General features: G+C 38.0%; 212 protein-coding genes and 5 tRNA genes (2 of these 217 cut by a window edge). 147 read left to right on the top strand and 70 right to left on the bottom strand.

The features are described 5' to 3' along the window. From QUD79_RS16470 to glpG, 5 genes are all read left to right on the top strand, one after another. On the top strand, window positions 1-444 hold the 3' portion of the coding sequence (locus tag QUD79_RS16470) for an alpha/beta hydrolase (protein ID WP_286289161.1). 360 nt of this gene lie to the left of the window's left edge; 444 of the gene's 804 nt are visible here — the last part of the coding sequence; the start codon falls outside the window, past its left edge; the stop codon is at window positions 442-444. A gap of 350 nt (window positions 445-794) precedes the next feature. Next, a complete protein-coding gene (locus tag QUD79_RS16465; RefSeq protein ID WP_184423627.1) occupies window positions 795-2000 on the top strand; it encodes a glycine C-acetyltransferase in 1206 nt (401 codons plus the stop codon). 9 nt (window positions 2001-2009) lie between these two features. Beyond that, window positions 2010-3038 (top strand): L-threonine 3-dehydrogenase, encoded by a 1029-nt coding sequence (gene tdh / locus QUD79_RS16460; protein WP_184423628.1) that lies wholly within the window; start codon window positions 2010-2012, stop codon window positions 3036-3038. After that, window positions 3038-3364, top strand: coding sequence for a thiosulfate sulfurtransferase GlpE (gene glpE, locus QUD79_RS16455; protein WP_184423629.1), 327 nt, complete (start codon window positions 3038-3040; stop codon window positions 3362-3364). The genes tdh and glpE overlap by 1 nt, the downstream gene beginning before the upstream one ends. After that, window positions 3364-4215 carry a rhomboid family intramembrane serine protease GlpG gene (gene glpG, locus QUD79_RS16450; protein WP_184423630.1) on the top strand — a complete coding sequence of 284 codons (852 nt, stop codon included), beginning with the start codon at window positions 3364-3366 and terminating at the stop codon, window positions 4213-4215. The genes glpE and glpG overlap by 1 nt, the downstream gene beginning before the upstream one ends. An 84-nt stretch (window positions 4216-4299) precedes the next feature. Here the strand turns inward: glpG and QUD79_RS16445 are convergent, their stop codons facing one another. Next, the gene (locus QUD79_RS16445) at window positions 4300-4689 is read right to left on the bottom strand and encodes a flagellar basal body-associated FliL family protein (protein ID WP_184423631.1); all 390 of its coding nucleotides are present in this window, start codon (window positions 4687-4689) and stop codon (window positions 4300-4302) included. 423 nt (window positions 4690-5112) lie between these two features. On the opposite strand from QUD79_RS16445, the gene QUD79_RS16440 reads away from it, so the two are divergent. Both QUD79_RS16440 and ubiA read left to right on the top strand, forming a co-directional pair. Further along, window positions 5113-5688, top strand: a complete 576-nt coding sequence (locus tag QUD79_RS16440; protein WP_184423632.1) for a chorismate--pyruvate lyase family protein — start codon at window positions 5113-5115, stop codon at window positions 5686-5688. After that, on the top strand, window positions 5688-6563 hold the full coding sequence (ubiA, locus tag QUD79_RS16435) for a 4-hydroxybenzoate octaprenyltransferase (RefSeq protein ID WP_184423633.1): 876 nt from the start codon (window positions 5688-5690) through the stop codon (window positions 6561-6563). The genes QUD79_RS16440 and ubiA overlap by 1 nt, the downstream gene beginning before the upstream one ends. An 84-nt stretch (window positions 6564-6647) precedes the next feature. On the opposite strand, the gene plsB is transcribed toward ubiA, so the two are convergent. Then, on the bottom strand, window positions 6648-9089 hold the full coding sequence (gene plsB, locus QUD79_RS16430; protein WP_184423634.1) for a glycerol-3-phosphate 1-O-acyltransferase PlsB: 2442 nt from the start codon (window positions 9087-9089) through the stop codon (window positions 6648-6650). A 780-nt stretch (window positions 9090-9869) separates the two neighbouring features. Between plsB and QUD79_RS16425 the strand changes: the two genes are divergently transcribed. Together QUD79_RS16425 and QUD79_RS16420 are read left to right on the top strand one after the other, a co-directional pair. After that, complete coding sequence (locus tag QUD79_RS16425; RefSeq protein WP_184423635.1) at window positions 9870-10346, top strand: NYN domain-containing protein; 477 nt, start codon at window positions 9870-9872, stop codon at window positions 10344-10346. A gap of 214 nt (window positions 10347-10560) precedes the next feature. Continuing rightward, window positions 10561-12771 carry a M4 family metallopeptidase gene (locus QUD79_RS16420; protein WP_184423636.1) on the top strand — a complete coding sequence of 737 codons (2211 nt, stop codon included), beginning with the start codon at window positions 10561-10563 and terminating at the stop codon, window positions 12769-12771. A gap of 84 nt (window positions 12772-12855) precedes the next feature. Here QUD79_RS16420 and QUD79_RS16415 read toward each other — a convergent pair whose 3' ends face one another. The 5 genes from QUD79_RS16415 to QUD79_RS16395 all read right to left on the bottom strand — a co-directional run bounded on the left by QUD79_RS16415 (window position 12856) and on the right by QUD79_RS16395 (window position 16393). Beyond that, on the bottom strand, window positions 12856-13434 hold the full coding sequence (locus QUD79_RS16415) for a paraquat-inducible protein A (protein WP_184423637.1): 579 nt from the start codon (window positions 13432-13434) through the stop codon (window positions 12856-12858). 315 nt (window positions 13435-13749) lie between these two features. After that, a complete protein-coding gene (gene rarD, locus QUD79_RS16410; protein ID WP_184423638.1) occupies window positions 13750-14658 on the bottom strand; it encodes an EamA family transporter RarD in 909 nt (302 codons plus the stop codon). Between the two features lie 528 nt (window positions 14659-15186). Then, window positions 15187-15744 (bottom strand): PEP-CTERM sorting domain-containing protein, encoded by a 558-nt coding sequence (locus tag QUD79_RS16405; RefSeq protein WP_184423639.1) that lies wholly within the window; start codon window positions 15742-15744, stop codon window positions 15187-15189. A gap of 227 nt (window positions 15745-15971) precedes the next feature. Next, window positions 15972-16244, bottom strand: coding sequence for a hypothetical protein (locus QUD79_RS16400; protein ID WP_184423640.1), 273 nt, complete (start codon window positions 16242-16244; stop codon window positions 15972-15974). A 14-nt stretch (window positions 16245-16258) separates the two neighbouring features. Next, window positions 16259-16393: a hypothetical protein gene (locus tag QUD79_RS16395; protein ID WP_281401817.1), complete on the bottom strand. Its 135-nt coding sequence runs from the start codon at window positions 16391-16393 to the stop codon at window positions 16259-16261. Window positions 16394-16713: 320 nt separating this feature from the next. Here QUD79_RS16395 and lexA point away from each other — a divergent pair, with 320 nt between their 5' ends. The 5 genes from lexA to QUD79_RS16370 all read left to right on the top strand — a co-directional run bounded on the left by lexA (window position 16714) and on the right by QUD79_RS16370 (window position 22497). Then, window positions 16714-17337: a transcriptional repressor LexA gene (gene lexA, locus QUD79_RS16390; protein ID WP_184423641.1), complete on the top strand. Its 624-nt coding sequence runs from the start codon at window positions 16714-16716 to the stop codon at window positions 17335-17337. A 557-nt stretch (window positions 17338-17894) separates the two neighbouring features. Then, entirely contained in the window at window positions 17895-19397 is a 1503-nt protein-coding gene (gene coxB, locus QUD79_RS16385) for a cytochrome c oxidase subunit II (protein ID WP_184423731.1), read from the top strand. An 11-nt stretch (window positions 19398-19408) separates the two neighbouring features. Next, the gene (gene ctaD, locus QUD79_RS16380; protein ID WP_184423642.1) at window positions 19409-20998 is read left to right on the top strand and encodes a cytochrome c oxidase subunit I; all 1590 of its coding nucleotides are present in this window, start codon (window positions 19409-19411) and stop codon (window positions 20996-20998) included. Window positions 20999-21010: 12 nt separating this feature from the next. After that, window positions 21011-21583, top strand: coding sequence for a cytochrome c oxidase assembly protein (locus QUD79_RS16375; RefSeq protein WP_184423643.1), 573 nt, complete (start codon window positions 21011-21013; stop codon window positions 21581-21583). 29 nt (window positions 21584-21612) lie between these two features. Further along, window positions 21613-22497: a cytochrome c oxidase subunit 3 gene (locus QUD79_RS16370; RefSeq protein WP_184423644.1), complete on the top strand. Its 885-nt coding sequence runs from the start codon at window positions 21613-21615 to the stop codon at window positions 22495-22497. Window positions 22498-22552: 55 nt separating this feature from the next. Here QUD79_RS16370 and QUD79_RS16365 read toward each other — a convergent pair whose 3' ends face one another. Further along, window positions 22553-22762, bottom strand: coding sequence for a DUF2909 domain-containing protein (locus tag QUD79_RS16365; protein ID WP_184423645.1), 210 nt, complete (start codon window positions 22760-22762; stop codon window positions 22553-22555). Window positions 22763-22804: 42 nt separating this feature from the next. On the opposite strand from QUD79_RS16365, the gene QUD79_RS16360 reads away from it, so the two are divergent. Genes QUD79_RS16360 through QUD79_RS16340 form a run of 5 tightly spaced genes read left to right on the top strand, consistent with a single transcriptional unit; the run spans window position 22805 to window position 26714 of the window. Further along, a complete protein-coding gene (locus QUD79_RS16360) occupies window positions 22805-23560 on the top strand; it encodes an SURF1 family protein (protein WP_184423646.1) in 756 nt (251 codons plus the stop codon). 1 nt (window position 23561) lies between these two features. After that, a complete protein-coding gene (locus QUD79_RS16355; protein ID WP_184423647.1) occupies window positions 23562-24122 on the top strand; it encodes a redox-active disulfide-containing membrane protein in 561 nt (186 codons plus the stop codon). Between the two features lies 1 nt (window position 24123). Next, window positions 24124-25131: a COX15/CtaA family protein gene (locus QUD79_RS16350; protein ID WP_184423648.1), complete on the top strand. Its 1008-nt coding sequence runs from the start codon at window positions 24124-24126 to the stop codon at window positions 25129-25131. A gap of 8 nt (window positions 25132-25139) precedes the next feature. Beyond that, the gene (gene cyoE / locus QUD79_RS16345) at window positions 25140-26054 is read left to right on the top strand and encodes a heme o synthase (protein WP_184423649.1); all 915 of its coding nucleotides are present in this window, start codon (window positions 25140-25142) and stop codon (window positions 26052-26054) included. Window positions 26055-26084: 30 nt separating this feature from the next. Further along, on the top strand, window positions 26085-26714 hold the full coding sequence (locus QUD79_RS16340; RefSeq protein WP_184423650.1) for an SCO family protein: 630 nt from the start codon (window positions 26085-26087) through the stop codon (window positions 26712-26714). Here the strand turns inward: QUD79_RS16340 and QUD79_RS16335 are convergent. Continuing rightward, window positions 26698-27264, bottom strand: a complete 567-nt coding sequence (locus tag QUD79_RS16335; RefSeq protein ID WP_184423651.1) for a hypothetical protein — start codon at window positions 27262-27264, stop codon at window positions 26698-26700. The two genes, QUD79_RS16340 and QUD79_RS16335, sit on opposite strands and share 17 nt — an antisense overlap. Window positions 27265-27331: 67 nt before the next feature. After that, window positions 27332-28390 (bottom strand): polysaccharide deacetylase family protein, encoded by a 1059-nt coding sequence (locus QUD79_RS16330; protein WP_184423652.1) that lies wholly within the window; start codon window positions 28388-28390, stop codon window positions 27332-27334. 185 nt (window positions 28391-28575) lie between these two features. Here QUD79_RS16330 and QUD79_RS16325 point away from each other — a divergent pair, with 185 nt between their 5' ends. From QUD79_RS16325 to QUD79_RS16315, 3 genes are all read left to right on the top strand, one after another. Beyond that, the gene (locus QUD79_RS16325; RefSeq protein ID WP_343043947.1) at window positions 28576-29925 is read left to right on the top strand and encodes an MATE family efflux transporter; all 1350 of its coding nucleotides are present in this window, start codon (window positions 28576-28578) and stop codon (window positions 29923-29925) included. A gap of 160 nt (window positions 29926-30085) precedes the next feature. After that, window positions 30086-30379 carry a hypothetical protein gene (locus QUD79_RS16320; protein ID WP_184423733.1) on the top strand — a complete coding sequence of 98 codons (294 nt, stop codon included), beginning with the start codon at window positions 30086-30088 and terminating at the stop codon, window positions 30377-30379. 43 nt (window positions 30380-30422) lie between these two features. Further along, window positions 30423-31169 (top strand): complement resistance protein TraT, encoded by a 747-nt coding sequence (locus QUD79_RS16315; protein WP_184423653.1) that lies wholly within the window; start codon window positions 30423-30425, stop codon window positions 31167-31169. A 99-nt stretch (window positions 31170-31268) separates the two neighbouring features. Here QUD79_RS16315 and nfuA read toward each other — a convergent pair whose 3' ends face one another. Next, window positions 31269-31847: a Fe-S biogenesis protein NfuA gene (nfuA, locus tag QUD79_RS16310; protein ID WP_184423654.1), complete on the bottom strand. Its 579-nt coding sequence runs from the start codon at window positions 31845-31847 to the stop codon at window positions 31269-31271. A 201-nt stretch (window positions 31848-32048) separates the two neighbouring features. On the opposite strand from nfuA, the gene QUD79_RS16305 reads away from it, so the two are divergent. Further along, the gene (locus QUD79_RS16305; protein ID WP_184423655.1) at window positions 32049-34595 is read left to right on the top strand and encodes a M14 family zinc carboxypeptidase; all 2547 of its coding nucleotides are present in this window, start codon (window positions 32049-32051) and stop codon (window positions 34593-34595) included. A gap of 117 nt (window positions 34596-34712) precedes the next feature. Here the strand turns inward: QUD79_RS16305 and QUD79_RS16300 are convergent, their stop codons facing one another. Then, window positions 34713-35519 (bottom strand): ComF family protein, encoded by an 807-nt coding sequence (locus tag QUD79_RS16300; RefSeq protein WP_184423656.1) that lies wholly within the window; start codon window positions 35517-35519, stop codon window positions 34713-34715. A gap of 52 nt (window positions 35520-35571) precedes the next feature. Between QUD79_RS16300 and bioH the strand changes: the two genes are divergently transcribed. The 3 genes from bioH to QUD79_RS16285 all read left to right on the top strand — a co-directional run bounded on the left by bioH (window position 35572) and on the right by QUD79_RS16285 (window position 37785). Beyond that, the gene (bioH, locus tag QUD79_RS16295; RefSeq protein ID WP_184423657.1) at window positions 35572-36351 is read left to right on the top strand and encodes a pimeloyl-ACP methyl ester esterase BioH; all 780 of its coding nucleotides are present in this window, start codon (window positions 35572-35574) and stop codon (window positions 36349-36351) included. 141 nt (window positions 36352-36492) lie between these two features. After that, window positions 36493-36801 carry a hypothetical protein gene (locus QUD79_RS16290; protein WP_184423658.1) on the top strand — a complete coding sequence of 103 codons (309 nt, stop codon included), beginning with the start codon at window positions 36493-36495 and terminating at the stop codon, window positions 36799-36801. A gap of 6 nt (window positions 36802-36807) precedes the next feature. Continuing rightward, window positions 36808-37785, top strand: coding sequence for a putative metalloprotease CJM1_0395 family protein (locus tag QUD79_RS16285; protein WP_184423659.1), 978 nt, complete (start codon window positions 36808-36810; stop codon window positions 37783-37785). A gap of 46 nt (window positions 37786-37831) precedes the next feature. Here QUD79_RS16285 and pyrE read toward each other — a convergent pair whose 3' ends face one another. Together pyrE and rph are read right to left on the bottom strand one after the other, a co-directional pair. Then, on the bottom strand, window positions 37832-38473 hold the full coding sequence (gene pyrE / locus QUD79_RS16280) for an orotate phosphoribosyltransferase (RefSeq protein WP_184423660.1): 642 nt from the start codon (window positions 38471-38473) through the stop codon (window positions 37832-37834). A 9-nt stretch (window positions 38474-38482) separates the two neighbouring features. Next, complete coding sequence (gene rph, locus QUD79_RS16275) at window positions 38483-39196, bottom strand: ribonuclease PH (protein WP_184423661.1); 714 nt, start codon at window positions 39194-39196, stop codon at window positions 38483-38485. A gap of 190 nt (window positions 39197-39386) precedes the next feature. On the opposite strand from rph, the gene QUD79_RS16270 reads away from it, so the two are divergent. Then, window positions 39387-40289: a tyrosine-type recombinase/integrase gene (locus tag QUD79_RS16270; RefSeq protein ID WP_184423662.1), complete on the top strand. Its 903-nt coding sequence runs from the start codon at window positions 39387-39389 to the stop codon at window positions 40287-40289. A 325-nt stretch (window positions 40290-40614) separates the two neighbouring features. Here QUD79_RS16270 and QUD79_RS16265 read toward each other — a convergent pair whose 3' ends face one another. The 16 genes from QUD79_RS16265 to QUD79_RS16195 all read right to left on the bottom strand — a co-directional run bounded on the left by QUD79_RS16265 (window position 40615) and on the right by QUD79_RS16195 (window position 49328). Beyond that, on the bottom strand, window positions 40615-40971 hold the full coding sequence (locus QUD79_RS16265; protein WP_184423663.1) for a DUF1353 domain-containing protein: 357 nt from the start codon (window positions 40969-40971) through the stop codon (window positions 40615-40617). A 45-nt stretch (window positions 40972-41016) separates the two neighbouring features. Next, the gene (locus QUD79_RS16260; RefSeq protein WP_184423664.1) at window positions 41017-41331 is read right to left on the bottom strand and encodes a hypothetical protein; all 315 of its coding nucleotides are present in this window, start codon (window positions 41329-41331) and stop codon (window positions 41017-41019) included. Then, complete coding sequence (locus tag QUD79_RS16255) at window positions 41328-41738, bottom strand: virion protein (RefSeq protein WP_246454912.1); 411 nt, start codon at window positions 41736-41738, stop codon at window positions 41328-41330. Before QUD79_RS16255 ends, QUD79_RS16260 begins: the two co-directional genes overlap by 4 nt. A 47-nt stretch (window positions 41739-41785) precedes the next feature. After that, window positions 41786-43261, bottom strand: coding sequence for a hypothetical protein (locus QUD79_RS16250; protein ID WP_184423666.1), 1476 nt, complete (start codon window positions 43259-43261; stop codon window positions 41786-41788). A 7-nt stretch (window positions 43262-43268) separates the two neighbouring features. Next, window positions 43269-44042, bottom strand: a complete 774-nt coding sequence (locus tag QUD79_RS16245; RefSeq protein ID WP_184423667.1) for a hypothetical protein — start codon at window positions 44040-44042, stop codon at window positions 43269-43271. 1 nt (window position 44043) lies between these two features. Continuing rightward, window positions 44044-44400, bottom strand: a complete 357-nt coding sequence (locus QUD79_RS16240; RefSeq protein ID WP_184423668.1) for a hypothetical protein — start codon at window positions 44398-44400, stop codon at window positions 44044-44046. Further along, window positions 44385-44609 (bottom strand): hypothetical protein, encoded by a 225-nt coding sequence (locus tag QUD79_RS16235; RefSeq protein WP_184423669.1) that lies wholly within the window; start codon window positions 44607-44609, stop codon window positions 44385-44387. The genes QUD79_RS16240 and QUD79_RS16235 overlap by 16 nt, the downstream gene beginning before the upstream one ends. Next, entirely contained in the window at window positions 44606-44932 is a 327-nt protein-coding gene (locus QUD79_RS16230) for a hypothetical protein (RefSeq protein ID WP_184423670.1), read from the bottom strand. Before QUD79_RS16230 ends, QUD79_RS16235 begins: the two co-directional genes overlap by 4 nt. Before the next feature lie 9 nt (window positions 44933-44941). Next, window positions 44942-45778: a major capsid protein P2 gene (locus tag QUD79_RS16225; RefSeq protein WP_184423671.1), complete on the bottom strand. Its 837-nt coding sequence runs from the start codon at window positions 45776-45778 to the stop codon at window positions 44942-44944. A gap of 234 nt (window positions 45779-46012) precedes the next feature. Beyond that, window positions 46013-46744 (bottom strand): ATP-binding protein, encoded by a 732-nt coding sequence (locus tag QUD79_RS16220; RefSeq protein ID WP_184423672.1) that lies wholly within the window; start codon window positions 46742-46744, stop codon window positions 46013-46015. Continuing rightward, the gene (locus tag QUD79_RS16215) at window positions 46734-47219 is read right to left on the bottom strand and encodes a hypothetical protein (protein ID WP_184423673.1); all 486 of its coding nucleotides are present in this window, start codon (window positions 47217-47219) and stop codon (window positions 46734-46736) included. The genes QUD79_RS16220 and QUD79_RS16215 overlap by 11 nt, the downstream gene beginning before the upstream one ends. Before the next feature lie 42 nt (window positions 47220-47261). Then, window positions 47262-47579, bottom strand: a complete 318-nt coding sequence (locus QUD79_RS16210) for a hypothetical protein (protein ID WP_184423674.1) — start codon at window positions 47577-47579, stop codon at window positions 47262-47264. A 2-nt stretch (window positions 47580-47581) separates the two neighbouring features. Beyond that, the gene (locus tag QUD79_RS16205) at window positions 47582-47812 is read right to left on the bottom strand and encodes a hypothetical protein (RefSeq protein ID WP_184423675.1); all 231 of its coding nucleotides are present in this window, start codon (window positions 47810-47812) and stop codon (window positions 47582-47584) included. Between the two features lie 14 nt (window positions 47813-47826). Beyond that, a complete protein-coding gene (locus tag QUD79_RS16200; RefSeq protein WP_184423676.1) occupies window positions 47827-48171 on the bottom strand; it encodes a hypothetical protein in 345 nt (114 codons plus the stop codon). A 6-nt stretch (window positions 48172-48177) separates the two neighbouring features. After that, on the bottom strand, window positions 48178-48411 hold the full coding sequence (locus QUD79_RS17485) for a ribosome modulation factor (RefSeq protein WP_350226571.1): 234 nt from the start codon (window positions 48409-48411) through the stop codon (window positions 48178-48180). A gap of 776 nt (window positions 48412-49187) precedes the next feature. After that, window positions 49188-49328, bottom strand: a complete 141-nt coding sequence (locus QUD79_RS16195) for a hypothetical protein (RefSeq protein WP_184423677.1) — start codon at window positions 49326-49328, stop codon at window positions 49188-49190. 77 nt (window positions 49329-49405) lie between these two features. Between QUD79_RS16195 and QUD79_RS16190 the strand changes: the two genes are divergently transcribed. The 8 genes from QUD79_RS16190 to QUD79_RS16155 all read left to right on the top strand — a co-directional run bounded on the left by QUD79_RS16190 (window position 49406) and on the right by QUD79_RS16155 (window position 56682). Next, complete coding sequence (locus QUD79_RS16190; protein ID WP_184423678.1) at window positions 49406-49567, top strand: hypothetical protein; 162 nt, start codon at window positions 49406-49408, stop codon at window positions 49565-49567. 33 nt (window positions 49568-49600) lie between these two features. Continuing rightward, entirely contained in the window at window positions 49601-49861 is a 261-nt protein-coding gene (locus tag QUD79_RS16185) for a helix-turn-helix domain-containing protein (RefSeq protein WP_184423679.1), read from the top strand. A gap of 210 nt (window positions 49862-50071) precedes the next feature. Then, window positions 50072-50605: a thioredoxin family protein gene (locus tag QUD79_RS16180; protein WP_184423680.1), complete on the top strand. Its 534-nt coding sequence runs from the start codon at window positions 50072-50074 to the stop codon at window positions 50603-50605. Next, the gene (locus QUD79_RS16175) at window positions 50605-51297 is read left to right on the top strand and encodes a gluconate 2-dehydrogenase subunit 3 family protein (RefSeq protein ID WP_184423681.1); all 693 of its coding nucleotides are present in this window, start codon (window positions 50605-50607) and stop codon (window positions 51295-51297) included. The genes QUD79_RS16180 and QUD79_RS16175 overlap by 1 nt, the downstream gene beginning before the upstream one ends. Continuing rightward, window positions 51294-53009: a GMC family oxidoreductase gene (locus QUD79_RS16170; RefSeq protein WP_184423682.1), complete on the top strand. Its 1716-nt coding sequence runs from the start codon at window positions 51294-51296 to the stop codon at window positions 53007-53009. Before QUD79_RS16175 ends, QUD79_RS16170 begins: the two co-directional genes overlap by 4 nt. Window positions 53010-53202: 193 nt before the next feature. Beyond that, on the top strand, window positions 53203-53835 hold the full coding sequence (locus QUD79_RS16165) for a TnsA endonuclease N-terminal domain-containing protein (protein ID WP_184423683.1): 633 nt from the start codon (window positions 53203-53205) through the stop codon (window positions 53833-53835). Continuing rightward, on the top strand, window positions 53828-55681 hold the full coding sequence (locus QUD79_RS16160) for a TnsB C-terminal domain-containing protein (RefSeq protein ID WP_246454913.1): 1854 nt from the start codon (window positions 53828-53830) through the stop codon (window positions 55679-55681). The genes QUD79_RS16165 and QUD79_RS16160 overlap by 8 nt, the downstream gene beginning before the upstream one ends. Next, window positions 55678-56682, top strand: a complete 1005-nt coding sequence (locus QUD79_RS16155; RefSeq protein ID WP_184423684.1) for a TniB family NTP-binding protein — start codon at window positions 55678-55680, stop codon at window positions 56680-56682. The genes QUD79_RS16160 and QUD79_RS16155 overlap by 4 nt, the downstream gene beginning before the upstream one ends. Window positions 56683-56733: 51 nt before the next feature. Here the strand turns inward: QUD79_RS16155 and QUD79_RS16150 are convergent, their stop codons facing one another. Further along, complete coding sequence (locus QUD79_RS16150) at window positions 56734-56946, bottom strand: helix-turn-helix domain-containing protein (RefSeq protein ID WP_184423685.1); 213 nt, start codon at window positions 56944-56946, stop codon at window positions 56734-56736. Window positions 56947-57087: 141 nt separating this feature from the next. Between QUD79_RS16150 and QUD79_RS16145 the strand changes: the two genes are divergently transcribed. The 4 genes from QUD79_RS16145 to QUD79_RS16130 all read left to right on the top strand — a co-directional run bounded on the left by QUD79_RS16145 (window position 57088) and on the right by QUD79_RS16130 (window position 60283). Further along, window positions 57088-57609 (top strand): VspR family transcription factor, encoded by a 522-nt coding sequence (locus QUD79_RS16145; protein WP_184423686.1) that lies wholly within the window; start codon window positions 57088-57090, stop codon window positions 57607-57609. A gap of 5 nt (window positions 57610-57614) precedes the next feature. Then, window positions 57615-59048 carry a DEAD/DEAH box helicase gene (locus QUD79_RS16140; RefSeq protein ID WP_184423687.1) on the top strand — a complete coding sequence of 478 codons (1434 nt, stop codon included), beginning with the start codon at window positions 57615-57617 and terminating at the stop codon, window positions 59046-59048. 31 nt (window positions 59049-59079) lie between these two features. Then, on the top strand, window positions 59080-59286 hold the full coding sequence (locus QUD79_RS16135) for a hypothetical protein (protein ID WP_184423688.1): 207 nt from the start codon (window positions 59080-59082) through the stop codon (window positions 59284-59286). 103 nt (window positions 59287-59389) lie between these two features. Continuing rightward, entirely contained in the window at window positions 59390-60283 is an 894-nt protein-coding gene (locus QUD79_RS16130) for a hypothetical protein (protein ID WP_286289111.1), read from the top strand. On the opposite strand, the gene QUD79_RS16125 is transcribed toward QUD79_RS16130, so the two are convergent. From QUD79_RS16125 to QUD79_RS16085, 9 genes are all read right to left on the bottom strand, one after another. Beyond that, the gene (locus QUD79_RS16125; protein WP_281401819.1) at window positions 60270-60395 is read right to left on the bottom strand and encodes a hypothetical protein; all 126 of its coding nucleotides are present in this window, start codon (window positions 60393-60395) and stop codon (window positions 60270-60272) included. The genes QUD79_RS16130 and QUD79_RS16125 overlap by 14 nt on opposite strands. Window positions 60396-60619: 224 nt before the next feature. Next, window positions 60620-61999 (bottom strand): ATP-binding cassette domain-containing protein, encoded by a 1380-nt coding sequence (locus QUD79_RS16120; protein WP_184423690.1) that lies wholly within the window; start codon window positions 61997-61999, stop codon window positions 60620-60622. Between the two features lie 96 nt (window positions 62000-62095). Then, a complete protein-coding gene (gene lldD, locus QUD79_RS16115; protein ID WP_184423691.1) occupies window positions 62096-63235 on the bottom strand; it encodes an FMN-dependent L-lactate dehydrogenase LldD in 1140 nt (379 codons plus the stop codon). Window positions 63236-63259: 24 nt separating this feature from the next. Continuing rightward, complete coding sequence (locus tag QUD79_RS16110; RefSeq protein ID WP_184423692.1) at window positions 63260-64108, bottom strand: fumarylacetoacetate hydrolase family protein; 849 nt, start codon at window positions 64106-64108, stop codon at window positions 63260-63262. A 101-nt stretch (window positions 64109-64209) separates the two neighbouring features. Continuing rightward, a complete protein-coding gene (locus QUD79_RS16105; protein WP_385958694.1) occupies window positions 64210-64980 on the bottom strand; it encodes an SDR family NAD(P)-dependent oxidoreductase in 771 nt (256 codons plus the stop codon). Between the two features lie 21 nt (window positions 64981-65001). Then, window positions 65002-65880 carry an amidohydrolase family protein gene (locus QUD79_RS16100; RefSeq protein ID WP_221435159.1) on the bottom strand — a complete coding sequence of 293 codons (879 nt, stop codon included), beginning with the start codon at window positions 65878-65880 and terminating at the stop codon, window positions 65002-65004. Then, the gene (locus tag QUD79_RS16095) at window positions 65877-66926 is read right to left on the bottom strand and encodes an aldo/keto reductase (protein WP_184423694.1); all 1050 of its coding nucleotides are present in this window, start codon (window positions 66924-66926) and stop codon (window positions 65877-65879) included. The genes QUD79_RS16100 and QUD79_RS16095 overlap by 4 nt, the downstream gene beginning before the upstream one ends. A 65-nt stretch (window positions 66927-66991) precedes the next feature. Beyond that, a complete protein-coding gene (locus QUD79_RS16090; RefSeq protein WP_184423695.1) occupies window positions 66992-68203 on the bottom strand; it encodes a UxaA family hydrolase in 1212 nt (403 codons plus the stop codon). A gap of 1 nt (window position 68204) precedes the next feature. Further along, window positions 68205-68504, bottom strand: coding sequence for a UxaA family hydrolase (locus QUD79_RS16085; protein ID WP_184423696.1), 300 nt, complete (start codon window positions 68502-68504; stop codon window positions 68205-68207). 401 nt (window positions 68505-68905) lie between these two features. Between QUD79_RS16085 and QUD79_RS16080 the strand changes: the two genes are divergently transcribed. The 6 genes from QUD79_RS16080 to QUD79_RS16055 all read left to right on the top strand — a co-directional run bounded on the left by QUD79_RS16080 (window position 68906) and on the right by QUD79_RS16055 (window position 78439). Then, a complete protein-coding gene (locus QUD79_RS16080) occupies window positions 68906-71671 on the top strand; it encodes a TonB-dependent receptor (RefSeq protein WP_184423697.1) in 2766 nt (921 codons plus the stop codon). A gap of 106 nt (window positions 71672-71777) precedes the next feature. Beyond that, window positions 71778-74177, top strand: coding sequence for a PDZ domain-containing protein (locus QUD79_RS16075; RefSeq protein ID WP_184423698.1), 2400 nt, complete (start codon window positions 71778-71780; stop codon window positions 74175-74177). Between the two features lie 25 nt (window positions 74178-74202). Beyond that, window positions 74203-75678, top strand: a complete 1476-nt coding sequence (locus QUD79_RS16070) for a sulfatase family protein (RefSeq protein WP_184423699.1) — start codon at window positions 74203-74205, stop codon at window positions 75676-75678. 116 nt (window positions 75679-75794) lie between these two features. Beyond that, window positions 75795-77204: an L-fucose:H+ symporter permease gene (gene fucP / locus QUD79_RS16065; protein ID WP_184423700.1), complete on the top strand. Its 1410-nt coding sequence runs from the start codon at window positions 75795-75797 to the stop codon at window positions 77202-77204. A 10-nt stretch (window positions 77205-77214) separates the two neighbouring features. Next, complete coding sequence (locus tag QUD79_RS16060; RefSeq protein ID WP_184423701.1) at window positions 77215-77571, top strand: L-rhamnose mutarotase; 357 nt, start codon at window positions 77215-77217, stop codon at window positions 77569-77571. A 61-nt stretch (window positions 77572-77632) separates the two neighbouring features. Then, complete coding sequence (locus QUD79_RS16055; protein ID WP_184423702.1) at window positions 77633-78439, top strand: IclR family transcriptional regulator; 807 nt, start codon at window positions 77633-77635, stop codon at window positions 78437-78439. Between the two features lie 292 nt (window positions 78440-78731). Here QUD79_RS16055 and QUD79_RS16050 read toward each other — a convergent pair whose 3' ends face one another. Together QUD79_RS16050 and QUD79_RS16045 are read right to left on the bottom strand one after the other, a co-directional pair. Further along, window positions 78732-80909 carry an alpha-L-fucosidase gene (locus QUD79_RS16050; RefSeq protein WP_184423703.1) on the bottom strand — a complete coding sequence of 726 codons (2178 nt, stop codon included), beginning with the start codon at window positions 80907-80909 and terminating at the stop codon, window positions 78732-78734. 547 nt (window positions 80910-81456) lie between these two features. Next, window positions 81457-82053: a tyrosine-type recombinase/integrase gene (locus QUD79_RS16045; protein WP_184423704.1), complete on the bottom strand. Its 597-nt coding sequence runs from the start codon at window positions 82051-82053 to the stop codon at window positions 81457-81459. 193 nt (window positions 82054-82246) lie between these two features. Here QUD79_RS16045 and QUD79_RS16040 point away from each other — a divergent pair, with 193 nt between their 5' ends. The 8 genes from QUD79_RS16040 (at window position 82247) to QUD79_RS16005 (ending at window position 91203) form a co-directional block, all read left to right on the top strand. Beyond that, the gene (locus QUD79_RS16040) at window positions 82247-83470 is read left to right on the top strand and encodes a TniQ family protein (protein WP_184423705.1); all 1224 of its coding nucleotides are present in this window, start codon (window positions 82247-82249) and stop codon (window positions 83468-83470) included. Further along, entirely contained in the window at window positions 83464-85572 is a 2109-nt protein-coding gene (locus QUD79_RS16035) for a type I-F CRISPR-associated protein Csy2 (RefSeq protein WP_184423706.1), read from the top strand. Before QUD79_RS16040 ends, QUD79_RS16035 begins: the two co-directional genes overlap by 7 nt. Continuing rightward, a complete protein-coding gene (gene csy3 / locus QUD79_RS16030; RefSeq protein ID WP_184423707.1) occupies window positions 85559-86602 on the top strand; it encodes a type I-F CRISPR-associated protein Csy3 in 1044 nt (347 codons plus the stop codon). The genes QUD79_RS16035 and csy3 overlap by 14 nt, the downstream gene beginning before the upstream one ends. A 1-nt stretch (window position 86603) precedes the next feature. Beyond that, window positions 86604-87215 (top strand): type I-F CRISPR-associated endoribonuclease Cas6/Csy4, encoded by a 612-nt coding sequence (gene cas6f / locus QUD79_RS16025; RefSeq protein ID WP_184423708.1) that lies wholly within the window; start codon window positions 86604-86606, stop codon window positions 87213-87215. Between the two features lie 745 nt (window positions 87216-87960). Then, window positions 87961-88824, top strand: a complete 864-nt coding sequence (locus QUD79_RS16020; protein WP_184423709.1) for a YicC/YloC family endoribonuclease — start codon at window positions 87961-87963, stop codon at window positions 88822-88824. 378 nt (window positions 88825-89202) lie between these two features. Next, window positions 89203-89877, top strand: a complete 675-nt coding sequence (locus tag QUD79_RS16015) for a tyrosine-type recombinase/integrase (protein WP_184423710.1) — start codon at window positions 89203-89205, stop codon at window positions 89875-89877. Continuing rightward, complete coding sequence (locus tag QUD79_RS16010; RefSeq protein WP_184423711.1) at window positions 89855-90028, top strand: site-specific integrase; 174 nt, start codon at window positions 89855-89857, stop codon at window positions 90026-90028. Before QUD79_RS16015 ends, QUD79_RS16010 begins: the two co-directional genes overlap by 23 nt. Before the next feature lie 203 nt (window positions 90029-90231). Continuing rightward, entirely contained in the window at window positions 90232-91203 is a 972-nt protein-coding gene (locus tag QUD79_RS16005; RefSeq protein WP_184423712.1) for a helix-turn-helix domain-containing protein, read from the top strand. Between the two features lie 87 nt (window positions 91204-91290). Here QUD79_RS16005 and QUD79_RS17525 read toward each other — a convergent pair whose 3' ends face one another. The 5 genes from QUD79_RS17525 to QUD79_RS15985 form a co-directional block, all read right to left on the bottom strand. Then, complete coding sequence (locus QUD79_RS17525) at window positions 91291-91455, bottom strand: helix-turn-helix transcriptional regulator (protein WP_184423713.1); 165 nt, start codon at window positions 91453-91455, stop codon at window positions 91291-91293. A 153-nt stretch (window positions 91456-91608) separates the two neighbouring features. Continuing rightward, complete coding sequence (locus QUD79_RS16000) at window positions 91609-92727, bottom strand: hypothetical protein (RefSeq protein ID WP_184423714.1); 1119 nt, start codon at window positions 92725-92727, stop codon at window positions 91609-91611. A gap of 10 nt (window positions 92728-92737) precedes the next feature. After that, the gene (locus QUD79_RS15995; protein WP_184423715.1) at window positions 92738-93742 is read right to left on the bottom strand and encodes a YecA family protein; all 1005 of its coding nucleotides are present in this window, start codon (window positions 93740-93742) and stop codon (window positions 92738-92740) included. A 12-nt stretch (window positions 93743-93754) separates the two neighbouring features. Then, window positions 93755-95119, bottom strand: a complete 1365-nt coding sequence (locus QUD79_RS15990) for a type II toxin-antitoxin system HipA family toxin (RefSeq protein ID WP_184423716.1) — start codon at window positions 95117-95119, stop codon at window positions 93755-93757. After that, on the bottom strand, window positions 95109-95399 hold the full coding sequence (locus tag QUD79_RS15985; protein WP_184423717.1) for a helix-turn-helix domain-containing protein: 291 nt from the start codon (window positions 95397-95399) through the stop codon (window positions 95109-95111). The genes QUD79_RS15990 and QUD79_RS15985 overlap by 11 nt, the downstream gene beginning before the upstream one ends. Window positions 95400-95992: 593 nt before the next feature. Here QUD79_RS15985 and QUD79_RS15980 point away from each other — a divergent pair. From QUD79_RS15980 to QUD79_RS15965, 4 genes are all read left to right on the top strand, one after another. Beyond that, window positions 95993-96193 carry an Arm DNA-binding domain-containing protein gene (locus tag QUD79_RS15980; protein ID WP_184423718.1) on the top strand — a complete coding sequence of 67 codons (201 nt, stop codon included), beginning with the start codon at window positions 95993-95995 and terminating at the stop codon, window positions 96191-96193. 180 nt (window positions 96194-96373) lie between these two features. Then, window positions 96374-96643 carry a helix-turn-helix domain-containing protein gene (locus QUD79_RS15975; protein ID WP_184423719.1) on the top strand — a complete coding sequence of 90 codons (270 nt, stop codon included), beginning with the start codon at window positions 96374-96376 and terminating at the stop codon, window positions 96641-96643. After that, the gene (locus QUD79_RS15970; RefSeq protein WP_184423720.1) at window positions 96643-97974 is read left to right on the top strand and encodes a type II toxin-antitoxin system HipA family toxin; all 1332 of its coding nucleotides are present in this window, start codon (window positions 96643-96645) and stop codon (window positions 97972-97974) included. The genes QUD79_RS15975 and QUD79_RS15970 overlap by 1 nt, the downstream gene beginning before the upstream one ends. A 637-nt stretch (window positions 97975-98611) precedes the next feature. Beyond that, a complete protein-coding gene (locus QUD79_RS15965) occupies window positions 98612-100510 on the top strand; it encodes a class I SAM-dependent methyltransferase (RefSeq protein WP_184423721.1) in 1899 nt (632 codons plus the stop codon). 41 nt (window positions 100511-100551) lie between these two features. On the opposite strand, the gene QUD79_RS15960 is transcribed toward QUD79_RS15965, so the two are convergent. Next, complete coding sequence (locus QUD79_RS15960; RefSeq protein ID WP_184423722.1) at window positions 100552-103761, bottom strand: DUF3427 domain-containing protein; 3210 nt, start codon at window positions 103759-103761, stop codon at window positions 100552-100554. A gap of 252 nt (window positions 103762-104013) precedes the next feature. After that, window positions 104014-105357, bottom strand: a complete 1344-nt coding sequence (gene mgtE, locus QUD79_RS15955) for a magnesium transporter (protein ID WP_184423723.1) — start codon at window positions 105355-105357, stop codon at window positions 104014-104016. Between the two features lie 365 nt (window positions 105358-105722). Between mgtE and QUD79_RS15950 the strand changes: the two genes are divergently transcribed. The 30 genes from QUD79_RS15950 (at window position 105723) to QUD79_RS15805 (ending at window position 144458) form a co-directional block, all read left to right on the top strand. After that, complete coding sequence (locus QUD79_RS15950; protein WP_184423724.1) at window positions 105723-106904, top strand: outer membrane beta-barrel protein; 1182 nt, start codon at window positions 105723-105725, stop codon at window positions 106902-106904. Window positions 106905-106914: 10 nt separating this feature from the next. Then, window positions 106915-107436, top strand: a complete 522-nt coding sequence (locus tag QUD79_RS15945; RefSeq protein WP_184423725.1) for a polysaccharide biosynthesis/export family protein — start codon at window positions 106915-106917, stop codon at window positions 107434-107436. Beyond that, window positions 107433-109589: a GumC family protein gene (locus tag QUD79_RS15940; protein ID WP_184423726.1), complete on the top strand. Its 2157-nt coding sequence runs from the start codon at window positions 107433-107435 to the stop codon at window positions 109587-109589. Before QUD79_RS15945 ends, QUD79_RS15940 begins: the two co-directional genes overlap by 4 nt. Before the next feature lie 147 nt (window positions 109590-109736). Continuing rightward, complete coding sequence (murB, locus tag QUD79_RS15935; protein WP_184423727.1) at window positions 109737-110765, top strand: UDP-N-acetylmuramate dehydrogenase; 1029 nt, start codon at window positions 109737-109739, stop codon at window positions 110763-110765. Continuing rightward, entirely contained in the window at window positions 110758-111732 is a 975-nt protein-coding gene (birA, locus tag QUD79_RS15930; RefSeq protein WP_184423728.1) for a bifunctional biotin--[acetyl-CoA-carboxylase] ligase/biotin operon repressor BirA, read from the top strand. The genes murB and birA overlap by 8 nt, the downstream gene beginning before the upstream one ends. Next, the gene (locus tag QUD79_RS15925) at window positions 111726-112445 is read left to right on the top strand and encodes a type III pantothenate kinase (protein WP_184423729.1); all 720 of its coding nucleotides are present in this window, start codon (window positions 111726-111728) and stop codon (window positions 112443-112445) included. Before birA ends, QUD79_RS15925 begins: the two co-directional genes overlap by 7 nt. Window positions 112446-112583: 138 nt before the next feature. Further along, a tRNA-Thr gene (locus tag QUD79_RS15920) sits at window positions 112584-112659 on the top strand. Between the two features lie 29 nt (window positions 112660-112688). After that, window positions 112689-112773 (top strand) — tRNA-Tyr (locus QUD79_RS15915). A 27-nt stretch (window positions 112774-112800) separates the two neighbouring features. Next, window positions 112801-112874: transfer RNA gene (locus tag QUD79_RS15910), tRNA-Gly, on the top strand. A gap of 15 nt (window positions 112875-112889) precedes the next feature. After that, window positions 112890-112965: transfer RNA gene (locus QUD79_RS15905), tRNA-Thr, on the top strand. A gap of 73 nt (window positions 112966-113038) precedes the next feature. Further along, window positions 113039-114223 (top strand): elongation factor Tu, encoded by a 1185-nt coding sequence (tuf, locus tag QUD79_RS15900; protein WP_286289064.1) that lies wholly within the window; start codon window positions 113039-113041, stop codon window positions 114221-114223. 886 nt (window positions 114224-115109) lie between these two features. Further along, window positions 115110-115186 (top strand) — tRNA-Trp (locus tag QUD79_RS15895). 91 nt (window positions 115187-115277) lie between these two features. After that, window positions 115278-115658, top strand: coding sequence for a preprotein translocase subunit SecE (gene secE / locus QUD79_RS15890; RefSeq protein WP_184426806.1), 381 nt, complete (start codon window positions 115278-115280; stop codon window positions 115656-115658). A 2-nt stretch (window positions 115659-115660) separates the two neighbouring features. After that, window positions 115661-116269 (top strand): transcription termination/antitermination protein NusG, encoded by a 609-nt coding sequence (gene nusG / locus QUD79_RS15885; protein WP_221435298.1) that lies wholly within the window; start codon window positions 115661-115663, stop codon window positions 116267-116269. 223 nt (window positions 116270-116492) lie between these two features. Next, complete coding sequence (gene rplK / locus QUD79_RS15880; RefSeq protein ID WP_184426804.1) at window positions 116493-116921, top strand: 50S ribosomal protein L11; 429 nt, start codon at window positions 116493-116495, stop codon at window positions 116919-116921. Between the two features lie 2 nt (window positions 116922-116923). Further along, window positions 116924-117619 (top strand): 50S ribosomal protein L1, encoded by a 696-nt coding sequence (rplA, locus tag QUD79_RS15875; protein WP_184426802.1) that lies wholly within the window; start codon window positions 116924-116926, stop codon window positions 117617-117619. Between the two features lie 287 nt (window positions 117620-117906). Continuing rightward, window positions 117907-118401: a 50S ribosomal protein L10 gene (gene rplJ / locus QUD79_RS15870; protein WP_184426800.1), complete on the top strand. Its 495-nt coding sequence runs from the start codon at window positions 117907-117909 to the stop codon at window positions 118399-118401. Window positions 118402-118493: 92 nt separating this feature from the next. After that, the gene (gene rplL / locus QUD79_RS15865) at window positions 118494-118862 is read left to right on the top strand and encodes a 50S ribosomal protein L7/L12 (protein WP_184426798.1); all 369 of its coding nucleotides are present in this window, start codon (window positions 118494-118496) and stop codon (window positions 118860-118862) included. A 280-nt stretch (window positions 118863-119142) separates the two neighbouring features. Further along, window positions 119143-123171 carry a DNA-directed RNA polymerase subunit beta gene (gene rpoB, locus QUD79_RS15860; protein ID WP_184426796.1) on the top strand — a complete coding sequence of 1343 codons (4029 nt, stop codon included), beginning with the start codon at window positions 119143-119145 and terminating at the stop codon, window positions 123169-123171. A gap of 90 nt (window positions 123172-123261) precedes the next feature. After that, the gene (gene rpoC, locus QUD79_RS15855; RefSeq protein WP_184426794.1) at window positions 123262-127467 is read left to right on the top strand and encodes a DNA-directed RNA polymerase subunit beta'; all 4206 of its coding nucleotides are present in this window, start codon (window positions 123262-123264) and stop codon (window positions 127465-127467) included. A gap of 213 nt (window positions 127468-127680) precedes the next feature. Further along, on the top strand, window positions 127681-128055 hold the full coding sequence (gene rpsL, locus QUD79_RS15850; RefSeq protein ID WP_184426792.1) for a 30S ribosomal protein S12: 375 nt from the start codon (window positions 127681-127683) through the stop codon (window positions 128053-128055). Window positions 128056-128162: 107 nt separating this feature from the next. Beyond that, the gene (rpsG, locus tag QUD79_RS15845) at window positions 128163-128636 is read left to right on the top strand and encodes a 30S ribosomal protein S7 (protein WP_184426790.1); all 474 of its coding nucleotides are present in this window, start codon (window positions 128163-128165) and stop codon (window positions 128634-128636) included. A gap of 163 nt (window positions 128637-128799) precedes the next feature. After that, complete coding sequence (gene fusA, locus QUD79_RS15840; protein WP_184426788.1) at window positions 128800-130911, top strand: elongation factor G; 2112 nt, start codon at window positions 128800-128802, stop codon at window positions 130909-130911. A gap of 241 nt (window positions 130912-131152) precedes the next feature. Then, entirely contained in the window at window positions 131153-132337 is a 1185-nt protein-coding gene (gene tuf / locus QUD79_RS15835) for an elongation factor Tu (RefSeq protein WP_286289064.1), read from the top strand. Between the two features lie 571 nt (window positions 132338-132908). Beyond that, entirely contained in the window at window positions 132909-135035 is a 2127-nt protein-coding gene (locus QUD79_RS15830; RefSeq protein WP_184424206.1) for a two-component system response regulator, read from the top strand. After that, complete coding sequence (locus tag QUD79_RS15825) at window positions 135025-138402, top strand: ATP-binding protein (protein WP_184424207.1); 3378 nt, start codon at window positions 135025-135027, stop codon at window positions 138400-138402. Before QUD79_RS15830 ends, QUD79_RS15825 begins: the two co-directional genes overlap by 11 nt. Before the next feature lie 111 nt (window positions 138403-138513). Further along, window positions 138514-139005 carry a DUF4442 domain-containing protein gene (locus QUD79_RS15820; RefSeq protein ID WP_184424208.1) on the top strand — a complete coding sequence of 164 codons (492 nt, stop codon included), beginning with the start codon at window positions 138514-138516 and terminating at the stop codon, window positions 139003-139005. A 140-nt stretch (window positions 139006-139145) separates the two neighbouring features. Then, window positions 139146-142556, top strand: a complete 3411-nt coding sequence (locus QUD79_RS15815) for a hypothetical protein (protein WP_184424209.1) — start codon at window positions 139146-139148, stop codon at window positions 142554-142556. 16 nt (window positions 142557-142572) lie between these two features. Then, complete coding sequence (locus QUD79_RS15810) at window positions 142573-142758, top strand: DUF1289 domain-containing protein (protein ID WP_184424210.1); 186 nt, start codon at window positions 142573-142575, stop codon at window positions 142756-142758. Between the two features lie 26 nt (window positions 142759-142784). Further along, complete coding sequence (locus QUD79_RS15805) at window positions 142785-144458, top strand: response regulator (RefSeq protein WP_184424211.1); 1674 nt, start codon at window positions 142785-142787, stop codon at window positions 144456-144458. Window positions 144459-144482: 24 nt separating this feature from the next. Here QUD79_RS15805 and queG read toward each other — a convergent pair whose 3' ends face one another. Continuing rightward, window positions 144483-145628 (bottom strand): tRNA epoxyqueuosine(34) reductase QueG, encoded by a 1146-nt coding sequence (gene queG / locus QUD79_RS15800; protein ID WP_184424212.1) that lies wholly within the window; start codon window positions 145626-145628, stop codon window positions 144483-144485. 205 nt (window positions 145629-145833) lie between these two features. Here queG and tsaE point away from each other — a divergent pair, with 205 nt between their 5' ends. The 8 genes from tsaE to hflC all read left to right on the top strand — a co-directional run bounded on the left by tsaE (window position 145834) and on the right by hflC (window position 154324). Continuing rightward, on the top strand, window positions 145834-146328 hold the full coding sequence (gene tsaE, locus QUD79_RS15795) for a tRNA (adenosine(37)-N6)-threonylcarbamoyltransferase complex ATPase subunit type 1 TsaE (RefSeq protein ID WP_184424213.1): 495 nt from the start codon (window positions 145834-145836) through the stop codon (window positions 146326-146328). Between the two features lie 84 nt (window positions 146329-146412). Continuing rightward, window positions 146413-147744 (top strand): N-acetylmuramoyl-L-alanine amidase, encoded by a 1332-nt coding sequence (locus tag QUD79_RS15790; protein ID WP_184424214.1) that lies wholly within the window; start codon window positions 146413-146415, stop codon window positions 147742-147744. Between the two features lie 2 nt (window positions 147745-147746). Further along, window positions 147747-149558: a DNA mismatch repair endonuclease MutL gene (gene mutL, locus QUD79_RS15785; protein ID WP_184424215.1), complete on the top strand. Its 1812-nt coding sequence runs from the start codon at window positions 147747-147749 to the stop codon at window positions 149556-149558. Window positions 149559-149562: 4 nt separating this feature from the next. Then, a complete protein-coding gene (gene miaA / locus QUD79_RS15780; RefSeq protein ID WP_184424216.1) occupies window positions 149563-150510 on the top strand; it encodes a tRNA (adenosine(37)-N6)-dimethylallyltransferase MiaA in 948 nt (315 codons plus the stop codon). Between the two features lie 118 nt (window positions 150511-150628). Next, the gene (gene hfq / locus QUD79_RS15775) at window positions 150629-150886 is read left to right on the top strand and encodes an RNA chaperone Hfq (protein ID WP_184424217.1); all 258 of its coding nucleotides are present in this window, start codon (window positions 150629-150631) and stop codon (window positions 150884-150886) included. Window positions 150887-150919: 33 nt separating this feature from the next. Next, window positions 150920-152206 (top strand): ribosome rescue GTPase HflX, encoded by a 1287-nt coding sequence (gene hflX, locus QUD79_RS15770; protein ID WP_184424218.1) that lies wholly within the window; start codon window positions 150920-150922, stop codon window positions 152204-152206. Between the two features lie 81 nt (window positions 152207-152287). Next, window positions 152288-153436, top strand: coding sequence for an FtsH protease activity modulator HflK (gene hflK / locus QUD79_RS15765; protein ID WP_184424219.1), 1149 nt, complete (start codon window positions 152288-152290; stop codon window positions 153434-153436). Window positions 153437-153439: 3 nt separating this feature from the next. Then, the gene (hflC, locus tag QUD79_RS15760; protein ID WP_184424220.1) at window positions 153440-154324 is read left to right on the top strand and encodes a protease modulator HflC; all 885 of its coding nucleotides are present in this window, start codon (window positions 153440-153442) and stop codon (window positions 154322-154324) included. 343 nt (window positions 154325-154667) lie between these two features. Here hflC and QUD79_RS15755 read toward each other — a convergent pair whose 3' ends face one another. Both QUD79_RS15755 and QUD79_RS15750 read right to left on the bottom strand, forming a co-directional pair. Beyond that, window positions 154668-156413: a DUF885 domain-containing protein gene (locus QUD79_RS15755; protein WP_184424221.1), complete on the bottom strand. Its 1746-nt coding sequence runs from the start codon at window positions 156411-156413 to the stop codon at window positions 154668-154670. Window positions 156414-156545: 132 nt separating this feature from the next. Next, the gene (locus QUD79_RS15750) at window positions 156546-158075 is read right to left on the bottom strand and encodes a S10 family peptidase (RefSeq protein ID WP_184424222.1); all 1530 of its coding nucleotides are present in this window, start codon (window positions 158073-158075) and stop codon (window positions 156546-156548) included. A 377-nt stretch (window positions 158076-158452) separates the two neighbouring features. Here QUD79_RS15750 and QUD79_RS15745 point away from each other — a divergent pair, with 377 nt between their 5' ends. Beyond that, window positions 158453-159748 carry an adenylosuccinate synthase gene (locus tag QUD79_RS15745; protein WP_184424223.1) on the top strand — a complete coding sequence of 432 codons (1296 nt, stop codon included), beginning with the start codon at window positions 158453-158455 and terminating at the stop codon, window positions 159746-159748. Window positions 159749-159975: 227 nt separating this feature from the next. Next, window positions 159976-161217 carry a malic enzyme-like NAD(P)-binding protein gene (locus QUD79_RS15740; RefSeq protein ID WP_184424224.1) on the top strand — a complete coding sequence of 414 codons (1242 nt, stop codon included), beginning with the start codon at window positions 159976-159978 and terminating at the stop codon, window positions 161215-161217. Between the two features lie 65 nt (window positions 161218-161282). Here the strand turns inward: QUD79_RS15740 and metJ are convergent, their stop codons facing one another. Beyond that, a complete protein-coding gene (gene metJ / locus QUD79_RS15735) occupies window positions 161283-161612 on the bottom strand; it encodes a met regulon transcriptional regulator MetJ (protein ID WP_184424225.1) in 330 nt (109 codons plus the stop codon). Between the two features lie 253 nt (window positions 161613-161865). On the opposite strand from metJ, the gene metB reads away from it, so the two are divergent. The 4 genes from metB (at window position 161866) to QUD79_RS15715 (ending at window position 167707) form a co-directional block, all read left to right on the top strand. After that, complete coding sequence (gene metB, locus QUD79_RS15730) at window positions 161866-163026, top strand: cystathionine gamma-synthase (RefSeq protein ID WP_184424226.1); 1161 nt, start codon at window positions 161866-161868, stop codon at window positions 163024-163026. Between the two features lie 31 nt (window positions 163027-163057). Further along, window positions 163058-165502, top strand: a complete 2445-nt coding sequence (metL, locus tag QUD79_RS15725; RefSeq protein ID WP_184424227.1) for a bifunctional aspartate kinase/homoserine dehydrogenase II — start codon at window positions 163058-163060, stop codon at window positions 165500-165502. Window positions 165503-165677: 175 nt separating this feature from the next. Further along, window positions 165678-167135 (top strand): hypothetical protein, encoded by a 1458-nt coding sequence (locus QUD79_RS15720; RefSeq protein ID WP_184424228.1) that lies wholly within the window; start codon window positions 165678-165680, stop codon window positions 167133-167135. Between the two features lie 128 nt (window positions 167136-167263). Beyond that, window positions 167264-167707, top strand: coding sequence for a CopD family protein (locus QUD79_RS15715; RefSeq protein ID WP_184424229.1), 444 nt, complete (start codon window positions 167264-167266; stop codon window positions 167705-167707). 495 nt (window positions 167708-168202) lie between these two features. Here the strand turns inward: QUD79_RS15715 and argE are convergent, their stop codons facing one another. After that, on the bottom strand, window positions 168203-169351 hold the full coding sequence (argE, locus tag QUD79_RS15710; protein WP_184424230.1) for an acetylornithine deacetylase: 1149 nt from the start codon (window positions 169349-169351) through the stop codon (window positions 168203-168205). A gap of 238 nt (window positions 169352-169589) precedes the next feature. Between argE and argC the strand changes: the two genes are divergently transcribed. The 19 genes from argC to QUD79_RS15615 all read left to right on the top strand — a co-directional run bounded on the left by argC (window position 169590) and on the right by QUD79_RS15615 (window position 190221). Further along, complete coding sequence (gene argC / locus QUD79_RS15705) at window positions 169590-170645, top strand: N-acetyl-gamma-glutamyl-phosphate reductase (protein WP_184424231.1); 1056 nt, start codon at window positions 169590-169592, stop codon at window positions 170643-170645. Beyond that, a complete protein-coding gene (gene argB, locus QUD79_RS15700; protein WP_184424232.1) occupies window positions 170642-171418 on the top strand; it encodes an acetylglutamate kinase in 777 nt (258 codons plus the stop codon). The genes argC and argB overlap by 4 nt, the downstream gene beginning before the upstream one ends. Window positions 171419-171442: 24 nt before the next feature. After that, window positions 171443-172366, top strand: coding sequence for an ornithine carbamoyltransferase (locus tag QUD79_RS15695; RefSeq protein WP_184424233.1), 924 nt, complete (start codon window positions 171443-171445; stop codon window positions 172364-172366). A 117-nt stretch (window positions 172367-172483) separates the two neighbouring features. Beyond that, complete coding sequence (locus tag QUD79_RS15690) at window positions 172484-173731, top strand: argininosuccinate synthase (RefSeq protein ID WP_184424234.1); 1248 nt, start codon at window positions 172484-172486, stop codon at window positions 173729-173731. A gap of 1 nt (window position 173732) precedes the next feature. Further along, window positions 173733-175682, top strand: coding sequence for an argininosuccinate lyase (gene argH, locus QUD79_RS15685; protein WP_184424235.1), 1950 nt, complete (start codon window positions 173733-173735; stop codon window positions 175680-175682). Between the two features lie 20 nt (window positions 175683-175702). Continuing rightward, a complete protein-coding gene (gene argA / locus QUD79_RS15680; RefSeq protein WP_221435176.1) occupies window positions 175703-177028 on the top strand; it encodes an amino-acid N-acetyltransferase in 1326 nt (441 codons plus the stop codon). A gap of 252 nt (window positions 177029-177280) precedes the next feature. Then, window positions 177281-177598 (top strand): hypothetical protein, encoded by a 318-nt coding sequence (locus QUD79_RS15675; protein ID WP_184424236.1) that lies wholly within the window; start codon window positions 177281-177283, stop codon window positions 177596-177598. Window positions 177599-177776: 178 nt separating this feature from the next. Next, complete coding sequence (locus QUD79_RS15670; protein WP_184424237.1) at window positions 177777-178388, top strand: class I SAM-dependent methyltransferase; 612 nt, start codon at window positions 177777-177779, stop codon at window positions 178386-178388. Window positions 178389-178446: 58 nt separating this feature from the next. Next, window positions 178447-178743, top strand: coding sequence for a hypothetical protein (locus QUD79_RS15665; RefSeq protein ID WP_184424238.1), 297 nt, complete (start codon window positions 178447-178449; stop codon window positions 178741-178743). Between the two features lie 126 nt (window positions 178744-178869). Beyond that, window positions 178870-179202, top strand: coding sequence for a hypothetical protein (locus QUD79_RS15660; RefSeq protein ID WP_184424239.1), 333 nt, complete (start codon window positions 178870-178872; stop codon window positions 179200-179202). A gap of 480 nt (window positions 179203-179682) precedes the next feature. Further along, a complete protein-coding gene (locus QUD79_RS15655) occupies window positions 179683-180066 on the top strand; it encodes a hypothetical protein (protein ID WP_184424240.1) in 384 nt (127 codons plus the stop codon). A 203-nt stretch (window positions 180067-180269) separates the two neighbouring features. Beyond that, on the top strand, window positions 180270-182018 hold the full coding sequence (locus tag QUD79_RS15650; protein WP_184424241.1) for an autotransporter assembly complex protein TamA: 1749 nt from the start codon (window positions 180270-180272) through the stop codon (window positions 182016-182018). After that, window positions 182015-185752, top strand: a complete 3738-nt coding sequence (locus tag QUD79_RS15645; RefSeq protein ID WP_184424242.1) for a translocation/assembly module TamB domain-containing protein — start codon at window positions 182015-182017, stop codon at window positions 185750-185752. Before QUD79_RS15650 ends, QUD79_RS15645 begins: the two co-directional genes overlap by 4 nt. Before the next feature lie 176 nt (window positions 185753-185928). Beyond that, window positions 185929-186891, top strand: coding sequence for a tRNA dihydrouridine(20/20a) synthase DusA (dusA, locus tag QUD79_RS15640; protein ID WP_184424243.1), 963 nt, complete (start codon window positions 185929-185931; stop codon window positions 186889-186891). 535 nt (window positions 186892-187426) lie between these two features. Continuing rightward, complete coding sequence (locus QUD79_RS15635; RefSeq protein WP_246454944.1) at window positions 187427-188305, top strand: sulfurtransferase; 879 nt, start codon at window positions 187427-187429, stop codon at window positions 188303-188305. 290 nt (window positions 188306-188595) lie between these two features. Continuing rightward, window positions 188596-188886 (top strand): hypothetical protein, encoded by a 291-nt coding sequence (locus tag QUD79_RS15630; RefSeq protein ID WP_184424244.1) that lies wholly within the window; start codon window positions 188596-188598, stop codon window positions 188884-188886. A gap of 17 nt (window positions 188887-188903) precedes the next feature. After that, a complete protein-coding gene (pspA, locus tag QUD79_RS15625; RefSeq protein WP_246454945.1) occupies window positions 188904-189560 on the top strand; it encodes a phage shock protein PspA in 657 nt (218 codons plus the stop codon). An 85-nt stretch (window positions 189561-189645) separates the two neighbouring features. Beyond that, on the top strand, window positions 189646-189855 hold the full coding sequence (locus QUD79_RS15620) for a PspC domain-containing protein (protein ID WP_184424246.1): 210 nt from the start codon (window positions 189646-189648) through the stop codon (window positions 189853-189855). A gap of 21 nt (window positions 189856-189876) precedes the next feature. Beyond that, the gene (locus QUD79_RS15615) at window positions 189877-190221 is read left to right on the top strand and encodes a hypothetical protein (RefSeq protein WP_184424247.1); all 345 of its coding nucleotides are present in this window, start codon (window positions 189877-189879) and stop codon (window positions 190219-190221) included. Between the two features lie 88 nt (window positions 190222-190309). Here QUD79_RS15615 and QUD79_RS15610 read toward each other — a convergent pair whose 3' ends face one another. Further along, window positions 190310-191047 carry an enoyl-CoA hydratase-related protein gene (locus QUD79_RS15610; protein WP_184424248.1) on the bottom strand — a complete coding sequence of 246 codons (738 nt, stop codon included), beginning with the start codon at window positions 191045-191047 and terminating at the stop codon, window positions 190310-190312. Between the two features lie 69 nt (window positions 191048-191116). Between QUD79_RS15610 and QUD79_RS15605 the strand changes: the two genes are divergently transcribed. The 5 genes from QUD79_RS15605 to QUD79_RS15585 all read left to right on the top strand — a co-directional run bounded on the left by QUD79_RS15605 (window position 191117) and on the right by QUD79_RS15585 (window position 198375). Next, a complete protein-coding gene (locus QUD79_RS15605; RefSeq protein ID WP_184424249.1) occupies window positions 191117-191584 on the top strand; it encodes a copper chaperone PCu(A)C in 468 nt (155 codons plus the stop codon). A gap of 9 nt (window positions 191585-191593) precedes the next feature. Beyond that, window positions 191594-192586, top strand: coding sequence for a DUF2333 family protein (locus QUD79_RS15600; protein WP_184424250.1), 993 nt, complete (start codon window positions 191594-191596; stop codon window positions 192584-192586). Window positions 192587-192592: 6 nt separating this feature from the next. Next, window positions 192593-193348, top strand: a complete 756-nt coding sequence (locus tag QUD79_RS15595; RefSeq protein ID WP_184424251.1) for a TIGR04219 family outer membrane beta-barrel protein — start codon at window positions 192593-192595, stop codon at window positions 193346-193348. Between the two features lie 162 nt (window positions 193349-193510). Further along, complete coding sequence (locus QUD79_RS15590; protein WP_184424252.1) at window positions 193511-197467, top strand: rhombosortase-dependent M36 family metallopeptidase; 3957 nt, start codon at window positions 193511-193513, stop codon at window positions 197465-197467. A gap of 356 nt (window positions 197468-197823) precedes the next feature. Further along, window positions 197824-198375, top strand: a complete 552-nt coding sequence (locus tag QUD79_RS15585; protein WP_184424253.1) for a hypothetical protein — start codon at window positions 197824-197826, stop codon at window positions 198373-198375. Between the two features lie 16 nt (window positions 198376-198391). Here QUD79_RS15585 and hslO read toward each other — a convergent pair whose 3' ends face one another. Next, the gene (gene hslO, locus QUD79_RS15580) at window positions 198392-199255 is read right to left on the bottom strand and encodes an Hsp33 family molecular chaperone HslO (protein WP_184424254.1); all 864 of its coding nucleotides are present in this window, start codon (window positions 199253-199255) and stop codon (window positions 198392-198394) included. A gap of 3 nt (window positions 199256-199258) precedes the next feature. After that, window positions 199259-199666, bottom strand: coding sequence for an RNA-binding S4 domain-containing protein (locus tag QUD79_RS15575; RefSeq protein WP_184424255.1), 408 nt, complete (start codon window positions 199664-199666; stop codon window positions 199259-199261). 199 nt (window positions 199667-199865) lie between these two features. Here QUD79_RS15575 and gspC point away from each other — a divergent pair, with 199 nt between their 5' ends. The 12 genes from gspC to QUD79_RS15515 are packed head-to-tail and all read left to right on the top strand — an operon-like array spanning window position 199866 to window position 211289. Then, complete coding sequence (gspC, locus tag QUD79_RS15570; RefSeq protein WP_184424256.1) at window positions 199866-200819, top strand: type II secretion system protein GspC; 954 nt, start codon at window positions 199866-199868, stop codon at window positions 200817-200819. A gap of 16 nt (window positions 200820-200835) precedes the next feature. Continuing rightward, window positions 200836-202932: a type II secretion system secretin GspD gene (gene gspD / locus QUD79_RS15565; RefSeq protein WP_184424257.1), complete on the top strand. Its 2097-nt coding sequence runs from the start codon at window positions 200836-200838 to the stop codon at window positions 202930-202932. 2 nt (window positions 202933-202934) lie between these two features. Then, window positions 202935-204476, top strand: coding sequence for a type II secretion system ATPase GspE (gspE, locus tag QUD79_RS15560; protein WP_184424258.1), 1542 nt, complete (start codon window positions 202935-202937; stop codon window positions 204474-204476). Between the two features lie 11 nt (window positions 204477-204487). Beyond that, the gene (gene gspF / locus QUD79_RS15555) at window positions 204488-205711 is read left to right on the top strand and encodes a type II secretion system inner membrane protein GspF (protein WP_184424259.1); all 1224 of its coding nucleotides are present in this window, start codon (window positions 204488-204490) and stop codon (window positions 205709-205711) included. A 1-nt stretch (window position 205712) separates the two neighbouring features. Beyond that, window positions 205713-206156, top strand: coding sequence for a type II secretion system major pseudopilin GspG (gene gspG / locus QUD79_RS15550; protein WP_184424260.1), 444 nt, complete (start codon window positions 205713-205715; stop codon window positions 206154-206156). A gap of 23 nt (window positions 206157-206179) precedes the next feature. After that, the gene (gene gspH, locus QUD79_RS15545; RefSeq protein WP_184424261.1) at window positions 206180-206800 is read left to right on the top strand and encodes a type II secretion system minor pseudopilin GspH; all 621 of its coding nucleotides are present in this window, start codon (window positions 206180-206182) and stop codon (window positions 206798-206800) included. Next, window positions 206787-207203: a type II secretion system minor pseudopilin GspI gene (gene gspI / locus QUD79_RS15540; protein ID WP_246454946.1), complete on the top strand. Its 417-nt coding sequence runs from the start codon at window positions 206787-206789 to the stop codon at window positions 207201-207203. Before gspH ends, gspI begins: the two co-directional genes overlap by 14 nt. Further along, window positions 207203-207847 (top strand): type II secretion system minor pseudopilin GspJ, encoded by a 645-nt coding sequence (gene gspJ / locus QUD79_RS15535; protein ID WP_184424262.1) that lies wholly within the window; start codon window positions 207203-207205, stop codon window positions 207845-207847. The genes gspI and gspJ overlap by 1 nt, the downstream gene beginning before the upstream one ends. Continuing rightward, window positions 207844-208836, top strand: coding sequence for a type II secretion system minor pseudopilin GspK (gene gspK, locus QUD79_RS15530; RefSeq protein WP_286289008.1), 993 nt, complete (start codon window positions 207844-207846; stop codon window positions 208834-208836). Before gspJ ends, gspK begins: the two co-directional genes overlap by 4 nt. Before the next feature lies 1 nt (window position 208837). Next, window positions 208838-210079, top strand: a complete 1242-nt coding sequence (gene gspL / locus QUD79_RS15525) for a type II secretion system protein GspL (protein ID WP_184424263.1) — start codon at window positions 208838-208840, stop codon at window positions 210077-210079. Continuing rightward, window positions 210076-210546 carry a type II secretion system protein M gene (locus QUD79_RS15520; protein ID WP_184424264.1) on the top strand — a complete coding sequence of 157 codons (471 nt, stop codon included), beginning with the start codon at window positions 210076-210078 and terminating at the stop codon, window positions 210544-210546. Before gspL ends, QUD79_RS15520 begins: the two co-directional genes overlap by 4 nt. Then, on the top strand, window positions 210546-211289 hold the full coding sequence (locus tag QUD79_RS15515; protein ID WP_184424265.1) for a type II secretion system protein N: 744 nt from the start codon (window positions 210546-210548) through the stop codon (window positions 211287-211289). The genes QUD79_RS15520 and QUD79_RS15515 overlap by 1 nt, the downstream gene beginning before the upstream one ends. Before the next feature lie 14 nt (window positions 211290-211303). On the opposite strand, the gene yrfG is transcribed toward QUD79_RS15515, so the two are convergent. Beyond that, the gene (gene yrfG / locus QUD79_RS15510; protein ID WP_184424266.1) at window positions 211304-211987 is read right to left on the bottom strand and encodes a GMP/IMP nucleotidase; all 684 of its coding nucleotides are present in this window, start codon (window positions 211985-211987) and stop codon (window positions 211304-211306) included. Between the two features lie 74 nt (window positions 211988-212061). Between yrfG and nudE the strand changes: the two genes are divergently transcribed. From nudE to rnk, 3 genes are all read left to right on the top strand, one after another. Continuing rightward, window positions 212062-212613: an ADP compounds hydrolase NudE gene (gene nudE, locus QUD79_RS15505; protein WP_184424267.1), complete on the top strand. Its 552-nt coding sequence runs from the start codon at window positions 212062-212064 to the stop codon at window positions 212611-212613. Between the two features lie 3 nt (window positions 212614-212616). Continuing rightward, the gene (gene cysQ / locus QUD79_RS15500) at window positions 212617-213435 is read left to right on the top strand and encodes a 3'(2'),5'-bisphosphate nucleotidase CysQ (RefSeq protein ID WP_184424268.1); all 819 of its coding nucleotides are present in this window, start codon (window positions 212617-212619) and stop codon (window positions 213433-213435) included. Between the two features lie 294 nt (window positions 213436-213729). After that, complete coding sequence (rnk, locus tag QUD79_RS15495) at window positions 213730-214146, top strand: nucleoside diphosphate kinase regulator (RefSeq protein ID WP_184424269.1); 417 nt, start codon at window positions 213730-213732, stop codon at window positions 214144-214146. A gap of 80 nt (window positions 214147-214226) precedes the next feature. On the opposite strand, the gene QUD79_RS15490 is transcribed toward rnk, so the two are convergent. The 6 genes from QUD79_RS15490 to QUD79_RS15465 all read right to left on the bottom strand — a co-directional run bounded on the left by QUD79_RS15490 (window position 214227) and on the right by QUD79_RS15465 (window position 219891). Next, entirely contained in the window at window positions 214227-215435 is a 1209-nt protein-coding gene (locus QUD79_RS15490; protein WP_184426950.1) for an IS256 family transposase, read from the bottom strand. Between the two features lie 78 nt (window positions 215436-215513). After that, on the bottom strand, window positions 215514-215738 hold the full coding sequence (locus tag QUD79_RS15485; protein ID WP_184424604.1) for a YheU family protein: 225 nt from the start codon (window positions 215736-215738) through the stop codon (window positions 215514-215516). Continuing rightward, complete coding sequence (locus QUD79_RS15480; protein WP_184424603.1) at window positions 215735-216706, bottom strand: hydrolase; 972 nt, start codon at window positions 216704-216706, stop codon at window positions 215735-215737. Before QUD79_RS15480 ends, QUD79_RS15485 begins: the two co-directional genes overlap by 4 nt. 250 nt (window positions 216707-216956) lie before the next feature. After that, on the bottom strand, window positions 216957-217085 hold the full coding sequence (locus tag QUD79_RS15475) for a DUF3149 domain-containing protein (protein ID WP_184424602.1): 129 nt from the start codon (window positions 217083-217085) through the stop codon (window positions 216957-216959). Between the two features lie 98 nt (window positions 217086-217183). Next, window positions 217184-217924 carry a tetratricopeptide repeat protein gene (locus QUD79_RS15470; RefSeq protein WP_184424601.1) on the bottom strand — a complete coding sequence of 247 codons (741 nt, stop codon included), beginning with the start codon at window positions 217922-217924 and terminating at the stop codon, window positions 217184-217186. Window positions 217925-217995: 71 nt separating this feature from the next. Beyond that, window positions 217996-219891, bottom strand: coding sequence for an ATP-binding cassette domain-containing protein (locus QUD79_RS15465; protein WP_184424600.1), 1896 nt, complete (start codon window positions 219889-219891; stop codon window positions 217996-217998). 101 nt (window positions 219892-219992) lie between these two features. Between QUD79_RS15465 and QUD79_RS15460 the strand changes: the two genes are divergently transcribed. Further along, a complete protein-coding gene (locus QUD79_RS15460) occupies window positions 219993-220184 on the top strand; it encodes a YheV family putative zinc ribbon protein (RefSeq protein ID WP_184424599.1) in 192 nt (63 codons plus the stop codon). A 50-nt stretch (window positions 220185-220234) separates the two neighbouring features. On the opposite strand, the gene QUD79_RS15455 is transcribed toward QUD79_RS15460, so the two are convergent. Together QUD79_RS15455 and QUD79_RS15450 are read right to left on the bottom strand one after the other, a co-directional pair. Then, the gene (locus tag QUD79_RS15455; protein WP_184424598.1) at window positions 220235-220477 is read right to left on the bottom strand and encodes a SlyX family protein; all 243 of its coding nucleotides are present in this window, start codon (window positions 220475-220477) and stop codon (window positions 220235-220237) included. Next, window positions 220459-221454 carry a WD40 repeat domain-containing protein gene (locus QUD79_RS15450; protein ID WP_246454968.1) on the bottom strand — a complete coding sequence of 332 codons (996 nt, stop codon included), beginning with the start codon at window positions 221452-221454 and terminating at the stop codon, window positions 220459-220461. The genes QUD79_RS15455 and QUD79_RS15450 overlap by 19 nt, the downstream gene beginning before the upstream one ends. Window positions 221455-221584: 130 nt before the next feature. Here QUD79_RS15450 and QUD79_RS15445 point away from each other — a divergent pair, with 130 nt between their 5' ends. Continuing rightward, window positions 221585-222340 carry an FKBP-type peptidyl-prolyl cis-trans isomerase gene (locus tag QUD79_RS15445; protein WP_184424597.1) on the top strand — a complete coding sequence of 252 codons (756 nt, stop codon included), beginning with the start codon at window positions 221585-221587 and terminating at the stop codon, window positions 222338-222340. A 59-nt stretch (window positions 222341-222399) separates the two neighbouring features. Here the strand turns inward: QUD79_RS15445 and QUD79_RS15440 are convergent, their stop codons facing one another. Beyond that, complete coding sequence (locus QUD79_RS15440) at window positions 222400-223290, bottom strand: S1/P1 nuclease (RefSeq protein WP_184424596.1); 891 nt, start codon at window positions 223288-223290, stop codon at window positions 222400-222402. Window positions 223291-223429: 139 nt separating this feature from the next. Here QUD79_RS15440 and QUD79_RS15435 point away from each other — a divergent pair, with 139 nt between their 5' ends. The 5 genes from QUD79_RS15435 to hemE all read left to right on the top strand — a co-directional run bounded on the left by QUD79_RS15435 (window position 223430) and on the right by hemE (window position 228245). Continuing rightward, window positions 223430-225355, top strand: coding sequence for an alkaline phosphatase D family protein (locus QUD79_RS15435; protein WP_246454967.1), 1926 nt, complete (start codon window positions 223430-223432; stop codon window positions 225353-225355). 270 nt (window positions 225356-225625) lie between these two features. Further along, the gene (locus QUD79_RS15430) at window positions 225626-225943 is read left to right on the top strand and encodes a DUF883 domain-containing protein (protein ID WP_184424595.1); all 318 of its coding nucleotides are present in this window, start codon (window positions 225626-225628) and stop codon (window positions 225941-225943) included. 2 nt (window positions 225944-225945) lie between these two features. Continuing rightward, complete coding sequence (locus tag QUD79_RS15425; RefSeq protein WP_184424594.1) at window positions 225946-226353, top strand: hypothetical protein; 408 nt, start codon at window positions 225946-225948, stop codon at window positions 226351-226353. A gap of 26 nt (window positions 226354-226379) precedes the next feature. Further along, a complete protein-coding gene (locus tag QUD79_RS15420) occupies window positions 226380-226670 on the top strand; it encodes a hypothetical protein (RefSeq protein WP_184424593.1) in 291 nt (96 codons plus the stop codon). 504 nt (window positions 226671-227174) lie between these two features. Further along, entirely contained in the window at window positions 227175-228245 is a 1071-nt protein-coding gene (hemE, locus tag QUD79_RS15415; protein ID WP_184424592.1) for a uroporphyrinogen decarboxylase, read from the top strand. A gap of 51 nt (window positions 228246-228296) precedes the next feature. Here the strand turns inward: hemE and QUD79_RS15410 are convergent, their stop codons facing one another. The 3 genes from QUD79_RS15410 to QUD79_RS15400 form a co-directional block, all read right to left on the bottom strand. Continuing rightward, window positions 228297-228812, bottom strand: coding sequence for a SixA phosphatase family protein (locus QUD79_RS15410; RefSeq protein WP_184424591.1), 516 nt, complete (start codon window positions 228810-228812; stop codon window positions 228297-228299). A 34-nt stretch (window positions 228813-228846) separates the two neighbouring features. Beyond that, window positions 228847-230283, bottom strand: coding sequence for a Si-specific NAD(P)(+) transhydrogenase (gene sthA / locus QUD79_RS15405; protein ID WP_184424590.1), 1437 nt, complete (start codon window positions 230281-230283; stop codon window positions 228847-228849). A 99-nt stretch (window positions 230284-230382) separates the two neighbouring features. Next, window positions 230383-230686, bottom strand: the 3' end of a protein-coding gene (locus QUD79_RS15400; protein WP_184424589.1) for an acyl-CoA desaturase. Its footprint extends 815 nt past the window's final position; 304 of the gene's 1119 nt are visible here — the last part of the coding sequence; the start codon falls outside the window, past its right edge — the gene reads right to left on this strand; it ends in the stop codon at window positions 230383-230385.

Below are 230686 nucleotides of genomic sequence, written 5' to 3'. Positions count from 1 at the left end.
AAAGATTTAAATATGTACCAAAGTGAAGTTGTTCGAATTACTTCTTATTGGGAGAGTGATATCGTATCTGCTTACCATTACCTACAAAATAAAATAGGAAAAGAACAGCCAGTATCAGTAGTTTCATCAGGCTGTACTGCACCGCAAGCAGTATATTTAGCTGAAAAAATACGCATTCGCAGCTTAGTAATAGTTACACCAAAATTTTCACATCTGGAAAAAGAAAAGTATAAAAACCTTATCGATATTCCCGCATACTTTCTTAGCTCAGCACATCATGCCAACTCATATCAAATCGCTAAAGAATTATTTGAATGGAATGGAGATCTAAGCTCAACTATGCAAGTCATTAAAGGTAATGATTTTGGTCATGACCTGTTAAATGGAAAGCCCTATTTAATTGATAATATTGCGACATGGTTACAAATGTCGCTAAAGCAGTAAACCTTCATTAATTTATACTGTGCTGTGCTTGCTGCACATGAAAAATTACACTATAAATATTACTTTCATGTTTAGATTTTTTCGAATTTAATGCTTTTACTTGCGTTGCCAAGAAAACTTGGAATGTAGCAGAGCTGATCTCGGCTATTCAATTAGGGCGGTTAAGATACAAAGCCCCTGTCTTGCATAAAAAGCTAATAAACTGATGAAAAAAAACCGGCAAAGATCAACAGCTCCTAAAATATCTGTTTTTCTCGCTGCGTTAGCATAAATATTGGCGTACAATAACGTCAATTTTTGACACGCCAATTTACACATGAAAGTTAACTTATTTAACTATTGAGGATCTTATGTCATCGAATAGCAAAACTGATTTTTATACCCATTTAAATAACGAACACGAACAGTTAAAAAAAGAAGGGTTATACAAAGCTGAGCGTATCATTACTACGGCTCAACAGACACAAATTGAAGTGACTACAGGTGAGCAAGTTGTTAACTTTTGTGCGAACAATTATTTAGGTCTAGCTAACCACCCTACTTTGATAGCAGCAGCGAAAAAAGGCTTAGATGACCATGGCTTTGGCATGGCTTCAGTACGTTTTATTTGCGGAACACAAGATATACACAAAACACTTGAGCAAAAGCTAAGTGAGTTTTTAGGTATGGAAGACACCATTTTATATTCGTCTTGCTTTGATGCCAATACCGGCCTTTTTGAAACATTATTAGGCCCAGAAGATGCCATTATTAGTGATGCGCTTAATCACGCGTCAATAATAGATGGTGTTCGTTTATGTAAAGCTAAACGTTTCCGCTACGCTAATAATGATATGGCAGAGCTGGAAGCTCGTTTACAAGAAGCAAACGATGCCGGAGCAAAGTTTAAACTGATTGCTACCGATGGCGTTTTTTCTATGGACGGTGTTATCGCTAATTTGTCAGCCGTGTGTGATTTAGCTGATAAATATGGCGCGCTTGTTATGGTTGACGACTCACATGCAGTAGGCTTTGTTGGCGATAAAGGACGAGGCAGTCATGAGTACTGTCAGGTAATGGACCGTGTCGATATAATTACGGGCACGCTAGGCAAGGCAATGGGTGGTGCGTCTGGTGGCTATACTTCAGGTAAAAAAGAAGTCATTAATTGGTTGCGTCAACGCTCACGCCCTTACTTATTCTCAAACTCGCTTGCACCAGCAATAGTCAATGCTTCTATTAAGGTATTGGAATTACTTGCTGATGGCGATGAATTACGTCAAACATTAAAAGACAATGCAAACTATTTTAGAACAGAAATGGAAGCGGCTGGTTTTACCTGTGCAGGCGCTGATCATGCAATCATACCTGTAATGCTTGGAGATGCGAAAGTAGCCAGCGAAATGGCTGACCGCTTATTGCAAGAAGGTATTTATGTTATTGGCTTTTCTTTCCCTGTTGTACCCAAAGGGCAAGCACGTATTCGTACTCAAATATCAGCAGCGCACAGTAAAGCGCAATTAGATAAAGCTATTGGTGCTTTTGTACGTATTGGTAAAGAAATGGCTGTTATCTAAGGGGAAAAAATGAAATCTTTAGCAAAATTAAAAGCAGAGCCGGGGATCTGGATGACAGACTCGGCCAAGCCAGAAATGGGCCACAACGATTTATTAATAAAAATAAAGAAAACAGCTATTTGTGGTACCGATATTCATATTTATAACTGGGATGAATGGTCTCAAAAAACGATACCTGTACCTATGGTAGTGGGTCATGAATATTCAGGTGTCGTAGTTGAAATAGGCCAAGAAGTTAAAGGCTTTGCTATTGGTGATCGTGTGTCTGGTGAAGGCCACATAACCTGTGGACATTGTCGTAATTGTCGAGGTGGACGTACACATTTATGTCGAAATACTGTGGGTGTTGGTGTTGATAGAACGGGCGCTTTTGCTGAATACCTAGTGATCCCCGCTTACAATGCCTTTAAATTACCCGAAGGCATTTCAGACGACTTAGCTGCCATTTTTGACCCTTTTGGCAATGCTGTGCATACCGCTTTATCATTTGATTTAGTAGGCGAAGACGTTTTAATAACAGGTGCTGGACCTATTGGCATCATGGCCGCAGCGGTTGCTAAACATGTAGGTGCGCGCCATGTGGTTATTACTGACATTAATGAGTATCGACTTGATTTAGCGACCAAGATGGGGGCAACACGAGCAGTAAATGTGAGTAAAGAAAAGCTTTCAGACGTTATTACCGAGCTTGGTATGACCGAAGGGTTTGATGTTGGCTTGGAAATGTCGGGTATTCCAGTAGCATTTACAGATATGCTTAAAAATATGAATAACGGCGGTAAAATTGCGATGCTTGGCATTCCTGGTAACGACATGGCAATTGACTGGAGCCAAGTTATATTTAAAGGCCTTACTATTAAAGGTATTTATGGCCGCGAAATGTTTGAAACTTGGTATAAAATGGCGAGTTTAATTCAATCGGGGTTAGATATTACACCAATGATAACTCACCGATTTCCAGTTGATGAATTTCAACAAGGGTTTGATATTATGCGCTCAGGTCAATCAGGCAAAGTTATTTTAGATTGGGAAAGTTAATGACTAGCGACACTTTTAAACATATGCAATGTGATGAATTAGCGCAAAAACTTGTAAATGATAGCTATGTGGTGCTTGATATTCGTGATCAAGCTTCATTTCAGCATAGCCATATACCAGGTGCAATACACTTAACAAATGACACATTGCCCGACTTTTTACGTGATGCTGACTTTGACGCGCCAACGGTTATTTGTTGTTACCATGGTATATCTAGTCAACAAGCAGCACAGTTTTTAATAAGCCAAGATTTTACTGATGTGTATTCGCTTGACGGCGGTTTTACACAATGGGCGATGTTATTTCCCGATAAAACAGGCCAATAATGGAGTCAATATCACTACAACCGCTTGTGGAAGTATCGCAACATAATGTCGCTTTACTTTTTGCTAATTATTTAAAGAGTCAAGCAATTTCAGCCGAAGTAACTAGCCAAAATAGCAAGTTTATTGTACTTGTTGATGTCCAACATTTATCAACAGCAAAAAACCTGTTTGAAGAGTTTATTGAGCAACCTTATCATCCGAAGTACCAACAAGCAGCTTGGGATAATGCTCAAATTGCAGACATTCAAGGTGGCGATTTGGCTAATAGCTTTGTTAAACAGTTTTTACAGCACGCTGGAATAGTGACTTTGGTTGTTTTTGCGACTTGTTGGATGGTGTTTATTTTAAGCTTGTTGGGTTGGCATACAACATTATTTCAGTGGTTACGCTTTTATTCAGTAAATAGTATAGAACTCGTGCTAACAGAACCATGGCGACTCATTGGTCCGGCATTATTTCACTTTTCTTGGTTACATATTGTTTTTAACACCATGTGGTGGTGGCAAATTGGTGGCAGTGTTGAAAAAATATTTGGTAAAGGGGAGTTAATTCAATTATTTATTGTATCCGCTATTATTTCTAATTTTGGCCAGTATTTAATATCAGGCCCTAATTTTGGCGGCTTATCAGGGGTTGTTTATGCGCTGGTTGGCTATGCTTGGTGGGCTGGATGGCTTGCGCCTGAAAAAGGTTTGTCTTTATCAAAACCTATTGTTGGCTTTTTACTCATTTGGTTATTACTTGGTTATACCGACTTTATGCCAGTGAACATGGCTAATACAGCACATTTATTAGGATTGGTCAGCGGTTGCTTTTTGGCGTTGTGGCGTTTTAAAGTGAGAGTACATTAAGCACATTTAGCGAATTCAAGTGAATAAATTGAATTCGCTTTTTAATCCACTATGTAGCAAAACGCTATATGAAATTAATGACGATCAGTTATCTAACCATTGGGTAAATAATAGTTTTTTAATTAAAGGCTTGCCAGTTTCTTTTTGCAGAATACTTTTTACCTTCTCTTCACATAATTTCTGAATTTCAAATCGACCATTAATTGACTTTATTTTAGCTTCTGGTTGCTGGCCAATTATATTAATAATGGCATCTCTTAATAATGGAGCGTGATGCTCAACAACTTCATAGTTTGAAGACTCTTCAATCATTAGTTCTACCGTAAGCCTGACATAACCCATTTTTTTCTTAACGGCGACATAATTGGTAATTATTTCCGGTTCGAAGCCAAAATAAGCATAATCAGCTGTGAATGCCTTATTGGTAAAAAGTAGCATTAATAATGAAGGTAACAGTAAAGAAAGCTTTTTCATTGACTCACTTACAAAGCAATTAAACAGATGCATTTATCATAACCTGAAATTGAAATAATGCGAAACTAATCAGATAAACTTTGTTTGTATGGTACAACAGATAATTATGAAAGTTCAGCACATACAAATAAAAGCTGATATGATATTGCCCGTTATTTAGCGCTAAGGTTTGTTGCGTTTTAATTTTAGTATTTGCTATCGGCTAGTGTGAAGATAACGAAACGAAAATTATACGTTAACTTTTTTAACGATGTTAGGTTGAGAAATAGCCTCTTGGTTAGTCTTAAAAGAAACGTTACGTATTGTTGCTAATAACGTGTAGGTCGAAGCGACAGGTTTCATTAAGTACCTTGAGTACCCGTTTTTTAAGTGCAACAAGACAATAAACTGAAAGATCAATAGAGCTTAATTACCCTTAATATTATGCAGCATCACCATTCACTTTTTCCGGTTAACTTACAAGCACAGTGGCATAAAGCTGAAGGTGTTGAGTTAGAACCAAGCCTTTTAAATTGGTTACTTGATGCCAATTCACTTACCGCAAGGCTTAAAAGTCATTGTCAACAATTTCGAGTACAACTGTTGGGCCAGAAGGTTGAGCCTTGCCACCCTAAAGAAGCCAATCAAGACATTTATTCAGGTGAAGAAGTACTAGTGCGTGAAGTATTGCTTTTTTGTGATGATAACCCACAAGTTTTTGCGAGAAGTTTAATTCCGTTACGTTCGTTAACGGGTAATGAACGCCAGCTAGCAGAGCTAGGTGAGCAATCTTTAGGACAAGTGTTATTTAATTCACCAAATTTATTTCGTAAAGACATTGAAATAGCAAGTTTTAGCGACAACAGTACTGTATTTAAATTTGCATCTACCTACGTGTTGCCTGAACTGAAGCAGCTATGGGGGCGTAGATCGGTATTTATGTTAGGAGAAAAGCCGTTAATGGTTGCCGAGGTTTTTCTACCAGGTGCTTATGCTTATAGCCAAGAGAGCAATCAATAATGTCATTATCTCATCATACTTTCTTTGGTATAAAGTGGCAGGCGATTAAACAAATTACCCGCATCGATAAGCCAATAGGCACCTACCTATTACTTTGGCCTACTTTTTGGGCGTTATGGATGGCTGCAGATGGTTTTCCGAGCCTACATTTACTTGTGGTTTTTTCACTAGGTGTATGGATTATGCGAAGTGCTGGCTGTGTAATTAATGATTACGCTGACAGACATGTTGACGGTAAAGTAAAACGAACAGAAGCAAGACCATTAGTTACAGGGCTAATGACAGAGCAGCAAGCATTAAGTCTTTTTGGGTTTCTTATTGGTAGTGCATTTGCACTGGTTATGACACTTTCTTGGTACACCATTTATTTATCTTTAGTTGCCCTGTTACTCGCGGCAAGTTACCCATTTATGAAACGCTATACACATCTACCACAAGTGGTATTAGGTGCGGCCTTTAGTTGGGGAATGATAATGGCATTTGCTGAAACACAAGGACAAATACCCACGCAAGCATGGCTATTGTTTTTTGCGAATTTACTGTGGACTGTGGCTTACGACACCCTTTATGCCATGGTTGATCGCGACGATGATGTTAACATTGGCGTAAAGTCTACAGCAATATTGTTTGGTAAACATGACAAGCGTATTGTTGGCTTTTTGCAATTACTAACATTAGCATTACTGTTAACGTTAGGTGAAATTATGGCCTATGGCTGGCCATTTCAATTGAGCTTAGTTATTGCTGCCGGTTTTTTCTGCTATCAACAAATGCTGATTGTTAATAGAGAAAGAGATGCTTGCTTCCGTGCTTTTTTAAACAACCACTGGGTTGGCTTGGTTATATTTCTTGGGATATGGGTTGAACACTTATAGATAATGCCAATATAACTCACTATATTGGCGTAAATTTTAATTGTTCTAATGTCGTTAATGAAACTGGTATAAAACAGTACCGCTCTATCGAGCGATACTTTGTAAAACACTAATATCAATTAAATTTGCAGTTGAATTTTTCAATACATCTAAAGTGCTGTTTGCGATCAGTTTGCCATTATCATCTACCGCAATAAACTTTGTATTTCTCATTGTTTGAATTAATAACGCTTGTGCCTTTTTATCAACAAACTCTGGGGCGTTAATGTTATTTAACACAGATAAGCGCTTGGCAATAGAAACCACTTTTTCTTCTAACTCTGACTTGCTAACCGGCGCAAGCCGCTTAACTAACGAGCAAATAATAAGAATTCTTTGCAGCGACTCATTAGCACATTCACTTAATAAAGCAATGTTAGCTTTATTATTGCTGTTGTTAATAATTGACCAAAACCCGGCTTTAGAGCCCTTAATAATGTTTAGTTCTTGCAGTGCTAATAGCATTTGATCAACTTGTTGACTTATTACTTCTTCGTTTTGCCATAAAAATAAATCTGTTCTGAGCACGCTAATAAAACGACTCACTTCTCGGTTGAGTGTTTCAGTATTAATTTTTGAGTTATGTTCGAGTATTCGACAAACCAATGCAGGCAGCATAAAAGTATGCAAAATATTGTTACGGTAATACCTCATTTCCAACGTTGCCGACTCGGAAAGTGAAATAATATCACCAAAACTATCTTGATTAACTTCCACTTTATCTAACGCGATAACATCGTCTAACAATGATTTACCTGAGCATGAAGGAAACGTAAGTTGGTCACTATAAGGCGCTAACTTTTGAATCGCTAAAAAGAAATCTAATTGATTTTCTAGCTCACTACGCGCCATCGCTTTATTTTTTGTAGCATGCAGAATTAACGCGATTAAAGATACACCATTGAGCGCGGCGCACTTATTAATGGCAATCATCACTTGGTCGGCAAGTAAATTTACTTTGGGTGTTAGCCAGCTTGGTTTTTGTGGATCAATAGGGTCAATATCATTTTTCCAATCAGGCACATGTTGTGTAAGGTATTGGTTAATATTAATTGGTTCACCAAAGTTTACATAACCTTTACCATAGTTGCGTAAGTTTTTAATCGCTTTAAACACGCCAAAAATAGACTCATTTTTCTTTTTACTTCCGCTTAACTCTTTATGGTAAGTACCCACTTCCATAACATGCTCGTAACCTAAATATACTGGTACTAAGGTAAGTGGGCGATCAATACCGCGCAATAAACTTTGTATGCTCATTGCTAACATGCCTGTTTTTGGTGCGAGTAATTTACCTGTACGACTACGGCCACCTTCAGAATAAAACTTAACTGAATAACCCTTTTCAAACAATAAACCCAAGTATTCACGAAATATTGTGGAATATAAGCGGTTGCCTCGAAAACTACGACGAATAAAAAATGCACCTGCTTTTCTAAAAATAGGCCCAGCAGGCCAAAAATTTAAGTTTATGCCAGCAGCTATTCTTGGGGTTACTAAACCTTGCTGATAAATAATGTAAGTTAATAGTAAATAATCCATATGACTTCTATGGCAAGGTACATAAATAATTTCATGGCCTTCATCAGCTAAGTTTCTTAGCGTGTTGGCGTTACTAACTTCAATGCCATTGTATATTCGGTGCCAAAGCCAATGAAGTACACGTTCACCTACGCGTATCATTGATTCTCGATAATCGCCGGCGATTTCATTCATTATTGAAAGCGCTTCTTTCTTAACCTTAAGGTATTCTTTTTTATCCCCGTTTGACTCATCTTCAAGTAGCTTTTTAATGGAAGGGTTTGCCAATAATGTTTTGAACATTTGTTGACGGTGCATTAATCTAGGGCCTGTAGCTGCAATTGTTTGACGATAAAAATGGAAGCGAGCGACACGAAGCAATTTTTTAGACGTTCTTTTACTTACACCAAACTTATCAGCCATGTAACGAAATGAAACACCTTCACTAAAGCGCACCATGGTATTGCGACCTAAAAATAGCACAATAAAAAATTTTCGTAGCCAAGAAGGAGATTCTTGATCTGCCAATATGGTACCAACGTTGGCGTTACGTTTTTCTTTATTAGGCTTTCGACCCCAAACAATATTCACAGGTACTAATTGCGCGTTAATTTCTGGGTCTAATTGATGTTGCTTTAGTATTTCAGTACCTTCGGCTATTGCATGGGTATGATCAGGTTTACGCCATTTAAACAACGGTGTTGGTTTTTCTAAACAAAGTGTTCGATTAAAATAGCGCCCATTAATGTTAACTTGTGCAAGTGGGTCAGGCAGCGCTAATATTTTGCAAGTTTTTTGAAGTGCTAATAAGTCACTAGCAGACTGATTTCTTACGATATAGAAAATAGGTTTTTTAGTTGAATGTGAAGCAGTGTCTAAATGATCTTCTTTAACAATTCGACATTTAACTAACAAACGAACGGGAAAAGTTAACAATAAATAAAAAAGGGTTCTCAACAGTGACATTTAATTTGCTCGTTGTTATTTATTATTTTAATGATCTATTAAGTATATGATCATTAAGCGGATAGCGGACCGGGCTTGCTTTTGTTATTGAGTTATTAACAGCTCAAAATAAGTGATTATAACTGCCCCAATGAAGGTATTTTACTCTGAGCTGATAATAATACCAAGTAGCTCGTTTAATTATCTCAATAATGGCTTTTTACTTAACCTGAGTTCTAGATAACGGATGTACGAGCAACATCGAAAAAGCTATATTTTTCATTCACTTGTTATAAATTAATCGTATTGCTTATGTAGTTATATTTCAATGTTATAAGTGTTGAGTGAATCAAGGCAAGTATGCGTAACTAATAGCGAGCTATAAGTAGCAAATTAACGGTTTTTTAGTTCCAGACAAAAACCAAGTACCTACGTCCATGCAGGCAACGTAGATACGCGCAAAAATCGTAACATTGACGTGCATAGCTTATCCAGAATTCAGGTTACTTACCCACTTTTACGCTAAACATTCGATAAAACATGCTATCTTGAGCCTACTTTAATGATACTAATGCCAATAATAGCAATCTCACTAACTATGTGATCATTTCTACTGGCTAAAACAGTCAACTACTGCGTTATTTATTTTTTAATTGCCCTGAACAACTAGTTATGAATTAAAAGCCTTGTATTTGACTGTTTTCACTGCGTATAAAATAGATCACTTAATTAATGAAACAGGTATAAGAAGACAAACGCTTCTTTAAGCCAATTAGTATCCGTTTTAAAATGGCCTATTCAATGACTAAAATTGCAATTTTTGTTGACGTTCAAAATATTTACTACACCACGCGAGATACCTTTTCAAAACAATTTAATTATCGGCAGTTTTGGCAAAAAATAAGCAAGCAAGGAGACATTGTTATTGCTAATGCTTATGCCATAGAGCGCTCTAATGATGACCAACAGCATAAATTTCAAAAAGTGTTGGGCCATATAGGTTTTGATGTAAAGCTTAAGCCTTTTATTCAACGCTGTGATGGCTCCGCAAAAGGAGATTGGGATGTAGGTATTACTATCGACATTTTAGAGTCAGCACCAATGGTAGACAAAGTTATCTTACTTTCTGGTGATGGAGACTTTGATTTACTCATGAAAAAAGTACGCGATAAGTATGCTGTTAACACTCAAGTTTATGGTGTTAAACAGTTAACGGCCCTTGCATTAATGAACGCTGTCGATGAATTTATAGAGATAGATCATCAGCTTTTACTGTAAAAAGCTAACAATCCTTTTTTTTACATTTCAATTCATATAAAACAATAACCTACGGCAAAGTGTAACAAATTGTTAACGATTTTGTTGATTTATTTTTATTAAATATTTGTTTAATTTTTGTTAAATATCAAAGTTTCGTATTATTGTTTATCTCCCTAATACAGAGATGTATTTTGACAAAAAATCTATAACGAGAATAAAAATAAGGGTACATATGAGAAATAACTATATTAAGTATATTGTTGCAGCTTCATTAGGCGCATTATCAATTAATGCGGCTTATGCTAGTGATGTAAAGATTGAAGTAGCAACAGAAAATGGCACTCCAAGCTTTATTAAGGGTGACCTAGGTAAAATTAACGCAGCACCAACATCTGCTTCTGTTTTGGGTTTGTTAAAAGCAAATAGTCAGTATGCATTAAATGGCAATGAAGCATTCAGTGTAAAAGAACAGTGGATTGATAAACTAGGTAAACAACATTTACGTTTAAATCAAACAATTAATGGACTACCCGTTTATGGCACCAGCTTAACAGTACACTCTTCTGTTAAACTTGGTGGCTTAAAAAGTTCGGTAGAGAAGAACGATGTTTATGCCATTACCGGCACAGTGGCTTCTGCAAAATCAGAGTCAAAAAGAAAACTAATTGCCAGTTCAGCAACGGGTGACGCAAAGCGAGTGAAACAACTTGCTGCCGGGTTCGGTAATGTTATCTCTGAGCCAACAAAAGTTTATGTTTACCTCCCTGTAAAAGAAGAAACAATATTAGCTTGGAAAGTTGAAGTAGAATGGAATAATGGCGGTGATGATTTTGGTCGTGACATTTTATTTTATGATGCTAACTCTTTAGCATTCGCAACACGTCATGCACAGGTGCACAGTGCTAAATCTTGGAAAACTTATGATTTACAAAATAGAACACAAAATTATGCACCAGGTGTTTTACGTTGTACCAACAACCAATACTGTGGCGACTCATCAGCTCAACGCGCACACGACGGTGCCGCTATTGTTTACGATTACTACTTAGATCGTTTTAACCGAGACAGCATTAACAACAACGGTTTAACAATGGTTTCTAGTGTGCATTTAGGTAACAATGTTGCTAATGCATACTGGACAGGAAGCCAAATGATGTACGGTGATGGCGACGGTCAAATGTTAAGTGATTTAACACTGAGCTTTGATGTTATTGGCCACGAGCTAACGCACGGTGTAACACAATATACTGCGGGCTTAATTTATAACAATGCATCAGGTGCATTGAACGAAGCATGGTCTGATATCTTAGGTGTTGCTTCAAAAGCCTATCGCGACGGCACTACACAAGGTGATTGGTATTTAGCTGAAGAAAGCTATACACCATACACAAGTGGCGATGCTATGCGTTACATGCATAATCCTACTCAAGATAACTACTCACGCGATTGGTATCCAGATCGCATTCCATTTACTAGCAACCCAAATGGTTCAAATGACCAAGGTGGTGTTCATGGTAACTCAGGTATTGCCAACTTAGCCTTTGTATTGTTAAGTGACGGTGGTAAGCATCCTCGTAATAAGTCTAATGCTCAAGTACCTGCGATTGGCCTTTTAAAAGCCGAGCAAATTTTTTACCGTGCATTAACTACTTACATGAACCAAAGCACTAACTTTTTTGGTGCAAGAAGTGCAACTGCCCAAGCTGCCCAAGACTTATATGGCTCAGCAGAAAAAACAGCAGTTGAAACTGCTTGGTGTGCAGTTGGTGTAGGCGAGTGTCCAGACACAACACCTGGTCCTGTTACAGGGCAAGAACTTGAAAATGGGGTAGCCGTAACTGGTATTTCAGCTGCAGCTAAAGTTGAAACATTTTTCACGTTAGACGTTCCAGCAGGAGCAACTAATTTAGTGTTCAATACCACTGGTGGTTCTGGCGATGCAGATTTGTTTGTTAAATTTGGTAGTGCACCAACTACAGGCTCATATGATTGCTCAAGTAGAACATCTAGTAGTAATGAAACCTGTTCTATTTCTAACATACAAGCGGGTACTTACCATGTAATGGTTCAAGCATGGAACCAAATTAGTGGTGTTAGCTTAACGGGTAGCTTTGATAGTGGCTCAGGCGGTAATTTAGACCCAATCAGTGTTTCTGCATCTAACATTTCAGTGTCGGCAGGAAACTGGGCGCGCTACACTTATGTAATGCCAGCAGGCTATAGCAGCATGACAATAGCTACCTCTGGTGGCACAGGCGACGTTGATTTATATGTGAACTTTGGCTCACAATCAACTAGCTCTACTTATGACTGTCGCCCATATAGAAATGGTAACAATGAAAGCTGTACCTTCCAAAATCCTTCATCTGGTACTTGGTATTTAGATATTTATGGATATAACTCAGCTTCAGGTGTAACGCTTAGTTTAGAAGCTAACCCTTAATCTATTAAGTGGTAAACGTTAACATCTAAATCTATAAGGGCAATATTTATTGCCCTTATTTTTTAGGTAAACAAATTGAGCCTATTAGGTCGTCAATTCACTTGGTTTTGCTGTCAAGCTCCATTGAACAACCTGACACGCTAATAACGAAACCAAACAATAAGCGGCAAAGTAGTAAAAGCCTTGCCCTACCGCAGAAAGGGTCTCGCTACTCATTTGTAAATTAATATTGAAACCAAAAATATTGAGTTGATGCGCTGAAGTGGTTTCTGCGTGGTTGGTTGATAAAACCGCTAAAAAAATAGCTACAACAAACACATCTGCCATCGACCACTTACCAATAGCACCAACAAAGTTAACGAGGCGTTTTTCTAGTAAAGTATGTTTTTTGAAGTATGCAATAAGGAGCAAAAAACTTTTTAATATTGGAATACAAATTGAAAATGCAAAAATTAAAATTGCTACTAATACACGCTGATCAAGCCAAAGCTCCTCAATCGTTCCAATTAACGATAACTCTTTATTAACAATATCTGTGTTAAGTAAAGACGTACCAATGCCCGCACTCAGTGTCATATCTAAAGAAAACATAGGTAACAAAATACCTGGTATAAATAACGCGATAGCGAAAATATTTAAAATAAAGCCGATATGTTTAGTCAAGAAAGTGAACCTTAAAAAAGCTTGATAAAAGTGTATGGTATATTGCTTTTATAAAGTAATAAACACAAAACAACTACACCTTAACTTTATCAACCAATGAAAATTATAGTTAAGTTTAGCTCGGGTTAAGAGATAAGTTAATGGTCTGAAATTACTAGACTTGTGGTTGTAGCAACTCACTAGCTTGATAGTTTTTCTTAATTCAAGGCAAATTCATTAAGAATAATTATTCTATTGTTTATAAATTTAACACAGAAGTAAGGAAAAATAGCTGCTAGAGAGCTATTAATTATCCCGAGTTCAGGTTAAGTTATATTAAAAAGTCCTTTTTTTACTGGTTATTAAGCGTAATAAGCTATTACTAATAACTAAGAGTACCGCAATTCCAAAGCAACTATAGCTCCATAATTGTTCTTGATTTATCGACTCATTTAATAAAAATACTGCTACTAGCATCATTAAAATAGGCTCACCATAATTTAGCATGCCAAAAACTGAAAAATTCAATCGGGTTGATGCAGAAACAAAAAAGAGCATTGCAGTAGTGCTTAATAAGCCTGAGCCTAATATCAATAAAACTCCCCAGTTAATTGTGGGTAGTAAAGGTAGTTGCTGCTGGTTTGCAACATATAAGAGCAATAAAGCTATGGGCATTAGTAAGATATTTTCAGCAACAAAATTTGTTGTTGTTGCAACTTTATATTTTCTGCGCAAAATAAAATATGGTGGATAGCCTAAACAGATAAGTAGTGTAACCCACGAGAAAGAATGTCTTGTATATAGCTCAACACAAACACCTAATATGGCGGCAACCATGGCGAGCCATAATAGAGGACTCATTTTTTCCTTTAAATAAAACCGCCCCGTTAAGCTAATTGTAATCGGCAACAAAAAATATCCCATAGCAATATTGATAGTTTCACCATTCACCGGTGCCCAAAAAAATACCCACCACTGTAATGCCACCAAGCATGAAGTTAAACACGTTGTTAATAATACTTTTGGTTGTGTGAATATAGGCTTTAAATCAGATAGCTGTTGAATAAAAGCTAATAGTAGTAAACCAAAACCTAGCTGTGTTAATACTCGATAAGCAAATAAAGAATTACCATCTATCGGTGATAAAAATTGTAAATAATAAGGAAGGAATGAAAAAATAACTATCGAGCCTATCATCATTACATAGCCCTGTAATTCTTGTTTAGCTGTGATAGTTGATGGCATGGTTACTCTCTAAACTTTACCGTACATAGAATGTGGGCAACAATGCTTGAGAGTGATACAGGTGTCAATGAAAAGACGGTAATTTACGATTAGCTATTAGTAATTTAACCTGAATTCGGGATAAGCTAAGTTCACCAAAGCTACGATTTTTACGCGTATCTTCGTTGCCTGCATGGGCGTAGGTCCTTGGTTTTTGTTTGGAACTAAAAAACCGTTAATTTGCTACTAATAGCCAGCTATTAGGTACACAAATCAGCCTTGATTCGCACAAAACTTATAGCATTCGTAGTAAAAATGCATATAGAGCTTGTGAAGAAATAATTTAATACATTGAAAACATTGCTTTTTCTTTTTTTTGCACACATTCATTATCCCGAACTCAAGTTAATTTATTACTACCGTTTCACTATTTTGCTGATTGAATTTATGGCCAGAAGAAAGAGGGCAAATACAAGTAAAGACAAAGCAATTACTTTATTAAGAAATTAAAAGGGATCCCTAAAAGGTAACCCCTTTTATAATATTGCATTACGGTTGTATTTTACGTCGTAAACTTAAGCCTAGAACACCTAAAGCGAAAATAGCAAGTGTAGAAGGTTCAGGTACGGTAGAGACATTACCGGCTTCATAAGTACTTTGGCCGACTGTTACAGTAAGGTTTTCAATAAAATAGCCTGCAGAGTTTGTAAAGTTAGCGGCAGTATCTCCAAAAATAACATTAAAACCAAAATTACCACGTGGTGCACCTGTGCCAACACCTGCCGTAGGGCCGATTGGACCATTAAATAGCGTAATATTATTTGAAAAATCAGCAAGAGATACATTTGCGCCATCTTTTTGGAGATATTGATTCACTCTACCGCCTGTTCCAGAATCAAATAACCAATCAAAATTACTACTTGGGCCAAACTCAAAAATTTTCCATTCTAGTCGTGTTTGAAAGTTAGTGCCCATATACGCATTTTCTGAAGAAATTACCGCATAGTTTGAACCATCTGTAACCCACATATTTAAATAAGGATGATTACCTACAGCATTGGGATCAGTTGTCCAATTAGTACTAGGGTGTTGATCTTTGCTGTACATTTTTGCAGCGATGTATTTGGTGTTTATACAAGGCTGAACTTATGTAATGGGGTTGTTCCCCATAAATAAGTGAAAACGCCGTAGAAAAACCAAAGAGGCGCTGTCCTACGGATACGTTTAAACATGATTTACTTTTCGTTCTAGCTCATTTATGTAGAATACTACACTTTATTTGCTACGCCTCAATTAAATCATGTTTAATTCGTACAAAATTTGTACTCGAAAGTTCAACACGCCCTAGTAAAAGAGTTAATTTGAAAGCCGTTAAAAGCATTTGTTCCATAACCTACTTTTTGTCCGCCCCTTGGAGTTATGGCATGAAAGCCGTCACCAGCGGCATTTTCAGTGATCATTAAATCACTATCGTAGGGGGCTGATATTGTGCCATTTGCATTACGAATTTTAAATGTTTCAAAATCAATAATGGTCGCTGTAGCGCTAAGCGATAAGCTAAGGACTAGAAGGGTTAAAAGTGGTCTAAATAATTTTGCAATTATCATATTGTGCTCCAAAGTTATATTTTAAACTGTGTAATACCAGTTTCATTAGTTAAGTGATCTATTTTATACGCAGTGAAAATAGTCAAATACAAGGCCTTTATTTTCATAACTAGTTGTTCAGGACAATAATGCTGCTGCATTGTCCACATAAGCTACATCCATGTAGCGATAATTATAAAATAAATAACGCAGTAGTTGACTGTTTTAGCCAGTAGAAATCATCATATAATTAGTGAGATTGGTATAATGGGCAACCTAATACGAGGGCAAGTTACAGCGTCTTACTAAGCTATTTCTATACCAATAGGTAAACATCAATACATTCAATAGCCTATTTATTCTACTGAGAAGCAGAAATAATAAGTGTAAAGAATACTGACAAATTTAATGAGTGTTAAAAGAGCACTTGTGTTTATTAACAGTCTGTATACAATAACAGTATTACTGTGCAGAAATACAGGAAACTGTTATGACCGAGCTACGCCCTTTAACATCAAGACAACAACAGATTTTTGACTTGATTAAAGAAAAAATATCAGACACTGGTATGCCGCCAACGCGTGCTGAAATTGCTAATTTCTTTGGTTTTAAATCAGCTAATGCAGCAGAAGAACATTTAAAAGCGCTTGCTAAAAAAGGCTATATAGAGATGTTACCAGGTACGTCTCGTGGTATTCGATTAGCCGAAGAGTTTAATGAAGATGCTGGTTTGCCATTAATTGGACGAGTAGCTGCAGGCGAGCCTATTCTTGCTCAAGAGCATGTTGAAGAACACTACAAAATAGATGGTAATTTATTTCATCCTAGTGCTGATTATTTATTAAGGGTTAGCGGCGAGAGTATGAAAGATATAGGCATTTTCGATGGTGACTTACTTGCCGTTCATCAAACAACAGATGTACATAATGGCCAAGTAATTGTTGCTCGAGTTGAGAGTGATGTAACGGTTAAGCGTTTTAAGCGTGAAGGTAATATTGTTTACTTACATGCTGAAAATGCAGATTTTTCGCCAATTAAAGTTGATTTAACTACGCAGCACTTTAATGTTGAAGGTGTTGCTGTAGGTGTCATTCGCTCAGCCGACTGGATGTAACATCAGAACATACAAACCTTACTGATTTAACAGGCTTTTATATAACTAAACTTAATAAAAGCCTGCTTTTTATATGATATTCCCACCAAAAAGCCAAACATCTACATTTTATCTTTTATATTAAACAAATTTGATTAACCAGAGTGTTTTTTGTACAAAATATACACAGTGTCACTTTGTTGTTATAAAAAATAATTTTATTTGATTGTTTAAAACTCGAACAATTAATGCAGGCCATGCATAACAAGGGTTTTGTTGTTTTAGAGTTAGTACTCTATTGTTGTAAAAGACCTTTTTATAAAATCTTTGTAGATTTTTGATTTGACGTAGATCAACTTTTAAGTAATTCTAGAGTAGAAAATAACCAAAAATAATAATAAGGCGAATTTTAAGGTGATTAAAAATTCGTCAAACAATAACTACAATAAATAATAGAAACTAATGCATTAGATCTGAGTATTACTGTGTAGCACGGTTTTTAACCTGGAGAGGTGAGGAGATGTCGAGTGAAAAGACGTAACCTAGGTTGGCTGTTACTGGGCGTGTTAACCCCTAGTATGGCTTGGGCAGAAAAAAAACTAAATCTAACAGAGGGTGTTACAGATATAAGTAAAGAAGTTTATGACTTACATATGCTTGCTCTTTATATTTGTACGGTTATTGGTGTAATAGTCTTCGGCCTGATGATTTGGTCAATGATATTTCACCGTAAATCTAAAGGCTTTAAGCCAGCAACGTTCCATGAAAGCACAAAGGTCGAAGTTCTTTGGACCGTTATTCCCATAATAATCCTTATTGCTATGGCAGTTCCTGCAACAAAAACACTTATTTCAATGGAAAACAATGATGACTCGGATCTCACTATTCAGGTAACGGGTTCTCAATGGAAATGGCATTATAAGTATTTTGACCAAGACATTGAATTCTATTCCATTTTATCAACACCTAGAGCGCAATACGAAAACCAAAGCGGCGAAGTTGAAGCTAAAGGTGAGCATTATCTACTTGAGGTAGATAAACATCTAGTGATCCCTATCAATAAAAAAGTGCGCTTCTTAGTCACGTCAGACGATGTAATACATGCGTGGTGGGTGCCAGACTTTGCGGTTAAACAAGATGCTAACCCCGGCTTTATTAATGAAGCATGGGCAATAGTAAATGAACCCGGTATTTATCGCGGCCAGTGTGCTGAGCTTTGTGGTAAAGATCATGGTTTTATGCCCATAGTGGTTGAAGCAAAATCTGAAGAAGACTTTGCTGTTTGGTTAGAAGAGCAACACCAGTTGAAAGCTGATGCTAAAGCAGCTGAAGCAGCTTCACTAAATGCGTCATTGAGTAAAGATGAATTAATGCAAATTGGTGAGCAAACCTATATTGCTCATTGTGCTGCTTGTCATCAACCAACAGGTATGGGTTTACCTCCTGCTTTTCCTGCACTTAAAGGTAGTGAATTTACAACATCGGGTAGCATTGAAGATCATATAGATATTGTTGTTCATGGCCGTTCAGGTACCGGTATGCAAGGTTATGGAAAGTTACTTAGTTTGAAAGAAATTGCTGCAGTGGTTACTTATGAGCGTAATGCTTGGGGTAATGATACCGGTGATTTAATACAAGCGGCTGATGTTAAGGCATTATCAGGCAGTGATAATTCAGCCAAAGTTACTGACACAGTTGAGGAAGTTGCTAACGACTTGGAAGCCTTAGCTGCAGATAAGCCAAGTGAAGATTTAACAAAAGAATATACATTAAATGAGTTGGTTGCCATGGGTGAACGAGTATACAACACATCATGCGCGGCATGTCATCAACCCACCGGAGCTGGATTACCGCCAGCCTTTCCAAGCTTAATTGGTAGCCCAATTATAATGGGTGATGTAAGTGCTCATATTGATATGGTTTACAATGGAAGTAAGAAAAACCCAGCGATGGCTGCTTTTAAAGGGTCATTATCTAAAACTGATATTGCTGCAGTAATTACTTTTGAGCGTAATGCTTGGGGTAATAATACCGGTGATGTTGTACAACCCGCAGACATTGATGCTGCAAGTGCTAAGTAGGAGGAAGAATAATGACTACAGAAGCTATTCACGACTCGCATGAGCACGATCATCATGATCATAAAATGACGGGTATTAAACGTTGGTTATATACCACTAACCATAAAGATATTGGTACCTTATACCTTTGGTTCTCATTCATCATGTTATTGGTTGGTGGTGCGTTAGCAATGGTTATTCGTGCTGAGCTATTTCAACCGGGGTTGCAATTGGTTGAACCAGACTTTTTCAATCAGCTGACAACAGTTCATGGCTTGATCATGGTATTTGGCGCGATAATGCCTGCCTTTACAGGCTTTGCTAACTGGATGATACCAATGATGATTGGTGCGCCAGATATGGCACTTCCTAGAATGAATAACTGGAGCTTTTGGATTTTGCCTTTTGCATTTTCAATTTTGCTTTCTACTTTCTTTCTTGAATCGGGCGCGCCAAATTTTGGTTGGACATTTTATGCACCGCTATCAACTACTTATTCAAATGGTAGTACCGCATTCTTTGTATTTGCTGTTCATATAATGGGTATTTCATCAATAATGGGTGCGATTAATATTGTAGTAACCATTATGAATATGCGTGCTCCTGGTATGACATATATGAAAATGCCATTGTTTGTTTGGACATTCTTTATAACGGCTTACTTATTAATTGCTGTTATGCCAGTGCTGGCAGGCGCGGTAACTATGGTATTAACAGATACTTACTTTGGTACAAGCTTCTTTGATGCCGCTGGTGGTGGCGATCCTGTAATGTTCCAACATATATTTTGGTTCTTTGGTCACCCTGAAGTTTATATTATGATTTTGCCTGCTTTTGGTATCGTATCTACTATTATTCCAGCATTTTCGCGTAAAAAGTTATTCGGTTATAGCTCAATGGTATACGCAACCGCCTCAATTGGTTTGTTGTCATTTCTTGTTTGGGCGCATCATATGTTTACAACGGGAATGCCGCTTTTTGGTGAGCTTTTCTTTATGTATTGTACGATGTTAATCGCTATTCCTACTGGTGTTAAAGTATTTAACTGGGCTGCAACTATGTGGCGCGGTTCAATGACTTTTGAAGTGCCAATGCTGTTTTCTATCGCCTTTGTAATTTTATTTACTATTGGTGGTTTCTCTGGCTTGATGCTAGCGTTAACACCGGTCGATTTTCAGTATCATGACACCTACTTTGTTGTGGCACATTTTCACTATGTGTTAGTAACAGGCTCATTGTTTTCGATTTATGCTGGTGCATATTATTGGCTGCCTAAATGGACTGGAAACATGTATAGCGAAGGCTTAGGCAAAACACATTTCTGGTGTTCATTAATTTCAGTAAATATACTGTTTTTCCCAATGCATTTCTTAGGTTTAGCGGGGATGCCGCGTCGTATACCTGATTATGCCTTACAGTTTGCAGACTTTAATAAATGGGTGAGTATTGGCGGTTTTGCATTTGGACTATCTCAGTTAATTTTCTTAGCTGTAGTTATAAAGTGTATTCGTGGCGGCGAAAAAGCCCCTGCTAAACCGTGGGATGGTGCGGAAGGGTTAGAATGGACAGTACCAAGTCCAGCGCCTTACCACACATTTGAAACACCACCTAAAGTTGACTAATAGGTAATAAAAATGAGTACTGAGCAGAACCAAAATACTGTTGATAAAAATCAGCAAGCCAAAGCTAAAACAAAAACCGTTAAAAAATTGGTGCTTGTTGTTTTCGCGATGTTTGGCTTTGGCTTTGCTCTAGTACCCTTATACGACGTGTTTTGTGACATTACAGGTTTAAATGGAAAAACAGCAACAACTGCGGCAAATATTAATGAAAGTGGTATTGATAAGAGCCGTGTTGTTACTGTGCAGTTTATCAGTCGAACAGCTAAAGGAATTCCTTGGACGTTTGAACCGATGATAAACGAGATAAAAGTTCATCCTGGTGAAATGAAGCTTGTTAAGTTTTATGCAAAGAATGAATCGTTGAATGACATTATAGGTCAAGCTGTACCTTCAGTTTCTCCTGGTCAGGCGGCTGTTTATTTTCAAAAAATTGAGTGTTTTTGTTTTAACCAACAACCATTAAAAGCCCATGAAGATATCGAAATGGCATTACAGTTTTACGTAGATACTGAATTACCTGAAGATGTGTCGACAATTACCTTGTCATACACGCTATACGATATTACGGGAAAGGTTGAAACATAAAGGTTTTCGCTTAAAAACAGGGGAAAGTTATGACAACAAAAGAATACGAAGCTTATTATGTACCCGCTCAAAGTCATTGGCCTATTGTCGGGGCGGTTGCACTGTTTTTAGTTGCTATTGGTGCAGCAAATTATGTTACTGATATAAAGAATGACCAGTCAGGGTTTGGCGGTTATGTACTAATTGCTGGCATTGCATTAATTATCTATATGTTATTTGGTTGGTTTAATAATGTTATTAATGAATCAATGTCTGGAAAATATAGTGCCCAAATGAGCAGTTCATTCCGTCAGGGAATGAGTTGGTTTATATTTTCAGAGGTGATGTTCTTTGCCGCATTTTTTGGGGCATTACTTTATGCGAGGGTATTTTCGGTACCTTGGTTAGATGGTGCTGGCAATAATGCGATGACAGGCCAAGTATTATGGCCAGAGTTTAGTGCAACATGGCCGTTAATATTAACCCCAGGTGGAACCGAAACTACAGGTATGGGATGGTATGGATTACCATTAATTAATACTATTTTATTATTAACATCATCAGTTACCGCTCATTTAGCCCATGTAGCGCTAGAGAAAGATAACCGTGGTCAGTTAAAAATGTGGCTAGGTCTTACCGTTGCACTTGGTGTTGTATTTTTGTATTGCCAAGGATTGGAATATGCACATGGCTATGCAGACGAAATGAAGCTTTATCTAACTAGTGGTATTTATGGTAATACCTTTTATATGTTAACCGGCTTTCATGGCTTGCATGTAACACTTGGTACTATCATGTTGTTTGTAATGCTTATTCGAGTATTTAAAGGTCATTTTACGCCTAAAAACCACTTTGCGTTTCAAGCGGCAAGTTGGTACTGGCACTTTGTTGATGTTGTTTGGGTACTATTATTTGTTTTTGTTTATATCTTGTAGATGTAAACAACGAATAACGCAATGGTAACGCGCTATTAAGTTAATTAGCGCGTTGTTAAAAAGGTCGAGGGTTAGGGGTTATTACGCCAGTTAAAATGCCAACGAGTAGCAATATGACAATAACGACTGACGTCATAACTCTGCGGCCAATAAATTTTGACATGCTCGGTTGATTAGGGTCGTTTTTATTCATTAAGAATAAGGCTCTAAACAAGTTATAAATCATAAAGGCAAGTAAGCCTATAATAATGATTTTAATAATCATATAACCCCCTCTTGTTATAGTTATTATGTTATTCGGTAATATATGAAGTTAACTGATCTACGTAGTTATATTAGCCAACTAAACTGGCTTATGGTTACTTTTACTTTGCTTGTATTTGGCGGATTAATCAAGCTTGGATTTTGGCAAAGTGATAGAGCGACTGAAAAAGAGCAGCGTTTAATAAGTATTGCGCAATATCAATCGCAACCCGCGTTGAACTACCAAGCACTAGCAAAGGTAATGGGTCAATTAAACAATATTAATGATTTACCATTACAATTGTCAGGAGAGTTCGACCCAAAGCACGTATTTTTGCTAGACAACCAAACTAATCAAGGGCAACTAGGTTATCGCGTTTTACAGGCTTTTTCATTTGAGGGGGTAAATGCTTTAGTTAATTTAGGATGGGTTAAAGGTTCACGTAACCGCAATGAAATGCCACAAATAAAAGCATTGAATGGTCAATACACAATCAAGGGTAATATTCGTATAGTAGATAATACCATTGTATTAACAGCGCAAGACTATACCAAAGTTAATTGGCCACTTAGGGTTCAACAGATTGAGCTAGGAAAGTTTTCAACCCTAATTGGCAAAAAATTATTGCCCTTTGTCATTTACTTGGATAAAACTGAATTAATTGGTTTTGAGAAGAACTGGCAAGCTATTGTTATGCCGCCCGAGAAACATCGAGCCTACGCTTTTCAGTGGTTTAGTTTAGCCATAGCTTGGTTAATATTAATGGTATATTCGAGCATTTACTGGGCTCGACAAGATAATAATAATAAAAAGGTGTGATATGTCTGATTTTAAATTAACAAAGTCTCGACAGTATTTATTGCTAGTAGTAGGAGTGTTTGTTTTACCAATTATTTTGGCAAAATTGGCACTGGTTGATAAATGGTTTGATTATGGTGTCACCAATCAAGGTGAGTTAGTATCAAATGAACTGACTTTACAAGATCTAGGTCTAACATCAGATCAATTTGATAAACAGTGGTTAATGCTCGTTAACTTACCCAACCAATGTGACGAACTTTGTCAAAGTACGCTCTTAGTTATTAATAATGCCTTTGTACTTCTTGGACAAGACATACCTAGAGTAACGCCAGTTGTACTAACCAAAACTAAAGCAACAGATAAAACACTTGAAGCTATGCATCACAGCAAATGGCAGTCAGTTCTTTTACCAGAGGCAACCAACGAGCAGTTAGCGCATCAGCAACTTTTGATTGTTGACCCTCTCAATAATGTTGTTTTGTCTTACCAACTACCTACCGATAAAGACAAAGTGGCTTTGTTAGGCAATGCTATAGTGTCAGACATGAAGAAGTTATTGAAATATTCAAGGATTGGCTAATATGAACGGTGATAATAAAAAAAGCCTTAGAGTGTTAGTTTTAGTCAGTATTTTATTGGCCATAGTCGTTGTAAGTCTTGGTGCTTATACCCGTTTAACACATGCTGGATTAGGCTGTCCTGATTGGCCAGGCTGTTATGGGCAATTAGATGTACCCACAACCGAAGCACAAATTCAAAAAGCAGAAAGCGCGTTTCCTGATCGTCCAGTAGAGCCCGAAAAAGCTTGGAATGAAATGATACATCGCTATTTTGCAGGTGCACTAGGGCTATTTATTCTTGCGATCGCTTTGCTTTCAATTAAAAAGAGAAAAGAAGGCGTGCCTGTATTATTGCCGCTGCTTATTTTATTGGTTGTTATTTTTCAGGCAGCACTAGGCATGTGGACAGTAACCCTAATGTTAATGCCAATTGTTGTAATGGGGCATTTACTCGGTGGCTTTACTACATTGTGTTTGCTGTTTTTATTGTATTTAAGGTTAGATCCGTTTCGTGTACCAGGAGGTGATATTCGACTTCGTGGCTTCGCCCGTTACGGCATAATAGGCATTATTATTTTAACAGTGCAAATTGCATTAGGTGGGTGGACATCATCTAATTACGCAGCGTTAGTGTGTGTTGAGTTACCTATTTGCCAAGGTGATTGGATCGCAGAATTAAATTTTGAAGAGTCGTTCGACCCTATTCCACCGCAGCGAAACAGCTATGAATTCGGTCATTTTGAGCACGATGAGCGCGTTACTATTCATGTGGTACATCGCATTGGTGCAATTATTACAACGCTTTATTTGTTGTGGCTTACCTTAAGTATATTTTTTAAAGCCTCAACATTTTTCTTCAAAAGCATGGCGTTAGCCGTATTAGCATTTTTAGGGGCTCAAGTTGGTTTGGGCATCAGTAACATTATTTTCTCACTGCCTTTAACCGTTGCAGTCAGTCATAACATTGTGGCAGCAGGTTTAATGTTAATGTTAATCGCATTAACGTATAGCTTGGCACGAAAAACATAGGAGGCATTATGGGTAATGTAACAGCGCAAACGCTTACTTCAGGTATTTCTTTAAAAACAAGCTGGCGTGACTATTACGAAATAACTAAACCTCGGGTAGTGGCACTATTAGTGTTAACTGCACTAGTAGGAATGTGCTTATCTGTACCTGGGGCAATTCCTTGGCAGATATTAATACCAGCGATGTTAGGTATTGGTATGTTATCGTCTGCAGCAGCGGCGATAAACCATATTTGTGATGAACGTATCGATAGCATTATGGGCAGAACCCATAACAGGCCATTACCTAATGGACGTTTGTCTACTAAAAATGCCGTGACCTTTGCTGTTTTTCTTGCCATTGCAGGGTTTATTATTTTATATGCTTTAGTCAATCCTTTAACTGCTTGGTTAACATTGTCGGGGTTGGTGGGCTACAGTTTTATTTATACCATGTACTTAAAACGAGCAACGCCACAGAATATTACTATTGGTGGATTAGCCGGTGCAATTCCGCCTTTACTGGGTTGGACAGCCATGACCAATGAGATCCACCCTAATGCGTTATTGTTAGTACTAATTATTTTTACTTGGACACCGCCACACTTTTGGGCATTAGCAATTCATCGCAAAGATGATTATGCCAAAGTAAACATTCCTATGTTACCTGTTACTCATGGGGTTAACTTTACCAAAACCCAAATTTTACTTTATACCGTATTATTGTTTATTGTGGGTTTGTTGCCTTATTTAGTTGGTATGAGTAATTGGCTTTATTTAATTGGCGCTGTAACGCTAAATTTAGGCTTTTTTGCTTACGCTTGGAAATTAAAGTTTAATGCAGGAGAGAATACAGCAATGGATACGTTTAAGTTTTCAATAATTCACTTAATGGCATTGTTTGTCGTGTTATTATTAGATCATTATTTACTTCCCGTTTCTTAACCCGTTATATAGGTAGGCGCTGATATTGTCATGAATAAACTATTAATTGTAATTGTTGCAGTGGTGGCATTGGCTTGTGGTGTATTTGTGTTTAAGTCGACATCGCAATTAGCGCAACCAGAGTTTTCACTTTATTATCAGCAGCCAAGAGCTATAAAGCCATTCTCATTAATTGACCATAAGGGAATGGCGTTTACTAATAACGAACTTAAAGGCAAGTGGTCTTGGGTATTCTTTGGTTATACCTCTTGTCCAGATGTTTGCCCTACTACTTTGCAAGAACTAAACTTTATATACGACGACCTCAAAGCAATAAGTAATAACAGCCAAGTGTTATTAGTGTCGGTTGATCCAATGCGAGATACTCAAGAAAAATTAGCACAGTATATTGCTTATTTTAATCCAGAATTTAAAGCATTAAGGGCTGATCATGGTGCGCTTTTTCCATTTGCACGTAATTTAGGGCTAATGTATGCAATTGCCGATGACACAACACAAGAAAATTACTTAGTTGATCACAGTGCTTCAATTGTACTCGTTAATCCAGAAGGTGAAATAGCTGCGATTTTTAAACCGCAGCATGAGCTAGGTCAAGTGCCTAGTATTGATGGAAGTGAATTAGTGAGCGACTTTGAAAAAATAGTTAAGCTTTCTCAATAGCCGTCATCAAACTTTCAAGCGCTTTGTAACCACCGCCTTTTTTGTTGTCTGTAGAGATGCGATCAACATAGTATTTACGATGGCGCTTATCAGCATCAGATAGCTCTAAACTGATTGACAATTCTTTAGCTGATAAAACTTTTTTAAACATCTCCATTGAAACATCGTAAGAGTTTATTGAAGTTAATGTGTTTTTTGGCGTATGCTCAGAGTAAGGCAAAAGAGGACGATAGCTTGTTTCAACTTGCCCGCTAATTAATGGTAATGCTTTACCATCTACAACTAAGTTAGCTTCTTCAATAGATACGCCTGAACTGTATTCAACTACTAGTGTTACAACGTCAGGATTTTCTTTATCCCACTTTGCACCTAATCTAGAGCATTTATTGTTGTTAAGGCATAAGTTAAATCGTGGTTCAGCGTTAACTACAGCCACTTGATTAGTATCGTTTATTTTTACTTCAGGCTTAACTTCTGCGGTAAGTGATGAACAGCCAAAAGTTGTTGCTAACAGTGTAATTAATAAACTTGGTATTTTAAAACTTTTCATAAATATCCCTTTTCTAATTTTAACGAGTCGTTAACATTTATAGCAGTCGTATAGAAAATAGCCAACATTATAACGGGTACCATTTGTGCTCATTGGTCAACACAAACCATGGTTTTGAATACCAATAGTAGCGACCAGGTTGGCTAATACTAGGTGCGGTACAATTACAGCGAATTCTTCCAGTGTGCATTGGCTTGTTAAAATTAATGGTAAAGCTTTTATCAGTTTTCCATTCAATTTTTTGCTTTCCTAAACCTGAAACATAGCAATTAAGCTGCGATTTATGAAAGTCTTCAACTTCAATATTAAAGGTAACCGACTTTAGCTCATCTTGGGTAAAAATAGTTTGTGCATTTTCACTGTCAAACGACATAATAAATGGCAGTGAATATAGTTTATCGCGTAAACTTGAAATTTTGTCGTAAGGTTTTGAAGCAGGAAATCGAGGCACATTAGTTAAATCGGTAGCTAAACTAACAGCACCACTTTGTTGACTAAATGCAATAAAGTCAATGTCTTTAAGCCATTGTTGAATTTCAGGAGTAAACTCGCCATAAGGATAAGCAAAGTAGCGCCAACTTTGACCGGTTTTTTCTTCGATAATTTGTTCAGCGGCTAATAAATCGTTTGTTAATGTTTCGCGCCAATTTTTATCTGTGGTGTTATGTACAATACGCGCAAGTGAGTCATGCTCTAGGCCGTGGTTAGCAATAATTACACCGCTATCGCCCATTGCTTTTAATTGCTCCCAACTTAAATAGCCCTGTGGTTTACGATCAACAATGTTAGGGTTAATAAAAATAGTAAAGGGATAATTAAACTTATCGAGGATTGGTTTGCCTTGGGTTAGAATATCTAAGTAAGCATCATCAAAAGTGATTACCACGGTTTTATCGTTAATAGGCTGTTGCTTGCGTATGGTGTTCATTAGCTCAGATAACGAAATTACCGTAAAGTTATTATCAGCTAAGTATTGTAAATGGGCTTCAAATTGTATGGGTGAAATACTGGTACTTGCTGGGGTTTCGTCACTAACATGGTGATATTGTAGGATCACCGCACTCTGTGTTATTTGGCTAAACATTAGCATAACAAGAATTAGGGCAACTTTAAGTGTAGAGAACATTTTTCTGATCCTTGGCAATGTAATAGAGAGTAATAATAGCCTGTTAACATACATTTTTACATTTATAACCTGAAATTTGTGTGCTTTGGCTATTACGTAAGCCGAGTTTAATTTACATAGCAAGTAGAGTAACCTGAATGCCCTACAATTTCACCCATTCATCATTGCAGTTAAAGGCACATTAGTTGAAAAATTTTCTAAATTTACCCCATAAAAAACTATTTGCACTCGCGTTGCCAATGATCTTATCAAATATTACCGTACCTTTGTTAGGCTTGGTAGATACCGCGGTTATTGGGCACTTAGACCATGCATACTTTCTTGGTGGCAGTACTGTTGGTGCAATGGTTATTACCTTTATTGTTTGGTTGTCTGGTTTTTTACGAATGTCTACCACAGGCTTAGCTGCTCGTGCTTATGGTCAAAACTCAGCCAAAGAAGGTCAACTAGTTTTACTGCGAGGCGTTGCCGTTGCTTTTTTAATAGGGGTAGTACTTATTGTTTGTCAAAGCCCGTATATTTCAGCGGCACTTTATTTTGCTGGCGGTTCAGAAGAAGTACAGTTTTATGCCCGTGAATACAGCGAAATTCGTATTTACGGCTTGCCCGCCGCTATTGCCAACTTAGTCATTTTAGGATGGTTATTGGGTAATCATCGCGCAAAAGCGGTTATGTGGTTATTAATTATCACAAACCTTACCAATTTGGGCTTAGACTTATTGTTTGTGTGGGGGTTTGAATGGCAAGTAAAAGGCGTTGCCTTAGCCACACTTATTGCTGAATATTTTGGCTTAGCTATTGGCTTTGCCATTATTTTCTTTAAGGGGATTAAAACTCGACTTAAACATGAAAAATGGCGAGTTGTCTCTTGGGTTGAAGTGCTCAACCGACAAGCATTAACAGGGTACTTTAAACTTAATCGCGACATAATGATCAGAACACTGGCATTGCAGTCGTGCTTTATGTTTATTACCTTTCAAGGGGCTAGGCTCGGCGATAATGTGGTAGCTGCTAATGCTATATTAATGAATTTTTTATTACTAATCTCATTTGGTTTAGACGGCATAGCCAACGCCGCAGAAGTGATTGTTGGTAATGCCAGTGGTGCCAACCAACAGCAAAAACTGAAGAAGGCGGTAGCGGTGTCAACGTTTTGGACATTAATTTTTGCAATAGGCTACAGTATTGTATTTTTTGCCTATGGGCACGACTTAATCAGTATAATATCAAGCGTTGACAGTGTTGTTGAGCTTGCGAGTAATTATTTAATATGGATTGTTGCCTTACCGCTAGTTGCTTGTTGGAGTTATTTGCTTGATGGGATCTACATTGGCTTAATGCGTGCTAAAGCCATGCGTAATAGTATGTTAATTTCTGCATTTTTTGGCTTTTATCCGGCATGGTTTTTATTGCAAAGTTATGGAAATCACGGACTTTGGGCGGCGTTTTTTATTTTTATTGTTATTCGAAGTGTCACCCTAGGATGGCATTTTTATAATTTTAATAAGCAAAGCTATCAAAATGCCTCTTTTTGAGCTATATTTTTATCGGGATATTGTGCAGAATGATTTAACACATTATCCTATTTTAGGGCGGCTTATATAGCACTCTATTTGTTAAAAGGAATTCATTATGAAAACGAAAATCACATCAATTCAAAAAAAGTCTTTATTAGGGCTTTTTTTGCTCCAGTTAATGATTGGAAATCAATCCATATTAGCTGCCCAAGAAGAGTCTGAAGAAGACCTTCTTGCCAAAGCCCAAGCACAAATGAATGCTGAGGTTTTATCAAAACCATTTCTTGCTGAAAAACCTGAAGAAGTAGATGCTTACATAAAAAGCATGCTTGAAAAAAAGGTAAAGCCGCCAGAGTATCAAGGTACCTATTGGCGTCCGGGTTATACTTGTAGAGATCTACTTAGGTATAATTGGACCCAGTACAGAAATTGTAAATATTACTATCGCTATTATGGGCGTTATTACTATTAAGCTATCAAAAATATTTTAAAAATACTAAAAACAAGGAATTAAAATGATGAAGGTAAAATCCCTAATTAACTTAGCGTTGGTTGGTATAGTGTTTGTTGCACTCAGTGGTTGTTCTGCAGTACACACCTCGATTTCTAAGCGAGACTTAGATGTACAAACTAAAATTAGTACTTCAGTGTTTGTTGATCCTGTTCCACAAGAGCAGCGTAAAATCTATCTTGAAGTTAGAAGTGGTGTAATGGAGTTTGATAGAAACTCATTCAGAAGAACATTATCACAACAGCTAGTTAATAGCGGTAATGGTTATACTTTGACTGATGATCCAAAGAAAGCTCAATATACCATGAGTGTTTTTGTAAGAAACCTTGAGAAAACTACGCCAGAAGATGCAGCAGGCGCATTAAGTGCAGGGTTCCAAGGCGTTGGTGCTGGTGCCGCGCTAAGCTATGCTACTGGAGGTTCATATAGAAATGCAGTGGGAACAGGTTTACTTGTTGGCGCTTTATCAACAGCGGCAAATGCTTTTGTGCAAGATGTTATGTATCTTTTAGTTGCGGATATTCAAATTAAAGAGCGTGCAGGCAAAGGTGTTATTGTTCGTAGAGATTCTAAAATAAACACTAAAATCTCAGATGACGGTGCAACAACGCAAACTTACTCTGAAGCTACAACACAAAAAGAATATCGTACGCGTGTTGTAACTACTGCAAATAAAGCAAATTTAGAATTAGCAGAAGCTCAACCTTTAATGTTTGAAAAAACAGCTTATGCAATGGCTTCATTCTTTTAAAGGGAAATAGCCTACCAAATAAAAAAACCACTAACGCTTTTAACGTTAGTGGTTTTTTATTTAATAATTTAAGTGACTTTTTCTTTAATAAACGTAAAGTTAGTAATATGAATGTTCACCGCGTTCATGTTCAGTCATGTCGCGTACACCTTTAATTTCACCAGCCATTGTACTTAATAGCTGTGTTTCAATACCATCTTTTACAGTTACATCAATCTGGCTACAACCGTTACAACCACCGCCAAACTGTAAAACGGCATAACCGTCTTCTGTAATTTCCATTAATGTACACTCACCGCCATGGCTAGCAAGTTGTGGGTTAACTTCGGTTTTTAAGAAGTAGTCAACACGATCAAATAAAGGGGCATCGTCAGACACTTTCTTTAACTTAGCATTTGGTGCTTTTAACGTAAGTTGAGAGCCCATTTGGTCGGTGGTAAAGTCAATTTCTGCTTCTTCAAGAAAAGGCTTACTATCTGCATCAATATAGGCAGAAAAATGCTCAAAAGGTATTTTAATGTCATCTTCTTCAACGGCATCAGCAGGGCAGTACGACACACCACATTCAGCTGAAGCTGTTCCAGGGTTAACAACAAAAACACGGATACTGGTGCCTTCAGCTTGTTGCGACAGTAACTTTACAAAATGTGCTTGAGCTGTTTCTGAAATAGTAATCATAATGCTTGTTTCGCTCTCTCTGAAAATAAAAGATATACCTGACTAAATTAGTCAAGTAATGCCATTTTACTCTGCGTGACCCTCAGACTCAAGTGATTAAATTATCAATAATAGATAAAAACGATATAGAAAAGAGTCTTTAGACTGGAAGCAAGTTGGATACTTTGATACTTTGAGCGCAAGTTATTGAGGAATATGATTATGACATCACGTTTTTATACATTTTTAATTGCAACATTAGTGCTTTTATCTAGCCAAGCGAATGCCGCTAAAGTTGAAAGTTACTTACCGACCGAGCAAAATTATACGAGCAACATTTCTAAACCAGAGCAAATATTAGGGTTCGGTATTGGCGAGCGTCATGCCCGTCATGACCAATTAGTGAGTTATTTATCTGTTTTAGCTAATCAGTCTGAACGAATAAAGCTAACAGATATTGGTTTAACCACCGAGTATAGAAAACAAATTCTTTTAACCATATCAGATCCTAAAAATTTACAAAGACTTCCTGAAATACTCAACCGTAAACCAGGAGAGCAAAATGATAAAGATCCACTGGTTGTATGGTTAGGCTATAGCGTTCATGGTGATGAAATTAGTGGTGCTAATGCTGCTATGGTAGTTGCATATCATTTAGCCGCTAGCACGAACACTAGTGTTGAACAAATGCTAGAAGACACCATTATTGTTATCGAGCCAAGTATCAACCCTGATGGCATGGACCGCTTTGTTAGTTGGGTTAACACTCACCGTGGTATTACACCAAATTCTGATCCAAATCATATTGAACATCACCAAAGCTGGCGCACGGGTCGTACTAACCATTTTGGTTTTGACTTAAATCGTGATTGGTTATTACTTTCACAAAAAGAAAGCCGTAACCGTTTAGCTTATTTCCATCAATATCAGCCTCATGTACTTGGCGACTTTCATGAAATGAGCGCTAATAGCAGCTACTTTTTTCAGCCGGGTATACCAACACGTACACATCCGTTAACACCAAGTAGAAATACTGAATTAACCCAGATAGTGGCAACATTTCATGCTAGCGCATTAGACCAAGAAAACCGTTTGTACTATAGCCAAGAAAGCTTTGATGACTTTTATTACGGTAAAGGCTCTACTTATCCTGACATTCATGGTGGCATTGGTATTTTATTTGAGCAAGCAAGTAGCCGAGGGTTTCAACAAGACACTATTAATGGTTTGTTAACTTTTGAATATGGCGTTAAAAACCATGTGCTTACGTCACTTTCTACGATTAAAGGCGCATGGAAAAACCAGCAGCAATTTAAAGCATATCGCCAAGATTTTTATAACAGTATTCCTAAGTTAGTTAAAAAAGCAGATTTTAGTGGCTATTTAATCAGCGAACCTAATGATAATGCCCGTTTAACGGCATTTTTAGCTAAGTTAGCCATGCATCAAATTGATGTATTTCCACTGAAAGAAGACTATCGTGTAGATGGCAAAGTTTATGCTAAGCAAAACAGCTATTACATCCCACTAGCACAAAACCAATACCATGTAATACAAGCCTTGTTTGACCAAGGTAAAAACTTTAAAGACAATACATTTTACGATGTATCCGGTTGGACTATGCCGCTGGCAATGAATATCGATTTTCATAAGATAGGCCGAACGCGTGGTTTATCTTTGGGCGAAAATACCTGGCAGCCAACTCAAAAGCAAACCACACAACCATTAGCGGCAAGCTACGCTTATGTATTTGAATGGCATGATTTTTATTCACCAAAAATGTTAAATGCTTTACTTGCTAAAGGCATAAAAGCAAAAGTGGCTACCAAAATTTTCAGTGCTGAAGTTGCAGGGCAAGAAAAGCAGTTCTTAACTGGTAGTATTGTTATTCCGGCTGGTATTCAGCAAAGCAACGACTGGTTGAGTAAGCTTAATGAAGTGGTTACTCAGTACGATATTCCCTTGTATTCATTAACAACAGGTTTAACAGTAAAAGGTATTGATTTAGGGAGCAACTCGTTCAGTGTTGTAAAACCGGTTAAGGTACTATTAATTGGTGGTAAGCCAACCTCACAATACGAAGCCGCCGATATACTTTACTACCTTGATAACATGTTAAACATTCCCGTTACTGTGGTTGAACAAGCGCGCCTTGGCGGTTTAGATTTAAGTGATTACACGCATGTTTTAATGATTGATGGTAATTACAAAGGTTTTGAAACTAGCGTAAGCAAAAAATTAGAAACTTGGATTAAACAAGGCGGTGTAGTTTTCGCCCAAAAACGTGCCAGTAAATTTCTTGCCGATAAAGGTATTTTAAAAGCCTCTTTTGTCACTAAAGATCAAATAAATGAGCTATTTACCACTGAAGAGTTAAGCTACCAAGATAAAGAGATGCTTTCAGCTAAAAAACGCATTGCCGGGGCTATTTTTGCAAGTAATTTAGATCGTAGCCACCCTTTAGCTTACGGCTATAGCGATAAGCAATTACCTTTATTTCGTAATAGCACATTAATTATGGAAGCGGCAAAAAGCCCATTTATTACTGTAGCGCAATATCACGAAACACCATTGTTAAGCGGTTATGCCGACAGCAATTTAGTAAACAAAATTGCGAATAGCTCAGCGGTAATAGCGCATAGCGTAGGCAAAGGTCGAGTAATAGCAACATCTGATATTATGATGTTTAGAGGCTACTGGTTTGGTAGCGCTAAAATAATTGCTAATAGTTTATTTTTTGCTAAAGCATTTAACGCTTCAGCGAAGTAACTGAAATAATTTGTGGTGTGTTGCGCACTTGCTGCACACCACGTTATTATTTTAAATCTAAACCTCAATCTAAATCCAAATCTAAATCCAAACCTAAACTTAAAGCTAAAATTAGCGCTATTTTTTTAGTGGTAAAGACAACGCAACCGTCATTATTGTAACCTGCTCAACGCCACCCTTTTTAAGTACACGGCTTATTTCATTGGCTGTAGTGCCAGTAGTTATTACGTCGTCAATCACCACCACATGACTAAATTTTTTAAGCAGCTGAGTATTTGCTGTAAAGGCATTAGCAAGATTTTTTCGCCGCTCAATGCCTGATTGGCCAACTTGGCTGTCGCCATGTTTAATACGAGACAGTAAATTAGCGTTATAGTGAAGGTTATTGGCTTGAGCAAAATGCTTTGCAATTAAATGAGCTTGATTAAACCCGCGCGTTTGCCACTTTGTTAAATGTATAGGCACTGAAGTAATACACAAACTGTTATTTATATAATACTGCGAAGAGCGACTAAGATGATCTTGCCAACACCTAGTTAACAGTTTTGCCAGCAGAGGTGCTAACTCAAATTTAGCTTGGTATTTAAGCTGTTTAAGCCATACATCGTATGGCCATATATAAGGGGCATAGCAAATAAGCTGATCAAACTTTCGTTTTTGAAAAATCTTATCAACAGCAGGCCATAGCAGTAGGTTATTCGTGCCCTTTGGTAAATTAAAGCGACCAATATCGTGTTGGCAGGTACGACAAATAAATTCACCATCACTTAAATTATTACAGAGATCGCAGCGGGCTAAACTTGTTTTTAATTCATGGGCGAGCAACAAGCATAGCGTTTTTACTTTTAGCCAATAACACCGTACCAGTTGCTGATAGCGCTGAATAAGCAATCGTTGTTTAAAAAGTAAGACTAAAAATTCCATTTTTTAGTACCTTTGGGTAGACTTGTCGTTTTTTCAACTTGTAAATATAAGCATGGCAGAGTTATTAAATATTACCAGTGAGGGACAAGGTGTTCCTATTGTACTTATTCACGGATGGGGCTTAAATTCTGCTGTTTGGCAACCATTGGTTGAAATGTTAAAAGCCGATATGCACGTTATTACCGTATGTTTACCTGGTTTTGGAGATAACCTTGAGCATGCAATAGAGCCTTACTCACTAGCAAGTGTATCTGCGCTAATTGTTAACTCTGTTAATCAACCGGCAATATATTTAGGCTGGTCGCTAGGTGGGCTAGTAGCAACAGATATTGCATTATCATTTCCTGAGCAAGTATTGGGTTTAGTCACTGTTGCTAGCTCGCCTTACTTTGTTAACAAAGATTCTTGGCCCGGAATAGCGCCTGAAGTTTTGGCATTATTTCATCAACAATTAGCCAAAGATACGCAAAAAACGATTAATAACTTTTTAAAAATTCAAGCCATGGGAAGCATAAGCGTTCGAGACGATATTAAGCATATTCGGCAGCTAGTAATGCAGTACGAAATGCCAACTAAACAAACGTTAGATCAGTCTCTTTTATTGTTAGAGCAAGTAGATTTACGTGATAGTTTGAAACTAATTTCAGTACCTTTTTTACGACTTTATGGAAAGTTAGACAGCTTAGTGCCGAAAAAGGTACTACCGCTTATTGCCGAGTTAGCCCCTGATAGTGAAGAGGTTTTATTTGATAAAGCATCACATGCACCTTTTATTTCTGAGCCAGAAGCTTTTCATGCGAGCCTAAATAAATGGATAACCAAGCATTATTAGCATGAGTAATCGCTAACATTACTAAGCATAGCTTTACTTTTTGTTTGGTTTGGTTAATAATTAAACAGGTAATTACTGATAAAATATCCGTAGTAACGTAAACGCCTAATTAACGTTTACCTAGATATTGAGGAGAGTCACATGGAAATTCAATCTGCTTTTAACTCAGGCATTCAAGGCTTTCAAAATGCTCAGGAACAAGCCACTCAAGCAGCGTCAAATATCGCGCAAGCTGTTAATTTTAACGATCAAACCGCTAATGTTAATGAACAGGCTGGTAACGAAGTAGCCGTAAACAATGCGCCTCAAAGCACCAAAGCGAATGAGCTACCAGATCTCAACCAAAATATTGTTGACCTTAAAGTAGCAGAGTACCAAGCTAAAGCATCTGCAAATGTTGTAAAAACTGCTGATGAAGCTTTAGGCACTTTATTAGACGTAACCGCTTAACGTATTATGAATATTACGCCGCACAATGTAACACTGCCATTAGCTACTGTGGTTAACCCACAGACTGATTCGCTGCGTCGTGAAAATAACCAACGAGAAGTTATTGCTCAACCTGCTGCTGCCAGTCATTCGGCGGGTGAAAAAGGTATAGCGTCAGATAAAGACCGAGCACGTACACCAGGGCAGCAAAATGAAGCGGTCAATTTTGCGCAGTTGCAAAAGCAGTCTGAGCAAGATAATAAAACAATTTCAGACCAGCAATCGCCTCAACAAGACCAACAAAGTGCTGAGCAAGAAACGTCGCAACAAAACAATGCTCAAGCAAAAAATAATAATAGTGAAGAAACGAAAAGTGCTAATGATGAACCTCTAGGCAAAGAGCTCGATTTTGCGCAGCAACAACAAATAGCTGAATTAAAACGCAGAGACCTAGAAGTTCGCACGCACGAGCAAGCGCATTCGGCTGCGGGTGGTGCTGCCACAGGTGCACCATCGTATTCTTTTCAAGTAGGGCCAGACGGTAAACGCTATGCGGTTGACGGAGAAGTCTCTGTTGACTTGTCTCCAGTTGACGGAAACCCAAGAGCTACCATAGCAAAAATGCAAAAAGTCTATGCTGCGGCCCTTGCACCAGCAAATCCGTCTGTTCAAGACACAAGGGTTGCTAACTCTGCTGCTCAATTAATTGCAAAAGCTCAATCTGAATTATTAGCGTTAGAATTAGAAGATCCAACTAGAGAAAAAGGCATCAATCGAGTGATCAGCAACAGCGCCAAATTAACTGGCAGTGTTGAAGATCAATCAAATCAAGAATCGAAAAATTTTGACAGTTTTATTAATCAAACTCTATCAGCGCAAGAGCAAGTATTACCCTCGCGTGATCAAAACGTTGACGAACGTGCAGGCCGTATTGAAAATTTCTACGCAAACATTAATCATGCTTACGAAAAAACACCTGTTTCTCGCTTTGAATTAACCGCTTAAAACAAGGTGCTTTTGTATCTTATATATCATTAGATGTTATTAAGTATTAAATACCGTAGTCCACTCGGTATTGTTTAATACTGGCTAGGCTTTCAGTCATATCTGGTTGTGTTTCTAAATAGCTAATTAAGTCAGCTAAGGTCACAATTGAAATTACCTTAGTACCAAAGTCACGCTCAACTTCTTGTATAGCAGAGAGTTCACCCTTACCTTTTTCTTGGCGATCTAACGCAATTAATACACCGCTAAGTTCGGCATTGTTAGCTTTAATGATCTCCATTGACTCTCTAATGGCTGTGCCTGCAGTGATCACGTCATCAACCAACATTACCTTTCCTGCAAGCGCAGAGCCAACTAAGCTGCCACCCTCACCATGTGTTTTTGCTTCTTTACGGTTAAAACAATAAGGAATGTCCATATTATGATGATCAGCCAGTGCAACTGCAGTAGTTGTAGCAATAGGAATACCTTTGTAAGCTGGGCCAAAAAGTAAGTCAAATTCAATGCCAGAGTCTGCTAATGCGGCAGCATAAAAACGCCCTAAGCGAGCTAAGTCGCCACCGGTATTAAATAAACCCGCATTAAAAAAATAAGGACTTGTTCTGCCAGACTTTAACGTAAACTCCCCAAACTTAAGGACTTGTTTAGCTAACGCAAATTCAATAAATTCTTTTTGATAAGCTTTCATAACTTGTTCCTAACTTAGTGCTGCTTTTTGTGCATCAAATAACTCGTTGATACCGTTTTTAGCTAAGGTCATCATTGCTTGCATTTCATCAAAGGTAAATGGCTCTTCTTCAGCAGTACCTTGAACTTCAATAAGTTTGCCTGTTTCGGTCATTACTACATTCATGTCGGTTTCAGCCGCTGAATCTTCTGGGTAATCTAAATCAGCAATAGCCTCACCTTGATAAATACCAACCGATACAGCAGCAATCATGTGCTTTAATGGGTTGGTTTTAATAATGTCTTTTGCACGCATATAATTAAGCGCGTCTACTAATGCTACACAAGCACCGGTAATAGAGGCTGTACGTGTACCACCGTCGGCTTGAATAACGTCACAATCAACAGTAATTGTATTTTCACCTAAGGCAACTAAGTCGATAGCTGCACGTAAAGAACGGGCGATTAAACGCGAAATTTCAAGCGTACGGCCACTTTGCTTACCGTTAGCTGCTTCTCTGCGCATACGCGTATGAGTTGATCTTGGTAGCATTCCGTATTCAGCTGTTACCCAACCTTTACCTTGCCCCTTTAAAAAACGTGGTACACCTTCTTCAACAGAAGCGGTACAAATAACCTTAGTATCTCCAAATTCTATTAAAACTGAGCCTTCTGCATGAGCAGTAAACTGGCGAGTGATGGTTACTGGACGAATTTGACCTAATGTTCTGCCGCTTGGACGCATAGTGTGACCCTTAAATTTATTGAATTGCTGCGCATTATAATCGCTTGCGCAACATTTTGACATAATGACGGGAGAACTATTTTGAAATATAGAACTTGCCGCAAAAATGAAAAGTTTGTTTTTTGCTGTGTTGGTCTGTTATTCGCTATGAAACAGCTATTTTTACATAAACAAAAAAAATGGAAAAAAAATGAAATTATTTTTAAAAAATGAGCCTTGCAACCCCATCGAAAGCTATTTGCTTAATATTCGTTCAATAGAAACAGTGAAACTCTACACTATCATTTTAAAATCATTTGCTCAATTTACATTCAAAACGAAAGATTTACCAAGTATTGATTGGTCAAAATTAAATAGAATTTCCATCTTAAAATTCATACATTTTAAATCTGAAACTATAGCTTTTAATACAGCAAATCTTTATTTACAAGTATTAAAAGGTGTTGCAAAAGAATGTTACCTATATCGAGTTATAGACTTAAGCTGCTACGAGCAAATAAGTGTTATTAATAAGTTCAACGGGGAGCGAAATATTGCGGGAAGGGCGTTAAATTTAAACGAAATTAAACGCATTAAGTATCATTATGCTAATTGTCACACCAATTCACGCACAAGAGATTGTGCTATTTTTGCATTGGCTTGTGGTGCGGGTCTTCGGCGTTCTGAGTTATCAAGGCTTGATGTTACTGATATTCACTACAATTCAATTTCTGTAAAGGGCAAGGGGAACAAATCAAGAACCGTTTACATGAATACTTTTGTTAAGTCTTCGGTTAATCGTTGGATAATGCGAACAGAACGGCGAAAGGGGCCGCTATTTACCCACATATCAAGAGGTGACAGAATTTTACAGACTCGCTTACTTAACGGTGGTATTCACTCTTTATTTATTCGTATGACTAAAGAGCTTAAATTAAAACATTTTAGCGCCCACGACCTAAGGCGCACGTTTGCAACTATGTTATTAGATAAGAATGCCGATAGATTTGCCGTACAGCGTTTAATGGGCCATTCATCACTAGCAACAACTGAACTTTATGATAGACGAGGTGAAAAGGCAAAAGTTAAGGCTATTAATTTATTACCCTTTTAATAGTTATTCACATTTTTTATGAGTCAACTCACTAATTTTGTGTATAGAGGTTATGCCTGGTTAAACATTTATACACAAAAATGAGTAGGTACCATAAATTTATTGTGTATAACTAATAAAAAAGCGCCCTTAAGGACGCTTTTTTAAAATATTTTGTTTTCTATTCTGGCTAGTCGCTTATCAAAACGCCAAGCGAAGAATAAAAAGGCTGCGAACGGGGCATTGATTCCCATCGACTCGGCAATAGATAATATTTCCATAAATTTTCCATCTCATAAAATCGCGATTATTATTAATGTTATTAGTAAGATTTTTTCTATAAAGCTTATTCTCTCCACTTTGGACCGCCTAATTTAACCGCTAAATACATTACTTTAGCTTTCAAGTAACTAACACCATCACAGCGCATCGCCTCATAAAACATTTTATGAACTAGCTTATAGGGCCTTTCTTTTGTTTGGCAATAAACATCATGGATTATACTAGCGCGTCGATGCTTACCGACAAATGGCGAGCCTATGACAGTCCAAAAAATTCTTGGAATACTTGAACCATCAACTATTGAATCAATAGGGGCTAACCATTTAAGTTTTTTACTGTCAATAAATGCAAAGTTTTCGAGTAATTGCATTTCTCGATTTGGTAGCCAACGCGTTATTGCTTCACCTTGAAACGTAGACATGATCCCACCAGTTCAACGGGGCCATTAATCGTGTAATAACATTTATCATCTTGTTGGAAACCCCGCCCAAAATGAGGCTAGCGGATTGTTATCTATTGCTTGTTGTCGTTCTATTTGTTCAATAGATGTTCCGTTTATTTTTTCATAAAGCCAACCCCCTAATGAAAAATTAGCGTTATCTGTTAAATTTGCGCCTATAGCATCAACACCCCCCGCAAATATATTATTTGGATTGGTTGGCGTTACCGCTGCGGCTGCTTGTCGCGCTTTCTTTTCGCCAAAATACAAAACAGCAACACCGACAACGGCAACCGTTATGACGGCCCCTGATTTTGTATCAAGAAATTTACTTAAATTCATGTATAAAAACCCTCTTTAAACCCTGAATTAATAACGCTTTCGCTATAGGGCTGCTGTCCGTTTTCGTGATAAATCATTGCTTTGATCAAATCTGGATAATCATAGCTCCTTAATACTTCATTTCGACCCAAGCCAATTTTAGCTGAAACTGAATCTATGTAACCGGTAGAATCGTTTTCGCTTGGTGGTGCCCACCTCATAATAATACCGAACACAGTATTTAAACCGTGATTATCGCTGTAATTTCTCAATATACGACTTGCAGCCCTAATGCCTTTTACAGGGCTTTCAAATATAACAAATTCCCCATCATCACCCGTTGCCCCTTGCCAGTTATCGCTAGTTTTACGAATATTTAGCGGATTATTGTTGCGAATGCCGCGCGGTAAATCGTTAGTTCTTTTCATATAAAACACACCAAAAAGCGCAAGGGCGAATAAATAACCCTTGTTCATTAGTTGACTTCCGAAAGTATAGATATTTTTTCACCGCCAGTTATTGACGAATCACCGTAGAATGCTGATATTAATCCGTTGTCCTGTGCAACATAAAGTTTATCGTTTTCGGCGGGTAAAACCCCAAACGCTCGACCTGTTAACGCTGCATCTGATAATAAATTAAAACTATCACCAGAATCATAACTAACAAATACATTGTGAGTAACATTACTTGTCGTAACATATAAACAATCTGAAACACTATAAACACCATAGATAGTGTCTGCGAAATCCTTTATTGATAGCCATGTATCACCGTTATCGATTGTTCTCCAAAGTTTTTTTGAATCCGCTAAAAAAATCGCGCCCGTTACCTTGTCAGTAAAAAACCTATTCGCGGGCGCTAAAGGGAACGGAGTGGGATTTTCACTCTCCCACGTGACACCATCATCAGCACTTCTAACACAGTAATCATTTGCGAATACTAATATATCGCCATTTGGGCAAATAATTGCTCTTTCTTGAGTTCCAGTCAGCCCGATTGGGTCTATGAGTGTACTTGAAATACCGTCTAGGTCACATAAATACAAGCTTGGAGTGCCATAGGTCACTTGAACTATAACTTTTCCATTATCCAACCACGCATTACCTGCCGTACCCACTCCACTTAAAAGAGTTACAGTTACAATGCTTAAATCCATTAAATCAATTGATGTTAGCTTTATATCTGCTCCATCAGCATGTACAACATAATATTTATTATTTTCAACAAATACTTCCCTACCTATAAGGCTTAGCCCCCCGCCTATACTTACATTAGTTGAAGATAAATCACTGGCGTTTACTCTATACGTTTTTGTGCTATCACTATAAATCAATACATCATTAATATTAGAATAAGCCATTCCATAAATATGACTGGAGTCATTACTTACAATGCCGCTTATTGCTGTTTCTATCGGTTCTTTTACTATAACTTTTGTTCTTTTTGTCGCTGTCGGTAAATTAACAAAGCTATTAATTGCGCCTTGCGTTGAAATTTCAAATAATTCATTTGCTTTTATTTTTATAGCATTGGCGATTGTCATCCCCGCACCACCAACAAAAAAATCATTTTTCGCGCTTAATGTAACCTTACCTCTGCCTGCTGATGATGGTAATAGTTGCGTTACTTCATTATAAAAAGATAAGCCAGTCTTACTTTCAAGTGCAGAAGAACCGACAATTTTTGAATCCATTGGTGAATACGTTAAAGGTAAATTACCTAACCATATTTTAGTTTGTTGGCTTACTTCACTGAAGAACGCGACACTTTCAAAACCTTGCGGCACTGGAAAGGCCATCCCACTAACAAGCTGAGTTTGCATCACACCACCACCAGATAAGCGAACTCTTGCGGTAATTTCACCCGCTGCAAGTACAACGTTTATATATTTCCCTTGCTTGCCTTGCTCTGTATACTCACCCGCATTTAATAAAATATTGTGTAACATGGCTAAATTATCCTTTTTTCTTTAAAACAAACGCGGCAACAACTAAGCCACCAACCAAAACACCAACCGTTTGCAAGTTGGTTTTTGCTAAGTCTGCACCGTCTGAGCGTGAAAAATCTTCAACAAATTGCATTGATGCTTTGTAACCGTTCGCTAAAGCATCGTTATTATCTTGTTGCTGTACAAGTGACGCTTGCTGAGAAGTTGAAAATAAACTTTTTGCTAAATCTGCGCCCATTTGATTTTGCATAAAACCTTGCTCTGATATTTGCAAAGCCGCGTTTATATTTCGTTGGCCACTATTGTTAATAAGTTCAGCTGCATTAGCTGTTGCCCGTTCTCCACTTGCTAAACTTTCAGCTAACATTAAGCCTGACATATTTGTCATTTCAGACACTAACCCTGCATTCTCTGAAACAGAAAATGCTGCAAAGTCTGTCATTTCAGACACTAAACCCGCATTCTGAGAAATTGCATCACTTGCAAAATCTGTTGTAGTGTTAAAATAATTATCAGTTAATGCAAAGGCATTATTTGCAACGCCCGACATTGCACCAATTGAACTATCAGCAATAGCCGCCATGTTATTTGATGAATTGTTAACGCTTTCAAAAGACGCACCAGCAAGTAAACCCGCTGATTCTATTGCACCATAGTCTGTGTTAGTAGTGGTGAATGAATTGTTGTTACCATCGACAACATAACCATTATTATCACCACCGATACCGATTGATGATGATGTATTAGCACTTGATGAGCGTTGCTCTGACTTAGATCCCATCTTAGATCTCCATTTTAAAAATTATTTCAGATTGAACCCAACCGAATTCACGCATTAAACGTTGTAATGCGGGTCTTTTGGTATGCATTCGAGCGGTCTTACAACCGTGTAATTTGGCGAGCCGTTTAAGCATTCGAGATGATTTGTTTAGACCTTTCCCCTCGGCACACATAACCACTAATTCTTTATGTGTTGAAAGTTGGTCAAAGCGCGTAATAAATGCGCATTCGGCAATACTAAAAGCTTCGGCAAGCTTTTTATTTAGCATTGTTTCAATTTCGCTTTTATCACTACCTAAAGAGCGTTTACAAAGTTCTAACGCTCTTTTGGTAGTGAGTGGAATTACTTTTTCATCCACACTAAAAGCCCAACAACAGCAACGGCAGCAATTATCATCATTTGGTTATTAGAACTATTAGCACCAACAGCGCCAAACGTCATATTACCCACGTGATAACTAGCATCACTAGCTAAGTCACCATTTGAAGCGCCAGAATTAGGAATCAAACCACCACCCTTGCCGCCGCCGCCAAAAATCGACCCTAAAGATGCAAGCGCCCCCATCATTTAAAGCCTTTCATACGCAAGACAAACGCCAAACCAAGCAAGGCCAAGCTTGCGTACAAAACAGGCTTTTCAACAGTAAAACCCGTTTTTTCTTGAGTAGTGCTAATATCACTATCAAGAACGGTTGCCGACCCGTTCGTTAACTCGCTAGTTAATTTAGCTTGTGTTAAATCGCCGCCCTGTGATGATTTTTGCGCTTTAATTTGCTCAACTCTTCCCCACAAATCAAGCGCATTACTTAACCCCGTGTTAATTGTATCAAGCCACCCCGACCCAGAATTCTGAGTAGCAACGGGTGAATTAGGCATAACTGGCATAGTCATAACGCCCCCTTAAAAACCTACTGGTGAATAAATATCAATATATTCAACCATTACTTCTACTTGTCCAGTAGATGCAGCTGTACAGCGCAAGCGCATATCTTGAATTTCAGCACGAAGTGCCAAGGCGTGTGTAATATCACCATCACGAATTAAGTCGATTACTGTCGCATCGGCAACTTGCGGAACTCGCCCGTTAGCTTTTTGAATATCAGCCGCTTTGTCTGCGGGTATATTGTGCCAGTTCGTGTTATCAACAACTAATTCAGCTTTTGTAATTTCGCAAGAACCATCAGCGTTCGCATCTGGCATATATAAATGAAAAGCCGCAATACTAGCGCCGCGTGGACGCGGGATATTATCAATATCAAATTGGCCCGACTGCGAAACGGGAACAATAAAGCGACGGAATTTTGTTAAGTAGTTAGGAACACCCGCAATAGATTGAACTTTATCAGCCCATGCGGTTAACACTGGCGCTGTTGCCCCTGCATCAATATCAATAGAGATATTACACGTTTGAATACCTTGGCTTTTATGAGTATCTAAACCAAAAAAACGTTTGTCACGTAATTGATGTAACTCAGGACGTTTAAAGTTAAACGTTATACAGCCCGAAGTAGCTGCGCGGTCATAATGCGCATCTATTGATAAAATACGTTGCCCGTTGACATATTCGGAAATTAAATTTCCGTTAATTTCATGGCGAATATTTTTCAATTGCGTAGCGGTTACACCTGAAAAATAGAGGTATACAGCCTCATAGGTGTTACCCGTTGGCATTACAATTGAAACTGTATTACCCGCTGCGACATTTGCAATAGTTGGTAACTGTTCTAAAATTTTCATACCAACCCCTTATAAGTATTTTTTGACAGATAAAGGTGCAAATTTTTTGATTGCTGCTAGAACAACAATTGAAGCTAGTGCGTTTTTCAGCATTGCTTTTGTAAACATGGCGTGTCTCCCGACATTGCGATTTGATTTGCGGGCGTTTCACAACGTGCCGCACTTGAAAACTAAAGATTAACTATTTTTTTAATGTAAACAATAGCGTTTATGTAAATTCCCGTTAACGAAAAATTATTTTTTTAACGGGGTTTTTTTTCGGGTTTTTTTAACGGCTTTCGGTTTCTCTTGATGTGTTTTAGTTTCTTTTTGTCTTAGTTCAAACGCTTTAGACTCTCGGTTATAGTCATATATTGCGGTTGTTCCCAATCGTCCACCAGTAACCGACAAATCAGCCCTATTAAACTCTATCCAATCCAACGGCTTTAAACGTGCTATTTCGTCGTAATGAATATCAATTTCTTTTGCTACCGCTTGTCTGTCATTTAATCGACCTAACGCGCCCGTTCTAATAAATGCCGCATTTGACAATATGGTTTTATCTGCCTCGGCGGGGCGCTGAGTAACTGCGCAAATAGTTATACCGTACTTGCGGCCCCTACGGATTAATTTACCCCAACACGGCGGAGCTTTTGCCGCTGTTGTAACGTCTGCAATTTCTTCAGCAATAGCTAAACAATTTTTCCAAGCAAATGCAGCATTGGCCCAAAATTCAAACGCTTTTAAACCTTCGGCAACAAATGCCACTTTTAACGAACTATTAGCATTAGCTTTTAACAATGCAATTAGTTGATTGGGGCTTTCAACACGAATAACACCTTTTTCTGTGTGATACTCATCGTCGGGGTCAAAAATAATAGCCCGTTCACAATGTGATAATTTAACTTTAATGTTTGCGCTTTTTCCTGTTCCTGAATTTCCACAAGCATATAAATGTTTAGCATCAAGCGCCGTGTTAACTGTCATCTTTTACCCCCTTTGGTGTTAGTACACCATTGCTTGATGCATTATCAACGACTTGTTTTTTTACAGCAGACTCGCTTTCATGATCACTCGGCTTTTTATCTTTTGTTTTTTCTATTCGCATCGGCTTACCTACGCGGGTTTTTAATATGATACCCGTAACCATAATTGCCGATATTTCAACGCCGAATTTACTTAATGAATTATCAGGTAAGTATTTATCAAGTAATGCACCGTAAACTATGCCTAGTTGTTCACATTCAGCCTCTTGTAGCTCCCAATTCGGGGCAAATATATCGGCAGTAACTTTTATTGCGGGGCCTAAAAGTTCGGCTATTTCCATATCAGGAACTGAAATATTACCTTTTTCAGTAGCAGGGGCTTTGCTTTCTGGTAGTAACTCGGATTCGAGTTCATTAGCTTGTATTTCTAAACTTCCCCATGCATTTTCTGCATCTTGGGTTTCTGGTGTATCCATCTTTATTCCTTAGCGTTTCGCAACGTTTAGTATTTTTAAATGTTATTCATCAAACAAAAAATTAAGTAGTGATTTTTCTTTTTTTGGCGGGGCATTTTCGTTAACGGGTTTTACTTCGGGTTTCACTTCGGTTATTTCTATTTTTTCGGCTATACTTTCAGCGGTTACTTTCGTTAACGGTTCACCGTTACCATTAATGAAACGCGTGTTTTCTTCTAGCCACTTCTGGCCCCCAATTAAATTAGGGGTCATTTTACCCGCAAGGCCAACATAATATAACTTTCGTTTTTTATCTCTGCGAACCTCGGCATTATCACCCATTATCGGGCATTTTACGTGCCCTATTGTTACATTAGCCATAATCAACGCCCCGTTTTAATATGATTTTGAATTAACAAAAAAGCCTTATCTAATTTTTCCTCGAGCTTTTTAATTCTTTCTGCGTCATGAATACGATCATCATTTAACGATTGCATAATATTGACTGAATCAATTACGCAAGTTTGGGCCGCAGCTGCACGTTGTAACATAGACATTTTTAATACAGCCGCAATTTTCGCCTTTAATACCTCAATTAACTTTGTTGTTACCATTGTTAAAACTCCAGTTATTTAGTTAAACAAAAAAAAGTAATACAACCCTGCTTTTCGCAATAAAGCATAAGTTCTTTATGACAAGTATCAGATAACCTATGAAGCTTTATTGTCGCGCTTTTTTTATTAATTATTATTAAATCCTGCCAAGGAACCATCTCGGTAAAATCTTTGATTTCATCTACTGTTTTTACAGGAAATAAATCGTGACCATTCAAAACCATTCTTATCTCTGTAATATCTTTTAACGGAAACGTTAAAGACTCTAAATTTTGCGGAACCGATATAGAATGCCAGTAACCACCAACAGCCACATTTGTACTCATTTTGAAAAATCGCTTAATTGACTCTTTGAACATATCATTTCACCTTTTTAAAATATTTCTTAATTCATTAACGTTTCGCTGTGCGAATTTTTGCGCAGTTTGTGGAGTCTTGGCCTCGCTCTGGTATGTAGTATCACGAAATCCACGCTGCCAAGCTGCGCGGCGGCCTGGCAATCTGAACGGGCAATCATCGGAATGCTTGCCGCGAATCGCTGCCAACTGGCCCGACTCATAATCGCGCTGCAATGTAATTTCTGTAAATCTAACTTTCACGCTTTTCACTCCATTCAATGCAAATTTTTTTGGGCGAAAAATTACACTTCGTTATAGATTGGTTAACGGGCATTGACAGCACTCTGAATCTAATGCTCTGAATGCCGCACCGCACCCTCTTGATTGTTTAATTGTTCAATTGCTTAAACAGTTTTCTTTTTTAAAAACCTCTTACAATCCCTTTCAGGGCTTGCGCTGTAAAAGGAGGTCGCTATCGCTCCAATTCTTAACCGCTGATAAATGCCAACGCTATACCGTTGAAACTCTTTACCTTATTATTGCTGCACTTCCGCTGCGCTTCAGATGCAGCAAGCCCCTAGAGAACCAGTAAAAAAATTACTGCTAAATGCAGCTTTTTATACTTAAATCACTAAAGGCCATGCAGCAATCTAAAGCTCGCGTTATTGCTTCAGACGCTCCAACCGATTGACAACGGTTGAAGATAGTGGGAATTACAGCGCTTTCAGTCTAATGCGCCCCTTTCACCTACAGCCCCACCACACAAATATCATAAGTAACTACCTCGCCTTTTTAACGTGCTGCCGTTGGTCTACCCGTTGCACTTGTTACTTAGCAGGCTGCGACCCCTGCATATTCGTCGCTTCGTACTGCGTTCAGTTTCGGTGATAGGTCCTTGATACTGAACTGGGCCACTCAATCCCCATCTTTCAACGTAATGCACTACCACTCTCTTCAACCCAATAGCGCACCCAATTAGCCAAAAAACCTTTTTAACGAGCAAAAGAAAGCCCACGCTGTTAAGCATGGACTTTGTTTTAATCGTTAATAGGGAATAGTTTTGCGTATAAAACGCGTCTAATAAGGTCAACATTCAGCGGGTTAACCTTGTGCGCAATAGCTAACCGCTTTCGATAGGCTGCTCTATTGTCAATTTTTGTTATTTTTTCAACTGGCATTAATTCTTACCCCGTAAAGTTACCCTGAAAAAGAATCGGTGAGATTGTCGGCCAACGCACCCACCACAGGGTAAAAAATGTTTAGAAGTTGCTTAAGTGGCTATGGGCTGAATCAACACAGTGAGTGCGAACTACAACAGGCAAAACGGCTTGCACCACGAAAGCATTTAGAAGATAGCAACGCCTTAGCTGACATGTCAACGGGCCAGATGCATGATTGCGCCCTGCTTACATGGTGATATACTAAATATGCGAACTACAAACAGGTGAATATGATGAACTTCTTAGACGTGTTAAATGCAGCCACATCAGACCTTTCAGACAACAAGCTTTCTCAAAAACTTGGAATTAGACGGCAAACCGTTTCAGGTTGGCGCAATTGCGGCAAAATACCAGAAGATGAAACGCTAGACAAACTAGCAGAACTAACAGGAATACCAGTGGAGAAAGTGTACTTTGCAGCATACTCAGACAAAGTACAAAACCCTATAGTGGCTGAGTTATTAAGAAATAATAGCAACTTAAACGCATAACAAAAAAACCGCTTAATCTAGCGGTTTTTTTTACAGCTATCATTTAACAGATAACTTTAATTTTATGAGTAGCACACAAAAAACATATTATTTAACAAGCGTTTTGAGCGCCTTATTTTATATAGCCTTGCGTCAAAGTTAGTTAACTATTTTGAAATATAGTGTCGAAGTAGAAGGTCTTATTAAATAACACAACCAATGAGCCAGCTAATGCAAACAATAAAAGCGCTTTTAATACTTATACTAGCTTCACTGCTGTTATCTTTTTCAGCGCATACTAAAACGGTAGCGCAGTTAACGCAGTCTTTACCTGCATACAGCAAAGTCTACGATGAAACGCGTAACCCATTTAACGATGCTACGGCAGCAATCGCATTAGCGCAAGCTAGCCAACGCAATGTAATAATAGAAATTGGCGGTAATTGGTGTACTTGGTGCCATAAAATGGACGCATTTCTTGAGCAAAATCCTGATATATACCAAACTTTACATAAAAATTATGTTTTACTTAAAATTAACGTAAGCGATGCTAACGAAAATGAAGCATTTATGAAGTCGTTACCGCCCGTTTTAGGCTATCCTCACATGTATGTCTCTACTAGCAGTGGTAAAATGATGTTATCTAAAGACACAGCAGAGTTATTAGCGGGAGATAACTACTCTAGAACTGAGTGGATAGCTTTTCTTGAGCGATGGCACATTAATAACAACCCCGAAAACCTACAAAAGTTGAATGTACCCTAATGAAAGAGTCATTTTTTAACAAACACTATAATACGCCTAAGTGGCTTAAAGACAAGCTTTCACGCCGACAACTACTAAAGTCTGCTGCAGGAACAAGTGCATTAGCAGCAATACCGTTTAGTTCACTGACGTTTGCCCAAAAAGAAGATGTTGAGTCAACACTTAATGCAGAGCCTTGGCTAACGTTAAACGCTGTGCTTAATCATTTATTACCCAATTCAGAGCAGGGCATTAGTGCGACCGACATTAAAGCAACATATTACTTGTATCAACTCATTCATCAGCAACCTACCGCTACAGACGAAATAAACTTTATATACAAAGGCGTTGGCTGGTTAAATAGTTACAGCCAAAAGAAAACCGATAAAGTATTCATTGCTCTAACACCAACAGATAAAGAAGAGGTTTTGCGCGACATTAGCCGTTCAACGGCAGGCGATAATTGGATCTCAATGCTAATAAGTAACTTGTACGAAGCAATGTTAACGCCACCTTCGTATGGAGGAAACCCAAATGGTATTGGTTGGAAATGGCTTGAACACCAAGCAGGTTTTCCTTTACCTGAGGCCGGCGAGCGTTACTTCGAGTTACCACAGCGAAGCAAACAAGCGGCAACTGCAAGTAAGCATATAATTCCCACCCGAAACACATTCGCAGGCAAACCCCGCACGCAAGGAACAACCAAAGCATGAAATATGATATTTGCATTGTAGGTAGCGGCGCAGGCGCTTCACCCGTTGCTTACACCTTAGCCAAAGCAGGTGCTAAAGTACTTATTTTAGAAAAAGGACCTTGGCTTACAGAAAAAGAGTTTTTTAAAGACGAACTTGCCATTAGTTTGCGCGACGCATACAACCCCAAATTAAGCGACGAACAGCACGTTATTGAAGAGCTATACCAAGACCAAAATGGCGAAGCATACTGGCAGGGCGAACCTACTAGCGAGTCAGGCTGGAGCTTTTGGAATGGTAATGTTGTAGGCGGCTCATCTAATTTCATGAGTGGCTACTTTCATCGATTAAAACCGATAGACTTTAAATTAAAAAGTGAATTTGGCGAAATTGAAGGAGCAAATGTTGAAGACTGGCCAATTACTTATGAAGAATTAGAACCATACTATGCAAAGGTTGAACGCGAAATAGGGGTTTCAGGTAAAGTAGTGCAACACCCATTTCAAGAGCCTCGTTCAAGTGACTTTCCTTATCCACCTGTATTAGAACACCCAGTGGCGTCGTGGATAGACAAAGCGGCAAAGCTGATTGGCTATCATGCTATTCCAGTACCGCGCGCTATATTATCGCGCCCTGCTATGGGCCGAAATAGCTGTGAATACTCTGGTTACTGCTCTAGTTATGGCTGCTCTTCAGGCGCAAAAGGCGATGCAAGAGCCGCATTACTTAATCATGCAGTAGCAACAGGCAACTTAACCATTATCCCCAATGCTAAGGTGTATCATTTATCAAGCAACGAAAGCGGCGAAGTTACCGGGGTAAATTATTACGACAGTGCAGGTCGTAAAAGGTTGGTAAGTGCTAACATATACGTTGTAGCTTGCCAGGCAATTGAAACCTCGCGCTTATTGTTAGCATCAAAAAGTAAAAAATTTCCTAATGGCTTAGCAAATAACAATGGGCAAGTAGGTAAGAATCTTGTTTTTAGTGCGGGTGGCACAGGGCAAGGAGACTTTAGCTATGATCAACTCACTGAACAAAAACAAGCAGAGTTAAAACAAGTAGGCCCATTTATAAACCGCGCACTACAAGATTGGTATCAGATAAACGATAAAAACTTTAATGGCGCAAACCAGCAAGGTAAAGCAAAAGGTGGCACTATTGACTTTCTCTTCTACCAAAACCCAATTGCCAGAGCGCGAGGTACAGAGCGAGATGAAAATGGCGAGCTAATGTGGGGCAAACAACTACAAGCAGCATTACATAAAGAGTTTACTTCATACAAAACCTTACGATTTGAAGTGTTTAACGACTGGTTGCCTACCGACGATTGTTTTGTCACCCTTGATCAAGAAACTACTGACAAATGGGGCGACCCCGTGGCAAAAGTACGTATTGGTGCTCATGGTCACGACTTGCTAGTAGGCGAATACTTAGCGGAAAAAGGCGCAAAGCTACTAGAAGCTATGGGTGCTGAAAACATAAGCACATCGGTAAGTAGTTATCCGCCAACAAATTTAATGGCAGGTGGCTGTAGATTTGGTGTCGACCCGAAAACATCAGTGCTAGATAAAAATTGTCGGGCACATGAAGTAAATAACCTTTATGTAACCGACGGCTCTTTTATGCCAACAGGTGGCAGCGTACCCTATACCTTTACCATTTATGCCAATGCCTTTCGCGTAGCTGAACATATAAAGCGACTGTGGAAACAGGTGTCGCTGAAACCATAAAGTGACATAATGAAACCATAATGTGACAAATTTAAATCATAACTTGACATAAAAAATATAAATTAAATTTTATTACATATATAATTCCATTTAAATCATAGTATTAATTTGAAATTAAGCCATATAATGACAAATTGTTTATTTATTTCGGTTGGTTTATACTCAATACCAATAAAAATACTTGGTTTATTGTATGTATATTCGAAATTTGAGAAAGCCTTCTCCAAACAAAAACGTATTTAAATTCGCTAGTGCAAAAGTTAATGAAGTCATTATGTGTGAGAGTACATTGGAGTTTGATGCTTGTTTTCATCATGAATATAACGATGAAATTGAAGATTATGGCAGTCAGCCGGAAGGTTTCAAATATGAATTCAATGGAAAAATCTTTCCTTATACCCCAGATGCTTTGATTCTATATAAAAATAGTAATGAGAAATATCACGAATATAAGCCATATAGCCAGATATCATCTCTATTGTTTAGAGCCAAATTTAAGGCTAAACGAAAAGCATCTTTAAAATTGGGGCGAGAGCTCATCTTAGTAACCGATAGGCAAATTAGAGTTAATCCTATTCTAAATAACTTGAAACTATTGCATAGATACTCAGGCGTTTATGGTGTTAATACTGTTCAGAAGGAACTGCTCAATCTTATTCAAAAATCAGGTGCCATGAAATTTAATGATGTTAGCTCTCAAGTAGGATTATCAACTGGTGAAGCGCGGTCTTTCTTATATGCATTAATACATAAAGGTTTTTTAAGAGCAGACTTAAGCCGTGATGATTTGACTAATAATCCGACTTTATGGCCAGTTTATGACTGATTTTAATGATGAGTTTGATGAATCAATAATACCTAATAAACCTGAAACTCCCTCTCAATATGTTAAATTAGATAACGCTAATTTAATAAAGCGGGATTTAGATACTTTCCCAGATTTTTTAAAAGAAAAAGCGCTAGATAAATATAAGTTAATTAGTTTTATCGACAAAGAAATTAAAGGTGGTTGGACTCAAAAAAATATAAATCCAATTATTGATAAATTATTTAATGAAGGTAACTCAAATCGCCCTAATTGGCGAACTGTTGCTCGTTGGCGTAAAAAGTATATAGAGAGTAATGGAGATCTTGCTTCTCTTGTTTCTGAGCATCATAAAAGGGGTAATAGAAAAAAACGTATAGAAGGAGATGAGGCTTTTTTTGATAAAGCTTTAGAGCGATTTTTGGATGCTAAAAGACCTAAGGTTTCTAAGGCATACCAGTACTATAAGGATCTTATTGTTATTGCAAATGAAAAAATCGTTGAGGGTAAAATACCAGCGGTATCCTATACTGCATTTAATAAAAGGATTAAAGCACTACCTCCTTACCCACTTGCAGTTGCAAGACACGGTAAGTTCAAGGCAGATCAATGGTTTGCTTATTGCTCTTCACATATACCGCCTACGAGAATACTCGAGCGTGTAGAAATAGATCATACACCACTTGATTTAATTCTTCTTGATGACGAATTACTTATTCCTATTGGTCGGCCTTATTTAACATTACTTATAGATGTTTTTAGTGGCTGTATTATGGGATTTCACCTAAGTTATAAATGTCCCTCTTATGTATCAGCTGCGAAAGCAATTTCCCATGCAATTAAGCCTAAATCGCTCGATTCCCTTAGCATAGAGTTACAAAATGACTGGCCTTGCTATGGTAAGATAGAGAATTTGGTTGTGGATAATGGTGCTGAGTTTTGGTCTAAAAGTTTAGAGCATGCTTGTCACTCAGCAGGAATAAATATTCAATATAACCCTGTTCGAAAACCATGGTTAAAACCATTTGTGGAAAGATTTTTTGGGGTGATTAATCAATACTTTTTATCTGAATTACCAGGTAAAACATTTTCAAATATTTTAGAAAAAGAAGAATATAAACCTGAAAAAGATGCAATTATGCGTTTTTCAACTTTTGTTGAAGAGTTTCATCGTTGGATTGTTGATGTACACCATCAAGAAAGTGATTCACGAGAAACTCGTATTCCAATAAAACAGTGGAATACGGGTTTTGATGTTTATCCTCCACTTAAGATGAGTGATGAAGAAGAGGAAAGGTTTTCTGTCTTAATGAGGATCTCTGACGAAAGAACATTAACCAGAAATGGCTTTAAATTTGAAGAGTTGATGTATGACTCGACAGCTTTAGCTGATTATCGTAAACATTACCCACAAACCAAGAAAACGATAAAAAAAATCATCAAGGTAGACCCTGATGATATTTCAAAAATTTATGTCTACCTTGATGAGTTAAATAGTTACCTTGAAGTACCTTGTACAGACCTTTCTGGTTATACAAAAGGCCTGAGCCTTTATGAGCATAAAACAATCAAAAAAATTAACCGAGAAATTATAAGAGAATCTAAAGATAGTTTGGGCTTAGCGAAGGCCAGGATGGCTATCCATGAACGAGTAAAACAGGAACAAGAGCTTTTTATAACAACGAAACATAAGGCCAAAATTTTGGCAGTTAAAAAGCAAGCCCAATTAGCTGATATCAGTAATACAGGTAAAGGCACAATTAAGATAGAACAAGATGATAATGTGAAACTATTAAGTGGCGATAAGACTCGTTTTACTTCAAGTATAATTGATTCATGGTGTGATGATCTTGAGGCTTTTGAATGAGAGCTTTAACTTTAAATGAAAGTGAACTATTAAAAAATTTTAGTGAATGTTTGGTTGAACACCCTCAAGTAAAAGAAATCTTTCAAGATTTTGACGACTTAAGGCAAAATAGAACTTTTCAGTCTGATCAACAATGTATGCTTCTTATTGGTGATACCGGGGTTGGTAAGAGTCATTTAATCAATCATTACAAAAAACGCTCATTAGCAACGCTGAATACCAATAGTCAAAAAGTACCAGTTCTAGTAAGTAGAATATCGAGTACTAGGGGCTTAAGTAGTACACTTATTCAAATTTTGGCAGACCTTGAACTATTTGGAGCTAAATATAGGGGAACAAAAGGTCACGACAATGACCTAATCAAAAAGGTTGTAGATAATTTTGTTCGTGCAGAAGTAGAATTATTAATTATTAATGAATTTCAGGAGTTAATTGAATTCAAATCAACAAAAGAAAGACAGGTTATCGCTAATGCTTTGAAATTTGTAAGTGAGGAAGCCAAAGTTCCTATAGTTTTAGTTGGAATGCCTTCCTCCGAACAAATAGCAGAAGAACCACAATGGTCTTCTAGACTTATTAGAAGAAGAACTCTTGAATATTTTAGTTTAAAAAATAAGCGAAAGTATTACCTTCAATATTTAATGGGGCTAGCTAAGAAAATGCCTTTTGAACAAACACCTAAGCTTGAAGAGCCTCATTTATCAATCGCTATCTTTTCTGCTTGCCGTGGTGAAAACAGAGCACTAAAGCATTTGTTATTAGAAGCAATAAAAATGTCTTTTCTAAAAGATAAAACAGAACTAGATAAAGAATGTTTCAAAGATGCCTACGATGCTATTTATGGGAAAAATATAAAGAACAATCCATTTGATCAGGAAATGAACGATATCGAAATATCTGAGGTTGTAGAAAATTCAAGATATAACTCAAATGCCATGTCTCAAGATGATATGTTAATATCAAGAGTTTTTTCAGAGCCCAAAGCCTTCAAATATCTATAATAAAAATACACTGTTGAGTGATTACAAAGTTCGAAGTACGAGTATCAATAATTAAGGTAGCAAATCAGTTACATCACACTCTAATACAGCAGCAAGTCGATAAACTTTTTCAAGGGTAATATTTACTTCTCCTCTTTCAATTATACCTCCGTAAGTTCGATCAAACTTACAAAGGAGCGCTAAATTCTCTTGAGTAATTCCAAGAGCTTTACGCTTATTTCTTACTCTTTTACCAAATTCGATAGCTAATGTTCTACTTTCCATTAATCTCCTCCAAAGAGAAGACAAACTATCTATAGTTGCAGTTATTAACTCCACCGAATATAATCGGTATTTTAGTTTGGCAGTGAAATATTGAAACTTAATCTGCAATAAATTTTCCTTAATAATTCTCTTGGATATCAAATGAAACTAAACAGATTACTGGGGCAAATTATATCAGCCCCTAATTTTGACCATTTTTCTGCTGTAGAGCTAAGAGCTGCATATATAACTATACATCCAGATAAAAACTTAATTCCCAGTGATGCACGCCGATTTGTTTATGCAGAGCTAGTTAAATTAGTAAATAATGGTTGGCTCAGAAAAACGGTGTCAAAGAAAAAAGAGATCACAACGTTCATTAAAACAAGTTTATTTAATGTGAGTGAAATTACTTATAGCTCTCTTGAAGAATGTAATGATAATAGCCAAACTAATTCATCAGATAAACCAATACAAGTATCTCTGCGGGAGCGTTTAAATCATTATAAAAATGAGCTGCTTATCAGTTATGGAGAGTCTTATGAATATAAGAAACTTTGTGATGATTTCCCTAATCTATATGAGCTTTTACAACCAAAATACAACAATGCACGTGAACAAAACTCTAGGTTGCTCGGACAAATTAAAGCGGTAGAAAAGTTGATCAATGAAAGTGGCAAATAGATAAAATGCAATTAAGACAATGGCAAGTTAGTTGTATCAATAAAGCCTTAAAACAGTACTTAAATGGCGATAGCCACTTTTTAACTTTAGCAACACCTGGCGCGGGTAAAACCTTGATGGCATCTGAATTGGGCGATAGGTTGTTAAAAAACAACTTAGTTGATCTAATTATTTGTTTTTCACCTTCATCCATTGTATCTCAAGATTTCAGTCAAAGTTTACAGGTAAGAATTAACGAACGGTTTGATGGTTTACTAGGGGCAAAAGGACACTCACTTACCTACCAAAGCTTGCAGTATCTCGATGCCAATTTTTGGCAGTTATTTGAAAGGTACCGAGTGTTCGTTATTTTTGATGAGATCCACCATTGTGCTGGCTCGACTATTGATAATGCAAATGCATGGGGCGAGCAAATAATATTAAATATTCAAGATAAGGCCAAATATACATTGGCGTTAACAGGAACTCCTTGGCGCTCAGATGCTGCCCCAATTGTTCTTTCAAACTACATGCATCCGAGCAATAAAATAACATGTGATTATGTTTATGGACTTTCGCAGGCTATTACGGACGATGTTTGTCGTGTTCCACAGATAATTGCGGTGGATAATAATAATATTTCAGTGGTTGATATTGAAGAAACGAAAACATTTACTAGCTTTAAGTGTTTATTATCGCAATCAATAATTCCCTATCAAGAGATTATTGAGAATGAAAAAGTCATTAAATACATAATTTCATCAGCACAAAAAAAACTAGATTCAATTAGGGTTAAAAACGCTGAAGCTGCAGGATTAATTGTTGCGTCGTCTGTTGAGCATGCGAGACAAATATCAGCATTCATGAAAACCTATTTTAACGAAGATGCTGTTGTTGTGACTTATCGAGAAAATGAGCCAACGAGTATTATCCAACAATTTAGACATGCACAAACTAAATGGATAATTTCCGTAGGGATGATCAGCGAGGGAACGAATATCCCCCGATTGCAGGTTTGCTGTCACCTGACCAATATCAAAACAGAAATGCATTTTAGACAAATTTTAGGCCGAATCCTTAGAATGACTGATTCGACGAATCAAGAGGCAGTTATGTTTATGCCAGCAGAGCCTAAGCTGTTGGAATATGCGTATCGCGTTAAGCAAGATGTGCCATTTGAAGCGGACGTGGTTAAGTTTGAGAAGATGAAGGCTAGAGTTGAAAAGCTAGATGGTGATGAGGACCCAGAAGCTGTTATTTTTGATAAGGCAATGAAAGTGGGCTCTGGAAAAACACTGAAAGTTAGTGAATTTAATACGGCTATTGACCATCAAACCTTTAAAGAAAATAGTGATATTGTTGAAGAGCATTTTTTAACAAGCTCTTATGAAAAAGTCGTTAATATTTTTGGACGGTTCCAGCAAGAAGCTATCGCTTTAGGGCTAAGTGAATTGAGGTGATTATGCTATTGGTTAAAAACTAGAGGTTTCAATGAAACTGTATGAAGTCATTATATTATCAATACCTGTAAAAATATTGAATTTGATCATTTCCGTTATTCCTGCGTATTTTCTTTGGAATTGGATCGTACCCGATATTTTTTCATTGCCAGAAATGGGTTTACTACAAATGACGGGGTTATTTATTTTAATTCAATGCCTTATCGGTCGAGGTTTTATTTCTGTTAATGCTGATTAAAGCGGCTACGGTATAAAGAAGAGTCGATTGTTTGATGAAATTTAAAGGTGATTGAAAGCTGTTTTGGTAAAACCTGTAGCATCAAAAAATAACAATAGGGGCAATGATGAAAACGTTTAAAACGATCACGACGCAGGAACTAACAACATTGGTTTGTGATGGCTGTGGATTACGAGCTACTACTGAAGGTGACTATGAGTTTCAAGAATTTATTTCAATAGAACATCATTGCGGTTATGGCTCGATTCATGGTGATGGTAAACGTATTGAGATTGATTTATGCCAACAATGTTTTGCGGACATGTGTGGTGGCACTCTTAGGATAACTGACAACAGTAACTCCATAACTGAAGACAATGAAAATCGTGCTCAGAGTATACTTAAATATAGCCATACTTTGGATGTAATTTGCCAATCAAAGACTAAGGCGCGTCAACTAAAGGAGAGCAGTGATTTAAGGTTAGCTGCAAGCGATATATTATCGAAAAACAAAATTGCGAATAAGAAAGAGTTAACAGTTGCGTTGAAACGCGTAGAGCAACTTTGGGATACCCAATTCCAATCAGCCGAAGGTATTGAGCTTCATCAACTTGCCGATTTGATTTGTGCTTTTGAGAAAAAAGATTGGGACAGCTATTTTGAAGAAGGTCCATTAGCGGATGATGATTTTATGCCTGATAGGTTGAGCGTTAAATCAACGTCCACTTTAGATGAAAATAATACTGCCAGAGGTATGTTAGCAAGCATACCTATCAATACTGAAGTGGATGATGAATCATCAAGAGATTCTGCATTGGCTGATAACGCCCTTGATGAAACTAAACAATATTTGCTAGAAAGTATTGCCAATACTATGCATAAACATCCTGAATTACGATTGGGGCAGTTATTAATAAATGCAATAAACCTTCAGCAGCCATGCCCTGAAATTTTTCATATTGAAGATAATGTATTGGCTGACACAATTAACCAATTCTCAAGTACTACAGAGTGTTAGTGATGTCTTGTGTTTGATCTGAAATGGGAATTAAAACAGGCTCTATTGGTGCTTTGTCTGCTAGGTCATTAATACTGATAAATTGAGCTAACGAAGCATAAAGTTTTTTCACAACATTTCCCTTTGTAATTAGCAATTACGACAGAATTGCTAGTAATTAAGATACTACAAAGTCGCTTGGTGCTAACATGCTATTTTGTTGAAGCTCAAACTTGATCTGACGCTTTTAAATATTAGAGCCTAATTAGTTCATTAAAACATATCTCGGGTCTATCTCACTTTGGGGCACAAAGTGAGATAGAAATTATTTGTGTCAATAAGTTGGTTTCATATCTATTACAATCTTATATGTTGTTCGAATAATGATAAAAACTCATCTTCTCGATGACTTACAAGTAAAATAGTACTGCGTTTCTGTTCGGCTAAACGCTCGATAAAGTTTAAGATTCGATGCCTGTTTAGTTCATCCAATCCTTGGGTAGGTTCATCTAAGATCAATAACAATGGTGATTTAACTAACGCTCTAGCTATCAGTGCAAGTCGTTGTTCACCATAACTTAAGCTTTGAAAAGAGCAATGTTGTTGCGCTAACAACCCAACTTTTTCAAGCCACTGCTTTGCAATAACAACATGCTTTCTTTCTGGTTGTTGATATAAGCCAATTGAATCATAAAATCCTGATAAAACAACCGTTAATAATTCACCATTAACACGATATTGTCGGTGTAATTCTGAGCTAACGATACCCATTTGCTCCTTTAATTGCCAAATACTCTCTCCTGAGCCTCTTTTAAAACCAAGTATTTCAAGATCATTGCTATAACATTGTGTGCAATCACCTGTAATTAACTGCATTAAAGTTGATTTACCACTACCATTTCGGCCAGTGATTAATGTATGTTGCAATGGCTTTATACTTATATTTAAATCTACAAAAACATTTTTTCCACTAAAGTGAACGTTGCCATTGTTGAGTTTTACTAAATAAGGATGTTGAAAGCTTTTAAGGTTATTCATACTTTCCGGCCATTGAGTATTATCTGGCCTAGATGCAAGCAACGTATCAAGCTGTTGCTTGGTTGTTTCATTGTTAAGTGTACCAATTACATTTAATTGTCCACGTTCAATGAAAGCAATATTTTGACACCAAGATGGAATGTCAAGTTGATTACTCAACAGCAATAACACAGTAATACCTTGACTAGATAACCCTTGTAAAGCTTCCGACAGCGCCTGACATGATTCATTGTCTAAACTATCAAAAGGGTTATCACATACTAATAACTCAACCCCATTAAAAATTGCTTGGAGAATAAGAAGTTTCCGCCCCTCCCCAGTACTTAATTGTCGATAACCAAATTCTAAGCGGTGAGCTAAACCAAAGTCGTCAATGAGTGGATCTGAAAGTTTATCTGAAGGTAAAAAATCTTTTGCTTTGGTACCAATATCATTTATATCAAGATAATCAGTTCTATCAATTTTTAGTTCTTGCTCATAAATACGTTGTTGCTGTTCAAACGATACTAAAGCGACACGATCAACATGAGGTATTTGGCATGTCTGTGCTGTTGCATCAGTTAATTCACCAGTAAAGAGTTGGTCTAAATATTGTTTACCTGAACCATTTTTACCTAACACACACCAATATTGGTTGTTTGTAATCTGCCAATCTTTGATATTAAGTTTAGCGTGTTGAAAGTTTTGAATATTTATCATGAATGTTTTAAGAGGTTCAATAGAAAAGTTAATGGTGTTATTTTATATTAACTTTTCTATTGAAGTTGGGTAATGATCAATGTGTGTTAAATACGGTTAAAGTGAATTAATTAGCGAGTTACGATTTAAGTCACTAATACATTTTGCACCCGTTAACGTCATTGCCACACGCACTTCTTTTTCATATAGGTCAAGCAAGTTTTCAACGCCTTGCTGCCCTTGCGCCGCTAATGCATAGATATAAGAGCGACCTAGCATTGTACAATCAGCACCCAACGCTAGCATACGTACAACATCCAATCCTGAGCGAATACCAGAATCTACAAATATTTTCAAATCACCTTTTACGGCATCGGCAATGTCAGGTAACGCCTTTGCTGAAGAAAGAACGCCGTCTAATTGACGACCACCATGATTAGAAACAACAATACCATCAGCACCAAATTTCAATGCATCTTTAGCGTCTTGAACATCCAAAATACCTTTGATAACCATAGGACCATCCCAGTATTCTCTGATCCATTCCAAATCTTTCCATGATATAGAAGGATCAAAATTATCACCTAGCCAGCCAATATAATCTTCTAAATTAGTTGCTTCACCTCGATAAGTTGACACATTACCTAAATCATGTGGCTTACCAAATAAGCCAACATCAAATGCCCATTTAGGATGTCGCATCGCTTGAAATATTCTCCGAGGGGCAGCAAAAGAGCCGCTCATGCCAGAATGCATGTCGCGGTAACGAGCACCAGGCACTGGCATATCAACCGTAAATATTAATGTTTTAACGCCAGCTGCTTTTGCACGTTCTAAAACATTTTTCATGAAGCCTCTATCTTTTAGTACATAGAGTTGAAACCACATTGGCCGTTTAATTTCTGGAGCTACTTCTTCAATAGGACATACAGACACCGTCGACATAGTAAACGGGATCCCTTTATTTTCAGCAGCTTTTGCAGCTTGAACTTCACCTCGCCGTGCATACATCCCTGTTAAACCTACAGGTGATAATGAAATTGGTAGACTCATTTTTTCACCGAAAATTTCGGTAGATAAGTCGAGTGTAGACATATCATTTAATACACGTTGTTTTAACGCAATATCAGATAAGTCTTCTACATTTCTACGAAGTGTATGCTCTTCATAAGAGCCGCCATCAATGTAATGAAACAAAAATGGAGGCAACGTTTTTTTTGCTGCAGCGCGGTAATCGCTAGGAGACGAAATGATCATGTTCATTTATCCTAATATATGTTTCTAAGCTTTATAGCGCTCAACTTTTTGTTGTTGCTCACCAAGTCCTGAGATACCTAGGCGCATTACATCACCTTCTTTCAAATATTTAGGTGGGTTAAAACCTAAACCAACACCAGGAGGAGTACCGGTACTGATAATATCACCCGGTTGTAAGCTCATAAATTGACTAATGTATGACACTAAAAATGGTACTTTATACACCATGGTACGAGTATTACCGTTCTGTACTCGTTCACCATTAAGTTCCAACCAGATATCAAGTTCATTTGAATCAGTAATTTCATCGGTAGTCACTAAGTAAGGACCAATAGGGCCAAAGGTGTCACAGCCTTTACCTTTACACCACTGCCCTTCTTTTTCTATTTGAAACTCACGTTCAGACAAGTCATTGATCACACAATAACCGGCAATATGAGCTAAGGCATCCTTTTCTGAAACGTATTTAGTTTCTTTACCAATCACTACACCTAACTCAACTTCCCAGTCTGATTTTTTAGATGCTGGCGGAAGTTCTACCGTATCATTTGGACCGATAATAGAAGAAGTAGCTTTCATAAATAATACTGGCTCAGATGGAACATCCATACCTGACTCTGCAGCATGATCCGCATAATTTAAGCCCACACAAATGAATTTCCCTACTTTAGAAATAGCAGGGCCGATGCGAACATTTTTATCTATTGCAGGTAAACTTGATAAGTCTATACCCGCAATTCTTTTGACTGAGTCATCAGCAAATAAGTTGCCATCTATGTCACTTACATGTGCTGATAAATCACGAATAATACCTTGGCTATCTAAAATAGCAGGGACTTCTTTGCCCGGATTTCCTACTCGCATTAATTTCATTTTTATTCCTATTTAAATAACTTTTGCTTGTGCCATAGCTACGAAAGTACCGGCAACAAGATGATATATATGTAATTTATTTCTATTAAAGCTTTGCGTTGTTAATTATTTAAGGTGACGAAACCGCCATCGATTGGGAAATTACTACCGGTAATAAAAGCCGCATCGTCAGAGCAAAGGTAATCTACCAATGCTGCTATTTCATCCGGTGTCCCCATTCTGCCAATGGGTTGACTTTTTGATAGTTTTTCAAACATCTCAGCCTGATTGTCGGGATAATTCTTTTCAATAAAATTATCAACAAAGGGAGTGTGTACTCTGCCAGGTGAAATACAGTTACACCTGATACCATCATCTATATAATCTCTAGCAACAGAATAGGTCATGGTTAACACTGCACCTTTTGTCATTGAATAGGCAAACCTATCGGTTATTCCAACAGAAGCTGCGATGGAAGCCATATTAATTATTACACCGCTTTTTTGTGCTTTCATCGATTCAATAACACCATAAATACAGTTATATACGCCTTTAACATTGATATTGTATAAACGGTCTAAATCACTCTCTTGGGTGTTTTCAATATTGCCAATATGCGCAATACCTGCATTATTCACCAAAATATCAATGGGATGTTTTTCATTAATACTTTTACATAACTCGACTATTTGTGCGTTATTTGATACATCAACAGCGTATGCCTCAGCTGTGCCACCAGAATCAATAATTTCTTTAGTCGTTTGTTTTGCAGCTTCTAGATTAAGATCAACAACTAAAATTTTCATTTTTTTTTGCGCAAGTCGTAAACAAATACTTTTGCCTATGCCACTTGCTCCACCTGTCACTAGAGCAACTTTTACTTTATCTGCCATTATCATGTGTAATTCCAAACCTTATACTAATGAACGGGGTAATCGATAGAAGTTTTGGGCATTCTCTGCCCAAACTTTACGTTTAATTTTAAATGGATAGTTACTAAGTAAAGATTTGGTCAACGAAACCCAAATATCATAGTCGCCATTTAATTTTACAACTGGCCAATCGCTACCCCACATAACCCTGTTTTCACCAAAATTACTCATAATGAATTCAAAATAAGGTAGTACGTCTTCAGTCTTTACTTTTCCTACAGGTGCTTCAGTTAATAAACCTGAAAGTTTGATAAAAACGTTATGACATTGGGCAATATTTTTGATTCTATTCTTCCAAAAATCTGAAGGTAACTTGGATAAATCAGGTTTCGCACAATGGTCAATCACAATGTTTAAGTTAGGGTGTCGACATGCCAAAATATGTATATTCGATAAATGAATATCTCTAATTAATGCATCGAACGTTAACTGGTTTTCAGCCATGAACTCAAAAATAGGGGTAAATTTATCTTTTAAAATCCAATTAACATCCTCGATATCTTGCAACATCGGGCGTATACCTTTGAAAAATTGATTTTTAGATAATTTTTCTAATTGATACACTGCAAGTAGATCTTCCATATCGATCCAGCCAATCACACCTGCTACATAGTGTGTATGTTCAGCTAAATTAAGCAAAAAGTCTGTTTCTTTTTCACTTGCTGCTGCTTGTATCAATACCGTTTGTTTGACGTTACTATTATTTAATTCAGGGGCTAATTGTGAGGGAAGAAAGTCTTGATAGAGAATCTTTAACTCCGGAGTTAACCAGCTATAGTCACCCCGGGATAATTGCCAGAAGTGTTGGTGGCTATCAACTCTTGCTATTCCTGCTTTAACTAATGTGTTGTCGATACTCATACGATATTTTCCGCAGAAAAGGGGAGTGGAGCAGCTTGATCAATAAGATGGTTTTCTTTTAAATCTTGCCAAAATTCATTAGGTATATTTTCGTTAAATAACTCAATCGTATGGTTCACTCGTTTTTCATTACCTAATCCAGGGATCACAGAACTAACTATGGAATGACCTAATGGGAATTGAAGAGCTGCCGCAGCTAATCTGACTTGAAACTTTGAACATATTGATTCAATTTTTCTTACTCTATCAATTATATGCTTTGGCGCAGGCTCGTAATTATAATGAGGAGTATTTTTTCCACTTACTCCAGTCGCTAAAATGCCTGAGTTATATGGACCGCCTAATATTATTGAAGCACCGTGAGCTTCACATTTAGGAAATAATTGATGGAGTGGGTTTTGTTCTAATAATGAATACCTACCAGCTAAGAGAAAGCAATCAAATTGCCCAATGTCCATGACTCGGTTACAAATTTCTACTTCATTAACGCCGAGACCTACGGCTTTTATTTGACCACAAGCTCTTAGCTCATCTAGCGCTTTATAGCCACTAGACTTTAATTGTTTAAAGTAATATTGATCTTGCTCACCATGGGTATCAATACCAATATCGTGCACTAATAAGATATCAATTTGTGCCAAACCTAACCGCTGCAAACTATCTTCATAAGAGCGCATAATACCATCATAAGTATAATCATAATGTGCATCAAACGGCATTGGTGTCGCAAAGCCATATCTTAGTTGCTTAATGTCAGCTTTATTATCTCTGCTAAGTATTCGACCAACTTTCGTTGATAAAACATAACTGCCTTTTATAGCACTTCTCAACGCATCGCCTACACGACGCTCACTTAAGCCTAAACCGTAACGTGGCGCAGTATCGAATAAGTTCATGCTTGAATTGATGGCTGCCTTTAAGGTTGAAGATGCTTCTTCATCAGATACTTCATGGTAAAGGTTACCCATTGAAGCTGCGCCAAATCCTAAAGGAGAAACGGCCAATGAAGTGTTGCCTATTTGGCGAGGTTCAAAGCGTGATGTCATAATTTCTTCTTTTCTTAATTTTACTAATAGTCATGTCTGACAATAAATTAATGAATAGCATCTGTTTAACTTAAACAAGATGGGCCGATAGATTCTATTTTTTGTGGTGACCCTGTGATATCAAATTTTTTATAAGTTAATATAAACTCTTTGTGGCCTAATTCTTCCGATTTACTTTTTTCACCTGAAGCTACTTTAAGTACACTTTCAAAAATAATATCACCTATTTCATTCACAGTTTTTAAGCCCTTAATTATTTCACCAGCATTAACATCCATATCTTCACTGAGTCTTTCGTATGTATCGGGGTTAGCACAAACTTTTATTACGGGTGAAATAGCGGAACCTACTACTGAGCCTCTGCCTGTTGTGAAAAGTATCATTAATGCACCGGATGCAATCATTTCAACAATTTCTGCATTATCAGAAATATTAGGGAAACCAAACATTGGCTCACCATCAGGAACAACATCCATTAAAAAGAGTCCTTTTTTATGAGGGATTTCTCCAGGTTTAATGATGCCATTAATATTAGACGAACCCGATTTCGCATAGGCTCCCATCGATTTTTCTTCTTGGGTTGTTAAGCCGCCTTCTGCATTGCCAGGGGCAAAACTGCCATAGCCCATTTTAGTGTAATATCTTTCTGCTTTTTCTACACAGGCTATGAGTTCCTGGCCTAATTTAGGAGATTCGGCTCTATTAGCCATAATTTGTTCACAACCTATCAATTCACCTGTTTCTTCAAAAATACAAGTAGCATCAGCATTAAGTAAAAGATCAAAACAAGCACCTACAGCCGGGTTTGCACTTATACCGCTTGTACCGTCTGAACCTCCGCAAATCGTACCTATCACTAAATCTGAAGTGAAAATTTCAATACGCTCAACATTACTTATATTTGTCAAAAGGGAGGTAGATTTTTCAATACCTAGCTCAATAGTGCTTTTTGTTCCACCGCATTGTTGAATGACTAATGTTTCGATTGGTCGTCCACTTTCGATAATAGTTTTAGAAAGCTTTTCTCTATTAAAACCTTCACATCCAAGGGAAACAAGTAAAACTCCGCCAACATTTGGATGGGTACAAAGTTTTTCCATCATCTGCAAGGAGTAATCGTTAGGGTAACAACCTGGAAAGCCGATAAGCTGAACATCATCATTATCTAGTTTGGATACAATAGTTTTGGCAACATGGTGGGCGCATTCAACTAAATAAACCACGACAACGCTGTTTCTAATACCTTTGCGGCCATCAGCTCTTAAGAAACCTTTCATCTTATTCTCCCGCTTTGGATTGTCTTGTATGGCTAGGAATATAGTCACTTTTCATATTGTGCAAATGGACATGACTACCTTTTGTTATATCGACAGTAGCTGAACCTATTGAGACACCATATCTAATAATATGTTGTCCCTTATTAATATTATTGCGAGCCACTTTATGACCAAGATCTATATTGCTTTCTAATATAAATTCTACATTAGTTAATTTTACCAATTCACCAACACTTGCAGCCTGGCAGCAAACTAAGATGTTATCAGTGTCATTTAATAAAAGAAATTTCCTATCTGTCATTTTATCCTCGAGCACATATATAAGCAGTTCTTATGGGTATTTTATCTATGTTTAGTAAAACCATATGTAAAGATATTTTATATGTGAAATATTAATTTAGATTTGAAATCTAATTCTTGAGGCATGATAAGTCAACCCTTTTATTGTTATTAATCTAATAATTTAACTAAGTTATTTTAAAATTTGGATTGTTTTTCTATGTCAAACCAATAGATTTTTTTTAAGTTGTTGTATTTTAATTCTTTTTGTATTTAATGCTTTTTAGATATAAAAAATAATTGCAGATATGAAATTATTGTGTAAGTCTATAGTAGCTTTATATACAAAATGTTATTTTAGATTTAAAAAAAATAGACCTTCCTTTAAGAGAAGGTTAACTTAATGACAATGGGGAGATAACAATGAATTATTCAACAGGCTCAAACAGTTTTGTGAAAAGTAAAACTGCCAAGTTAGTTAATATGGCGATAAAAGGAATGGCAGTTACTGCGTTAAGTATGCCATTTACATTTAATGCTTTTGCAGAAGAAGAAAAAGTTGATAAAGAAATTGAACTGATAACTGTTACAGGGATTAGAGGTAGTTTAGCAAAGGCGACTGAAGTTAAACGTTCTTTAGATGTAGTAGCCGATGTTATATCAGCCGAAGACATAGGTAAATTTCCAGATCAAAATTTAGCAGAATCTTTACAGCGCATCAGCGGTGTACAAATATCAAGAAACCGTGGTGAAGGTGATGATGTTAGTATTCGAGGCTTAAGCCCTAGTTTTAGCCGAATTCAATTTAACGGTAGAACCTTACCTTCAGCAACAGGTGGTCGCAGTTTTGACTTCACCATTTTACCTTCTGACTTTGTTAGTGCACTAGAAGTGTATAAAACTCCTTCAGCAGACATGGAAGAAGGAGCATTATCAGGTACTGTAAATGTAAAAACTCCTCGTCCTCTTGATTTAGGAAAGAGCTCACTTATTACTAGTATCAAGGGTATTTATGAAGAAAATTCTGGTAAAACAACACCCGATTTATCTGTGCTTTACACTAATGTAAACGATGATAACAGTTTTGGTATTACCTTAGGTGCTCACTATGATAAACGTATATTAGAATCACATTTTTATGAAGCCTTCGGTTTAGAGCCAGCAAATGAATCAGGTAAAGGGTTAGATTTCGATTTAAATGGTACAATTGATGACTCTCGATACCAATTTGATCACGCGACTAACTATGCCCTAGCAAAAGAAGAACGTGAAAGAACCACTTTTCTTGCAACAGCACAATGGCGCCCGTCTGATAAAATTGATATTTGGTTAGAAGGAATGTATTCAGAATTCGATATTGTAGGCGCTAAGGCTTTAAACTCATTTCGTTGGACAAACGTTGTAGCTGGAGGCTCAGTTTATGCTAGCCAAATTTCTGGTGATTTGATTGAAAGTTTAGGTGTAATTGGCGTTGATAACCGAAACAATGCAAGAACAGCAGATTCAAATGATACATTAACCTCGGTTGCTTTAGGCACAAATTACCAACTTAATGAAGATTGGTTAATTACTGCTGAAATAGCGTATGCAAAATCAGAGAATGTTAGTTCAGCACTTTCTCACGAGGTAATTGGGCGTGCTAATGCTCAATATGACTTCAGTAATGATTACGCCGGTATACCTTCATTAACTTATGCCGCCGGTTACGACCCATTAGACGGGAATAGTTTCCGTTCTCTAGGTTTTAATGGTGCACTTGATCAACCGATTGAAGATGAAAACATAGATATTAGAATAGATGTAGATCACTTTATTGAATGGAATATTGGTAATGATTTTTCATTTGTTAGTCTAGAATTTGGAGCAAAATATAGCTCTCGTTCAAAATACAATGGCTTTCGCAACATTGGTGTGAGTTCGCAAACTCTTGCAGGTATGTTAGGCGAAACTTATGATCCTAACATTGAAGGCGGTAGCTTTAATGCGGCTAGCTATATGTCTGTGTATAGTCCAAGCAGCTTCTTTGATGGTTATGATGGCTCAGCTACTTACCCGACAGAATGGCTTTCTGCTAATGTAGACACATTATTATCACATGTTTCTTTAGATGAATTAATTGCAGCAGGAACAATTACTGAAGGCGGCGCGAGTGTTATAGATGTTCAAGAAGATGTATTTTCTGGTTACGCAAAATTAAGTTTTAGCGGTGATGAAGACAAATTAAATGGTAACTTCGGTATTCGTGTAGTGTCAACCGACCAAGAATCAAGCGGTAATATTCCAGACTTTTCAACAGTTAAGTTTGATCAAGGTGGTGCACAAACTTTCGTAGACACGTCTGAAAGCTCTATGACACGTTCATACACAGAGGTATTACCTAGTTTCAATTTAAGTTATGACGTGAGCGATGATGTCGTTGTTCGATTTGGTGCCGCTAGGGTAATGTCTCGTCCAGATTTGGCCGTGTTATCGCCTGCAACAACCATTGATGTTAATGTTAAAACGATAAATTCAAGTAACCCTAATGTTGATCCTTACTTAGCAGATCAAATTGACTTGTCTTTTGAATGGTACTTTGAAGAAGCTGGTATGCTCTCAGTATCTCCATTTGTCAAGTTTATTGACTCATTTGTCGTGTCTTCAACTCAACCAGAACAAGTTACTTATACTGATTTAGGTGGAAATAACTCAGTAACTGATACATTTACTCGATTCTTACCAGATAACGGTAAAGGCTCTGATATGTATGGTTACGAAGTTAATTGGCAGCAACCATTAGACTTTGTTATTGAAGGTTTAGGCTTTTCGGCTAACTTTACTGTGGTACATGCGGATGAAATTCAAACCGCTGAAAATGGTCCATTACTGACTTTAGATGGTTTATCTGAAACCAGTTATAACATGGTTGCTTACTATGAGAATGAAACCTTTGGCGCACGTTTAGCGTATAACTACCGTGATAAATTTGTAAACAATGGAACTAACTACTTTGGTGATGGTTCATTTACCAATGATTATAAACAGTTAGATTTTTCCGCTAGTTATAATGTCACAGAAAACGTTTCTGTTATCTTAGAGGCGCTTAATATAACCAATGAAGTTCAAGTGCAAACTAACTCTTTAAATGTAAATAGAGGTTTAGAAGATGTAGGTAGCCGTTTCACTTTAGGTGTTAGAGCAGCATTTTAAGGTAGCTAGAGTACTTTAAAAACTTAGCTCAGGAGATAGTAATGGATGCTATCTCCTTTTTCACTTCTCAATTTAATAAACATAATAACTTTTCTAGGTGTAGCCGATGCGTATTTTTTTATTTTTGATCAGCTTCTTTTTAATTTCTTGTTCACCAGTACATAATAATGTTCAAGAAAAGGCAACGTCTGTTGCTGACAATTCAGAATTTTTAATGGCTTACCCTGATGGCCAAATACCACAAAATGGTCTTAGCTTAACCGATGCTCTGCAAAAAGCTAAAGCATTATTATCGTCAAACAAAAGTGTTAAATTAACGCTTACCTCCGGCACTTATTATTTAACAAAACCCATTATGCTGGGTCCTGAGTTTTCAGGAACAAAAGAACAGCCTTTTATCATTAGCGCAGAAGAAAAAGGCAAAGTAACGTTAAGCGCTGCTAAATTATTAGATTTAAACTGGCAACCTCATAACCAGTTAATGAAAGCACAGCTTACAGTAGAAAATATAGATCAACTATATATCAATGGTAAAAAGCAAATCCGTGCACGATATCCCAATTTTGACGCTTCAGTACAAGTTTTCAATGGCTATGCAGCTGACGCTATTTCACTAGAGCGTATCGCAACATGGAAAAACCCTGTTGGTGGTTTTGTGCATGCGCTACATGAAGGTCGTTGGGGCGGAATGCATTACCAAATTGAGGGCGTTGATGAAAAAGGTGAACTCAAACTAAACGGTGGCTTTCAAAATAATCGCTATTCTCCATTACATAAAAAATACCGCTATGTAGAAAATATTTTTGAAGAGTTAGATGCGCCTGGAGAATGGTACTTTGATAAAGATACATTAACGTTATATTTTTATCCGCCTCAAGGTATGGATTTAGCAAATAGCCAAATTGAAATATCTCAACTTGATCAAATAATTGTACTTCAAGGTGATTCAACAAATCCGGTAAAACATATCAATATTCAAGGAATAACCTTCACTCAAACCAAGCAAACGTTTATGAAAACTAACGAGCCACTTTTACGTAGTGATTGGGCTATATATCGTGGTGGCGCTATTTTAATGGACGGTACTGAAAACATTAGTGTAACCAATAATACTTTTTATAACTTAGGTGGCAATGCGATATTTGTCAGTAATTATAATCGCCATGCCAATATTGCTAGTAATGAAATATTTGATATTGGCGCGAGTGCTATTAGCTTTGTTGGTAGTGCAACAGCGGTAAGATCACCGAGTTTTGAATACCATGAATTTGTAGAGATTGCTGATATGGATATGGAACTAGGTCCTAAAAATGAAAACTACCCTTCAAAATCAATTGCTACCGATAATTTAATTTTCGATATTGGACAAGTCGAAAAACAAGTTGCGGGTGTGCAGTTATCCATGTCATCAGATATCACCGTTAGCCATAACTCTATTTATCGCGTACCTCGTGCAGGTATTAACGTTAGTGAAGGCACATGGGGCGGTCACATACTTGAATATAATGATGTTTTTGAAACCGTGTTAGAAACAGGCGATCACGGTGCATTTAACTCATGGGGTAGAGACAGGTTTTGGCATCCTACGCGTCCTGAAATGGATAAATTGGCGAAAACCCATCCTGACTTATATAAAGCCGATGTTCTTAGCCCAATTATTATAAGAAATAATCGTTTTCAGTGTGATCATGGCTGGGACATTGACTTAGATGATGGCTCATCAAACTATAAAATTTATAATAATGTTGCCTTAAGTGGTGGTTTAAAACTCAGAGAAGGTTTCAACCGTACCGTTGAAAATAACATCATCTTAAATAACTCATTCCATCCACATGTATGGTTTGAAAATAGCGATGACACCTTCCGTCACAACATTATATTGGCAAGCCATAAACCTATCCTCAACAATTTTTGGGGTAATGAAATTGATAAAAACTTTTTCACCACTGAGCAAGCATTATTAAAAGCACAAAAGTTAGGATTAGACTCAAATTCTAAATTTGGCGACCCATTATTTATCGCGCCTGAAAACGGCAATTATCAAGTCAGCGAAGAATCACTTGCTCTTACTGTAGGTTTTAAAAACTTTCCTATGGATCAATTTGGCGTGAAAAGTGAACACTTAAAACGTAAGGCTGAGAAGCCTGAATTCCCTAATTTATACCTCAACAATAATGATGCAGCTAACTCAAACGAAATGGATTTGTTTGGCGCTACCTTTAAATCTGTTACCACACTAGGTGAGCAATCAGCCTTAGGGATCCCAGAAATTGCAGGGGCGTTAATTATAAATATTGTACCTAACGGAAAAGCTGCGTTAGGCGGATTAAAGAAAGGCGATGTGATCCTGCGCGTTATTGATAGTGAATTTGGTGGTGCAGATAAAATAATAGCCATTAGTGATTTATTAACCTCATACCGCTCTAGAAAATGGCGTGGACATTTAGAAGTGGTCATTATGAGAAATCAGAAAGAGCAACATTTAGAGATTAATTTACTTGATTAAGTCTCTAAATTTACAAAAGGTAAAAATGATGTTTAATAAAATTTTAGTAAAATTGGCTGGATATTTAATACTTTTTTTATTTAGTATTTCAACGGCATATTCTAAAAATGAAAAACCCAATGTGTTATTTATTTTAACTGACGATCAAAGTTTTGATGCGTTAGGTAGTGCAAATAACCCACACATAAAGACACCTAACTTAGATAAGTTAGCCGCACAAGGATTAACATTATCTCATGTTTACAACCAAGGATCATGGTCGCCAGCCGTATGCGCTCCTAGCAGAGCCATGATTAATACCGGTCGAAATTTATTTGAAACTGGTATGCAAAATAAAGACGTGCCTATGGATGCAAGGCCTGATTATCCACTTTGGGGGGAAACGTTTAGAAACGCAGGTTATGAAACATTTATGACCGGTAAGTGGCATGTTTCACGAGATGCATTATTACGTAGTTTTGATGTTGGTCAGGCAGTTCATGAAGGGGGCATGACATATGATCATTATAATGCGGTTATGCTTGATATTAACGAAGGTGGTAATGGTGTTTCCAAGACTTATTCATCTAAAAAACATACCAGTGAATTAATCGCCGATGCCGCGGTTAATTATTTACAAAAAAAACAAGATTCGCAGGATAAACCTTTTTTAATGTATGTGGCCTTTTTAGCTCCACACGATGAAAGGCAGTCACCAAGCCACTTTGTCGAAATGTATCCCGGAGAGTCCATTCCTTTACCAACTTCATTTAAACAGCAGCATCATTTAGATCAAGGTGATTTTTGGATCCGTGATGAAAAATTACTGAGTATTCCAAGAAAAGAAGATGAAATGAAAACGTTCATCGGGGAATATTATGCAATGGTTTCACACTTAGATGAACAGGTAGGGAGAATATTAGCTACCCTTGAGTCTTCTTCTTTTGCGGATAACACTATTATTATCTTTACTTCGGATCATGGTCTAGCTGTTGGTCGTCATGGACTATTAGGTAAGCAAAATCAATATGATCACAGTATACGCGCACCATTTATCATTGCGGGAAAAAACATTGATAAAGGTAAAACAATCAAAGGGAATATTTATCTGAATAGTATTTTTCCAACTACTGCTGAGTTAGCGGGTATTAAAGTACCAAGCACTGTTCAAGCAAAAAGTTTTGTCCCGTTATTAGAAGGCAAGCAAGATTCGATGAATGATACTATTTATGGTGCATATCGTCATTTTCAACGTATGGTAAGAACAGACGATTTTAAATATATTTATTATCCACTTATCAAAGAAACTCAACTTTTCAATTTGAAAAATGATCCTGAGGAATTAACCAATATTGCCACTGACGCTAAGTATGCTGAGCAGTTAAATAGGATGAAACAAAAGCTAACAACATTAATGAAACAATATAAAGATCCTGTCGATCTCAATAATCCAATGAGTTCATATAGTGACGCTGGTTTTAATACCGATGCTTGGTCACTGCAATATACGGAATATCATTAGCTTTTAATTTCAAGAACACTTTCATATTAGTTGTATTTTAGTTGCAGATAGGGCTTAAAAAAACTTACAAAACTTATTTGCTTTAATAATTTTCTATTTACATTGCAGGAAAAAACATGAATAAACATCAGGACTCGGATGTATTAAACGACGATAAAACTAGGCACTCGCTTCTAGCACCAGGGATGTTAATTCCATTTTTAATGATTACTGCTTTATTTCCACTTTGGGGGTTTGCAAACGATGTTACCAACCCTTTAGTTAAAGCGTTTAAAGACATATTTTTAATTTCAAATGCACAAAGCAGTATGGTGCAATTTGCCTTTTATTTAGGTTATGGGATCATGGCTATTCCTGCCGCGATTTTCATCCGTAACTACTCTTATAAAGCCGGTATTTTATTAGGATTAGCACTATATGCAGCTGGTGCAATGTTATTCATTCCTGCTAGCTTGTATATGGAGTTTAATTTTTTCCTCGCCGCACTTTGTATTCTAACATGTGGGCTTGCTTTACTAGAAACAACTGCAAACCCATATATCTTGTCTATGGGACATCCATCAACCGCAACAAAGCGGTTAAATCTAGCTCAAGCTTTTAATCCAATAGGTTCATTAACTGGTATGTTCGTCGCTTCAACATTAATTTTGAATAAGCTACAAGTAGAAGAGTTTAGAGCTGCGGAGAAGTTAGCTCATCCAGAGTATAATGATTTATTACCTTCTGTTGTTGACGGTAAGTTAACCCAAGCCATTCAAGAGTTTTCAGTAAACGAACCAATAAAACATCAAGCAATGCAAGCGGCTGATTTGGTGACAGTTAGAGGCCCATATATAGCAATTGCTACAATTGTTACGGTTCTATTTTTTGTATTTTTATTTTATAAGTTACCTAAAACCATGAGCAATAATAAGCCACTTACGTTAGCTGAATTAAAGGTAACGTTTATGAGGTTAATTAAAAACAAGCTTTATATAGAAGGGGTGGTAGCTCAAGCATTTTATGTTGGTGCACAAATCATGTGTTGGACCTTTATCATTCATTATGGAATGACAGTCGTTGGTTTAACGTCTTCACAAGCACAAAATTATAATATAATTGCGATGAGTGTTTTTTTAGTGAGTCGTTTCATTTGCACTTTTTTACTTAGTTATATTAAACCCGGTCACTTATTAATGTTACTAGCAACTTGTGGAGGAGGATTGATTTTAGGAACTATTTTCCTAACTGGATTCTATGGATTGTATTGCTTAATTGGTGTTTCTGCGTGTATGTCTCTAATGTTTCCCACGATATATGGTATTGCCTTAAAAGATATGGGAGACGATGCTAGTTTAGCTTCGGCAGGTTTAGTGATGGCGATTGTTGGTGGTGCGTTAATGCCGCCTTTACAAGCGTCTTTGATTGATGATAATCCTTTAATTGCTTCCATTCCTTCAGTACAAACCTCTTTCTTGATGCCGTTAATATGTTTTGTTGTAATCGCTATATTTGGCTATCGTTCTCATTATGTTCATAAAAGTTAAGGTTTAGATTATGAATAGGCAGTATTGTTTAACGCTAGAATTACATGATGACGATGAGTTAATTAAGTTATATGAAACATATCATAAGGCAGGTAATGTTTGGCCAGAAGTGATTACTAGTATTGAGGAATCGGGCATAGAAAATATGTCTATTTTTCGAATGAATGCACAATTAATTATGGTTATAGAAGTTAATGAAACTTTTAGTTTTGAGGATAAAGCTAAAAGTGATTTAAACAATACCAAAGTACAAGAGTGGGAACGTTTGATGGAAACCTTTCAGAAAACTGATAATGTAGATACGAAAAAAAGTAAATGGCAGTTAATGGATAAAATTTTCTCTTTAACTGAACATAAAAACCAATAACATTTTGTATTTGGTATAATACAAAAAATGTAAATATTTAATTTTATTATTGAGAATTCAAATGACTGAAAAAAGCAAAGCTAAGGAGTCTGGCTCTCGCAAAAAGCACTATACAGCACCAGCCCTTGAAAAAGGATTAGATTTACTTGAATTACTTTCTAATGAAGTGAATGGCCTAAACATTGGGGAAATAACACGTAGGCTTGATAAGTCTGTTGGAGAATTATTTAGAATGTTAGCTGTACTCGAGCAAAGAGGATATATAGAACTTCCTGCTGGCAGTGATAAATATAGACTAACGATAAAAATGTTTAGCTTGTCTAATCGTTTTCCGCCAATAAAAAGATTAACTTCGCTTGCCAATCCAATAATGCAAAGTCTTTCTTATACCATTGAACAATCATGCCACTTAGTTATTTATTATGAAGGAAAGGGGCATGTTGTGGTTCAACAAGACTCACCATCTACCCGTATTTTTAGTGTTCGATTAGGCGCTGAAGCCCCGTTGATGAACACTTGCTCAGGCCATTTATTACTTGCTTTTTCAAATAAAGAAAAACGAGAAATGATGTTAAATCGTATTCCTGAAAATCACCCTAGGCCAAATAAGCGAGGGTTAAATGCTATTCTTAAGCAAGTGGTAGAACAAGGGTTTGAGAATATCACTAGTGCGCAAGCTCAAGGTGTTCAAGATATTGGTTATCCTGTTTTCGATGATACAGGTCAAATTGTGGCAGCGTTGGTTGTTCCGTTTATTGGCTTTCTTGATGGCTCTCGTTCTGTAGATACTGATTTAGCACATGTGAAAATTAAATTAGCCGCTGAAGAAATGTCTAGATTATTAGGATATGAAAGCGAATCAATCTAATTAAGGTTGCCTAAAGTAGTGTATTTGTTAAGAGAAGTTTTATTGTTATATTAAGGCTTTTCTTTTCCTTTAATATATTCGGTATATTCTATAACAAAATGGTTGTCGTTTAGTATTTACGTAAGATTAACTATGAAGAATATTTAGTAAATACTCGTCAATCACCTCATGGTTTTCTATTTAAATTCGTCTGTTTAATTAGGTTTATATTAATAATATTTCAAGTGTTTTTTGTATAATTTACCAATTGAACGTTATAAAAGGAGGCATTAAGCCTCCTTTTATAATGATATTATGGTGTAATTTCGAATCTATCTATTACGCAATAGTAATTAGTAGAATTACTGTTTTTAGTTCCATCCACAACAACCTCAATAGTATGAGAGCCTGACGTTAGGTCTTGCTTACTAAAAACCTCTGCTCTATCTATCCAAGTTGAAGAATATAAATCAACAGTATCTATTAAGTTACCGTCTATTTTAACTTGGCATTTTCCACCACCCGTATTCTTCCTAGAAATAATTTTGACGCCTGTACCATTAAAAGTATAAGAAGCTTGAGTATTGCTAACCTTTGAATAAGACACAACGTTTAAATGAGCTTCATCTTTCTCATGAAACGCCCAATCGGGATCATAGTTGATGTCATGGTGTATTGAATCTATGACATAACCTTGTGGTACAGTTTCATTATATTGAATGTAGTCAACGTGCACCCATGAATTACTCGCTGCGGGATTAGCTTCAGCGCTACTCTTAGTTCTTACTCTTACATCCTGAAAGCCAGGAACAAGGATTGGACTTGAATAAACAAGTACCTGGTGTTGTTTGGTTGAGCTGTATGTATCAACTGTTCCTACAACCTCGCCGTTAATCCATACATCAAATACTCCGCCACCTGGGCCCAATTGACTGAAAATTTGGAAACGATCACCAGTAAACTCAAAGTCAGCACTTCTTTTATCAATATTTGTATAGTGAATAGTATTTCCATACGACTCATTGCGTGCTTGATTACTCCAGCCTGAGCCATAATCAAATTCAGCTCCGTCAGCTTTGTTAGTGAGTTCTGGAGTATAAAAAACGTGATCCAGAGTACAAGTACCTCCGCCTACATTCGTAAACTCTAGAGTATGTTCTCCAGATTGTAGTGGGCCACTATCAAAAAACTTGACCTGATTCTCATCGTTACTTGAATATTGACTGATTGTTTCAACTGTTGAACCATCTATAGAGATACTACAGTTGCCACCAGTACTTTGCTTTTTACCCCATAACTCGATACGAGAGCCTGTATATGTGATGGTAGCAGTATCGCCATTTTGTGAGCTTTCAGCCAAATAGCGGTCTGAGGCGCCAAGATCTTCTTGTGTTGTACTAAAACCTGAATAAACAAGCATATCGTCGTCTTCCGACACAAAAGCTTTACCATGTTTCATGGCTTGGCCTATCATCACCCACTGATTAACCACTCTTTCGTCAATATCACCATCTAGATAAGGAGCAACATTCCAACTGCTCACCGCACCGACTGATCTAAGACCATACATATATTCTAGCAGCACAGGCATTTTATATCTTGCGTTCTGCCAAGAGCCACCAACTTCAGAATCAGGCTCTTGTACAGCCCAACCTCTTTGCATTTGATCAAGACGATAATTTAACAAGCCATTTGAATCAAACTTAGATGCGGGCTTTAAATAGTTAAGATCTTTATTCTTCAGGTGACCAGCGGTAAAATTAGTAATGTGGCTAACATCACCGTCATTTGCGAAAGGGATTTGTCTATTTTCATTCTGCCCCCCCACGTTGTAGGCAATGAGTGCACCTGCGTTACCAGAGCGCAAATACCCAGCGAATTCACTTGGATCAATCTTACGTGAATGGCTACTTTTAGCCATATTATCAATCCACCATGCAGATACCTTGTCGCCATAATGGTCTGAAGTCATCTCTACAGTTTCATACATATTTTGCAGCCAGTCTCCATCTGGAAATCCAATCTGATCTTGAAAGGCTTGCTCTTCGGTATCTGGTAGTGGGTTAAAATAAAAACCGAGTTTGATGCCCCTAGCGTTTAAAGCTTCATATATATCATTCATTAAATCTCTGTCAGCAGATCTGCCAGCATAAAGATTTTTCATATTCGCTGAAGCAGTGCTAGGCACCGGAAATGGAAGATTGTAGTCATGATGGGTGATAGTAAAAAACAAGAGATTTACGCCACCAGCTTCAAGCATGTCGGCCAACGGCTCTACTGGAAAATTTTGAATGCGTTCATTCCATGGAATGAATACGGGTAAATCTGAGTTTTCATTAAAGTGTAAAAACGTAGTAATACCACCTTTTGACATCTCCTCAACTGCATCACTCTGACTTGCATTAGCAAAACCAGCTCCTGCAATTGTAGTGGTTAACAAAAACGATGTTAGTCTAAATTTACGCTGTAGCGTGTTTATATACTTATTCACTTTTTATACCTCTGTTTTATTTTGGTTTGTTATTTTCATTGAGTAATTGAAATAGTTGTTAGTTATTCGCACGACGCTGTTTAATTTTTAAACAATGCTACATGTTGTAATTTATATATGCAAATAATTTTTATATTTGAAATTTCGGATTTAGAGTGAATTCACTTAACCCCAATCATTCGTCAACTTATACAAGTGATATCCAGCGAATCAATTCATACTCTTTATGCTGTAGTCAGTTGGTTTTGACCGACGTTCACATTTAGATGGCAATATTTGATTGAAAGTGGCATAGGCAGAACTGATCATGGAACCAGCACTGCATTGTTTCTGTAGGAGGGTGGTTAACGGGGTTAAAAAGGAGTTAGGTTTATACCTCTTACAAAAGTAAAAAAATAGAGCTGATCATAAGTGGTTTATGAGGTTATGATTGAGCTATAATTTATCTAAGGCTTTCTATCTCGTTATGGGGGCGAAACCGCCATAGAGTATTTAGTCTAAATACCACGGGTTTTAGTTTAACAACTAGATGGCGATTTTTAATTTTTTATGTTTCCGTACCTTCAGAAATTGATAGGGCATCTTCAATTTCAACACCAAGGTATTCAATTGTACTTTGTAGTTTTGAATGGCCAAGGAGTAGCTGTATAGCTCGCAGGTTTTTTGTTTTGGCGTATATTAGTGATGCCTTAGTACGCCTAAGAGAATGTGTACCATATTGAGTTATGTCTAAGCCTAGTTTCGATACCCAATTCTTAACTATATTGGCATAGTAGTGATAGCAAATATGGTGGTCAGGCTTCCTTGGGCTAGGAAATAAAAAATCAGACGAAGATAGTTCATTTATACAAATCCATTGACTCAAACACTGTTGTGTCTTTGGTGTTATTTCAAATTGAACTTCTTTGTGAGTCTTTTGTTGTTCTATCATTGCACGAGATTGAACAAGGGATGATGATGATATATCGCGTACTCTTAAGCTTATTAAATCACAAGATCTAAGCTTACTATCTATGGCTAAATTAAATAAAGCTAGCTGCTCAAGTTTATTTTCGATTTCTAACCGTATTCGAATGCGCCAAATTTCTTCGAGTTTAAATGCTTTCTTTTGACCTACACGTTTACCTTTATTCCAAGCTGACATGTTTAATTCTCCATTTTAACTGTTGACTTGAAAGTTAAGACTAATAGAAAGCTTTATGAATACCGAGGTGAGAAATCAAATATGAAAGCTATATGAGTAATATTTTTGTTTAGTCGAAATGGTGTAACTATTAGTGGGTAAATTTTTAATAAGTAAGCTATAAATTAAGATATTGTAATTTTTATGGTTAACGATGTTTCTTTTTACTCCAAAATCTAAAGCTTATGACGATGAGGCATTAGAAAGCTATTTGATACGAATTGTAAATGAAAATTTTTTTGATTCTTATCAACAACTAAGTCGAGCTATTAAAGATGAGTTGAGAGAGCTTGATTTTGAAGCTTACGGTGCTTTTCCTTTAGATTTAAAGTTATTAAATATATATCATGCTAAGCAAGATAGTCATTTCCGAATGAGAGCTTTTGAATTACTTGAATCTTTACTAAACCTTCCAAAATTTGAATTGCAAAAACTCGCTATTTTTAGATCATATAAAAAAATAAACTCACAATCTACCGTAAATTGGAAGGGCATTGATTTTCCTCTTAGCTTTGTTCGATATGAGGGCGCTTCTCCATACAGTATTCCCATATGCCCTGAATGCTTGAGAGATGAACCCTATATTAGACAGGTATGGCACTTCAAGCATTATCAGGCATGCGATAAACACAATCATAATTTAGTTGAAAAATGCCCTTCATGTAATTTATGTATTAATTATATTGCAAATGAATCAATTACCCATTGTTCTTGTGGCTTTGAATTAACTAATACAAAACCTTTTAAAGCACCGGAATTCAAAGCTTTACTCTCATCATCAATGAGGGGTAAAACACTTGATTCAAGTAATCCAATTTTAAATGATACTCCTTTGTATCAAAAGCTATCAGCAATAGCTTGGTTTCAAAAAAGATACTTTGAATTAGACTCTTTTGATAACGAATCGATTATTAATTATTTTGAAAAATGGCCGAAAAACTTTTATCAAGAACTTGATGAAATAGCGAAAGACGCAGAACTTAAATTAATTGATACATTCAATAAAACTTCGTTTACTTTTATATTTGGTAACTTAATTTTCTCATCAAATTTATTGTCTGAGGGTAGAAGTAGAGGACATTTTGTTTGGACTACTGTTGAGAATTATTTGCTAGATTTAGTAAGTAAAAACCCTAAATCACAAAAAACTAATATTGCTGATTCATTGATTAACATTGCTGAAGCTTCAGCTATTTTATCGACCTCTTATGAACAAGTGTACAGACTATATGAAAGTGGAACATTAAAAGCGGCATTTAGACCAAAAATAAAACAAAAACTAACAACTAACGAAGGTGTTTTCTTTTTAAGGCAAGTTGTTGAGCTTAAAAAAAGCTTTGGGGATCATTATTCGGGAGTGTATTTATCTAAATGGTAAATTATAAAACGCTTAAAGAACTATTAATTATTGATGATTTAAAAGAAAAAAATAATCAGTTAAGAAAAGCTTTTAGTGCCTACACCTCTTTGATTGATATAACAGGGCTTGAAAAGGCTGCATTGATTATTTTACTTAATTTAACTCACCGAAAAGCGTTAGTTGAAGATTTATGTAACGAAAAATTAGCTAAACGTACTTTGCTGGATGAAGCACATTTTGATAAATGTGTTAATGAAATAGAGTGGCTACATAGTCATAACTTAAAATATCCTGATATAAAGGTGAGCAAACAGCGATTACTGGTTCCACATCCATCTATTATCTCTGGGGTTATAAGTGGTGCTAATTGTCAGCGTACGTTAGGTTGGTCACATAATAGTACGACTATTAATTGTGCAAAATTATTTTGTTGCCACTTTTATTGGCAAGGCAAAATTGTTTGTTTAACCGACTTACTGTTAAGTAATAATGATGTGTTTAAAAAGGTATTTAAAACATTAGGATTTATAGCAGAGGATTATAATCGGCTTTGTCAAAGAGTTAAAAAACTCCTGCCAGAGTCAGATATTCCTGTTACTGTCGATCGGTTTTCTAAGCAAGTTCAGTTTCCTTTTCGCGATAAATATATATCGCTAACGCCTGTTGTTAGTCACTCCCTTCAAGCAGAAATTCAAATTAAATCCAGAGATAGAAAAGGTAGATACGCTAAACTTGAACATGTTCGTCCAAGCTCTATGGGGGAACTTGTTGCTTCTCTTGGTGGAAATATATCGTTGCTCAGTTATCCGCCTAACATTACCCCTGCTTCAGGAGATTACACTGAAAAAATGTTGTGGCTATTAGAGCGAGGTAAGGATGTATTTAATAATAAAATATTATCGTCTGATAATTTTATTCATGCATTAAAACTATTAATTTTCAGTCCATTAAAGTTAACACATAGGCAACGTAAAGAAAGTGTACTTACTTCTTTTAAAGTTATTCGAGCAGGTTTATTTCAATGGTTACAGCCTATTATTGATTGGCGTTTTGAGCTACAAGATAACAATCGTGTTTTGGATTTATCACAATACAAACACGGAGAATTAATTTTTAGATTATTAACTGTTGATCAAGTTAATAATAGTATAACTGCTTCTTTATTTGAATATCTTAATAATAATTTACCTGAAAGGTATGCATACCATCAAGCCATAGTTTTACGCTTGAGGCGTCTTTTAACTAGTACTTTAAATCGTATAGTAAAGTCAGAAAGTATTGAAGAGCCAGTTAATGTTGATGGAGGTAACAAACGATTTTTGTACCTCAGAAATATTCAGGTGTTTGATGCTCAAGCACAAGCAAATCCTTATTGTATAGGAGTGCCTTCATTAACGGCTGTTTGGGGAATGCTTCATAATTATCAACGACGGTTAAGTGAGCGTTTAGGCGTGACAATATGTTTTTCATCCTTTTCATTGTTTATAAGAAATTACTCGTTAGTTAAAGGGAATGAGCTACCTGCGTTTTCAATGAATGGACCTAATCAAAAAGTATTCAAAAGATCGGGCGTGACAGCAAATCGATTTTGTGATTTAACTTTTGACATTGTCGTAAGATTGGATGGCGATGAAGACAGCATTGAAAAGTTAGAGCAAAACAACCAAGTGTTGAAGGCATGTTTCCCTTCTCGATTTGCTGGTGGGGCTATGATCCCTGACTGGCAAAAGATCAATTCTACTTGGTGCCAGTTATACCAAAATGAAACTCAGCTGTTTTCAGTATTAAAGCGGCTGCCTAGCTTCGGTCAGTGGTTGGTGCCACATACAGCAAAATTACAGAGTTTAAATGATTTAACTAGTTTATTAATTGATAACACCAATTTGTCTCCTGTGATGCAGGGCTTCAGCTTTTTAGGTAAGCCAATAAATAGGTCGGGGGCTTTAGATTCATTGCACTGTTTTGCTGAACCCGTGATTGGAGTTGCGCAATACATGAGTGCTTATAAAGTAAGATATAACGGAATGAAACATTTTTTTAATAAGGCTTTTTGGTCGTATGAAGTTCAAGAGGCATATATATTGATTAAAAAGGCGAAGGCAAGTTATGGAATTGTGTAATTCTCTAAAATACAACCGTTCACTTTACCCTGGTAAAGCAGTCTTTTTTTATAAAGATTCCACTAGTGATTTTATTCCTTTAGAAGCCGAAATTGCTTATATCAGGGGTAAAAAGTCAAGTTTTGCAGAAGGGTTTAATGCTGATTCATCTCCTAAAAACTCTGCTCCTCAAGATTTGTCATTTTCTAACCCTTTAGCCATTGAAGAATGTTATGTACCTCCTAATGTTGAAGCCATATATTGTCGATTTTCATTGAGGGTGGAAGCTAATTCACTAAAACCTGCAGTTTGTAATAATAACGAGGTTTTTGATCTTCTACAGGATCTTGCCGCAGCATTTAAGGAAATAAATGGTTATAAAGAGTTAGCGTTGCGATACGTTAAAAACCTATTAATAGGAACTTGGCTTTGGCGTAATCAAAATAGTGGGAACACTGAAATTATTATAAAAACGAGTTTAAACAATGTTTACAAAATAGAGAATACTCGTTTTTTAACTTGGGATAGTCAGTGGCCAGCAATTGATAAAAAAGTACTAGAAGAGCTATCTGTAGAGCTTGAAGAAGCATTAAGTAATCCAAATGTTTTCTGGGTGGCAGATATTACAGCTAAAATTCAAACCAATTTTTGTCAGGAGATATTTCCTAGCCAACCTCTTTTAGATGCCGGAGAAAAGGGACTATTAAAAAAACAGCTCTCTAAAGTGAAATGTGCTGATGGTAAAAGTGCGGTTGTCTTTCATCGAGTAAAAGTAGGGGCTGCAATACAGTTGATCGATGATTGGTGGTCAGAAGAAAGCGCTAAATGCTTACGTGTTCATGAGTATGGAGCTGATCAGGATTATTGGGTGGCATTAAGACCACCCGCGTCAAAAATAGACTTTTATTCGTTATTAAAAAGGGCACCTGAATTTTTGAAAGAGTTAGAGCAGGCTAAAGGTCAGAATGATTTACAGATAATGCATCAAATATATTATCTATTTGCTATTTTTATAAAGGGTGGACTTTTCCCAAAAAAAGGAGGTAAATAATATGACCCGTTTTTATTTTACAGTTCGTTTTTTACCTGAAAGCGCAAATGTTAACTTATTGGTCGGAAGGTGCCTTTTTATTATGCATGGCTATATTACTAAGCATATTATTCAGGGAATGGGTGTAAGCCTACCTGAATGGCAACAAGAGTCTGTAGGGGCTGTTGTTGCATTTGTTCACTCAGATAACAGAGTACTTAATGAACTCAAGCAACAAAACTACTTTAAAGATATGCAAGACTGCGGTTTTTTTGCTGTTAGCGAAGTTACTCAAGTTCCGGTTGATTGTCCTGAAGTTAGGTTTAAACGAAACCAGACAATAAAGAAAATTTTCACGTCAGAAAAAAAGAGGCGATTAAAAAGACTTGAGAAAAGAGCGAAAGATCAAGGTAAAGAGTTTAACCCTGAGAAATTCAGTTCAGTAAGAGAGTTTGATTTCTTTCATCGAATATCTGTTGCTAGTGTCAGTAAAAGTGCTGATGTTGAACTTTATATTCAAAAGCAAATAGATATAGATCGTATTGAAACTGGGTATAACAGCTATGGTTTAGCAACAAATGAAAAACACTCTGGTACAGTCCCTGACTTATCAAAGAGTTTTGATTCCTTTTAACTTTAAATTATTCAGTCTAAATTAAATTATTGAATTTGTATGCTTTTCAAAGTTGTTAAATAAAATAGGTCTTTTTAATGCTTTGTGTGTAATTTACTGATTTTAAAAAGAAGGTTAAGCTAAAGTTATTGTGTAATGCCGCATAGGCAGCTGATGATATTCAATTCCATTGGAGTCGAGAAGGCGAAGAGTATAATGCCGAACAGGCAGTTGAGAATTATATCTGGACTTTATGGCGAAAATATAAATGGTGTATTGCCGCATAGGCAGCTAAGAAAGAGGGAGGAAATCGCTATAGTCTTAAGATGAAATACTTGCCGTATAGGCAGTTGAGAATCACGATGAAAGTTATATTAAAAAAGGGATGATATATGATGCCGCATAGGCAGCTGAAAATGGCGGAAGCGTTCCATAAACATTAACTATTTATTTTATGCCGAATAGGCAGTTAAGCTAACCAAGGTGGTATGTTTTACTAAACTTTAGTTAAATGTAATTTTATTACATTTAACAGTGCTCGTTTATAATTTGAGATTTTTTGTCAAGGTATGGTTATATTTTATGTCAGCATATGGTTTCAGGTGTTAGATAAGTATTTGTTTTACCATTGTGGCTTATGTCAGTACATGGTTTTAGCGACAACAGGGTGGGCAACAAAAGCCCATTAGCTAATTATATTCTGCTAAGGCATAATTGCCCCGTTCATTCTTATAAAACAAACTTTATAGTATCAATAGGAAAGATTATGATCCACAGCATGACCGCGTTTTCGCGCGTAGAAGTAAAGGGTGATTGGGGTAACGCAGTTTGGGAAATTCGTAGCGTAAACCAACGATTTTTAGAAACCTACTTTCGCTTACCCGAACAGTTTAGAAGTATAGAACCGGTATTAAGAGAACGTTTTCGCAAGCAATTAAATCGCGGCAAAGTTGAATGCAGCTTACGCTTCAATGCCAAGGCCTCTGAAAAAAACAACCTAACATTAAACAAAGAGCTCGCCCTTCAATTAATTGAACACGCAGGCTGGATAAACGAACAAACCCTAAATAGCCAACTAAACCCTGTTGAAATAATGCGTTGGCCAGGCGTAATGGAAGCTGAAGAAACCGACATGAGCCTAATACAAACAGAAATACTGGCAGGATTTGACCAAGCGCTTACCGACTTTATAGCCGCAAGAGCAAGCGAAGGCGAAAACATGAAACAGCTTATTGAACAGCGTTTAGACGCAATAGTAGTGGAAGCTGAAAAAGTAAAAGCCTTTATGCCAGAAGTTATTCAATGGCAGCGTAACCGTATAATTGACAAGTTTACCGATGCAAAAATAGAGCTTGAATCAACCCGTGTTGAACAAGAGTTGGTACTACTGGCACAAAAAATGGACGTAGACGAAGAGCTAGACCGCCTATACAGCCACGTAAAAGAAACCAAAAGCATACTGAAAAAAGGCGGGGCACAAGGTCGCCGACTAGACTTCATGATGCAAGAGTTTAACCGCGAAGCCAACACCCTAGGCTCTAAATCAATAAACGCAGATATCACAAATTCAGCAGTAGAGTTAAAAGTACTTATTGAACAAATGCGCGAGCAGATCCAGAATATTGAATAATGTTTCAGTAAAAGTCACGACCACTCAAAGCCCTTGTCACAAGGGCTTTTTTAATTATTAAATTGAAAGTTTGTTTCAGGGGCATTCATGAAAAGTCAAAATAGTGGTGACTTATAGGTGATCGTAAATGATAACGTGGTTACCATAGAGATATAAAAGTCACCGATTTAAGAGCAGCTAATGAAAGATGCAGAAATAAAATCTCTTGTTGAGTCAGAGATGAAAAGAAACATCCGATAGACGACAACTTATACCTAAAACCATTAAAACCAGGAAAAGCTTCTTGGATATTTAGATATACATTCGGACAACAAAGCTAAAGTTAGAAATGGCATAGATCCTAAAATAGAACGTCTTAAATCTCATAATTCAAATATAATGACTGTAGACGAGGTGGCACAAGAATGGCTGAAAGCGCGCAAAAGAAACATAGAGAATCCTCAAATACCAGAGAGAGTTTATACTCGCGACATTAGACCCTACATTGGAAAACTTCCTGTCGATATAGTTACATCACGTGATATTTATGACATCGTTCAAAGAATAAATGACTCTGGACGTCCTACAGTTGCAAATGATGCTTTAGATCACTGCAAACACCTGTTTACTCAAGCAATAATTCTAAATGAGATAAAAAATAACCCTGCCGCAGTCTTAACACTAAAACATGCGGGAGGAACAGAAAAATCTCGCACTAGAAATTTATCATTTGAAGAAATTGAAGTTGCATTAAGGGTTATGAGAGAAAACAAAGATCAATTTACCAGAGAAAATTGTATTGCCGTTTGTTTGCTTTTATCGTTGGGTGTTCGGAAGTGTGAGTTAATAGCCGCGCCTTGGTCAGAACAATTTTTAAGCGAATTGAAAGTAAGGGCCTTCGACTCAGAGTATCTATTTCCTGCAAGACGCACCTCAAAAAGAAGATCGTATATTTCTGATGACACCCTGAATCATGCACTCGGAACTTTGTTTGGTGTCCCAACAACTTACCAAAAGAAAAAGAAGATACAACCTTATGGGCGAGCAAAGCATGAAACATTTTACAATTCATGAACTTAGGAAAACATGTCGTAGTAGGTTATCAGAATTAGATGTTGAAGCTAATGTTGCAGAAAAGTGCCTAAATCACGCAATAAAAGGCGTTGAAGGCGTATATGATCGTTGGGGATATTTTGATAAGAGAAAAATGCTCTCACCAAGTTAACCGATAGGTGGAGCGATACTGGTAACGGATATATTGTCATTAAATCAAATGGTTAGTAGAGTTGTTTATTGCAATTATATTTTCTACTTTTCTGAATGTTAAAGTGATTAAGTAAATATACCCTTGACTTTACTTAATTGTACACTAAGATAGTTAAGTAAATTGATTTTGGTATTTACTTAACTAGCTTGAAGGGAACTATAATGAGCAGTGAAAACGCGATTAAACTAGCACTTAATAAATTAGGGTGCACTCAAAAAGAACTTGCAGCTAAATTAAGTGTTTCTCCCGCTCAAGTGAGCAAATGGAAAGGGGGAGAATATATGTCTCTTGATATGGAAGAAAAGTTAGGTTCATTAGCTGGAATTGGTAAAAGAGATCCTGATTTGATTGTTTGGACGGGGGGGATTGAGCAGGCTGATAAATGGAAAAAACTCATATGCTACCTTGCGGACTCAGCAATAGAAGAAGCCGAAACTGGTTACAATACATATACATTAATAGATGAAGAAGACCAGAGGGATCTATTGTGTAGACAAATTATGTATATCTTTCGTCAAGTGGGAATTGAAATTCCACAAGAATTTCCTTCGGACTTAGATTTTGATTATGAGTTAGATTGGGAGGAAAACCCTGAAAAGTTTGAAAATCTTTATAGTGAAAACAGTTTTTCTAAATTAATTTCTAAAAGCTTTAACGCGCTGAACGATGTTTATGGGTTTTATGCAGCCTATATTGAAGAAATTTTGGATGATTGGGACTTAGGACTAATGGATACGCCAGCATGTAATATAGAGCCGTGTTTATTAGAATTAGCATTCTGTAAAATAGCTCAAGAAAGTCCAAGCAACCCTAACTTTAAATCATTCAAGCATGAAACACTCAGTAACTATGAAGAATGGATAGAAATAGTTAAAAATAAAGCTTTTGCTAATCGTATTCCTCTTAAGGCTGAGCTTATGAATATGGTAAATGAAGGGCATGGAGTGCTGGGACATGAGGCTGAAGCTGAAAGTTTAGGGTTTAATGCAGGTAGGTTGCACCCCGACGTGTATATGGATGAAATTCTGAAAAGCCATCGACTTATTCATCAGGTATTGCCTGTAATATGTAAAAAATTAGGTATAACAGAAGAAGAGCTTCAAATTGATTCTTCAGAGTTCTCATTGAAATAGTAGCAAATTTGTCTTTCTGTGAACTTTAAGCTCAGGTTTGAGTTACGACAACTTATGTATATTAAGCATTAGTTGTCGTAGTTAAGATTATTTAAGCTTTGAATCCCAAAGTTCAATGTCGATCAAATTCCAGATTAATTTGCTGGGATTAGTTCTATCCGGCTCAGGGAACTCACCATTGTTAATCATTCTCCAAAGCTTTGTTCTGCTTAGGTCTAACATTTCTAGTAACTGCTTTTGTCTTATACCCATAAAAAATCACCTTGTTTAAATTTAGTACCGCTTTCGCTAATGCGTTTAGTAACTCATCAGATTTAGCATAGGTCATTCAACCTTTCAGGCAGTCTATGCTGAGCGGGCTTTTTGCTAACACTCTTTGGTCTTTCTATACTATAACCCGATTATTTAAAGCATGTCTTTCAGGCGATTTAACAGCGCTTTACGGTTCTTATTAGCCATAACAAAGCGTTTAAAAAATTGCTCAAACGCCGCTCTATTGGCTTTAAACTGATAGGCTTCGTTCAACTGATGCAAATAGCGTGATGCCGCATCGTAGCCACTTGCACAAGTTCGCTCCGCTTGTTCTTGTGCTAGCTGCCAGTATCGCTCGCGCTGGCGATAGATATCCGTCAGTGTTTTTTCTTTTTCCGCTTTTTCGAGCGCTACTTTCTTTGCGAGCGCTTCGGCTTGCTCTTGCTGTAATTGGTTTTGCGCTTGATCAATGAAAGGGGAGATCACGCTGGGGGTTAACCAATACTGATAGGCTTCGTGTTTGTTGGTAGATTCTTTTCGCGTGATCGCTAAGGCTTGGTAACGACTTAACTGGCCTTGTTCAAAAAGCACACTTAATAGCGTGTTTTTGTCTGCTTCCGTGAGATTATGAAGCCATGCATCAAACTGGAACTGGGCTTGCTTGGCTTGGTGACTTGGTTGTGCGTTTAGTACCATTGCAAGTGCTTTAATCCAAGCTAGGGGAATATCAAAAAGTATGACAAAAGCCTGCTCTTCCTCACTGAGGTGCTCAAAATTGAATTCAATTAAAGGTAGCCCGTCAAGCTCTTCATCAAAATCGCACTCTTTTAGCCACATAAAGTACACAAGACGCCAATTACCTTGCATTAACTCGCTGCGTAAACTGGCTAAATGTTGGAAAAAATCATCAGCATTTTCATCATCAAAATATTCGTAATACTCTTCGATGGAAAAAATCAGCAATTGCCATTCATCGTTTTTATGCACATGAAGCCCATCGCTTGAAAAGCCAAGTAATGCATCAGGGAGCGTTCCGGCAGGTAGTTTGATGTAAACATCGATTGAACCCCAGTCGGCATAATAAAAACCGATGTCGAAGTATTGTAACATCAGCTCAGAAGGTTCCGCCTTTAAGTCGCTGTAGGTATAATACACCTGAAAGGACGTAGCGCTAATCTCGGCACGGCTTGAGATGGCTCTGAGCGCTTGGCGCGCTTTAGCATCTAAATATCCATCCAAACGTTCGAATTTATAATATTGGTGTTCGCTCATGATGACCTTTTTATACGTTAATAGTGAATTGAAAGGTTTGTGTTAACAAAGGCTGTACCTGAACCACTCTGTTAACGGGGTCTGCGTTTACATAACGTATTGGGTCTATGATTACAAATCCCCAAAATTGTAAAAAGCGTTCAATAAACCGTGATTCTATCAGCATGCTTAAGTTACGCTCTGGTGTGAAATAATCCTCTGTTGGGAATGCCTGTAGTAAATCGGGGAACGCCGTTATTACCTCTTTAACAAGCTGCTCGACACTGTTGTGGCTCTGAATGCGCCACAGCATAAACAACCAAAAGGTACGCAAGTCGAGATCATATTCAAAACCGTCCAAATACCCCCAGTTGTATTTGCTGATTGCAGCTTCAAGCATAGGTTTAAAAAATGCCTGTATACCTAAGGCCTGATACTGCTTTTGCGCTGATTTTTTCACATGGTAGCGACCGCTCCGTCGATAAATAATGCCACTAATTTCGGCTAGCACTCTGGTGTAGTGTAAGGCATTAAATTTATCTTCGTTACTGCCGGCAAACTCGCTGATACTGATATTTACAGGGAACTGAGCAACGGCAAACTCAGGCAATAATTCACTGGCCTGTTTTACCAACTTGGCCGGTAGGTTGCCTTTACTTGTGGCTTTAAATGAGCCTTCTTGCGCCATGGCCTCATCAAGAATGAGGGCTAAATAGCGCATTACAGGGCTAGCTAAAAGCTTATTTGGTGTGCTGATTGTCAGCCACTGTAATTCATCGAAAGGCGCATAAAGCCAATTGGCCATTTGCGTAGGCGTTACACCGCAAAAGTCGGGATGAGGTTGATTATTACGATCTTGCACCTTGTGCTGTAAAGCAGCATTGAGTTCATCAAGGGTTAAATTGGGGTTCATTGCCAGCATGGCTTGTGCATCATCAAAGACTTGGGCATGTTGCTTGGAGGCGTTGTTCATACAACAACGCTTAAATTTTTTACCACTGCCACAATGACAAGGATCGTTTCGGCCTAATTTCATTGCTAACCTCTCTTATTGTTGTAGAAAAAGCGCTGCATTTTCCTGATTACGCTGATCAAGTATTTTAGTAATTGCAGACACTGTTGTTTTACTGATCGCTTGTTGTGTTGCCAGATATGAAAAGTTACCAATCGAATTAACGACTTCTTGAATACATTGCTGGGCCTCTTTCCAACTAGCAAAGCCTGCACTTGCTGCTAGCTTTTGCATTACTTTGAGTGGAGGCGCTTTTCCATACCCTGCAAAGGCTGTTGCATGCTCATTAAAGGGATGAGGGCTAAATGTAACGTCGTAAAAGGGTGCTAGCTGCCAGTTACCATCATCCCCTTGCAAAAAGCCCCAGTTTTTACTGTGATCATCTTGGTTTGCTGCAAATAAATTAAAAATAGCACGACGAAACTGCAGTTGACCTGCCGCAGGAGACTTACACAACTGACGACTGGCTTTAATAAGGTCGCTATAGTCTAAACTAGGGGTACGAAAGTCGGCATCTAATAAGCCACAGGCACTGTGCATATGCAAACGCCCTGCATGTTGTTCGCCATCGAGTTTATGTGCTGGTAACCCTTGTTCTTTGGGTAAATAGTCAAAACGTTTAAGTGCTAGCCAGGCTTTTGCACCACTACTTGGTGGAGCTTCAATTAATTGCCAAACCGGTGGCTGGCACTTAGCTTGCTCAGCCATTTGTAGATACACGGCTTCACATAAGCCTTCTTCATGACCTAGTGCCAAGTTCTTCGACGTAAACTTAACTAACCATGCTTCATCCCCTGGCTTTGCATACGTTCGGCATTGTTGTGCATCACCGGCAGGCATATAAACTTGCGCTTTAGGCCTTGCCCCACCAGAGCTACCTACAGCGACCAAAGTTGCTAAAACTTGTTGGGTCTTCCCATCTAACTCTTCAGACTCCTTATAATCAAGGATGGACTGATCAAACAAGGTTTGTGCTTCTAGCCCAAGTGTTGCTATGTCAATATTTTGATGCTGTTCGGGTGAAAACGTTGATACGGGCGTAAATGACAATCCCCCCATCCCTTGGCGGCCTACAAACGCTAAACGATCCATCGCTGTTACTTGAGCAGGTAAAACACCTTGCTGGCGAAATATTCTGTCTTGAAGCAACAGTCCCCAACCATCAGGCAAGCTATCACCAAAAACACCATGAATTCCCTGATGAGGCTCTTTGGGGGCTTGTTGAAGCTTTCCATTAGCTTGTAAAGTAAACGGGGATAAATTTCCAAACTTACTAATGTATTCATCAAAGTACTGAAAGAATACACCCTGGCGGTTCTGAGCTAATACACCCACCGGCACAGTCTCACCCGTTGCAAGCGTTCGTTGCACATTCAGCTTTTGAATTGATTTAAAACTCATCTTTAAGCACCTCTTCTATACTAGTGGGTAAAGCATTGCGCTCTGTGCTTACCTGGGTTAGCCGATAAAGCCTATCGAGTGAGTCAAGTGATTGCCATAAGAGTAGTAACTGGCGAAAAGAAATTTGCCCAGTGAGTTCAAATTTTTTAATGGTAGGCGCAGGTACACAACTTTGCTGTGCAAGCGCCTCTCGCGATAGCTTAGCTTGTTCACGTAAACCACGAAGATGAGCAGCAAAAGCTTGGCTAACATCAGTGTCATCTAAAAGTGAAAGTTTCATACTCAACCCCATGGATACAGTAGTATCCATTATAGTTTAAAAAAGCGATATTTAGATACAGTAATATCTATTTATTATAAAATAAGAGCATTTATGGAGAAAAGAGTATAAAGCTGGTATATTTCAAACTAGTAGATTTCTTAGTGTGTTTGTTTAAGTGAACACCCCTATACGTTAAGAACCAACCAGCTGGTGGTTAACAATCAATATTACGTACATAGCCACACCTCAACTATCTGATATATATAAGCTAATAAATCCAAATCAACATTCAGATCCAAAACATCGAATGATGTTTTAACCTGTTTCACGATGTTAAAAACAACAATAAAAACCGCCTCTTAGGCGGTTTTGTTTTTTCAGGCTGTTTACTAGTTATACGCTTTGTTTCAGAATAGTGGTGACATAAACTTAAAAACAACACTTTTTTAGCCATTTTTCTAAATTATGTCACCACTTTAAACTTAACTAACTGAGTAATATAGAAAAATTAATGATAAACAAGTTAAATCTCTGCATAAAAAAGGTGAACATGGGCGGCATGCGGTAGGTAATGGTCTATATCTGCGTATCGCTAATAATAATATTGGATATTGGGTTATTGGGTTATTCGTTACACCATCAATAAAAAGCGTCGTGACGTAACCGCAGGTAAATATCCAGAGCTTTCCTTGGCTGATGTGAAATTAGAAGCTGCACGCATAAAGTTTGATATTAGTAATGGTATTGATCCAATCGCAGAGAAAAAGCGCAATGAAAGGTCTCAGTTTAATACGAGTACCGTTAACGGCTAGTAATGTAGGTTGGCGGTTAAGCAATGTGCAAGAGTGGATTAGGAAAAAATAGCTAAATTACACTTTTCTACGCTTAAATTGACTAAAAATCTAAATAACAGCTTATAAGTTGTTATTTGAAAAAACAGCTTATATACTGTTTTTAGATAAAACAACCTATACATTGTTTTGGTGGTTAGCGTGAATTACACAATTAATACTCTTGATCAAATTAAACCGATTCTTGTCGGGTTTCGAAAGTCTAATGGACTTTCTCAAAAAGCGCTGGCTGAAAAACTGGGTATTAGCCAACAAAGCTATCAAACACTTGAAAGCGCACCACAAAAGGTAACGATAGAACGTCTGTTTAAAGTGCTTTCTATTTTGGATATAAAGCTACAATTTGTAGAAAAAAATAAACCGCTAGAGAGTAGCTTATCCAGTAACGAACTCGCGCAGGATGAATGGTAATGGCAAAACGTAAAGTAAGCGCATTAACTATTTGGATGAACGCAGAGTTTGTTGGTACTTGGCGAATAAAGTCAGGTGTTGATGAGTTGCAATATGCCGAAGAATGGCTAGAAAACCCGCGAGGTCGCCCCTTATCTTTATCACTACCATTTACTCCAGGAAACCAACCAATTAAAGGTGATATCGTTTCATTTTACTTTGATAATTTACTGCCTGATAGTAGAGATATACGTGATCGATTAGCTAGGCGGTTTAGTACGGCAAGCACCAAGGTATTTGATTTACTCGTTGAGCTTGGTCGTGATTGTGTGGGGGCAATTCAATTGCTACCAGAAGGCGAAAAGCCTCAAAATATTAAACAAATTCAGTATAAACCGCTAAATGAACAGCAAGTCGCGGGAATACTAAATAAAGCTGTTGATACCTATCCGCTAGGCCGTTTAGACGACGATGATGAGCTGAGAATTTCACTTGCTGGCGCGCAAGAAAAAACCGCGCTACTTTGGCACAATAACCAATGGTGTGAACCTTTAGGAGAAACACCGACAACACATATTTTTAAACTGCCAATGGGTTTAGTTGGAAATATGAAAGCAGACATGGAAGCCTCTGTTGAAAACGAATGGCTGTGCTCGAAGATAATAGCCGAATTTGGTGTTCCTATTGCGCATTGTGATATGGGGTCTTTTGCGGGTAAAAAAGCACTTATTGTTGAGCGTTTTGATCGTAAATTATCAAGTGATGGCTCATGGATTATTCGATTGCCTCAAGAAGATTTTTGTCAAGCAACTGGTTTGTCATCATTGCTTAAATATCAAAGCGATGGGGGGTTGAGTATTGATGATTGTATGAAGCTACTTGCCAGTAGTGAAAATGCAGCTATTGATAAACAACACTTTTTTAAAGCGCAAATTGTATTTTACTTACTTGCAGCAACCGATGGTCATGCAAAGAATTTTAGCGTTACTCATTTACCAGAAAATAAATACAAACTAACACCGCTATATGACGTGCTGTCTATTCACCCGCTTATTGGTAATAAGGCGAACCAAATTGCTAAACAGAAAGTAAAAATGGCAATGGCCATTCGTGGTAGCAAAAATTACTATCAATTACAAAAAATACAATATCGGCATTTCATTCAACAGGGCAAAGCAGTAGGATTTACCGAAGCAGAAGTAATTGAGCTTATTGACTCAGTGATTAGAGTATTTGATACTGTTATTGAAAATGTCAGCACAAATCTCCCTGAAGGCTTTCCAACTAATATATCGAATAAGATCTTTGTAGGAATGAAAACGCAAGCAAACAAGCTAAGCGTGCACACATAAACTAAGTGGTGACATACAGCTAAATCACTCTGTCTAAATAAAGATTAACAAACTGAAAATAATGGTTTTTATTTTTCTACTACGCGAGCAAATTCAGAATATTGAATAAAAAGTTTCTCGTTTGATCTCATTTAATCCATCAGGCGTTAAAGTTTATCGTCTGTAGTCATAAAGGATAGTTGGGTAGTTCCTAAACGCGCAGCCGATTATTTTGGGGCTGTTTTTCTTAAGAATTGGTGTGCGCTGTTTTATTACTTTTATTGTTTATATTTATCTTTTTTATGTATTGCCTTAAGGGCGGTGATATTGGCTTGCGCGCCTTCAGCCTCTCTTAGGCGGCGCCGATTTTCTGCAAAGCTAGCAAACACTCGAAAGCGCCCAACAAAAAGTAACAATAGAACGTCTGTTTAAAGTGCTTTCTATTTTCGTGGTAAAGTTACAATTGGTAGAAAAAAATACAACACTCAATAATCATCACTCTAATAGTGAACTCATCGCAGGATTAATGGTAATGACCAAACGTAAAGTAAGTGCATTAACTATTTGGATGAATGTCATATTGACAAAAATTATTAAATAAGAGAATGTACGTGTGTGCAATTTTTTATAATAACTCGCATGCGAAAGGGAACCGCAATTGTCTCACAACTTCTATAATCAAAATGCCGAAGGCATAGCAGAACAATACCTTTCAAAGTCATTTAAAGACGTACACAAAAGTTGGGCTCAATTTTTACCTTCCATTATCGAAAACCCCGCCGCGCGCATTCTTGATTTAGGCGCAGGCTCTGGTCGCGATGCTAAGCATTTTGCCGAACTGGCGGAAAAAACACATAAAGAAGTAAACAATATTCAAGTTTTTGCAGTTGAGCCCGCCACTGAACTTGCCGAATTAGGCGCTAAAGTCACAAAAGATTTAAAAGTAAAATGGCTCAACGATGCTTTACCGACATTAAACGTTATTACTAAACAAGAAGTTAGCTTTGACTTAATTCTACTCAGCGCGGTTTGGATGCATATTCCGCCAAGTGATCGCGCACGTTCACTACGCAAACTTGCCAACTTACTTAAACCCGGTGGCAAATTGGTTATTTCACTTCGTCATGGCCAAACCGAAGACGATTATAAAACCCGAAAAATGTTTGATGTTTGCGCAGATGAATTAAAACAACTCGCTACCGGTGTAGGCTTATTTACTAAACTAGAAACACCAAAAGAAAATGACGAGCTAGGTCGTAATCATATTCATTGGCAAACAATAGTTCTGCAATTACCTGACGATGGCACAGGTGCTTTCCCGTTTATTCGTCATGTCGCGATTAATGATGGCAAATCAGCCACACATAAACTGGCGTTATTAAGAGTGTTACTGCGCATTGCCGACGGTCACTCTGGTGCAGTTTTAAGAAGAGAAGCATCACCCTTTGGCGATCGCGTTATTTTACCAGCAGGTTTAGTTGCGCTTTATTGGTGTCACCAGTACAAAGATTTAATAGATAGCCATAAATTTTTTCAAACTCCTAATAAAAACCCTAACATGGGCTTTATGAAAGAAGATGGTTGGCACAAGTTAACTCATAGAACCGCGTCAGACTATAGAATCGGCAACTTGTTTGTAGGTGACGATGCTATTGCTCTACATAAAACACTCTCTGCCGCGGTAAGCAATATTAAAAATATGCCGTGTAAATATATTACTTATCCTAATCAAGAAGCTAATAGCGACCAACCCGTGTTTGAAATAGCAAGCAACACAGTAAAAGCCAAAGACAGTATATTTTTAGATTTACCAACCCTTGCACAATGGGGCGAATTCTCACTACCTGAATCCACATGGCTGGCATTTAATCGCTACGCTTGCTGGATTGAACCCGTTTTAGTGAACGAGTGGGTTAAAGCAATGGCAAGTTATACCGGTAACAGCGCTTATAAAACACCAGAAAAGCAATATTACTTACACCAAGCTTTAAGCTGGTTAGAGCCTGTGCGCACTACAACCGAAGTACGCAAACGTTTTGAACAACTAAAACAACAAATGCCTGAAATTGCGAAATGCGTTTGGTCTGCCAAATCATTAAAAAACCAATACGATATTGATCACAGCATGCCATTTGCTCGCTGGCCGAATAACGACCTATGGAATTTGCTGCCAACCGATAGCGTTATCAATAATCAGAAAAGCGATCGCTTACCAACTGAATATAAATTAAAGCAATCGAAAGAACGCATTAAACATTGGTGGCAAGAAGCTTGGCTAAACAAAGAAATAACCACGGTTGCTACAACGAAAAAAAATGAAGTAAATGATATGTCTGCTGGTTATGTAATTAGTGAAACTCTATTTACCGCCAGCATAGAAGTAGAAACTGTCCCAACAATTGATACAGAAAAAACAACAATGAAGCGTTTTTTTGCTGAAGCAAATATCGCCTTACCGGGATTAAGTTCAGATAACACTTCAATTGATGACCTTTTTGAAGCGCTGGTGTTACAGCGAGGGAGATTGAAAGAAATGCAGCAATTGAGAGAGTGGTGATAACGCTGCATTCTAAGAAGTATTGGTTTATTGCCCTTAGGTTAACCAACCGCCAACTTAGCCGTCTCATGCCACAAATACGCTGGCATGGGATGTTTTAATTTCCACGTAATATTCATTGGTTGGCTACCTTCATATTTAACAAAATCAACAGGGCCAAAGTTAACAAAACCCATAGTTTTCCCGTTTTCGTCTTTGGCTTGTTCGCGGACAAATAAAATGAAAGTTTTGTTGTTTTCTTTTTGTTTAATGTAGTTTAAACCTTTGCCTGACTCTGGCTTAGCGCTATTTTGTGTTTGCCAGTGAAACAATGTAGGGCTTATTGCATAGTCATGATACATGGTTGTGGCTGAAAATTGTTTTTCATTTTTATTTAAAGTAACAAAGAGCAGCTCTACATTAGCATCAGCTACATTTAATAAGCCTTCTCTATTAGATGATTTTTTTGAAAAAGTACTGTCACCAAAAGCGACAAGAATATGCTCTTTCGGATAGCGAACATGCATTTTTAATGGCGCTAGATCGACCTTTGCATTACCAACCTTTGGCATAGCAAACTCACTTACTTCTAGTTGCTCAATCAATATTTCGATAACTTCGCTGAGTTCAGTTTGCAGGTTTTTATCTCTAAGCGCTGCGATACTTTCTTCAAGGCTATTAAAGCCTGCTTGTTTGCCGGCTTTATCCCAAAAGTCGTAATGACACATCAGGGTAAACAATTGCTCAGAGTTTACTGTATCGCCTGTAAAGTTGGCTAATGGCAACGCAAAATTATTATCGCAAAGGGCTTTAATAAAGCGTAAATAAGATATTGAAGTGCAGATCATTAACCGATTGTTGATAGCGCGATAGTAAGCAGCATAAAGCGCCTGTTTACTTTCATCTATGGCTTTATTTTTACTTATTGCCAGTAGGGCTTGCCAACCGCCAAACTTTCCAACTTTAACTTTGTAGATATCTTCTAATGTAATATTAGGGTTGATATCTAAGAAGTTTTTTAATGTTAGAGGTAAGTGAGTAACATGTGGGAAATTAATAATTAAGTTAATTAATCGGCTTTTATTAAGTGTTGCTTGGCTGATGTTTTTTAAGATCATGGTTTGCGTTTTTTCTTGTAACTCGATACGACAACCCAAAGGCAAATGAGGGAAACCTTGTTTAATTTCTTTTGCTATTGCTTGATTGGTTTTACCGACTAATGCTCTAAACTTATGTGAAAAGTCGTATTCTGGTCGCGAATTACCGACAAAATCTAATATTGTGCAACATTCTTTGTTATCGGTTAAACGCAGTCCGCGACCTAGTTGTTGTAAGAATATCGTCAAGCTTTCTGTTGGGCGTAAAAACAGTAAAGTATCTAGTTCTGGTATATCGACACCTTCATTAAAAATATCGACGACAAACAGCACGTTTATTTGTTTTGATTTAAGTCGTTGCTGCATGACTTCTCGATCTTTACTGTTATCACTAGTTAGCACGCCACAAGCTATATTTTTCAGAGTAAACTTTTTCGCCATAAAATTTGCGTGTTCTTTACTGACACAAAATGCCAATGCGCGCATTTGAGCGATATCAGTAATAATTTCGTTTAAGCTTTGCAGTATTCGTAAAACACGTTGGTCGTTATAAGTATAAAGGTTGGTTAATTCAGCAATGTCATAACGGCCTTTTGACCATTTTATTTTGCTCAGATCAGTATCATCATCGATGGCAAAGTATTGAAAGGGTGAAAGGTGGCGTTGGTTAATCGCTTCAGGCAAGCGTATTTCAGCGGCAATAACATGGCAAAAGTCGCTAAGAATATCTGTACCATCGTGACGTTCTGGTGTCGCGGTTAACCCTAGTAGTATTTTCGGGCTAAAGTGCTTTAATACTTCGCGGTAGCTTTTGGCTGCAATATGATGAACTTCGTCAATAACAATATAATCAAAGTAATCTTCACTTAACGCTAAAGTGTCAATTGGGTTACTCATTTGTGAGTTTAAACTTTGAATAGAAGCAAAAAGATGGTGATATTTGTTTGGTTTGTTATTGCCGACCCATAATTCGCCAAAATTACTGTTTTTTATTACGCCACGGTATGCGCCTTGTGCCTGTTTTAAAATTTCTTCTCTATGGGCAATAAATAGGAACTTTGCTTCAGGATTTTTATCGTAAAAACGAGCAAAGTCGAAAGCTGAAATAATGGTTTTACCTGTGCCTGTAGCGGCAACCACTAAGTTGCGATAACGATCATGCAGTTCACGTTCGACCTGTAGCTTTTCTAATATAGTTTGCTGATGAGAATGCGGTTTTATATCGAAATAGAAACTCGGCGTTGTATTGTTAAAACTGCCTTTTGCTGCCTGCAGAGCGTCATGGAGCTTTTCTTTACTCTGTGCTTTGCCATCAAAGTGTTCAAAGTCAGGTGACTGCCAATAGGTTTCAAAGGTACTGAGCGACTTTTCAATAATATGGGGGATTTCTTGTGAGGTGATTTTTAAATTCCACTCTAAACCACTGGTTAATGCTGAATGCGATAAATTAGAAGAGCCGATATAGCCAGTGTGAAAGCCGGTATCTCGCATAAATAAGTAAGATTTTGCGTGCAACCTTTCTCGGTTAGTGTTGTAACTGAGCTTTACTTCGGTGTTAGGTAATGTGGCTAAAAACTCAACCGCTTTAGCATCTGTCGCGCCCATGTATGAGGTGGTGATTATTTTTAGTTGCTTTCCACTTCGAGTAAATGCTTCTAACTCGTTTTTAAATATTCGAATGCCAGCCCATTTGATAAAAGACACCAACCAATAAATTTTATCAGATGATTGGATCTCTCTTTTGATCTCAGTCTCTAGTGATACACCAACATTACTGCCGCAAAATAATTCGCTTTGGCTCAGCCCAGTAATAGGCATTATTGATTTAACGTATTTCGGCAAGTCTGCTGCAATCGGGTTGGATTTATCAAAAATAGCGGTAAGAATTTTACCTTGGCTATCTAACAGGTTTTCACTAATTAGTTCTTTATCTTTGATGTGTGTACTAAGCCATTTAACTATGGTGTTAGCTAGATTGATTTGTTCACTAATTCGAGTCTCACCATTTGGCACTGAGTCCATAGCAATTTCGATAAGACGTGTTAAGAATCTTGATAACCATGTTGCAGCTTCACCAGCTTCTAATGATCTTTCACCTACATAAAACGAGTCACGATCTAAATTTTGTTCAACCAATTGAGTAATGAGTTGTTCATAGATACCTGTTTGTTTCATGAAAGTCCTTTTTACTTTCCGGTTTTAATGCCAGGATATATGAAAAAGTGTCAGACAGGAATGGCCAATTCACTTCTATTCTTTATAACTAAATTATCAAAGTAGGTCATCATAGTTGCTTAGTTGCTTAGTTGCTTAGTTGCTTAGTTGGTGCGCTTTACTATGGCTGTGCAATCCTGATTTAAATTGCATTAGTTAACCGCCATCACTCTAAAACAACAACGGCTACTCACTATTGCCAATCCCCCTTAATTACAACGCCAAGTACCAAGTCGCAATTGAAAAGTATAATACTACACCGGCAACGTCGGCTATTGAGGTAATTAAAGGGCCGCTAGCGGTGGCTGGGTCAAGTTTGAAGCGGCTTAATAAAAAAGGTAATGAAAGGCCAATTAAACTACCTGCTAACACTACTAACATCATGGTTACTGACACCACTATTGCTATGTCGTATCCGCCGCGCCACCAGCCTAATCCTACTACGGCGCTAGCCATGGTTAGGCCTAATAAGCTTGCTACTAAACATTCTTTTGCTAATAAGCTGCCCCAGTCGCGTAGTTTTATATCGCCAGTTGCCAGTGCCCGTACCATTAATGTGCCTGATTGTGCGCCGGCGTTTCCACTACTGCCAATTAATAGCGGTAAAAAGAACAATAAGGCGATATGGTCGGAAATTGTGCTTTCGTAATATGAGATACCCGCGCCTGAAAAAATATTACCAAATACTAATATTACTAACCAAAAAACACGCTTGCGGTAGAGTAAAAATATACTTGCTTCTTTTACGCTTATTTCTAATTTGCCAATGGTAGCTGTTTTATGAAAATCTTCTGTTGCTTCTTCTGCTACAACGTCCATTGCGTCATCGTAGGTAACAATGCCTACAATTTGATTTTCGGCATTAATAATGGGCAGCGCGAGTAGGTCATATTTGGCAATTAAGGTTGCAATTTCTTCTTGTGGGGTGTCAACCGAGGCAAAAATTGGTGCGTTATTCATTAATTCATTTATTGGCATAGTTACTGGTGCCAGAATTAATTCTCTAAGCGATACCACTCCAATTAAGTGCCGGCTTTTGTCTACTACGTACGCTGAGTAAATCGTTTCTTTGTCGGGCGCTTCGTGTCTTAATACATCTAAGGCTTGCGACACTGTAAGGTCGGCGGTAAGCATTGCATAGTCAGATGTCATAATGGCACCGGCGGTGCCTTCGTCATGCGAACATAGCTGTAATAGATCTTCACGTTCTGCTATTGCTAATGCGGGTAATAAGGTTTCGCGTTGCTCTTCGGTAAGTCGGTTAAATAAATCGGCGCGTTGGTCTGGTGAAACTTGTCGAATAATGGGGGCTAATTTTCTCCGGCTAATACAAATTGAAAGCTCTACTTGTACTTCTGCTGGTAAGTAACCAAATACTTTTGCTTGCACTGCTGCAGGAAGCGCACTTAGTAATGTCCAAACATCGTTGATAGGGAATTCAGCAATGGCGCTGGCATAGTCTGCAGGGTGAATGTTTTCTTCTTCTTCTTGAATTAGGTGCACGGTATTGGTTTCTAACGCGGTGCGTAGCGTTTCAATTAATACAGGTAATTCCATAGCTATCTCTAACGGTAAAGCTGAATTAAAATGCTATACAGCATGTTTAAGCAGCACTTTAATTGATGGGAAATGATTATCAGACTAGGTTAGCTATCTGATTTATTCACAAGCGTTAATTAAGTGTAGATGAAAAACGCAATAGTTATCATTTTATAAAGGATTGCACATAATAACAACTTATGAATAAGCCGATTAGCCTAAGTACAACGATACACTAGCAGGCTAATTGTGGGTGTAAGCTATTTTATTACTTGAAAAGGCTTTAACAAAAAATTAACGTTTTACTTGTTTTCTACACAAAAATGGGGTGGAATAAGTTTTTAATTATAAAAAGATGAATTAATCATCAGTAGGCAAGTAATTTGTTAGGTCGTTCTATTCAATTTTTTTTATTATCGTTGTGTGTAATTGCGCTATTTGGTGCTTCAAAAAGCATGGGTTATGAGCAAACTAACAATGAAATGGTGTTTACTATACACAGTGAAGTAGGCGCTGTTGATAATTTCCTTTATGATAATAACAACACCGAACACACGAGTTTTTTTAAATTACTGCCCACCATTACCATTAAAACAGAGTTTGAACATCACCTAGTGCAATTGTTAGCTGAAAGTGAGCATGTTAGTTTTCAAGCTTTCTCACAAGACAACTATAGCAACTTTAACATTGCACCGTCTTATCAATTTAAACCTGCTATTAATCAAACATTTTTTGTAAATACTCGGTTTTCAGAACAATATGAAGCGCGTGGAACAGGGTTGTCTTTGGGTAATGCTCGTGCACTTTGGGTTGGAGACACTAAGCAAACTGCAGAACTACAGGGGGGCTTTTTATATGGCCGTGAAGACTCTGTTGCAAAGCTTCGGTTTGTTATAGGGCAAAATACTAATCGTTATAAAACACGTCGAGATGTAACACGGATTCTTGATAGAAATAGTGTTTATATTAACCCCTCGTTCGACTACCTAATTGGTGGAGGCTCTTACTTTACCAGTGAAATTAAAGCTGAGCGTGTATCATATAAACATAACGAAGCGCTGAGTAAAAATAAATATGTTGGTTTACTTGGCTTTAAATGGCAGCCGAGCACAATAACTGATCTTGCGTTATTATTAGGTTACCAAGAAATACAATTTGAGCAATCTGCTTTAGCAAACGACAGCGCAATAAAATGGCGAGTGAATCTAGGGTGGAAGCCTTTAGAAGACCTTAGCTTTACTCTTATGTCTGAGCGAGATTTTGCTGAGGCGAATAAACTTCAAGATAGTTACCGTTTGGTCGATAACTTAGTGGTAGGTGTTCATAAAAAATGGCACGACTATTTAGCAATTAATGCAAGGGTAGGTTTTAACAGCCAAGATGTTGTCTCTCCTATGCAGTTAACAACAGAAGATTATTTAACAACAAACATCGCAATACATTATCAACGTAATAGTTGGTTATCGTTCTACTTTACTTATGACTTTAAAGGACTAGATGCGAGTATTAGTAGTTTAGACTATCAGAGAAATAGCCTTTCAATAGGCTTTAATGCTACACTTTGATGAGGTTTGAATGAAAAAAACACAACTCTTTAGTACCATTTTTTTGTTACTAATTAGTAGTTTCGCCTTTTCTGGCAGCTATAAACTAGGATCTGGTGATCAAATAGCAATAACCGTATACGATGAGCCTGATTTAACCACTAAGGTTAAAATTGATAAGTCGGGTGTTATTACCTTTCCATTTATTGGTGATTTACACGTTATTGGTTTAACAACTAAGTTACTTGAGAAGCGTATTTACGACGGTTTGTTAGGTGACTACTTAATTGATCCTCAGGTAACGGTATCAGTGGTGAGTTATCGCCCATTTTTTATTCATGGACAAGTAAAACGTCCAGGAGGCTATCCATTTCAGGATGATTTAACGCTTGATAAAGCAATTGCTTTAGCTGGCGGTTTAGCCAGTAGAGCATCGAATTCTGATTGGAAAATTACACGTATTGTTGATGGCACTACTATGACGATTAACGCGACTGTTGCCACGTTAATTCAACCCGACGATATTATTAAGATAGAGCAAAGCTTCTTTTGAATAAACAACACGAATTTGACAATTTAGCGTATGAAGAAGTGGCCTTAAAAGAAATTTTAAGCCCGCTTTGGTCTAGGCGCTGGAAAATTGTTTTCTTTACGTTGTTAATTACCTTGGTAGTTGCTTTTTATGTGTCGTTGCTTAAGCCGTCTTATAAAGCGACTGCCATTTTACAAATAGGTACCAAAAAACCTGCGAACACGTTATCTATTAACGATGCGTTTAACGAGTCTACTGCTAGCCAAGAACAAATTCAGACACAATATGAATTATTGCGTTCAAGAAAATTTGCCGAGCGTGTTATTTCGCGCTTAAACTTAACCGCGCATGAAGAGTTTAATAGTGGTAAATATAATAATAAAATTCCATTTTTAGCTTCTAGGGGCACATCAGATGTTAGGCCTACAATTAGCCAAGTGGTGCCTGCCTTTCGATCTCGCTTAAGTATTAATCCTATTTCAGGCACTGAATTAGTTAAAATTTCTTTTACTTCATATTCACCTGAACTGTCGATGGAGGTTGCTAATCAGATAGGAATTACCTATTTACAGTATCAAGATGAAATTCATAGTGAGTCGAAAGAGTCTACTTCTCAGTGGCTAGTTGATCAGCTAGAAGGGTTAGGCAAAAAGCTTGAGTCGTCAGAATTAGCGTTACAAACCTACCGAGAAACTGAAGGTATTGTTGATATTAAAGGGATTTCAGGGCTTGTTGGCTCAGAGCTTACAGAGCTTACATCATCTGCATTAACCGCTTCAAAAAAAGCCGACGAGTTAGAGGTAACTTACCAATATATTCAAGCCCATAAGGGTGACTTTGATGCCTTAATTGAATTAGAACAAATTGCTAACCAAGTAACCTACTTGCAGTTAAAGCGTTCAGAAGGGCAAATTGAGCGAAAATTTAACGAATTGTCAAAACGTTATGGTCCTAAACATCCAAAAAGAGTAGCTATTGAGTCAGAATTAGCATCATTACAAAGTCGCCTGAAAGAGCATGTTAACAATTTAGTTATTTCGCTAGAAAAGAGTTACTTTAGCGCGATTGAAAAAGTTAAAGCTACTCAGCGTCGTTTAGATAGTGCCAAGAAAGATTACCTACGCTTAAGCCGTTTAGAGAATAAGTTTTCGCAGTTAGAGCGCGAAGTTAAAACTAATAAAGAGCTATACAATAATTACTTAGTTCGCCTAAAAGAAGCTGATGCAATGGGAAATTATAATTCTAATTTCTATGTCAGGTTTATCGATAAGGCCCTTACGCCTAAAAGCCGTGTAGCACCGAACAAAAGCTTATATGTGATTATGGCATTTATGCTATCTGCGGCATTTATTTCTATTATTGTTATTATGAGAGAGCTATTGCTCGACACTCTTAACTCTCGCCGTAAGCTTGATAACTTTAAAGAAGCGCCTATTTTAGCGGTACTCCCTAAATTTAAAGTAAAAAATCAATCTGAAAATGATCCTTCGTATTTTACTGATAGTCGATTTATTGAAGCTATTAGGTCATTGCGAACGGCATTGTTATTTAGTGCTGAGAAAAAAGCACCTAAAATTATTGCGATCACCTCTTCGGTGCCTAATGAAGGTAAATCTACTGTAGCGCTTGAGCTCGCTCGCTCGTTTAGTGAGATGGAGAAGGTCTTGCTGATTGAAGCGGATATGCGACACCCAACGTTATATAAAAGTTTGAATTTAGAGTTGCATCGTCCGGGGCTGTCAAACTTGTTAGCAAAAACGCACCAAATTAACGAATGTATCATTCGCGATAAAAACGTTAAATTAGATATTTTAACCTCAGGCATATCGCCGGCAAACCCGCTCGCATTTCTGTCGATGAAACGTTTTAAAATGTTAATTAAAGTGTTTGGTAACTTTTACGACCGTATTATTATTGAAACACCACCGGTAAATGCGGTGAGCGATGCCGTAATAATTTCAAGGCTGGTTGATAGTGTATTATATATTGTTCATGGCGGTAAAACTAAGCGCGAGCAAATTGTGTCTGGTTTACGCGTTTTAAGGCAAGTTAATGCGCCAATTGAAGGCATTATTGTTAACCATAGTGAAAGTGTTGATAGTCAGAAGTATCAAAACAAATACTACTCAGACATGGGTAACATAGTTAAAATGCCTGTGCGCAAGCAAGGGTAAACCGTAATAATAGCATTTATTGTTTTTCTGTTGTTCACAATATTATTCACCTGCACTATTTGAACCTAATCTTGCTAAAGTACTCTGAAACTCGCATATTAATCTGGTATAGGTATATAATACTGAAAACCTTTGAACCCAATATTCATGAAGTCACAAGCTAATTTTTCATTAAAATCTTGCAATAGCTTTTCATTTGAAAGTGTAACATCTTGCATTTACTTTCCTGAGTCGCTTGACGATTTACGTCAGCTTAGTTCGTTAACAAATGAGCCTTTTTATATTTTGGGTGAAGGCAGTAATACGTTGTTTTTAGCTGAAAAAGCGCCTGTAATTATTCAACCTAAGTTTATGGGAACCTCAGTTGACGAGTGCGACGACGCATACCTTGTAAGTGCAGGCAGTGCAGAAAACTGGCACCAATTAGTAACTTATTGTGTGCAAAAGGGTTATGCCGGCTTAGAAAATTTAGCGCTTATCCCTGGTAGTGTTGGCGCGGCACCTATTCAAAACATAGGCGCATATGGAGTTGAACTGTCTGATGTTATTGAGCATGTAAATTGGTACGAGTTTGCAACGCAAACGCTTCATCAACTTTCACACGAGCAATGTCAATTCGGTTATCGCGATAGCGTTTTTAAACGCGAGAAGAGAGATAAAGGCATTATTACCCAAGTGTGTTTGAAACTACCAAAAGCTTGGCAGGCTAATATTAGTTATCAAGGGTTAGATAGTTTAAGCGCAGAAGCTACACCCGAACAAGTATACCAACGTGTAATTGAGGTAAGGCAAGCTAAATTACCTGATCCTAAGGTAAAGCCTAATGCGGGGAGTTTTTTTAAAAACCCTGTTGTTAGCCAACAAACCTACCAGCAATTAGTAAAGCACTATCCAACTATGCCAGCATATCAACAATCAACTACACAGGTGAAACTTGCAGCTGGCTGGTTAATTGAACAAGCTGGGCTCAAAGGCATTAAACAAAACGGTGTTGGCGTGCATGATAAACAAGCCCTTGTTTTAGTTAATCACGGTGAAGGAACAGGAGCCGCTATATATGAACTTGCGCGCAATATAAATCAACAAGTTTTTTCTAAGTTTGGTGTTTCGTTGCAGCCCGAGGTGCGTATAGTCTCGGCAAGTGGCTTAATTATCAAGGATGGCTTTAATGGCTAAATCAATTAAAGAACAACTTATTAGGGAGTTGGCTGCAGGTAAGTTTGTTTCTGGACAACTTATTGGTGAGTCTTTAGGCATTAGCCGAGCGGCAGTTTCTAAACAAATTGCGAGCTTAAATGAGATTGGTTTCGATATATTTAGTGTTACCGGAAAAGGCTATCGCTTAGCACAGCCTATTGCATTGGTTGATAAAACCAAGGTGCTCGCGGCGCTATCAACCAAGGCTTTAGCGAGTAAAGTTGAAGTACACTGTTTAATCGACTCAACTAATAATTTTTTGCTGCGTCGTTTACCTGATCATATTAAGCAGGGTCAAGTTTGTATTGCTGAACACCAAAGTGCAGGGCGGGGCAGAAGAGGTAAAGAATGGGTATCTCCGTTTGGATCTCATGTTTATATGTCGATGTATTGGTATTTAGAGCAAGGTATGTCGGCAGCTATGGGGTTAAGTGTTGTAGCGGCTATTGCAATAAGTGATGCGATAGAATCACTCTATCAAATAAAAGTGCAACTCAAGTGGCCTAACGATATTTATATTAACGAAAAAAAGCTTGCAGGTATTTTAATAGATCTAGAAGGGCAGGCATTAGAGCCAAGTCATTGTGTTATTGGCCTAGGGGTTAATGTGTCTATGCCAGAGCAAGCTTCCAGTAAAATTGATCAGCCGTGGACTGATTTACAAACTCATGTCTCAACACCCGTTGACCGTAATATATTAATTGCTGAAATTATTAGTAAACTTACAGAGCGCTTACATGAACACCAAGAACATGGCATTGTTAAAATGCTAGATCAGTGGTTTAAGCTAGATCTATACCTCAATAAACCTGTTAAATTAGTTGCGGGTGAGAAGGTCACTTACGGACTTTGCCGTGGTATTAACACCCAAGGGGCTCTATTGCTTGAAGTAGAACGCCAAATAAAGCCGGTTTATGGCGGCGAAGTGAGCTTAAGAAAGTGTTAGTACTGTTAGATGTTGGTAATACTCGTAGTAAATATGTTTGCATTACCAATAAAAACCGATCTACGGTTAATTATATTGAAAATAATCAACTCAACGAAGCATGGTTATCGCAAACATTTGAACATGCCGACAGGATTTTTCTTGCGAATGTTAATAATGAACAATTTACTGAAGTAATAAAAGGTTGGGCTAAGCGCAAAGCAATTACCTTTAAGCAATTACAAACACAGCAACAACAATTTGAACTACAATGTGCGTACCAAGCACCAAGTAAATTAGGAATTGATCGCTGGTTAGTAATGCTGGCGGCTAGTCAATTATTTCCGAAAAAAGCGTGCCTTGTTATTGATGCAGGTACAGCGACCACAATTGATGCCATTTCACCGCTAAGCCAACATCTTGGTGGTTGGATTTTACCCGGTATTGATATGCTTTATCATAGCCTGATAAACAATACCCAAAAAATTATTGCAGATAAAAGTGTACAACCAAGCTTAGCGCTGGGTAAAAACACCAGTGAATGTGTTAATAATGGTGCATGGGCAGCCACTGTTGGCGCTATTGAATTACAGTTTCAACAGCTAAAAACGCAGTTTGATGAAATAGAAATTGTGATTACAGGGGGGAATGGGTGCAAACTCTCGTCTCAATTAGCTTATCCTCATCATATTTTCGACGATCTTGTTTTTATCGGCATGCAACGTTTTAGTTGATAAAAAACGATAAAAGCGAGTTAACTTATGTATAACTTGAATAAAAAAACATCAATCAGGTAAAAAGCCACTATTTTTTACGATTTACGCTTGCAAGGGGCAAAACATTACACTAGAATTCGCTCCACTTAATGTAGTGCCGACTTAGCTCAGTTGGTAGAGCAACTGACTTGTAATCAGTAGGTCGCCAGTTCGACTCCGGCAGTCGGCACCATTAATACACAGTAAAGTGTGAACAAATTTGGAGGGGTTCCCGAGTGGCCAAAGGGATCAGACTGTAAATCTGACGGCTCAGCCTTCGGTGGTTCGAATCCACCTCCCTCCACCATTTTGTTGTGATAATTTGAGAGAATACGCGGACGTCGTATAGTGGTAATACCTTAGCCTTCCAAGCTAAAGCTGCGGGTTCGATTCCCGCCGTCCGCTCCAATCTTTTATCGGAATGCTGATATGGCTCAGTTGGTAGAGCGCACCCTTGGTAAGGGTGAGGTCGGCAGTTCGAATCTGCCTATCAGCACCATTCCTTTTGAGATTATTCTGTCAATTATCCACATCATTTAATTTTTTGTTAATCTACCTAGAGGTATTTTAAAATGGCTAAAGCAAAATTTGAACGTTCGAAACCACATGTAAACGTTGGTACAATCGGACACGTTGACCACGGTAAAACGACGTTAACAGCTGCAATCTCTGCGGTATTAACAAAAACTTACGGTGGTGAAGTAAGAGATTTCGCACAAATCGATAATGCTCCAGAAGAGCGTGAGCGTGGTATTACAATCAATACTTCTCACATCGAATATGATACAGAAATCCGTCACTATGCGCACGTAGACTGTCCAGGACATGCTGATTACATCAAAAACATGATCACAGGTGCTGCACAAATGGATGGCGCTATCTTAGTAGTTGCTGCTACCGATGGTCCAATGCCACAAACACGTGAGCACATCTTGTTATCACGTCAAGTTGGTGTTCCATACATCATCGTATTCATGAACAAGTGTGACATGGTTGATGACGAAGAATTATTAGAATTAGTAGAAATGGAAGTTCGTGAACTTCTTTCAGAATATGAATTCCCGGGTGATGACTTACCAGTAGTTCAAGGTTCAGCATTAGGCGCACTAAACGGTGAAGCTAAATGGGAAGAGAAAGTAATTGAGCTTGCTAACCACTTAGATACTTACATTCCAGATCCAGAGCGTGCAATTGATGGTGCATTCATCATGCCGATTGAAGATGTATTCTCAATTTCAGGTCGTGGTACAGTAGTAACAGGTCGTGTAGAGCGTGGTATCATCAAAGTAGGTGAAGAAGTTGAAATCGTAGGTATTCGCGATACAACTAAAACGACTTGTACTGGTGTAGAAATGTTCCGTAAATTGCTTGACGAAGGTCGTGCAGGTGAGAACTGTGGTATTTTATTACGTGGTACTAAGCGTGAAGACGTAGAGCGTGGTCAAGTATTATGTAAGCCAGGTTCAATTTCTCCTCATACTAAGTTTGAATCAGAAGTATACGTGTTAAGCAAAGATGAAGGTGGTCGTCATACACCATTTTTCAAAGGCTACCGTCCACAGTTTTACTTCCGTACAACAGACATTACAGGTGCAGTAGAATTACCTGAAGGTGTTGAAATGGTAATGCCAGGCGACAACTTAAAGTTTGTTGTAGAGCTAATCAACCCAGTAGCGATGGACGAAGGTTTACGCTTCGCTATCCGTGAAGGTGGTCGTACAGTTGGTGCTGGTGTAGTATCTAAAATCATCTCTTAATTGATGATTAGATAACCATCTAAACCTTAAAAAAGACGCTTCGGCGTCTTTTTTTGTATTTGCACTGCGATCTCTAGGGATTTATTCGTGATGATAAAATGGGTTAAGAAAAATAACTTAATAGACAATTTTTAGCAAATTTTGGCGAGGGCTCTCGATAACTGCTCCTGCGTTATTGTAATGGCATATATCCCTATTTGAGTGCGACGAAGCTGAAAGTCATACAGTTGGTGCTGGTGTAGTATCTAAAATTATATCTTAATTGATAATGTTTTAGGGCTCATCGAGCATGAAGAACAGGTCGCGAAAGCGGCCTTTTTTGTGTGATTTTTAATAGTACGAATAGCTTTGAATGCATAGAATTAGTGCTATTTATTATACCAGTTTCATTAATTGAAGAAATAATAATTGAGAGTATCGATTTCTTGAATTATACCAGTTTCATTAAATAAGGGACCTGCTTTATACGCAGTGAAAACAGTCAAATACAAGGCATTTACTTTCATCACTAGTTGTTCAGGGCAATTATGCTCCCGCATTGCCTACATAAGCCACATCCTTGTAGCGATAATTATAAAATAAATAACGCAGTAGTTGATTGTTTTAACCAGTAGAAATGAACACATAATTAGTGAGATTGGTATAACAGAAGAGACTTCTTAAATTGTGTATAAAAAGTGGTTGTTTATGAAGAGTGGTTGTTATATTTGAGTATGATGGAGTTTTTCAACAACGAGCTTACAGCATTGCATCGGGCTTCAATAGATTATCTTGTAAATTTCCCTTGAGTAAAATGATTGACTAAGTATAATAGCGCTTCACTTCTCGAGTATCTCTTAATTCCCTTTTGCAACTAAGATTCACCCGACAAGTGTAATTAAATTTTAGGGGTATAGTTCCAATTGGTAGAACAGCGGTCTCCAAAACCGACGGTTGGGAGTTCGAATCTCTCTACCCCTGCCATATTTTAAGAAGTAACGATTCGTTGCTTTGTTTTTTTAATGCTCATTATTGGGTGTATTGTCTAGCAGACAAGTTATTACAGGTCATTATTATGAATGCAAGTACAGAAAACCAACCAAGCGGTTCTCTTGACTCCTTAAAGTGGGGAGTTACTATCCTAATTTTAATAGGAGCTGTTGTTGGTAATTATATCTACGGCGATCAATCAGTGCTAATACGTGCTATTGCTGTTGTAGGCGCAATTATTGTTGCAGGTTTAATCGCAATTCAAACAGTAAAAGGCCGTGCTGCGGTTGATTTTGCTAAAGAAGCGCGTACAGAAATTCGTAAAGTGGTTTGGCCAACACGTCAAGAAGCTGTTCAAACTACAGGTATCGTAATAGTTGCTACCTTAATTATGTCGGTAATTCTGTGGGGGTTAGATTCTGTGTTATTTGAAGTGGTTGGCTTTATCACAGGGTTAAAGGTGTAATTATGACTGAAGAAATTACAAATAATGATGAGAGCGTTAACGATGACGAAAGCATCACACAAACAGAAAATAAAAATCCAAAGTTACGTTGGTATGTAGTACAAGCGTTTTCTGGTTATGAAGGTCGTGTTCAAAAAACATTGCTTGAGCATATTGAGATTAACAGCTTACAAGAAAAGTTTGGCCAAATACTCGTACCAACAGAAGAAATTGTTGAGATGCGTGCAGGTCAAAAGCGTAAAAGCGCTCGTAAATTTTTTCCTGGCTATGTGTTAGTTGAAATGGCGATGGATGAAGAAGCATGGCACTTAGTGAAAAGTGTACCTCGTGTACTTGGCTTTATTGGTGGTACGAGTGATCGCCCAGCGCCAATTACGCAAAAAGAGGCTGACAGAATTCTTCAGCGCTTAGAAGATTCAACTGATAAGCCTAAACCTAAAACATTGTTTGAAGTGGGTGAAGTTGTTCGCGTTATTGAAGGACCATTTGCAGACTTCAATGGTGTAGTTGAAGAGTTAGACTACGAGAAAAACAGAATTAAAGTATCAGTTCTTATTTTTGGTCGTTCAACACCTGTTGATCTTGAGTTTTCTCAGGTAGAAAAGGGTTAATTACACCAACTTCTAAATGGGTAAAATAGATTGAACAAAAATAAGTCAACATAAGACTTGAATCGGCAGCGAAGATTAATATATAATCCGCTGCCGATTTTTTTTGATAGACGTAAAGTTTATTAAGATATTCGGCATTATTTATTCACGGGGAGCTCGGCCGTTACGGTTGTTGTTATTTAATTAACAGGGCGTTTGTACCCAAATAGAGGAATTTTTAAAGATGGCTAAAAAAGTCACAGCTTTAATCAAGCTACAAGTAGCTGCTGGTGCAGCTAACCCGTCACCACCAGTTGGTCCTGCATTAGGTCAACACGGTGTGAACATCATGGAATTCTGTAAAGCGTTTAACGCAAAAACAGATTCTTTAGAAAAAGGCGCTCCAGTACCAGTAGTAATTACTGTATACAGTGACCGTTCTTTCACGTTCGAAACTAAAACACCACCAGCTGCATTTTTATTATTAAAAGCGGCAGGTCTTAAGAGCGGTTCAGGTCGTCCTAACACAGATAAAGTTGGTACTGTTACAACAGCACAACTTGAAGAAATTGTTAAGATGAAAGAACCTGATTTAACGGCTGGCTCTCTTGAAGCTGCTGTTCGTACCATTGCGGGTTCAGCTCGTTCAATGGGCTTAGTGGTGGAGGGTTAATCATGGCTAAATTATCGAAGCGCGCTCGTCTAGTTCGTGAAAAAGTAGACGTATTAAAGAATTATGAAATTAACGAAGCTTTTGCACTTTTAAAAGAATTAGCGACAGCTAAATTCAAAGAAAGTGTTGATGTTGCAGTTAATCTTGGTATTGATGCACGTAAATCAGACCAAAACGTTCGTGGCGCAACTGTACTACCAAATGGTACAGGTCGTGACGTACGTGTAGCTGTATTCACTCAAGGTGAAAATGCTGAAAAAGCAAAAGCTGCAGGTGCTGATATTGTTGGTATGGAAGACTTAGCTGAATTAGTTAAGAAAGGCGAAATGAACTTTGACGTTGTTATCGCTACTCCAGACGCAATGCGTGTTGTTGGCCAATTAGGTCAAGTATTAGGCCCACGTGGTTTAATGCCAAACCCTAAAGTTGGTACTGTAACACCTGACGTTGTAACAGCGATTAATAACGCTAAAGCAGGTCAAATTCGTTACCGCAACGACAAAAACGGTATCATCCATACTACTATCGGTAAGGTTGATTTTGAAGACGCTAAGTTGAAAGAAAACTTAGAAGCATTATTGGAAGCGCTTAAAAAAGCAAAACCAGCCAATGCTAAAGGTCAATTTATTAAGAAAATTTCTGTTTCAACTACAATGGGCGCTGGTGTTTCAGTTGACCAAAGTAGCTTGACACTTTAATTTTAGTAAAACTTCATATTTTTGAAGCTTTACATGGGCGAAATTATGAACTATAATTTCGCCCCTCAAAATTTGGTAGGAGTTATAGGTTATTATTCTTGTAATAACAGCACATAACCCCCGTCCAAGACCGTAGGTGTGTGCTTTTTGAACACTTAATGTCCTACGTAGATGGTGATTACCCAGTATTTCCTAAATTCTGGTCCTCGCCGTAACGGCCTAGAGCTTTTATTAGTTCTAGGGATTGTAAATGCCGGTTTATCCGGTTGAACCAGGAGTTAAAGCCAATGGCTATCAATCTTGATGACAAAAAAGCAATTGTTGCTGAAGTTCAAGAAGCTGCCAAAGGCGCTCAGTCAGCTGTAATCGCAGATTCTCGCGGTGTAGCAGTTGAAGCAATTACTGCCTTGCGTAAGCAAGCACGTGAAAACGGTGTATGGATGAAAGTTGTTCGTAACACGTTAGCACGTCGTGCAGTTGAAGGTACTGATTTTGCTTGTCTATCTGACAACTTTATTGGCCCTTCATTGATTGCATTTTCAAACGAGCATCCAGGTGCAGCAGCGCGTATTTTTTCAGACTTCGCTAAAACTAACGAAGCATTTGAATTAAAAGCAGCCGCATTTGAAGGCAACATCGTTGATGTGAAGGTACTTGCTAAGTTACCAACATACGACGAAGCTATTGCACGTTTAATGAGCGCTATGAAAGAAGCATCTGCAGGCAAGCTTGTCCGTACGATTGCTGCAATTCGCGATCAGAAAGAGCAAGAAGCGGCTTAATAACCAGGTTTATAAAGAACCTAAACTCGCTTTTTGTATTAGTAGTTATTAAAAATGGTCAAATGGCCGTTTATTGAAACAGGAAATTTAAAATGTCTATCTCTAAAGACGATATCCTAAACGCAATTGCTGAAATGTCAGTAATGGACGTAGTAGAATTAGTAGAAGCAATGGAAGAAAAATTCGGCGTATCAGCTGCTGCAGCTGTTGCTGTTGCTGGTGGTGACGCTGGTGGCGCTGCTGAAGAGCAAACTGAATTTGACGTAATCTTAACTGGTTTCGGCGAGAAGAAAGTTGCTGTAATCAAAGCAGTTCGTGGCGCTACAGGTTTAGGCCTTAAAGAAGCTAAAGACTTAGTTGAATCAGCACCTAAAGCTATTAAAGAAGGCGTTGAGAAAGCTGAAGCTGAAGAACTTAAGAAAGTTCTTGAAGAAGCAGGCGCTTCTGTTGAGCTTAAATAATCTGTTTTTAGCAGGTTAACTGCCTGAAAAGGCAATGGCTGGTGATTTAAACGTCACCGGCCTTTTTGCGCTAAAGTAAGTCGTTTTTCCAAGAGTCTATTATTTAGGTTTTTTTTTAAACGAAAACAGTGCATTATTTGATGTGTGATTACATCACTGCAATACCCTGTCTATACCAATTGGATTAGATAACCGGTGAAAATAGTATTTTTAACTCGTTATTTATTCCAATTGGTATTTTAAGGCAGATTCGGCCATAACCAGCAAGCTGAGGAACCCCATGGTTTACTCTTACTCTGAAAAGAAACGTATTCGTAAGGACTTTGGTAAAAGTGTACAAGTAATGGATTATCCATTTTTGTTATCGATCCAACTCGAATCTTTCCGTAAGTTTATAGATATTGATCCTACTGGTGAAGCGGGCCTTGAGGCAGCGTTTCGTTCTATTTTCCCAATTAAAGCATACTCAGGTAGCTCAGAATTACAATATGTGAGCTATCGATTAGGTGAACCATTATTTGATGTTAAAGAATGTCAAATTCGGGGTGTAACTTATTCAGCACCGCTTCGAGTCAAATTACGTTTAGTCGTTTATGACAAAGAAGCGCCTGCCGGTACAGTAAAAGACATTAAAGAACAAGAAGTATACATGGGTGAAATTCCTTTAATGACAGACAACGGTACGTTTGTTATTAACGGTACAGAGCGTGTAATTGTTTCTCAATTACATCGTTCACCAGGTGTATTCTTTGATCACGATAAAGGTAAAACACATTCTTCAGGAAAAGTGTTATATAACGCACGCGTTATTCCTTACCGTGGTTCATGGTTGGATTTTGAATTCGACCCTAAAGACAACCTATTTGTGCGAATTGACCGTCGTCGTAAATTACCAGCGTCGATCATTCTACGTGCACTAGAATATTCTACAGAGGAAATTCTAGACATTTTCTATGACACTACATCGTTTGAAATTAAAGGCGATAAGTTGATCATGGAACTTGTACCTGAGCGTTTACGTGGTGAAACGGCAACGTTTGATATCACAATGCCAGATGGTGACGTTGTTGTAGAACAAGGTCGTCGTATAACTGCTCGTCACATTCGTCAATTATCTAAAGGCAATGTTACGGAATTAGAAGTACCTGCTGAGTATATTGTTGGTAAAGTTTTATCTAAAGCTTACATTGACGAGTCAACAGGCGAAGTTATTGCAGAAGCGAATGCTGAGTTAACATTAGAGTTACTCGCTGAGTTAAGTCAAGCAGGGCATAAAGTACTTTCTACGTTATATATGAACGAATTTGATGTTGGTTCATATATGTCAAACACCTTGCGTGTTGACGCTTCAACTAACCGCTTAGAAGCGCTAGTTGAAATTTATCGTATGATGCGCCCAGGCGAGCCACCAACGAAAGATGCAGCTGAAACATTGTTTAATAACTTGTTTTTTGCACTAGAACGCTACGATTTATCAACTGTTGGTCGAATGAAATTCAACCGCCGTGTTGGTCGTGATGTTGAAACGGGTGAAGGCATCCTTTCAAAAGAAGACATCATTGAAGTGATGAGAACCTTAATTGGTATTCGTGACGGCAAAGGCGAAGTTGATGATATTGATCACTTAGGTAACCGTCGTATACGTTCAGTTGGCGAAATGGCTGAAAACCAATTCCGTGTTGGTCTTGTTCGTGTTGAGCGTGCTGTTCGTGAGCGTTTAAGTCTTGGCGATTTAGATGCAATTATGCCGCAAGATTTGATCAATGCTAAGCCTATCTCTGCTGCAGTAAAAGAATTTTTTGGTTCTTCACAATTGTCTCAATTTATGGATCAAAACAACCCATTATCAGAAGTTACGCATAAACGCCGTATTTCTGCTTTAGGTCCGGGTGGTTTAACACGTGAACGTGCTGGTTTTGAAGTACGTGACGTACATCCAACCCATTATGGTCGTGTTTGTCCAATTGAAACACCGGAAGGTCCAAACATTGGTTTGATCAACTCGTTATCTTGTTACGCTCGTACAAATGACTATGGTTTCTTAGAAACGCCATATCGTCGTATTGTAGACGGTGTTGTAACTGATGAAGTTGATTATTTATCAGCAATTGAAGAGGGTAACTTTGTTATCGCTCAAACAACTGCTGATTTAGATGAAAACGGTAAGTTAGTTGACGGGCTTGTACAGTGTCGTCATAAAAATGAATTTACCTTGATGTCAGCAGACCAAGTTCAATATATGGATGTGTCTCCTCAACAGATCGTTTCTGTTGCTGCGTCATTAATTCCGTTCCTAGAGCATGATGATGCTAACCGTGCCTTGATGGGATCGAACATGCAACGTCAAGCCGTACCTACATTAAAAGTGGATAAGCCACTTGTTGGTACCGGTATGGAAAAAATTGTTGCTGTTGACTCTGGTGTAACGGAAGTTGCGAAACGTGGTGGTGTTGTTTCTTATGTAGACGCTTCACGTATCGTTGTTAAAGTAAATGAAAATGAAATGCTTGCGGGTGAAGCGGGTATTGATATTTATAACTTAACTAAGTACACACGTTCAAACCAAAATACTTGTATTAATCAACGTCCAAATTGTCGTGTAGGTGAACCAGTTGTTCGTGGTGATGTTTTAGCCGATGGTCCTTCAACCGATATGGGTGAATTGGCACTTGGTCAAAACATGCGTATCGCGTTCATGCCTTGGAATGGTTACAACTTTGAAGATTCAATGTTGCTTTCTGAGCGTGTTGCGCAAGAAGATCGCTTTACCACTATTCATATTCAAGAGTTAACTTGTATTGCACGTGATACTAAATTAGGCTCTGAAGAAATTACTTCAGATATTCCTAACGTTGGTGAATCGGCGCTTTCAAAACTTGATGAAGCGGGTGTTGTATACATTGGTGCTGAAGTTAACGGCGGTGATATCTTAGTGGGTAAAGTTACTCCTAAAGGTGAAACGCAGTTAACACCAGAAGAAAAACTTTTACGCGCAATTTTTGGTGAAAAAGCGGCTGATGTTAAAGATAGCTCTTTACGAGTACCAAATGCTGTATCAGGTACTATTATCGATGTTCAAATTTTCACTCGTGATGGTGTTGAAAAAGATAAGCGTGCAGTTGAAATTGAAGAAATGCAGCTTAAAGAAGTTAAGAAAGATTTAGGCGATGAGTTCTCTATCTTAGAAGATGGTATTTATGCTCGTGCTAAAAAACTTTTACTTTCTGCAGGATTAAACGATTCTGATTTAAACAGCATGTCTCGCGATAAGTGGTTAGTACAAAACTTAGCAAATGAAGAAGACCAATCGGCGCTTGAACAAATTGCTGAGCAGTACGACAACATTAAAGCTGACTTCGATAAAAAATATGAAGTTAAGCGTCGTAAGATAACGCAAGGTGATGATTTAGCACCAGGCGTATTAAAAATTGTTAAGGTTTACTTAGCGGTTAAGCGTCGTATCCAACCAGGTGATAAAATGGCTGGTCGTCATGGTAACAAAGGTGTTATTTCAAACGTAGTACCTGTTGAAGATATGCCATACGATGAGCACGGTGTGCCGGTTGATATCGTGTTAAACCCATTGGGTGTTCCATCGCGTATGAACATTGGTCAGATTTTAGAAACTCACTTAGGTATGGCAGCACGCGGTATCGGTGAAAAAATCAACCGTATGTTAGAAGAACAGCGTGAATTGTCTAAACTTCGTGCCTTTATAAAAGAAGTGTATGAATTAGGTGAGTCTCGTCAAGAAGTTGATATAGATAGCTTCTCTGATGATGAGATTTTACGCTTAGCAAACAACTTACGTGCAGGTCTTCCAATTGCTACACCAGTATTTGATGGTGCAAGCGAGCGTGAAATTAAAGACTTATTCAAGCTTGCAGATATGCCTGAAAGCGGTCAGTTTACATTAACTGATGGTCGTACAGGTCGTGAGTTTGAGCGTCCAGTAACTGTTGGCTACATGTATATGTTAAAACTTAACCATTTAGTTGATGACAAAATGCATGCTCGTTCAACGGGTTCTTATAGCTTAGTAACCCAACAACCACTTGGCGGTAAAGCGCAATTTGGTGGTCAGCGTTTCGGTGAGATGGAAGTATGGGCATTAGAAGCCTATGGTGCTGCCTATACACTACAAGAAATGCTAACGGTGAAATCAGATGATGTTAATGGTCGTACCAAAATGTATAAAAACTTGGTTGACGGTGATCATCGTATGGAACCGGGAATTCCTGAATCATTCAACGTGTTGTTGAAAGAGATCCGCTCGTTAGGTATTAACATCGAGTTAGATCAGGAATAAGCATAAAGCTTCGTTGCTGAACGTATCAGTACATGGACAAGAGCAAATTATTGCTCTTGTCCGAAGGTTAACTCCGACAGGAGATAGAGTGTGAAAGATTTACTTAAGTTTCTTAAGCAACAGAATCAGACAGAAGAGTTCGATGGTATACGCATCGGATTAGCATCACCAGATATGATCCGCTCATGGTCATTTGGTGAAGTGAAGAAACCTGAGACGATTAATTATCGTACTTTTAAGCCAGAGCGTGACGGTTTATTCTGTGCGCGCATCTTTGGTCCAGTTAAAGACTATGAATGTCTTTGTGGTAAGTATAAACGTCTTAAGCATCGTGGTGTTATTTGTGAGAAATGTGGCGTTGAAGTTACATTGACTAAAGTTCGTCGTGACCGTATGGGTCATATCGAATTAGCAAGCCCAGTTGCACATATTTGGTTTTTGAAATCATTACCATCGCGTATTGGTTTATTACTTGATATGACGTTGCGTGATATTGAACGCGTATTATATTTTGAATCTTATGTTGTTACCGAACCAGGTATGACAACGTTAGAAAAAAGCCAAATACTAACAGAAGAAGAGTACCTTGATGCGTTAGAAGAACACGGTGACGAGTTCGACGCAAAAATGGGTGCTGAAGCTGTGTTAGCATTACTTCAACAAATCGATTTAGATGCTGAAGTTGCGCAAATGCGTGAAGAATTACCAGAAATTGGTAGTGAAACGAAACGTAAAAAAATTACTAAACGTTTAAAGTTAATGGAAGCGTTTGCTCAGTCTGGTAACAAACCAGAGTGGATGATCATGTCGGTTTTACCAATTTTACCGCCAGACTTACGTCCATTAGTACCACTTGATGGTGGTCGCTTTGCAACGTCTGACTTAAACGATTTATATCGTCGTGTAATTAACCGTAATAACCGTTTGAAGCGTTTATTAGACTTAATAGCACCAGATATTATCGTACGTAACGAAAAACGTATGTTACAAGAGTCTGTTGATGCGTTATTAGATAATGGCCGTCGTGGTAGAGCTATTACTGGTTCTAACAAACGTCCATTAAAATCACTTGCTGATATGATCAAAGGTAAGCAAGGTCGTTTCCGTCAAAACTTACTTGGTAAGCGTGTTGACTATTCAGGCCGTTCTGTAATTACTGTAGGTCCTACATTACGATTACATCAGTGTGGTCTTCCTAAGAAAATGGCACTTGAGCTATTCAAACCATTTATCTACGGTAAATTAGAAGCTCGTGGTTTAGCGACGACAATTAAAGCGGCTAAAAAACTAGTAGAACGTGAAGGCGCTGAAGTATGGGATGTGTTAGACGAAGTTATTCGTGAACATCCAGTAATGCTTAACCGTGCACCTACACTTCATAGATTAGGTATTCAGGCATTTGAACCTGTGTTGATTGAAGGTAAAGCTATTCACCTTCATCCATTAGTATGTGCGGCTTATAACGCCGATTTCGATGGTGACCAAATGGCGGTACATGTACCGTTAACTATCGAAGCTCAGCTAGAAGCTCGTGCTTTAATGATGTCGACTAACAACGTATTGTCACCAGCAAACGGTGATCCTATTATTGTACCTTCACAGGATGTTGTATTAGGTCTTTATTACTTAACGCGTGATCGTATCAACGGTTTAGGCGAAGGCATGATTTTCGCCGACACTAAAGAAGCTGAAAAAGCATATCGCACTGGTGTAGCTGAATTACATGCTCGCGTTAAAATACGTATAACTGAACATACACGTAATAAAGAAGGCGAGTTAGAAGCTAAAACAACACTACGTGATACTACAGTAGGTCGTGCAATTTTATGGCAGGTTTGTCCTAAAGGCTTACCATATGACTTAATTGATCAGCCATTAGGCAAAAAGCCTATTTCTCGATTAATTAACCATGCTTATCGTAACCTTGGTTTAAAAGACACTGTTATTTTTGCTGACCATATTATGTACACCGGTTTCCATTATGCGATGATCGCGGGTGCGTCTGTTGGTATCGACGATATGGTTATTCCTGATGCGAAATATACTATTATCGAAGCTGCAGAAGAAGAAGTTGCTGAAATTCAAACACAGTTTGAACAAGGTCTTGTAACTGCAGGTGAAAAATATAACAAAGTTATTGATATTTGGTCTTCTGCTAACGAGAAAGTATCGAAAGCAATGATGGATAACTTGTCGAAAGAACAAGTGATGAATCGTGATGGCGAAATGGAAGAGCAAGATTCTTTCAACTCAATCTTTATGATGGCTGACTCTGGTGCTCGTGGTAGTGCCGCTCAGATCCGTCAGTTAGCAGGTATGCGTGGCTTGATGGCTAAACCAGATGGTTCAATCATCGAAACACCAATTACTGCTAACTTCCGTGAAGGTTTGAACGTATTACAATACTTCATCTCAACGCATGGTGCGCGTAAAGGTTTGGCCGATACTGCACTTAAAACAGCTAACTCGGGTTACTTAACTCGTCGTTTAGTTGATGTTGCGCAAGATTTAGTTGTTACAGAGCATGACTGTGGTACACACGACGGTTTATTAATGACACCATTAATTGAAGGTGGTGATGTTGTTGAGCCATTACGCGAACGTGTATTGGGTCGTGTTGTTGCAGAAGATGTTGTGATTCCAGGTACAGAAGAAGTGTTACTTCCACGTAACACCTTAATTGACGAAAACTTATGTGATGTAATTGAAGAACATTCAGTGGATCAAATAAAAGTACGTTCGATTATTACTTGTCAAAATGACTTCGGTATTTGTGCATACTGTTATGGACGTGACTTGGCTCGTGGTCATATGATCAACCAAGGTGAAGCCATTGGTGTTGTAGCTGCTCAATCAATTGGTGAGCCGGGTACACAGTTAACCATGCGTACGTTCCATATTGGTGGTGCTGCTTCTCGAGCTTCTGCCGAAAACAACGTACAAGTTAAGAACTCAGGTACTATTAAGTTACAAAATGCTAAATTTGTGACTAACTCTGCTGACCACTTGGTGATTACATCACGTTCATCAGAAATTACCATTATTGATGAATTAGGTCGTGAGAAAGAGCGTTATAAAGTACCTTATGGTGCTGTGCTTTCTAAGAAAGACGGTGAAGCAGTTGAAGCTGGCTCTGTTATCGCTAACTGGGACCCGCATACGCATCCAATTATTACGGAAGTGGGCGGTAAGGTTCAATTTGTTGAGCTTGTTGACGGCGTAACTATGGTTCGTCAAACAGATGACTTAACTGGTTTATCTTCAGTAGTTGTTACTGATATTGGTCAACGTAACAGTGCGGGTAAAGAAATGCGCCCAATGGTTAAGTTAGTTGATGCTAAAGGTAATGACGTAATGATTGCTGGTACAGATATTCCAGCACAATACTACTTACCAGGTAACGCTATTGTTAACTTAGAAGATGGTGCCGAAGTTAATATCGGTGATGCGTTAGCACGTATCCCACAAGCGAGTTCAAAAACTCGTGATATTACGGGTGGTCTACCTCGAGTTGCTGATTTATTTGAAGCACGTAAGCCTAAGTTACCAGCAATACTTGCTGAAAAAACAGGTATTATTAGCTTCGGTAAAGAAACTAAGGGCAAAGTACGTCTGTTAATTACTCAGCCTAGTGGTGAAGTATATGAAGAAATGATCCCTAAAGTACGTCAATTGAACGTATTTGAAGGTGAGTCGGTTCAAATTGGTGAGGTTATTGCCGATGGTCCTGAGTCTCCTCATGATATTCTTCGCTTACGTGGTGTTGCACCAGTAGCTAACTATATTGTTAACGAAGTACAAGAAGTTTACCGCTTACAAGGTGTTAAGATTAACGATAAGCATATTGAAGTTATCGTACGTCAAATGATCCGTAAGTGTGAAATTTTAGATGCTGGCGATTCTGAGTTCTTAAAAGGTGAGCAAATTGAAGTTGCACGAGTGAAAATTGCAAACCGTGAACTTGAAGCTGCAGGTAAACGTCCGGCTGAATTTGAAATGCAAATGATGGGTATTACAAAAGCATCACTTGCGACAGAATCGTTCATTTCAGCGGCATCTTTCCAAGAAACAACACGTGTATTAACTGAAGCTGCTGTTGCAGGTAAGAAAGATAATTTACGTGGCTTGAAAGAAAACGTTATTGTTGGTCGCTTAATCCCAGCAGGTACAGGTTATGCTTATCACCAAGAGCGTGCGCGCAAACGTCTTGCCGCAAATGCTGTTGTTGAAGAAGTAACTGTTTCAGCTGACGATGCAGCACAAGCATTAACTGATGCATTAAATGCTGACGATTAAGTCAGGCATTTGTATGAAGGTATCAAATTTAACCTGTCAAAACAGTACTAAGACTTGACAGGTTAAAGCTTGACCTATAGAATTCCGCGACCTTATATTCTGTACTTCGTGTACTTATATATTAAGGTTGCGGTTTTTCACGTTTATAAGCGGGTAATTTGGCAAACTTAGTCAATTAATATTACCCATTGTTTTAATTAATCAGGAGCTATAATGGCAACTATTAACCAATTGGTACGTAAACCACGTGTCAGACAGGTACAAAAAAGTAACGTTCCAGCGTTACAAGCTTGTCCACAACGTCGTGGCGTATGTACTCGTGTGTATACAACTACACCAAAGAAACCAAACTCAGCACTACGTAAAGTTGCTCGTGTTCGTTTAACTAACGGCTTCGAAGTAGCATCTTACATTGGTGGTGAAGGTCACAACTTACAAGAGCATAGCGTTATTTTGATTCGCGGTGGTCGTGTTAAAGATTTACCAGGTGTGCGTTATCACACTGTTCGTGGCGCACTTGATTGTTCAGGTGTAAACGATAGAAGACAAGGCCGTTCTAAATACGGTGCTAAACGACCTAAATCTTAAGTTTCCCTTTCTTTAGCGTATAGTAGCTAAATGATAAGAAACGTTAAGTAAGGCCAAATTACTAATTTTATATTTTGGATTAATCCTGAATACAACGGAGAATTAAGATGCCAAGAAGACGCGTCGTTGGGCAACGTAAAATATTGCCAGATCCTAAGTTCCATAATGAACTTTTAGCAAAATTCATCAACATCCTTATGGTTGATGGTAAAAAATCTACTGCAGAAAAAATCGTTTACGGTGCATTAGACATTTTAACTGAAAAAAATTCTGAAAAAACTCACTTAGAGCTTTTTGAAGAAGCTTTAGATAACATCCGTCCACAAGTCGAAGTTAAGTCTCGTCGTGTTGGTGGTTCTACTTATCAAGTACCAGTTGAAGTACGTCCAGTGCGTCGTAACGCACTAGCCATGCGTTGGTTAGTTGAAGCAGCTCGTAAACGTGGTGAAAAATCAATGGCTCAGCGCCTTGCTAACGAAATGCTAGATGCATCAGATAGCAAAGGTTCAGCGGTTAAGAAACGTGAAGACGTTCACCGTATGGCCGAAGCGAACAAAGCATTCGCTCACTATCGCTGGTAATCACGATAGTATAAAACCAGATAGCGTAGTTGTTGATTTAATCGTCTACAATTACGCTTTTCTACTATAGAGATATTTAATCAGGCTATAGTCTAATAATTTTAATAAGTAACGCTGAAATTATTTGAATATATCTTTTAAGTTTAGTACTGAGGAATAATTAGTGGCTCGTATCACCCCTATTGAGCGTTACCGAAATATTGGTATTTGTGCGCACGTAGATGCAGGTAAAACGACAACAACTGAACGTATTTTGTTCTATACAGGTCTATCCCATAAACTTGGTGAAGTGCATGATGGCGCGGCAACAATGGACTGGATGGAGCAAGAGCAAGAGCGTGGGATCACAATTACTTCGGCAGCCACTACCTGTTTTTGGAAAGGTATGGATGGGCAGTTTGAAAACCATCGCGTTAACATTATTGATACGCCAGGGCACGTTGACTTTACCATAGAAGTAGAACGCTCGTTGCGTGTACTTGATGGTGCTGTACTGGTGTTATGTGGCTCGTCAGGCGTTCAGCCACAAACAGAAACCGTTTGGCGACAAATGGAAAAGTATGCAGTACCTCGTATGGTCTTTGTGAACAAAATGGACCGTACAGGCGCAAACTTTCTAAATGTAGTTGACCAGCTAGGCACACGTTTAGGTGCTAATGCAGTACCTATTCAGTTACCAATAGGTGCTGAAGAAGAATTTAGAGGCGTTGTTGACCTAATTAAAATGAAAGCAATTAACTGGAATGAGTCTGACCAAGGTATGACATTTACCTATGAGCCAATTCCAGAAGATATGCAAGCGCTTGCAGAAGAGTGGCATGAAAAGCTAGTGTCAGAAGCTGCGGAAGCGAACGACGAATTAATGGATAAATACCTTGAAGAAGGCGATTTAACCGAAGAAGAAATTAAAAACGCATTACGCCAACGTACTATTAATAACGAAGTTATTCTTTGTACGTGTGGTTCCGCCTTTAAAAATAAAGGTGTACAAGCTGTTTTAGATTGTGTTGTTGAATATTTACCATCGCCAACAGAAGTGGCTGCAATTACTGGTATTAATAACGACAAAAATGAAACAGAAGGGGTACGCGAGGCTGATGATAAAGCACCATTTTCAGCACTAGCATTTAAGATTGCGACAGACCCTTTTGTAGGAACGTTAACCTTTTTTAGGGTGTATTCAGGTGTAGTGAAAACTGGCGACAGCGTTTTCAACCCGATCAAAGGAAAAAAAGAGCGATTTGGGCGGATTGTACAAATGCACTCTAACGACCGTCAGGAAATAAAAGAAGTACATGCGGGTGATATTGCTGCCGCAATTGGTCTGAAAGACGTAACTACAGGTGACACTTTGTGTGATCCTAACCATGTAATTACGCTTGAGCGTATGATTTTCCCAGAACCAGTGATCTCAATAGCGGTAGAGCCTAGAACGGTTGCTGACCAAGAGAAAATGGGTGTTGCACTAGGTAAACTCGCAGCCGAAGACCCATCATTCCATGTTGAGACTGATGAAGAAACAGGTCAAACCATTATTTCAGGTATGGGTGAATTACACCTAGACATTCTAGTTGAAAGAATGAAGCGTGAATTTAGTGTTGACTGTAATGTGGGTAAACCGCAGGTTTCTTACCGTGAAACCATTCGTAAAGCGGTAGAAGTTGAAGGTAAGTTTGTACGTCAATCTGGTGGTAAAGGGCAATTTGGTCATGTATGGCTGAAAATGGAGCCGCTACCAGAAGGTCAAGGCTTCGAATTTGTGAATGAAATTGTTGGTGGCAGTGTACCTAAAGAATACATACCAGCAATTGAGAAAGGCTGTAGAGAACAAATGGACTCCGGTGTATTAGCTGGGTTCCCAATGCTAGACGTGAAAGTGACACTTTATGATGGTTCATTCCATGAGGTTGACTCTAATGAAATGGCATTTAAGGTTGCTGCATCTATCGGTTTTAGAAATGGTGCGCTAGAAGCCAACCCAGTTATGCTTGAACCTATGATGAAAGTTGAAGTAACCACTCCTGAAGAAAACATGGGGGATGTGGTTGGAGACTTAAATCGTCGTAGAGGTATTATCGATGGTATGGATGAAGGCTTTGGCGGGCTTAGAATTGTAAATGCCTTAGTACCTTTAGCTGAAATGTTTGGTTATGCAACAGACTTAAGAAGTGCAACCCAGGGGCGCGCTTCATACTCAATGGAGTTTAAGCAGTATAACGAAGCACCAAAAGCAGTAGCACAATCAATAATTGAAGGGCGTGGTGGTGTTATCTAGCACGCTTTAACCAAAGTTGAGGTTTAAACTTTGGTACAAAATTTTGAGTTATGAAAAATGATTTTTATAACTCAATGTAAAACAAGCTCCCAGTGAGTTTGTTCTAAGGTTAAACATTTACCATTATTTTGACAAGGGCTTGTACCTTAACTAGAATAAACGGTTAAATGCGACATCTTTTAACTCTCGCTGAGAGGATAAATAATTTAATTTAATTGATATCTTTTTAAGGTAATTGAAAATGGCTAAAGCAAAATTTGAACGTTCAAAACCACATGTAAACGTTGGTACAATTGGACACGTTGACCACGGTAAAACGACGTTAACAGCTGCAATCTCTGCGGTATTAACAAAAACTTACGGTGGTGAAGTAAGAGATTTCGCACAAATCGATAATGCTCCAGAAGAGCGTGAGCGTGGTATTACAATCAATACTTCTCACATCGAATATGATACAGAAATCCGTCACTATGCACACGTAGACTGTCCAGGACATGCTGATTACATCAAAAACATGATCACAGGTGCTGCACAAATGGATGGCGCTATCTTAGTAGTTGCTGCTACCGATGGTCCAATGCCACAAACACGTGAGCACATCTTGTTATCACGTCAAGTTGGTGTTCCATACATCATCGTATTCATGAACAAGTGTGACATGGTTGATGACGAAGAATTATTAGAATTAGTAGAAATGGAAGTTCGTGAACTTCTTTCAGAATATGAATTCCCGGGTGATGACTTACCAGTAGTTCAAGGTTCAGCATTAGGCGCACTAAACGGTGAAGCTAAATGGGAAGAGAAAGTAATTGAGCTTGCTAACCACTTAGATACTTACATTCCAGATCCAGAGCGTGCAATTGATGGTGCATTCATCATGCCGATTGAAGATGTATTCTCAATTTCAGGTCGTGGTACAGTAGTAACAGGTCGTGTAGAGCGTGGTATCATCAAAGTAGGTGAAGAAGTTGAAATCGTAGGTATTCGCGATACAACTAAAACGACTTGTACTGGTGTAGAAATGTTCCGTAAATTGCTTGACGAAGGTCGTGCAGGTGAGAACTGTGGTATTTTATTACGTGGTACTAAGCGTGAAGACGTAGAGCGTGGTCAAGTATTATGTAAGCCAGGTTCAATTTCTCCTCATACTAAGTTTGAATCAGAAGTATACGTGTTAAGCAAAGATGAAGGTGGTCGTCATACACCATTTTTCAAAGGCTACCGTCCACAGTTTTACTTCCGTACAACAGACATTACAGGTGCAGTAGAATTACCTGAAGGTGTTGAAATGGTAATGCCAGGCGACAACTTAAAGTTTGTTGTAGAGCTAATCAACCCAGTAGCGATGGACGAAGGTTTACGCTTCGCTATCCGTGAAGGTGGTCGTACAGTTGGTGCTGGTGTAGTATCTAAAATCATCTCTTAATTGATGATTAGATAACCATCTAAACCTTAAAAAAGACGCTTCGGCGTCTTTTTTTGTATTTGTACTGCGATCTCTAGGGATTTATTCGTGATGATAAAATGGGTTAAGAAAAATAGCTTAATAGACAATTTTTAGCAAATTTTGGCGAGGGCTCTCGATAACTGCTCCTGCGTTATTGTAATGGCATATATCCCTATATGAATGCGACGAAGCTGAAAGTCGTACAGTTGGTGCTGGTGTAGTATTTAAAATTATATCTTAATTGATAATGTTTTAGGGCTCATCGAGCATGAAGAACAGGTCGCGAAAGTGGCCTTTTTTGTGTGTGATATTTATTTTTAGTTAAATACTTTTAAATGGTATTAATTGTAACTTGAGAGGATATCCAACGGAGCATAATTTTTGCTTCATTAAACGCTTTAAAGCGAGGTTGCCTTAATGCAGCATATTAATTCTGTTTGAACAAATAAGTATCTAATAGAATATACTATCGATTTTAGACTATTTGTCCTACAATCAATCTAGTAGTGAGTATTGTAAACGAATCAGTGGATATTATGGATGATAATTAATGGCTAGTAATAACGTTGTTTTAGACCAAGAGATTAATATTTTAATTGTAGACGATGAGCCAGATAGCCTGGTTATATTGGCGTCTTTGCTTGATGGACTAGGCGTGGTAATTTCAGCTTCTTCTGGAGAAGAGGCTTTAGTGTTAGCAAAAAAACATCAGCCAAGTATTGCAATACTAGATATTGAAATGAGTGGTATAAATGGCATTGAATTATGTGAAATGCTAAAAGCTGATCCAAACACTGCTGATGTATCTGTGATTTTTATTACTAGTCATACTGAGGCTAATATTGAGTATAAAGCATTAGAAATCGGTGGCGTCGATTTCATTTCTAAGCCTTTAGATGGAAAGATTTGCCGTCAACGCATTAAAAATCATATCGAACTTAAAAAGGCGAGCGAAGCGCTTCAACATGCTGAAAATGTGTCATTTAAAGAAAAAGAGAGATTTAGAGTTACTTTAAACTCAATAGGAGATGCTGTAATTGCTACAGATGCCCAAGGTTTAATAACTTACATGAACCCTATTGCTGAACACATGACTGGTTGGTTAATGAAGTCTGCACTATCTAGAAAAATAGAAGATGTAATGACGCTACGCGATGCAGAAACTAAAGCAACCGTTATTAACCCTATAAGATTAGCGTTAGAACAAAACCGTATTGTTGGTTTAGCGCTAAATTGTCAATTAGTGAGCCGAGATAATGTTGTTTATCGCGTGGAAGATTCGGCATCACCCATTAAACATAAAAATCGAATCATAGGTGCTGTAATCGTTTTTCATGATGTGAGTGAAGCAGTTGCCATGGCAGTAAAAATGAACCATATCGCTAACCACGATCAGCTAACAGACCTACCTAATCGTGTGCTCCTGCATGACAGAATCACAACAAGCATAAATATAGCCCAAACGAATCAATCAGCAATAGCATTATTGTTAATCGATATAGATCGCTTTATGTTAATTAACGACTCTGTTGGTCATTATGAAGGTGATAGAATCATTCAAATGATGGCTAAACGGCTAGTAAAGTTTAAAGCAGCAGCGAGCACATTAGCACGAATAGGGGGTGATGAGTTTGTACTTTTAGTCCCTAATATTAACAAATACACCGACGTGGATAATATTGCTGAAAATATTGTTGAAGCGTTCAGAGCTCCCTTTGTTATTAATGATCAAGAATATAAGTTAACGGTTAGTATTGGTATAAGCTTATATCCGTTTGATGCTAATTCTGAAGAAAGAATGATGCGCCACGCTGATGTTGCAATGTATCGAGCGAAAGAACAAGGGCGTGATCAGCATTGTTTTTTTTCTAATGAATTAGAAACCACATTACTTCAACGGCATAATATTGAAACCGTACTAAGAGAAGCAATTAAAACAGATGCTTTAGAGGTGCACTTTCAGCCTCAGATAGACTTGTCTAATGGAAAGATAGTAGCGGCAGAAGCGCTGGCACGTTTAAAGCATCAGGGTTCATACATTCCTCCGTTAGACTTTATTCCAGTTGCAGAAGAAGTTGGTTTAATAAATAGGCTGGGTGAGCAAGTTCTACTAAAAAGCTGCCAAACGGCATACCGTTGGCAAGCTGCTGGTCATCGAATTAAAGTTGCTGTTAATATAGCACCAAAGCAATTGTCTAGCCCTGAGTTTTACGATCAAGTTATTGATATATTATCTAAAACAAAACTACCCGCTAAGTATTTGGAATTAGAAGTAACCGAAAGTGCGTTAATGCACGATCTTGAAGCAACTAAGTTATTACTTCAGCGATTTAGGCAAGCAGGAATTTCTATCGCAATTGATGACTTTGGCACGGGCTATTCCAGTCTTTCTTATTTAAGGCTTTTTAACGTTCATACATTAAAAATAGATCAGTCATTTGTGTTTGATATGTTAAAGGATGAGCAAAGCCTGAGTATTGTTAAAGCAATTATAGGGTTAGCAAACGCGCTTAGTCTAACAATAATCGCCGAAGGTATTGAAACAGAAAAGCATAGCCTATCGCTAACAGAGCTAGGTTGTGATATAGGTCAGGGATATTTTTACAGTAAGCCACTTATCGCCAGTAATTTTGAGCAACTACTACTTAACAACATAGAGAGTAATAATGGGTTTTAAAAAAACAGTAAGTGAGCGATCTAACGCTTTTATTCCTTTGCTCGCGATTACTTTTATATTGTTTGTTGCCATTATCATTAAACTACAAGATCAACGCCAAATTGAAGCCACCCAATTAAACATTACTCAAATATTATCGAGTGTATATTCTGAGCAAGAAGATATCTTGAATGCTTTCCTCGACCGACAACACCGGCATTTAAATTTTTTGTCAGAAACTCCACCAATTCATGAAATTAACCAAGCTAATATTAGTAATACTATTGGTCTAGATACTGAGGATAATGATTTGTGGAAAAGTCGGTTAGCTTCTATCTTTTCATCTTTAGTACACAATTATTCTGATGTTCTTCAAGTAAGGTTAATTGATGCTACTACAGGTTATGAATTAGTGAGAGTTGATAAAGTAGGACAAGATATTAAGCGTATTATGTCAACAAAATTGCAAGATAAAAGCGATACCGACTATTATCAGCACACTATTAGGTTAGCAAAAGATACGGCATATGTTTCAGAGCTAGATTTAAACAGAGAGAATGGCAAAATAGAATACCCGATAAAGCCAACAATTAGGTTTGCTTTACCTGTGTTTGATGAATCGAACCAGCTGCATGCGTTGTTGATTATTAATACATCCGCTCAAAAATTACTTGTACAATTACAAGCTGCGAGTAATAAGCGCGACGCACAATTTTCACTACTAGATCAATACAGAAATATAATAGCTCACCCTAATAAAAACTATCGATTTACTAAAGATTTATCTCCGGAATTAACCTGGGATAAACTTTATAGCGCTCAGCCTTGGTTTGCTAATACGCTTAAAATAACTAAGGAACGTAACAATACTGATAATTACATTACACAATTTAATGAACTAACCTTTGCTAAAGCTGAAGTGGGCGGTGCTTTCCAATTTACTTTTGTAAACTCGATTACAGAAAATCAATTTGACGAAATGCTCTTAGAAAGAAGGCTTTCTAGCTTAGGGTACCTTGTCATTATCCTTGTTGTTTTTATTATAATTTTAACTATTTTACTCTTTTATATTCGAAGTGCTGCTGAACTACGTAAAACACGAACAGAATTTGCAGCAATTATAGAAGGGGCTTCCGATGGTATTATTGCGATTAACGATGAATTTATAATTGAAAGTTATAATGCGGCAGCCTTAAAGTATTTTCCAGAACTCGGTGGGGATAAACCGAGTAAAGAATTACTAGATCTCTCTAGTTTTACAGCAGACTTTGTAGACAAATTGATTCAACCTAGCAGTAATAACAATCTGCAAATCAAATCAACTGATAATGCTGCTGATTTACAGGTAAAAATGTCGCCCATTGTAAATAATAATAATATAAAAATAGGTAACGCATTATTTATTCAAGATATCTCAGAACAAATAAAATATGAACATGAAATACAGGAAATAAATTCATCGCTAGAGCAGCAAATTTTAGCGAGAACTGCCGAATTAGAGCTAGCACGCGAGAAAGCAGTTAATGCATCAAACATTAAAAGCCAATTTGTTTCAACCATTAGTCATGAAATGCGTACTCCGCTAAATGGTATACTGGGCTCATTAAGCTTAATGGCTAAAGAACGTCACGACGAACATATCAACTCATTACTCGATATGATGAACTTAAGCGCTTCAGCCCTTAGTACCTTAATTAATGATGTTTTAGACTTATCAAAAATTGAAGCTGGAAAACTGGAAATAGTCGTCGACGAATGCAATGTGATCACGGCCATTGAAGACACAGTTTTATCACTGTCATCACAAGCATTTAATAAAAATATCGATCTCGAGTTTGATGTGACAGGTATCAAACATTTTTCTTTAGTACTTGATGTGGGACGCTTAATTCAAATATTGAATAATCTAGTAGGTAATGGCTTGAAATTTACGCCGCACGGTGGCGTTTATGTACTTGCACATACATACACAATAGATGATAACGTTAGGCTAGAAGTTAAAATTATAGATACTGGTATTGGTATTGCTAAAGACCTACAGTCAAAATTATTTAAGTCATTTAGCCAAGCAGACAGCACTATTGCGTCTGAATTTGGTGGTACAGGGTTAGGACTATCCATTAGTAAACAACTTTGCGAGTTAATGGGAGGAGAAATATCAGTAGAATCTGATAAAGGGCAAGGAAGCACATTTAGCTTTTATATCGATACTCCTGCTAATAAAGCGAAGGAGCTACCTGATACCAATATACTCAATAATGCGACCTTTAAGTTACTATTGTGTAGCGAGTTTATTCATAAAAAGTGGGAAAACAGCATTCGCTTTTTTGGCGGTGAAATTGTTAATGAACAACCCGATTATTTTATTGTTGATTGCCATCACTCTGAATATCAAAAAATAAAAGATAATCCTACTATCTTAGCTCGTAGTATTTTTCTTTCCCGCCATTCAGAAACGTATAACGAGATTCATGATTTATTTTCATTTTTAAATAGACCGACTAAATTAGCCTCATTTTTTAGGTTGTTCTCAACCAAAACAGAGCTCTTACAGTACTTTACTGCAGCGGTTAATGACGATAATACTAATGAAATAGATTTTCCCATTCTTGCTAATAAAACGTACTTAGTGGTTGATGATAATGACATTAATATTACGATTGCTTGCCATTTACTCCACTCAGTACATGCAGCTACTATAACTGCTAGCTCTGGCGTACAAGCAATTGAAAAGCTGGTAGAAGCGAAGAAAAACAATATATATATTGATGCCATATTAATGGATTGCCAAATGCCAATTATGAATGGTTATGAAGCAACTAAAAGCATTAGAAGTGGTGAAGCAGGTGAAGAATTTAAAGTAACTCCAATTATTGCGCTTACTGCTAATGCCATGTCGGACGAGCGTGATAAATGCCTCGCATTAGGCATGAATGATTACTTAACAAAACCAATTGATAACAAAAAATTATTTAATACTTTGCAGAGGTTTTCAATATCTGACATTTTGCCTAACACAGTTGAAAAAGAGGTTGTGCAAGAGGCTGACCAGACTTTAGATCAAGCTAAAGCGTTAGATCGTTTAATGGGCAATAATGAGATATATAAAAAATTGCTCGCGATGTTTATTGAAGAAACACCAGAGAAAATTGTTGCGCTAAATAATTTTATTCAAACAAACGATTTCGATGGAATATGGCAAATTGGCCACGCATTAAAAGGTACCACTGGTAATATAAGTGCTTTAATACTGCGCGGCTTTGCCGATCAAATAGAAAAAGCAGCTAAGCAAGAAGATATAACCCTTTGTCGTCAATTAAGTAAGTCCATTGAGCTAGAATATCAAGTGGTGGAGCAGTTAATAAAAAAAACACTTAATACGCCCTAACAGCATTGGTTACCTTTAGTTTTATTTATACGAAATTATTGTTGCTTGACCTTTCAGGTCTGACCAGTATAGTTGGCAATACCTAAAATATAAAATACTGAGATATTTCGCATGGGTAATCGTTTAAGCAAAATGGTGGGTAAAATAAATTGCGCACCAAAATTTATGCGTCCTTGGCTTTATACCAAACTATTTTGCTCTCAAGTAAAATATGCCAATACAACGGGCATTCGTATTACTAAACTTGACAAAGATCAGGTTGAAATTGAATTAGCCAATAAGAAAAAAATTCAAAATCATATCGGTGGTGTTCATGCTATTGCTGCTGCGTTATTAGCTGAGTCTGCTACAGGTATTGTTTTCGGTATTAATTTGCCCGATTCACAGTTGCCTTTATTAAAGTCGATGAAAATAGATTTTTTACGCCGTATGGAAGGAGGCTTAAAAGCTACTGCAAGTATATCAACAGAACAAGTGCAGCAGATAAAAGGGCAGGATAAAGGAGACTTAATGATAGAAGTTCAAATTACCGATGAGTCAGGAGAAGAGCCTATTGCTTGTTTTATGAATTGGGCTTGGGTGACTAAAAGGACAAAAACCTAGCGGATAAATTAATCGAGCTGCTTACAGGCTCGATTTACGCTTTGCTTATTGTTGATTATCCCCTAAACTATTGTTTTCTTTATTTGTGTTCATGCAGTCATAAATAAAGACGCATAAATAGCACTTATTTTGGGTAATTAATGACAAGTATGGATTCTTCAGTCTCATTTCATCAGCAAATTAAAGGGCGTTTATTGTTAATCGCTTTCCTATTTAGTATTTCCTTTTTTTTAATACTTGCTGCATTTTATCAAAGCGAATTATCGCTCTTAACACTTAACAATGAAACGCTACCTGCAATAGAAAAAAAAGTTAATAATCATAGGTTATTAACTGAAAGCGAGCAGTTACTGACTAATGTATTAATAGATCATAATCCTCAACGTTTTGAAACGTGGTTATTACTCTATCAACAAAACCTTCAAGCATTAATTTATAATCAAGCGAACGAAAAGCAATTAGCCAGGCGTTTACTTACTGAAATAGAGCCTTTTATATTATCAGTTAAGCGCCTGTCAGTTAATAATGAAAAAAATGAACAACTCAAGCAAAGCACTATTGTTCAATTGCAAATAGTCAACACAGCCTTAACCGATGCATTACTTAACGTTTCCCTAGAAAATTCAGATTTTTATCAACACAGCATTAATGTTTTTTCGCAAGCAATTATTATGGCCGAGAATTTATCGGTATCTACAAATATTGATCGCTTTACTGAGTTTACTAATAAACTAAATACCTTAATGCAGCAGTGGTTAGAAAAAGTTGAGGAAGATGAAACATCGATTAGTCCTAAAGTAGTCGCTTCATTAACGGGATTAAACAACTTGTTATGGATAGACCAACGAAGCATTGCTAAGTGGCGAAGTCATATTCGTATTAGCCAAGAGTTTATTTCGTTGGTTAGTGAGCATCGTCAAACACTTACACCTCTTATTAAAAGGTTTACACTAAGCAAGCAGCCATCGCATAAAATTTGGCCTGAAATACTACTTTCATGGTTGCCCCCAGCGGTAACAACATCGCAAAAGGTAGTTTATATTATAGTTGCTGCAATCTTTAGCTTGCTATTGATAACACTATTTTTTCTACTTTACTTACTTTACCAACGTATTAAGTTTAATCAGCGTCACTCAATTGCGCTTATTGAGGAGTATATTCAAGGTGAGGTGAATTCAAAGATATTATCAGGTGAGCAGCAAAAAACGCTTGATTTGTTAAACCAACTTACGCTTCCGGAGCATAGCGAAAATGATTATCAGCGTCTTAAATCAACTCTTAACCACCAAGCGTTATTGATCTCTCGTCATGCGAACACTTTAGCGTGGGACACCCGTGTATTAAGTGATGAACTTTCGGTGATGTTTCGCCAAATGCTAAACTTAACAGAGAAACAGCGCTGGTATCATGGGTTTTCACGTCAAGCTGTCCAAAAGTTGGTAGCTGAAGCTCGCGCAGCAAAGTCTGATAAAGGTATAGTTGAAGTAGTTGTGTCAGATAAGCAGGGTAGGAAATTAAATGTTACTTTGGAGTTTATCGATAATGGCTGGCAAGGTACTCTAAGCGTAAAAACCCACCAAGTTAAGCTTGAGCAAGATGTAGAGTCTTTGAATCAACAGCTACTTAAAGCTGAGCAGAACCAACGTTTGCAACAAGTTAACTTTAGCCAAAAGCTTAACAAACGGCTTGTTAGAGCACTATTACAAAGTCAGAGCGCTTCATTAGGTTATGGGGTACCGTCAATCAAAGTGTATCGCCATTTAATGCGAATGCTTGAGTGGTCTAAGCAGCTACAGTTGTTTGCAATATTACGCGCTAAAGACAGGCAAGTGCAATTAACTGATGTGAGCTTTCTTAATGAGCTTTATACGCTTATTATTAACGTATTAGTAAATGCTAACTTACAGCGAAATACCGTAAGTTATTCAGTAGATAATAATGTTATAGACGCTTGTAAATTAAATACGCCGTTATTTCATCAAACACTCAATCACTTCTGCCAAATGTTATTGAAGGATCAGTTTAAAGCAGCATTACACCTTGCTGTTTCAATGGTCGATAAAAATTCAGGCCAACAAATTTTAAACTTTGTGTTCACTGTAATAAATTCAGAAAGTAAGGCTGAAGTGCCTGACGTTATTACAGCACTTTTACAAAGTGATGAACAACAAATTGAAACAAAGAGTTCGATTATTCAGTATTTTTTCAAGTTATTCAAAGTCACTTACTGTGATCGCCTACAAACAAAAACAGTAGAAAATGGTTACCAAGTTTCTTTTAATATACCTATTACTACGGCAGCTTCATCGTTATTATCTGATGAAAGGGTCGACTTTAACCAACGAAATTTATTATTGTTAAGTAACGATTCTCTTACCATTACTGCAGTTGAACAACTGGCTAAAAAACACCAAGCGGCGTTATCTACTATCACTAAAACCAAGCACTTTATTCAACAGGTAAATGTAAAACACTTAACTAAAAAAGCGCTTGACCTTGTTATTGTTGCAGATGATATTTTTAACAATGACTTCGAAATGATTCAACGCCATATCGCCGGTTTACCCAAAGGATTAATACCTAAGGTTTTTGTTTTGCAGCCACTGTGTAATCAGGCTATGCACCGTGTTGGTTTGTTTAAGCATACGCCGTGGTGCTTAAACTCACCTACTTTTGCTGCGTCGTTAAAACGGTTCATCAAGGGAACAAATGCATCAAACTTATTGTTAGCTGCAGATATTTTTCAGCAATACCGTTTTGTGCCAACTAACGTAGAAGTTTTACTTGCAGTTAAAAACCCAGAACAACATGAAGTACTACAACGACTATTGCACTGGATGGGCTTACAGGTCCACTTAGTGTGTAATCAGCAGCAAATGTTAAAAGAGTGGAAATCAGGCCGTTTTCTTATTTTATTAAATGAATTTGAGGTTTCACCTCTTATTGCATTAGACGTGGGTAAAAAAGTTAAGCGGAGTATTTATGCATTTTCAACTCAACAAATAGAACAGTACCAAAATAACGTTACACCAGAGTGCTCTCATTGGGAAGTTAAGTTATTACCTAATATTTTAGATGTTGCAGCCTTGGTTAATGGATTAAGTACTTGGTTAAAAGAACAACCACTCACACGTAATTTAGCAACTCATCAATCGCAGCAAGCGTCTATGATTACAAAAATTCCGGTTGCTCAAGCACCAATAGAAAATACGGTGAAGGGGGGTGAAGAAGCTTTCGATCTTGTTAAATATGCACACAACCAAGGTTCGTCTGAATTGGCAGCTTTTATGATACTTGACTATATTGATGAGATAGAAGTCAAAATTGTTGAATTAACCGAATCTATCGCCAAGCAACAACTGCAAAAAGCCGAATACGCTCTGAAGGAGATAATTACAATAGCAAAAATTATGGCAGCAGATAACCTATTGCAATCGTGTAAAGTGGTTGAGGGGTTGTTATCGGATAAAAACTTTAATGGTTGTAGCGAAGCAATGTTAGACATTAAGAATAAATACCTGCTGCTCACTGACTTTGCACAGGCAATTTAATGAGCGGTGATATCAATTGACTACTGACCGAAATACTAACTTAAGCCCCTGCATAGGCAAATGCTGCTTAAATAATGATGATGTTTGCTTGGGTTGCTTTAGGCTGTTAAGTGAAATAACCCATTGGCGCGAATTAGACGAAGATCAACAAAGAGAGATTTTAGTACACTGCGAAAAGCGTAAAATTAATAATAAGCAATAGCGCTAAGTGCGTTGTAATGAGGTTTAATGGACGTAGATATTAAAAATCGATTAATGAATTTTGAACAATTGCGTGTGTTGGTGATTGACGACAACCTCTTAATTCATGACGTGTTAAAAAAGTCTTTATATGAGCTAGGTATACGCATGGTTAGCTGCGCACAAAGTGCATACTATGGAGTAAGGCTCTGTAATGAGAAGAAATTTGATATCGTAATATGTTCGTTTAATGTAAATAGCGATCGAGATGGCTTTCATTTACTAGAAGAGTTAAAGGTAAAAGGCTTTGTTACTCGCACTACTGTTTTAATATTTCTCAGTACAGAAACGGATAAATCATTGGTTAATGCCATTATAGAGTTAGACCCAGACGATTTTTGGGCTAAACCTTTAGTGCCTAAACTTGTTCAAGATAGGCTGGTGCATACGTTAAAAGTAAAGCAGCAGCTTTTTAATATTTACTATACGCTTGATCAGCGCGAGTATTCTAAAGCGATATATTTTGCCGATAGGTGCTTAGCTGATCAGTCATTAATTAAGTATAAAGCACATATTTTACGAATGAAGGGTGAAGCCTTACTCAAATTGCTTGAATATTCAGAAGCTGAGATCTTTTATAAAGGTGTACTTAAAGAATTTCGATACGGATGGGTTTACATTGGCTACGTACAATCGTTATTAAAGCAGGGTAGAATAGATGAAATTAAAGCATTAATTACAACTTTGATTGAAAAACCAGAAACATGCTTTGCGACGCATGATCTATTAGCACAATATTATATTGAGCATGAAAACTACCAGGCAGCTTACGAAGAAATTAAAAAAGCTACTGCATTATCCCCTCGAAACATAGATAGAAATCGTAAATCTTGGGATTTAGCACGCTTAAACCATGATCACCAAGGGCAATACCTAGCCACCCAAAACATTGCTAAACAGGCAAAAAACTCAATTCATGACTCACCCGAATTAATGCTTAATGTTATTCGTTCTGCAATAGATCTCGTTTGTACCGTCTCGGATGAAAATGCAGAAAAGCTTTTAACACAAGCGGAAAAATACATTAAACGTTTAGAAGTTGACTACGGCCGTGAACACGACTTAACCCAGCAACTAGTGGTTATTCAAGCACGTTTGTGGAATGCAAAAAAAATGACTGATAAAGCGCAGCGTTTAATTGATAGCCAAATTAGTTTGCGACCCAGCGTTTCTATTGAGGATAACCTTGATAAAGTAAAAGTTTTTCATGAACTTGGTATGAGAGAAGAAGCAGCGCTGTTATTACAAGCGATTAAAAACCAAATATTGGGCGACTCATTAACCAGCCAAGTGATCAATCGGTATATAGAACAAGAGACCCAAGAGCGCTCGGACATTCATTATACTCCTAAACATTTACATGAAATGGCTGAAGAGCACGTTAAAAAAGGTCGTTATTTACCTGCTTTAGAAGCAATAATTCAAGCTCAACATTTAGCACCTACCTCAATAAAGTTCGCTTCAAGTCTAATGAATATCATGATAACCATGAAAGAAAAAAATGAATTAGACGATGCTTATTTGGAATATGCAGTTAAAGCAATAACCACATTCGAAGCGGCTAATTTAGGTGAAGCAACACAGGCAGTGGTCAATAAGTTAATTGAGCGTTGGAAAGCGCTAACCGAAAAAGACCAAGTAAAAAGTGAGGACGAGCAATAATTAAAGTTTGTTGGTTAATATGAATTAAGCATCTCGGGGTAAGCCCTTTTCAACTGAACGAATTAAGCGGGCGTTTAGTCGTTCATTAACCGCGATTGTAATCTCACTTTTTTTAATCATCTGCTGCTTAAGTGCCCAGTTAATATGTTCTTTAACTAAGTCTGATGCAATCGTTAATTGTTGGTTTAGCGCCTCAACGATGGTATTACTATAATCAGCATTTCCTAAAGCAACAGCAATATTACGTAGCCATTGCTGATGACCTATTCTTCGTATGGGTGAACCTTCGGTATTACTTAGAAACTCAGTTTCATTCCACATAAACAGTTCAATTAAAGAGGCTTGATCTAGCTTATGACGAGCCTGAAAGTCTTGCTCTGCACTTAATTGTGCATATTGATTCCATGGACAGATCAACTGACAATCATCACAGCCATAAATGCGATTACCCATTAGCGGCCTGAATTCAAGAGGAATAGCCTCCTTCAGCTCAATGGTTAGATAGGAAATACAACGACGAGCATCCACCACATAAGGTTCAACAATGGCATTTGTTGGACAAATTTTAATACAAGCGACACATTTTCCACAATTTTCACTCACCGGTTGATCGCACGGAAGTGGGATATCAACTAATAATTCTCCAATAAAAAACCAAGAGCCTGCTTCTTTACTGAGTAGCAAGCTATGTTTACCTACCCACCCTAACCCTGCTTTTTCAGCTAATGGTCTTTCCAATATTGGGGCTGAGTCAACAAAAGGGCGGTAATTTAATTCGGCACAATAATCTTGTATTTGTTGCCCTAGCTTTTTCAAACGTTTGCGCATTAATTTATGGTAGTCTCGTCCAAGTGCATAACGACTAACATAAGCTTTGTCTTTATTTTGCAGTGTTTGGGCAAACTTTGCGTCGGTTGGTAAGTAGTCTAGACGAACGGAAATAACTCTTAGGGCTCCAGGAGCTAATTCTGCGGGTCGAGCTCGCATCAGACCATGGCTTTCCATGTAATGCATATCGCCATGGTAATTGTTGGCTAACCATTTAGCTAAGTTATCTTCATGATCACTTAAGTTAACATTAGTGATCCCTACTTTATTAAAACCAAGAGATTGTCCCCAAGACTTTATTTGCTCTGCCAGTGCTAGATAATTAATAGTAGGTGAGGTCATCGAGTGATAAACATTGTTGCCCGTTAAGATAGTGCAAAGTTTATCATAAAAACGCAATTGAACGACAGACTATACCTATTTAAATCGCTTAGTTGGATAAGAGTAATAACACGTAACATTAAGGTCTGGGCTATAGTTGGCATGCATAAGCAATTATCAGGTATAATTTCATAGCGTATAACTTTCTACGGATAATAATTAAGTGATGAACGAGCCGATATCTACCACCCTAGTAGAAAAAAAATTCAATCTAATCGACGAAACTGCCACCGTTAATTTTGGTAAAAAATTAGCCGAAATTGTAAAAAATAAACTTAATCATGGTATTGTCGTCTATTTAAATGGTGATTTGGGTGCTGGAAAAACAACCCTGACCCGAGGTTTTGTTCAAGGATTAGGGCATAAAGGGAATGTAAAAAGCCCAACGTATACCTTGGTTGAACCTTATGATCTTGGCGACTGGCAAGTGTATCATTTTGATCTGTACCGATTAGCAGACCCAGAAGAGCTCGAATATATGGGAATACGTGACTACTTTAATGCACAAAGTAACTGCTTTATTGAGTGGCCGGAAAAAGGTACTGGGCTATTGGCTAAACCTGATGTTACAGTTAATATAGAATATCAAAATGAGCAGCGTGTACTCATGGTAATTGCGCACACTACAATAGGGAAACAGCTACTGTCAGCATTAAGTTGAAGAGTAGAGCCCACTGTGCAGATGTGAATAAATTAGCCAGTATTGGGAATATAAATAACTAAATAATTTAGGGTTGTTAGTAAGATGAATTCGGCAGTAACAATACGTACATTTATTATTTTTTTGCTAACATTTTGGGTGTTTGCTCCATTTGTTAATGCTGCAAGCAATACCATTGATGGTATTCGTGTTTGGCCTGCACCAGAAAATACTCGTATTGTTTTTGATCTCAAGGCAACGCCAGATTTTACTTATTTTAGTTTAAACAACCCTCAGCGTTTAGTTATCGATTTTAAGTCAACACTAAACTTGGTTCAGTTAGAAAATCTCGCTAAAAACGATACGCGTATAAAACGTATTCGTACCTCTACTCCAAAAGAAAAAGGTGGTATGCGCTTGGTACTTGAACTTGCTGAAAACTTTAACTTAACTGTTTTTCCTTTGGCGCCAGCAGGACAATATGGCAATCGCTTAGTGGTTGATTTGTTTGATAAACAACGAAAAGAATCAATCGTCGCTACTAAAAAACTTAATGATAAACGTGATGTCGTTGTTGCTGTTGTTGCTGGGCATGGTGGTGATGACCCCGGTTCTATTGGAGCATCAGGCAGCTATGAAAAGCATATCACCCTTAATATTGCCAAAAAGTTAGCTCGTCTTATTAACAGGCAAACAGGTTTAAAAGCAGTGATGATAAGAACCGGAGATTACTACGTAAACCATGACCGGAAGGTGGAATTGGCACGAAAAAATAGTGCTGATTTATTAGTCTCAATTCATGCTGATGCATTCACTTCATCCCAGCCTAGCGGTGCGTCAGTGTTGGTGCAATCGACAAGACGTGCCGACTCTGAATTTACACGCTGGATATCGAATCGTGAGAAAGAGTCTGAGTTATTGGGTGGTGCTGGTGAAGTGATTAAACATACCAAAGACGATAACCTTGCTATTACCTTATTTGACATGAAGAAAGAATACACAATGGCAAGTAGCTATGAGTTTGCTGAGCACGTGATTAAGCAAATGAAAAAAGTAACCAAATTACACAAAAAAAGACCTGAACGCCTGAGCCTGGCGGTGCTTAAGTCTGGCGATATTCCTTCAGTGCTGATTGAAACAGGCTTTATTTCAAACCCTCAAGAGGAAAAGCGTTTAAATAACTCAGCCCATCAACAGAAGTTAGCAAAAGCTATTTTTACCGCAGTAAATCATTACTTTGAAAGTAACCCTCCAGAGGGTAGTTTACTGGCATCGATGCGGTTAAAACAGCATAAAGTTGCTAGAGGCGAATCGTTATCGGTTGTTGCACAGCGTTATAATGTCTCTGTTGGGCAATTAAAATCGGTTAATAATTTAACTTCAAGTGTGGTTCGTATTGGGCAAACACTTAAAATTCCACGCACAGATTATAATTAAAAATGACCATAGAAATTCTACCTGCTCGTCTTGCTAACCAAATAGCGGCGGGAGAAGTTGTTGAGCGTCCTGCTTCTGTTGTAAAAGAGTTGGTAGAAAACAGCTTAGATGCTGGTGCTACTGTGATCAAAATTGATATAGAAAAAGGTGGCGCTAAACGGATTAAAATTTCTGATAATGGCGTAGGTATTATTCAAAGTGAATTAACGTTAGCGTTAAGTCGACATGCCACAAGTAAAATTAAAGACTTACATGATCTAGAAGGCATTAGCAGCTTAGGTTTTCGTGGTGAAGCACTCGCAAGTATTAGTTCAGTTTCACGTTTAACCTTAACGTCCAAACCTGTTGAACAAGAGTCTGCATGGCAGGCTTGTGCACAAGGTCGAGATATGCAAGTCACTGTATTGCCGGCAGCGCATAGCGACGGCACTACAATAGATGTGCTAGATTTGTTTTTTAACACCCCTGCAAGACGAAAGTTTTTACGCACCGAAAAAACCGAATTTACGCATATAGACGAAGTGATAAAGCGCATAGCGTTGGCGCGATTTGACGTAAGCTTTACCTTGTCACACAATGGCAAAATTATCCGCCAGTATCGCGCTGCATCTAACCAACAACAGTACGAAAAGCGGGTAGCACAAGTGTGTGGGCAAGCTTTTGTTGATAATGCATTATATCTTGACTGTCAGCATGAGTCCCTGCATTTACACGGCTGGATGGCGACACCTGATTACTGTAGAAAGCAAAATGACTTATGCTATAGCTATGTTAATGGTCGCATGATGCGAGATAAACTCATTAATCATGCGATTCGTCAAGCATATAGTGATTCTTTACCGGCAGAAACTTATCCTGCATTTGTTTTGTTTTTAACGCTGAATGTTAAAGAGGTTGATGTAAACGTTCACCCTGCAAAACATGAAGTTCGCTTTCATCAGTCGCGTTATGTTCATGATTTTATTTTTTCTGTTTGCCAACAAACATTGGCAAGTCAGTATTCTGAACAAACACAAGCGACTGACGTGACTGAAGCGACTACCGTAGCGCCTAATTCAACCAGAGAACAATCATACGTTAATCCTATTCGTCATGTTAACGATTCTAATTCAAGTAATTATGCTGTTTCAACCGGAGGGAATTACGGTAAAGGGCAGATTAGTCGTAATGGAAGCAAAGCTTATCAACGTTTAATGACTCCATTAGGTACGAATGAAGGTGAGACGCTTGAGCCACCTAATATTGAGGTACACAACGAAAACAATATCCAATGGTTGAGTTTTATTGAACCGCAATTCGTACTCTTTAAGTTAGAAAAAGACATTCGCTTAATCTCGATAATTAAGCTTGCTCAGCAACTCGCGTTAAAAAAAATACAACAGCAATGGGAAAAAGGTTTAGTGAGCCAACCTTTATTATTGCCGATAAAGTTTCAGTTGCCAGATAATGACAGCGCATTAGTTAAGAAATATCAAAAAGAGTTCACTCATGTTGGTATCGAAACTGAAATGCTGTCAACAACTGAAATTAAAATCAGGCAATTTCCTGCATTACTGCGTCAGCAAAACATCTCTGAATGTTTTACCTTGTTATATAAAGCGTTGAAAGAACTTGAATTAAAAAATGGCACAGTTAACGCTAGCCATTGGCAACAGCTTATGGCAGAACGAGTTGCGGATAAAGCCTATCAAGCACAAGAGTCATATCAAGTTTGGCAAAAATACTTACAATTAAACTTAAATGAGTTAAAGCAAGGTTTATGCTTGAATTCTACCGAAGTTGACCTCACATCTGTTAAAAAGCAATTAACTTAATATTATGCCAACAACATTAACATCTACAAACAAGCTCCCACCGGTCGTTTGTATTATGGGGCCAACTGCGTCGGGTAAAACCGCATTAGCGATGGCGTTGCATGATAGTATTGATAGTGACATTATAAGTGTTGACTCTGCTTTAGTGTATCGTGGTATGGATATAGGTACTGCAAAACCTACAGTAGAAGAATTAGCCAAGTATCCACATCGATTAATTAACATTAAAGATGCGAGTGAGAGTTACTCGGCGGCGGAGTTTTGCAAAGATGCCTTGCATGAAATCGCACAAATAAGAGCTAACAACCGCGTGCCGATTTTAGTGGGTGGCACCATGATGTATTTTAAAAGTTTAATTGAAGGTATTTCGCCTTTACCTGAAGCCAATGCTGATGTTAGAGCTAAAATAGAGCAAGAAGCATTAACTCATGGATGGGAATATCTTCATCAGACGTTGTTAACGGTTGATCCAGATGCGGGACATCGTATACACAAAAATGACCCTCAGCGTATTACTCGAGCACTAGAAGTTTATCGAATATCGGGTAAAACGATGACAGAGTTAACAAAAGTCAAAGGTGCAATATTAGCTGGCGATGTATTACAGTTTGCAATAGCGCCAAAAGAAAGAGCTGATCTACATGCTCGTATTGCCTTAAGGTTTGAGCAAATGATTGCTCAAGGTTTTGAGCAAGAGGTCGATAAGTTAAGGGGGCGTGGCGATTTACACCAAAACCTTCCCTCTATTCGTTGTGTAGGTTATCGTCAAATGTGGCAGCACCTTGATGGCGATTACGACCATGAAGAAATGGTATTTAAAGGTATTTGTGCAACTCGGCAATTGGCTAAAAGGCAATTAACCTGGTTAAGAAATTGGCCTGAAATACGCTGGCTAGATATGGAAAATGAAAATAATTTGCAACAAATTATAACTGCGTTAAGCAAACTCTAAACATTGATGTATAATTAACAATGTTTCCGGTATTAAGCAGTTAGTTTTATTACGAAAACAGAAAAAATAATAAGTGTAATACTTCAATTTAACTAAAAATAAGAAAAGGGGCCAAATAATGGCAAAGGGGCAATCTTTACAAGACCCATTTTTAAATGCTTTACGTCGTGATCGCATTCCGGTAGCAATTTACCTAGTAAATGGTATTAAATTACAAGGACAGGTTGAGTCATTTGACCAATTTGTAATTTTACTTAAAAACACTGTGAGTCAAATGGTATATAAGCATGCTATTTCAACAGTGGTTCCATCTCGTGCAGTTAATACTGCGCCACAACCTGCCCAAGCAGGCTTAAATCAGGATTTAGAAGATTAATGACAAAATCTCGTATTGTCTGGTGTTGCTCATTTGTTTGATCGTTATCAAGCAGGTGAGCAAGCGATACTTGTTCATATAGATTTTCCCGACGAGAATGCTCGTGAAGACCTGCAAGAGTTTGAAATGCTTGTGTCCTCTGCAGGTGTTAATGCATTAACTGTTATAACGGGCAAGCGAAATAGTCCTGACAGCAAATTTTTTGTTGGCAGTGGCAAAGCAGGTGAAGTTGCAGAAGCAGTAAAAATGTTTGATGCAAATATAGTCCTTTTTAACCACAGCTTAACACCATCTCAAGAAAAGCAACTTGAAATGCTTTGCGAATGCCGAGTTGTCGATCGTACTACGCTGATATTAGATATTTTTGCACAACGGGCCAGAACGCATGAAGGTAAACTTCAAGTGGAGTTGGCACAATTGCGTCATATGAGCTCCCGTCTTATTCGAGGTTGGACTCACCTTGAAAGACAAAAAGGCGGAATTGGTTTACGTGGTCCCGGTGAAACACAGCTAGAAACAGATAGACGTTTATTACGTGAGCGAATGACGAATATTCGCAAACGATTAGCAAAAGTTGAAAAACAGCGGCAACAGGGTCGTCGAGCAAGAAATAGGGCTGAACTACCGACAGTATCATTAGTTGGGTATACCAATGCGGGTAAGTCAACGTTATTTAATAGTATTACTCAGGCTGGTGTTTATGCGGCCGACCAATTATTTGCGACACTTGATCCAACCTTACGTAAAATTGAAGTTGAGGAAGTAGGCCGGGTAATACTGGCTGATACAGTTGGATTTATTCGTCACCTTCCGCATGATTTAGTTGCAGCATTCAAAGCTACATTAACTGAAACGCGAGAAGCAGAATTACTTTTGCATGTAATCGATATTTTTGATGAAAGACGGACCGAAAATATTGAACAAGTGGAAGAGGTGCTTAAAGAAATAGATGCTGGCGACGTGCCACAGTTACTGGTATGTAATAAAATAGATCAATTGGAAGATGTTGAACCACGCATTGATAGAGATGATCAAGGCCTGCCTGTTAGAGTGTGGCTGTCGGCTCAAAGTGGTGTTGGCATTGACCTTTTATTTCAAGCCTTAGCAGAAAGGCTAGGCAAAAAGATTGTAAAATATTGTTTAAAAATCCCACCAGCTTATGGGAAGTTCAGAAGTGTACTATATCGTCTTAATTGTATTGCCAGCGAGCACTACGATGACGAAGGTAATTGCGTGGTTGACGTTAAAATGCCAACTAGTGAATGGAATAAGCTGATAAAACAAGACGAAGCCCTCATTGAAGGCTTTATTGAACGTTAACAGCCTGATATATTAGGCCCCAATATTAATAGTGTCGATTGGCAAACCTTATTCCAATCAATTTACTTTTCGGAGAGCAGCATGGCTTGGAACGAACCAGGGAATAAAGATAAAGATCCCTGGAATAATAACAAAGGCGGAAAGAATCAAGGTCCACCAGACCTAGATGATTTGCTAAAAGACTTAGGTAACAAATTTGGCGGTATCTTCGGTGGTAAACCATCAGGAGGAGGTAGCGGTAAAAGTTTCTCTAGTCTAGGCATTAGCCTGGTACTGATTATAGCAATATTAGTCTATGCATTTAGTGGCTTCTATACCATTAAAGAAGCAGAAAAAGGTATAGTACTGCGCTTTGGTCAATATGCAGGCGTGGTTGAACCTGGCTTGCGTTGGAAATGGACCTTTGTTGATCATATTATTCCAGTTGATATGCAAACTACTCGTGATCTACCTTCGGCCGGCTTCATGCTAACCCAAGATGAAAACGTCGTTCGTGTTGAAATGCAGATCCAATACCGTGTAGTTGATCCACGTGCTTATGTATTTAGTGTAACTAATGCAGATGACAGCTTAAGTCAGTCTTTAGACAGCGCTTTACGTTATGTTGTTGGTCATTCACGCATGGATGATATTTTAACTAGCGGTCGCGAAATAGTACGTCAAGCCGTTTGGACTGAGCTTGAAAGTATTATAAAACCTTATAACTTAGGTTTGATCATTGTTGATGTTAACTTTAAAGATGCAAGACCACCAGAAGAAGTAAAAGATGCTTTTGATGATGCAATTGCAGCACAAGAAGATGAAGTGCGTTACTTACGAGAAGCTGAAGCATATGCCAGAGGTATAGAGCCTCGTGCACGTGGCCGAGTTAAACGTATTGAGCAAGAAGCTTTAGCTTATAAAGAACAACGTGTACTTGATGCACAAGGTGAAGTAGCTCTATTTGAAAAGTTATTACCTGAATATATAGCTGCACCAGAAGTAACACGTACTCGTTTGTACATTGCTACAATGGAAAAAGTCTACAGCAATACAAGCAAGGTAATGGTTGATGTAGAAGGGGGTAATAACATGATGTATTTACCACTTGATAAGATAATGCAGCAGCAACCTAACTATCAGAATATAGTGCCGCAGTCTTCTATGCCAGCGAACACTAGCAATCAACCATCAAGCACAAATCCTAGTACAGCTGGGCGTGCTGATCGATTTAATAACGGGAGAAATTAAGCGATGAAAAACTTTATTATTGCGATAATTGCCGCGTTGATTATTTTGGTTATTTCGTCGGTATTTGTAGTTTTAGAAGGCCAAAGAGGTATCGTATTTCAGTTTTCTAAAATTAAACGGGATGACGCTGGCGTTATGCTAGTTTATGAACCAGGATTGCACTTTAAAATTCCGTTTATTGAAAACGTTAAAAAATTAGATGCGCGAATTCAAACCCTTGATGAAGCACCAGATCGTTTTGTAACGTCTGAGAAAAAAGATTTAATGGTTAACTCATATGCTAAATGGCGTATTGTTGATTTTTCAACGTATTATTTAAGAACTACCGGTTCTATCGATAATGCACGCGCTTTATTGAAGCAGAAAATAAACAACGGATTAAGAACTGAATTTGGTTCTCGTACCATTAAAGAGATTGTGTCAGGTGATCGAGACGGTATTATGGCGCAAGCACTTGCTAGTGCTAAAAGTAGCCGCGAAGACTTAGGCATTGAAGTGATTGATGTTCGTGTAAAAGCGATTAACTTACCTACTGAAGTAAGTAACTCTATTTACGACCGTATGCGTGCAGAACGTACTGGTGTGGCAAAAGAACATAGATCTCAAGGTCAAGAGCAGTCTGAAATTATTAAGGCAACTATTGATGCTAAAGTAACAGTAATGTTAGCGACAGCACAAAAACAATCGCATGAAATACGAGGTGAGGGTGATGCCTTAGCCGCTAAAATTTATGCAGATAGTTACAATAAAGATCCTGAATTCTATAATTTCTTCCGTAGTCTAGAAGCTTATGAAAATAGCTTTAATAGTAAAAGTGACATTATGGTGATTAAGCCTGATAGTGACTTTTTTAACTACTTGAAGGAAAGCAGTAAATCTAAAAAATAATGATTTATACCAGTTTCATTAATTAAGTGATCTATTTTATACGCAGTGAAAGCAGTCAAATACAAAGCATTTATTTTAATAACTAGTTGTTCTAATTATAAAATAAATAACGCAGTAGTTGACTGTTTTAGCAAGTAGAAATGATCACATAGTTAGTGAGATTGGTATTATTAGCATTCTTTAATAAGCCAAGGTAATTACCTTGGCTTTTTATTACCCGCTAACCTCTAAATGGTATAAGCTCTTCTACGTTGTAATGCTATTGAGGTGTATCAACATACTTATTATATCGCGTATAAAGAATTGACCACTTTCTCATTGGTAGAAAAGCTTTATTATCAGTTTATTTATTCCTTATCCAGCGTTCAACAGCAGCACTTATCATTGGCAAAGTTACAGCACCATTCATCAATACCTGATCATGAAACTCGCGAATGTCAAAACTATCACCTAACACTTCTTCGGCATGCTGGCGTAAGCGTTGAATTTCTATGCTGCCAATTAAATATGAGGTAGCTTGGCCAGGTACTGCAGCATAGCGATCAACTTCGTTAGTTATACTGCCAATACTTTCAGCAGTGTGGTCAAGCATGTATTGTATTGCCTCTTGCCGTGTCCAACCCATGATATGCATACCTGGATCAACAACTAACCTTGCAGCACGAAGTGCCGCATTCGAGAGCATTCCTAATCTGGCAAGGTCATCTGAATATATGCCCATTTCGTCGGCAAGCTTTTCAGTATAAAGTGCCCAACCTTCTGAAGACCCACCAACATACATATAACGGAAAATTGGGTGTGCGCTTTGGTTTGTTAATGCAACAGCAAATTGTAGGTGATGGCCCGGGTAACTTTCATGAAATGCGGTAGACTCCTGACCAGCTTTACTGATAGTTGTTGGCTTGTAGGTGCCAACTTTATAAATACCAGGGCGTTCGCCGTCAGCCGAGCCTGAAGAATAAAAACCTCCACCTGAATCTTTTTCATACGGCGGAGATGCTACTATAATCATCTCTGCATTTGGCACATTACCAAACCAGTCGCCAACGACAGACTTAGCACGTTCAACAGCGGCTGCTATATAATCAAGCATATCCTGTTCGTTTTTAAAAGTGTAAGCAGGGTTGGTGCGTAACTCTGTCATCAAACTTTCAACGTCGTCTGTAGCGAATGATGATCTAGCAATATTACGCATTTCGTTTTGAATCGCCGCCATTTGGGTGATCCCTGCGTGGTAAATATCTTCAGCGGACATTGAAATAGAAGCATGAAACTTAACAGAGGCATCGTAACAGGCCCTACCGTTAGGATTTGCACTCACTCCAGGTTTTGAATGACCCTTATATTCGTTCGCTAGGTAATCTCGGTACTGAATTATAGCGTCGCGTACTTCAGTGCGTAGAATTTTTTCATAGGTACGAGTAAATAGCCGGTCGTTTGACTTTGTAGCAGGCGCATAAAAAGGCAATTCAGTAATAGGCGTATTGATAAATGACGTCACTTGGTCAATTACCTTTATCACATTATTTTGTCCTGCGGCGTATCCTTGCTGTTGCCCCCTGCGTAAATTACGAATTTCTGTTTTTAGGTAACGAGCAATATCACTTACGCGTGCCAACGCGATCTTGCGCTCTTCGGCAGTTTTCACTGGTTGTACAGCAAGAGTTGAAGATATACGGAATTGCCAGCCTGTCCATGTAGGGCTGATATTCCAAAGCTCCATTTTACACACTCTATGATCGACAAGAGCTTGTATTTTTTCTTTAGCAAAAGTGTAAGTTAGCGCTGTTTCAGCGTTTTCTATTGTTTTAATATCAATTGTGTTAAGTGTGTTTAACCACCGGTCTACTTTAGCATTCCATAATGTAATTGATTGTTCATCATGATGACCAAACCTGTCCATTGGTGCATTTGGGTAACCTATTTCGTAAACTTCTTCGGTATACTGAGTGAAATAACCGTCGACAAATTCGTTTGCTATTTGCGTAACTATAGCTGAAGTGTTGTCTTTGGTAGGCTTACTTGGTGTTGTTGAACATGCGGTACATATTAGGGCTAAAATACCAAACAATAGTTTTATTCTTGGCACGATAAACTCCGTAGTTTGCTGCTTATTAGTTAATTTTATGCGTTTTACAATGTAGTGAATCTCGTTTCACTAGCACTTAAATGAAAAATGTTGTAGAGCTTCTATAGAAGCTCTACAACAATATGCAAAGAGTTATTTTAATTGTTGTTGAATAAACTTGCGGGTGTCATTTAATAAGTCGAGTCTTGTGGGTTCGTGAACATACATCATATGACCGCCATGGTAATATTCATATTGAATTTGCTCTTTTTTAATGTTGTGGCGATTTAGAGTATATTCGGCATCAAAGAAAGGTGTTACTAAGTCATAATAGCCAGCAGCAACAAATACTTTCAGATTAGGGTTAATGCGTAAAGCTTTTGATAAGTCGTGTGTGGTATTGACATAGGTTGGCTCCCAAGCTTTATTTTTAGGTGCAGTGCGCCAACTCCATTGATCTGATAACTCATCGTCTGCTGGTGCTAAATAAGTTCGGTTCCAGTTAACGCCTAAATCGCTTCGTATATAACTCATCAAGCCGGCATTATAAGCAGATGAAATAGAACGACTAGCATCATAGCCTGGCTTAGCAGTTAGATCATCAGCTTCATCTATGGTGTAACGTGCATCGAGCAAGCCAATGGCAATACCATCATCTCTTAACAGTTCTTTGGCAAAATGAAATCCACCAATGCGCAGGTTAGCTTTTTCAATATAAGCTGGAGACAGCCCCGTGAAGTGAACTAATCGATCACGAATATGACTTCTAGTTGCATCGCTGATGGTATTACCTTTGAATAAAGCAGGCATTAACTCATCAGTAGCAAAGTCTCTAGCTTGTGCGAGAAAAGTCGATAAATTGTCTGGCTTTGGATTAATTTTTCCATGATAAACAGCCGCTGCCGCCATTGTGGGTAAATAAGTAATATGAGAAATGATATTATCTGGTACATACGGGCTAGAGCCTTGATAATCTAAGGCTTGTGAGATAAAAACAATCCCATTAAGGCTAACCGATAAGTCTTGTTCTAATATTTTGGCTACCGCTGCTGCACGCGTTGTACCATAGCTTTCTCCAAGTAAGAAACGGGGAGAGTTCCATCGGCCGTTATCGGTAATCCATGTTCGGATAAAGCTCGCCATCGACTTAGCATCTTCTTTTAATCCCCAAAACTCTTTACCTTTATGTTGCCCTAGCGCACGAGAAAAACCAGTACCTACAGGGTCGATAAAAACAAGATCTGATACATCAAGGATCGACTCTGCGGTATCTAGAACTGGATAAGGTGCATTACCTGGAAATTTAGCATCGCTTGGCACATGCACTCGTTTTGGGCCAAAACCTCCCATATGCAGCCAAGTTGATGCTGAGCCTGGTCCTCCATTCCATATAAAGGTTACTGGTCTGGTTTTACCTTTTGTATTTTTTTTAGTGTAGGCGAAGGTAAAGATACTCGCAGTTTCCTTACCATGCTTATCTCTTAAATAAGTTTCTCCTGCGGTAACCGTATACTCAATATTTTGGCCGTTAAATCGTCCTTTATGTTGACTAATAAATTGACGGGCTTCTGGAATAGACGTTGCTGCTTCTTTATCAGTGTTTTGCTCTGTGGCTTGAATAACACCGCTAGAAAAGATACAAAAATAAATAAAGGTGGGATAGAAAAATTGTTTAAATAACATGAGGGTTACACTACTTGAGCTGATTTTACCTATCTATACTAGAAGTGTAGATAACAGTCAATTTAAAGCATAATCAATATATGTTTAAAGGCAGCTTTTAAAGATTTAATCGTTGTTATTGCTTGGTACTACTTGAATACACCCTAATGGTTATATTTATCTCAGGTGAAAATGTTGATAAGTTAATTAAACAAATGAACAATAATATTAGCCATGATAAATTGATAATTACCACTTGCTATCGCTAAATTCTCGCGGGAATAATCTTATATTCACAGCCAAACTTTTCATCGTATTAAAAACAAGCAAGTATTGCTTGGACTCAATACCTATATTTGGTAGAATCGTCGCCTAATTTTTTTTCCAAAATGTGAATAATGGGTAAAAACGTCGTAGTCCTTGGCACTCAATGGGGTGACGAAGGCAAGGGTAAGGTTGTAGACCTTCTAACAGATAAAGCTAAGTACGTGGTGCGCTATCAAGGTGGCCATAATGCTGGTCATACATTAGTGATTGACGGTGAAAAAACTGTTCTTCATTTGATTCCATCAGGTGTTTTACGTGAAAACGTTAAATGTTTGATCGGAAATGGTGTCGTACTTTGTCCGAAAGCGCTGATGACAGAGATCAATATGCTAGAAGCCCGTGGTGTTCCTGTCCGCGAGCGTCTATTAATTAGTGATGCTTGTCCGCTTATTCTTCCTTATCACAATGCCTTGGACGCCGCGCGCGAAATAGCACGTGGTAATAAACCAATTGGTACTACTGGCCGTGGTATTGGTCCAGCTTATGAAGATAAAGTGGCTCGTCGTGGCTTACGTGTAGGTGATTTATTTTGCGCAGAGACTTTTGCAATAAAGTTAAAAGAAATTATGGAATACCATAACTTTGTTTTAACAACCTATTACAAAGTTGAGCCGGTTAGTTATGAACAAACATTGTCTGATGCTTTAGAAGTTGGTGAAATCATCAAAGGTATGGTTGCCGATATTCCTGAATTATTAGATCAATCTCGCAAAGCGGGTGAGTCTATTATGTTCGAAGGCGCCCAAGGTACTCTGCTTGATATTGATCACGGAACATACCCTTATGTAACTTCATCAAATACTACGGTAGGCGGTGTAGCCACAGGTTGTGGTTTTGGGCCATTACATTTAGATTATGTTTTAGGTATTACAAAAGCTTATACAACGCGTGTTGGTTCAGGGCCTTTTCCAACTGAACTCAATGATGAGATTGGTGAGCACTTAGGTACTGTTGGTCATGAATTTGGTGCCACTACAGGGCGCGAGCGTCGTTGTGGCTGGTTTGATGCTGTTGCGATGCATCGAGCAGTTCAAGTGAATAGTATTACTGGTTTTTGCTTAACTAAGCTCGATGTTTTAGATGGCTTATCTACCTTAAAAATCTGCATAGGCTATAAAACAGCGAATGGCGATGTAATTACAGTACCACCAACAGCTGCCGAAGGTTACGAAAATGTAACGCCTGTCTATGAAGAAATGCCAGGTTGGAGCGAAAAAACAGTTGGTGCAACGTCTAAAGATAAACTACCTGCGAACGCAATTGCTTATATTAAGCGTATAGAAGAAATTACTGGTGTACCTGTTGATATAATTTCTACAGGTCCTGATAGAAACGAAACGATTATTTTAGTTAATCCATTCGAGTAAAATCAGCAAAAGTTAATTTCTTATAAAAACCAGCGTTTATCGCTGGTTTTTTTATACTTAGTATTTGATATAAACCTAACGAGAAGAACATAATATAGTTATATAGCTGCTAGAAATTGTTTATATGCAAATGCTCTTGATTGCTTCAAGGTAAATGAAATACCATAGCCGTACTTATCATATTAACAATAATAAATTATTATCACTCAACGCATTTAGGAAGAAACATGACTGATTTACGTCAAGAGGCATTAGATTATCACGCATTACCCATTCCAGGAAAAATAAGTGTCGAACTGACGAAACCCGCAGAAACAAGCTACGACCTTTCATTAGCGTATAGCCCCGGTGTTGCTGAGCCTGTTAGAGCAATTGCTGAAAATCCTGACGATGTTTATAAATATACCGGTAAAGGAAATACAGTTGCGGTTGTAACTAATGGCACTGCCATTTTAGGCTTAGGCAATTTAGGTCCTATGGCGGCTAAACCAGTAATGGAAGGTAAGGCGTTACTATTCAAGCGTTTTGCAGGTATTAATTCATTCGATATTGAAGTTAAGCATAAAACAACTGAAGATTTCATTGATACCGTTGCCAACATTGCAGACAGTTTTGGTGGAATTAATCTTGAAGATATAAAAGCGCCTGAATGTTTTATTATCGAGAAAGCACTAATTGAACGTTGTAAGGTACCTGTTTTTCATGATGATCAACATGGCACTGCTATTGTAACTGCAGCTGGTTTACTAAATGCGCTTGATGTACAAGGTAAAAATATTAAAGAAGCTGATATTGTTTGTATGGGCGCAGGCGCGGCTGCAATTGCTTGCATGGACTTGTTGATCAAGTGTGGTGCACAGCGTGAAAAAATATACATGCTAGATACTAAGGGAGTTATTCATACCCGTCGCGATGATCTTAACGAATATAAGCGTTCATTTGCTAATAATACAGACAAACGAACTTTAGAAGATGTGATTGATGGTGCTGATGTTTTTGTAGGTGTTTCAGGGCCTGATGTTTTATCTGCTGAGCATGTGAAAATGATGGCTCCTAAACCAGTGATATTTGCTTGCTCGAATCCAGATCCTGAAATTAAGCCTGAATTAGCATTATCTGCACGCGATGACGTAATTATAGCAACAGGTCGTTCTGATTATCCAAACCAAGTAAATAACGTACTGTGCTTTCCATTTATTTTCCGTGGTGCATTAGATGTAAGAGCAAGAACAATCAACGATGAAATGAAGGTTGCTTGTGTTCATGCTATTCGTGAGTTAGCGAAAGAGCCGGTTCCACAAGAGGTATTGGCGGCCTCAGGTGTTAGCGAATTAACATTTGGTAAAGAATATATAATTCCTAAGCCAATGGACTCACGACTGTGTGGCCGTGTAGCTAGAGCTGTAGCTATTGCTGCAGTAGAATCGGGTGTTGCGGCACTAGACCTACCTGCGAACTACATGAAATAGGTGCTAGCAAATATAAAAAAGCCAACGAATAGTTGGCTTTAATATTTTAATACATCAGAATTAAATTAAACTTCGTCATCATCATATTGCGAAAAGTCGGTAATGCCTTGCTCAGTTAGTATTTTTCTCACACTTGCAGGCAACTTCTCTAAGTTATCTTTCGCTAAGTCGTGATCGTCAGGTAAGGGTTGGCCAGTAAAAGCGTGTAAAAAAGCTTCACATAATAATTCACTGTTTGTAGCATGCCTTAAATTATTAATTTGGCGGCGCGTTCGCTCATCGGTAAGTACCTTGAGTACACGCAACGGAATGGAAACAGTGATCTTTTTAACTTGCTCACTTTTTTTTCCGTGTTCTGCGTATGGATTAATGTACTCGCCATTCCACTTTGCCATGAAGTTTCCTCTGATTTAATTTGTAATATATTTTTTATAATGGCGCTCGCACTAGTCAAACAGAGAGTAATGATGTTTGTACTAATTGAAAGCCCATAGAAATTCTAAGTATGATTTTACTGCTTGTGAGCTATGAGTCAACTATGAATGTGTAGAAGTGTAGATGTCTAAAAGTTCTTGACCGGAATATTGAAACCGTTTAGAGTTGTAGACGTCCAAACATCCATTTGAAATTGACTCTTTAGGTAAGCTCATGTCTGATAAAAAAAATGCCACTATTGCCGTTCGTGGTGGCATTAATACCGACAAACATCATGGTGCTGTTGTAGCGCCAATACATTTATCAAGCACCTATTCGCTAAAGGGACTTAACGATAAGCGTCAATTTGATTATTCTCGTACCGGTAATCCAACAAGATCAACTTTTGGCCAAGCTATAGCAGACCTAGAAAAAGGTGCGGTTGGTGTAGTCACCAGTACTGGTATGGCTGCCGTTCATCTTATTTGCCAATTACTGTCAGTTAACGACACTATCGTTATACCGCATGATTGTTATGGTGGTAGTTATCGATTATTTACTCATTTAGCTAAACGCGGCCAATTTAAATTGATTATTGTTGACCAAGATGATGAGCAAGCTTTACAACAAGCATTAGATCAAAAGCCGAAATTAGTCTTGATAGAAACACCAAGTAACCCACTGTTACGTATTGTTGATATTTCAAAAATTTGCCAAAAAAGCCATCAGGCGGGTGCTTTAGTTGCTGTTGATAATACTTTTTTATCGCCAATTTTACAGCAACCATTAACGCTAGGTGCTGATATCGTTTTTCACTCAACCACTAAATACATCAATGGTCATAGCGATGTTGTTGGCGGCGTATTAGTGACTAAAGATGTTGCCATTGGTGAAGAGCTAGCTTGGTGGGCTAATTGTATTGGTATTACGGGGTCGGCTTTTGATAGCTACCTAGCACTACGTGGTTTAAAAACGCTCCCTGTAAGAATAAAACAACACCAAGCCAATGCCGACCAAGTTGCTGCATTTTTACAAGAAAATACAGCTATTGAAAAGGTATACTACCCAGGGTTTATCACGCACCCAAATCATAATGTAGCTAAAAAACAGCAAGAGAGTGCGGGTGGCATGCTAAGTTTTGAAATAAAAGGTGGGATTGCGGCGGTTGAAAAATTATTTGCTAACTTAACCTTATTTACACTGGCGCAGTCGTTAGGAGGAGTTGAGAGTTTAATTAGCCATCCTTCCACTATGACTCACGCTAGTATGGAGCATTCGGCACAAATTGAAGCCGGTATTACTGAGTCATTAGTGCGTATTTCTGTAGGTATTGAAGACATTGACGATATTATTGCTGATTTAGCACAAGGGCTCGTTGCTAGTCAGCGACAGTAGTTTAATTGATTTTAGAAGTGTAACTCTTATTATGGAACAGTCATCAAATGCTGTCGCGTTAAGCGCAGAAAATAACCAATTAGCAAAACAAGCAGTACAAGTTCATAAATTTGGTGGTAGTAGCTTAGCAGATAAAGCATGTATCGAGCGTGTGATAGGTATTATTCAGCATCACTGCCATTTAAACGATATTGTGGTGGTGTCTGCTAATGGTAAAACTACCGACCAATTATTTGCGGTGCTAGGCTTAGCAAAATTAGATGACCCAACCTTAAATGATGAAATTATCGCACTGAAAGAAAACCAAGCGGGGTTAATTTCTTCACTATTGAATAAATCGAGTGCTGCACGTTTAATTGAATACTTAGAGCAAGACATTAGCCAGTTAATTAGCTGGCTACGCACAGACGTTAATGCATTTGAAAATGATTTACTCGGCTTTGGTGAGTTATGGTCAGCACGATTAATGTCTGCAGTGTTAAATGAGCGTGTTTGTCCAAGTCATTACCTAGACGCTCGGGACTTTTTAGTGATTAATAATGAGCGTGATTGCCAAGTTGAATATCCGTTAAGTGAGAAACAGTTATTAGCATGCCGAAAGGCGGATAAGCTTACTGTTGTAACTGGCTATATAAGTAAAGATGTTGACGGTTTAACTAAAACCTTGGGTCGCAATGGTAGTGACTATTCTGCCACTATTATGGCGGCTTTAGTTGGTGCAGGAAATGTAACATTGTGGACTGATGTTGATGGTATATACAGCGCTGATCCGCGGGTTGTTCCTCATTCTCGAAAATTACACCGCTTACCTAATGGTGTTGCAAAAGAATTAGGCCGTTTGGGTAACCCTGTACTTCACGCTAAAACATTACAGCCATTAAATAACCATAGTACACATTTACATGTTGCAAGTAGTTTCGCCCCTGAGGTGAGCGGTACAGAAATCGGCTCTTTTGGCCAAATAGCCAAACAAGAGTTGTCAGTAACCTATTTAAACGACTTATTATTGGCACGCAGCGAAAGCTTTATAGGTGCCAAGGGCAAGCTTGCCGCAGAAGAATTTTCAGCGATAACCTATGATACAGAGAAAGGGTTCATTGTTATATATTTAGACCAACAAAAGGCGGTAAGTCAGTGGCTAGCGAGCCATGATACCGAAGTCTCATTCATACCCGCAGCCATTATGGCCACAGTGGGTCATAAAGTAACGGAACATGGTGATATACGAGCATGCTTTAAACGCTCATTAAAAGACGCGAAAGTATTAGAGTTTGTTTGCTCTGAAAATCAGCACAGCTTACTTGCGGTTGTACCAGAAAATTGCAGTGTTGAGCTAGTAAACCGAGTGCATTATCATATGACCAAAGATGCTCGCCACATTGGTGTGGTTGTGGTTGGCTTAGGTAATATAGGTCAGCGTTTTATTGAAATGTTACCTCAGCAGCTAAACAATATTCAAGCGCTAGAAAATGTACATTTAGTAGGCTTAGTTACTTCAGAAAAAGCATTAGTAAACGATGATGGCATTGATGTTGCTCAAGCGTTACAACAGTTTGAACAACATGGCCAAGCGTATGATAATAGTGAATTACTTTCATGGTTAGCCAATCATCCTTACGATGAATTAGTGGTGGTTGACATTACACCAAGTGAGCATTTTAGCTTACTGTACCAAGCATTTTTTGAGCAAGGTATTCATGTTATTGGTGCTAACAAATGGGCGGGTTCTGCGCCAACAGCGCAATATCAGCAGTTAATAGAAACAGCTAAAAAGCATCGCAGTCTTTGGTTAGGTAATAGTACCGTAGGTGCAGGGCTGCCCATTAATCACATTATCACCGACCTATTGAACAGTGGTGATACCATTACAGAAATTTCAGGTATATTTTCAGGTACATTGTCGTGGTTGTTTGAAAGTTATGATGGCACAGTACCATTTTCAACATTGCTAACCGAGGCGTTAGAACAGGGGTTAACAGAGCCAGATCCACGAGAAGACCTATCAGGCCGTGACGTACAAAGAAAATTACTCATTTTAGCACGCACAGCAGGCTTTGAATTATCAATGGAAGATATTCGTTGCCAAAATTTGGTACCCAAATCACTTAGAACACTGATAAAAGATGAGTTTTTACAGTCATCAACACAGTTAGATGGCTATTTTTACGACCAGCTACAGCAAGCCAAGCAACAGCAAAAATGTATTCGCTATATCGCACGTTTTAGTGTTGAAAAGGATAAAATACAAGCAACTGTTGGTTTGGAAGCATTAGAAAGGGACGATGCCTTTGCTAACTTGTCTGCTTGTGACAATATCTTCCAAATAAAAAGTCAGTGGTATAATACAAATCCACTCATTGTTCGAGGGCCCGGTGCTGGAAGAGATGTAACTGCAGGCGGGTTACATTCAGATTTAGTTAGCATTTGTCAGCAACTAGTTAGCAGATCTAACCCAGTTAATATTAAAGGTAGTTAGGTGTTGCTGAACATAGGTGTGACAGAATATAGGTTGAAATTTAAACACGATTTACTTTTTATCGTACTTCAAAGAGTAACACGGGCTCGTAGCAAATTAAGTACTTGTGAGTTAGTAAAATATTAACTAGCATTGAATGCTAATACGAATGATTCTATGGAATTGCTAATTAACTATGTCGAAAAAAGCCGCTAGCGATACTAAATTTACCACCCAAGTAAAGCAAATATTAGATAAGCTCTACGGGCGTAGTGCATTAAAAGATTCGCTTGTTGAGCGCGCTATTGAGTTTTATGCGAAACAATCATTTGTTCAGCATAAATTACAGAGCCTGCAAGATAGTATTACTGAGTTAACGGCTAAAGACGATAATAATACGAAGTCGATCACACGCTTAGAGCGAGAGTTGCGTGATCTGAAGCAAGATCTTCGCTATGAAAGCAATGAGCGGTACAAGTATTTATTTGAAATTTGCCAGGAAATACTAAAGCTCAGTGAAGGTTTAACTTTTGAAGAAACAAATAGAAAATCAGCGCAGCTATTGGGCACTATTCAATTAATTAGCCCTACAGAAGGTAAAAAAGTAGCTGAAAACAACGAGCGTAATAAACCTCTATATAAAGCAGTACTCAGTTTACGTTTGTTTGACCAACTCTTTATTGAGCAATCTTCAGTTCTCATGCACCCTTATGTTAAGGAATATGCATCAGCAATACTGCCTGATGAATACCAATCACTTGCAACTACAGACAATGACGTTTATTCAAACTTTCTAGACCAGATTAAGTTACCTATATTAATGGCCGCACTACTCCAAGATATAGGTAATTATCACCCTGACTCACAACGCATTCTTAAAGGAAAAGACGGAAAACTAAACAGTAATAGAACATTAGCAGTAGATGAGCGAAAGGCACTATTGCAAATTAACTTTAGAGAAACCGTTAAGTTTTTAGTTGATGGTATCGGTGCACCTATTTATGTGGGTAACTCAAAAACAGAGCGTGATAAATTTAATATCGCTGAGCATCAAAAGTTAGTGTTTATTAAACAATTAATCAAAGGGGCTATTGCGCCCCGTTCAGGCATAGGCAATATACTAAAAGTCCCGCAAATATACGCGTCGATCATCTTATCAACTAAAAGCAGTTATAATTTTAAATTATTGCCTAAAGTGTATCAGGCACTTTATCAAAACGCTGAGCATGGTAGTTGCTGTAAAACCGCTGTTGATGCTTTATATAAAATTACCGGTGTTTACCCTCAAGGGTATGGCGTTACTTATATTCCTATCGATAGTGATGGCGAGCAAAGCGACCGCTATGAATATGCCATTGTAACTCAGCTTTACCCTGAAAATGGCGAAAATCCAATATGCCGTACGGCAACACGTTACTTAACTTTTATCAGTTATGGTCAAGATGTAGTTATTGAAAGCGATAGAAACTTATATAACGTTGAAGTTGCACAACAATTTGCGTCGTTAAGTAAAGAGCGTTTGAATGAAATTTTAGAGCTTCTGGCTTCGAACTATGCAGATCGAAAAAAACTCGACTTATTACCACGTTATTGGCATGCAGGCGATTATTTTTCTGTAAAAGATAACCAGAAACTTTGGAATAAAAGTAAATAAAAAAGCTCAGCTTATTAAATTTCAATTTGCCCTAGATGCAATAAAGTTGATCAAGAATAAACTTGTTATGCGGCACATAAAATAAGCTCGTATATTATCAATAGTTAAACGTAATTGGCTGAAAAATAATGTACGGAACCTTATTATTATTGCACATTCTGGCGGCGACAATTTGGACTGGCGGACATATTGTACTGTCTGTTGTTATTTTACCTAAAGTGTTAAGAGAAAAGTCACCTGAACAATTACTAAGTTTTGAATCTGTTTATGAAAAAATAGGTATGCCCGCACTTATTGTGCAGGTGATCACCGGGCTAATGTTGGCACATCGTTTATTACCTGACGTAAGCCAGTGGTTTAACTTAAATAATCCTGTTGCCCATGGAATATTGGCCAAGTTATTACTGCTAGGCTTAACTTTTGCTTTTGCGCTTGATGCTCGCTTTAGAGTTATTCCGGTGTTATCAAAAGATAATCTTGTTGATATGGCTTGGCATATTATTCCCGTTACATTATTGTCAGTATTGTTTGTTTTTGTTGGCGTTTCATTTAGAACTGGTTGGTTGTATTGAGGATTATTTTATAGCAATTGAAATAAATAGTTGACCAATTCAGAACATCGTTAGGGAAGTTAGAACAAAGTCAATTGATGTAGCTTATGTGGGCAAAGTAGGAGCATAATTGCCCTGAACAACTCGTTATAAAATACATGCCTTGTATTTGACTGTTTTCACTGCGTATAAAATAGATCACTTAATTAATGAAACTGATCTTGGTTAGCGCTTGTATAAGTAATGCGCGTTAACGCTCATGAGAGCCACACAAGTACGCATCGAAAGAAGCACAAGATGCAAACCTTGACATGTTGTTAGAATACAACGCTCAATATGAAACTCGAACAGACAAGCTCTCAAGAGCTGCCCATCAACAAATTTATACTGCGTATGTTGGAACAAAAAAGTTTTACACCAATAATTGGGAGTGTTTAACTTTATGTTACAAGTTTTTCAACTGAGTATCCGCTTCTTGATGAGGTGCAAACCGATCAACTAGCGCTCCCCCCCTAATTAGAAACAGTATTTATTAATCATTTGCAGTAGTACCTTCTCGGTATTGTTAATTTGATCAAATGCCAAAAATTCATCTGGTTGATGTGCTTGGTCAATCGATCCAGGTCCCATCACAATTGTTTGACATCCTAGTTGCTGAATAAAAGGCGCTTCAGTGGCATAGTTCACCGCACAACAGCTATGGCCACTAATATGTTCGGCAAAGTTAATTAATTCACTTGGCTTGGTTTGTTCAAAACTTGGTGAGCTAGGATCTAACTCTTCAAACGATACGCGTCCTGGGTAACGCAAAGCCACAGGCTCTAATGCTTTTGCAAGCCAACCAAGTAACTCGTCATCACTTAACCCAGGAATAGCTCTCATATCTATATCTAGCTCACAATAGCCACAAATACGATTAGCATTGTCACCGCCACGAATAGCGCCAAAGTTTAGCGTTGGCATAGACACCTCAAACGCATCATGTTTATAAGTTAATGCCAACTGTTCTTTCAGTGTTAACAAAGCGGCAATGACCTGATACATAATTTCAATGGCATTCACGCCTTTGTCAGGTTGACTAGAATGACCTGATTGCCCTTTGATTTTAATTTTGTGCGACATATGACCTTTATGCATAACCACTGGTACTAAATTGGTAGGTTCGCCAATAATGGCTACCTCAGGCTTAGCTAATTGATTTTTAATAAAGAAACGAGCGCCCGCCATAGTAGTTTCTTCATCAGCTGTTGCTAAAATATAAAGTGGCTTTTTCAAGTTTTTTGCGTCGATGGTTTTGCAGACCTGCAAAATAAAAGCAAAAAAGCCTTTCATGTCGCAGGTACCTAACCCATAAAACTTATCATCTTTAGTTGTTATCGTTAGCGGATCTGAATTCCAACGATTTTCATCAAAAGGTACTGTATCGCTATGCCCTGATAAAAGCAGTCCTCCTTCACCACTACCTAGTTTGGCGAGTAAATTATATTTGTTACGCGTTTCTGGCACCTGCTGAATGTTAATAGTAAAGCCAAGCTCTTCAAACCAAGTTGCAAGCAATTGAATAATAGACAAATTACCTTGATCCCAACTTTCTAAGGTTGAGCTAATGGAAGGTTGAGCTATCAGCTGAGTTAGTGCTTGAGTAAAGTCTGGTAATTTTTTCATTATATACCTCAAAATAGTTATGCTCATTTATTGCATAACTACCCATTTAATGTTAATTTCGCATTTCATGTTGTTATTCGTAAGATTACGCAAATTTTTCTGGGGATTCAATTCGATTTATCGCTTTTAAAATCGTATTGGTTATAACACAAAAAATGTAACTTAATAGCAATTACAAAATAAACATTGTGCACTTATTGCACATATAGTGCATAAAATTGCAATTTTTGAGGGTGGTATGAAAGTAGCGGTAATTGGGGCAAGTGGATATGTTGGTGCAGAGTTAATCGCACTGCTTTGCCAACATAAGAAAATGTCTATTTGTGATCTAGTTGTCTCGGAAGGTAGTGACTCGGCGGGTAAACTTTTTTCAACCTTACACCCAAAATATTTAGGCATTTGTGATATCACCTTACAAGCCTTCTCAGTTGAGTGGTTTAATGCCGCGGTTAACAAATTAGATGCAGTTTTTTTTGCTACACCACATGAGTTTAGTGCTGAATGGGCACATGCTTTTGCCGATGCTGGCGTTAAAGTATTTGATTTGTCAGGTGGTTTTCGTCTTAAAAATAGCGAAGATTATCCTAAATATTACGGCTTTACGCATCAGCACCTTTCAGCGTTAGCTAAAGCTCAATATGGTTTGGCAGAATGGCATTCGCATGATATTGCTCATAGTCAGATAATTGCAGTGCCGGGTTGTTACCCAACCGCAAGCTTATTGTCGCTTAAACCAATTACGAGCAATAACCTTCATAGTGAACATTCATTAATTGTGGTTAATGGCATTAGTGGTGTAAGCGGTGCCGGTAGAAAAGCCAGTCTAGCGACCAGTTTTAATGAAGTAAGCTTAACTGCTTATAATATATTACAGCATCGCCACCAGCCTGAAATTAGCCAAGAAGCCCATGCCCAAGTCATTTTTAATCCTCACTTAGCACCATATAAAAGAGGGCTACTTGCTACTGTTACTTTGCAGCTTAAGAAAAATGTGACCAAAGCTAACGTTGACCAAGCATTTGTTGATGCTTATGCAGCATCTCCATTGGTTCGCTTAGTTGGCACTTGGCCAAAAATTGACAATGTAGCCTATACCCCTTTTGCCGATTTACATTGGCAATATGACGAGCAAAAAAAAGTAGTGGTGATCAGTTGTGCCATTGATAACTTATTAAAAGGTGCAGCATCACAAGCGATTCAATGCGCCAATATCAGTCTAGGTTTAGCAAGTCACTATGGCTTATTACCTTCAAATTTAAAGCATTCAAATGTTATTGATGGAGTTAATGTATGAAACAACCCTTAGTGATCAAGATTGGTGGCGCAATTTTAGCGAAAGAATCCGCATTAACCGCACTATTAAATGTAATAGCGACGATAAAAAATCATGCCGTTGTTTTGGTACATGGCGGTGGTTGCGTTGTTGATGAAATGTTAGCGCAAGCGGGATTTTCAACCATTAAAAAGCATGGTTTAAGAGTGACACCAGCAGAGCAAATGCCAATAATTAGCGGAGCATTAGCCGGCGCTGTCAATAAATCTATTGTTGCAAAAGCCACGAGTATGAATATACCTGCAGTGGGTTTATCGCTTACCGATGGAGGCATGGTAACCTGTCAATTAAACCAACTTGAATTAGGGGCCGTAGGCATACCAACGGCGCATGACAGCAAGTTACTTGATATCTTATTGCCGTCAAATTTTTTGCCAATAATATCCTCTATAGGCGCACTGCCTGATGGCACTTTAGTTAATGTTAATGCTGATGACGCCGCAGTAGCAATTTGCCAGTTACTCAATGCACAATTATTACTGTTAACCGATGTTAACGGTGTGAAAGGAAGCACTGGTGAGTACCTTCGCTCGTTAAATAATCAAGAAGCAAAAGCATTGATTGAACTAGGTGTTATTGCCGGCGGTATGACTGCCAAAGTAAACGCTGCTTTACACGCGGCTAATCAATTACGACGAAGTATCGCGGTCGCCAGTTGGCAAGCACCAGAGCAAATTATTAATTTGCTTAATGGAGAGCTTATAGGTACCCGCATTCAGCCTGAAAAACTATAACTTCGTCACCGTATAGGATTGATTATGTCATTATTGAATTTTTTAGCTGATGATCAGCTAACGAAAGCGCAAGTGCTTAACTTAATAGCACTTGCGAAAGATATTAAGCAAAAACCCACAAACTATCACCAAAAGCTTGCTGGAAAGTCGGTCGCGATGATCTTTGAAAAACCATCGCTAAGAACCCACGTCAGCTTCGATCTTGGTATCAATAAACTGGGTGGTCATGCACTTTATTTAGGGCAACAAAATGGCAAGCTAGGCGAGCGTGAAAGAGTTAGCGATTATGCCAAAAATCTTTCTTGCTATGCTGATGCAATAGTTGCAAGAGTTTATGAAAACAGTGCAATTGAAGGCTTAGCTGAACATGCAAGTGTGCCGGTTATTAATGCCTTATGTGATTTATATCATCCGTGTCAGGCTCTGGCTGACTTTGTTACCTTATCTGAGTGCTTTGACGACATATCAAAGGTTAAATTGGCTTATGTTGGCGATGGTAATAATGTCTCTAATTCGTTAATGCTTATGGCGGCAATACTTGGTGTTAACTTTACTTTGGTTTGTCCTCAGGGGCATGGCCCATCGAAAGCCATGCTCACTAAAACACAGCAGCTTGCACAAGCGAGTGGCTCGACTTTTCAATGCGTAAACGACATAGAGTTAATAGGGCAACAAGATGCTATTTATACTGATACTTGGGTATCAATGGGCAAAGAAAGTAACAATAGCAAAGCTGAAATATTGGCGAAATTCATGCCTTTTCAGTTAAACCATCACTTAGTTGAACACACACAAGCGCAACTAGTTATGCATTGCCAGCCTGCGCATTTAGAAGAAGAAATTACGACTGAATTATTTGACGATGAAACTAAGTCGGTAGTGTTTCAACAAGCTGAAAATAGAATGTGGGCGCAAGCGGCTGTGTTAGTGACATTGCTGAGTGATTAAACAAGCTTATATTCATTTACGCGTGGCTAAATAAACAAATTAAGAACAGTAATTAAAATAGTTGGCAATTAGATAAAGCTATCATTGCCAATGTTTGAAATAAATAAGGATAATATCATGGCTTTAGCAGCTAAAAAACAAGTTAAAAAAGTAGTATTGGCGTATTCAGGCGGTTTAGATACCTCAGCAATTATTCCATGGTTAAAAGAGAACTATGAAGGTTGTGAGGTTATTGCTTTTTGTGCTGATGTTGGCCAAGGTGAAGAAGAGCTTGAGGGGATTCAAGAAAAAGCAATCGCGTCGGGTGCGTCAGAATGCCATGTTGTTGATCTTAAAGAAGAGTACGTAAAAGACTATATATATCCTATTTTAAAAACAGGTGCTGTTTACGAAGGCCAATACTTATTGGGTACATCAATGGCACGCCCGGTAATTGCTAAAGCGCATATTGAGGTTGCTTTAAAGGTAGGCGCTGACGCTGTTTGCCATGGCTGTACCGGCAAAGGTAATGACCAAGTACGTTTTGAGTCTTGTTTTGCTGCATTAGCTCCAGAGCTTACAGTAATTGCACCATGGCGTGAATGGGACATGGTGTCTCGAGAAGATTTATTAAATTACCTTGAAGAGCGTAATATTCCTTGCTCAGCATCATTAACCAAAATTTATAGCCGTGATGCTAATACGTGGCATATTTCACATGAAGGCGGAGAGCTTGAAGATCCATGGTGCGAGCCGTCTAAAGAGGTATGGACCATGACTGTTGATCCAATGGATGCGCCAAATGAACCTGAGCGTGTTCAACTTAGCTTTGTTAAAGGTGAACTTGTTGCAGTAGATGGCAACAACTTTAGTGATAGCAAAACCCCCGCTCATGATGCATTAACTTACTTGAATGCCAAAGGTGCGGCACATGGTGTTGGTCGAATTGATATTGTTGAAAATCGTTTAGTGGGCATGAAGTCGCGTGGTTGTTATGAAACGCCAGGTGGTACTATTTTAATGGCGGCTTACAAAGGATTAGAAACCCTAATTTTAGACAAAGAGTCCTTAAAATATCGTGAATCTATTGGCTTAGAATTTTCGCATGTTATTTATGACGGTCGTTGGTTTACACCATTAGCTAAAGCGCAGTTAGCCGGTGCCGCTTCATTTGCCGAAAAATTAACTGGTGACGTTGTTGTTAAACTTTATAAAGGTACTGCACAAGTTACCCAACGTCGTTCACCTAACTCATTATATTCTGAAGCTTTTGCTACTTTTGGTGCGGACGATGTTTATGACCAAAAACATGCCGAAGGCTTTATCCGTTTATTTAGCTTATCGAGTAGAATTACCGCATTAAGCCAAAAAAACCAGGAGAAATAATATGGCATTATGGGGCGGACGTTTTAAAGGACAAGCAAGCTTACAGTTTAAAAAATTTAATGACTCATTGCCGGTAGATTACCGAATGGCAGTGCAAGATATTGTCGGCTCTATTGCTTGGGCTGGTGCTATTCATTCAGTCGGTATAATTAACGAGAGCGAACTTGCTAAGTTAACCGCAGCGCTGAACGAACTTAAAACATCTGTTGAGCAAAATCCTCAACAAATACTAAGCTCAGATGCAGAAGATATTCATAGCTGGGTTGAAATACAGCTTATTGAAAAAACGGGTGACTTAGGTAAAAAATTACATACTGGGCGAAGCCGTAACGACCAAGTAGCCACAGACCTAAAGCTTTGGTGTAAAGAAACTGGTGGTGAACTATTGTTTGCCTTAGTGAGCTTACAACAAGCCATGATGGGTTTAGCTGAGCGTGAAAAAGATACCGTATTACCCGGGTATACTCATTTGCAACGCGCGCAACCCGTAACATTCGGTCATTGGTGTTTAGCTTATGTTGAAATGTTTAACCGTGACATTGGTCGATTAAAAGACGCATTGTATCGTTTAGATGTGTCGCCTTTAGGATCTGGCGCGCTTGCAGGCACAGCCTATCCTATTGACCGCAATACCTTAGCGCAAAACTTAGGTTTTAGAACTGCAACAATGAACAGTTTAGATGCTGTCTCAGACCGCGATCATGTTATTGAGTTATTGGCAACCGCAAGTATCTCAATGATGCATTTGTCGCGCTTTGCTGAAGATTTAATCTTTTATAATTCGGGTGAAGCAGGCTTTGTTGAGATGAGCGATTTAGTGAGCTCTGGTTCGTCATTAATGCCACAAAAGAAAAACCCAGATGCGTGCGAACTTATCCGTGGTAAAACAGGACGAGTTTTTGGCGCATTAACGGGTATGTTAACCACCATGAAAGCACTCGCACTTGCCTACAATAAAGACATGCAAGAAGATAAAGAAGGCTTATTCGACGCGCTTGAAACATGGCAAGAATGTATGGAAATGGCGGTATTAGTGGCAGATGGTTTAACCGTTAATCGTTCACGTACTTTGGCTGCTGCCCAGCAAGGTTATGCTAATGCAACAGAGCTCGCCGACTATTTAGTTAGTAAAGATATTCCTTTTCGCGAAGCACACCATATTGTTGGCGAAGTAGTTCTTGCCGCTATTGATAAGGGTAGTCCGTTGGAAGATTTAACCCTCACTCAACTACAAAGTTTTAGTGATCGAATAGAGCAAGATGTTTATCAACACTTATCGATAGAGTCTACCCTTGATAAACGTGAAGCACTAGGTGGAACTTCTCGTGTTCAAGTACAAAAAGCCCTAGATAATATTCAGTCAGGTAATCGTGAAATACTGAATGAGCAAGTTGTTGGTGCGCCAGGTAAAGAACAAGTAAAAGTTGCATTAAAACAAGTTAAACAACGTTTAAATGCCCAACGTGCTGCAGCTATGTCGGTACGCAGAGCGAGAATGTCTGATGTTGATCATATATTTAACTTAACCCGTTATTGGGCTGATAAAGGTGAAATATTACCGCGTAGCCGCGACAATATTATTCATGATATTCAAAACTTTGTGGTAGCAGAAATCGACGGAACTGTTGTTGGCTGTGCCTCTTTATATATTTATCAAACAGGTCTAGCTGAAATTCGCTCAGTGGTAATTGATAAAGATGCGCATCGACAAGGTCAAGGACAAGCATTGGTTCAGTACTTACTAGGTTTTGCACATCAAATAGAGTTACAAAAAATTATTGTGTTGACTTATATACCACAATATTTCGCTAAACTTGGTTTCAGTCTTATTGAGAAAAGCTCATTAGCTGACAACATAATAGAAGACAGCGAACCAAGCCCTTACAAAGACCCAGCAGATGAAGTTGCCATGGAATATGTATTATTTCCATTAACTTCAGCGGCCAAATAGCAATAGTTAAAATAGTACTTATGAAGAACGCAAACATAACCCATAGTAATAAAGATAACGTTAAATGGTTTAGAAACGCTGCGCCCTATATTAATGCCCATCGTGGAAAAACTGTTGTGCTAATGTTTGGCGGTGAGGCTGTTCTTCATCCTAACTTTGCAAATATTATTCACGATATAGCGTTATTGCGCAGTTTAGGGGTAAAACTTGTGTTGGTACACGGTTCTCGACCGCAAATCGAAGAGCGTATGATGCAACGAAATATCCCTCAACATATTGAAAATAATATTCGTATAACTGATGCTGAAACTTTAGTTGCTGTTAAAGATGCAACCGGCTCTTTGCGCTTACATATTGAAGGGTTACTAACCATGGGATTGGTAAATTCCCCCATGCACGGGTCACAAATACGAGTTAGTACCGGCAACCTTGTTATAGCAAAACCTATAGGGGTTAAAGAGGGGATTGACTATAAATTTACAGGAACGGTAAGGCGAATAGATGCTGTGGGCATTAACACCCAGCTTGACTATGGTTCAATTGTCTTACTTTCACCAATTGGTTATTCGTCTACAGGTGAGGTTTTTAACTTGGCACTTGAAGATGTGGCTACTCAAACAGCAGTCGCATTAAAAGCAGACAAACTCATTACCTTGACAGAAGATGAAGGTTTGCTTGATGAGTCGGGTACGTTAATTAGAAGCTGTAGTGTACGAAGGGTTAAAACGTTACTTGATGATAAAGATGATCATGTTCGCCAGTTACTGCTTCGTGCCATCATACAAAGTGGTGAAAATGGTGTAGAGCGCTGTCACTGTGTAAGTTATCAAAGCGATAGCGCTTTATTGCAAGAGCTTTTTACCCGAGACGGTGCTGGTACGCTAATCGCAAAAGATCACAAAGAGCAAGTTTGTACCGCAAGCATAGATGATGTAGGTGGTATTTTAGAGTTAATTGCGCCGTTAGAAGCAGAGGGCGTACTGGTAAAACGCTCACGAGAACTGCTTGAGGTGGAAATTAACCGCTTTACTGTGATTAAAAAAGAAGAGGTTATTATTGCCTGTGCGGCGTTATATCCATACCCAGAAGCAGCTTCAGGTGAAATTGCTTGTGTAGCCATTCACCCCGATTATCGTAAAGGTAACCGTGGTGAGCGCTTGATGGAGTCTTTAGAGTTTAATGCGAAAGAGCAGGGCTTATTGTCATTATTTGTTTTGACCACTGTAAGCGGGCATTGGTTTAGAGAACGTGGTTTTATTGAGCGTTCATTAGAAGACTTGCCCGAAGGTAAAAAACAAATGTATAACTTTCAGCGTAAGTCTAAGGTGTTAATTAAAGAGATATAAAATAGATCATCTTATTTGGCGCTACTACCAATTATTTATTATTGGCAGTAGCAATGCTTTGTTAACTCTACACATTAATTGCTCTAGCTTATAGATGTTGATGGAGTAAAGCGTGTATGAACGCTGTGGCGTGATGACAGCTTCTGACTTCACTTAAAACTAAGCTGAACTAGCAAACCGTGTCGTTAAGCGATATATTTATTTTATATCACGTTTAATTTTAGTTTATACAAGCATAAAAAGGACTCTCAGATGCCAAACTACAAGCTAACTATTTCAATAATCACTGTACCAGTAATGCTAGCCTTATACTCTTTTGGCGCCACCGCGAGTGATTGTTCAGTATCTATTAATTCAAAAGAATCGGTGAAATGCCTGCAAAAAAAGATTTCAACACTTGAAAAAGAACTTGAACAAAGCAAAAAATATCGAGTTGTAATTCCTCAAGGAGCACTTATAAGTTTTAAGGCAAAAACTTGCCCAAACGGTTGGGCAGATTACCAAGCTAATCAAAATGGTATTGTTAACCTTAGCATTAATAAAGACATAGTTAAGTGTTTAAAATTGTAGGCTAATCACGATTTTTATTGTTTTCTGTGTGACACGAAGCTAACACAATTTATCTCTGATAATAAGTGATTTTCGCTAACACAAATAAAGGTAAGCTCATAGTGGGTTAAGCTACTGTATTGATCAAGTGTAAAGAATTTAAAGCTTTAATGCGTCCTAACAAAAAGGTATATGACATATGTGGGATCAACGATACGAAGAAACAGGATATGCCTATGGAACGTCCCCAAATGACTTCTTAAAATCTGAATGTGGTCAAATACCAGCTGGAGGTCGTGTGCTTTGTTTGGCTGAGGGCGAAGGGAGAAATGCTGTGTTTTTAGCTAAACAGGGATACTCTGTAACAGCAGTCGACCAGTCTTCAGTAGGGCTTGAAAAGGCCAAAATGCTGGCTGATGAGCATAAGGTTAACATATCAACCATCACAGCTGACTTAGCAAATTATGACTTGGGTAACGAGCAATGGGATGGCATTGTATCAATCGCTGCACATGTTCCACCAGCGTTGCGTAAAAAGCTTCATGGGCAAGTGGTTAGTGCTCTAAAAAGCGGTGGGGTTTTTATTTTAGAGGCGTATACACAACGGCACCTTGAAATGGATGGAATAGGTGGTCCGCCACCGTCAAAAAAAGAGTTGTTTATGTCATTAAATGACTTAACGACTGAGCTTAACGGGTTAAATTTTCTTGTGGGGGTTGAAACAGAGCGTAATATCTCAGAAGGGAAGTATCATCAAGGAAACAGTGCGGTTGTTCAGATGGTTGCATGTAAACCTACGAAAGCCGATTAATATTTTACTTACGCGAGCGTTTTAATAAATAACCTGAGTTCTGGATAAATAGATACCTATGGCACTTTTTTCGATTTCAATGGGGATTATTTGTTTCTTAGTGGCAATAGCTTGGTCTGTGTTTGTGACTTTATATTCTCAAAGTAGTGATTCAGGTTTTTCTTTCAGTATAATTTTAGCAATGTTTCCAGCATTTTTGGGTATGTTACTTATTATTCCGGCTACGTTATATAGACTTATTGATGTGATCTCAAAAAATGAGTCTCAAACATTGCGCGAGAAAAGGGTATTAGTGGCTGGCATTTTAATCTCTGTACTTTATTGCACTGTTTTTATAATGTTAGCACTCTCATAACAAACCTGAGCAGTAGTATTCTTAATACGCAGAAAAAACAACACAACACGAGAGCTATTATTGCAAAACCCTGATAGCCCGTGTTTTTATTTTTTGAATTGATGACTTTATTTTTAGGATAAGATCATGGATGAATTAATTAAAAACCGTATTGCCCAATGCAGTGAAAAAGTTAACGAGTATGATCGCTGGCTAAAGCTTCTAAGATATCCAAATATCATATTTGTGATTGGAGGGTCGTTGTTAGCTTTTATTGGTGGCGTACTTACAGGGCTACATGGTTGGTTTGGCTGTGAAACCCATCAGCAAAAATGTAAAGAAATTAGGTATAAGTACAATTCATTAAAATTCAAGTTTAAAAGGTTGCTAGATGAAGATTGCACTAAAGAAAAATTTAACATTTTAGATGATTTATTCATTGAGCTAGAATCTAATATAGATGCTAAACCATGGTTTTAAAAATATTAGGGCGTGTTGATCTTTGCTGTACATTTTTGCAGCGATTTATTTGGTGTTTATACAAGGCTGAACTTATGTAATGGGGTTGTTCCCCATAAATAAGTGAAAAAGCCGTAGAGAAACCAAAGAGGCGCTGTCCTACGGGTACGTTTAAACATGATTTACTTTTTGTTGCCTACACGGAAGTAGTTACTTAGCGTGAGCAGAACGCGGAAGCTGCCTAACTCATTTATGTAGAATACTACACTTTATTCGCTACGCCTCAATTAAATTATGTTTAATTCGTACGAAATTTGTACTCGAAAGATCAACACGCCCTAGAGTGTAAAGTGAAAAAATACAGAGAGTTAAAAACACTGTTTTAGTTAACGACTACTTTACGCTTATGGCGATTTGTTAATGATAATGTCTGGATTTTTTATTTTTCTAAAATGTTAAATCTAAAGGGCTATTTTCAATTATTTGGTGTGATTAGTTTACATGATGTTAGAGATATATATAGGGCTCAGTGCCATTATTGGATTGGTTGTAATTTTTGATGGTTATGTTGTTGTTAAAAATAATGGCGTTGTTGAAACTAACCAAATTATTGTCTTAACGACAACTATCGAGTTTGTTTGGGCGATTGTTTCTGTATTTGCATTATTCACCTTAAACTTTCAGCAATGGCAAATATTGATCCCTGTGCTTTACCTTACCCATAATATTATTGGTTGGGTTTATGGCGTTTTACTCGTGTCTAAGTTACCTAAAGAGCCAGTTAATAAAGTGATGGTTCTGCTTTGGTATGCTAAGTTTGGTTTTAATTTTGGCGTAGTTTTTACACTTGCTTGCGGCTTTATTTTGTATCAAATGTATTTATAGTTACAAGTTACTCCTATGGTATTGAAAGCTTTTAGACTTGCTATGATTGTTTTTTCAAAAACGAGTATGTTAGTAACTTTTAGTTACCTTAATTCTATCCCGAATTCCCCTTTTAGCTGAATCATTACTTTCAGCAAAGCCCCTACTACTGTTATGCTATACGCTTACTTAGTTTTTTTAACGCTCAATGGCAAATTATTATAATGCATAGTCGTTTTTTTCTATTATTATTGATTTTAATTTCCCCCTTTGCATTGTCGAGCACGCTATCACTTCAAGTTACCGATAATTTACCTCGTGAGGTTAGCCAAAACATTTACGCTTACTTAGGTGCTATGCCAGAAACTGAAAGTGAGCGTGCTGCTTTTGTATTTACCGCGAAAAAACAAACCCAAAATGCATTAAAAGCGTTAGGTTACTATCGTGCAATAGTGACTAGCTCTACGGATAAAAACCTTGAAGAAGACCACTGGTTATTGTTGATAAATGTTGTGTTAAATGCGCCTACTATTATTGATGAAGTTAGCATTTACATTCGTGGTGATGCCCATAATGACAGTGCTTTTGAGGAAATGATAAAACAAGCTCCTATTGTTTCTGGCGATATATTACATCATGGAAAATATGAAGAATTTAAGACTAACTTGGTTTCACTTGGATTAGATCGAGGGTACTTTGACAGCAAATTTATTAAGTCGAATATTGCAATTAATAAAGATTTAGCCACAGCAGATATTATTATTGAATTTAATAGTGGCCCACGTTACCAATTTGGTGAAATTAAGTTTAATGATTTTGACTTAAACCCCGAAGTACTGCAGCCGTTAGTTGCTTTTAAGGAAGGCGACTTCTATCAGCAAGCGCTATTACAAAGTCTTCAAAATGAACTGGATAAAACACAATACTTTAGTAATGTTGTTGTTCGACCTGAAACTGAAGGAGCAAGTGACAATATATTACCTGTAGATGTATCGTTAGTGAAAGCAAAACGCCACCAATTTAATTTGGGGTTGGGTTATGCAACCGATACCAAAGAAAGGTTTTCTTTTGGTTGGAAAACCCCTTTAGTTAATCGTTATGGGCATCGACAAGAAACACGCTTGTCTTATTCAAAAATTAATCCAACCGGATACTTTATTTATGGTATTCCGCTGTCGCACCCTAATAATGATATTTTGCAGTTACAAACTGAGTTGGAAAAAAATGATTACGGCGGATTAACTAGTCGTTTTCTAGCGCTTCAAATTGGTCGTGTATACCTTAAAGATGATGTTTTGCGTCAACCTTATTTGAGATACCTTACAGAAGAGTGGCGTACCGACGGCATTTATGATGATGCACGATATTTTATCCCCGGCTTTACTTGGTCTGATATTGAGCGTAAAGGGCCGTTACTCGATCCTACCCATGGGTTTAGACAGTATTATAATATTGAAGGTAGTTATGGCGAACTCGCTTCAGAGACGTCATTTTTACGTTTAAATGCCCGCTGGAAGTATATTTCTTTAATTGCACCACGACACCGTTTTGTGGCACGGGCTGAGGTTGGGTATGTTATTGTTGATAAAAACTCGGAAGAAGACCTTTCTCCTTCGTTACGTTTTTATGCGGGTGGTGATCAAAGCATTCGTGGTTTTGATTATCAGTCAATTGGTCCTAAAGTAACCTTGTCAAATGATCCGAATAAGGGAGAGCAAGTCGTTGTTGGTGGTACAAATATGGCTGTTGCAAGTGTAGAGTACCAATATTATTTTTCAAACACGTGGCGTGGCGCATTGTTTGCTGACGCTGGTAGTGTAAGTAATATAGATAAGTTAGATCTTGTCTATTCTATTGGCACCGGTGTTCATTACCTTTCACCCTTGGGTCCAATTAGGCTTGCATTGGGTTACTCATTAAGTGAAGAAACTCCCTCATGGCGACTTCACTTCAGCATTGGGTCTGAGCTATGACCTATAAACGTGCTAGTTTTGGCTTAATGGGGGGGCTGACAGGCTTACTCTGTTTTTTTGCTATTTTGCTTTCTACTTCTTGGGGCGCGCAGTTATCGTTTTATATTGTAAAAGCGTTTGCGCCTATCGAAGCGAAGTACGAAAGTGGCGCGCTTTTAAATGATTTAAGGTTAAGCCAACTCACTATTAAAAACGAAAATGCCTTAATTGAGGTAAAAGATCTTCGTTTACAATTGCATTTACGGTGTTTTTGGAAAAACCAGTTGTGTATAGATGAGTTAAGTATTGCATCATTGCAATTGACTATGCATAAAGACAATTCAGCTGATAATGAAACAGTGGTTGAGCAGCCTAACGCTCCCGTAAGCTTTACTTTGCCTTTTTCTGTAAAAATGAAAAAGTTCTATTTAGGCAAAGCGCAAATTAATAGTGAAAAAATGGCAATTAAACTTGCGAATTTTTCGAGTGCGTTATCCGTTAGTATTAGTGCGACCAAACAGATGACGATCACCATTGAAAACTCTATGTTGGCGAATGCTCATATTGTTTTGCTTAAGTCTGAAGCTGCTAAAGTAAAGCCTGTAGTCGCTAATACGGCTTGGCCATTAGCAACGTTACCTGAAATATACCTGCCCTTTAAATTATCGTTAAAGTCATTAATTGTTAAAGCACTCACTGTGACAGAACAATCAAAAACAGGTACTGAGAACTCATTACTCAGCATATCAGATGCTTTTACACGCTTGTCGTGGCATAAAACACAATTATCTATTGAGAAGCTTTCATCAACCATAGGCACTGTGGGAGAGTTTGCGCTAAAAGGTAAGCTTAACTTTGTACCACCTTATGGGGTTGACCTTACACTTAACAGTGCGGTTAGCGACTTAGCATTATTGCCACAGTTAAATAATACCAATCAGCAGTTGTTACTGCAGGGCGACTTATCTCAATTAGTTGCTAAGGTCAGTAGTGAAGGTGAATTAGCATTAACAGCTAATATGTCGATAGATGCTACGAATGAAAACTTACCTTATAAGTTATCAGCAGATGTCACTAAATTTACCTTGCCTGACGATATTGCGGATGTGGTTACTCCATCAACACTATCATTACAAAGTGAGGGCGACCTTAATCACCAAAACATTGCTTTGCAAAGCAATATTAGTGGCTTTGGCTACCAAAATGCATTGCTGGAATTAAATGCTGATTATGTAGATCAACACTTTCAAATTAATACACTTTATTTTGAAGAGCCTAATGCAAATAACAAGCTTAATCTAAAAGGTAAGCTGCAATTGGGTGATAAAATTTCATGGAATCTAACGCTTAACTCTAATGGTTTAACACTCCCTACCATAGATCAGCGATTGTCGGGACGAATTCAAGGAGATATTAAAAGCGAAGGGTTCTGGCAAAACAATGAATGGTCTGTAAAGCTTATTAACTCTGAGCTTACCGGTGAAATTAACCAAATTACACTTAATGCCAAAGCGAATATTGATGTTAACCACACAGGTAAATTAGCACCCAGCGAAGTCGTACTTCATTATGGTGATATAGCGCTTAACATTGAAGGCTATAGTGATGAAAACTGGCATGTTCAAGGTCATACTAATATAAAAAGTATTAGTAGCTTGCTTGCACAAGTACAGGGTGGCTTGAATGCTTCCTTTGAAATTTCGGGCCCAGTATTACACCCTGAGGTTAGTTTGCAAGGGAGCGTTGATAATATACTTTTTGATCAACTTGCTAGTGATAAAGTGAACTTTAATGTGCAATATAGCCCATTGAACAACCATCAGCATAACATTACTTTTACTAGCGCGGCTATTAATTGGGGTGACCACTTTATTAATGATTTTAATTTAGGGAGTCGTGGTAATTATAATCAGCAAAACATTAATTTAGCTTGGTTGGGTGACTCGTCTGTAGACTTAGTTTTTGATAGTGAGTATTCACCTACTAATGAACAGGTGAAAATCGATACACAAACATTATCGCTTGCGTTAGCTAAACAAGCGTTTAAACCTGATCAGCCAATTAATCTTATCTACAATAATAGTCAGAAGACACTAGCACTGAACAAGCATTGTTGGCTTGGCACAGGGGCGCAATTATGTTTAAACCAAAATGTTCACTTAAACCTTGGCAAAGATAAACTTGCTTTAGCTATAACAGCAAACACCGATTTATTAACATCTTTTATTCCTAATGATATGCGCTTAGAAAGCTCGTTAGAGGGTGATGTTTTTATAGGCTGGCAGCAAAATAGCATGCCAACTATTGATGCGGGTTTTATTATTAATAAAGGGCATGTTCAGGTTGATAAAGAAGATGGGCTACACACCTTATTAGCGTGGCAGCAAGGTAAATTGAACATAAAATTTAATAACAGTAGTTTTCTAAGTAATGTAAATTTATTGACCTTAGATAGCCGAGAAATCCTAAGTGCAAATACCACTCTTTCGCTTGAAGATTACCGTTTTGTTGATACCAATGTAACAATTAACGATTTTAACTTATCGCCTTTACAAGTTTTTACCCCTGAGCTTTCGTCGCTAGAAGGGTTATTAAATACCCAGCTTAATATAGCAGGGGAGTTAACCGATCCTTTAATTAATGGTGAAGTAAAACTTACCAAAGGCAAAACTAAGATTTTGGGTAACATTAATAACGTAGACGAGATAAATTTAGCGGTTACATTTAACGGCAAGGAAGCTATTGTTTCTGGAGGCCTTAACCTTAATAACAAAACAGCAAGCTTAACAGGTAGTGCTAATTGGAAGGATGAACTTGAAGGGCAATTTAACTTTGATGGTGAGTCGTTACACTTTTCTGTGCCGCCAGACGTCACCTTAACCGTTTCTCCGCACCTTATTGCGCAAATAAATGCCTCTGCACTTAAATTAACTGGACGGATTGAAGTGCTTGATGGGCACTTATCGATTAATAAGTTGCCTCAAGGCAGTGTAAGTTTAAGCAAAGACGTAATTATTGTTAATGATAAAGGTGAACAGGTTGCCAAGGAAAAACCATTTGAAATATTAACTAATATTCGCGTATTAATTGCGGACGCTTTTAAGGTTGAAGGGCAAGGGTTTGTTGGACGCATTGGTGGTGAACTACAAATAAGTCAGCAGCCACAGCAACCGGTACAACTTTTTGGTAGTTTAAAAATTCCTGAAGGTCGTTATCGAGCCTATGGACAAGACTTGTCGATGACCAAAGGAAATATTGCTTTTAATGGCCCAGTAAATAACCCTTATGTTTCAATACAAGCAACGCGAAGTATCGAAAAAGAGAACATTGTTGTTGGCATAGAAGCTACAGGGTTAGCCAATAGCTTAAACATTAAATTATTTTCAAAGCCGACTATGCAGCAATCTGAAACCTTGTCATATTTAGTAAGGGGGCGAGGCTTAGATGCTGAAACTAGCGACAGTAATACCGCCATTGGTGTTGCTTTAGGCACGGCGATTACCAACTACTCTGGTTTGTTAACACAAATTGAAAAACTCCCATTAATTAATCGAATTGAAATAGACGGCGATGACAAGCAAGCCTCTATTGCAGGCTATATTGGAGAGCAAGTGTATATTAAATATGGCATTGGCATAATGGAGCCAATTAATGAGCTAACGGTAAGGTTCTATTTGTTAAATCGATTGTGGGTAGAAACAGTATCAGGGCTAGAAAACTCAGCTGATATTTACTACTCGTTTGATATTAAATGATCGTTGCTAGCAATAAGTTAAGTTCACGGTAGCAAAATAGCCTAAACTATTTTCTCTTCACACTATCCTCTTTGTTTAGCGCCCATAAACCCGTATAATTCGCGAAAAGTTTTGCTGTTATTTTTTTAATGGCTTGATATAAACACATTTTCTACAAAGGCTATACTTTCAATTACATGATTTCTCATAAACTTTCTGTTGCACCTATGCTCGATTGGACTGATCGTCATGCGCGTTATTTTTATCGCGTGTTGTCTAAGCGTACGGTTTTGTATACCGAGATGGTGACTACAGGTGCTATTTTGTTTGGCAAAGGTGATTACTTGTCGTTTAACGATGAAGAGCATCCCTTAGTATTGCAGCTTGGAGGTAGCGATGTTAACGCTATGGTTGAATGCGCGAAAATTGCTGAGCAGTATGGGTACGATGAAGTAAATATCAACGTTGGTTGTCCGTCTGATCGGGTACAAAATGGTCGTTTTGGTGCTTGTTTGATGAGTGAGCCACAGTTGGTGGCGCAATGTGTTAGTGAAATGCAAAATGCGACGGGAATTCCGGTAACGGTGAAGTCGCGTATTGGCATTGATGATCAAGACAGCTATGAATTTTTGCATACCTTTGTTGATACTGTGGCTCAGGCAGGTTGTCAGCATTTTATTATTCATGCCAGAAAAGCATGGCTTAGCGGTTTAAGCCCGAAACAAAATCGTGAAGTTCCACCGTTAGATTACGAACGGGTTTATCAAATTAAACGAGATTTTAGTCATTTAGCCATTTCAATAAATGGTGGTATTAAAACGTTTGAACAAAGCCAAGAGCATTTACAACACCTTGATGGTGTGATGATTGGACGAGAAGTGTATCAAAATCCTTATATGTTAGCACAAGCGGATAAAACACTTTGGCAAGATAATGATGCAGTACTAACGCGCGAAGCAGTGATAAACATAATGGCAGATTATATTGACCGTTATGTTGCTAATGGCGGCCGTGTTTGGCATGTTGCTCGCCATATGTTGGGCTTATGCAATGGACTCGCAGGAGCTAAACAATTTCGTCGTTATTTAAGCGAAAACGCGAATAAAGAAGGCGCGAATAGTCAGCTGCTAAAAGACGCATTCGCTAAGGTAAGCAATTAAAGAACGCTGTTGTGTATACTTTGCTTATCGTTGTTTACTGTAAGCAAAATTTACGCGTTTAATTAACTAATAATTGGTAAATATTACAAATATATTCATGCTTTTGTTCATTTTTACTTTTTTTGTTTAATCTATAAATAAAAATTCATAATTAAATCAAGCGAGTATAAATTAAAGTTAATATGGCACAACCTTTGTAAGGGATTATACGTATCTAATAAAGTGATGGTGGTTATACCCTATAGGGTATTAAACCCAATTTAGCTTGATGTTACGGATCAATAAGAACAGATAATTTAATTGTTCTTCGTATTTATAAAGGATAAAGGTATGCTTAGCCTAATTACTATTGGTGTATTAATAACTACTCCAGCATTAACCATGTTGGTCGTATCATTTGTTGTTAGTTTGTTTGAAGCGGAAAATACTACAACTATACAAAAGCGGGAGGGTAATTTGAACGCTTAACAATAGTTACTTAATTAACTTATTTCCTTTCTTTATTCATTCTAAAAAATCATGCATAGTTACGGTAATGTCTGCGCTATTAGATGCCGGTAACTTAAAAATGCCTAAATTTCAAAGCCCCCTTATAACTTGTGAGCAACTTCATTCAATACTTGCCGATAATAATACTCTTGTGCTTGACGCGAGTATTCCTCCTATTGGTTCACAGCCGTTACCTGATGCAAAGTGGCCAGATGTTTGTATTAAAGGCGCTATTAGGTGTGATATCAATGGTGTATTTTCTGATCATAATAATAACAGCCCTCATACTATGCTTTCAGCAAAGGCATTTGAGTTAGCGGCAAGGGCTATTGGCGTAAATAATGACTCAGTTATTGTTGCTTATGACGATTTAGGCTTGTTCTCCGCTGCAAGAGTTTGGTGGATGTTTAAAGCGATGGGGCATAAAAATGTTTATGTGCTTAATGGTGGTTTACCACAATGGTTGAAGTTACAGCTGCCAACAGCCCGTGCGGATGATTCAACTCAACTACAGCAAGGTAATTTTATCGCCAAAAGGCAAACGCAATTATTTTGCGATAAGGATCAAGTATTGAAAGCGATAGATGATAATGCTGTAACAATATTAGATGCTCGGTCAGCCGAACGTTATAGTGGCATGGCTGCAGAACCCAGAGCAGGTGTACGCAAGGGCCATATACCAGGCTCAGTAAATTTACCTTATAGTAACTTGCTGGATAATGGCTTATTTAAATCGAATAGTGAAGTTAGCCAGCTTTTATTAACACACGCTAGTAAAGATAAGCAATTAGTAATGTCATGTGGCTCTGGTGTAACTGCTTGTATATTGGCATTAGCAGCAGAAATTTCCGGATTTGAATCAGTTAGTGTTTATGATGGTTCATGGAGCGAATGGGGCTCAGATCACAATTTGCCAATAGCATAACCTACCTTTTATATTAGGGTTTGTTGATCTTACATTTAGTTATCGCCTGAAACTAAAGGTCAACAGATCCTAATAATTCCATAACTTGTTTTTTTAACCAATTCGTTAGTCAAATACACTATTTTTTGGTTTGACATAATATGTCCACATCTTGTTAAAAAAACTTAGAATATTTATTTTTCTTTAATAACAGTTGCTTACGAAAACTTTAATTGTTGGCATGTCACTTGTAATAGTAAAGATAACTTCATGATTAAATGAATACCAAATTAACTTTACCAAGGATATCGATGATGAAAAACGCAATTAAAACATTAGCAATTATTCCACTTTTAGTCGGTTTAGGTGTATCTACTTCTGCTGCAGCTCAAGACCAAGAGATTCTAACTTCTATTGACAAGGCTATTGCGGCTCAAGGTCAACAGGTAACTGAGTCGATAGCAATAGAGCTTAAAAAATCTTATTTAGCAGATATTGCTTTAATGGCAAAGATGGCAGCCACGCAATGGAATGATAAAGAACAAGTTATTGCAAAAAGCAATTTAATAAAAACAAACTCACCAACTGAATTAAATAAATAAGGGGATTTATTATGGGCATGTTTACACGATTCACCGACATTATTAATGCAAATATAAACAGTATGTTAGATAAAGCTGAACATCCTGAAAAAATGATTAAATTAATCATTACTGAAATGGAGGAAACATTAGTTGAAGTACGCTCAACAGCAGCTAAGCACATCGCTGAAAAGAAGTCACTGTTAAGACAAATACGAGTGTTGGAAACAAGTGCGGCTAACTGGCAAGAAAAAGCGGAACGAGCAGTAAGTAAAGCACGAGATGACTTGGCTAAAGCTGCACTGGCAGCTAAGCATAAAGCCTTATCAGAGATTGAATTATTAACAGCTGAGTTACAAGCATTAGAAGAGTTTCTAATGTCAGTACAAGACGATGGTCAGAGTATTCAAGATAAGTTAACTGAAGCTAAACGTCGCCAAGAAGCTTTAATTTTACGTCAACAATCGGCTCAGGTCCGCTTAAAAGTTCGAGAGCAAGAGAATGTGTACAATATTGACGAAGCAATGAATAAATTTGAACGCTATCAGCAAAAAATTGATCGTGTTGAAGCTGAGTTGGAAGCGTACGACTTAACAAGGAATAACGATTTAGATAGTCAATTTAAAGCGCTGGAAGAAGACGAAAGTGTTGAAAAGGAGTTAGCAGAGTTAAAAAGTAAAGTTGCTAACGGTTAGTATTTTTTAAAGCTTACCGCAGAAAGACTGAAAATCTTGAGCGCTAAGCATACAGCGAAATTGGAATTTATTTTAGGAGTAACACATGAGATACCAACACAGTTATAGCATTGAAAAAACATTGGCAAAAGACAGTATTCATAAAAAGCTTTCGGGCGTGTGTGCAGGTATTGCAAAGCATTATGACTTACCAAGAATTGTAGTAAGAGTTGCAGCAATATTCGCACTAATCACTTTTCCGGTAGCAACGGGTGTTGCTTATATAGTGGCTTCGTTGCTGATGCCGACAAGGTAAATGTTAACAAAGGGGCAGAGTATGTCATTTTTCAAATCATTATGTTTAGCAATTGCAGCGACATTGTTTTTAACTTATGTATTTGGCATAAGTCTGATTGAGTTTTTTAATGTAGATATTTACATGGACGAAACGCATATAGAGCCTTTAAAAGCGATCAGCATCTCTGCTTTAGTGGTAGTATTGTTAGTGTTTGCTGCATTAGCGATTATATTAAGTGTGTTTGGCACCATTATTTTTGTAGGACTACTGGTTGTTGGTTCATTGGTTATGGTGATGATAGGGGTATTTTGGCCAATATTAATAGCGGCAGGCGTTATTTGGTTAATTGTTAGAGATAAGCCAAAAAAGCAAAAGTATGCTTAGTTTAATTTTGTACTTGGCGATGTCACCTAAGGCGTAGTATTGCCTTGTGACTATCGCCAAGTTGTTTTAAAGAATAACCAGGCTGTAATTACCCGAAAAACTGCTGCATGATTTTTTTACAGTCATCAGTTTCAAGTAAACGAGTGAATTCTTTAGCTTCATTAACAAGCGCTTGTTCTACGGCAGCCTGATTAGTTTGCTTTAATAACCGGCGTGCGGTTAGTACAGAGTCTTGTGGTAGTTTAGCAATAGACTCAGCTACCTGTGTAGCCATAGGTAATAATTCTTCTGGCTTACAGCATTTATTAATAATTTGGTACTCAAGTGCTTGTTGTGCAAAAAATAAGTCACCTAAAACCATTAATTCAAATGCTTTGTTATGACCTAACTTTAGCGGTAAAATAGCGCTTGAACCTGCTTCAGGGCACAAACCCAATTGGCTAAAGGGTAATTTAAATTTACTATTATCAGAAGCAATAATGTAGTCACTATGTAATAATAAGGTTGTACCGATACCAACAGCAGGGCCCGCAACAGCGACTACAATGGGTTTTTTAAAAGCAGCGAGTTGCTTAACAAATTTAAATGCAACAAACTCTTCTTTACCATCATGTTGAAGAAAATCAGCGAGGTCGTTTCCGGCGCTAAAGCATTGCTCATTACCTTGAATCAGTACACAATGAATAGCTGAGGTTTGTTCGGCATAGTTGAACAAGCGGCAAAGTTCAGAATACATGGCTTTGTTCAGTGCATTTTTTTTATCGAAACGGTTAAGAGTGATTGTTAACACGTTATTTTTTTCGTTTGAGAGAATTAAGTTATCCATTTTCCAATAGCTTAGTTAATATAAAGGCATTACAACCATAGACAAAATTATTAAGGAAGTATAGCGTCAATGATAAAACTAATTTATAAAACTCTTATAGTATCGAGTTTAATGGTAGCAACAACATTACCCGTATTGGCGCAGCAACTTATGGTGAGCGAAGGCTATGTTAGAGCAACTATTCCTGGTACAAACGTGTCTTCAGCCTATATGACTTTAAAGAACAACAGTAATAGTGCAGTAACATTAATTGGCGCAACTAGTGATGTAAGCAAGCGAATAGAAATACATGAGCACGTAATGACTGACTCAATGATGAGTATGCGTCAGCGTCAGCAACTTGTCATTGATGGTGGTAGCCAAGTGCAGTTGCAGCCTTATGGTTATCATTTAATGATTTTTAACTTAGACCAACCACTAGTTGCTTCTGAAAATGTTACGATCACATTACAATTTTTACAGGGTGAACCACAAAAAGTTGTGCTGCCAATACACAGTATTAAAAAGCTATCTAAAGATAGTCATAAACACCATTAGGAGTTCGTTATGACCGCTAAACTTTCCCCAAAATTTATTTTATCGCTGTTAGCAATTTTAATTATTATTTTGTACTTTATTGGTGTGTACTGGAGCTTTGAGCCTGAACCGTTTGATGTAAAAGCAAAGGCGGCGGCTGATGCTCAAGACAATAATGTAACTTTAGTGGTGGGTTATACAACCACTAGTACATTAATTCATGTGAGCGAAACCTTGCTGAACAAGCCCGGTGGCTACTTATCGAATGATGCGCTACCGCCGTCATTTTTTCTTGATAATATACCTGCATGGGAGTTTGGTGCCTTAGAAATGGTTAGAGATTTAGCACTAATAATGCGTCAAGAGTTTAGCCGGTCTCAATCTCAATCAATGGAAAATAAACACCTACAGATAGCTCAGCCACAATTTAATATTGACAGTAAAAGCTGGGCAATGCCAAGTGCAGAAGGTGAATATCAAAAAGCAATTAACGCTTTGTATAAATTTCGTACAGAGGTGGCTGATCCAAATAATCAGTCAGCACAATTTTATGCTCGTGCAGATAATTTGCGAGATTGGTTACACGAAGTGACCAAACGTTTAGGTAGCTATTCGCAACGGTTAAGTGCAAGTGTTGGGCGCGAGCAGTTAAATGTTGATCTTGCTGGCGACAATGTTGCAACGCAGTCAACGTACACCCAATCGAACGTGGCATTAAAAACGAGCTGGTGGAAAATTGATGATGTTTTTTATGAATCACGCGGTGCCACTTGGGCGCTATTGCACTTTTTAAAAGCGGTTGAAGTAGACTTTAGAGAAGTGTTGGAAAAGAAAAATGCGCGCGTTAGTTTACAACAAATTATTAGAGAATTAGAAGCAAGCCAAGAGTCTATATGGAGCCCTATGATTTTAAATGGCTCAGGTTTTGGTATGTTAGCAAATCACTCTTTAGTAATGGCTAATTACATATCACGCGCAAATGCGGGATTAATCGATTTAAATGACTTATTAAGTCAAGGGTAAATAGTAATGAAAAAAACACTTCTAGCTGCGAGCTTGTTATTGGGCTGTAGTACTAACGTTTATGCAGATGCTATTGGCGTGTATGTTGGTGCTAATGTATGGGATCAAAAAGCCAAAGGCGTTTTAGGTAGCAGTAATGACCAGTTAGACTTTAATTTAGCTGATCAACAACAAATGAATTATTCGTTAGCGGTAGAGCACCCATTGCCTTTTATTCCAAACGCAAAAGTTGCGTCTACCTCATTACAAACCGACGGTATGTTAACCTTAAATTCACCATTTGAATTTGATGGTAAAACTTTCGATGAATCAAGCCAAGCATCAGCTAACTTTGATGTTAGCTTTGTTGATTACACCTTGTATTATGAGTTGTTTGACAATGACCTTTTATCATTTGATTTTGGTATTACAGGACGTGACTTTGACGGTTCCGTAATGGTTACGGGCCAAGTTAATGGTAGTGTGGCTTCAGGTGAAATATCAACCAGTGAAATTGTACCTATGCTATATGCACGCACTAATATTGGCTTACCTTTTACGGGGTTAAACTTTTTTGCCGAAGGGAATTTTTTATCTATAAAAGATCATACACTATACGATTACCAAGCTGGAATTAGCTATGAGCTTGTTGATAACTTAGCGATTGATATTAATCTTACACTTGGTTACAGGGCATTGAAGTTAGAGTTAGACGACTTAAGCGACCTATATACTGATATAGAGTTTAACGGTATATTTGCTGGGGTTGTTGTACACTTTTAATTGAAGATGCTCTTAAAAAAACAACCCCGTAAACTTATTGTTACTTTTTTGTAAAAATAAATTTTATTTTGTGATAACTTATTTATACTGATAGCTTGAGCAATACCTGAAATACTGGTATTGCTTACTTATAAATATAATTAGATAAATGAAGGAATCATAATGAAGTTTAAAAAGTCGCTTGTTGCCTCGGTTGTTACCTCTGCTTTAAGCTTAACGGTATTGAGTGCCGTTGCTGATGATAGTGCTAACAAATCGTTTTCAACTCAAAAACTATCTTATAAAGCATTCGCTAGCACTAACGTTAGCGATGTTGCCACTATTAGTGGTATGCAAAATCAATTCGATCGCGGTATCAACCAACAAACGTTTCAATGGGCGACTAAGCAACACGCTAAGCCAAATTTATTAACTATTGCTGCTGATAAAAAATTAGCATACGCAGCGGACTTCTACCTCAACCAACTTACCGGCTATTCAAGTCAGAAATCAGGTGCGAGCAAGGTATTTTTATCTTCGGTACATGAACAAAAACGTGGCGCAAATATAGCAAAATACAAGCAGCAGGTGGCAGGTATTGAAATATTCAATCGTGAATATAATGTCATGATGGATGAGGCATTTAACTTTGTTGCTTCATCAGGTTATTTAGCCGATAAATCTGCAGTAGCACTTTCATCGCCACAACTAAGAGCGCTACCGTTAGCATTTGGTGATGCGTCAAACGCGATAAAGCAAGCTTTCTCAGTAAGTGCTAACAATCCAGCAACAATTAAAATAACATCACAAGACGTTAAAGGGCAATACACTGAGTTTCAGGTTGAAAACCTAGACACGAGCAAGCAATTGATTGGCACGCCACGAGCAAAAAAAGTGCTATTTGAATTAAAAGGGAGATTGATCCCTGCGCATTATGTGGAAATTGAAGTCAGTGAAATTGACTCGGTTGATTCTACTTTCTTTGCGTATGTCATTGATGCAAAAACTCAACATGTATTATTTAAAAATGACTTAAGCAGCCATGCGGCGGAATTTAACTATCGTGTATATGCCGATGAACAAGGGGCTCCATTTGATAGTCCTCATGGGAATGTTATCCCTGCAGCTTCAAACGCAAACCCGCTCGATTATTTAAGTGCCGCATATTTACCTGCACCATTACTGAGCCTTGCTCATGGTCCTATTTCAACTGAAGATGCCTGGCTAGCCGATGATGCAACTGAAACCGTCGGTAATAATGTTGTTGCTTATGTTGATGCTATAGCTCCTCAAGGCTTAACCAACGGCGACTACACTGCTGAAACCACATCAACGGCAACGTTCGATTATGCTTATGACGCAAGCCAAAGCGAGTATTCTGTCAATAATAGAAAAGCAGCAATTGTTAACCTGTTTTTTATGATTAACTACTTACATGATGACTTTTATGATCATGGCTTTGATGAAGTTGCCGGAAATGCGCAGTTAAATAATTATGAGCGTGGTGGCGTAGAGGGTGATCCATTATTAGCTGAAGTGCAGGATAATTCAGGCACTAATAACGCAAACATGTCGACACCTTCCGACGGTGGTTCACCACGTATGCAAATGTATTTGTGGGATAAACCAGCGCAAAACGGTGTAGATTTTGGTGTAACCGTCACTTCAACTGATATTGGTTTACTTGATTCAGGACGTACAGCTCGTTTTGGCCCGCAAACTTTCGAAGAGGTTACTGGAAAACTCGTTATTCTTGATGATGGTACAGATGTAACCAATGATGGTTGTGAAGAAGCAATTAATACAAGTGCGCTTGCTGGCAATATTGCGATTATTGACCGAGGCGGCTGTAGCTTTACATCAAAAGCATTAGCAGCGCAAAATGCTGGTGCTATAGCCGTAATCGTTGCTAATAATAAAGATGGTGATGCCACAATTATTATGTCAGGTGACGATGATCGTATTACCATTCCATCGATGAGTATCTCGCAAAACGATGGTATTGCTGTATACGCTGCCATGGCGGAAGCAGATGTTACAATTTCAATGTTTAGTGAGCAAAGTGGCCGAGACTTTAAGGCGAGCTCTTGGGATAACGGTATTGTTGCCCATGAATGGGGACATTATATTAGCAATCGCTTAGTAGGTAATTCTAACGGGTTAATTAATAACCAAGGCCGTTCTATGGGCGAAGGGTGGGGAGATTTCCATGCTTTACTATTGTTATCCGAAGAGAGTGATAACACTATCCTTGGTAACGATAGCTATAATGGTGCCTATTCGGCTACTTCATATGTAGCGCCGTTTACTTCTGGTATACGCCGTGTACCTTATTCAACTGATATGATGATTAACCCGTTAACCTTTAGCGATATTGGTATATCGGCTCGTGTTCATGACTCAGGTGAAATTTGGGCCACTATGCTTTGGGAGTCTTTTGTTGGTTTAGCAAATGATGATCGCCACAGCTTTAACGAAGCCAAAGACTTAATGAAAGACTATTTAGTTGCTGGCTACAAAATGACACCGATTGCACCTACTTACACCGAAGCTAGAGATGCTATTTTAGCCGCCGCTTATGCCAATGATGTTGAAGACTACAAAGTCATTTTAGCAGCCTTTGCTAAACGTGGAATGGGATTAGGTGCAGTTTCACCAAGCCGTTATTCAACAGATCATGCAGGTGTAGTAGAGTCAGATAAAGTTGAATTATCAACCTTTATTGTTAATAACCATAATTTAAATGCAAATTATGAAGGGCTAACTACAGGCTACTGTACAAATGACAACATTTTAGACAAAGGTGAAACTGGCACAGTTAGCTTCACAGTAAGCAATAAAGGCAGTGAATCTTTATCAAATATACAGGGTAAAGTTGAGGTGTTAAGCGGACACGATGTTACCTTTGCCAATGAAGGGGTAGTTAGCTTTGACTCAATCGCTGTGTTTGGGCAGTCAGATAGTGCGCCAATTGAATTTACGCTTAACGACGCTGGAGTTGGTGAAGAGCTGGTTTTAAAACTTACCTTTCCAGAAATAAATGAAGCAATTGAAGCGGGTGAATACTCTTTAACTACCACGGTAAATATTGGTTTTGAAGAAAGTGCATCGAAAAGTGATGATATGGAGACCTTGTCTACCTTGAATGACTTTTCTGAAAATGTCATGTTAGGCGGTGAACTTGCCAAAGGTACTGCCAGTATGGATGGAAGTTTTGCTGCGTTATTTCCTGATTACTTTGGTGTTGATGTAGGTGAGCAATATTTACTTATTCAAAATAATGCTTTTGCTTCAGATGTTGCCTATGAAACTCGCGCATTTACCGTAGGGTTTGAAGGTGACTTCATTATTGACTGGTTCCATTACTTTGACTTTGAAGTAAGTGAAGATGAGGAAACCGGTGAAGTGCTAGCTGCTTGGGACGGCGGTGTTGTTGAAATTAGCGTAAACGGCGGAGAGTGGGCTGATGTCACTGAAATGGGGGGAACCTTTTTAGGGGATGGCTACACTTATGAATTATCAGACTATAACCCTGGTTTACCTGGCCGTAACAGTTTTACAGGCTTTAATGTCGGTTATGAAGCAGTTAGCTTTGGTAGCGCATTAAACGGTAACGAAGTACGCTTTAGGTTCAGAGTGGCAAGTGATTCTGTGGTTAATAACTTAGGTTGGATAATTGATAGTATTAACTTTTCAAATGTTGAAACTAACTTCCTATCCTCTGTTGTTGCGGGTGATGCGTTAGCATGTGATAACCGGTTACCCTTTGTAACTGCTTCAGATGATGTTACAGCGCAAGAAGGTAGTGCGGTAACATTAAGCGTTTCTGCAACCGATCCAAATGGTGATGCGTTAACTTATGCGTGGGAGCAAACGTCTGGACCAACAGCAACCTTATCAGGCGCTGACACTACAGAATTAAGCTTTACAGCACCTAGTGTAAGTGATACTTCAACGTTAACTTTTAATGTAACAGTGGATGATGGCACAGATGCGGTTATTAAGGCGGTTAATGTAACAGTAAATAAGAAACCAGCACCGGTTGTTGAAAAACCTAAACCGAAAAGCGGCGGTGGCTCAACCGGGTTGTTTAGTTTATTGTTATTACCTCTAGCATTGTTGCGTCGTCGTAATAAATAACTCTATTTAGCGAAAGCTAAAATGTACTAGGGGCTGTAGATCTTTCAGTTTATAGCTCTGTTGTACTTGAATAAGGTGTCAATCGAGGCGCTTAATGTAATATTTGGTTGTTCCAAATGCACATTAAACAACAAAGAGTGACCCTTTTTCAAGACAACCCAAAGGGCTATGGTTATTTCTCAACCTAACTACGTTAAAAATAGTTAAGGTAGAATAACTACATCGCACTATTTTCGCCTTGTTATCTTAAAAAATAGCCTATAGCAGAGCCTAAAAGGAAAGATTAACAGCCCCTAGCTATAAGGCTGATGTGAACATCAGCCTTTTTTATTTAATCTGTCAACAAGGGGTATTAAATGTTGATTATCTTCAAAAAAATGTTGTTCGTAGCCATTGTAGGGCTAAATGTCAGTTGTTCAAAAACAACAGATAATGAGATCAAAGATGAGTTACCACAAGTTGCTGAGTCTCAAACTACAGCGCAACAAAAATTAAATGAAGTTAACCAAAAATTAGCAGTAAAACCAATAAAAAAACTAACTAATACGACAGGTAATCAACTGCAAAAAAGGGTATTAAATGGTGAGTTGTTCACTTTAGAGCAAACCCAAAAGATAATTGAGGGAGCGACAGTTTTTAATGTATCGATGAAACAATACGGGTTAGTCAAAGGGAGTTTGGTGATTGTTACTCCCTTAACACAAACATCAACAGACATCGTAAGATTAGGGCTTGATAATACACTAGTTGAAATAGCCGCGAATACCTATCGTGTTACGCCAAATGATAGATCACGGCTCTATTCACTTTATCAGCAGTTAGCCGCCAATAAAGCAATTGAAGTAGTTGAATTAGAAATTGACTATAGTGGCAAAAAAAATGGTGATAATGCCCCTGTGTATCAATAAAGATCAACAGTATTGCTTAGTGCTTTTTATCACTTAAAAAAACGACTAAATCATTTTCATCGAAACGGTAGTCAGTTAAGCAATAATCACAAGTCATACTAACATTGCCTTGCTCAGCTAAAATGCTTTTCAGTTCGCTTGGCTCAATTTGAGAAATTGCACTTAAGCATTTTTCTGCAGAACAACTACATTGATAAGTAACAGCTTGTGGATCAAATAACATTACTTTTTCTTGATGATATAAGCGATAGAGTATCGTTTGTGCATCAAGGGTAAATATCTCATCTGCTTTTATGGTATTGGTAATTTGGCATAAATGTTCAAAGTCACTCACTTGCTGTTCTTTATCATCACCATCTGGTAATAGTTGTATTAAGCTTCCAGCTACCATTTGTTTTTCATCATCATGAAATAACCAAATTTTAGTGGGTATTTGTTCTGACACCTCAAAATAATGAGCTAAACAGTCAGCAAGTGTTTCTTTTTCTAAAGCAACAACCCCTTGATAAGGTTCACCTTGTTTTGGCCTGATAGTGATTACCATATTACCTTTACCAATTAGCGCTTTTAAACCATAAGCTTCAGTGACTTCAGTCACACGCGCGATTCCGCGCATTTTTTGTTGATGGTCTCCATTAATAACCGCATATCCTACCGGTCCATCACCTTGCAGCTGCACTGTAATTTCGCCTTCAATTTTAAGAGTGGCCGTTAATAAGCAAGTAGCAGTTAGTAACTCTCCTAGTAATTGTCGTACACCTTCAGAATAGTCATGATTTGCAATAATTTGCTGATAACTTTTACTCAGTTGCACTAATTCACCTCGTGCATGAAGGTCATCAAATAAATAGCGGTTTAATACATCAAATGGTTGGTTCACAAATTAGATCCTTTCTTTGAGCTGTCGAATCTGGCGACGTTGCTTTTTATCAGGTTTAACATCGCTGGCAGGGCTAAGTAAAATACCTTGCTTACGGGCTAAGCTATTTTTTTCTCTTGTTTCGATACTTTGTTTGGTTTCTAGGTAAAGTGTTTGGGCAAATGCTGCGTCTCGACGTTTATCGGCTAAAGCAATAATTTCTACTTCTTTTTGCTCGTAGCCCTGACGTAATACTACTTTATCGCCAACTGAAACCGCTTTACCTGACTTAGTACGTTGACCATTATAAAACACTTTACCACCGTCGATCATTTGTTTTGCAATCGCACGTGTTTTATAAAACCTAGCTGACCAAAGCCATTTGTCTAAGCGAACAGTTTCGTTTAATTTAGGTTGCTGATCTTGCTTCATAATCTTGTATATTTGTTCATATTATATAGGCTATTATATCGATATAAAAAGGCCGCGCACGTTATCATAGAGTAATTTTTTTCGCTATACTTTATAAATAATAGTAAAAAATTAAGATGTTAACTTGTTGGAAAGCATCCACTGACGTATTATCAGTAACAATTTATTAACTTTTATCACTTATATAATAAAGAGCAGTATGCAGTTACCCAATAACTGGAATGAATTTAACAGTGTTTTGTTAAAGTTTCCGCAACAAAAAGCAGCAAAAGTAATTTGTGTATTACTACTTATATACGTGGCTTTTTTAGCAGCAAAAATTACTTGGTTACTGCTTGATAATGATACCACTTTTACTTCGGTTAGTTATGAATTTTCAAGAAGTGCAGGCCAAGCACCTCATTCAATTGACATTAACCCAATAAAACAACTGAATTTATTTGGTCAATACAACCAAGTTAAGCAAGTACCAAACGTAGAACTAGCACAAGCCGAAGACGCCCCTGAGACAAAGTTGAACTTAACATTAGCAGGTGCTGTTGCTAGTGATAATGCGGCTATTGCAGCTGCAGTTATCGAAAACAATGGTAAACAAGCCACTTATGGCATTGATGAGCAAATTATAGGGACTCGAGCCACTTTAGCGAAAGTTTTTCATGATAGGGTATTAATTAAAGTTAATGGTAAACTCGAAACATTGATGCTTGACGGATTTAAATATCAAAAACACTCGAGTATAGGTACACGTAAGTCTGAATTACCTAGAGCTCCTTCATCAAACCGAGCTCAATCTAGCTTTACTAGCCCCAATATTGTTGATCAACGAGATAACGAGCGTTTAAGTGCAACAACTCAGCAGTTAAAAGACGATCTAAACGAAGACCCAGGCAAAATAACGGACTACTTAAGAATTAGCCCTAAACGCCAAGGGGGCAACATTGTTGGTTATAGTTTGATGCCAGGGAGTAATAGTGAATTCTTTACTTCATCTGGCTTAAAGGCGGGCGATGTTGCTGTACAAATTAATGGTTATGACTTAACCGTACCGAGTAACGCAGCTCAAGCGTTACAAGAACTTAAAGAGCAGTCGGAAGTCTCACTTATTGTTGATCGTAATGGCGACATTACTGAGATTTTATTTAGTATAAATTAGTTTTAAGGAATTTTTCATGCGCACACCAGCAACTGCGCCTTGGTATAAAAAATTAGCTTTCATGTTAGCGACTGTAGCGTTAAGTACTAGTGTATTTTTAACCTCGGCATCTGCGGCCCAATATTCTCCCAATTTTAAAGGCACCGACTTAGAAGAGTTTATTAATATTGTCGGTAAAAATTTGAAAAAAACCATGATTGTTGATCCTAACGTTCGCGGTAAAGTTAATGTACGAAGTTATGACTTGTTAACAGAAGAGCAGTACTACCAATTTTTCTTAAATGTATTAGAGGTCTATGGTTTTGCTGCAGTGCAAATGGAAAATAATATTGTAAAAATTGTTCGCAAAAAAGAAGCCAAGTCGTCTTCTATTCCTGTGGTTGGAGAAGAAAATCCAGGAGTTGGCGATGAAATGGTCACACGGGTTGTTGAAGTTAAAAATGTGACGGTAAGAGAGTTAACCCCATTATTACGACAAATATCAGATCAAGCAGGTGGTGGTACAGTAACTAACTATGATCCAGCGAATGTTATAATGATCACTGGTACTGCTGCAGGGGTCAATCGATTAGTTAATATTATTAAGCGAGTAGATAGAGCGGGCGACCAAGATGTTGAAATTATAAAACTGCAATATGCTTCTGCGAGTGAAATGGTGCGTATTATTGAAGCAATGAATCAACCAGGGCAAGGAAAAGGCGTTTCAACACCAACTTTTCTTATTCCTAAAATTGTTGCTGATGACCGCACAAATAGCGTAGTAGTTAGCGGAGAACGCCAAGCAAGAGAAAGAGTGTCATCGTTAGTATCTCGTCTTGACAGTGAACTTGAAACCAACGGCAATACGCGCGTTTATTATCTTAAATATGCCAAAGCCGAAGATTTAGTTAAAGTGCTTGAAGGCGTTAGTGCATCTATTGAAGCTGAAGGTGCTACCGCTAAAAACCAACCAAGAGTCAGTAAAACACGTGATATTAGTATCGACGCGCATGAGTCAACCAACACCCTAGTAATCACAGCTCAACCCGATATGTTACGCTCACTTGAAACCGTTATCCGTCAATTAGATATTCGCCGCGCGCAAGTGCTTGTAGAGGCAATTATTGTTGAAGTATTTGAAGGCGATGGCATTAACTTAGGGGTGCAATTTTATAATGAAAATGGTGGATTTACTCAGTTCAATAATGGACCTGCTTCATTAAGCGCTATTGCTGGTGCTGCCGAAGCTGCCAGAGGAGAAGAAGGTAACACTGTTACAACGATTGATGGTAACGGAAATCCTATCACCACTAAAAATCCAGACACGCGAGGTGACTATAGTTTACTTGCTCAATTACTGGGTACGGTAAATGGAACTATGATTGGACTGATGAAAGGTGACTGGGGAGCTATTGTACAAGCAGTAAGTTCAGACACTAATTCTAATATATTATCAACGCCTAGTATTACTACGCTTGATAATGAAGAAGCTGAGTTTTTAGTCGGTCAAGAAATCCCAATTTTAACAGGATCAACCGCTGGCAGTAATAACGGAAACCCATTTCAAACAGTTGAACGTCAAGAAGTAGGTATTAAATTAAAAGTTACACCAAGAGTTAACGAAGGAACGGGAGTGCAGCTCACTATAGTGCAAGAAGTTTCATCAGTAAGTGGTGCAACGGGTGTCGATATATCAATTAACAAGCGTAAATTAAGTACAACGGTTATGGCTGACAATGGTCAAACAATAGTGCTTGGTGGGCTAATTGACGAAGATGTTCAAGAGAGTCAGCAAAAAGTACCATTTTTGGGTGATATTCCCATTATTGGTCATCTATTTAAATCTACTAGCAATACTAAGCGTAAGCGTAATTTAATGGTGTTTTTAAGGCCGACGATAATTCGAGATGGCAGCTTAATGAATGATATTAGTAAAGAAAAGTATAATTACATACGTGCCCAAGAATTAAATCGAATCGAACATGGTTTATCGTTAATGGATGATAAAAAGTTACCATTATTACCAGAATGGAACGATGAGCTTTCATTGCCGCCATCATTTGATGAATACACCGAGAAGAAGCAAGCTGAGCAAAATAATATCGGTAAACCTCGTCAGGAAAATGAGCAGTAATCATGATTGAATCAGCGCCTACTGAAATAGAAACAGATGAAGCAATTGATCTCGCCGTATTGGAAGAACTCGGTAGCGATGTTGTTTACTTACCGTTCGGCTTTGCTAAACGACATAGCATATTAGTGAAGTGTGTTGATGACCATTATTGTGTGCATTGTTTACAGTCGGTGTCTGTAAGTGCGCTAAGTGAAGTACGTCGTATCGTTAAGCAGCCGATAACTGTGCAGATAGAAACACCTGAGCACTTTGAATTTATGCTAACAGAGGCTTATCAAAGGAATTCGTCGGAAGCACAACAAATGATGGAAAATATTGGTAACGAGGTCGATCTGTACTCGCTTGCTGATGAAATGACAGAAACCGAAGACTTACTTGAAAACGAAGATGACGCGCCGATTATTAAGTTAATTAACGCCATGTTAAGTGAAGCGATCAAAGAAAACGCATCAGACATACACATTGAAACGTTTGAACAAAGCTTACAAATACGTTTTCGAGTAGACGGAGTTTTACGCGAGGTGCTTAGACCAAACCGTAAACTCGCGTCATTGTTAGTTTCTCGTATTAAAGTAATGGCAAAGCTTGATATCGCTGAAAAACGTATTCCGCAAGATGGCAGAATTTCATTACGTATCGCTGGTAGAGCTGTTGATGTTCGTGTATCTACAATGCCTACAGGTCATGGTGAGCGAGTTGTGCTGCGCTTACTCGATAAAAACTCTGCTCGTCTTGATTTACAAGATTTGGGCATGACAGAAAATAACCGCCAAATATTTTCGCAACTAATTGAAAAACCGCATGGCATTATATTAGTTACTGGGCCTACAGGCTCAGGTAAAAGTACCACGTTATATGCTGGTTTAAGTCAAATAGACAATAAAGAGCGCAACGTTTTAACGGTAGAAGATCCGATTGAATTTGCTATTGAAGGTATCGGGCAAACACAAGTAAATACAAAAGTTGATATGACCTTTGCTCGAGGATTAAGAGCAATATTACGACAAGATCCTGATGTGGTAATGGTGGGTGAAATACGAGATTTAGAAACAGCCCAGATAGCGGTACAAGCAAGCTTAACAGGGCATCTGGTTATGTCGACCTTGCATACAAATACAGCCTCTGGTGCAATAACCCGTATGGAAGACATGGGTGTTGAACCTTTTCTGCTGTCATCAAGTTTGCTTGGTGTACTCGCCCAACGACTGGTTCGCACCTTGTGCCCGTATTGTAAAGAAAGTCATTTACCTGATGAAGAAGAGCTGAAAATATTATCATTAACGCGTGATAACAAGCAGCCAATTTACCGAGCAGTTGGTTGTAAGGAGTGCAATCAGAAAGGCTATAAAGGACGGACAGGTATTCATGAGCTGCTATTTGTTGATGATAAAGTAAGAGAGTTAATTCACAACGGTAAAGCAGAGCAAGCAATTGAGCGCTATATTCGTAAAATATGCCCAAGCATTCGTCGGGATGGCTTTGATAAAGTATTAGCTGGTATAACAACACTTGAAGAAGTGTTGCGTGTTACTCGTGAAGACTAAGAGTAATTACTATGGCAGCATTTGATTATCAAGCGGTAGACCAGCGAGGAAAGTATAAAAAAGGTGTAATAGAAGGAGATACGCCAAGGCAAGTTCGATCGCTCTTAAGAGAACAAGGGCTAATCCCAACAGAGGTAACCCCAAGCTTACAAAAGTCTAAACAAAATTCGGCTAGAGCACGTTTTGGTGGTAGAAATAAAATATCTGCAACAGAGCTTGCGTTAATTACTCGCCAATTAGCAACACTTGTTGAATCTGGTTTGCCACTTGAAGAGTCGCTTCTTGCTGTTGCAGAACAGTGTGATAAAAATAGTCTTAAAAGTATGGTTATGGCGGTTCGAACTAAAGTAACAGAAGGGTATGGCTTAGCAGAAAGCATGGCAGAATTCCCCCAAGTCTTTAGTGACTTATTTCGCGCTATGGTTGCCGCAGGGGAAAAGTCAGGCCATTTAGATAAAGTACTCAATCGCTTAGCTGATTATACAGAACAACGTCAGCAACTACGCTCTCAGCTTATTCAAGCACTGGTGTACCCGATAATAATGACGGTAGTTGCCATTGGTGTGATCGTAATATTATTAACGAAAGTGGTGCCACAAATTGTTGGGCAATTTGAGCATATGGGCGCTAATTTACCGCAAAGCACTCAATTTTTAATTGCAGCAAGTGAATTTCTGCAAAATTATGGTTTATATATTGTTCTATTTTTAATTTTACTTAGCATCGCTTTTGGGCGGCTTTTACAAAGACCATCATTTAAATTGGCATATCACCAACGTTTATTATCCTTACCTGGTATCGGAAAAGTAGCTCGGGGTTTGAATACTGCTCGCTTTGCTCGCACATTAAGTATATTAACGGCAAGTGCAGTACCGTTACTTGAAAGTATGCAAATTTCAGGAGAAGTACTCAATAACCTACATATAAAGCGCAAAGTTAAAGAAGCGGCGAGTAAAGTTCGAGAGGGGTCAAGCTTACGTGTTTCATTAGAGCAAACCAAGCTCTTCCCCCCTATGATGCTTCACATGATTGCCAGTGGTGAAAAAAGTGGAAAACTTGAACATATGCTTGGCCGTGCGGCCGATAACCAAGACCGCGAGTTTGAGGCAATAATGAATATATCACTGAAAGCATTAGAGCCAGCAATTATGATCAGTATGGCAGGTGTTGTACTGTTTATTGTAATGGCAATATTGCAGCCGATATTACAGCTAAATACAATGATAGGAAGTTAATATGAAACGTAGTAGAAACAACAGAAAACAAAAAGGCTTTACCTTACTTGAGATTATGGTGGTTATTGTAATTTTAGGCATATTAGCGAGTATGGTTGTACCTAACTTAATGGGCAGCCAAGACCAAGCAAGAGAGCAAAAAGCGGTCATTGACATTGGTGCTTTAGAAACAGCATTGGGCATGTATCGCTCACAAAACTATAGCTACCCAACAACTGAGCAAGGGCTTGAGGCACTTGTAACTGAAACAGATATAGAGCCTTTACCACGACGCTTCCCAGAAGGTGGTTATATAAAACGTTTACCTAAAGATCCATGGGGTAATGATTATCAACTATTAAACCCAGGTGAGCATGGCAAAATGGATGTATTCTCAATGGGTCCCGATGGAGTGAGCGATACCGACGACGATATTGGTAACTGGAACTTAGGCGACTATCAATAAACATTGATAGTAGATGGTTAACTATGACTAGCTACAGCTCGAACCAACTAAAACGTAATGGCTTTACTTTAATTGAAGTGTTAGTTGTGATCGTGGTTGTTGGTTTAATGGCTGCAGCAATACAATTTAGTTTTAACAGCAATAAGTCAGAGTCTGAATTACAGCAAGAAAGTGTACGTTTTGCTGGAATTTTTGATTTAGCTGCCCAATATGGCCTATTAAATAACATTGAGTTGGGTTTAGTGCTCGATAAAAGTAGCTATCACTTTGTTGGTTATAACGGAACTCAGTGGGTAGAATTAGACGATATCGCTGCGCTTGGTCTTTATCAACTTCCCGATCAAATGACATTAACGATAGTGTATGACGATTTAGTGCCAGAAGCATCATCATTAATTAGCCGCGAATTGTTTATACCCGATGACGAGGACGATTTTACCTTAGATAATGAAGAGGAAAAACCCATCATTCCTCAGGTTTATATATTATCTGGTGGTGATATTACTCCGTTTAAATTAACCTTTGGCTGGGAAATAACTAACGGCTTAGATGAAGAAATAACCTATGATGTTATTGGTAAGTACACCACACCGTTAACAGTTCAAGGGCCAGTAATTGACGGGGTTTATTATGAGCCAGAATAAACGCCAACGTCACATGCGCATAATGTTTAACCGTCGATACATTGGTTTTACCCTAATTGAAGTGTTATTAGCCCTGTCGATATTTTCAATTGCGGGCATTGCGTTATTAAGTACGGCTGATACGCATATGAATAATCTCTCAATTTTAGAAAAGAAAACCTATGCCGACTGGATAGCTTCCGATCAGCTTGTAGAAGCGAGCTTAGACACAACTTGGCCACCTAAAGATAACAGAAAGGGGCGAGTTGAATTAGCGGGCCATACTTGGTTTTGGGTTCAAAAGGTGATTAAAACTACTGACAATGATATGCGTGCAATTGTCGTTGAAGTTAAGTTTAATGAAGATGATAAACTAGCACTGACCAGCCTAATGACTTATCTATCAAGAAATGAGTCGCGCTAATGAGATATGCTAGCCAAAAAACTCAAATAGGGTTTACCTTACTAGAAGTACTTGTCTCCGTTGCAATATTTGCACTAATAAGTCTTGCTAGCTTTAGTCTATTTGATGGTGTACTTAAAAGTGAAGCTGTTTCTAAAGCGCAAATGACACGCTTAAACGAAGTACAGCGCGCGTGGATGATAATAGAGCGAGACATATTACAAATTGCTCATCGTAGTATGAGGATTGAAGGTGAAGCTGCAGATAAAAACTTTATTCGAACAAGCTTTGATGGCTATGCTTCTTCTGATAATGCTTTGGCATTTGTTCGATATGGTTGGACAAATCCAGGTTTATTGATACCGCGTAGCGACATGCAGTCGGTGGCTTATCGACTTGACGATAAACAATTACAACGTTTACATTTTAACTTTGTTGATAGTGTGGTTGGCGAAGAACCCAAAATAAGGCCGTTAATATCAGGTGTAGAGCGTATTTCTTTTGAGTTTTATTATCAAAAAAAATGGCAGAAAACCATTGAGGAAGGTCGATTACCTTTGGCAATTAGCATTATATTAGACACAGAAGATTTAGGCGTGCTTACCCGTAAATTTTTAGTTGCTGGTGAGAGTGAAGCTACGCAAACAGAGACGAGAAGACTGTGAAACGTAATGATAATGGAGTAGCTCTCATTACAGTAATGTTATTAGTGGCATTAGCAGCGGTTATAGCAACGCAAATGCTTGCACGCATACAGCTACAGACCCAACGAACGACAAACATTGCTTTTAATCAACAAGCATATTGGTATGCAATGGGCGCAGAAGCATTTGCAAAAAGGGTTTTAACTCGCGCATTTAAAGATGAAGACAAAATCACCCATTTGCAACAAATTTGGGCACAAGGGGAGACGAGCTATCCGGTCGACTTTGGTAATATCACTGGCGAAATTTCAGATCATCAAGCGTGTTTAAATTTAAATGCGTTACAAAATGAGCCAGAGGAAAATACTACAACAGTAAAAAAAAGTGTGGCTAGACAAACATTTGAGAGGTTAATAATATCCTTAGATATTGAAAATATAGGCTCGTCAACTTTTGAAGCAGAACAATTGGCAGACTCCTTAAGTGATTGGTTAGATAGTGATAGTAACCTTTCAAGCGTAGGAGGAGCAGAAGACAGTGATTATTCTGGTAAAGAGCATTCTTATCTCGCCGCTAATGGTCTGTTGTCTAGCGTTAATGAGTTGAGGGTCGTTGAACATTTTACTATTGAGGTTATTCATGCAATTAAACCCTTTGTTTGTGTGATCCCTAACAATAATGAGCATAAAATTAACATTAATACGTTGTCTGAAGAACGCCCAGAATTATTGCAAGCGTTACTTGATATATCATTACTAGATGCAGAGCAATTATTAAGTTCAAGGCAAGAAGAAGGTTTTGAAAGAATTGAAGATTTTTTTAATTCGCCGGAAGCCAGTAAATTAAACATAAAAGAAGAGCTTAAACAGCAGTTTGTTGTTGATAGCGAATACTTTAAACTAAAAGCATCAGCAAATTTTAATAATAGTTACTTTGCAATGACTTCTCTTTTGAAAGTCTCAAAAGATAATACTATTTCAGTAATTAGCCGCATGATAGGACGTGACTAAAATGGCGGAAACTTTATATATTAGATTAGGCAGCGCAGCTAATGACCGAATTCACTGGCTTGTTTATTCTGATACCGAGCATGAGATTATTGCTAGCGGAGAGCTTGCTAGTAAAGAGCAACTTGGACATTTAACAGAAAAATCACAACAGCGAAAGGTGATAGTATTTGTTCCCGGCTGCGATGTTGCTTTTAAGCAATTACATGTACCGGCTAAATCGCAACGCGCAATTAAGCTAGCTGTACCTTATATGTTAGAAGATGAGCTTGCACAAGATGTAGACCATTTGTTTTTTGCCTATGCTAATTTGAAAAATGAGGGTAGTGTTAATAATTGCTTTGTAGCGGTTACTGCAAAAGCACAGATGGAATCATGGCTGTCATGGCTTAGTGAAGCAAATATTCGCTCTAAAGTTATGATCCCCGATGTATTAGCGTTACCGACAATGCCTGATACCTGGCAAGCAATTGTTTTAGGCGAGCAAGTGCTGATTAAGCAAGATACGTGGCAGGCGCAAGTGATCGACTGCGCTGTTTGGCCAATGGTAAGTGAAAACCTAGCTTTGGAACATAAGAGCGATAATTTACCGACCCTTCATCATTACTCACCAATACCAGGCACTAGTGAACGACTAACGCTTGAAAATATGCCTGAAGAGTTACCGCTTGCTTTACTTGCTAAAGGCAGTAATAGCGTTAGTTTTAACTTATTACAAGGCCAATATCAGCTAAAAGAGAAACGTTCGCCAGCGCTAAAAATATGGCAAGCTGCTGCGGCAATAATGGCGGTAGCATTTATGTTAAACCTTGCTTACAAAGGTACACACCTATGGCAGCTAACGAATAAACAGCAAGTTATTGAACAAGAAATAGTTGATGTATATAAACAAGCTTTTCCAAAGACAAAGCGAGTAAGAGTTGCAACGGTAAAGTCACAACTTAAAAGCAAAATGGCAGGAATATCCGGTGGAGATGAATCGGAGAGCTTTTTGGCCATGCTCAGTAAAGTACAGCCTGCTTTTGCCCAAGTGCCACAACTTAAACCTGATTCAATTAAGTTTGATAGCAAACGTAAAGAATTAAGATTACAGGCAACAGCAAGCGGTTATCAGCAATTTGAACAGTTTAAACAACAACTTGAAAAGCAACAGCTCAGTGTTTCTCAGGGAGCGCAAAATAACCAAGGAGAAAAAGTGTCTGGTTCGTTTAGTATTGTAGACAAATCACAAGGTGGTCGCTTATGAAAGCATGGTGGTTAGGCTTAAACACTAGAGAGCAGCGTTTAGTAGGGGCGCTTGGTGGTATTGTTGTTATCTTTTTATTTTATAGCCTTGTATGGCAACCGCTAAATAAAAAAATCATCAACGCTGAGAAGCGGGTTGCGCGCCAACATGAATTATTGGTCTGGGTTAAACAAGAAGTCGCTCGCTATCAAGCAAATGGTGGCAATAGTAAACAACCTCGTAATAATGCAAGTTTATCAAGTATTGTTAATCAAGCTGCTAGTCGAAGTGGCATATCAATTACTCGGATTCAGCCACAAGGTGATGACTTACAAATTTGGATAGATAATATTGCCTTTAATTCGTTATTACAATGGCTTGCTCAGTTATCGGAGAAACACGGATTAACAATTAAGAATATAGATTTAGATGCAACGGATATAGACGGGGAAGTCCGCGTTCGACGCCTACAGTTAGGAAATAATTAATGAAAAAGTGGTTGGCAGCATTGTCTGCGTTTTTAACTGTGTATGTATTTTTTTTGGTTGCATTCATACCCGCAAATTTTGTAATAAACAAGGTGAAATTGCCAGATAATATTCAACTAGGAAATGTATCTGGCAGCATTTGGCAAAGTAAAATAGATACAGTGTTAATTGAAAAAACCTTGATTAACCAAGTGAATATTAATGTTAATTGGCTATCAACTATACTGTTTAACCCCAGCACTGATATAACGTTTGGTGGTTCATTATATCAAGGCCCTGAAGGACACTTTAATGCTAAAGGTTTTATGTCAGATTTAACGATCAGCGACTTATTTGTAAGTGTTGATGCGAATAACCTTGCCCAACAATTACCGTTACCTATTCCAGTCGAAGCTAAAAATACTATCTCAGTGACGATTAACGAATTTGTACTGGGACAACCAGTTTGTCAGCAACTCGTGGGCAACTTACAGTGGTCAAATGCAGCTATAACTGCGCTATCAGAGCAAGTGCCTTTAGGCACCTTAAATGCGATTTTATCATGTGTAAAAGGCAAAGCTGTTGTTACCTTAGACGAAAACAATGACTTAGGTGTAAGTTTTACTGCTCAATTAGATAAAGGTGGTGCTATTTCAGGAAATGGCTATTTAACACCGCATAATAAGTTACCCAAAGCAGTTGAACAGGTGCTACCGTTTTTGGGTAGGCAAGATCAACAAGGCCGTTATCGACTTGCCTTTTAAACTAGTCTTTTAAGTTACGCTTGAGCAGAGACTTTGAAATTTTTTATATCGTTTAATAAGCAATTAAAATCTGTTATCGACGGATAGGTATCAATTTTCTTCGCTGCTTGTTGACTATCTGGGTTAGCAACAGCGAGTAGGTGTTCAATTCCAAAGTTTTTTGCAGAATTCAAAATTGTAATATTATCATCAACAAACAGCGTACTTTCATTGTTGAAACCTTGCTTTTGTTGAAGCCTTTGCCACAACAATTGGGACTCTTTTGTTGCACCAAATTCATGAGTTGAATAGAGCTGATCAAAGTATTGATCTAATTGCGTTCGCTCTACTTTTAGTGAAAGACTATCAGGGTGAGCGTTAGTGACCAAAATAACCTCTCTGCCAGACTGTTTAAGTGCGACTAAAAAATCATGAGCATCATCTCTGAGCCTAATTAAATGCTGCACTTCTCGTTTCAATTGTGTAATGGGTAATTGTGTTTGTTCCGCCCAGTAATCAAGACAGTACCAAGCAATAGTGCCTTCAACACGCTGATAATGACTAACGAGCTTTTCTGTTGCTTGCTCCACACTGATATTTGCTAATTCGCTATAGCGCTTAGGTAAATGTTCAAGCCAAAAGTGATTGTCAAAATGCAAATCTAATATAGTGCCATCCATATCAAGTAAAACAGTTGTGATTTTTGACCAATCAAGCATAGATTTTTCCTAGTAAAACGTCTTATGATAGGGATTATACCAATTTAATTTTGAACAGGTAGTTTAGTTTCATTATGGGAAAATCGACGGGATTACCTCAAATCAGAAAACGTACCACCGTTGCTAGTAGTAAACTCTTTAAGATTGAGCAATTAGAGCTAACTTTCAGTAATGGGGTTGAACGGATTTATGAGCGAATGGAGGGCTCAGGCAGGGGTTCAGTAATGATAGTGCCTATGATTGATGAAGATACTATCTTATTAGTGAGAGAATACTGTGCTGGCACGCATCGATACGAATTGGGTTTTCCAAAAGGATTAATAGATCCTGGCGAGGCAGCAGAGCATGCGGCTGATAGAGAGCTAAAAGAAGAAATTGGTTACGGAACCAATTCGTTACAACTTTTAAAAACAGTTGCAATGGCACCCGCTTTTTTTTCAGGTAATATGAACATCTATTTAGCAAAAGAGTTATACAGTGAACAGCTTGAAGGTGACGAACCTGAACCATTGGAAGTTGTGCCATGGAAAATAGATAATTACTTAGCTTTATTAGCACAAGATGACTTTAATGAAGCTCGCAGCATTACGGCATTAATGTTGATGCTTGACCAATTAAGGGGATAGTGGGTGGACTTAACTCAATTATTAGACATTGCATTAAAAACAAGTAAAAAAGCCGGTCTTGAAGTGTCTCAGCATTATCTTAGTGGTAATTATACCTCTGAAATTAATGAGGATAACAGCCCTGTAACTAGTGCAGATATTGCTGCTAATGATATAATCATGGCTGAGCTGAAAAGAGTTACCCCTGATATTCCAGTTATTTCAGAAGAAATAGGCCCTTTACCGTTAAACCAACGAAAACATTGGCAGCGTTATTGGTTGTTAGATCCTATCGATGGTACGGGTGAGTTTATAAAAGGTAGCGGTGACTTTGCGGTAAACATTGCATTAATAGAAAATGGTCACCCAGTTATTGGTGTTATTCATGCCCCTGATCATCAGCTCACCTATTATGCACAAAGAGGTAAAGGAGCATTTAAAGAAGGTAGCCAAGGTAGACATCAAATTAATGTGGCTCCTTATGATGGGCAGCGAAAAATTAAGGTAGCGATAAGCCGACGTCAAGAGTTAAGTATAATGACACAATATCTTGATAAGTCGTTTGATTTCGAATACATTGCTTTAGGTAGTTGCTCTCTAAAAAACTGCCTAATTGCAGAAGGTGGGGCTGATTGCTATTTACGCATTGGCCCTACAGGAGAGTGGGATACAGGTGCAAGCCAGTGTATATTAGAACAAGCAGGGGGCACTATTGTAGATAGTGAGTTTCTCCCGTTGTCATATAATGAACGCGAGAGTGTATTAAACCCAGATTTTGTTTCATTAGGTACAAGCGATATTCCATGGCAACGTGTAATAATTCCACACAAAGCTAGGCGCTAACCCTTCTAAATCACTTTAGTTCGGTGATTATAGCTTTTAAACATGTTTTTACGCTATGTAATCTGGTTGCAGGTTATGTAGTTTTATATTGATAATTATTTAGATAGTTATACCAGCTTCATTTAATTAAGTGTTCGATTCTATACCTAGCTACAACAGGCAAATAAAGTGTGTTTACTTTATTAACTGGTTGCTAATATTAGTCAGTCGAATGTTTACCTAGTGAATGAAGCTGGCATAAACAACGACATTGTTAGCAATAAGCAATATGCTATTTTTCAGAGGTAGATAAAAATGGATCAAAGACCTAAAATTATTATTTCGTCGCTTGATGCGGAGCGACTTGATGCAATGATTGATGCAATGGGAAATCAAACATTCCCAGGCATGGATGAGCTGCTTACTGAATTAGATCGTGCAGATATTGTAGCGCCAGAAGAAATGCCACCCAATATTGTAACGATGAATTCAACGGTTAAATTTAAAGAAATATCTTCAGGTAAAGAGTTTGCTTTAACGCTAACTTACCCGCAGGAAAAGAATCCTAACAATGACCCTGTTGTTTCTATTCTTGCACCAGTTGGTAGTGCATTACTGGGACTTAAAGAAGGTGAAACGATAGAGTGGCCTAAGCCAGGTGGTGGGGTACTAAAAGTAGAAATATTAGAAATAATATATCAACCAGAGCGCGCTGGTGAATTCCGCAGATAGTTCATGGTTATCAAAGTAAGCTAAAGGCAATGCATGACGCATTGCCTGACCCTGTAACGCATTTTGTGTAACTGCCAGGTTTAAATAACATCTTTCAAACGGTCTTCGAATTCAATCATAAATCGATTCAAGGCCGTTTTCCAATTTCTTATTGGCATTGTCCACTTTTTGGATGCCTGCTCTATTGCCAAGTAGATGACCTTTTTCGCTGAATCATCATGTGGAAAAAGCTTACGCTTTTTAATTGCCTTACGTATTACACTATTGAGCGACTCAATCGCATTCGTCGTGTAGATAGCTTTACGTATATCTTCCGGGTAATTAAACAACGTACTCACGTTCTGCCAGTTATTACGCCACGAGCGCGATATGTTGGGGTATTTGCCATCCCAGCGCTGTTCGAATTGTTCAAGTGCTAGCAACGCTTCATCTTCGGTGATTGATTGGTATATTCGCTTCAAATCACTCGTGATAGCTTTATAGTCTTTCCATGGAACAAACTTCAACGAATTACGCACCATATGCACAATACACAGCTGTATTTGCGTATCAGGATAAACTGTATTGATTGCATCAGGGAAGCCCTTAAGGCCATCGACACAAGCAATAAGGATATCTTTCACGCCTCGATTTTGAAGTTCAGTTAACACGTTCAACCAAAACTTAGCCCCTTCATTTTCCGATATCCACATGCCGAGCAACTCTTTATGGCCTTCAATATTAACGCCAAGCGCAAGGTAAACAGCTTTATTGATAACCTGTTTATCCTGCCTAATTTTGACCACTAAGCAGTCTAAGTAAACAATGGGGTAAACCGCATCAAGCGGCCTCGCTTGCCATTCCACGACTTGCTCAATAACGGCGTTAGTCACACGTGAAATAAGTGCTGGAGAAACATCCGCATCATACATTTCTTTGAAGGTAGCAACGATATCTCGGGTTGTCATGCCCTTGGAGTACAGATATAAAATCTTGTCGTCCATTGAGGTAAAACGCGTTTGATTTTTCTTAACGAGCTGAGGCTCAAAGCTGGAGTTCCTATCGCGAGGGGCATCTAGGTCGACTTCACCATCTTCAGTGCGAATTGTTTTCGATGAATAACCATTACGGTAATTATCTTGAGTGGATTTTTCATGACGAGAGTAGCCAAGGTGTTCGTCAAGCTCGGCATTAAGTGCCGCTTCAACGGTGACCTTGGTTAACATTTTGCGAAAATCAGTTAAGTCAGCTTCGGACTTGATTGATTTGGCTGCCTCTTTAGCAAACGCTTCTAGTTCTTTCTTATTCATAATTGCCTATCCTAAACCCTATATGGGTATTAATGATAGGCAGTTACACAGATTTTGTTACAGGGTCCATTGCCTTTTTTATTGCGATTGCTCGAACTCTGATTTTGGTAAAATATTAACAGTTTCATGAAGTTCTGAATAAACCAAAACAACAATACCAGATTCTAATTGCTCAATAACATGCTTGATCTTCTCTTCAAGCGAATATTCTTCTAACCCGTAATCTGTTCCTTCTCTTAAAATAAAGGCTTCGATAACTGCATTGAGTGTGTCACGGCTAAGTGAGTGATGGGGTACTATCATAAGTAACTCGCTAAATATTCTGGCACGCGTTGCTCTAACCAGTAAAAGGGTTGTAAAGGATTACTTCCTGTAATAAAGCCGACGTGACCACCAGCCTTGCTTACCTCAAAAATAATATTTTTTTGTAGTGTTAACTGTTCAACTGTACTTTTATGACAGAGAAAGGGATCGTCTTGCGCATGAATAACCAAACAAGGAGCTTTAATGCTTTCCAATAACCTTTTCCCACTTGCTTGCTGATAATAGTCCTTTGCATCTTTAAAGCCGTTTAATGGTGCGGTGTAATGATTATCAAAATCCCATAGCGTGTTAATTTCGGCTAATTGTACTTGATTAATATGGTGTATTTTATGTTGTTTAATTTTAAGCTGCGCATTACTTTTAAGGGTTTTAACTAAATACTTCTGATAAACTTTTGAAAAGCCTTTGTTAATACGCCTACTGCAACTTGCTAAATCGAAAGGTGCGCAAATCATAACGGCAGCTTTAATAGGGTTGTTTGGCATTTTTGCAAGGTAATTAGCAAGTACATTACCGCCTAATGAAAAGCCAATAATTGCTTTTTTATTTGTTGGATATCTGCTTTCAATTAAGGTAGTTAAATACGTAATATCTTCAATATCACCACTATGGTATGAGCGAGCAAACTTGTTTGGGTACTGACCACAGCCACGAAAGTGCATTAATACGCCAATCCATCCTTTAGCTTTGAGTGCTTGGAGCATACCTTTTGCGTAATGACTATCGACAGAGCCCTCTAAACCATGAAGTATAATAACTATAGGCTTGTTTTCTTTTCTATTAGGGAGCTCAGTCCATGCAAGCTCAAGAAGGTCTTGGTCAGGTAACTGCAATACTTCACGGTAAGTAGTTATATGATCGTTACGGCGAAGCCACTTAGCAGCAATTGTTTGTAAGTGTGGGTTAGTTAACCACCATGCGGGCTTGAAATTACTAGGTTTTAACATGAATAACTTAATTATAAATATAGCGCTTAGTATAACCGTGAAAGATCAGCTGGAGCTACTAATAAAATAATTTCAATAAGATGATTCCGATTGTTGTTACTTTGTTTTTCCTCATAATTTATCTGTGAAATCAATCAAGCTTTAATTGCAGGCACGCGACAGGATACGAACAGCTGCACAGTTAACCTTCGTAGAAAAAAGTAAACTTTGTTGATGCCATTTTGTATCAGCATAAAATGCTAATGTATATTTATTTGTCTTCTTTAATTTTTTTAGCAAAGTAATATACATAAAAACCAGCAATACCAAATAACACACCAAGCCCAATAAAAGACATAAACACGACGGGGTCGTTGAGTAGCATATTGAAAAAGTTCATAACAAGTTCCTTAATTAAAATAACCATTGCTTATGGTCAAAGCTATTATAATTAAGGAGGCTCTAAACTATCATGATCGGGATCAAGAGAAGCGTTAATTAGTGCAAATTTTCAGTGAGCATTTTTGTACGTAAGTCTACTTGTTCTAGTATTTGTTGATACCTTTTATCGGCAATTTCACGTGCTGCTTTTATATCTCTCATTCCAAGGTTTCGTTCATCCATATCTCTACTTTTTATTGCTGGTACATAACCACTTTTAGCCGCAATTGTATTCCAAATATAAGATTCTTGTAAATTCATACGAACGCCTTTACCCTCGAAATACATTAATGCAAGGTTAAATTGAGCTAGCACAAAGTTTTGGTTGGCTGCTTTTTCATACCAGCGAGCTGCTCTTGTTGGATCAACGGGTGTTCCTTCCCCGTTGGCAAACATTACCCCCAAATTAAATTGCGCATTAGGTAAGTTTTTGTCAGCGGCCTTTTTCATGTAGGTAAATGCTTGCTTGAGATCTTTTTTAACTAACTCTCCTTCAGAGTATAGTAAAGATAAATTGAATAGCGCTTCTGGATAATTTTGCTCAGCGGCTTCTTTAATTAGTTCAAGTGCTTTGTTTTTATCTTTTTTTACGCCATAGCCATTAAGGTAAATGAGTGCCATTTGAAATTGCGCAGGCGCATACTTCTCTTTTAATAATAGTGTAAACTCGTCAATTGCAGCTTTAAACTCGCCACGGTTTAATTGAAATACACCGTGTTCGTAATCACCATCAAAAGCCATAATATTAAAACTGGTTGAAACAGCTAATGCTAAAGCGACTAGTGTTAATTTTTTCATAATACTTCCTGTTATTGTTGGCCTGTTCTCTTGGCTTAAGTGTAGCAAGGCATTTGAATCTTCACCTAGCTTTATACTGTTATATTTTCTATCTGCTCTTCGAGCTCTAACCACTGAGACTCAGCTTCTTCAATGTCACCTTTAAGCTTTGCTTGGCTTTGTATACATTCAGTAAGCTTTGCTTTATTTTCGGCTTGATATAGCTCAGTATCGGCAAGTTGTTCTTCTACAGTTGTTAGCTGTTGTTGCCATTGACTTATTTGCTGCTCAAGTTGGTTCGCTTGCTTTCTTAGAGGCGCTGTTTTCTGGCGCAAATTAGCTTGCTGTTGGCGTAACTGCTTTTTATCGATACTTGCTGTAGAAGACTCTGTTTTATTAGCTTTGGTGACTAATTTTTTATCATCATTAAGCCATTGCTGATAGTCGTCAATGTCGCCATCGAATTCAGCAATTTTGCCATTAGCAACAATATAAAATTCATCAACACACGATTCAAGTAGGTACCTGTCATGTGCAATTAATATTATTGCACCAGAAAACTCCTGCAATGCAAGAACAAGTGCTTGACGCATTTCTAGATCTAAATGGTTGGTTGGCTCATCTAGTAATAAGAGTTGAGGCTTTTCTAGTACAATTAACGCCAGCACTAAACGGGTTTTCTCGCCACCAGACATAGTATTAATAGCAGATAATGCTTGATCACCGCTAAAGCCAAATCGACCTAAAAAATTACGTGCTTGAAGCTCACCATAGCTTGGTTTAGCTCTAATAATGTGCTCAATCGCGCTTGAGCTTAAATGTAGTTGCTCTAATTGGTGCTGAGAAAAGTAGCCAATTGTTAATTCTTGCGCGCAATATCGCTCACCACTTAAAATATCTATATCGCCCGCTAAAGACTTAATTAAGGTCGATTTTCCAGCGCCATTTCGTCCGAGTAAACCTATTCTGCTCCCTGGTACTAGTGTAATTGAAGCTTGTGTTAAAATTTTACTGTCTTGCCCATAACCACAGTCGACTTGGTCAAGAGAAAGTAACGGGTAGGGCATATGCTCAGGTTGCTCAAACTGAAAAGTGAATTGACTGTCGACATGTGCAGGCGCTAAATCAGGTAATTTTTGTAATCGCTTAAGTCGGCTTTGAGCTTGCTTAGCCTTACTTGCCTTTGCTCTAAACCTGTCAACAAAAGCAGTAAGATGTGCAACTTCTTTTTGTTGTTTTTGAAATTGTGCATCTTGTTGAGCCAATTGTTCAGCACGTTGACGTTCGAAGGATGAATAATTACCTGAATATAGCTTGGCTTGTTGTTGTTCAATATGGAGTATTTGTCCAATTACATCATCAAGAAAGTCGCGATCATGAGAAATTAATACTAAGGTGCCAGTGTATCGTTTTAGCCAACGTTGTAACCAAATAACAGCGTCTAAGTCTAAATGGTTGGTTGGTTCATCAAGCAACATTAAATCGGCTCTGCTGATCAACGCTTGAGCCAGGTTTAAGCGCATGCGCCAACCACCAGAAAAGTCTTTAACAGGTGAACTTAATTGCTCTTGTAGAAAACCTAAACCATGCAAAAGTTCACCTGCACGAGCTGGTAAGCTGTAGCCATGTATAGCATCTATTTTATTAAGAATAATGGCTTCTTCATTGCCATTATTTTGCGATCTGGCTTGTGCTAATGCATGTTCTAATTGTCGAAACTCTTTATCACCATCAATCACATAATCAAGTGCAGATATATCAAGGGCGGGAGTTTCTTGCTTTACCGTGGCTATTTTCCAGCTACTAGGCATAGTTAACTCGCCCGCATCGGGTTGTAACTGACCAAGTAATGCAGCAAATAGTGATGATTTACCACAACCATTCGCCCCAACTAAACCAACTTTGTGATTTGGGTGGATAGTAAAACTTGATGATTTAATTAAGTTTTTAACCCCTCGGTCTAAACTTAATTCAATGGCGGTGATCATGAAAATTCCTTAGTGATAATACAATCAGGGGTATTGTCGCTTTTCCTACAGGCCTCTTTCAAGGTAAAATGTCTTATCAATTCTATTTTATAGATAAAATAATGAAAAAAAGATTTATTGCTGGCGCTATATGTCCTAAATGTAAAGCTATCGACACCATGGCATTAACCAAGGAAAACAATGTTGAAAAAGTAACTTGTGTTAGCTGTGGCGTGCAAATGGCACAACCTGAAGCGCATGTTGAAAAAGAAGTGCGCGCTCAAGAACAAGTAATAGGTGTGTTTAAACCATAATACTCTTTGGATTGTTTATTGCAGAAGCTAACATGAACTATATGCACCTCCTAATAATGAGGTGGTGGTGTATCGTCAGCTATATCAGCTACTTGCGAAGAAGATGGAGACTCTTTTACTCTTTTGGCTAACATTTTAATTTGCTCTTTCAATTGAGAAATCGCGATTTGATGAAGTGTTATTTCTTGATTGAGTAGTTCAATAATATCGTCTTGAAAGGCATTTCGAGATTCTAACAACTCAATACTTTGTGCAAGTGATTCAATACTTGGGGCTATTGGCTGATTGGCCATAATTCAGCGTATCCTGATGAAGATTCGGTTAATATGTGGTTATTATCACTAAAAGCGATGCTGTACACAACCGCGCTAGCAGGGCGGGTATCTTTTTTTGGAGTTACACGCCAACTATTTAAACGTTTTCCGGTGTATAAATCCCAAATACTTACCTTACGTGAAGGCGCGCCAGTTGCTAAGAATAAACCGTCTTTAGAAAATTGTACTGCGCTGTATACTTCTTGGCGATTGTTATATTGTAATTGGCTAATGAGTTCACCTGTTTTTAAATCCCAGATGTTTGATGATTTTTTACTATCAGCGGTAAAAGCAAATCTTCCTTTCGGGTCAAGTGCAACGTAAGTCACACGGCTAGGGTGATTAAAACGATAGATAACTTGTCCGCTTTGAGTGTCCCAAACAAAGGCGACGAAATCGTTCCCGCCTGAAATTGCAATACGGCCATTTGGTAACATATCAACCGAGTTTACTTTTTCTTTGTGTCCTAAAAACTCTAACCTTCGACCACTTTTTGGGGAAACATGTAAAACAACGCCATTACTTTGTCCTATCAGTGCCGCGGAAGCGTTATTAGCAATAGCAATATCGCGTATAGTAGTGTCAGATATTTCCCAGAAGGCTTCAGATTTTCCCGTAGAGGCATTCCATATTGAAAATTCAGTACGGCTTGCAGTTAACACATGACTATTATTATCAGCAATATCGACAGCTAACACTAAATTATCTGCATTATCTTGTTGTTGCGACCAATTATAGATAACTTCGTTTTTTTCTATATTCCATAAGTTAATACCATTATGAACTGAGGAGACGACGCTGAGTGTGCCATCGTTAGAAATATTAGCTGCATAAGCGCCTTCAACTGCGTGTTTCCATCGTTGAATAGGTTCTTTTGAGATAGGTTGACATGCCATTAATAAGGTAATGGAGAGTGCATAAATAGCGTGTCGATAAAATCGTTTACAAATTTCCAATGTAATAAGGCTTTTTTCTCTAGTCAATTATCGTTAGTATAAGTGGTTTTCAACGTGAATGTTAAGTTACTTGGCATTACAACACATATTTGGTCGTAAAATGAGTGCGACTGTATTAACGGAGAAGTAGATGAAATTGTTTAAACCCACGCTTGTAGCACTTGCACTTGTATCAGTAATAGGTTGTCAAGAAACCAAACAAGAAGAAAAAGCTCCGGTTTTAGAAACTGAAGTGCAAAAACAGGCTTATAGTTTAGGTGCCTCGATTGGTATGTATATGACCCGTAATCTTGATGAACAAGAAAAAATGGGCTTAACGTTAGATCAAGATCTTATTGTACGCGGATTTATTGATAGTTTAGAGGATAAAGCAGTTATTGAAAAAGAAGAAATTCAAAGCTTACTAATGAACTTAGAACAAACAATGAAAGCTAAGCAGCAAGAGCAAGCTAAACTTGCTTCAGAAGCAAGCTTAGTTGAAGGTCAAAACTTCTTGGCAGAAAATGCAAAGGTTGAGGGTGTTAAAGTAACTGAATCAGGTCTTCAGTATCAAGTTATTACTGAGGGTAGCGGCGAAAAGCCTGCAGCAACTGATACCGTAAAAGTGCATTACGTTGGTACATTAATTAACGGTGAACAGTTTGACAGTTCGGTAGAACGTGGCGAACCAGCAGTATTTCCGCTAAATAGAGTAATTTCAGGCTGGACAGAAGGCGTACAGCTAATGTCAGTGGGTTCTAAATTTAAATTTACTATCCCAGCTGATTTAGCGTATGGCCCGAATGGTCGTCCACCACAAATTCCAGGCAATGCGGTACTCCAGTTTGAGATTGAATTGTTAGAAATTCAACAACCACCAGCACCTGCTGAAGTTGGCGATAAGTAATAAAAAGCTTAAAATCCTAGGTGCCAGCACCTAGGATCCTTAAATATTGTTCAATAGATTTATAATACTTTGTTTAAAATTGAGGTTAGTCGATGCGCAGCAAGTATAATACGTTGCTGTAAAATTTGATGATATTTTTTATGATAGGCTAAGGTTATTTCGGTGCCACCGTTAGACAATGGTAAGCAATGTACCCCTTCTTTTTCACAATAGCCAAACTCTGCAGACCTTACTAAGGTTATTGATTCGTTCGCCCATTTGTATACCTCAGACTCTTGCCATTTTGGCGTTTCAACCTTGTTTAAATTAGCCGTTAATTGCTGGTATAAAAACTGAAAGGGTGAAACATCTTTGGGTAGCTCTTCAACATATAGTAAACACTGATCCCAATACCAATGTAAGTTTTTACATTTACCAAACTTTGGTTTGACATTGACTTTGTTGCCGCCAAGATCACTAGCGAAACTAACGTGTAAGGGCTGATGTAGATCGCCAAGCCAATGCCCAAGAAACATTAATGCTTGTGCTTGCTCTTTAGGTGAGTCGCTTTGTGCCAACTGCGAAGAATGAAAAGTAATAGCGGCGGTTAAACAGTCTTGCTTACAGCTATTGGCATCAATGGTATCTTGGTCGCGGTTAACATTAACGTAATGCCAAGGTTTGTAGCTATCAAAGCTTTTATCACGCTTTATCGCATCAGCCCATGTACAAGCTTTAGCATAGTTAATATCGCTATTTTCTTTTTGATAATTATATTTGTTAATGAGCTTTTTTGTTGCAGTGGGTAAGTCTGATAGTAGTTGGTCTATTTTTTGTTGTTGAGGCATTGATAGTAGATCATAGCTAAGCTGACAGACTAGTTGATGACCTAATTTACCTAACGCATAACTCGAAAAAGAAGTGCTTAGCGCTAAGCTAAACAATATAAACAAAAGAACACGGAAACCCATGCAACTACTCCAAAATTGTACAAATACATAAATAATAAAAGAAGATAACCACATTCAGCGATAAATGCTAATTATTTGTGGTTGATTCTTATGCTGGCGAAGAGATAACATCAATAAGAAGTAAGTATTAGGATTTTAATTGTTGAACGAATCACTCCCCACTTTAATTGCTGGCCCCATGCTTAGGCATGTTGATTGTAATCAGCTTACCTTTTGGTTAGTAACAAGCCAACCAATTACATTTGAGTTTAGGTTAATGTTAACTCCTAAGGGACAATGTTTAATTAATGCTGAATTAACAAGCGAGCAAGTGCAGCAGATTCAAATTGGTGAAAATGCATATATCAACTTAGTTAAGATAAAATGCGAGCAGCCCTTACCAAGTAAAAAGCCACTCTATTATGATTTTATTTTCATTAATAAAACCCAAGGAAAGCGCCAACATTTAAGTGAACTTGTGCCCAATATTTGTTATCAACAACAACAATTCCCAAGTTTTGTCATTGCTAATGAAATTAACTCATTGATGCACGGTTCTTGTAGAAAACCGCATAGTGACAGTGATGATGCATTAATTCAGGTTGATAAGCATATTGAAAGCCATTTAAGTAAGCCTGAACAGCGTCCTGCTATGTTGTTACTGTCTGGTGATCAAGTTTATGCCGATGATGTCGCTGGACCTATGTTAGTGGCTATCCATCATGTTATTGCTTTATTAGGGCTTTATGACGAGTCGTGGCAAGGCGCATTAGCTAATAATACTAGTGAGCTACTAGAAAGCGAATATTGTTACTATCAGCGAGATTTACTACTTCCTTACGAAGTCGCTAATAAAGCGGTGTACGACATGTTTTTTGCCGCTAGCAAAAAGCCTATTTTCACTTCAGTAAATGCTAAGAATCACCTAATAACCTTGGCAGAAGTATTTGCTATGTATTTATTAGTGTGGTCACCGGAGTTGTGGTCAAGTATCGATTTAACCAATAATAAGATTAAATTGAGCGACCAAGCGCAGTATCAAAATGAGCTACCCCAAATAGAAAAGTTTAGCCAAGGATTAGCTGAAGTAAGGCGAGCAATGGCTCACGTACCCGTTTATATGATTTTTGATGACCATGACATTACTGACGACTGGAACTTAACTCGAGGTTGGGAAGAGGCGGCATACAACCATCCTTTTTCTAAGCGTATTATTGGTAATGCATTAATAGGTTATTACTTTTGCCAAGGGTGGGGAAATGCTCCTGATCATTTTAGCGAAATAGAACAACAAACCATAACGCATTTTGCTGAGCAAGGTTATAAAGAGCAACAAACGCTTATTGATAATTTATTAGATTGGCAACACTGGCACTATAGTTTAAATACTTCCCCTAAAGTCATTGTATTAGATACTCGCACCAGACGCTGGCGCTCTGAAAGTAACGCTGGTAAGCCCTCAGGACTAATGGACTGGGAAGCGTTGTCTGAATTACAACAAGAGCTTATTGGAGAAGCTAATGTAATTTTGGTGTCACCAGCACCTATTTATGGAGTTAAGTTAATAGAAGCTGTACAGCGAGTTTTTACTTTTTTTGGCAAGCCACTAATGGTTGATGCAGAAAACTGGATGGCACATAAAGGCACAGCTAATGTTATTTTAAATATTTTTCGCCACCAAAAAACACCGCCCAATTTTATTATTTTATCTGGTGATGTACATTATTCGTTTGTTTATCAAATAACCCATAGATTTATTCGTAATAGCTCGAAAATTTATCAGATCACTTGTAGCGGAATTAAAAATAAATTCCCAGAAAAACTATTGGTTAGTTTTGAATGGCTTAACCGGTATTTATATGCGTCGTATTCCCCTTTAAATTGGTTTACTAAGCGAAGACGTATGAAAGTTAAGGTGAGTTTGCCGAAAATTGATAGCGCTCCTCAACATAAGGCTAATAGACAAAGTACTTTGTTTAATGAAAGTGGCATTGGTTTATTGCAAATTGCTAATGATGGTGAAATTAAAGCAACTGTAATAACAGCAAAAGGTGAGCGAGTGTCGTTTCTACCCGTAAAAAAGTAAACGCATAAAACGACTAAGACTTTACGTTAATAACGAACTGTTACAGCGCATAATTTTCGTTAGTAATATGTAAGGTTTACAAAATTATTGCAGATCTTACCTTTAATCACACCTAATTATTTTACTCACCTAGAATTGCATTACATCTAACTGTCTGAAAAATATGTTTTTATTTGTGTTCTGGGTTTCTGGTATTAGCCTTGCAACCTCATTGTCAAATACCACTTAAATGAGCGTGGTATGTATTGTCAATTTATTAATGGAGGATTTATGGCGAATTCAAACACAGCTAAATCAACAAATGTAAATGATAGTGTTAATAAGAACAGCTCTCCTATTGCAGAGAAAGTCACTGACACCTTGCATTCATCGGTTGACTCTTTAGGTGAGTCAGTATCGAAAGCAGAAAAAAATGTGCGTCAAGCGGCAACCGCATCAAGCGAAACATTGGCAAAAAAACAAGCAAAATTAAAAAGTAGTTGGGATCATTCCCAAGTTAAAAAGTATGCGGTAGAAAACCCGGTAGCTACCGCCGGAATAGCTTTTGCAGCAGGGGCATTATTAACCTCATTGTTGAAGAGAAAATAATAATGCATCGCGCTGAAGATGTTAATTCTTCTGGCAAAACAGATGAATGTGATTCGAGTGATAACGTTGTGGACGAGCGAGGTGAAGCAGAACTTTCAGCATTAACTCGCTCGTTAGAGCAATATTTAACGCTGATGCTGGCGCAACTGCAACAAACCAAAGAATCTATGGAAAGTCGATTTCACTTGGCACTTCGCGCCATATTAATGAGTGTAATGGCGCTATTGGCATTTATAATCGTGTCATTGTGTTTATGGTTCTCAGTTTCTGCATTGATTGTTGTTGGCTTAGTGTCACTCGAGATTCATTGGTTAATAGCTACCTTTGTTGTGCTGTTGGCTAATGTAGGCTTAGCATGGTATCTGTTACTAACATCTAGAGATTTAAGTAAAAGTATTAGGGTCAGTTAATACTTTGTGTTTTATAGGAGTAGGATATGACTTGGTTATCGAAACGATTGTTAGTAAAGCAAGAACGTCAAGTGCAATTAAACAGTCAGCAACTGTTCTTGATAAAGCAAGCTCAGCAAGAAAAACGAGTAGAAATTAAGAATAACTTTAGTAGTTTCGCTACGTCGTTAGAAGGAATACTTACTTTTACCGCCTCAGGGGCTGTTTACGAGTTACTGCAGCCGACACAAAGTGAGCAAGCACATAGCAAAAGAGAGTCAACTTTTGGTAGTTTACAACGGTGGCTTTTTTTAGCTGAAAAAATGCAGCTGTTTTAGATTTTTTACTGATTAAAGTACGATGCACTTCATTGTCCCCTCAATAGCAGCGTACTTTAATCAGTTTTTTAATTGAGTGACTTGGTATTGGCAACTAATTGATGATAGATGGGGTGACGCGTAAAAGTTTGTCAGTGTTTAATCATTATATTGCACAAATAAAAAAGCCTTACCAAAAGGTAAGGCCTGAAATGCTCGCTGTATGGTCTAGTGAAACCTAGATTCTTATTAGTTATCTTCTTACTAGCGCGGGGTATTTTATACCAGAGCAAATTTAGCCATGCAACAACTTTATTAGAGCATTTATACCACGACAAGCTTCGTATAACGTTAGTTTTGCTTAGGTTTTTTGGGAGGATTCTCGTTAATTGCTTGATACTCATAACGATTAGTCGACACTGTTTCAATGGAATGATTAATTCTACTCTATGATTTGATTTAGAACATAGATCAAAAAATTTTCAAATGGTAGAATGCGCGCACTTTAATTATTGGATCGCATTTATGACTGAATTGAAAAACGACACTTATCTTCGCGCTTTAATGCGTGAACCTGTAGATTACACACCTGTTTGGATGATGAGACAAGCGGGTCGTTATTTACCTGAATATAGAAAAATTCGTGCAACTGCGGGTGATTTTATGTCGTTATGTCGTGATGCGGAGTTTGCGTGTGAAGTTACTCTACAACCTTTACGCAGATATCCGTTAGACGCTGCTATTTTATTTAGTGATATTTTAACAATTCCTGATGCTATGGGCTTAGGTTTATATTTTGAAACAGGTGAAGGACCAAAGTTTGAGCGTCCAATAACCTGTAAAGCTGATGTTGAAAAAATTGGTATTCCTGACCCTGAAGACGAACTTGGTTATGTAATGAATGCTGTGCGAACTATTCGTAAAGCATTAAACGGTGACGTACCCTTGATTGGTTTTTCTGGCAGCCCTTGGACATTAGCAACATATATGGTTGAAGGTGGGAGCTCAAAAGCTTTTACTAAAATCAAAAAAATGATGTATACCGACCCACAAACGTTACATTTATTGCTAGATAAGTTAGCTGATTCAGTTATTAGCTACTTAAATGCTCAAATTGCTGCTGGTGCGCAATCGGTTATGGTATTTGATACATGGGGTGGTGTCCTTTCTCCACGCGATTACAAGGACTTTTCATTGCAATACATGGCTAAAATAGTTGACGGTTTAACGCGCTTTGCTGATGGTAGAGCGGTCCCTGTAACACTGTTTACTAAAAATGGTGGTATGTGGCTTGAAGATATTGCAGCAACAGGCTGTGATGGTGTTGGTCTAGACTGGACTATTGATATAGAAACAGCAAAAGCACGTGTAGGCGATAAAGTTGCATTACAAGGTAATATGGACCCTTCTATGTTATATGCCTCTAAAGAGCGCATTGAACAAGAAGTGAGTAAAATATTAGCAGGCTTTGGTAATGGTGGCACAGGCCATGTATTTAACTTAGGGCACGGTATACAACCAGATGTTAATCCTGACAATGCCGGTTATTTTATTGAATCGGTTGGTCGCTTAAGTAAACCTTATCATCAGAAATAAGTGTGACCAATAGGCATTAAAAAGGAGCGTTTGCTCCTTTTTTTGTTAAATTTACAGGCAAAGTAAGGGCTGCTTTAGCACGGTTAATTTTGCGTTATCGCCATGAAACTGAACTTGATAAAGCATTTGGTACTCGGCTTCTGTAATGTCATTAACTGGTACGCCCGCAATTAACGCGGTTAGTTGTGGGGTGGTATTGCTATGACCAACCACTAAGGTATTCATTTTCAGACCTTTAACCTTCTGCGCAAAATCTGGTAAGTCAGTTGCTGTATAGCTATTCACGTTAAGCTGCAGTTTTTCGGCCAATGGAGCGGCTGTTTGTTCTGTTCTTAATGTATCTGTGCTGTAAATATGCTGAATTTCTGCCTGTTCAAGTAACGTAGCAAGTTGTTTTGCACGATTTAATCCGCACTGCGTTAACGGTGGATTATTTGTTTTAGTCACTTTCTCAGCGTGTCTCACTAAATAAATAGTAAACGATTGTTCATTTAATGAGGTTGCAGAACTCACTACACTGATAAAGAGGAAGCTTATAAAGCCCAATATTATTGTAAATATTTTCATTAGCGATCTTCCTCTTTTTGGGTAAATACTTTAACTAGAATAAACGGTTTAACCCATTTAATGCTGCCACCCGAAAGGCTTCAGCCATTGTTGGGTAATTAAAAGTTGTTTCAATAAAGTACTCAATGGTATTTCCACCATTTTTTTGCTGCATAATCGCTTGTCCTATATGAATAATTTCAGCAGCATTTTCACCAAAACAATGAATGCCTAAAATTTCTTTAGTTTCGCGATGAAAAAGTATTTTCAATGAACCGACTAAGCTGTTTGATATTTGTGCTCGAGCTAGGTGTTTAAATTGAGCACGACCAACTTCATAGGGGACTTTGGCTTCGGTAAGCTCTTGCTCTGTTTTGCCAACAGAGCTAATCTCAGGAATAGTATAAATACCTGTTGGAATATCAGCGATTAGTCTGGCGGTGCTTTGTTTATCAATCATCGCTGAAGCGGCTAAACGGCCCTGGTCGTAAGCTGCACTTGCTAAACTTGGGTAGCCGATTACATCACCAACGGCATAAATATTAGGCACTTGTGTTTGATATTGGTCATTAACTTTAAGCTGTCCTCTACCATCTGCTTTTAAATCTGCGTTTTCTAAATGTAAATCTGCAGTATTACCTGTTCGGCCGTTTGCCCAAAGCAAGCAATCAGCTTTCATTTTCTTACCGGACTCTAGATAAACAACCACTGAGTCATCAGTTGTTTCCACTCGCGCTATTTGTTCGCTATGGCGTATAACAACGCCGTTATTCCATAAATGGTAGCTCAGTGAGTCAGACATCTCATCGTCAAGGAAAGATAGTAGTCGCTCTCTTGTATTAATTAAGTCAACTTTGACACCGAGCCCACGAAATATTGATGCGTACTCGCTACCAACCACGCCAGCACCATAAATAATGATAGACCGTGGATCGTGGGTTAACGATAAAATAGTGTCCGAGTCATAAATGCGAGGGTGATTAAAATTAATATCGTCTGGACGATAAGGACGAGAACCAGTTGCTATTACAATCTTTTTTGCTGTTACTTTTTCAACTGAGCTATCTGGTTTTACAATTTTTAGCGTGTTCTTATCGATAAAAGAAGCTTCACCAACTAGGTGCTCCACGCGATTGCGATCGTAAAAGCCACTACGCAATTGTACCTGTTTTCTAATAACTGCTGCAGCGTGTTGTAATATGTCGGGAAATGTTAAGTGTTTGGCTTTTTCATGGCCACGAAATAAAGGGTTTGAATTGTACTCAATTAATCGACTGACACTTTGTCTCAAGGCTTTTGAAGGAATGGTTCCCCAGTGTGTACAACCCCCACCAACATCTTTATAGCGTTCAACAATGGCAACTTTTTTATCTTTTTTAGATAGTTCCATTGCTGTGCCTTCACCACCAGGACCTGTTCCTATGATAATGGCGTCATACTCGAATTGTGTTTGTTTTGTTTTCTTTTTTTCGGGTGTTGGCTTCTTGGTCAAAATAACTGCCCTAAATCCGTGTTACTAATATAAAAATAGTAGCAGGAAATAGGGCTTAGGTAACTAGTAAATTAATTATTTACTTAACTTAGCTCGCTATTATGCGTGTTTTTCGATGAAGAACTGCCAACTTTGCTGTTGCTCTAACATTCGTTGCTTTAGTTCATGGTATTGTTTCATCATTTCAGACTGTTCAATATCGGCAACAAGCTTTTGTTTTTTTGCAGCTAATAATTGTTTTTTAGCAGCGTAAAAATCATTAAGTTTAGCTATTAACGTATCATATTCATGCTGTAACTTTGCAAGTAATTCCTCTGCATTTGGGTGTGTAGCCAGTTTTTGTTGATTCTTTTTTAAAATCATTGCTAATCGAGCTTTTTCAACCTTATCTTCCGGGCTTGTG

It is taken from the genome of Thalassotalea piscium, assembly GCF_030295935.1.
Lineage (GTDB): Bacteria > Pseudomonadota > Gammaproteobacteria > Enterobacterales > Alteromonadaceae > Thalassotalea_B > Thalassotalea_B piscium.
The sequence above is the reverse complement of the archived record's forward strand: the minus strand, read 5'-3'. Positions and strand labels throughout refer to the sequence as shown.

What these genes read in the sequence shown, in the direction of transcription:
- QUD79_RS16465 (WP_184423627.1), top strand. Translation starts at nt 795, where the DNA reads ATGTCATCGAATAGCAAAACTGATTTTTATACCCATTTAAATAACGAA.
- tdh (WP_184423628.1), top strand. Translation starts at nt 2,010, where the DNA reads ATGAAATCTTTAGCAAAATTAAAAGCAGAGCCGGGGATCTGGATGACA.
- glpE (WP_184423629.1), top strand. Translation starts at nt 3,038, where the DNA reads ATGACTAGCGACACTTTTAAACATATGCAATGTGATGAATTAGCGCAA.
- glpG (WP_184423630.1), top strand. Translation starts at nt 3,364, where the DNA reads ATGGAGTCAATATCACTACAACCGCTTGTGGAAGTATCGCAACATAAT.
- QUD79_RS16445 (WP_184423631.1), bottom strand. Translation starts at nt 4,689, where the DNA reads ATGAAAAAGCTTTCTTTACTGTTACCTTCATTATTAATGCTACTTTTT.
- QUD79_RS16440 (WP_184423632.1), top strand. Translation starts at nt 5,113, where the DNA reads ATGCAGCATCACCATTCACTTTTTCCGGTTAACTTACAAGCACAGTGG.
- ubiA (WP_184423633.1), top strand. Translation starts at nt 5,688, where the DNA reads ATGTCATTATCTCATCATACTTTCTTTGGTATAAAGTGGCAGGCGATT.
- plsB (WP_184423634.1), bottom strand. Translation starts at nt 9,089, where the DNA reads ATGTCACTGTTGAGAACCCTTTTTTATTTATTGTTAACTTTTCCCGTT.
- QUD79_RS16425 (WP_184423635.1), top strand. Translation starts at nt 9,870, where the DNA reads ATGACTAAAATTGCAATTTTTGTTGACGTTCAAAATATTTACTACACC.
- QUD79_RS16420 (WP_184423636.1), top strand. Translation starts at nt 10,561, where the DNA reads ATGAGAAATAACTATATTAAGTATATTGTTGCAGCTTCATTAGGCGCA.
- rarD (WP_184423638.1), bottom strand. Translation starts at nt 14,658, where the DNA reads ATGCCATCAACTATCACAGCTAAACAAGAATTACAGGGCTATGTAATG.
- QUD79_RS16405 (WP_184423639.1), bottom strand. Translation starts at nt 15,744, where the DNA reads ATGTACAGCAAAGATCAACACCCTAGTACTAATTGGACAACTGATCCC.
- QUD79_RS16400 (WP_184423640.1), bottom strand. Translation starts at nt 16,244, where the DNA reads ATGATAATTGCAAAATTATTTAGACCACTTTTAACCCTTCTAGTCCTT.
- QUD79_RS16395 (WP_281401817.1), bottom strand. Translation starts at nt 16,393, where the DNA reads ATGTGGACAATGCAGCAGCATTATTGTCCTGAACAACTAGTTATGAAA.
- lexA (WP_184423641.1), top strand. Translation starts at nt 16,714, where the DNA reads ATGACCGAGCTACGCCCTTTAACATCAAGACAACAACAGATTTTTGAC.
- coxB (WP_184423731.1), top strand. Translation starts at nt 17,895, where the DNA reads ATGGCTTGGGCAGAAAAAAAACTAAATCTAACAGAGGGTGTTACAGAT.
- ctaD (WP_184423642.1), top strand. Translation starts at nt 19,409, where the DNA reads ATGACTACAGAAGCTATTCACGACTCGCATGAGCACGATCATCATGAT.
- QUD79_RS16375 (WP_184423643.1), top strand. Translation starts at nt 21,011, where the DNA reads ATGAGTACTGAGCAGAACCAAAATACTGTTGATAAAAATCAGCAAGCC.
- QUD79_RS16370 (WP_184423644.1), top strand. Translation starts at nt 21,613, where the DNA reads ATGACAACAAAAGAATACGAAGCTTATTATGTACCCGCTCAAAGTCAT.
- QUD79_RS16365 (WP_184423645.1), bottom strand. Translation starts at nt 22,762, where the DNA reads ATGATTATTAAAATCATTATTATAGGCTTACTTGCCTTTATGATTTAT.
- QUD79_RS16360 (WP_184423646.1), top strand. Translation starts at nt 22,805, where the DNA reads ATGAAGTTAACTGATCTACGTAGTTATATTAGCCAACTAAACTGGCTT.
- QUD79_RS16355 (WP_184423647.1), top strand. Translation starts at nt 23,562, where the DNA reads ATGTCTGATTTTAAATTAACAAAGTCTCGACAGTATTTATTGCTAGTA.
- QUD79_RS16350 (WP_184423648.1), top strand. Translation starts at nt 24,124, where the DNA reads ATGAACGGTGATAATAAAAAAAGCCTTAGAGTGTTAGTTTTAGTCAGT.
- cyoE (WP_184423649.1), top strand. Translation starts at nt 25,140, where the DNA reads ATGGGTAATGTAACAGCGCAAACGCTTACTTCAGGTATTTCTTTAAAA.
- QUD79_RS16340 (WP_184423650.1), top strand. Translation starts at nt 26,085, where the DNA reads ATGAATAAACTATTAATTGTAATTGTTGCAGTGGTGGCATTGGCTTGT.
- QUD79_RS16335 (WP_184423651.1), bottom strand. Translation starts at nt 27,264, where the DNA reads ATGAAAAGTTTTAAAATACCAAGTTTATTAATTACACTGTTAGCAACA.
- QUD79_RS16330 (WP_184423652.1), bottom strand. Translation starts at nt 28,390, where the DNA reads ATGTTCTCTACACTTAAAGTTGCCCTAATTCTTGTTATGCTAATGTTT.
- QUD79_RS16320 (WP_184423733.1), top strand. Translation starts at nt 30,086, where the DNA reads ATGATTGGAAATCAATCCATATTAGCTGCCCAAGAAGAGTCTGAAGAA.
- QUD79_RS16315 (WP_184423653.1), top strand. Translation starts at nt 30,423, where the DNA reads ATGATGAAGGTAAAATCCCTAATTAACTTAGCGTTGGTTGGTATAGTG.
- nfuA (WP_184423654.1), bottom strand. Translation starts at nt 31,847, where the DNA reads ATGATTACTATTTCAGAAACAGCTCAAGCACATTTTGTAAAGTTACTG.
- QUD79_RS16305 (WP_184423655.1), top strand. Translation starts at nt 32,049, where the DNA reads ATGACATCACGTTTTTATACATTTTTAATTGCAACATTAGTGCTTTTA.
- QUD79_RS16300 (WP_184423656.1), bottom strand. Translation starts at nt 35,519, where the DNA reads ATGGAATTTTTAGTCTTACTTTTTAAACAACGATTGCTTATTCAGCGC.
- bioH (WP_184423657.1), top strand. Translation starts at nt 35,572, where the DNA reads ATGGCAGAGTTATTAAATATTACCAGTGAGGGACAAGGTGTTCCTATT.
- QUD79_RS16290 (WP_184423658.1), top strand. Translation starts at nt 36,493, where the DNA reads ATGGAAATTCAATCTGCTTTTAACTCAGGCATTCAAGGCTTTCAAAAT.
- QUD79_RS16285 (WP_184423659.1), top strand. Translation starts at nt 36,808, where the DNA reads ATGAATATTACGCCGCACAATGTAACACTGCCATTAGCTACTGTGGTT.
- pyrE (WP_184423660.1), bottom strand. Translation starts at nt 38,473, where the DNA reads ATGAAAGCTTATCAAAAAGAATTTATTGAATTTGCGTTAGCTAAACAA.
- rph (WP_184423661.1), bottom strand. Translation starts at nt 39,196, where the DNA reads ATGCGTCCAAGCGGCAGAACATTAGGTCAAATTCGTCCAGTAACCATC.
- QUD79_RS16270 (WP_184423662.1), top strand. Translation starts at nt 39,387, where the DNA reads ATGAAATTATTTTTAAAAAATGAGCCTTGCAACCCCATCGAAAGCTAT.
- QUD79_RS16265 (WP_184423663.1), bottom strand. Translation starts at nt 40,971, where the DNA reads ATGTCTACGTTTCAAGGTGAAGCAATAACGCGTTGGCTACCAAATCGA.
- QUD79_RS16260 (WP_184423664.1), bottom strand. Translation starts at nt 41,331, where the DNA reads ATGAATTTAAGTAAATTTCTTGATACAAAATCAGGGGCCGTCATAACG.
- QUD79_RS16255 (WP_246454912.1), bottom strand. Translation starts at nt 41,738, where the DNA reads ATGAAAAGAACTAACGATTTACCGCGCGGCATTCGCAACAATAATCCG.
- QUD79_RS16250 (WP_184423666.1), bottom strand. Translation starts at nt 43,261, where the DNA reads ATGTTACACAATATTTTATTAAATGCGGGTGAGTATACAGAGCAAGGC.
- QUD79_RS16245 (WP_184423667.1), bottom strand. Translation starts at nt 44,042, where the DNA reads ATGGGATCTAAGTCAGAGCAACGCTCATCAAGTGCTAATACATCATCA.
- QUD79_RS16235 (WP_184423669.1), bottom strand. Translation starts at nt 44,609, where the DNA reads ATGATGGGGGCGCTTGCATCTTTAGGGTCGATTTTTGGCGGCGGCGGC.
- QUD79_RS16230 (WP_184423670.1), bottom strand. Translation starts at nt 44,932, where the DNA reads ATGACTATGCCAGTTATGCCTAATTCACCCGTTGCTACTCAGAATTCT.
- QUD79_RS16225 (WP_184423671.1), bottom strand. Translation starts at nt 45,778, where the DNA reads ATGAAAATTTTAGAACAGTTACCAACTATTGCAAATGTCGCAGCGGGT.
- QUD79_RS16220 (WP_184423672.1), bottom strand. Translation starts at nt 46,744, where the DNA reads ATGACAGTTAACACGGCGCTTGATGCTAAACATTTATATGCTTGTGGA.
- QUD79_RS16215 (WP_184423673.1), bottom strand. Translation starts at nt 47,219, where the DNA reads ATGGATACACCAGAAACCCAAGATGCAGAAAATGCATGGGGAAGTTTA.
- QUD79_RS16210 (WP_184423674.1), bottom strand. Translation starts at nt 47,579, where the DNA reads ATGGCTAATGTAACAATAGGGCACGTAAAATGCCCGATAATGGGTGAT.
- QUD79_RS16205 (WP_184423675.1), bottom strand. Translation starts at nt 47,812, where the DNA reads ATGGTAACAACAAAGTTAATTGAGGTATTAAAGGCGAAAATTGCGGCT.
- QUD79_RS16200 (WP_184423676.1), bottom strand. Translation starts at nt 48,171, where the DNA reads ATGTTCAAAGAGTCAATTAAGCGATTTTTCAAAATGAGTACAAATGTG.
- QUD79_RS16195 (WP_184423677.1), bottom strand. Translation starts at nt 49,328, where the DNA reads ATGCCAGTTGAAAAAATAACAAAAATTGACAATAGAGCAGCCTATCGA.
- QUD79_RS16190 (WP_184423678.1), top strand. Translation starts at nt 49,406, where the DNA reads ATGTTTAGAAGTTGCTTAAGTGGCTATGGGCTGAATCAACACAGTGAG.
- QUD79_RS16185 (WP_184423679.1), top strand. Translation starts at nt 49,601, where the DNA reads ATGATGAACTTCTTAGACGTGTTAAATGCAGCCACATCAGACCTTTCA.
- QUD79_RS16180 (WP_184423680.1), top strand. Translation starts at nt 50,072, where the DNA reads ATGCAAACAATAAAAGCGCTTTTAATACTTATACTAGCTTCACTGCTG.
- QUD79_RS16175 (WP_184423681.1), top strand. Translation starts at nt 50,605, where the DNA reads ATGAAAGAGTCATTTTTTAACAAACACTATAATACGCCTAAGTGGCTT.
- QUD79_RS16170 (WP_184423682.1), top strand. Translation starts at nt 51,294, where the DNA reads ATGAAATATGATATTTGCATTGTAGGTAGCGGCGCAGGCGCTTCACCC.
- QUD79_RS16165 (WP_184423683.1), top strand. Translation starts at nt 53,203, where the DNA reads ATGTATATTCGAAATTTGAGAAAGCCTTCTCCAAACAAAAACGTATTT.
- QUD79_RS16160 (WP_246454913.1), top strand. Translation starts at nt 53,828, where the DNA reads ATGACTGATTTTAATGATGAGTTTGATGAATCAATAATACCTAATAAA.
- QUD79_RS16155 (WP_184423684.1), top strand. Translation starts at nt 55,678, where the DNA reads ATGAGAGCTTTAACTTTAAATGAAAGTGAACTATTAAAAAATTTTAGT.
- QUD79_RS16150 (WP_184423685.1), bottom strand. Translation starts at nt 56,946, where the DNA reads ATGGAAAGTAGAACATTAGCTATCGAATTTGGTAAAAGAGTAAGAAAT.
- QUD79_RS16145 (WP_184423686.1), top strand. Translation starts at nt 57,088, where the DNA reads ATGAAACTAAACAGATTACTGGGGCAAATTATATCAGCCCCTAATTTT.
- QUD79_RS16140 (WP_184423687.1), top strand. Translation starts at nt 57,615, where the DNA reads ATGCAATTAAGACAATGGCAAGTTAGTTGTATCAATAAAGCCTTAAAA.
- QUD79_RS16135 (WP_184423688.1), top strand. Translation starts at nt 59,080, where the DNA reads ATGAAACTGTATGAAGTCATTATATTATCAATACCTGTAAAAATATTG.
- QUD79_RS16130 (WP_286289111.1), top strand. Translation starts at nt 59,390, where the DNA reads ATGATGAAAACGTTTAAAACGATCACGACGCAGGAACTAACAACATTG.
- QUD79_RS16120 (WP_184423690.1), bottom strand. Translation starts at nt 61,999, where the DNA reads ATGATAAATATTCAAAACTTTCAACACGCTAAACTTAATATCAAAGAT.
- lldD (WP_184423691.1), bottom strand. Translation starts at nt 63,235, where the DNA reads ATGATCATTTCGTCTCCTAGCGATTACCGCGCTGCAGCAAAAAAAACG.
- QUD79_RS16110 (WP_184423692.1), bottom strand. Translation starts at nt 64,108, where the DNA reads ATGAAATTAATGCGAGTAGGAAATCCGGGCAAAGAAGTCCCTGCTATT.
- QUD79_RS16105 (WP_385958694.1), bottom strand. Translation starts at nt 64,980, where the DNA reads ATGGCAGATAAAGTAAAAGTTGCTCTAGTGACAGGTGGAGCAAGTGGC.
- QUD79_RS16100 (WP_221435159.1), bottom strand. Translation starts at nt 65,880, where the DNA reads ATGAGTATCGACAACACATTAGTTAAAGCAGGAATAGCAAGAGTTGAT.
- QUD79_RS16095 (WP_184423694.1), bottom strand. Translation starts at nt 66,926, where the DNA reads ATGACATCACGCTTTGAACCTCGCCAAATAGGCAACACTTCATTGGCC.
- QUD79_RS16090 (WP_184423695.1), bottom strand. Translation starts at nt 68,203, where the DNA reads ATGAAAGGTTTCTTAAGAGCTGATGGCCGCAAAGGTATTAGAAACAGC.
- QUD79_RS16085 (WP_184423696.1), bottom strand. Translation starts at nt 68,504, where the DNA reads ATGACAGATAGGAAATTTCTTTTATTAAATGACACTGATAACATCTTA.
- QUD79_RS16080 (WP_184423697.1), top strand. Translation starts at nt 68,906, where the DNA reads ATGAATTATTCAACAGGCTCAAACAGTTTTGTGAAAAGTAAAACTGCC.
- QUD79_RS16075 (WP_184423698.1), top strand. Translation starts at nt 71,778, where the DNA reads ATGCGTATTTTTTTATTTTTGATCAGCTTCTTTTTAATTTCTTGTTCA.
- QUD79_RS16070 (WP_184423699.1), top strand. Translation starts at nt 74,203, where the DNA reads ATGATGTTTAATAAAATTTTAGTAAAATTGGCTGGATATTTAATACTT.
- fucP (WP_184423700.1), top strand. Translation starts at nt 75,795, where the DNA reads ATGAATAAACATCAGGACTCGGATGTATTAAACGACGATAAAACTAGG.
- QUD79_RS16060 (WP_184423701.1), top strand. Translation starts at nt 77,215, where the DNA reads ATGAATAGGCAGTATTGTTTAACGCTAGAATTACATGATGACGATGAG.
- QUD79_RS16055 (WP_184423702.1), top strand. Translation starts at nt 77,633, where the DNA reads ATGACTGAAAAAAGCAAAGCTAAGGAGTCTGGCTCTCGCAAAAAGCAC.
- QUD79_RS16045 (WP_184423704.1), bottom strand. Translation starts at nt 82,053, where the DNA reads ATGTCAGCTTGGAATAAAGGTAAACGTGTAGGTCAAAAGAAAGCATTT.
- QUD79_RS16040 (WP_184423705.1), top strand. Translation starts at nt 82,247, where the DNA reads ATGTTTCTTTTTACTCCAAAATCTAAAGCTTATGACGATGAGGCATTA.
- QUD79_RS16035 (WP_184423706.1), top strand. Translation starts at nt 83,464, where the DNA reads ATGGTAAATTATAAAACGCTTAAAGAACTATTAATTATTGATGATTTA.
- csy3 (WP_184423707.1), top strand. Translation starts at nt 85,559, where the DNA reads ATGGAATTGTGTAATTCTCTAAAATACAACCGTTCACTTTACCCTGGT.
- cas6f (WP_184423708.1), top strand. Translation starts at nt 86,604, where the DNA reads ATGACCCGTTTTTATTTTACAGTTCGTTTTTTACCTGAAAGCGCAAAT.
- QUD79_RS16020 (WP_184423709.1), top strand. Translation starts at nt 87,961, where the DNA reads ATGATCCACAGCATGACCGCGTTTTCGCGCGTAGAAGTAAAGGGTGAT.
- QUD79_RS16015 (WP_184423710.1), top strand. Translation starts at nt 89,203, where the DNA reads ATGACTGTAGACGAGGTGGCACAAGAATGGCTGAAAGCGCGCAAAAGA.
- QUD79_RS16010 (WP_184423711.1), top strand. Translation starts at nt 89,855, where the DNA reads ATGAAACATTTTACAATTCATGAACTTAGGAAAACATGTCGTAGTAGG.
- QUD79_RS16005 (WP_184423712.1), top strand. Translation starts at nt 90,232, where the DNA reads ATGAGCAGTGAAAACGCGATTAAACTAGCACTTAATAAATTAGGGTGC.
- QUD79_RS17525 (WP_184423713.1), bottom strand. Translation starts at nt 91,455, where the DNA reads ATGGGTATAAGACAAAAGCAGTTACTAGAAATGTTAGACCTAAGCAGA.
- QUD79_RS16000 (WP_184423714.1), bottom strand. Translation starts at nt 92,727, where the DNA reads ATGAGCGAACACCAATATTATAAATTCGAACGTTTGGATGGATATTTA.
- QUD79_RS15995 (WP_184423715.1), bottom strand. Translation starts at nt 93,742, where the DNA reads ATGAAATTAGGCCGAAACGATCCTTGTCATTGTGGCAGTGGTAAAAAA.
- QUD79_RS15990 (WP_184423716.1), bottom strand. Translation starts at nt 95,119, where the DNA reads ATGAGTTTTAAATCAATTCAAAAGCTGAATGTGCAACGAACGCTTGCA.
- QUD79_RS15985 (WP_184423717.1), bottom strand. Translation starts at nt 95,399, where the DNA reads ATGAAACTTTCACTTTTAGATGACACTGATGTTAGCCAAGCTTTTGCT.
- QUD79_RS15970 (WP_184423720.1), top strand. Translation starts at nt 96,643, where the DNA reads ATGGCAAAACGTAAAGTAAGCGCATTAACTATTTGGATGAACGCAGAG.
- QUD79_RS15960 (WP_184423722.1), bottom strand. Translation starts at nt 103,761, where the DNA reads ATGAAACAAACAGGTATCTATGAACAACTCATTACTCAATTGGTTGAA.
- mgtE (WP_184423723.1), bottom strand. Translation starts at nt 105,357, where the DNA reads ATGGAATTACCTGTATTAATTGAAACGCTACGCACCGCGTTAGAAACC.
- QUD79_RS15945 (WP_184423725.1), top strand. Translation starts at nt 106,915, where the DNA reads ATGAAAAAAACACAACTCTTTAGTACCATTTTTTTGTTACTAATTAGT.
- murB (WP_184423727.1), top strand. Translation starts at nt 109,737, where the DNA reads ATGAAGTCACAAGCTAATTTTTCATTAAAATCTTGCAATAGCTTTTCA.
- birA (WP_184423728.1), top strand. Translation starts at nt 110,758, where the DNA reads ATGGCTAAATCAATTAAAGAACAACTTATTAGGGAGTTGGCTGCAGGT.
- tuf (WP_286289064.1), top strand. Translation starts at nt 113,039, where the DNA reads ATGGCTAAAGCAAAATTTGAACGTTCGAAACCACATGTAAACGTTGGT.
- secE (WP_184426806.1), top strand. Translation starts at nt 115,278, where the DNA reads ATGAATGCAAGTACAGAAAACCAACCAAGCGGTTCTCTTGACTCCTTA.
- nusG (WP_221435298.1), top strand. Translation starts at nt 115,661, where the DNA reads ATGACTGAAGAAATTACAAATAATGATGAGAGCGTTAACGATGACGAA.
- rplK (WP_184426804.1), top strand. Translation starts at nt 116,493, where the DNA reads ATGGCTAAAAAAGTCACAGCTTTAATCAAGCTACAAGTAGCTGCTGGT.
- rplA (WP_184426802.1), top strand. Translation starts at nt 116,924, where the DNA reads ATGGCTAAATTATCGAAGCGCGCTCGTCTAGTTCGTGAAAAAGTAGAC.
- rplJ (WP_184426800.1), top strand. Translation starts at nt 117,907, where the DNA reads ATGGCTATCAATCTTGATGACAAAAAAGCAATTGTTGCTGAAGTTCAA.
- rplL (WP_184426798.1), top strand. Translation starts at nt 118,494, where the DNA reads ATGTCTATCTCTAAAGACGATATCCTAAACGCAATTGCTGAAATGTCA.
- rpoB (WP_184426796.1), top strand. Translation starts at nt 119,143, where the DNA reads ATGGTTTACTCTTACTCTGAAAAGAAACGTATTCGTAAGGACTTTGGT.
- rpsL (WP_184426792.1), top strand. Translation starts at nt 127,681, where the DNA reads ATGGCAACTATTAACCAATTGGTACGTAAACCACGTGTCAGACAGGTA.
- rpsG (WP_184426790.1), top strand. Translation starts at nt 128,163, where the DNA reads ATGCCAAGAAGACGCGTCGTTGGGCAACGTAAAATATTGCCAGATCCT.
- tuf (WP_286289064.1), top strand. Translation starts at nt 131,153, where the DNA reads ATGGCTAAAGCAAAATTTGAACGTTCAAAACCACATGTAAACGTTGGT.
- QUD79_RS15830 (WP_184424206.1), top strand. Translation starts at nt 132,909, where the DNA reads ATGGCTAGTAATAACGTTGTTTTAGACCAAGAGATTAATATTTTAATT.
- QUD79_RS15825 (WP_184424207.1), top strand. Translation starts at nt 135,025, where the DNA reads ATGGGTTTTAAAAAAACAGTAAGTGAGCGATCTAACGCTTTTATTCCT.
- QUD79_RS15820 (WP_184424208.1), top strand. Translation starts at nt 138,514, where the DNA reads ATGGGTAATCGTTTAAGCAAAATGGTGGGTAAAATAAATTGCGCACCA.
- QUD79_RS15815 (WP_184424209.1), top strand. Translation starts at nt 139,146, where the DNA reads ATGACAAGTATGGATTCTTCAGTCTCATTTCATCAGCAAATTAAAGGG.
- QUD79_RS15805 (WP_184424211.1), top strand. Translation starts at nt 142,785, where the DNA reads ATGGACGTAGATATTAAAAATCGATTAATGAATTTTGAACAATTGCGT.
- queG (WP_184424212.1), bottom strand. Translation starts at nt 145,628, where the DNA reads ATGACCTCACCTACTATTAATTATCTAGCACTGGCAGAGCAAATAAAG.
- tsaE (WP_184424213.1), top strand. Translation starts at nt 145,834, where the DNA reads ATGAACGAGCCGATATCTACCACCCTAGTAGAAAAAAAATTCAATCTA.
- QUD79_RS15790 (WP_184424214.1), top strand. Translation starts at nt 146,413, where the DNA reads ATGAATTCGGCAGTAACAATACGTACATTTATTATTTTTTTGCTAACA.
- mutL (WP_184424215.1), top strand. Translation starts at nt 147,747, where the DNA reads ATGACCATAGAAATTCTACCTGCTCGTCTTGCTAACCAAATAGCGGCG.
- miaA (WP_184424216.1), top strand. Translation starts at nt 149,563, where the DNA reads ATGCCAACAACATTAACATCTACAAACAAGCTCCCACCGGTCGTTTGT.
- hfq (WP_184424217.1), top strand. Translation starts at nt 150,629, where the DNA reads ATGGCAAAGGGGCAATCTTTACAAGACCCATTTTTAAATGCTTTACGT.
- hflK (WP_184424219.1), top strand. Translation starts at nt 152,288, where the DNA reads ATGGCTTGGAACGAACCAGGGAATAAAGATAAAGATCCCTGGAATAAT.
- hflC (WP_184424220.1), top strand. Translation starts at nt 153,440, where the DNA reads ATGAAAAACTTTATTATTGCGATAATTGCCGCGTTGATTATTTTGGTT.
- QUD79_RS15750 (WP_184424222.1), bottom strand. Translation starts at nt 158,075, where the DNA reads ATGTTATTTAAACAATTTTTCTATCCCACCTTTATTTATTTTTGTATC.
- QUD79_RS15745 (WP_184424223.1), top strand. Translation starts at nt 158,453, where the DNA reads ATGGGTAAAAACGTCGTAGTCCTTGGCACTCAATGGGGTGACGAAGGC.
- QUD79_RS15740 (WP_184424224.1), top strand. Translation starts at nt 159,976, where the DNA reads ATGACTGATTTACGTCAAGAGGCATTAGATTATCACGCATTACCCATT.
- metJ (WP_184424225.1), bottom strand. Translation starts at nt 161,612, where the DNA reads ATGGCAAAGTGGAATGGCGAGTACATTAATCCATACGCAGAACACGGA.
- metB (WP_184424226.1), top strand. Translation starts at nt 161,866, where the DNA reads ATGTCTGATAAAAAAAATGCCACTATTGCCGTTCGTGGTGGCATTAAT.
- metL (WP_184424227.1), top strand. Translation starts at nt 163,058, where the DNA reads ATGGAACAGTCATCAAATGCTGTCGCGTTAAGCGCAGAAAATAACCAA.
- QUD79_RS15720 (WP_184424228.1), top strand. Translation starts at nt 165,678, where the DNA reads ATGTCGAAAAAAGCCGCTAGCGATACTAAATTTACCACCCAAGTAAAG.
- QUD79_RS15715 (WP_184424229.1), top strand. Translation starts at nt 167,264, where the DNA reads ATGTACGGAACCTTATTATTATTGCACATTCTGGCGGCGACAATTTGG.
- argE (WP_184424230.1), bottom strand. Translation starts at nt 169,351, where the DNA reads ATGAAAAAATTACCAGACTTTACTCAAGCACTAACTCAGCTGATAGCT.
- argC (WP_184424231.1), top strand. Translation starts at nt 169,590, where the DNA reads ATGAAAGTAGCGGTAATTGGGGCAAGTGGATATGTTGGTGCAGAGTTA.
- argB (WP_184424232.1), top strand. Translation starts at nt 170,642, where the DNA reads ATGAAACAACCCTTAGTGATCAAGATTGGTGGCGCAATTTTAGCGAAA.
- QUD79_RS15695 (WP_184424233.1), top strand. Translation starts at nt 171,443, where the DNA reads ATGTCATTATTGAATTTTTTAGCTGATGATCAGCTAACGAAAGCGCAA.
- QUD79_RS15690 (WP_184424234.1), top strand. Translation starts at nt 172,484, where the DNA reads ATGGCTTTAGCAGCTAAAAAACAAGTTAAAAAAGTAGTATTGGCGTAT.
- argH (WP_184424235.1), top strand. Translation starts at nt 173,733, where the DNA reads ATGGCATTATGGGGCGGACGTTTTAAAGGACAAGCAAGCTTACAGTTT.
- argA (WP_221435176.1), top strand. Translation starts at nt 175,703, where the DNA reads ATGAAGAACGCAAACATAACCCATAGTAATAAAGATAACGTTAAATGG.
- QUD79_RS15675 (WP_184424236.1), top strand. Translation starts at nt 177,281, where the DNA reads ATGCCAAACTACAAGCTAACTATTTCAATAATCACTGTACCAGTAATG.
- QUD79_RS15670 (WP_184424237.1), top strand. Translation starts at nt 177,777, where the DNA reads ATGTGGGATCAACGATACGAAGAAACAGGATATGCCTATGGAACGTCC.
- QUD79_RS15665 (WP_184424238.1), top strand. Translation starts at nt 178,447, where the DNA reads ATGGCACTTTTTTCGATTTCAATGGGGATTATTTGTTTCTTAGTGGCA.
- QUD79_RS15660 (WP_184424239.1), top strand. Translation starts at nt 178,870, where the DNA reads ATGGATGAATTAATTAAAAACCGTATTGCCCAATGCAGTGAAAAAGTT.
- QUD79_RS15655 (WP_184424240.1), top strand. Translation starts at nt 179,683, where the DNA reads ATGATGTTAGAGATATATATAGGGCTCAGTGCCATTATTGGATTGGTT.
- QUD79_RS15650 (WP_184424241.1), top strand. Translation starts at nt 180,270, where the DNA reads ATGCATAGTCGTTTTTTTCTATTATTATTGATTTTAATTTCCCCCTTT.
- QUD79_RS15645 (WP_184424242.1), top strand. Translation starts at nt 182,015, where the DNA reads ATGACCTATAAACGTGCTAGTTTTGGCTTAATGGGGGGGCTGACAGGC.
- dusA (WP_184424243.1), top strand. Translation starts at nt 185,929, where the DNA reads ATGATTTCTCATAAACTTTCTGTTGCACCTATGCTCGATTGGACTGAT.
- QUD79_RS15635 (WP_246454944.1), top strand. Translation starts at nt 187,427, where the DNA reads ATGTCTGCGCTATTAGATGCCGGTAACTTAAAAATGCCTAAATTTCAA.
- QUD79_RS15630 (WP_184424244.1), top strand. Translation starts at nt 188,596, where the DNA reads ATGATGAAAAACGCAATTAAAACATTAGCAATTATTCCACTTTTAGTC.
- pspA (WP_246454945.1), top strand. Translation starts at nt 188,904, where the DNA reads ATGTTTACACGATTCACCGACATTATTAATGCAAATATAAACAGTATG.
- QUD79_RS15620 (WP_184424246.1), top strand. Translation starts at nt 189,646, where the DNA reads ATGAGATACCAACACAGTTATAGCATTGAAAAAACATTGGCAAAAGAC.
- QUD79_RS15615 (WP_184424247.1), top strand. Translation starts at nt 189,877, where the DNA reads ATGTCATTTTTCAAATCATTATGTTTAGCAATTGCAGCGACATTGTTT.
- QUD79_RS15610 (WP_184424248.1), bottom strand. Translation starts at nt 191,047, where the DNA reads ATGGATAACTTAATTCTCTCAAACGAAAAAAATAACGTGTTAACAATC.
- QUD79_RS15605 (WP_184424249.1), top strand. Translation starts at nt 191,117, where the DNA reads ATGATAAAACTAATTTATAAAACTCTTATAGTATCGAGTTTAATGGTA.
- QUD79_RS15600 (WP_184424250.1), top strand. Translation starts at nt 191,594, where the DNA reads ATGACCGCTAAACTTTCCCCAAAATTTATTTTATCGCTGTTAGCAATT.
- QUD79_RS15595 (WP_184424251.1), top strand. Translation starts at nt 192,593, where the DNA reads ATGAAAAAAACACTTCTAGCTGCGAGCTTGTTATTGGGCTGTAGTACT.
- QUD79_RS15590 (WP_184424252.1), top strand. Translation starts at nt 193,511, where the DNA reads ATGAAGTTTAAAAAGTCGCTTGTTGCCTCGGTTGTTACCTCTGCTTTA.
- QUD79_RS15585 (WP_184424253.1), top strand. Translation starts at nt 197,824, where the DNA reads ATGTTGATTATCTTCAAAAAAATGTTGTTCGTAGCCATTGTAGGGCTA.
- QUD79_RS15575 (WP_184424255.1), bottom strand. Translation starts at nt 199,666, where the DNA reads ATGAAGCAAGATCAGCAACCTAAATTAAACGAAACTGTTCGCTTAGAC.
- gspC (WP_184424256.1), top strand. Translation starts at nt 199,866, where the DNA reads ATGCAGTTACCCAATAACTGGAATGAATTTAACAGTGTTTTGTTAAAG.
- gspD (WP_184424257.1), top strand. Translation starts at nt 200,836, where the DNA reads ATGCGCACACCAGCAACTGCGCCTTGGTATAAAAAATTAGCTTTCATG.
- gspE (WP_184424258.1), top strand. Translation starts at nt 202,935, where the DNA reads ATGATTGAATCAGCGCCTACTGAAATAGAAACAGATGAAGCAATTGAT.
- gspF (WP_184424259.1), top strand. Translation starts at nt 204,488, where the DNA reads ATGGCAGCATTTGATTATCAAGCGGTAGACCAGCGAGGAAAGTATAAA.
- gspG (WP_184424260.1), top strand. Translation starts at nt 205,713, where the DNA reads ATGAAACGTAGTAGAAACAACAGAAAACAAAAAGGCTTTACCTTACTT.
- gspH (WP_184424261.1), top strand. Translation starts at nt 206,180, where the DNA reads ATGACTAGCTACAGCTCGAACCAACTAAAACGTAATGGCTTTACTTTA.
- gspI (WP_246454946.1), top strand. Translation starts at nt 206,787, where the DNA reads ATGAGCCAGAATAAACGCCAACGTCACATGCGCATAATGTTTAACCGT.
- gspJ (WP_184424262.1), top strand. Translation starts at nt 207,203, where the DNA reads ATGAGATATGCTAGCCAAAAAACTCAAATAGGGTTTACCTTACTAGAA.
- gspL (WP_184424263.1), top strand. Translation starts at nt 208,838, where the DNA reads ATGGCGGAAACTTTATATATTAGATTAGGCAGCGCAGCTAATGACCGA.
- QUD79_RS15520 (WP_184424264.1), top strand. Translation starts at nt 210,076, where the DNA reads ATGAAAGCATGGTGGTTAGGCTTAAACACTAGAGAGCAGCGTTTAGTA.
- QUD79_RS15515 (WP_184424265.1), top strand. Translation starts at nt 210,546, where the DNA reads ATGAAAAAGTGGTTGGCAGCATTGTCTGCGTTTTTAACTGTGTATGTA.
- yrfG (WP_184424266.1), bottom strand. Translation starts at nt 211,987, where the DNA reads ATGCTTGATTGGTCAAAAATCACAACTGTTTTACTTGATATGGATGGC.
- nudE (WP_184424267.1), top strand. Translation starts at nt 212,062, where the DNA reads ATGGGAAAATCGACGGGATTACCTCAAATCAGAAAACGTACCACCGTT.
- rnk (WP_184424269.1), top strand. Translation starts at nt 213,730, where the DNA reads ATGGATCAAAGACCTAAAATTATTATTTCGTCGCTTGATGCGGAGCGA.
- QUD79_RS15490 (WP_184426950.1), bottom strand. Translation starts at nt 215,435, where the DNA reads ATGAATAAGAAAGAACTAGAAGCGTTTGCTAAAGAGGCAGCCAAATCA.
- QUD79_RS15485 (WP_184424604.1), bottom strand. Translation starts at nt 215,738, where the DNA reads ATGATAGTACCCCATCACTCACTTAGCCGTGACACACTCAATGCAGTT.
- QUD79_RS15480 (WP_184424603.1), bottom strand. Translation starts at nt 216,706, where the DNA reads ATGTTAAAACCTAGTAATTTCAAGCCCGCATGGTGGTTAACTAACCCA.
- QUD79_RS15475 (WP_184424602.1), bottom strand. Translation starts at nt 217,085, where the DNA reads ATGAACTTTTTCAATATGCTACTCAACGACCCCGTCGTGTTTATGTCT.
- QUD79_RS15470 (WP_184424601.1), bottom strand. Translation starts at nt 217,924, where the DNA reads ATGAAAAAATTAACACTAGTCGCTTTAGCATTAGCTGTTTCAACCAGT.
- QUD79_RS15465 (WP_184424600.1), bottom strand. Translation starts at nt 219,891, where the DNA reads ATGATCACCGCCATTGAATTAAGTTTAGACCGAGGGGTTAAAAACTTA.
- QUD79_RS15460 (WP_184424599.1), top strand. Translation starts at nt 219,993, where the DNA reads ATGAAAAAAAGATTTATTGCTGGCGCTATATGTCCTAAATGTAAAGCT.
- QUD79_RS15455 (WP_184424598.1), bottom strand. Translation starts at nt 220,477, where the DNA reads ATGGCCAATCAGCCAATAGCCCCAAGTATTGAATCACTTGCACAAAGT.
- QUD79_RS15445 (WP_184424597.1), top strand. Translation starts at nt 221,585, where the DNA reads ATGAAATTGTTTAAACCCACGCTTGTAGCACTTGCACTTGTATCAGTA.
- QUD79_RS15440 (WP_184424596.1), bottom strand. Translation starts at nt 223,290, where the DNA reads ATGGGTTTCCGTGTTCTTTTGTTTATATTGTTTAGCTTAGCGCTAAGC.
- QUD79_RS15430 (WP_184424595.1), top strand. Translation starts at nt 225,626, where the DNA reads ATGGCGAATTCAAACACAGCTAAATCAACAAATGTAAATGATAGTGTT.
- QUD79_RS15425 (WP_184424594.1), top strand. Translation starts at nt 225,946, where the DNA reads ATGCATCGCGCTGAAGATGTTAATTCTTCTGGCAAAACAGATGAATGT.
- QUD79_RS15420 (WP_184424593.1), top strand. Translation starts at nt 226,380, where the DNA reads ATGACTTGGTTATCGAAACGATTGTTAGTAAAGCAAGAACGTCAAGTG.
- hemE (WP_184424592.1), top strand. Translation starts at nt 227,175, where the DNA reads ATGACTGAATTGAAAAACGACACTTATCTTCGCGCTTTAATGCGTGAA.
- QUD79_RS15410 (WP_184424591.1), bottom strand. Translation starts at nt 228,812, where the DNA reads ATGAAAATATTTACAATAATATTGGGCTTTATAAGCTTCCTCTTTATC.